This window comes from Demequina sp. NBRC 110055 (assembly GCF_002090135.1).
GTDB lineage: Bacteria > Actinomycetota > Actinomycetes > Actinomycetales > Demequinaceae > Demequina.
Window position 1 is genome coordinate 1 of sequence record NZ_BBRL01000009.1, and the last position, 208,461, is coordinate 208,461.

A 208,461-nucleotide genomic window follows, 5' to 3' on the forward strand; every position below is an offset into this window, starting at 1 on the left:
CGGACTCCCGGGCCCGCTCAGGAGTTATTTCCGCAGGTAAGGCCCACCATTGTCCTGCAGGCCGACGGGCGCGGCGAACACGATACGGCAGATCGCACGGATGGCGCCGACGAGCCCCTCACGCATGATCCCGCCTGGCCACTTCACGTCCTCCGCGCGGAAAAGGTGCGGTGCGTGGCCGCGGCCGGGCCCGCGGGGTTAGGCACCGCGGCGGGGTCGATGTAGATGCATCCGAACAGCGCGCCCTCGTCGGCCGGCGGCCAACCCCACGCCGCGCCGTACTTCTCCCACAGCATCGGCTGATTGCCCATGACGGCGGGAATGCCGATGTCCGTGTCGTCGGGGTGGATGGGGCGCAGGTGGACGGCGTCGGTCACCTGCACGTGCAGCGGGAGCGCGAAATCCTCGGGAAGCCCCATGGCGGTCACAGGGCGAATCTAGCGGGCGGCCGATGCCGCAGCTGGCTTCTCGCTCACCGCGGCTTCCCGTTCGGGGCGGCTTAGTGGCGCGCACGTGACGGGGGCTCGGACCTTGCGGCCCGAGCCCCCGTGGAGTGCGATGCGGCCTGAATTACGGCTGCTCGCAGAACCCGCCTGCGGCGAGCTCCCTCGCGAGCGCGTTCTTGCCCTGTCCCTTGTTGTCGAACGACTGGACCAGCTGGCCCACGTTGTCGAGTCCGACGGCGCCGGCGTTGACGGCCCTGTGAATCTGACCGAAGCAGGCGACGTCTGCAGGCGCGGCGCTCGCGGTCCCCGCGAACCCGACCATGGCGATGGCGGTGATGAATCCTGTGGCGATGATGCGCTTCATTGCGCTTCCTTTCCTTGGGCGGCCACCCCATGCGACCGCTTCACTCTCTTCTTCCGGCGCAGGCGACGCCTTCGATGCAGCAGGAACCAGATTTCGCTGTGAGCGAACACGGTGCATCCTGCTCACGCACCACACTGGGCTCATGACCATCGAGGTGCGCCCGGCGACCGTCTTCGAGGACGTCGCGGCGGTTGTCGGCCCCAAGAAGCCCACCTCCAACGTGTGTTTCTGCCTCAGCTACCGCATCGGCTCCAAGGAAAACAACGCGCTGCGGGGGCCCGCGCGGGCGGCGCGGGTCCGCGAACTCTGCGCCCAGGACCCGCCGCCCGGCGTCATCGCCTACCTGGACGACGAGCCCGTGGGGTGGGCCGCCGTCCATCCGCGTGCGCAGACCAGCTTTGCCCGCAACCGACTCATCCCCCACGTGGACAACCTCGACGTGTGGTCGCTGTGGTGCATCCGCGTGCGGCCGGGCCATAGAAAGCAGGGCATCTCGCACGCGCTCGTCGCGGGCGCCGTCGAGCACGCCCGCGCCTCCGGAGCGCCCGCCATCGAGGCCTACCCCGTCGACAACAAGGGCGAGCGCGTGGACCTCACCATGGCGTACGTGGGCACGCGCGTGCTGTTCGAGAAGGCGGGGTTCACTAAGGCCGCGGACACCGGGTCCGTGCTGAACGGATTCCCGCGGGTGCTGATGAGGCTCGACCTTCGGGATTAACGCACCGCTTGCGCTACCGTGCTCCTCAACCAAGGGGGTATGTCATGGAGGGACCGCTCATCGAATCGGCGTGGGCCGGAAGCGCGATCATGGTGGGGTTGGTGGTGCTGGGCATCGCTATCTGGGTCGCGGTTGCCATCGCGTTCTTCTCGATGGCCAACAACGTCGCCAAGATGCGCCGGGAACTCGAGGATGTCTACGCGATCTTGAGGGTGCAGACCGACATCATTCACGAGCAGACCCGCCGCGCTCCGGGGCAGCCAGGCAATCCCGACTCCGAGTAGCGCTCCCACGGCGACCGGTCGTCAGCCCACCTCGCCAAACGGATAGCGCACCTCGACGAACGGCCACCTCTCCCCCAGCCAGCGCGGTACGAAGGCCGCGACGGCATCGGCCAACCCCGCCGGCGCATCGGCCACCACCCACCACGAGACCTCGGCGACCGGGCCCACCGCAGCCGAAGAATCCGACGGCGGGTCGATATACACGCACCCGTAGATCGCGCCCTCATCGGTGGGCATGATCGCGTAGTTGAACGACTCGTGCGTGACCATCTCGCGCGCATGGCGGTCGAGGTCGGCGCGGTCGGCCTCGGGGGTCATGTCGGCGGGCGGCCAGCCCCAGGCCTCGCCGTACTTCTCCCACAACATGGGCTGGCTGCCCATCACGGCGACCATGTCGATGTCTGTGTCGTCGGGGCGGATGGGGCGTAGGTGCACGCCGTCCGTCAGTGGCACCAGGAGCGGGTGTTCGAAGTCGGCGGGAAGCCACGCGTCGGGCATGAGGCGAATCTAACGGGCGGCCGATGCACGGGCCGGCTGGCGCTTTCAGGCCGCCTGGGCCGCCTGAGACATCTCGAGAGAATCGAAGGTGGGCTCAGGAAGCCCCGACAGGTCAGCGTGAATGCGTTGCGCAGCGTCGGGCGCAACCTCAAACGGCGTCAACCAACTGAACTTCCGTCCGTTCGTCGCTACCGTCCACGCCATGTAGACCGGGATACCGGTGTCGCTGCGCCAGCCGAGCGTCTTGGGCATCGTCTCCACCGCCTTCACCCGCACCTTCGCGGCGCGATCGACGATGAGACCCTGCCCGCCACGCACCCGCCACCACGACCCCAGCAGGGCCGAGCCATCGCCGAACTCGCGAACGTAGACGACGCCCACGAAGCCGAACACTTGAAGCACCCGAAAGGAGACGACCGGCAAGAGTATTGCGAGGCCGGCGATCGCGACCGGCACGAAGACCGGCGCGAAGGCGTCGAACCAGAGATCAGCGTCGAAGCCGAGGACGAGCGTGACGTAGAGGCAGAGCGCCAACCCTCCGGCGATGAGCGGTAGGAACCACCACACCATGAGCCACGACGAGCCGTTTCGCCGTTCGACTCCGCGCACTCGCACCGCGGCGCCTCGCTTCACCGGATAGCCCTACAGGTCCATTGGCGCCGCCAAGGAGCCAACTGATCACCCGACATCATTCGTTCCCCCCAAGGAATCGGCGCCCCCGCCGGTCCCGTGCACGCTAGCGCGGCTCGCCTGACGCAGACACCCGGCCTGTGGACAGGTGCACTCGGCCGATGCCCCCGCCGCCTTCCGCACCCGCCTCACGTCCGCAGCGCTCAGCCCTTCTCAGCCTCCGGCAACCCGCGCCCCACCCAGGCCCCCACCACACCGAGCACCGCGAGCGCCACCAGAGCAACCGCATTTCCGAACACCGCCAGAGCCGCCGTCACCGCGCCCACCGCGAGCAGCAGCACGCCCATGAGCGTGTTCGCGACGGCCACGTACTCCGTGCGCTGGTCGCCCTCGGCAATGTCGACCACGTACGTCTTGCGCGCCAGTCGCGCGCCCAGGTGCACCAACGCGAGGACGAAGTACACCACCGCAGGCAGCCACGCGGCCTCCCCCACGCCCGGCACGGCCCTCAGCCCCAGGAAGACCACAATCGTGGCCGATGCCGCGAGCGAGGCGCCGATCATCAGCCGCCTCGACGACGCATCGGCCAGCCGCCCGAACACCCGCCCGCCGATGATCCCCGCGACCCCCTGGGCCAGGATGAACAGCCCCAGCGACGACAGCCCCTGGCCGTCGCCCTGCAGCGACAGCGCCACCACGAACGGTGGGCTGAGCGCAGACACCAGCAGCAGGCCACGCGCGACGACAAAGCGCCGGAAGACAGCGTCGTCCCGCCACAGGTCGACGGACTGCCGAACCCAGCCGGGCCGATCCTCGCCATGCCCAGCATCGTCAGCGGCAAATGCCGTGGCTGGCTCCGTCTCCTCCACCGGTTCGCGAATGGTCGCGTAGATCAGGGCGCCGAGCGCCCACAGCGCGGCCGCGCCGCCGAGCAGGGCCGCCAGCACGCCGACACCAAGGTCCCCACCCCAGAACCGCAGTCCCAGGCCGAGCGTCACCGCCACGACGGCCGATGCCACCGTCGTCACTCCCTGAATCTGACCCCGCTGCCCCTGCGGCACCGTGCGGCCCAGAACATCTTTGCTCGCGATCGAGGTCAGCGAGCGCGCGAGCGCGAACACCGCGAGCGCCACGAGGATGCCGACTCCGGCGACCCAGCCCTCGGCGGTGGCAGCCACGAGCGCCATGGCGGCCGTGGCGGCGGACTGTCCGGCCGCGCCGGCGACCCATACCCCCTTGCGCTGACGCCTGGCTTGCACCTTTGGCGCCCACGCGGCCTGCGGGAGCATGGACCCGGACTCGCGGATGGGCACCAGGAAGCCGACGAACACGCCCGGGGCGCCCAGCGCGTTCATCAGCCACGGCAGGACGGTCTTGGCGTTGACCACCTCATCGCCGGCGGACTGCAGCGCCTGCGCCGCCATCTGGCGCAGGCCGTTGGCGGCGATGTGCGGGCGCGCGTCGGGGCTCAGGTCCTCCGCGTCGGAGTCCTGGTGGCGGACCAGGAGGTCGTAGAGCTTCTGCGTGGCCATCCGTTCATCTTGGCAGGCGCTTGCGGGCGGCCGATGCCGTGGCCGGCCTGGCAGCCTCTACTCCCCCAGGAAAGGCCCGCCGTTGTCGCGGGGGCCGGACGTTGCAAACGCAGGTGCCAGGATCTGCCGTCGGCCCGGTCTGCTCGCATGACAGCAGACCTATCTACTCGGGCGAAGACTGCCTTCTTGATCGACTAAGTAGCCTTGGCCGATGCAACCGTCAATGGCAACATTGATTCGACGCTCGATGGCACTCGACGTCCGAGCCCAACCGAACAAACGGGCCACAGTCGTGACGATCTCGCTCCTCTGAGCGCCACCTGCATCAGTGACCAGCTGTTCGACCGCCAACGCAATTTCGCCAGAATGCACATGCTCTGCCTTGCGCACGGGACCTACAGCTTCCCTACGAACGGCTCGCACGCCCCGACCAGGGATATCGAGGAATTCGCTGTCATACGCCAACCCGCCGCGATTGATTGCGCTCTCGACGTTTGCACGGAGCCGCGCAGAGACGCGACCCACATTCCACCAGGCACGGAGTCGCTCAAGAGCGACCTCGATGTGGACGGGGCCCTCTACCTCGGCGAGGGTCGTGACGCCTGCGACAAGGTGTTGGAAGTTGGCGGGCTCGGCAGGATCCACCCATCCCGGCAGTGTCGTCCGCGGCGCTTGGATGTAGTCCGCGATCCACGTCGGCGCCTCATCAACTGTTGCAACCTCCTCCACGAGTTCTGGTCGTGATACGCGGAGGTGCTCGATATCGATTGGATCGTCAGACACCTCGACAGCGTGCTCGATCGCCGACCGCAGGCGGGCCTCTTCATCTACTCGATTCCGGTACCAGGCCGTGCCCCAGATTCGGTGCATCCTCCAACCCAGGCCGGTGAGAACTTCATCGCGTAGCCGATCGCGGTCACGCGCTGCCGGAGCAGAGTGGTACTGAAAGCCGTCGCACTCGACGGCGAGCACGTAGCGGCCGGGGCGGGCAGGGTCGCGAACGCCGATGTCGATGCGGTATCCCGCAGTTCCGACCTGCGCTTCCACCTTGTACCCCCAGGACGTAATCGCCTTGATCACCGACTCTTCAAATGGGGATTCCGGTCCTAAGTTTGTCGCGCCGTACTGAATAGCGAGGGTCGACTGGCCTTTCTCTGCATACTCGAGGTAGTCGCGCAGGTAGTTCACGCTCTCATTGGCGGAAGGCGGAATGTCACCGCCCCTGAGCGAGGCAACGACCTCGACGCGCTGGCGTGCGCGTGTGATGCCGACATTAAGCCTTCGCCAACCCTTGTCCTTGTTGAGGACGCCGAAGTTCGTGGTGATCTTGCCGGCCTCGTCTGGACCGTACCCAATGGAGAAAATAATCACGTCGCGCTCGTCGCCTTGAACCGACTCGAGCGAGCGGACAAAGAATCCGTTGAGACGATCCGAGGTGTCGAAGTACGCATCGAGGTCTCTGTGCGACTCGCGCGCTTCGTCTACTGCCGCCATAACGGCGTCGGCTTGCGCGACGGAGAACGTGACGACACCAAGGGTGAGGTCTGGCCGGTTTCTGTAATGCTCGATGACGCGCTCGGCAACTTTTCGCGCTTCGGTCGGGTTATCCGCTCCTCCACCACGGCGATACGTTCCGCTTGCGTGATAGAAATTCACGCCGACGTTCTCGCCCTCCGAGGCGGCAGACGGATACGTGACTAGTTTGCCGTCGTAGAACTTGTAGTTCGAGAAGGCAATGAGGTCTTCGTGCCGTGAACGGTAATGCCAACGAAGCCCCAGGTTGTTAAATGCTCCCGAAGCCTTTGCAAGCTCGAGAACTGACTGGAAGTCCTTCGCGTCCGAGTCGTCTTCGAGCTCGTCATCGTCAACGACACGGTCGAAGAATGACGTAGGGGGCAGTTGCTTGTCATCGCCAGCGAGGATGAGCGAACGGCCTCGGTAAATACAGTTGACCGCGTCACCGGGCGTGACCTGCGATGCTTCGTCGAAGATCACCACGTCGAACCGCAGATCAGATGGCAGGTATTGGGAGACTGCCAGCGGCGACATCATGAATACCGGCTTGACAGCCTGAACGGCGGTGCGCGCCCGGTCAATCAAGTCACGGACGGGGATGTGGCGCTTCTGCTTGGCGCCTTCGCGCCGGATAACTGCTGGCTCTCCGATCGCGGTATTCGCCGGACGTCGCGTGTTTGCGGCCCGCACGATCGCGGATGTCGCCCTGGAGATTAGGTCGCGGTCGAGCGTGCGGTAGGCATCGGCGAGCGCGTCGCGCTCGATGCCTAATGCCGGTCGGAGACGCTCATCGGCCAAGTACTCCGCATCGATCCAGGTGCGTACCAACGCACGCATCAGCGCACCTACGACAGAATCTGAGGGCAGGCGTTCTCCGATGCAGTAATCCACGCTGGATCTGAGGCCATAAGGCTCGAGTGCTGCAATCGCGTCGAGGTACGCGAACCACTCGTCCTGTCCGACAGTGTCGTCACGGAACGCTTCGAGAAGAGCCGCAGCATCGCGCGCGGTAGCCATTTCATGTTCGATCTCGCGAGCACGGTCGGCGGCGAACGCTGCGGAGATGGCCTTTCGGCACCCGCGCCACGCCTCCAGGCGCCCGTGGAGTTCAGGGTTAGGGAAACTCTTCCCGATGGCCTCTACTTGTGACACTTGGAGAGGTCCTCCGAATATCTCGCGGAGGCGCTGAGTGTGCTCAAGCAACTCGGCGAGGCGTGCGACGTCGGCCCCTGCCGAGGCACCCTCTGCAGGGAAGGCTTCGGCGAACTTTGCGCGCTCGTCCGCAAACCTCGTGGCTGCTTCGCGCGCTTGTGCGGCAACGCGGGTCACTTCATGCGCCTCAGCCACGGTGCAAGCGCGCCCGACTGCTCGATCAACGTCAATCACCCGTTGAATTACATCGTCCGTGTACGCCAGGTGCCCCTTGAGCCAATTCACCGACACTGCCGGAGGTTCAATCGATAACGCCGATGGTGGTGAAATCGACGTCGAGTCGACTAGCGAGGTCTGCCACTCCACGACCGCATCACGAATCTGATCGCACATGCCGTTGACGGCGGGCTCAGGATCGCGGTCACGGAAACCCGCCTTCACCCCCTCGGGCAGGCCTCGCGGGAAGAGGTCGTGGAGTTGCCTTGCCAAGCTCATCTCTCGTGCGATGGCAGCGAAGTCCGTCTCGCGCCCGCGCCACAACACACCGAGGAGGGCAGGCGCATCGTGGCCGATGCTCCCGAACGCTTGGTCCGCCTTCGACCATTCGACTGCTTGCGACAGATGAGCGATTCCCTCCTTGACGTTCGTGGCTTCTACGAGGAGGCCGGCGAGGACCCGCTTGTCCGTCCGGTAAGCGCCCGACAACTTTTTCAAGCCCGTATGGAGGTTCGCGAAACGATTCTCCAGTTCCGCCAGCGGCGCCTGCAACGCGGATGCGACAAAGACTTGCCGTGCGGCCGCCTCGACTTCGTCAAGCTTTCGTGCCTTGCGCTGCGCACGTTGGAGATATGCCTGCGCTTGTTCCAAGCCGTCCGCAGTTAGCCAAGCACTGGGAAACCGCTCCGAAGACCGTCGAAGCTCGTTTGTACGCACCAGCCGATCGATGTCGTGAAATGCCTCGATCTTGCCGAGCTCGAACGCCACCGCCAATTTGTCGGCCAACTCCAGCGCCGGCTCCAACGACTCGAGGTGCCGACGAGATTCATTCGCGAGGCTGGTCAGGTCATGTGCCGTCAGCGCCTCGACCGAGATGCCGTGGGCAATACTCGGGGAGACGCGCCAGAGCTCCCGTTTCACCGGCCCATCCGGCACTGCGTCCGCAGTGACACCGGCCAGACGCACAACCTCGTCTCCGCAGCGCAACGCTTCGTCGCGCGCTGCCGCAAGCGACTCGACAGCGTCACTCGCGATGGCTATGTCAGAGATAGTAAGGAAGCGCTCGATAGCGTCAACGGGGGCGTCTCGATGCTGGTGATCCAGAACCTCCACCACGGTCGCGACATCCTCGAGTTCCGTGACGCCTATGGCATTCACGAGCCCTTGGCTAAATTGCATGGCAGTCAGCAAGTGATCTAGAGCGCTGGCAGCGCGCGTCACTCGGAGCTCGAGCGACGTCCTGTCCGTGACGTCTCGCCACAGGAACGATGCTCCTTCTTGTACCGGTCGCCACGAGCGCGCCAATTGCGAGAGCTTAGCCGGGAGCGTCGTCACATCGTGATATGAAAGGGACGACGGCGCAATCTCCGGCGGCGGAGCCTGCGGCACGCCGTCGAGACGTGAGAACTCGCCAATCATGTCGTGCAACGAGCGACGCCACGGCTCCCGAGGCTCGTTCATCGCGCGGGCATAGTCGTCAAGTTGCTTGCGTCGCTCGAGCGCACTCACACCAGCGAGTTCGTCAGCACCGCCACCGGGCTGAATCACGGTGTCCAGTGCCTGTAACAATTGCGTCGCGACTTCACGACGGCTCGCTTTGTGCGAGTGGAGCTCGAGCAAGTAACTGCCTAGGCCTGCATCCGTGAGGCGATTGCGAACGACGTCGAGCGCAGCCATCTTTTCGGAGACAAAGAGGACTGTCTTCCCATCGTGCAACAACGCACCGATCATGTTGGCAATGGTCTGGGACTTGCCCGTCCCGGGCGGCCCATCCATGACAAAGCTCTTGCCTGAAACGGCAGCGTGAACAGCGACGCGTTGCGACGAATCGGCGTCAAGGACCAGCGGATTGGTCTCTGCCGGAGCGATGTCGTCGATGTCGCCCACTCCGGTGGCTTCGAACTGGAATTCGTCAGACTGCTTAAGAGGGTCGCTCGTTGCGACAGCCCGAAATAGGGGATGCTCGATAATGGCTTCCTCGTTATCAAGCAGGTCGCGAAACATCGCTTCCTTAGCGAACGAAAACGTAGAGATGTGAACTTCTGAACTGAGTTCCCAACCAGCGAAGGAGGGAGCGAAGGCTAGTGCGGCCTCGATTTGAGCCAGCACCTCCGATACACGGATCTCGATGCCGTCCTCGATGGTAGGCAACTCAATATTGAAGTCGCGCAGGCGCAGCGCCAACGCCGGATTCACGACTGCCTCGTCTTCTCCAGAAGTCACTCGAGGCGTGCCTTTCGGCCCCTCAGGCACCAGCGAGACTGGCACCAAGAGCAGCGGACTCTTCATCTGGGTGCCGTCTGCATCGTGCCATAGCAGCAGGCCGAACGCGACGTACAAGACTGATAGACCCTTGTCGAGGTACTCAGTGTTCGCGCGACGCATGAGGTTTCTCAAGACCGGCCCGACGTGCTTCTCCTCGCGCGCGGCGACAATCGTGTGTGCGGGGATTTCGTCCGAGTACTGCGACGAGATCTCGGCCTCCCCATCACCAGCGATCTCGGGATGACCGATGACGCGAACCGGCCTGCCGGTCTCGATCAGGTCAAGGATGGCGTCCCCGTCGGGATGCTCAAACCGCAGCGAAGACGTCCGAGGTGCATTGAACTTAATGAGTCGGCTCGCGCGCGTTAGCCCGACGAGACCGTCACGCCATGCTTTTAGCGCGATCTGGACATCATTGCCTTCGGCCATGCTGTTTCCCCCAGCTGACATGGGTCACGAAGCTGTGAACGCTCGATGCTCACGCAGTGTCACCCGGAAATCCTCTCCGGATACCTTAGCCGCGGTTGCGCGGAGCATAGGTCGGCTGCGGTATGCAGTGACCTTCTGCACACGGCCCCGATTCTCACGAGCCACTCCGCGCACCGGATCGCACCGTGGAGACGACACAGGGGCACGTGGCGGCGACGAAGTGTGGCTAATGCCTTGGCCACCCTGGCACCCCTACTCGCCCAGGAACGGCCCGCCGTTATCGCGGGGGCCGTCGGGCGCGCGGAACTCCAGGCGGCAGATGGCGCGAATGGCGCTGACGAGCCACTCGGCGATCATCTCGTCGTACTCCCCCTGCACGCCGCTGAACGCGACGACGAGGCCCTCGCGGACAATGCCGCCGGGCCACTTGATGTCGCCCGCGCGGTACAGGTGCGGCGAGTGGTCGCGCAGGCGCGAGGTGTCCATGCCGGTGCGCGCTGCGACGCGCGCCTTGGCGGTGGCCCACTCGACGAACCGCTCAGGGTCGTCGCCCAGGTAGGCGGTGAACAAGGGATCGGCCGATGCGTCGGCCGGGTCGAGCACCACCACCCCACCCTTGTAGCCGTTGAGCAGGCCGACCTCGTGGCCACGGGCGATCGCGGGGGTGATCACATCCCAGGCTTGTTTGCAGATGTCGGTGGTGATGCCGGTGAACATGTGGGGTTCCCTCCGTAGCCGGTACTGGTCCAGAGCACGATCGGCTATCGAGTGACCGGACACTCTGGCTCCACGTTAGTGGGCGCTTGGCACGACCGAGCGCAAGAACTCCCGAGTCTCCTCGTCAGTCGAGTACAGCACCGTCCCGACCATCCCTCGGGTGAGCAACACCTTGTAGATGTTACGCACGTTGCGATCAAACGCCTCATCGCTCACATTCTTGAGGCTCTTGAACGAGGGATCCTTGTTGAACTCGCGCCGACTGACGAACCGCCCGTCCCGGACGACAAGGTCAGGCCCCAGGATCACGCCGTTCCAGTCGTACTCGAAGCCCTGAGCCGTGTACACGCAGCCAACCTGACCAAATCCGCCGGGCTCCGTCGCCCATAGTGCAGACGGCGGGATGTCTCCGAGTTTCCGCTCGAGCTTCGAGTTCCATGGGCGGCGCCACGAGCCAACGACTACATCGTCGACCAACTGCCCATTGCGCGCTTCCGACCACGGCCAGCAGTAACCGGCTGTAATGCGCGCGCCGTAGCCTTGCGCCCGCGCTTGGTACATCCGAGTCTCGAGGTCCTCCACCGTGTCGACAACTTCGACTGCAAACGTGTCTTCGTCGTTCCACGGGATGGGGGCATCGCCCGCAAGGCCCAGCAGTCTCAGCACCCAGTCGATATATGCCGCACTGCCGCCGGCGCGATACTGCGCGTTGAGATCGACCTGCCGAACCTGGAGGCCCCTCAGAGCCGCATGTGCACGAATATCGGCGACGGTGCCAAGTTCGCCGGGCTTCACCACCTGGTGCTCGTCCAGAAGGAAGACAGGCACACGCGCCGCGTCCATGAGCTCGTCAACCTGCGGACGAGCGTCTTCCCTCAGCCGCTTGGGAGTGAATCGGTTGACAGACTTCTCGCGGATGCGGTGCGCTTCATCGAGCACCAGCACGTCGAGGCCGTTCCGCTCGGCCTCCATGAAGCTGTTGAAGTACTTGAACAATTCCTTCGTCGCTGGCGACCTGTGTCCCGCCACCTGGCGCATTGTCTGGGTGAAAGAACGCGAGCCCGTCGCGTGAAGCGCGGTGCGGCCCTGCCGTGCAAGTTCACCCAGAAGCGACAGGGCAATCACGCTCTTTCCCGATCCGGGGCCACCCGTGACGATCAAGACCTCTTTGGAGTCCCCGGAGCGTGCTGACTCCACGGCTCTCATGACGAGCTCGTATGCGACACGTTGCTCGTCCAACAGGACAAACTGCTCACGGTCTCGAATCTCCGCCGCGGCGACTTTCAGAAGCTGCTTGGAGGGCGCAATGGCCGACGACAGAAACTCGTCCGCTGCACGCGCGCCACTTATAGGAGCAAGTCTCGAACCGAGAAACTCAGCGAACTCCCCTCGACGCTGCCCAGTGAACATCCGGCCATCGCTGCTTGGTGCCACAGACCACAGGTCCGCGACGCCCTCGTCGCTCGCGTTGTGAAGATACGCGGCACCCACGAGCGCATCGGGCTTGCCTTCGAGCGCTCGAAGGAAATCACGGTAGTACCGCGAGTACTCGCCCACTTGCAGCGCAGGGTGGAGCACAGGGTTGTAGGCGACGCCCTCGACGTCGACCAGCGATTCGGAACCTTCGTGTCGGCGCGCCCGGGTCCACTGTTTGAGTTCCACCACCACATACGACGGATCCCCGCTCGTCGGATGCACTCCGGCGAGGACCACGTCTGCACGCCTACTCGTGAGTGGCAGTCGATGCTCAAGGAGGACGTCCACATCACCCAGACCTGCATCGTCGAGAACCGACGCCAACTGTGGGATGGAGTTTCGCCACGACTGACGCTCGCGAGCGCCAGGGATCCCGAGTCCGTGGAACAGGAACATGTCGGCAAGCGCATCCTCGACGACGGAGAAGTTGGACCGCGAGTAGGCGGCGAGTGACCGGGCGCTGTGACGCACGACCTCCATGGAGACCCCCAGGGCAGTACGAATACTGCGCGGGAGGCATATCCATGATGGAAGCCTGTCGGTGCGCTTACGTGGGGAACACTATCGCCCAGCGGTGACGCAATCTGGCGTGTCGTGGGAGAGTCGTCACGTGACCGAGACTGCTGATTCGCTCGCCGCACTGACGGCCGAGATCCGAGAGTTTGCGCGGGAGCGGGATTGGGAGCAGTTCCACGATCCCAAATCGTTGCTTCTGGCACTCGTGGGCGAGGTCGGCGAATTGGCCGAGCTCTTTCAGTGGGTGCCGGCCGCCGACGCTGTCACAGCGTTCGCCGATCCAGAACGAAAGCAGCGGGCAAAGGACGAGATCGCTGACGTGCTCACATACCTCCTACGTCTGGCCGACGTCTTGGATATCGACATCGCAGAGGCCACTGCCGCAAAGCTTGAGGATTCGCGCATCAGGTTCATGCCTGATGCGGTCCGCGGGATCGCCCCTCACATCGACTGAGTGCCGCACCTTCGAGCGCTGTTTCCCACGCAACGCCTGTATCTCAGTTCCCGCGACCGAAAATGCGAGGTGCGTTCGTGCCACGTAGCGCAAACCCAAATGTGGAACCGAGGGCGCCGAATCCACCCGGCCACGGTGTGGGTCCGCGCGGCACATGGCCGCCCCTCGCTCGCCCGGATCACTGGGCGTTGAAGCGCCTGCAAGGACACCGCCCGTCACGGCAGAATTCGCGTGGAAGTCATCTGCGTTCTCACGAATGCGATCTCATCGCACGCGCGAAAAGGACAATTGCCCTAAAAGGCGCGTTGCCTCTACGTTTACCCTGCTAAGCATTGACAGGACCTAGGTAAGTGTTTACGTTCGCTCATTAACACATTGGGGGGAACCGTGAACTCAGCATCGCAGATTGATTTTGAACACAATCCAGCGTGTGAACGCGCGCACAACCCGGGATGCAAATGTCGATGCCGCGGGGCGGGCCACCAAGTCGACTTGCTATATCGCGCACTGAGCTGCTCGTCAGCACAGGATCTTCAGGAATTTGAACGGGACCTCGAGCGTGCGCTCGGGGGATTGCATGCTCGATTTGACCAGGTTTCGGTTCCGGCGCGAAAGGGAAGAAGGATACCCCGAGCTTCAGAAATTTCTCGCGCGAACTACTCCCGAGGCTGGGGCGCAACTTGGTTCGAAACGCTCGTGGTCGACGACTTCCTCAAAGTTGCATTGCTCTCGACTGCTCAGGCGAGCCTGCAATCCACTGCCGGAGCGCGAACGCGGCAGAACAAACTGGCGGCCGACATAACCACGGGCGCAATGGGAATTATACCGACAACTACGGGAACCACAATTGCGGACGGCCACCTTTGGTGCTCGATAGTCGCAGAAGCAGCCGCCTCGCAAGTTGGCCGATCGGGCCTTGGCAGCCCGGCGCCGCGATACTCGTTATTGTGCCTGCCTCGGCACTCGAGGACGCTTGAGCCCGTGGCTTACAGTTCGACCCGAGCGACCGGGCTCCGGCACATTCGCCAGGCCATTGCGGCTTCATCACTGTCGCCGACCCACAAGAGCCAAGTGCTCGCCCTGACTGGCGCAGCAGTGTGCGCAGACATGTGGCGGCACCCTGCGGTCGTCCGTGAATGCGCGCTCTCGTTCGCGCGGCTCTCGCCTCCCTCACAGGCCCTTTCGCAGGCTTCGGTCGGCACTTCCGGCAACCTCGCTGCATTGGCCGATCGGTGGCGCGAGCAGGGACACTGGCACTAGATTCGCGTTCGCGGGTAGACGACACCTCGGCGCTGACGGAGAGTTGACCCGCAATCGGGAGCCGCTCTCGGCATTGACCCAGTTAGCCGTGTCTTGACGCCTCACGAATCAGCACGTGGCGCCTAGGGGCTAGTTGAGGCCCTGGAGACCTACGGGTGTTTCGGCTGAGCAGGTAGCAAAACCGTGGGTCAGGCCATTGTCGACAACCACACTGTGAGTAGACCCGGCCTACCTTTACACCGTCATTGACGACCATCCGTGCGCCGGCTATGCAGAGAGCCACGACGATGAAACTGCCGCCACCGCCATCGGCGTGCTACAACGCGCGGGGCATCAGCAAGTCTAAGACGGTCGAATTCGCTTCGACCAGCGTCATCAACCGTGTCACTCGCGAGATATCTGACGAGAACGAACTGTTGGCCGATCGTGTGGACTTCGAGGTGGACCGAGTTGCGGGCTCCAAGAACGTGAACTTCGTGTCGGCACGCAATGTCTCGGACATCGTTCGCACCGCCACTCTCGGTATCAAGGGCCGCATGACGAAGCCGCGTGAGCGCGTGTATAAGGATCAGCAGGTCTACGCGATCGCAGACTCGTACTTCGACACGCTTGTCGCAAGCCCCCCAGCTCGCCGCGCTTTTCTTGGTGACGCAGAGCCGCAGGATTTGCGCGGCACGAGCCTCCTGGCGTCCCCGACTGTGCTTCGGGTGCTTGCGCGAGTGTTCCACAACCTCGCAGTAGACATGGAGGGCGACATGCCGACCTTGCTTCCCCTCGGTCGTGGGACTGCAGAAGCCTTCTTCGAGAGCCTTGCGCCGCTTATGACGGCGCCCGTGTTGCCCGGTAGCCCGTGGATGTCCACTGGCGTGTTCCCCGACGAGGGGGCATGGCACCGTCATCCCGTTCTCAGGACCTCAGCGGCCTCACGGACACGCTCACCGCGTGGGCCCGTGGTAGCGAGGCGATGCCTTTCATCTAGGGCCAAAAGCACTCGGCCGTGTGCATCTTCGTGATGCGCACCGCCGAGCTGTCGCATGCCTCCTTTTGTGGGCGCGACCGCAGGTCCTTCTCTTTTTTGCCCGCAAATCTGCGCAGGCCACTCTGACGCGTCGCCTGGCATTGACTCGACTCCGCAACGGCATGACTCCTTGGGCCGCGAAGATTTCGGTCTAGAGCAGAGGGATGAACACTCCTACGTGGCCCACGGCAGCGATCAGGATCTCGATTCCATCCGCCCGCTCTTCACGGCCTTGAGCAGCGCCTCGTGGTCGGCCTCCGTCTGGTCGGCATACGCCCTCGCAAACGCCGCCATCGCCTCGTCCACATTGCTGCCCTTGCCCAAATACCCAGCGATCATCGACGCACCGCTCGTGCGCGCATGGCCCTTGGCCAGCAGCCGCCCAGCGATGCCCGCATAGTTGGCCAGCGCCTTCGCCGAGATGCGGTCGAGCGACACCGAGCCCTTCATGTTCCTGAACTGGCGCACGTAGAACTGGCGCCCATCCACCGTCGTCCAGCCCAGCAGCGGGTCGCTGACCGTCTGCAGCGCCTGCTGATACTCGACCACGCGCTGGCCCTGGTGACGGTGCCACGCGTCCTTGCCGTGCACGTGTTCCGCGATCACCGAGCGCCTGGCCTGCTTGAGCTGCAGGAAGATCACGTCCTTCTCGCTCGATCCCTCGAGCAGCGCGACGTAGGCCCGCAGTCCGACGGAGCCCACGCCCACGACCTTGTGCGCGACATCCACCAGCGTGTAGCCGCCCAGCATGCGCGCCCAGTGCGGGTCTAGGGTCCCCATGTACTCGTCGAGACCCTCCGCGAGCGCGTCGGCCTCAGCATCGGGCAAGCGCGTAATCAGCGGCGGCTCCTCGACGATGCGCCTGCCGTCGCCGTCCTTCTTGGTGAAGCGCGGCAGGGCCCGGTCCGAGGTGCGCTTGCGCGCCCGCTTCGCCGCCCGCGCCAACTCCTTCGACAGCGACGACTCCGTGCCATGCTTCTCGATGCCGCGCATGTCGATGCGCTCGAACGAGCGCGCGAACAGCGGCTCCTGGGCCAGGTGGCGGAGCTCGTCGCGGTACGCCCGCGCGCAAGTTAGCACCGCGTCGCGGCACTTGTCCTCCGAGGCGCCCGTCTCGCGTCCGGCGACCCACGTGCTCGCGACCAGGCGGCGCAGGTCCCACTCCCACGCGCCCGGGTGCGCCTCGTCGAAGTCGTTGAGGTCCAGGACCAGATCGCGCTCAGGAGAGGCGTAGAAGCCAACGTTTCCCAGGTGCGCGTCCCCACACACCACGGGAGTGATGCCGGTCGACGGCAGGCCAGCCACGTCATCGGCCATCACCACCGCCGAGCCCCGCAAAAACCCGTACGGCGAGGCGGCCATGCGCGCCACGCGCACCGGCACCAACCCGGGGACGCGGCCCTCGTGGCTGCGCTCGATCAGGGCGATGGGGTCGCGGCGCTCACTATCGACCTTCCAGTCGCCGAGCGTCCGGCGCGGCACGTCCTTACGCAGCGAGCGTCCAATCTCGTAGCGCTCGGCGCGAGGCCGCGGGCGCTTTCGCAGCGACTCGAACACGCGCGGCTCGCTGTCGGCGTTGGTGCCGCTCAGCGTCTGGTGAACCTGAGGCACGTCACTGGCCACGCGGCACATCCCCTCCGCCCTGCGCGGTCGGCGGGCAGGGCATCATCGTTGCACGTCGGCCCATCCACAGGCGGTAGACGCAGGCTTTCTCGCAGGCAGACACTGGCTCTATGACCCTCACCATCAAGAACGAGCGCACCGTTGCCCTCGTGCGCGAACTCGCCGACAGGACCGGCCAGTCCCAGACTCGCGCCATCGAGTCGGCGGTCCAGGCAAAGCTCGAGCGCCTCGCCGCCGAGGACCACGACCGGCGCGCCCGCGAGCGCTACGACCGAGCGATGGCAATCGTTGCCGAAATCGACGCGTCCCTTACGAACGAGGACCGCGCCGCCATCCGCCAAGCGCAGGACGACCTTTACGACGAGGACGGGCTCTACGCATGATCGTGGACAGTTCGGCCACCATCGCGATCATCGACGCAGAGCCGGACTTCAACCGGCTCGTCACCGCACTGAACCACTGATCGGGGAGGGCCGATGCCCCGCACTGAACGGCGCATCGACCCTCCTCCAAGCGCTACAGCCCGGCCTGGTCGACGCCGTACGTTGCCTGCTCGCTGGTGAAGCCCTCGTACGTCAGTTGGTCGATCAGCCCACTACGCGAAAAGGCCTGGTAATCAAGGTACGACTCGGCACTCAAAGCAGCCTGCTCGTTCCAGTCGACGGTAATCCCCGCCACGCCGTGCTCGGCCTGCTTCTTGGTGAAGCCCTCGTACTCCAGCTGATCGATCAGACCGGACTTCGAAAACGCGGTGTAGTCGAGATAGGACTCAGCCGATAGCACCGCCTGCTCGTTCCAGTCCGCACCCGCGTTGTCCGCTCCGTAGATCGCGTCGTCGTGCGAAAAGCCCTCGTACTCCAACTGGTCGACGAGACCGTCGCGAGAGAATGCGGTGTAGTCGAGGTAGCTCTCCGCCTGGCGCACCGCCTGCACCTGCGATGCGCTAGCGCTCGACGTGGCGGGCTCTTCGGTATCGCCCTCATCCTCCGACGTGCTCTCCTCGGCGGGCGCCGCCTCGACCTCGGCGGGCTCGTCGGTCGCCTCGGGCTCCTCCCCCGGGCACGTTTCGTCCAGTGTGACCGACGCGAGCACCACCACCGTTTCGATGGGAACCTCGTCACCCGCGGCCGGGTCCTGTGTGCACACCTGCCAGTTGGAGTCGAGGACCTGTGTGCGCTCGTCGCCGGAGGCATCCTCCTGATCGACGAAGTACGAGCCGAGGTCTTGAAGTTCGTCCTGAGCATCCTGGAGGTTGTCACCCACCAGGTCAGGCATCATAAATGTTGTCGGTGCCTCAGAAGCGGTCGGCGTCGGCGATGAGACGTCCGGGGTTTCCGTAGGCGACGGCGCAGCCTCCGTAGGCGTCGGTGACGCCGCCGCGACACCAGTGGAATCGTCATCGCCTCCCGCTGCCGCGCCGAGTGCTCCGATGCCAAAGAACACGGCGACGGCGCCGATCGGAATGAGGAAGCGCTTCTTCTTCCACCACTCACGTTCATCCGCGGGCGGGCTCACCGGTACCTCACCCTCTGCCTGCGGTCCAGCGTTCGCCGCCCCCACGACCTGCGGGTCCGAGTCAGTCGAGGCCGCGGTCGCGGCACCGACTCCCGGCGCGATGTGCTCGGTCCACTGGGCACCATCCCAATAACGCTGCGTGCCATCCTCTTGCGGGTACCACCCCGCAGGCGCGTTCGTACTCATGTGTTGCTCCCTCAGCCACGGGAACGGCTCGGCCCTCATGCCCGAACGTGACGCCCCAATGTCGAGAATGACCGTACCCCTGCCCCCTGACATCGCACTAGCGGAGTGGGCAAGGCCACACGGCCAAAGCGACGAACGGCACGAATCGCCCCGTGGTGCGTCCACTTTCCGTATGTCGGATAGTGATATCCATTTCATGAGAACTGCCGCGCCGTACGCACCCGGTCTCTGGTGAGCACCTCGTTCTAGATCACCTGCCCTACACTCGCCTCATCTCAACGACGAGAAAGAGGAACGATGGCCGCCGATCGCACCCTCATCATCGGCGCCGGGCCCGCCGGCCTCGCCGCCGCGCGCGCCCTCACCGAGCAGGGACTCCCCTACGACCACGTCGAGCGCCACAGCGACGTGGGCGGCCTGTGGGACATCGACTCCCCCGGCACGCCCATGTACGAGTCGGCGCATTTCATCAGCTCGCGCACCATGTCCGGCTTCCCCGGCTACCCCATGCCCGAGGACTACCCCGATTACCCGAACCACCGCCAAATCCTGGCCTACTTACGCTCGTTTGCGGCCGATGCCTCACTCACCGACCGCATCACCTTCCACACCGAGGTGGTCGCCATCGAGCGGGAGGGTGACGGCACTTTCTTGGTCACCACCCGCTCGGGTGACGGCGCAGAACGCTCCGAAGAGGTGACGAAATACGGCCAGTTGATTGCAGCATCGGGCGTCCAATGGGACCCCAACGTGATCGAGATCCCTGGGTATGCGGGCGAGATCCGCCACAGCGTCACCTATCGCGACCCTAGTGAGTTCGCGGGGCGGCGGGTGCTGGTCGTGGGCGCGGGCAACTCGGGCTGCGACATCGCGTGCGACGCTGCCCGCAGCGCCGATCACGCCGCGATCTCGATGCGCCGCGGTTACTGGTTCATCCCCAAGCACATCTTCGGCCAGCCCGTCGACGTGTTCGCCGAGTCCGGTCCCACCATGCCCATGTGGCTCGAGCAGGCCGTCTTCGGTCGCCTGTCGCGCGTCATCAACGGCGACCCCACCCGCCTGGGCCTCCAGAAGCCCGACCACAAGCTCTTCGAGACCCACCCGCTGCTGAACGACCAGCTGCTGCACCACCTGCAGCACGGGGACATCACGGCGCGGCCGGGGATCGCAAGCGCGGAGGGCACCGTCATCACGTTCACCGACGGCACCACCGAGGACGTGGATCTGGTGCTGCTCGCGACGGGCTACCGGCACACCATCCCGTATGCGCAGAGTCTCTTCGGCGACGAGCAGCACCCCGACATGTACCTCACGGCCTTCGCGCGCACGCCGGCGCTCTACGGGATCGGGTTCGTCGAGACCAACTCCGGCGCGTACGTGCTGATGGACATGCTCAGCCAGATGGTCGCGCAGCACATCGCGGACCGCACCCGCCGGCCGGACGCGTGGACTGCGTTCGAGCGGCACGTCGCGACGGACCGGCCTGACCTCTCGGGAGGGATCCACTTCGTGGACTCGCCGCGGCATCAGGGCTACGTGGACGCGCACGCGATCCAGAAGTACCTGCGTGCGGTCGCCCGGCGCATGGGCTGGACGCTCCGCGCCTAGCCACCAGCGGCGCGCTAGTGGACACCCACTGCGTCCTCATGCACCCGCGTGCGTCCCAGTGGACCCTCAGTGCGGAGACCCGGCGCTACTCGTCACACCCGCACGAGCCCGACGGCGTCTTCGCCTGCCAGCACGTCTCGCACACGCCGTAGTCGCGCGGTTCCTCGTGCTTGCGCACGGGGGTGCGCGATCCCGCGCGGCCGCCGCCACGACCCACGGTCGGGTGGCTCACGCCCCACACCTGCGTGCCGGAGTCGAGGGTCACGCCCCACACGCGCTCGGGTCGGCCCGACGCCTCGCCGGCCTCCGCCTCGGTCGCGAAGTACTCCGTGTAGCCCTTGCAGATCTGCAGGGCGTGCAGGCCGTCCGCCCGGATGCCCTTGATGTAACTCGACTTGACGTCGAACCCGAGGAGGTCGATCCGCGAAGCGATATCCCTCACCATCGGACGGTTCTCGTGAGCGATGTTGAACTGCTCCATCGCCTCATCGAGCGTGATCAAGGGGGTATCGGTCATAGGGCTAAGAGTCGCACGTTCCGCGTCAGCCCAACACCACCCGAACGTCCCAATCGGTCAGCTCAAGCGCGGATCCCGCGGCGAACTCCTCGCCCGTGACGGCATCGGTGGCCGCGAACGGCACCGTCACGGTCGCCTCACCCCAGCCCCAGTGGTGCAGGAACCAGGCGCGACGGCCGTCGGCCAGCGTCGACGAGGTCGCGCGTACACTCTCGGGCAACCCGTCCCAAACACCGGCCACCGGCGCGGGCGCCGCCCACCCCATCAGCGCCGCGGCCGTCGCCTGGTCCGGCACCGTGCCGGCGACCGTGATGCGCCCCTCTCCGACGGGCATGGTCGTGATGGCGGCATAGCCGGCGAGGTGCGGGTGGTCGTAGCGCGCGAGCACCTCGGCACCCTCGGGGCGCAGGTACTCGGCCCACTGGGTGGCGGCGCCCTCCGCGCCGGACAGCGGCCCGCCGTCGGCGACGAGCGCCACCGGCTCGGCCAGCGACTGGAACTCCTGATAGCTCACGCCCGCGAGCGTCGCGAGGCGTGCGGGCTTCACATCCGTACGGGCGCGAGCCTCCTCGTCTCCGTATGCCGAGCGGGGACCCAAGACAAGGTGACCACCCGCCTGGGCGTAGTCGGCGAAAAACTGGAGTGTGGCATCGGCCGCCGTGAAGTCAGCCGCCACGACGAGGACGGGACGCGCCGCCGCAAAGGCGGCCGCATCGCCAAACGGCGCCTGCTCCCCGACCATCTGGTCGGGGCGCACCAGGTTGACCTGGCGCCCAGCGTCGAAAGCAGCGCGGTAGAACGGCAGCGCGAGCTGGCGGTAGGCGTCGGGGTTGGCGCCCATGCGGTCCGCACCGCGCGGCTGGCCCAGGGTGTACGCCGATAGCGCCCATTTGGCGTCGGACGAGTACAGGAAGGCGACGTCGGCATCGGGCGTCGCGCCGGCGAAGAGGTCGCCGACGGCCTCGAAGTCCGCGCCGATCTGGGCGACCTCGGAGTGGATTCGGCCGGGCTCGCCATCGTGCGGGATGAGGCCGATCCAGTAGGTCTCGGCGCCATACGCCAGGGTGTGCCAGTGCCAGTACTCGATGGCCTGCGCACCGCGCGAGACGAGCGCCCACGCGACCTGACGCAGCTGCCCGTCGTAGGGCGGGATGTTGTACGCCGACTGGCCGATGCCGCCCGCGTTCGTCTCCGTCACCCAGAATCCGGCCTGCTTGGAGCTATATGCGAGGTCCGCGAGCTCGTACAGGCCCCAGGTGCCGTTGGCGACCCAATCGGTGCTGAGCTCGGCGTCGCTGGGGTAGGCGAGGCCGTCCTGGCTCGAGTAGTAGACGTTGCAGCTGGCGATGTCGAGGGCGCGCGAGAGGGAGGCGTCCTCGACCGCGGCCTGCTCGTAGGAGATGCAGGTGGTGACGAAGGGGGTGGTGCAGCCTTCTGCGGGCGGGTTGTCGCCGACGATCCCGCGGACCAGGTCCGCCTGCCAGGCGATGTAGCCGTCGACCAGGCTCGCCTGGAAGCGGCGCCACGCGAGGTGGTACTGCGGCTGAAAGTTTGTCTCGGGCCGCCAAACCTCGTCCCAGTTGGTGAGGCGGTGCGACCAGTAAACGAGCCCCCACTCCTCGTTGAGGGTCTCGATGTCGCCGTAGCGGTCCTGGAGCCATTCCTTGAACTGCGCGAAGATCGCGTCGTTGTAGAGGATGCGCAGGCCGGGCTCGTTGTCGACCTGGTAGCCGACGATGCTCGGGTGGCCGACGTAGCGGCCGACCACCTTGCGGATCACGCGCTCGGCGTGCTCGCGAAAGGCCGAGTGCGTGAAGTCCATCTCCTGGCGGGCACCCCACCCGATGGGGTCGCCGTGCTCGCTGATGCCGACGATCTCGGGGTGCTTCTGGGCGAGCCACATGGGGATCGCGTAGGTGGGCGTGCCGAGGATGACGGCGATGCCATTCTCGTGCGCGGCGTCGAGGACGGGCTCGAGCCAGTCGAGGTCGAACTCGCCGTCGCGCGGCTCCCACGTGGACCACACGGACTCACCCACGCGGATGAGCGTGAGGCCCGCGTCGCGCATCTGGCGCATATCGCGAGCGAGGGTGTCCTGATCAGGGGCTTCACCCAGGTGCGGGTACTCGTAGTAGTAGGCGGCGCCGAGGTGGAGACGAGACGACTGTGTCATGCACGGAATTCTGCCAGGTGGTCGGGAAGGGTGGTACCGGCAACGCCTGTGGAAAACGCATTGCCTCGCCGGCGCGGCGAGACCATGAGTGCATGAGCAGACCGTCAACCCAGAGTCGCCGCATGAGCCCAATCCGCGTCTTGTTGCGTGTCGCGCAACGGGCTACACTTCTCCCGTGATCAAGTCCTCTCGTCACAAGGGCTTGCGCGCGCTGTTCGAGACAGGCAGCCTCGCGGGAGTCAACCCGCGTCACGCCACTCGGCTTCAGTGGCAACTTGGCCTGCTCGACACCGCACAGGTCGTCAGCGACATGGACCTCCCAGGGTTTCGACTGCATCGTCTGAAAGGCAATCAGGCGGACCGCTGGGCCATCACCGTCACCGGCAATTGGAGAATGACGTCCGAGTTCCACGAAGGGGACGCGCACGTCCTTGACTATGAGGACTACCACTGATGAGCGGTCTGAAGAAGATGCACAACCCGCCCCATCCCGGCGACATCATCGCGGGCATCTACCTCGTCGAACTCAAACTCAGCGGACGTGAGCTCGCGCAGCGGCTGGGCGTGGCGCCGTCAACCCTTTCGCGGATTCTGAACGGTTCGAATCGCGTAAGCCCCGAGATGGCGCTGCGTCTCTCGAAGGTGCTCGGTCGCACGGCGGAAAGCTGGCTGGCGATGCAGGATGCCCACGACCTGTGGGTGGCGCGGCAGCGCCACAACTTTGACGACCTCGTGCCGATCGAATCCGTGCCCACCTGAGCCGTCCACAGCATCGGCCCTACTCGAGATCCCCCAGGTCCACTCCCAGATCGATCTCACCCGGCGCGCTCATCCCGCTCGGCAGCGACGGCCGCTCCGCGCGGCCCTGCACGTGCACGATCTCCTCGGCCAGCCGCTCCGGCACCGTCGCGAGGAAGTAGGCGTCCTCGGCGGTGAGGCCGCCCATGCCGCCCACCCAGGCGCGCATGGGCGTGTGGACCACCGAGCGCGTGATAGCCAGCCTGTCGCGAGCCCGCGTCAGCGCCACGTAGAGCACGCGGCGCTCCTCCTCGACCTCGGCCTCGTCGCCCAGTGAGCGCGGCGACGGATAGGTGCCCGCCGAGGCGCCGGCGACGAACGCCCAGTCGCGCTCGAGCCCCTTCGCCGAGTGCACCGTCGAGACGATCACGTGGTCGCTCTCGCCCTGCTCGGGGGTCAGCTCGGAGGCGAACACGGGCGACAGGATGTACTCCTCGATGAACTCCAGGATGCTCCTCCGCGTGGCCGCGAGCCGCTCCACGTGCGCCAGGTCCCGCGCGCGGGCATCCCAGTTCTCGTTGCGGTACTTGTGGGCGAGGATCGGCTGGAGCATGGCAGCCGCGCGGCCTACAGCGTCGCCCACGCGCTGCGCCGCCTCCTCGATCGCGTCGAGCCCGTCGCGCAGCCAGCTAGGCATACCTTTGAGGGCCGATGCGCGCGCCTCCTTCGCGGAGGCACCTCCGTCGCGCGCGGTGAGGAACGCATCGAAGGCCCGGGCGGCCGTCACGTCGCCCACGCGCGGGATGAGCGTGAGGAGCCGCAGCCACGCCACCTCGTCGTCCGGGTTCGCCACCACGCGCAGGGCAGACAGCACGTCCCTCACGTGCGCCGACTCCAGCAGCTTCACGCCGCCGAAGAACACGTAAGGGATGTCGTTCTCGACCAGCCGCGCCTCGATCGCGCGGCCCGAGTAATTCGACCGCACCAGGATGAGGTGCGTTGACCACGGCAGTTCGTCGGCGCGGGCGCGCATCATTTCCGCGACGATCCAGCCGGCCTCGTCCTGCGGGGTCTCAAAGCTGTGCAGCTCGGGCTTCAGCCCGCGCCCCCGCACTGCACGCAGGCGCTTCTGGTAGTCCAGCGGCGACTCGGCGAGCAGCCAGTTGGCGAGGTCGAGGATCTCCTGCGTGGAGCGGTAGTTGTCCTCGAGCCGCAACACCCGTGCGCCGGGTACGCGATCGCCAAAGCTGTGAATCGACTCGAAGTCTGCGCCGCGGAAGCCGTAGATCGACTGTGCGTCGTCGCCCACGCAGTAGAACCGGGTGTGCGGCACCAGCGGGTCGATGATCTGCCACTGCAGGGGGTTGGTGTCCTGCATCTCGTCGATGAGGACCTCGTCGTAGTGGCTACCCACCCAGGCGGCGACGGCGTCGTCCCTCAGCCTCGCCGCGAACACACGCAGGATGTCGTCATACGTGAGGTAGCGGCGCTCCTTCTTGCGCTCCTCGAAGGCCCGCACCGCAGCGCCGACGGCCTTGGCGTCGATCGCATCATCGGGAAACTTCATCCGAATCGCCTCGGCAAGCGTGCGCCGGGTGTTGAGCGCGAAGGACAGCACATCCAGGATCTGCGACGCCTTCAAACCTTCGACCCGCTTGCCGCGGCCCAGGACCCCGCGCATCACCTGCGTGGTGTCGTCCTGATCAAGCACGCTCCAGCCGTCGTAGCCGAACACGTCGGGGCTGGTGCGCACCTCCCGCATCGCCCACGCGTGGAAGGTCATCGCGGCGACCGACCCCGCCCGCTGCGACGAGTCCACCTGTACCCGCGAGCGAATCTCTGCCGCCGCGCGGCGAGTGAACGTGAGCGCGAGGATGCGCTCGGGCGGGGTGCCGTTCCTGATGAGGTGCCGGATGCGCGCCACGATCGTGGTGGTCTTGCCCGTGCCCGCGCCGGCGAGGATCAAGTTGTGGCTCGCACCGGTCTCGACGGCCGCCGCCTGGGCAGCATTGAGTCCGTCCGTGTCAGCCATGCGCACCACTGTAGGCGGCGCGTATGACACCGCCGGCCCCTCGCGGGGCACCGCTGTTGCGCTTGCACGGTCGAAGTATCGGAGGATCCTGGCTGTAGCGGCAGGCGTGCCGCACCAAGGAGACGGTCCCCATGAGCCTTGCACCCACACCTCAGTCCACCGCCGACGACTGGACCGAGCACGTCTTCTCCGCCGCGCTCGGCGCGATCGACATCCTCGCGATCCACCTGGGCGACCGCCTGGGCTGGTACCGCGCCCTCGCAGACGCCGGCCCCCTCACCGCTGAGCGACTCGCGGAGCGCACGGACACGCATCCGCGCTACGCGCGCGAGTGGCTCGAGCAGCAGGCGACCTCGGGCTTCCTCCAAGCTTCCGCCGGCGACCCCATGACGTTCTCACTCCCGCCCGGTGCCGCCGAGTCCCTCACCGACGAGCGCTCCCTCGCCTACATCTCGCCGCTCGCGCGGATGCTCGTGGGCGCCGCCACCCAGATGCCCGCCCTCCTCGACGCCTACCGCACGGGCCGCGGCGTCAGCTGGGACCAGATCGGCGACGACGCGCGCTGGTCCCAGGCCGACATGAACCGCCCCTGGTTCGAGCAGATGCTTGCCGAGGCCATCGCGGGCGTCGCCGACGTCCACGACGTGCTGTCGCGGCCCGGCGCCCGCATTGCCGACGTCGCCTGCGGAGCCGGCTGGTCCTCGATCGCCTTGGCCGACGCCTACCCGCAGGCGACCGTCGTGGGCATCGACATCGACACCCCGTCCATCGAGGCGGCGCGCGCCAATGCTGCGGAGGCCGGCGTCGGCGACCGCGTCTCGTTTCTCACCGGCGACGCCGCTGAACTCGACGGCGAGTTCGACGGGGTCTTTATCTTCGAGGCCCTCCACGACATGCCCCGGCCCGTCGAGGTCCTCCAAGCGATCAAGGCAGCCGTGAAGCCCGACGGCGTCTGTGTGGTGATGGACGAGGGCGTGGGCGACTCCGTCACCGTCGGCGACGACGTGGAACGGCTCATGTACGGCTTCAGCCTGTTCGTGTGCCTGCCCGACGGCATGTCGTCCCAGCCCTCCGTCGGCACGGGAACCGTCATGCGCCCGTCGACCCTTGCCCACTATGCGCGCGACGCCGGGTTCTCCGACACCTCGGTGCTTCCCATCGAAGACTTTTCGTTCTTCCGTTTCTACCGACTCCACCTGTGAGGCACCACTAGCATCGGAGCAGTCCCCCTCACCGAGGAGTTCACATGGCAACGCCGCCATCTTCATCCCGCGCGCGCACGCGTGCCTGGCCCGGCCGCGGCCAGGTGGTGGTCATTACGGGAGGTGGCGGGGGCATCGGCTCCGCGTTCGCTCGGCTGGTCGCGGCGCGCGGCGCCCGGGTGGTGCTCGTGGACCTGCGTCCCGAGGCGGCCGATGCCGTGGCGGCTTCCCTTCCCGGCTCCGGTCACGCTGTGCTCACCGGCGACCTCACCTCGCGTGGCAACGTCGAGGGGATCATGGAGGCGATCTCCGCCGAGTACGGGCGTATCGACGTGCTGGTGAACTGCATGGGCATGACGAGCGCCGAGCGGTTCGACGACCGTGATGTGGACTCGATCGACTACGAACTGCGCGTGAACCTCAACGCCCCACTGATGATGACACGGCTCGCGATCCCGCTGCTGCGGCAGTCCTCCGACGCGCGGGTGATCACGGTCGTGTCGCTCGGCGCGATCTTCCCGCTGGGCGAGACACCCATCTACACGGCATCGAAGTACGGTCTACGAGGCGCGATGCTGTCGATCGCGCTCGACCTAGCGCCCAAGGGCATCCGGGTGTCCTCGGTACTGCCGTCCGCGACGGATACGCGCATGCTGCGCCAAGAGGCGCTGGACGGCGGCAACGCCTTGCAGTTCCAGGACCCGCCGCAGTCGCCGGAGACAGTCGCGCGGTGCATGGCGGGGCTGCTGGACCGTCCGCGGCTCGAGGCCTATCCCAAGCGCGGCGAGTCGTGGCTGGTGCGCGCCGCCCTGCTCTCCCCCAACCTGCTGCCGCGGATCATGCCGCTGTTTCGCGGGCGCGGCGAGCGCGGGCAGGCTAAGTACCTCAAGGAGCTGCGCGAGCGCGGGCTGGTGACCACGGAGGGCGAGCTGGTCGAATAGCCAGCCACGGCATCGGCCGGCTGCCGCGCCCTCGTGGACACGCACTGTGCCCTCGTGCACGCGCGTGCTTCCTGGTGGTCACAGGTTGAGGAATGCGCGGGCCCGCCGCGCCGTTGCGCCTAGGTTCCCCCTTCACGAAAGGCAGTACCCATGCACGCCCTCATTCAGCACCAGTTCGGCGACCCGACCACGGTCCTCGCGACCGAGGAGGTCGAGACCCCCGAGCCCGGCCCCGGCCAGGCGCGCGTCCGCCTGCTGCTGTCCCCCATCCACAACCACGATCTGTGGACCGTCACGGGCAACTACGGCTTCAAGCCCGAGATGCCCGCGCGCGCCGGCACCGAGGCGGTGGGCGTCGTCGAGGCCGTCGGCTCCGATGTCGCGAACCTGCAGGTGGGCCAGCGCGTGGCGAGCGCCGGCACGTTTGGCGTGTGGGCGGAGCAGTTCGTGGCCGACGCCGCGACCCTGATCCCCGTGCCGGACTCGATCCCCGACGAGGTCGCCGCGCAGCTGGTGTCCATGCCGTTTTCCGCAATCTCGCTGCTCGACTCCCTGAACCTGTCCGAGGGCGACTGGATGATCATCAACGCCGCCAACGGTGCGGTGGGTCGCATGGTCGCACAGCTCGCACCCAAGCGCGGCATCAACGTTGTGGGCCTGGTGCGCCGCGCCGAGGGAGTGGCGGAGCTCAAGGAGCTGGGCGTGACGGGCATCGTCGCGACCGACTCCGAGGGCTGGCAGGAGCGCGCGGCCGAGATCACCGCCGGCGCCCCGCTGAAGGTGGGTGTGGAGCAGGTGGGTGGTCAGGCCGCCGGCGACATGCTCGACCTGCTGGCCGAAAACGGCGAGCTGGTGGTGTTCGGCGCGATGGCGTCGCCCGAGCTCTCACTGAGGTCGGGTCAGATCATCTTCAAGCAGGCGACGGTGCGCGGCTTCTGGGGCTCGAAGGTCTCGGCAACCATGGCGGCCGAGGACCGTGCGCGGCTGATGCAGGAGCTGTTCGCCCGCATCTCGGACGGCACCATCACGCTGCCGGTCGAGGCCACATTTGGGCTTGCGGAGATCGCCGATGCCGTGGCCGCCCACTTCACCCCCGGCCGCGTGGGCAAGATCCTGCTGAAGCCGTAAACCGCCCGCACTAGCCCAAGGCCCGCGCGGCCTGCCCCAGTTCGATGGTGGGGGCAGGAAGCGCGGGCCTTCGTGCGCTCGGAAAGACCTCGTGGGCTCCTAGCTCTCCGGGTCATACATGAACTCGACAAGGTCCTGCGGACAACCGCACCCTTCGGCGATGCGCGCGGCCCACTCCAGAGCCTCGTCACGCGTGGCGCACTCGAGGACAGTGATGCCACCGTTCAGCGCGCGCGTCTCCTCGTAGGGCTCGCACTCCGTGCGGTCCGCATTGACCTGCGTCGGAGCGACCGCCCGCTCCACGCCGCCGCCGAACACCCACACGCCGGCTTCCTTGGCCTGGCGCACTACGGCGCGAGATGAGGCGGCGATCGCGGCGAGCTCGTCGCCGGTGGCGGTCAGGGCGCGCGCGGGAAACATGATGGCGAACTTCGTCATGTGACGATCATGCGACGGCACGCGCGCCCGCGCACGCTGTCGCCGGGCGGGGCCTAACTCGCGCGGTCCTCGTCCGGCGCGCCATCCTCGACCCTCGGCAACGCCTGGGTGAAGTGGCTGGCACGCTCCTCGGCCTCGGCCGACCCGGAGAAGAGTCCGCCCTCCCCTGCGGTCTCTGCCTTGCGGCGCCGGCCGCCGGAGACCGCCGCCTCGGTGACCAGGACGCGCTGGGTGGGTGCGGCGTCGGGGAGCACGGACTGGATCCACAGCACCATCGCCTCGCGGATGTAGCAGCGCAGGTCGAACAGCGTGGGGGCATCGGCCGCGGTGGCGAGGATGCGCACGCGCACATAGCCGCCGGTGGCCTCGGTCACCTGAAGGACCGATGCGCGGCCGTCGTACAGCGGCGTCTCCTCGAGAATCTTGTCGAGGTGCTCGCGCATCTTCTGGGGCGAGACGCGCCAGTCGAGGTCGAGCTCGACGGAACCGAGCAGCTCCGAGCCGTGCCGTGTCCAGTTTTGGTACGGGGTGGTGGTGAAGTACGTACACGGCAGCACCAGGCGGCGGTCGTCCCACAGGTCGAGCACCACGTAGCTGAGCGTGATCTCGCCCACCTTGCCCCACTCGCCCTCGGCGACAATGACGTCGTCCACGCGCAGGGCGTCGCTGAAGACCAGTTGAATGCCGGCGAACATGTTGGCCAGCACGGACTGCGCGGCGAGGCCGGCGACGATGGAGGCGATGCCCGCGGAGGCCAGCACCGACGCTCCGATGGCCCGCACGGAATCGAACGTCAGCAGCGCCGCGCCCACGCCGACGACCACGATCAGCGCGATCGCCAGGCGCCTCATGATGAGGGTCTGGGTGTGAAGCTTGCGCGCCAGGCGGTTGTCGCGCATGTCGATGGGGTTGCGTGCGAGTGCCTGGTCGGTGCCGAACTGCACGAACGCGATGAGCAGCCACGCGAGAGCACCGATCGCCGCGATCGACAACACCCGCGAGACGGCGGGGAGCCAGTCCGACTCGGGGATCGCGGCGTGCGCTCCGGCCCAGCCGCCCAGCAGGACCATGAGCAGCCAGAACGGGTTGCGGGCCTTCGTCATGAGGTCCGCGGCCCACGCCTTGCGGCGGGCGACGAGCCTCACGGTGATCTCGACCGCGAGGGCGATCAGGATTGCGAATCCCACCGCAATGGCGGCGGTCACGCCGTGATTCAGCCAGTCCTCGAACATAGGTCTCCCCAGGAATCGCACCGTTGATTGCTGTAGCGAACGCCGCGCGGGTGGCGATGTGTTCCCGGTCTACGGAGTCAGGCCGCGCCCCGTCACCAGGCGGCCACCCAGCGGTGCGTCCAGTTCGAAGGTCACCACACACTCGTCTTGGCTGGCGTTCGTCGGCACGAAGGGAGGCGGACCGACAGCCACGATGACGATGTCGACGGCGGTGTCGGTCTCTGTGGCGCGCGTGCGCAGCACCGTGTCGCACGAGCCCGCCGGCGCGTAGATCACCGTGAGCTCATTGCCCGCGCTGGAGTAGCTGACAATCCAGGCGCGCTCGATCATGGAGTTCGACAGCCATGCGAGCAGCGCTACGACGACGGCAATCGCCAGCGCGATCCCGACGCCGATGCCCCACCGGCGACGCACCCCCGTGGTCTCCATGGGGCCAACCTAGCGGCAGGCGCCGCCGAGCGACGGGAGAACGCTACGGCTCGGTGACCACGGCATCGGCCGCCCGCGCGAGCGCGAGCTCGCCGGTCAGCGTGAGTGCCTCGTTGGCGACGCCGTATGGCACGTGCACCCCCGCGACGTGATCGACGGCGCCGGTGAGGTGGCCGTCCTGGTCGTCGAAGAAGAGGTGCGGGCGCATGACCTCGAGCACGCGGGCCTTCTCGATGCCGCCCAGGAAGAATGCGTCGTTGACCGTCACGCCCCAGCTGCGCAGCGACTGCACGGCGCGCTCGTGGGCCGGCGCGGCGCGGGCGGTGACCAGCGCGATCCTGAGGCGCGGCTCGTAGGCGGGGTCGGCAGCCTGGCGCTCCTGCTCGAGGCGCTGGATGCGGTTGAGGTCCTCCACGAGGGGCTTCAGCAGTCCGGGAGCGTGGGCGACGTCGCGCTTGGCGACCTCGTTGGCGACGAAGCTGTCGATGCCCTCGGCCTGGAAGATGCGCTCGGACTCGTCGGTCGCGAGCACAGCGTCGAAGTCGAAGGCAATACGTAGTGAGCGGTCTGACTCGTCGTACGCTGCGGTGGTGGGCCTCACGTGGCCCGCGGGGTAGCCCGCGCGCACCGCCGTGAGGACGTCGTCGCGGTTCTGCGTAAGGAACAGGCTCATGTCGAGGGCCGGGATGTAGTCCAGCGGCGCACCGCCCTGGGTGAAGAACGCGCGCGTCACCGTGAGACCGTGGTGCTCGACGGAGCGCATGACCCTCAGCCCCGTCGACGAGTCGTTGCGCGACAGGATGATGACCTCGACCACGGGGTCGCCGGGGCGCAGGTCGTTGAGCGACAGCAGGCGCTGGATGAACGGGAAGGCGGGGCCCGGGTCCAGCGGCGAGTCCACGTTGTCGTCCTGATAGCGCGCGTAGGCGGCCTCGCCGTGCGCCCGGAAGTACGCGTCCGATTCCGTGAGGTCGAACAGCGCCGAGGACGCCACGCCCACCACGAGCCGATCGGACAGGTCGTACGCGGGCATTTGACTCCTCGGGTGGTGCGGGATGACGACGTTACCCCACCCAGATGACGGCCGCGTGTCGGGCCTGGTCAGGCCTCGGTGGCGCGCGCGGCGGCGGCCGCCGCGGTCAGCAGACGCTGGTCCTCGGGGTCCGTCAGGACGGCCGCTGCGCGGGCCTCGGCCCGCTCGGACGCTTGCGTGAGGAGTTCTCGGGTCGGGGCATCCGCGCCGCGCATGAGGTGGCCGATGACCCGCTGGACCCTGAGGCCCACCTCGATGTGCGCGGCGCCGTCGCGCGCGATGGGGCGGAACGCATCCTCGAGGAGATCCGCGAGCGCGGGGGCGGGCACGTGGACGTGGGGATAGTTGGGCTCGTCGGTGTCCGGGTTCCGGCCGTTCGACAGCATCTCACTGACCACACGGTCGATGGCGTTGAGCACCTCGATCGCCGTACCGGGGTCGTTGACGGCCGGCGACAGCGCACGGCTCGCGATCTCCGCGAGGGCGATGAGCCCCAGCCGCGGGTCCTGCTCGAAGGTGCGGTGCGACTCGACGATGAACGCGCGGCACGCGGCCCCCTGGTCGGCGTCGTCCAGAGCGCGGCCACGCACCACATAGGCCAGCGGCTCTCCCCTGCCCACCTCGGCCCCAGGAACGGTGACGACGTGCACGGTCGCGTCGCGCTCGACAGCGAACTCCTCGAGATCCTTCATGGCCAGTCCCGTGACGACGCCGGCCCGGCGTGCCGCCACCGGATGCGCCGCACGCGGAATCTCGGCGGGCGCCAGCCCACCCAGGTGGGGGTTCGCTGCGTAGGTGCGTGCGGCATCGGCCGCCGCCTGTTCGACCCTGTCGATGATGTCCGGCACCCGGCCGAACGTGGTGAGGTGCGAGATCCATCGCAGCAACGTGATCGCGACGAGGGCGATCACGGCGAGCGTGCCGAGGAACAGGATGGAGCGCGCCTGATCCGTGAAGCGGTCCGTCGACAGCGCGACGATCCCGACGATGGCGAATACGAAGCTGCCCAGGAACGTCGACAGCGCGTTCTGCGACGTGGTGTCCGCGATCAGAAGCTGCGTGGCGCGCGGGGTGGTCTGCGACGCGACGGAACCGAACGCGGTGATCATCGCCGTCAGCGAGAACGTCGTGACCGCGAGCATGGACGTCGCGAGGATCTGGAGGATGTTCTGGACGGCGTCCTCGCCGAGCTTGAGGTCAGCGGGCAGCGACGGGCCGAGCGCGGCGGCGGCGAGCACCAGGATGAGGGCCCCGGCCGTGAACAGCGAGGCGCGGAACCAGATCTGACGCGTGAGGCGGCTGAGGAACGTGCGCCAATGCATGAGGTGCCTCCGGGGTGCTGCTGCTGTGTGTAGAGCCATTGTGCCTGGTGCGAGCGAGGCTCACGCGCGCCATGATGGAGCCATGACCGATCTCCTGGGCGCCGCGATCGACGCCACAGTCCACCCTGTGGCCGCCCCCACGAGCATCCATGAGGGCTGGGTCAGCGACCCCGAGATCGCCGATGCCTCCCTCGTCGAGGCCACCGGCCGCGGCTGGGACGCGTGGGTCGCGATCATCGACGCAGGCCCCGCGAGCGGTGCGGACCACACCGCGATCGCGGACTGGGTCAAGGCGGAGACCGACATCGTGAGTTGGTGGTGGGCGCAGGCCGTCACGATCGGGTACGAACGCATCACCGGACTGCGTCTCCCAGGGCAGATGAAGGACGGCACGTTCACGGTGTCGCGCACGCGCACCCTCTCCGTTGACGTCGCGAGCGCGCGTGAAACCTTCGAGGACGCGGGTCGGCTGGCGCAGTCGGACCCGGGGCTGACGCTCACGCGCGTCTCCAAGCCCGGCGTGAAGACGCCGCGCTTTTCAGCGGCCGATGCCACCGGCACCCCGCTCGGCTCCGTCACCTTCACGGCGGACCCGGCGAAGTCAGGGGCGAAGCTCACCGTGACGCACGAGAAGCTCCCCACCGCCCAGGCGGCCGACGCGTGGAAGGCGTACTGGGCGGAGTGGATCTCTCGCCTGTGACAGGGTGGGGCGCATGAAAATCCTGCTCATCGGCTCCGGTCATGTTGGCTCGGCGGCCCATGCCGCGCTCGCGCCCCACCACGACGTCATCGTCGCTAGCCGCAGCACCTCCCCGTCGGTGGACATCACCGATGCCGCCTCGATTGAGGCGCTCTTCGAGGCCGTCGGCACCGTGGACGCGGTCGTCACCACCGCCGGCAAGGTGCCGTTCAAGCCGCTCTTGGACCTGACGGCAGAGGACTATGCGGGCGGGATTGCGGGCAAGGTGCTGAGCCAGATCGACGTGGTGCGCATCGGCCTGCCGTACGTGACCGACGGCGGCTCCTTCACGATGACGAGCGGCGTGCTCGCGCGCGAGCCCATCCGCACCGGCGCGGCCGCGTCCATGGCGAACGGCGCGCTCGAGACTTGGGTGATGGCCGCGGCTCCCGAGATGCCCCGTGGTGTGCGGCTCAACGCCGTGAGCCCTTCGGTGCTCGAGTCATCGCCCCAGCACCACCGGGCGTTCGCGGGCTTCCCGCCCGTGAGCGACGAGGCCGTGGGCCACGCCTATCGCCGCGCGGTCGAGGGCACGCAGACCGGACGCACGCACGGCATCGACTGAGTCCTGGCGGTGTCGCCGCACCATCGGCGACACCGTCCCCGCGGTCAGGTCCAGCGCAGTGGAACGCGACGTTCGCGTCGCGGCGGCGTGGGGTCGAGGCGCTCCCCGTCGCGCCCGCGCCGCCCACGGCCACTCGCGGGAGCACGCAAGGCCAGGTGCCTACGCTCGCGCAGCCGGCTCCACCAGGACAAATCCCCCATACGCTCCCCCTCGAAGCAAAACACCCAATACATTCAATGCTGAATGTGGTTGCTGCACACGACAGTAGTGCGACACCGCGCCCACTGCAACAGACGCGCGGACGTACCCTGCAGTGGTGAGCACCAGCACCCCGGCGGCGACCACGCCCGAGCAGCGCACGGTCCTGTGGATCGCCATCCTTGCGAGCTTCGTCAGCTTCCTCGACGGCACCGTGGTGAACGTCGCCCTGCCCGCGATCGTGGACGACCTGGGTGGCGGCATCACCACCCAGCAGTGGACTGTCGACGCGTACCTCATCACCCTCGGCGCGCTCATGCTCGTCGCCGGCTCCATCTCCGACACGTACGGCCGGCTGCGGGTGATCCGCTGGGGCCTCATCGGGTTCGGCGTCACCTCGGTCGCGATCGCGCTGGCCCCCACCGCGCCGTTCCTCATTGTCGCGAGGCTCCTGCAGGGCGTGGCCGGTGCACTTCTCGTGCCGAGTTCTCTGGCGCTCATCATGGCCAACTTCCGCGGCCGCGCCCAGGGCAAGGCCATCGGCACGTGGACGGCGGCGACCAGCGGCGCCATGGTGGCCGGGCCCGTCATCGGCGGCCTGCTCATCGACCTCGCGAACTGGCGGTGGGTGTTCCTCATCAACGTGGTCCCGATTGCTCTGACGCTGTGGCTGCTGACCAGGCTCGAGCAGCGGGATGTCCAGTTGCCCGATGCCCATATCGACATGATCTCCGCGGCGCTCGGCGCGATCGGCCTGGGTGGCATGGTCTTCGCGCTGATCGAGGAGCCGAACCTCGGCTGGGGGCACCCGCAGATCTGGCTCACGGGCGCGGTGGGCGTGTCAGCCTTCGTCGCCTTCGTCTGGCGTCAGGCGGTCGTCGAGCGGCCGATGCTCCCGCTGAGTTTGTTTCGCGCCCGCAACTTCGCGTGGGGCAACCTCGCGACCTTCATGATCTACGGGGCACTGTCACTCAACGGCTTCGTCCTGACGGTCTACCTGCAGGAGAGCGCGGGGCTCAGCGCGACCGCAGCCGGGCTCGCGAGCCTCCCCATCACGGTGATCATGATCCTGCTGAGCTCCCAGGTGGGCTCGCTTGCCGGCCGCCTGGGACCGCGCCTGTTCATGACGGCCGGTCCCCTCATGATGGCCGCGGGCTCGTTGCTCATGCTCACCGTGAGCGACGATTTCTCCTATTGGACGCAGGTCCTGCCGGGCATTGTGCTGTTCGGACTGGGCCTCACCGTGACCGTATCGCCGCTGACGTCGGCGATTCTCGGAGCCATCGAGACCGAGCGCAGCGGCATCGCGAGCGCGACCAACAACGCCATCAGCCGCGTGGCCGGGCTGGTCACGATCGCCCTCGTCGGCGCCATCGTGGGCGGCGCGCTCGACCTCGATGGATTCCACCGCGCGATGTGGGCGACCGCCATCCTGATGGCTGTGGGCGGGATCGTCTCGTGGCTCGGCATCCGTAACCCGGTAGCGCCCGACGAGGACTGAACGACGGCATCGGCCATCTGGGCCTACCCTGGAGCCATGAGTCATGGACCGGTCTACGTCTACTCCCAGAAGTCGCTTGCAGTCGCGTACATCTTGTGGTTCCTCTTCGGGCTGTTCGGCATCCAGCACTTCTACCTGGGCAAGATTGGCCGCGGCATCCTGTATCTCCTCACAGGCGGAATCCTCACCATCGGATGGTGGGTCGACCTCTTCACGCTGCCGGCGCAGGTGCGCCAGGTCAACGCGCAGCGCGCGGTCGGCATCCGCTAACCGAAGGACCCCACACATGTGCTCCCCCATCGCCTGCTCCGACTGCGGCAAGACCACCTGGACCGGCTGCGGCCTGCACGTCGAGCAGGCGCTCGCTGGCGTCAGCGAGGGCAACCGCTGCACCTGTGAGCGCTGAGCCCTCGCGCTCCGTGCGCGTGCTCACCGACCACGAGATCCCCGAGCGGGCACCATTCCGCATCGCGCCGGGCGACCGCGTCACCGTGGGCGAGCAGGACACCGAGTGGCCAGCCTTCGTCATGGTCATGGGCCTCACCGGCGAGGGCTGGGTGCCGTCGCGCCATCTCAGCGACGAGCGCCCCATCGCCACGGTGATTTCCGCGTATGACACGCAGGAGCTTCCCGCGAGCGCGGGCGACGTCCTTGCGCTGCTCGCCGACGACCCCGAATCGGGATGGTCCTGGTGCCGAAACGCCGCGGGCCGCGGGGGGTGGGTCCCCCACCGCGCACTGGACGTCCACTAGGACGCACGCAGGTGCACGAGGGCGCAGTCAGCGTCCACCAGGGGGCGCGAGCACGCCCGCACGCCGCGCGCGAACTGCGTTTGCCGCAGTGGACGGTGACTGTGCCCTGACGCACGCGCGTGCGCCACAGTCGACACGGGTTGAGGTTAGAGCGGCTCCACTCCCCACGCGGCCTTCTCCTCGGTGGTGTACATCGCGGTCCACGCCTCGAACTCGCCACCGTGCGCGTCGGCGACCTGATGACCCCGGTCGATGGCCTCGCGCAGCAGCCCGGGCACCAAGGCTCCGCGGAACGTCGCCACGATGGTCCACTCCGGCACGTCGTGGCTCGGTTCGCACAGTTCGCGCCACACGCCGCTGGCCCGGAGCTCCTCGGACGCCGCCTCGGCGCTTGCCTGGCGCGTGAAGGTCAGGGAGACCTCAAGTTCGCGGGGCGCGTTGGGATCGGCCCCGCGGCCCAGAAAGATCTCAAGCTGCTCCTGGTCGTCGGCGAACAGGTCGTACGGCTCCACCCTCTTGGGGCGGCGCGAGAAGAGTCCCATGGCCACACGCTAGCCGGTCGGGGTCCCGGATCCTGCCGGGGAGTCGATCCCGTCGCGCACCCAGTCACCCCCGTCGCGCACCACATTGACCGCGAGCGGCAACTGATGCGACGCGCTTTCGAGAATGTGCATGAGGTAACCCGCGGTATTGACGAAGGCCGCGATGTCGCCGCGCGCCACTCCGTCGGGGAACCGCAGACGTCGGCGGGTCAGCAGCTCCTCCTCGACGCAATAGGCGCCCACCAGGAAGCCCTCGAATGCGGGGCTGGGAGCGCCGGCATCGGCAGGACGCACCCACCGCGGGTCGACCATGAAATCCACTGACGTCGAGCGCACCTGTGTGCGGTTCATGTGGAGGCCGACCAGGGGGATCCCGTCGCTGCTGGCCTTACGGAAGGCGACGGAGGCGAGCGTCATGCCACATCCGTCGAGCAAGGACCGTCCCGGCTCGCAGCGCAGTTCGAGGCCGCGTGCGGCGAGTTGCTCGGCCACGGTGGTGCCGTCGGGCGTGTGGGCGCGGAGGATGTCGCGCAGCCACTGGCCCCGCACGTGGCGCTGCCAGTACGGGTACACCGCGGCGGAGGGCCGCTCGGCACCGGGATCCGTCATCCCCAGCCGGTCGCCGCGCCACGTGAGCGTGTCGTCGCGGTCCACGTCGAGCCGCTCCCAAAAAGCCCGCCATTGGGCGCGATCCTCCAGGTAGGTCATGGGGACACCGCCGCCCATGTCGATGAAGGCGATGGGATGACCGGTCTCGCGCAGCCGGTCGGTCCACGCGAGGGCCTCGCGCAGGACCACGACGCGCTCGGCCGCGGAGTAGCCGTTGAGGTGGAAGTGGATGCCCTCGAGCCGCACCGCGGCGGGAGCGTCCTGCAGGGCTGCGTCCCACGAGGCGGGGGTGAGACCGAACCGCGTGGGCGCGATATGAGGGTCGGCCGATGCCATGCGCGGCGCCACCCGCGCCGTCACTGCGAGGTCGGTCGCCACGGCGACGATGTCCGCGAATTCGTCGCCGTTATCGAGGCTGATGAGGGCGCCCGCCGCGACCGCCTCGCGAAGGAGGGCGTCGGACTTCACCGCCGCCGTGACGATCAGCCGGCCCGCGTCCACGCCGAGCTCCAGGCACTGGCGTAGTTCGGCCAGCGAGGACACGTCGATGCCGAGACCGGCGGCATCGGCCGCCTTCACCACGGCAAACGCCTTGTTGGCCTTGCGGGCGACGTACACACCGAGGGTCACGCCCTCGTCGCGGGCGGCATCGGTCAACTCTGCGGCGTTGCGTGCCAGCGGCGCGAGGTTCAGCACGTTGACCGGCGACCCGTGCTCGCGGATGAGACCCGCGCACTGCTCGGGATCGGCGAGGAGGTCCTCCATCCACGGCTCGGTGCGGCCGGTGAGAGGCGAGACTCCCTCGCAGGCCACGGTGGGTGTCGGATCAGTCATGCGCAAACTCCTGTCGTGGGTCGAGGGTGGGGGCGGGCGCGCTGGCGTGGCGGCGCGCGAGCGACGCGGCCCAGCGCGCCGAGTCGCCATGGAGGCGGCGCTGGAGCGAGTCGTGGCCGATCACCGGATCTTCGGTGGGACGTCCCAGGGCGAACAGACCCGGCGTCACCATGCCGTCGCGGCCCTCGCAGGCAGCGTCGGGGCGCGTCAAGACCCCGCGCTCCCCGGGGCGCACGGTCACCGCGCCTGCCGCGAGGAGGGACGGCCACGGGTCGCGAGCGGCGTCCCCGGCTGTGGCGCCGACGGCGGCGGACTCGCGATCGACGCCCCACGGACGCGGCGCGTCGAGCACCCCGGGCCCGCGCGTGAAGGCGTCGATCACGTGAGCGTCCGCGTCATCAGGGGCCTCGCGCGCGACGTGCAACAGCCCGGCCTCTCGTAGCGCCACCAGGCGCCGGTGAGTCTCGAGCGGCGGCCCGAACGCCCACCGCTCCAATGCTGCCGCACGGCGCCGCCAGCGCGGCCAGGTGTGCGGATCGCGAGGCGCGCGTTCGAGCGAGCGCACCACGTCGGCGTAGCCCGCCGACCACGCGCGACCCCACCACCAGGCCGGGTCTGCGTCGGCGTCGCCGCGGGCGCGGGCGATGTCTGCGATCCCACGCTCGTCGGGCGCCTCGCGCCCGGTACCGCGCGGTCCAGCACCCCCCGCCGAGCGGTCGAGCCGTTCCCACAGGTCCTCGGGAGCAACGCGCACCCCGGCGGCTGCCGCGGCGGCCTCGGCCGCACCCGCCAGGACCTCCCACCAGTCATCGTCCGGCGTCGCCCCGGGCTCCCACGTCGCGGTCCGTGCGCGCACTGCCGCGACGACGTGCTGCGGCACCTCGACGGGTTTGGGGAGCATCGGCTCGCCCGAACGACTCACCAGCGTGACCGAGGCGGGCTCGCCTCCTGACGGCACGTATGCCAGGCCAGAGGGAGCATCGGCCGCCGACTCCCACCGCCCGCCGCGCGCGGCGGTGAGATCCATGACCACGTCGAACGCGGTGAGCGCGGCGCCGCGCACCACGACGCGCGACCCCGCCGTCGGCCCCGATGACGGCGACGCAAGAGCGCCGTGGTCGAGACTCGCCCCGCCGGCGTGGCCGGTGGTCAGCAGCACCTGCGCCGCGGTGACCGTGGACCCGCGATGGCCCGTGCACTCCCAGGAGGTGCCGACGCGGCGCAGCGACGTCACGCGCTGCGGGACGTGGCGGATCTGGAGGAGGCGCGAGTCCGCAAGTGCCCGGAAGGCCCAGGCGAGGTAGGTGCCCGTCTGTGCGCGCGGAGGGAAACGCTCGTCGCCCCCCGAGAACTGCGTGAAGGTCAGCGGCACGGACGGGCACGTGGCGTCGACGATGCCCGCGTCGACGTTCATCCGCAGGTGCTCGCCCTGGCGCGGATCCCAGACGGCGCCCGCTCCCGGCGTGTCGGGCTCGACCACGGCGACGATGAGGGGCCGCGCGGCGCCCACCCGCGCGAGTTCGCCCTCCAGATCCGCGAGCGCGTACAGCGCGCGCGGACCGCCGCCCACCACCAGCAGGTCACAGGCGCCGAGGCCCGCGGCGCTCACGGGTGTGCGGTGAATGGGTCGTTGCGGTCCAGGCTGGCGAGCGCCTGCGCACCGCCGTTGATCTCGGCGCGGACCCACACGTCGTTGTAGACCGTCGGAAGGTAAGCCGAGCCGCCGTCGTGCACCAGGAACGCGACGCAGGCGTCCTCCTCGAACGTGGGCAGGTCACGTGCGATCGCGGCAACGATCGCGCCCGTGGAGGCGCCCGCGAGGATCCCTTCGCGCCGAGCCAGGACGCGGCAGCCACGGATCATGTCGGATTCCCGAATGCGCCGCACGGCGTGGGGGTGGGCGTCCGCCGACAGGTCGGTCTCGAAGCCCGCGCCGAGGCCCGGAAGCTTGCGCTCCCCCACCGCGCCGCCGAAGAGTGCGGAGCCCTCAGCGTCGACGCCAACCAGCTTCGTGTGCCAGCCCTCGCGCTCGATCGCCTGCTGGCAGCCGAGCGCCGTGCCGGTCGTACTCATCGCCACGTACAGGTAGTCGGGCGCGGCGCCGAGCGACGCGACCATCTCCGGCATGGTGGTGCTGGCGTGGGCCGCGGGGTTCGCGGGATTGCCATATTGCCTGGTGGTGACCGCATCGCGGTGCTGCGCGAGGAGGGCCTCGACGCGTTCGACGCGGGCCCTCAGGCGGTTGCCGTCCGCGGGAGTGGGCACGCGCTCCAACCGCGCCCCGAACGCCGCCATGGTCTGGAGCGCGGCCTCGTTCGCCCGCTCATCGACTACCGCAACAAAGCGAAATCCGCGCTGCGTGCACTGACGCGCGAGCGCCATCCCCAGGTTTCCGGACGTCGACTCGACCACGGTTCCCCCCGGCTTGAGTGCGCCGCTGGCCTCCAGGTCGTCGAGGAGGAATTTGGCCGTGCGTTCCTTGGTGCTGCCGGACATTTGCAGCTGGTCGAGCTTCGCGTGGAGGCGGATGCGGGCGTCGGGAAACAACTTCTCGAGTGCCGTCACCCGTGTGGGCAGATAATCACCGTGGATGGGCACGCTCGGCATGGTGCGCGCGTCAGAAAAGTGCTGGATCGTCATTGAAGTGCCTCCCTTAGTGCGTCTGCCCCGGGTGGGGGGACGTCGGTGAGGGCCGCCGCAGGTCAGCGGCGACCGTCACTCGGAAAGCAACCCTCCAGGCGCCTGGTGCATTCCTTGCATGGCGAGGGGCCGATGCCGCGGCGGGGTTGATAGCGTCGTCTCACCCGACGACGTGGGGAGGTGCGGTGAGCAAGACCGCGATCGACACGGAACCGCAGGCCTTTGGCGTGCACTCCGAGGTAGGACAGCTGCAAACGGTGCTGGTGTGCTCGCCCGGGCTCGCCCACAATCGGCTCACGCCCTCCAACGCCGAGGCGTTGCTGTTCGACGATGTCATGTGGGTCGAGAACGCGCGCCGCGATCATGCGGATTTCGTCACGCTCATGCAGGGGCGCGACATTGAGGTCCTCGAGCTGACCGCACTCCTGACCGACACCCTGGACATCCCCGAGGCGCGCGCCTGGCTGCTCGACCGCAAGATCACCCCTAACGAGGTAGGCGTGTCGCTGGTCGACGATGTCCGCGCGTTCCTTGACTCCCTGCCCTCGTCCGACCTTGCACGCTACGTCCTGGGCGGGCTGTCGACCGCGGACCTCCCGCGCGACTTCGCTCCCCCTGCCGTCGAGCTGGTGCGCGAGGAGTCGGGCATGCGCGATTACCTCATGCCGCCGCTGCCCAACACGCTGTACACGCGCGACACCACGAGCTGGATCTACGGCGGCGTCACCCTCAACCCCCTGTATTGGGAGGCGCGCCACGCCGAGACGCTCGTGATGAAGTGCGTGTACTCGTTCCACCCCACCTTCGCGGGCCAGGTCACCACCTGGTGGGGCGACCCCGAGATCCCGCATGGCCTCGCGACGCTTGAGGGCGGCGACGTCATGCCCGTGGGACGCGGCGTGGTCGTCGTCGGCATGTCGGAGCGCTCGAGCCGCCAGGCGATCACCCAGCTTGCCACCGAGCTGTTCGCCGCCGGCGCCGCCACACGGGTCATCGTCGCGAAGATGCCCAAGCTGCGCGCCGCCATGCACCTCGACACCGTCTTCACCCTCGCCGACCGCGACGTCGCCACGGTCTTCCCCGCGATCGTCGACGACATCGAGACCTTCTCGATCTACGAGGCGCCCCTGCCGCTAGGCCTCGACGTGAGGCGCGAGTCCAAGCCCTTCGTCGAGGTCGTCGCGCAGGCGATCGGCCTCAAGGAATTGCGCGTCATCGAGACCGGCGGCGACCGCTACGCCGCCGAGCGCCAGCAGTGGGACGACGCCAACAACGTGCTGGCACTTGAGCCGGGTGTCGTGGTCGCGTATGACCGCAACACGCACACCAACGAGCGCCTGCGCCGGGCGGGCATCGAGGTCCTGGAAATTGTGGGCGCGGAACTGGGGCGAGGGCGCGGCGGCGCTCACTGCATGACACAACCCCTACGCAGGGAAGCATAGGCGCGCGGCCGGCTACGGCATCGGCCACTAGCCTTGCCCCATGAACCGGCTACAGAACGTGACGTACCTGGTACGCGACCAGGACGAGGCCGTGCGCTTCTTCGTCGACGCTCTCGGATTCGAGGTACGTCAGGACGAGACCTTCGCCGGCGGCTGGCGTCGCGTCGTGGTGGGTCCGGCGGCGGGCGGCACGGGATTCGTCTTGGCCGTCGCGGCGGCCGGCGCCCCTGTCGGGGGCCAGACGGGCGAGGACGTGGCGTTCTTCCTTGAGACCGACGACTTCGCAGCCGCCCACGCACAGATGCGCGCGCACGGCGTTCACTTCCGGGAAGAGCCGCGCCACGAGCCGTACGGCACCGTCGCCATCTTCGAGGACCTGTACGGCGCTCCGTGGGACCTCATCGAGCCGCCGCGAGGCTAGGCGTCAGCGTGTGCGGGGTGACTGAGGGCCGGTGCGCGGGTCCCACGCATCGGTGATCGCCAGCATGCGGGCGACGTCCGCGTGAAAGTCGCCCGTGACGAGCTGGTCGAGCGTCACCTCGTCGAACACGAGCCGGACGGCAGCGCGCGCCGCCACCCAGACTTCTTGCAGGTGGCGGAAATCGGCCGCATACGACACCTCGTCGGGGCGCAGGCCGTGGACGTCAGCGAGCGGGCCGTCGATGGCGCGCAGTACCTCCCCAAGCGTGATCTGCGAGGGGGGTCGGCGCAGGGCGTAGCCGCCGTCGGCGCCCCTGGTCGAAGACACGATCGCCGCACGCTTGAGGTCGGCGAGCACCGCCTCGAGGAACTTGCGCGGTAGCTCGTGGGCGTCCGCGAGCGCCTGCGCGGAGGCGCGGTCGGGGTAGCGCGCGGCCAGGGCCGTGACGGCCCTAGCCGCGTAATCACCCTTCGCGGACACGTGCATGGTGGTCATGCTAGTGCGCGACGCCCACCACCCCGCCGACATGCGCCGCGTCCGCAGGAGTGCGTGCCGCATCGGCTGGGAGCCTCAGCCACACGGGATCCCCCACGTCGACGCCGAGCTCGACCCACCGCGACCTCGGAAGGGTGACGACGGCCGGCTCGCGCGCCTCGCTGGTCTGTACCGTCAACCGCACCTCGAATCCCACCCGGTGCACGCCACGCACGGTACCGGCGATCGCGCCATTCACGGGCAAAGCGACCACGCCAATGTCGTGGGGTCGGACCACGAGCCCCGCGAGGGTCGTGGTGGGGCCCAGGAAGCGCATGACGAAGTCGTTCGCGGGGGCGTCGTAAAGCTCGTCCGGCGTGCCGATCTGCTCGACGCGACCCTCGTTGATCACCACGATCTGGTCGGCGACCTCAAGCGCCTCCTCTTGATCATGGGTGACAAACACCGTCGTCACGTGAACCTCGTCGTGCAGTCGCCGTAGCCACTGACGCAGCTCCTTGCGCACCTGGGCATCGAGCGCACCAAAGGGCTCGTCGAGCAACAGCACGGTGGGCTCGACGGCGAGGGCGCGGGCGAGCGCCATACGCTGACGCTGGCCGCCCGACAGTTGCGACGGCAGCCGGTGCGCGAACTGCTCGAGGTGCACTAGACGCAACAGTTCGTCGACCCGCTCCCGCACCTCCTCCTTGGGACGGTGGCGGATCTCCAGACCGAACGCCACGTTCTTCGCGACGCTCATATGCGTAAAGGCGGCGTAGTGCTGGAAGACGAAGCCCACGCCGCGCTTTTGTGCCGGCAGTCCCGTCGCGTCCTTCCCCTCGATCCGCACCCGGCCTTCGTCGGCGGATTCGAGCCCCGCGATGATGCGCAGCAGCGTCGACTTGCCGCCCCCGGAGGGCCCCAACAAGGCCGTGAGCTGACCCGTGGGCAGGGACAGGTTGACGTCGTCGAGGGCCACGAAGGAGCCGAAGCGCTTGCCGACTCCCTGAATATCGATGCTCATGAGGTGCCCTTTCTTTCGGCGCGCGAGCGCAGCACGCTCACCACGACGATGGCGATGATGGAGACGGTGGCCAGCAGCGCCGCGATGGCGAACGCCTGTTCTTGGTCGAAGTCGAAGTACATCTGCTCGACCATGAGCGTCGCGGTCTGGGTCTGGCCGATGAGGTTGCCGGAGACGATCTTGACGGCGCCGAACTCGCCGATCGAGCGGGCCAGGCACAGCACGACGCCGTACGTCAGGCCCCACCGGATCGCGGGGATCGTGATGCGCCAGAAGGTCTGCGGCGCGGACGCCCCGAGCGAGCGCGCGGCCTGTTCCTGGTCGGTGCCGACCTCGGTGAGGACGGGCACGATCTCCCGAATCACCAGCGGCATCGCCACAAAGGTCGTGGCGAGGATGATGCCGGGCGTCGAGAACAGCACCTGGATGCCGGCGGCCGCGAGGGGGACGCCAAAGACGCCGCGCGTGGTCTCGTACACCAGCACAATCGACAGGCCCACCACGACCGGCGAGACCGACAACGGCAGGTCGAGGATCGCGTTGAGGAGGCGCTTGCCTGGGAACTCGTAGCGGACGATGAGGAGCGAGACGGCGACGCCGAACACGACGTTGAGCGCTACTGACCAGGCCGCAGCGATCGCGGTGAGCCGCAGCGAGGCGAGCACGAGCGGGTCGGTGAAGGTCTCCACTACTGGCGCGAGGCCATCGGCAAAGGTGTTCCAGAACACGAGTGCGACCGGCCACGCGACCAGCAGGCCGACGTACGCGATAACCCCGGCTCGTAGGGCGATACGGCCGATGCCGTGGCGGCCTTGGCGGCGATGCCCGCCCTGGGGGCTGGGCCGGGCGGCCCGGGCGGGTGTGGGAGCGAGATCAACCACGGCGGGCCACCCTTCGCTGAAGGAGATCCAGAGCCACGAGCACCACGAGGGCGATCGCGAGCAGCACGGTCGCGACGACCGCGGCCTCGGAGAGTTGTCCGTTCTCGATGTAGGTGAGGATCCGTACGCTCGTCACCTCGGTGCGCAACGCGAGGTTGCCCGAGATCAGCACCAGCGCGCCGTACTCGGAGACCGCCCGCGCGAAGGACATCGCGGCACCAGCAGCGATCGCCGGCGCGAGCGCGGGCAGCAGGACACGCGCCCACGTCTGGACTCCCGAGGCGCCAAGGCTGCGCGCGGCCCGCTCCACGTCGGGATCGAGCTGCTCGAGCACCGGCTGGACGGCGCGCACCACGAAGGGCAGCGTCACGAACGCGAACGCGAGAAACACGGCCGCCCTGGTGTTGGCCACGTCGACGCCCACAGGGCTGCGCGGCCCGTAGAGCCCGAGCAGCACCAGTCCCGCGACGATGGTGGGCAGGGCGAACGGCACGTCGATGATGACCTCGATAGCCCTCTTCCCCACAAAGCGGTCGCGCACCAGCACCCACGCGATCGCGGTACCCACCACGACATTGAGCACCGTCACCAGCGCGGCCTGCCCGACCGTCAGCGTGATCGCGGCCAACGTCTGCGGGTTAGTCAGCACGGACCACGCACCGGCGACGCCTCCCGAGGCGGCGGCGGCCACGACGGCGCCGAGCGGGACGAGCACCAGCACCGACAGCCACAACACCGACAACCCGAGCGTCACGCCCGTGCCCCGAGTAAGGGTCGACCGGGCGGCCGCCCGCCGCCCCCTCAGGGGCGTACGGGCGGCACTGTCGGCCAGCGTCGTCACGACGACTTACCTGTCTCGACCTGGATCTGCGTGATGATGCCGGTGTCGGGGTCGAAGAACTCGGGGTTGGCCGCTTCCCAGCCGCCGAAGTCGTCGTCGATCGTCAGCAGCGCGGCCGGCGCAGGAAAGGGATCGGCGGGATCATTCGCACCCTCGACCTCGCCCACCTCGACGCCGTCGATCACAGGTCGGAAGCCGAGCTTCGCGAACTCCCCCTGCGCCTCAGGTGCGTAGAGGAAGTCGAGCCACGCCTCGGCTCGCGGATCGGCGTCCTTGAGCACCGCCCCGGGGTTGTCGATCCTGAGCGTCGTGTCTGGAAGCACGTAGTCGATTTCCTCACCTTCCTGCTTGGCGAGGATCGCCTCGTTCTCGTACGACAGCAGGACGTCACCCGTGCCCGACAGGAACGCGCTCGTGGCGTCGCGGCCGGAGCCGGGCAGCGCCACGACGTTGTCGAACAGTGCGCTCGTGTACTCCTTGGCGTCCTCTTCTGAGCCGCCGTCGGCGATCACCTGGCCCCAGCCAGCGAGGATGTTCCACCTGGCGGAGCCCGACGATCCGGGGTTGGGCGTGACGATCTCGACGCCGTCGGCGATGAGGTCGTCCCACGAGTCGACGCCGAGTGGGTTACCGGGCCTAACCGCGAACACCACGACGGACGACGACACGATGCCGCCATGCTCCCCCTCGTTCCAGTCCGCATCCACGAGCCCGGCGTCCACCAGCCGCGTCACATCGCCCTCGAGCGAGAAGTGCACATAGTCGGCGTCGAGGCCGGACTCGACGGCGCGGCTTTGGTCACCCGAGGCGCCATACGACTCGGTCCAGGTCACCCCCGCGCCCTCGTCGGTCTGGCTCCACAGCTCCTGGATCGCATTATTGGCGGCCTTGGGAACGGCGTAGCCCACGAGCGACAGGGTCGTGTCCTCCCCCGCCGCTGGCGCAGCGGCTGCCTCGCCGCTCGTCGCGGCCGCGGCATCGGTGGACGACGGAGACGACCCGGGGCTCGCGGGCGCGCAGGCGGTCACCACCATCGCCACGATTGCCGCTCCACCCACCTTGGCCCACGTCTTCGTCATGTCATCTCCTTCTTGTTTCTGACACCGGTGCGCGTCACCGGTGCGCGCCGCCGAGTCGTTTCGCCTGGTCCATCTTTTGGCGCATTCCTATCGGCTTGATAGAGATTAGGGACAACGGCAGGCCGTGTCAAGCGTGCCGGCCGACCGGGGCAGGCTCAGTCCGACGCCCCGCCGTGTCCGATAGCCTCACCACAGGGGCCACACACCACCGGGAGACCGCCACCGATGACCACTGGGCTACTCGATCGCGCTCGCATGCGGCTCTACGAGCCGCGGCCGCCACGCCGGCGCGCGCCGGGCATCCTTGAGCCGAGCTTTTCTGCCGTCGGGCTGGTGATCGCTCTGTGGTTTTTCTCGATCTCGCTCACGCCCTCCCTGCTGCCCCGCGAGGGGTGGGTTCAGGGCATCGAGTCGGGAGTGGCGGCGATGGTGGGATACGGCCTCGGCGCCAGCGCGTACGCGATCGCTCGGTTCCTCACGGTGCCCGCGGCGCACGGACGCGTGCGGGCCATCCTGCTGGTCTGCGCGCTCGGACTTATCGCGGTCCAAACCGGCTTCACCGTGTGGGCGTATGTGGGCTGGCAGAACGCCACCCGGCTCGACTTCGGCATGGAGCCCCTGTCGCCGCTCGTGTGGCCGGCGATCGTGCTCGTGGGCGCCGCGTCCGCCGCCATCCTCCTCATCATCGCCCGGACCGTCCGGACCCTGTTTCGCCAAGCCGACAACCTCGTGGATCGCTTCATGCCGCGTCGCCTTGCCGTCGCTACCGTGGGCGTCCTCCTCACCGGACTGCTGTGGTGGGTGGCCTCTGGCGCGTTCGTGAACGCCTTCTTCACCTTCTCCAACTGGACGTTTTCCGGACAGGACCTGCAAACCAACCCGGACGCCGCGCGCCCGCTGGACCCGACAAAGTCGGGCTCGCCAGCATCGGCCATCCTGTGGGAGGACCTGGGCCGCCAAGGCCGTTCTTTTGTCTCGGCCGGACCCACCGCGGCGGACATTGACGCCGCGGGACCCGGTGGCGCCCGCGAGCCCATCCGCGCCTACGTGGGCCTGCGTAGCGCCGAGACCCTCCAGGAGCGTGCCGACCTGCTGCTCGATGAACTCATCCGCACGGACGCGTTCGACCGCGAGGTCATGGTCGTCGCGACGACCACCGGCACGGGCTACCTCGACCCGCACGGCATGGACGCTTTAGAGTTCCTGGTCAATGGCGATACCGCGATCGCGGGCGCGCAATACTCGTACCTGCCCAGCTGGATCTCGCTGTTGGCGGACCAGGCCGAGGTCGAGGACACGAGTCGGGTGGTCTTCCGCACCATCCACGACTACTGGGCGACGCTGCCCGACAACACCCGCCCGCAGCTATACCTCTACGGCCTATCGCTCGGCACCACCGGAGTCGAGGCCATCCTGTCCAGCGTCGACATCCTCAACGAGCCCATCGACGGCGCCCTCATGACGGGCGCCCCCTTCCTCAACGAGATGCACTACGAGATCACCGAGGCACGCGACGACGACTCGACCGCCGCCCTCCCCGTCTTCAATAGCGGCCGCACCGTGCGCTTCGCGAATGAACGCGGCATCGCGCCCGGCAATGTGGCGGACTGGGGCACCACACGGTTGCTCTACCTGCAGCACGGCTCGGACCCCGTGGTGTGGTTCAACCAGCATCTGGCGTTCGAGGAGCCAGACTGGCTGCGCGACGGCGAGCGCGCCCCCGACGTGTCCGCGGAGATGGCCTGGTACCCCCTCGTCACGATGTGGCAGGTGCTGCTCGATATGCCGGCGGCGGGGTCCGTGCCCGAGGGCTTCGGCCATCTCTACACCGTCACCGCCAACCTTTGGGCGTGGGCGGCAGTCACGGATACGGACATGGCCGATGCGGATCTCACCGCGCTCGCCACTCACCTCGAGGAGAGGGCCGACGCCGCGGAGGCGGCACTCGAGGCTTCGCCCTCGTAGGGCGTGGGAAGGGTCACAATCCGGTCACGACCACGGCACGGCAACATACAACTCTGTATCCTTTTGCGAGGCGGGTGCTGCCGCGCGGTCCACGCCATCGAGACCGCGCGAGGCACCCGCTTCTGCCGGGTCGCGACGGCGAGCTGAGGGAGTCGTCGCGGCCCGGCTTTCTTGTGCCCGTACGGAATTACGCAATATCGCAACATCGTAATTGCTTTTTACGTGTCACCCCCGCTAGTCTCCGGATCAGGCTCGCTCCCCGAGCACGCCCGCGCGCCGATGCGCCGCCCCTTCACCTGATCGATGGAGTCCCCGTGAGACACCCGAGTACGCGCCTGTGCCCCGCCGCATGGCTTGCTGCACTCCTCTTGTCCCTGCTCACCGCGTCCGTGCTGGTCGCCGCACCCGCGCAGGCGGAAGAACGTCCCTCCGGATCGCTCACGTGGGGCGTCAAGTCCTCGTGGCGTTCGTACGTGACGATGTTCGGCGGCTCCATCGAGGGCTCCTCCGGGGCCACAGTGACCGCCGGCGTGGCGACCTTCCCACTGGGAACGGCCGACCTCGACGAGGACGGCGCCGGCACCGTGCAGTACTCGGGTGCCGTGTCGTACACCGTGCCGAGCCACGGCATCGACATCACGCTGACCGACCCGGCGGTGGTGATCGGCGCCGCCGGCGATGTCGTCGTCACGGTTGTGGCTGTCACGCAGGACGGCGACCAGGGCCGCGTGACTCTCGCATCCATCGACGAGTGGGCCACGTCCGAGGCCGGTGGCGCGGTGTCCGGGTCTGGACTCGCCACAACGGGGGCCGCCGGAGCGGCAACGGTCTTTGGCCGCTACGACGGCGAGGCATTCGACCCCATCACGCTGTCCTACCCCGCGCCGGTCGTGGTGGAGCCCGAGCCCGAGCCCGTCACGCCGACCGTGACCGTCTCGAAGACCACCGACCTCGATGGCGATGGCGAGACCGTCACCGTCACCGGCACCGGGTTCCTTCCGGCCACCGACGGTTCCACCTCCGGAACTCGTCCCCCGCTCGCCGGAAAGTTCACCGGCATCTACGTCACGTTCGGCAAGTACGCGGACGCATGGCAGCCCTCCACGGGCGCGGCATCCGCCGCCCGCGTCAACAACGACACCCGCTGGGCCGTCCCTGCGGAATCGATGGCCACCATCGGTGGTGTATCCGCCGGCGCCGTTGAGCTCCGCGCCGACGGCACCTTCACCGCCACCCTTGACGCCAGCGATTTCGCCCCCGAGGCCGACGGCACCTACGGCATCTACACGTATCCCGGCGGCGGAGCGAAGTACGCCCCCTTCGAGACTGCGACCCCGGTGACATTTGCCCAGCCCGAGCCGGAGCCCGTCGACCCACGCGTGACGGTCGCGCCCGAGGAAGACCTCGAGCCGGGCTCGACGGTGACGGTCTCCGCAACCCTGCCTGCCTTCGTCGACGGCACACCCACCTCGGTCTATGTGATGTGGTGCGCCGAAGGCGACGCGCCCGTCGGAACGGCGGAGGGGCGCCTCACCGGCGACGCCTGCGACGCGTCACAGCAGCAGTTTCTCTCCTCCGTGTCGCAGTACGGCGGAGCCGTGCCCGCCACCGGGACGGTGACGGGCGACGTGTGGGAGTTCACCACCACCCTTGCCGCGCCGGCTGCGTTTGGCGCGCACGTGTGCGCCGCTTCCGCGGATGCCACCGACGCCTGTGGCGTCTTCCTTCGCCTCGCGCACACCTTCCCCGGCAACTATTCACTCGACCAGTTTTACCCGGTGACGTTCGCGCACCCGGCGCTGGCCGAGCCGGTGGTGACGGTCACGCCGTCGACGAATCTCGACGGCGAGGGCGACATCGTGACGGTCACAGGAGCCGGCTTCCTGCCTGCTGCCGACGGCACCACCACCATGGCTCCGTATTACCCAGCTCCTCTGGCGGGCAGTTTCTCGGGCGCCTACGTCGCGTTCGGCAAGTTCGCCGACACGTGGAAGCCGTCGGAAGGCGCGGGCCGCGCGGCACGGAATACCGCCGACGTGTACTGGGGCATCTCTCGCGAGACCTATGACGCCCTGACCGACACCACCGGCTACCTGCCCATCGAGGCCGACGGCACGTTCAGCATCGAGCTCGAGGTCTCGGACTATGCGCCCGATGCCGCCGGCACCTACGGCGTCTACACCTACCCCGGCGGCGGCGTCGCCTATCCCCTCTTCGAGACCGCCACGGCGGTGACCTTCGCGGCCGACGAGCCGGTCGACCCCACCGATCCCGTCGACCCCGTCGACCCCACCGATCCCGTCGACCCCACCGACCCCGAGACCCCCGTCGAGCCCGCGAGTGGCGACCTGGTGTGGGGCATCGACAAGGAGTTCATCTCCTACGTCACCGGGCCCATCGCAGCCGGTCGCGTGTCGGTCAGCGGCGGCGCCCACAAGTCGGGCGAGCTCTTCACCTTCACGGCCGCAGGCGGGAACTCCGACCTCACGACGGGTACCGGCACGGCGAAGTTCACCGGCTCGGTGCACTTCACGGGACACCACGGCGCGCTCGACATCGCGCTGAAGGACCCGCAGATCACGCTCTCCAGCTCCACGCGGGCTCAGCTCACCGTCGTGGTCGACGGCAAGCGCATCGCGCTCGCCGACCTTAACGTGGGCGCGTCCCCCCGGACGGCCGGTAGCGGCTCGGTGACCCTCACCAAGGTGCCCGCAACCCTCACCGAGGCAGGATCCGTGGTGCTGACGTATGACGCTGGCACGGCCCTCGATCCCGTCAAGGTGACGCTCGGTGCGTCCAAGCCAGCCTCGGGCAGTGGCGACGGGTCCGGCAACGGCTCTGGCAATGGTTCGACCGGCGGCTCCGGTTCTGCGGGCGGCTCTCACGGAGGCTCGACGGGAGGATCGACTGGCAGTGATGGCGGCACCACCACGCCCGTGACGGTCACGGATGAGCCCGATACCTCCACCGCGGTCGTGGGACGCCTCACGTGGGGAATCAGCTCAGGCTTCCGCAACTACGTGACCGGCCCCATCGCACAGGGCCAGATCTCGGTGAGCGGCGCAAGCTCTAACGGCTCGACCTTTACGTTCCTGCAGACCGACGGCAACGCCGATGCCGAGGAGGGCACCGGTTCTGCGTCCTACGGCGGCTCGGTCACCTTCACCGGCCACCACGGTGCGCTGAGCTACACCTTTGCCAACCCGCAGGTGCGTCTCACCTCGCCCACCCGTGCCGTCCTGAGCGTGTCCGTCAACGGCTCGCGGATGGACTTCGCGAACCTGGGCCTCGCCTTCGGCACCCGTACTGAGCTCGACGGCGCCGTCCGCTACTCGGGCGTGCCCGCCTCCCTCACGGCCGCAGGGGCCGCCGTCCTGACGGGCCCCGGCGGTCAAAGCCTGGGCGTCGACCCCGTGACGGTGACGTTCGGTACGGACGCCGCCACGGCATCGGCTGGTGGTACGCGGGTGGTCCAGACGGCCGCTGTCGCCGAGGAGAGCGACGAGATCCCCGCGACCCCCCCGGCCACCGAGGGCATCGAACTCGACGAGGAGACCCTCGCAGCGCTGCTCGCGGGCGAGGTCGTCACCATCGCGGTGCCCGGATTCGAGGCGAACGAGCAGGGCATCCGCGTGGTCGTCTATTCGACGCCCACGCTCCTGGGCGAGGTGAACGCCGATGCCAACGGCGTTGCCACGTGGACCGGCTCCCTGCCCGCGTCGCTGACCGGCGAGCACACGCTCACCTTCCAGGGCTCGCAGGACGTCGGGATCGTGCTTGACATCCCTGCCTCGACCGCGGGCATGTGTGTGGCCGATGCGTCACTTGCCTGGGGTTTCAAGGAGTCCTTCCGCTCGTACATCGAGTCGACGATCGCGAACGGCGAATGGACGCTCGACGGCGTGACCGAGGAGGGCGGCATCTTCACGTTCGGTGACGGCGAGGCCGTCATCGACCCGGACGACACCACCGGCACCGTGTCGTGGACCGGCACCATCGATTTCACCGGCCACGACGGCGCGCTCGACACGACGATCGGAAACCCGGTCATCGAGCTCTCGGCTGATGGCACCTATCTGCTGCTCGACGTATCCGGCGACACGCAGGACGGGGCGGAAGTGTCGCGAACCGGCATCCGCTTCGCCGAGCTCGACCTCGGTGCAGCGGAGATGACGACCGAGGGCGAGGTTGTCACCGTTGCGGCACTTCCCGCCACGCTGACCCAGGCGGGAGCCGACGCGTTCGGCACCTACCCCGCCGGCGAGGCGCTCGACTCGCTGTCGGTGGCGCTGACGTCGGAGGACGGCTGCGTCCTGGCCATTGCCGGCGGCAGCACGGCGGCGGCAGAGGAGCCCGAGGAGGAGCCGTCGGCTGAGCCCTCCAGCGAGACCGCGGCCGTCGAGGCGGAGGCTCCCGTTGAGGAGTCCTCGAACGTCTGGATCTGGGCCGTCGTGGCCCTCGCGGTGCTCGGTGCCGCGGGCGCCGGCGTGGTGGCGGTGCGCCGCCGCGGCTAACACAGACTCACGAGGGGCGGCCGACGGGACATCGGTCGCCCCTCGTGCTGTACGCACTACCCGCGGTCGTGGAGCGTGACGAGATAGCCGTCGGGATCGGCGAAGACAAACGTGCGGCCGAAGGGCCCATCGAATGGTGGCGTCACGATGCGATGCCCGGCGGCCGCCAGAGCATCGTGAATGTGTTGCACCTCCGTCGCGTGCATCCACAGCGCGATGCCGACGCCAGGCCGCGCGGCGGGGAGCCCGTCCCCCTCGATCACGTCACGCAAGGCAAAGGCGATGGGCGTGGTGGCGAACACCACGGCGTGCGGGGGACCTGCGGGCGACCGCTCGAGGCCGAGGAACTCCTCGTAGAACGCTTGGGAGGCGACAAGATCGCTGACTTGCAGGGAGACGAAGTCGGGTCCGGTGACAGGCATAAGCCCTCCTCATTTAGGTGTCAGTTATGTGACATTCGGCAGCGTATGTCAGAATACTGACATGGCGCAAATCGACGACCAGATCGACCTCCCGACCTCGGTGGGATACCTCCTCAAAGAAGCCTCGAGCACCCTGCGGGCAACCATGGAACGTGCCCTGCGGCCGCTCGGGATGACGGTGACCCATTACTCGTGCCTGGAGCTCCTCGCACAGCGCCCCGGCCTGACCAATTCCGAGCTTGCGCGCGGAACCTTTGTGACCCGACAGTCGATGAACGTGCTCCTCCACGCGCTCGAACGCGATGGCTACGTCACACGCGCCGTCGATGCGGCATCGGGGCGCTCCATTCCCACGTCGCTCACCGCCTTCGGCGAAGCCGAGCGCGCGAAGGCCAGCGCTGCGGTCCGCGCTGTCGAATCGCGCATGACGAGCAGCCTCACGGAGGACGAGCGCACGCTCGCCTTCGACCTGCTGTCACGCATGACCGCAGCACTGAACTAGCGGAACTATCCCAGCCGCGCCCTGGCAGCCGAAACCGCGCCACCCATGAGGCTCCCGAGCCGCACATGTCCCCACGTGCGCCACGAGCGGGCTGGACCGCTAGCGGCGCGGAAGGACCAGCGGCGTGCCGTCGGGGCCGTCGAGCACATGCACCGGGAGGCCATAGACCCGTTCGATGAGCGCGGGCGTGAGCACGTCGGCGGGAGACCCGAGCGCGGCGATGCGGCCGCGCTCCATCACGGCGATGCGGTCGGCGTAGGCGGCCGCGAGCGAGAGGTCGTGGAGCACCACCGCGACCGCGACACCGTCGTGCGCGAGTGAGCGGGCCACGCGCAGCACGTCCTCCTGGTGCTTCAGGTCCAGGGCCGCGGTGGGCTCGTCGAGCAGCACCGCGCGGGTGCGCTGCGCGAGCACGCGCGCGAGGGACACTCGGGCACGCTCGCCCCCCGAGAGTGACGTAAAGGTCCGCTCGGTGAGGTGTGCGACGTCGCACGTGGCGAGGGCCTGGGCGATCGCCTCCTCGTCGCCGTCGGCCTCGGAGAGCCCCTGCCAGGGGGCCCGGCCCATCTCGACGACCTCCCACACGCGGAAGGGGAACGCCACCTGGTTGTCCTGCGCGAGCACCGCCCGACGCCGCGCGAGGTCGCCCGGGGTCCAGTCGCGCACGTCGCGATCGTCGAACGCGACGGTGCCCGACGAGGGCGAACGGTCGCCGGCGAGCACGCTCAGCAGCGTGGACTTCCCCGCCCCGTTGGGGCCCACCAGGGCCACGAGTTCACCGTGCGCGACGTCGATCGAGACGTCCTCGACCAAGGTCGCGGGGCCGATGCGCACGCCCACGCTCTCGGCGTGATAGGCCAGCGAGAGGGCGCCGGTCATGCCCACCCTCCTTGGCGCGCACGCGCGCGTCGCAAGAGGTAGAAGAAGAACGGTCCGCCGATGAGGGAGGTGAGGAGCCCGATGGGAAGCTCGGCGCCCGTGACGGCGGTGCGAGCGAACAAGTCGGCCCACACCAGCAGCACGGCGCCGCCCAAGAGCGACCCGGTCAGGAGCAGACGGTGCGCGGGTCCTAAGACCATGCGGATCGCGTGAGGAACCACGAGCCCCACGAACGAGATGATCCCAGCGAACGCGACGGCGGCCCCGGTGAGCACCGCGACCAGGACGATCGAGACGATCCTGAGGCGCTCCACGCGCAGACCCAGGTGGCCTGCGGTGCGCTCCCCCAGCGCCAGCAGGTCGTAGCGGCGAGCGAGCGCCAACGCGATGGTCGAGGCCGCCACGGCAAACACCGCGACCACCGCCACCTCGTTCCACCGCGAGCCATTGAGCGAACCCAACTGCCAGAACACGATCTGCTCACGCGCGGCGGAGTCGCCCACGAAGATCACGAGCGCCAGGCCGGCTCCCGCGAAGGCGTTGACGGCGATGCCAGTCAGCAGTAACGTCACCACCTCGGTGCGGCCACCTGCGCGCGCCATGACGTAGACCATCAGCGTGGCGCCCACTCCGCCGATGAACGCCATCGACGCCGTGCCCACCACCCCGGCGAGCACGCCCCCGGAGACGATGCCCAGCGCGGCACCCAGGGCCGCACCGGAGGACACACCTACCACGCCGGGTTCAGCGAGCGGATTGCCGAAGACCGCCTGCATCACGGCGCCGGCGACCGCGAGCGCCGCTCCCACGAGCAGGCTCATCGCGACGCGCGGGAACCGGATCTGCCACAGCGCCTCGTAGGTGATCTTGGACGAGGGTGCCCACGCGGTGTCGATGCCGATCCCGCGCAGCAGCGCGCCGATCACCTCGGTGACCGACACGGTGAGCTGACCCACCCCGGCGGATGCAATGACGCCCACCGCGAGCAGGACCGCGAGCGCGACGAACAGCGCGGCGGCACGCAGCCGCGGCCGCGACGCGGGGGCCAGTCCGGGCGCCCCGACGGGCGTTACCACTGCATCGGCCATCAGGACTCCGGCGCGTACACGGCGCGCGCGAGAGCGTCGAGGATCGCGGCCGATCGCGGCCCGAAGGCGAGCAACTGGCTGTCGGCCATGTCGACGATGCGGCGGTGCTGTCCGGCGGCCGTCAAGGCGATCGCGGGCTTGGCTTCGAGCAACCCGTCAACGCCACCCACCGAGTCGAGGCCGTGGCTCATCACCAAGATCACCTCGGGGTCGGCCGCCAGCATCGCCTCATCGGTCAGCGGCTTCATGCCGTCCAGGCCGATCTCGGCGGCGACATCTACGCCCGCAAGGCCCGCGACCAGGTCATCCGCACCCGACTCGTCGCCGAACATGTAGTAGATGCCCGAGGCGCCGCGCAGGTACAGCATCATGACCCGCAGCCCCTGCTCGGGTGCGAGGGCGGCGATCTCCGCGCGGGTCGCGGCGACGTCCCGCGCGATCTGCGCGGCGAGGTCCTCGCCGGCAGAGGCCACGCCGAGCGCCGCCGCGACCTGGCGCGCCAACTCACCGGCGCCGTCGAACGAAGCCTCGTTCTCGACATGGACCACCGGCACTCCCGCGTCAGCGATCTGCTCGACGGCATCGGTGGGACCGATGGACCCGTCGGTGATGACGACCGACGGCTCCAGTTCGAGCACCGCCTCAGGGTTGATGGTGTGCGACGACCCCGTCACAACCGGAATGTCCTCGGTCCCGGGAAACTCCGCAGCCACGTCACGACCCACGAGCGAGCCGCCCTGGCCCAGAGCCCACAGCGTCGCCGCAATCGAGCCGGACATGTCGAACGCCACCACGCGGGAGGTGTCGGCGACGTGCACCTCGACGTCGCCGCCACGCGTGTGCGAGGTCACGGCCACGGGCAACGTCGGAAGGGGTGCGGGATCGAGGACCTCGACGGCCGCATCGGCCATCGTGGCCGTCGAGGGCCCCTCGTAGGCATGTGGGTCGGCAAGCAGGTCGAGTTCGGCCAACGGTATGGCCGATGCCGTGGCGGGCTCAGCGGACGGCTCACCACTGGGGTCCACCACCGCCGATGGCGCAGTTGCCGCCGCCTGCGACGACGACTCGGCCTGGGGCGTCAGCGGCACGCACGCGCTCAGCGCCAGGGCAACGCTCACCGTCGCGGCGGCCTCCCAGGCGCCGCGACGCATCACAGTCAGGACGCCACGGGCGCGGGCTCGGCCTCGCCCAGCGCCTCGAAAATCGCGGCGTTGAAGTGGAACGCGCCCTTGGCCTCGGCCACGAGCGCTCGCTCCTGCTCGGGGGTGAAGCGCAAACCGTCGAGCTGCTCGCGATACGCACGCTTGTAGCGCACGGGCGAGTCGATCGCCTCGAAGCGGTAGAACGCGAGCTGGTCCGCGGTGGCGCCGTAGTGGCGGCCTACGAGCGCGGCGATGGCCTGGCCACCCGAAAGATCGCCCAGGTAGCGCGTGTAGTGGTGCGCGAGGTAGCGCGCCACGTCCTCCGGCGCAATCGCGAGAAGGTGGTCCACATAGGCCTGAGTGGCGGGATGCGCGGGGTGCGCGCTTTCCCAGTCGGCGGCGCCCAGGTGAGCGAGGTCGGAATCGATCGACGCAAAACGCGGCAGGGCCGGGTCGGCGAGGAACGCGGGGTCGCCCGGCTGGGGCGCGCGAGCCTCGAGCGCCCGATACACGTAGGCGTACTGCGCGAGATAACGGGTGTAGGCCGCGAGGTCAAGCTCGCCTCCCATCAGCCGCGTGATGAACGAGCGATTCTCGGTGTCCTTGTGCTCCACGGCGGTCGCGTCGCGCAATCGCGCGGCCAGGCCCGGGGCGTCCTCAGCGATGGTCATGCGAGGACCCTACCAATTACGCAAGGGATGTGTCACACAATTTCTCGACTGGAACGTGGCGCACAGGTCCCGTCACAGCATCGGCCATCTGTTCGACACATTTCCCCAAGTAGAATGTCCGGATGTTGCACCACGCGCCTTTGCTTACGACCATGGCGGTGGGCCTCGTGTTCGCCTTCGCGTTGGGATTCCTCGCGCAGAAGCTGCGCCTGTCCCCCATCGTCGGCTACCTCGCGGCCGGCTTGCTGATCGGCCCCTTCACTCCCGGCTTTGTGGGCGACACCGACGTCGCCTACGAACTGTCCGAGATCGGCGTCATCCTGCTGATGTTCGGCGTGGGACTGCACTTCTCCATCAAGGATCTCCTCGCGGTCAAGAAGGTCGCGCTTCCCGGCGCCATCTTGCAGATGACCGTCGCGACCGCGCTCGGCACCGGTGTGGGGCTGTGGCTGGATTGGTCGCTGGGCGCGTCGCTGCTGTTCGGCCTCGCCCTCTCGGTTGCCTCGACCGTGGTCATGCTGCGCGGGCTCGAGGACAAGCAGCTGCTCGACACCCGCGCGGGTCACATCGCGGTGGGCTGGCTCATCGTCGAGGACCTCGCCATGGTCATCGCGCTCGTGGTCATCCCGGTCCTCGCGGCCGGCGACGGCGGCCCCGGCGCCATCGCGGGCGAGCTCGCGTGGACCATCGTGAGGGTCGGCATCTTCGTCGCTCTCATGCTGGTGGTCGGCAAGCGCGTCATCCCCTGGGCGCTGGCCAAGGTCGCCGACACGGGCTCGCGCGAACTCTTCACGCTGTCGATTCTGGCAATCGCCATGGGAGTCGCGGTGGGCGCGGCCTACCTGTTCGAGGTGTCCTTCGCGCTCGGCGCGTTCTTCGCGGGCATGATCATGCGCGAGTCCGACCTCTCCCACCGCGCCGCCGAGGACTCCCTGCCGCTGCGCGACACGTTCTCCGTGCTGTTCTTCGTCTCCGTCGGGATGCTGGTCGACTGGCACGTCGTGATCGAGGCGCCGCTCGCGCTGCTGGTGACAACCCTGGTCATCGTGGTCGGCAAGTCCGCGGTTGCCTACGCGCTGGTGCGCGCGCTCAGGTATTCGCGGCGCATGTCGCTGGTGGTCGCGGCGGCCCTCGCGCAGATCGGTGAGTTCTCCTTCATCCTCGTCACGCTCGGCGGCGACCTGGAGATCCTGTCGCAGGATGCGCAGGACCTGGTGCTGGGCGCCGCGATCCTCTCGATCATTCTCAACCCCCTACTGTTCGCGTGGGCGAGCCGCTGGTACCGCGACGGCACCGACGAGGATCAGGCGTCCGATGCCGTGGTCACCTACGAGGGCTCCGAACACGTGATCCTGGTGGGCTTCGGGCGGGTCGGCACGCGCACCGCGATGGCCCTGTGGCAGGCCGATGTGCCCACCGTCGTGATCGACGACGACGAGAACAAGGTGACGGCGCTGCGCGAGGACGGCCGCGAGGCGATCCTGGGCTCCGCCGTGCGCTCCAAGGTGCTGCGCGCGGCCGGCCTCGACGTCGCCACGACCGTGGTCATCGCCATCCCCGACCCGCTGAATGCGGGCGCCATCACGGCCAAGATTAAGCGCCTGGCTCCCGCCGTGCGCGTGGTCGCCCGCGGCCAGAACGACACCGACGTGGCGTACCTGACGGAGATGGGCGCGGACCGCGTCATCGTGGGCGTGCACGAGGTCGCGGATCTGATGGCCACGGACGTGCTCACCGAGCCCGAGGAAGCCTCCTAGGGCGAGGCGTCACGCCCCGGCGTAGGGTGGCGAGCATGAGCGACGCGGCTACCCGGATCGATGCCTTGGCAAAGATGGTCGACCAGGCGCTGAGCGCGGCCTTCCGCAGCGTGCTGGCCGACCACTCGACCACCATGGACGAGTTCGTGATGCTCGGATTGCTGGTGAGGGCGGACGGACCCTTGCCGTGGGACGCGCTCGAGGCGCGGATGCCCGGTGCCCCGTCGGCGGCGTCCCTCACCCACACGTGGACCGGGCTCGCCAACGGCGGCTGGGCACACGAGGACGACGGCATCTGCCTCGTCACCGACGAGGGCCGCGCGGCCTACGACGACCTCCACGCCGAGATCGACGCGCTCCACGAGCGGGCCGTCGCGGGTGTTGGCGACGCGGACTACACCCGGGCCGTCGCAGTCCTCACACGGATGCTCGACAACCTGGACTGAGCGGCAGCCGGCCGCCGCATCGGCCGGAAAAACGACGATGCCCCCGGCGACGGCCGAGGGCATCGTGGTGATGGGGGCTAGTCGCGGTCGCCCGCGCGCTCCTTGATGATGAAGGTCAGCAGGATCCAGCCGGCCAGCGCCGAGGCGAGCCACACGATGAGCGCACCCAGCAACCAAGCGGTCACGCCGTCGATGGTGAGGCCGTCGCTGAACAGCGTGGTGAGGAACAGGGCGACGATGGTCGAGATCAGCGCCACACCACCCTGCAGCGCCTTGGCGTACTTGTGCGCCATCTTCAGGATGAAGGGCGACAGCACGGCCTGCGCGACCACGAAGATCACGACGGCGGTGATGAAGCCGCTGAGCTGAGTGTCGAAGCCGTCGACGACCGCGTCCGCGACCCAGAGACCGATGACCGCCGCAAGGAGGCTGGTCAGGACGTTCCACAGGAATCTCACCATGGGGCTGAAACTACTCCTACCAGCGCTCTTTCGCATCAGAAAGACCGCAACACGGTGGCTATTCGGTTTGCGAAGTGTTCGCTTTCAGCACCCTTGTGCCGTCACGCTCGTACTTAAAGATCGTGAACAGCGCGGCGACCGCGAGGATCATCCCTATCGGGCCGAGCACGCCACCGATTGACGGCCCCACGGCATCGGCGCTGTCGGTGGCATCGGACAGCAGCGAGCCCGCGTCCCAAAGCGCGTGAATCATCATGCCCAGCACGATCGTCCCCGTCACACGGCGCGAGACGTAGAAGATCGATCCGAACAGGAATGCCATGACGATTTGAAGCCCGGTCTGGGCGACACTCTGGCCAAAGAAGGCGTTGATCGCGTGCAGGAACCCGAACATCAGGCAGGTAAAGAACCATACGAAGATCTCGCCGCCGCGGCCACGTGCGCCCACCACGAGCACACCGCGGCACACCAACTCCTCGGCGAAGCCGACCAGTGCGACACCCGCGATGATGGCCACGATCTGGTTGGTCGCGATCGCCCCGAAGTCCGAGCCGAGCACCGTGGCTAGCCCACCCAGTCCGAAGAGCACTGGCGCTAACAGCATCCACCGAGGAGCGTTGCGCCGGCCTTCACTGATCGCCGGGCGCCACCAGCCCAGCGCGGTGGTGGCAATGATGAGGAACACAGAGCCGACCGCCACAGGAACGACGATGCCGTCGACGGCCTGCTCGGTGGAGTCCTGGACGCTTCCATAGTCGACGTCGTTGACCGTCCACATCACGAACATGATGGCGGCGTACCCGAGGAAGACGGCGAGGGCGATCCCGACCGTGGGCTTGACGCGAACGTCGCTTGGAGGCGGTGTGGTCATGGCGCTCCCTCGAGTCTCGCGAGCACTGTGCCCGCGTACCTCACGCTAACGCTCGTGCGGGCAGACCGCCGGGTATCACTCGACGCCGCGCATGACCCTGTTCCACGCGTGGGTCAGCGCGACGGTCTCGATGATCGCCCCCAGTTGCACCCGGGTGAAGTAGGGCGCGGCGGCCTCACGGGCGCTCGCCTCGAGGCTGCGCGGGGCGTCCGTGAGGACCTCGGCGAGGCGCAGCGCCGCCGCATCCCCCTCGCTCACAAGCCCGTCACGCATGGCGTGGACCGGGCGCGCGAGCGCGGAGATGACCTCGGGGCGTACGCCGAGGGCGGTGAGCGCCTCCGAGTGCAGGCGGATGGAGAACGCGCATCCGTTGAGGTGGCTGACGCGCAGGCGGAGCATGTCGCGCAGGCGCGGCTTCAGCTCCGTGCCTACCTGTGCGTCGAAGTCCTCGAGCGCCTTCATGAACTCGGGACGAATCCTCGCCTCACTCACCCCAGCGACGGTAGCAAGCGAATGTGTCCGGTATCTTTCGCCGCGCGGCGAGCCCATGCTCGCGGACGGCACCGATCAGCGTGAGACGGGGGCCCGCGAGCGCGAGCCCCCACTACCTCAGTCAACCCCACGGATTGGGGTGGGACGCGTCTGTTCTGGAAGAATGGCCAGCATGACTGCGCGTATCCCGGAGAAGGCCACCGTCGACGGACTCGAGGACCGCTGGAACGCGTCCTGGGAAACCGACGGAACCTACCGTTTCGACGAGTCGGCCGAGCGCGCGCAGGTGTACTCGATCGACACCCCGCCGCCCACCGTCTCCGGCTCCCTGCACGTGGGCCACGTGTTCTCCTACACGCACACCGACGTCGTCGCACGCTTCCAGCGCATGAGCGGGCGTGAGGTCTTCTACCCCATGGGCTGGGACGACAACGGACTGCCCACCGAGCGCCGCGTGCAGAACTACTTCGGCGTACGCTGCGACCCCACGCTTCCCTACGAGCCCGGGTTTGTGCCCCCGTTCGAGGGCGGCGAGGGCAAGTCTGTTAAAGCCGCCGACCAGCAGCCGATCTCGCGTCGCAACTTCATCGAACTGTGTGAGCGCCTCACCGAGGAGGACGAGCAGCAGTTCGAGCACCTGTGGCGCCGCCTGGGCCTGTCCGTCGACTGGTCGCGCACCTACCAGACCATCTCGCCGTCCTCGCAGGCCGTCGCCCAGCAGGCATTCCTGCGCTCGCTCAAGCGAGGCGAGGCGTACCAGGCGGAGGCCCCCACGCTGTGGGACGTGACCTTCCGCACCGCTGTCGCGCAGGCCGAGCTCGAGGACCGCGAGCGTCCCGGCGCCTATCACCGCCTGGCCTTCGAGCCCGCCGGTGACATGGAGGAGGCCACCGGTTCCTTCGAGTCCGTGTGGATCGAGACCACCCGTCCCGAACTGCTCGCCGCTTGTGTGGCGCTCGTGGCGCACCCCGACGATTCTCGATATCAAGGGCTGTTCGGCAAGCACGTGCGCACGCCCCTGTTCGGCGTCGAGGTGCCCGTGGTGCCCCACCGCCTCGCGCAGCCCGACAAGGGCTCCGGCATCGCGATGATCTGTACCTTCGGCGACGTCACCGACGTGATCTGGTGGCGCGAGCTGAACCTGCCGATGCGCTCGATCCTGGGCCGCGACGGCCGCGTGCTCCCCGAAGCGCCCGCGGGTCTCGAGTCCGAGGCCGCGCAGGCCGCCTACGCCGAGATCGCCGGCATGACCGTCTTCTCCGCCCAGAAGCGCATCGTGGAGATGCTGCGCGAGGCGGACCTCATGGACGGCGACCCCAAGCCCATCCAGCACCCCGTGAAGTTCTTCGAAAAGGGCGACAAGCCGCTCGAGATCGTCACGTCGCGCCAGTGGTACATCGCCAACGGCGGCCGCGACGCTCAGCTGCGCACCGCGCTGCTCGGCCGCGGCGAGGAGCTCTCGTTTGTCCCCTCGCACATGGGCAAGCGCTACGAGAACTGGGTCAATGGCCTCACCGGCGACTGGCTGATCTCGCGTCAGCGCTTCTTCGGCGTGCCGATCCCCGTGTGGTACCCGCTGGATGCCGAGGGCGAGATCGTCTGGGACTCCCCCATCCTCCCGTCCGAGGACTCGCTGCCCGTGGACCCGTCGGCCGATGTGGCGCCGGGGTTCACCGAGGACCAGCGTGACGTGCCCGGCGGCTTCACCGGCGAGAAGGACATCATGGACACGTGGGCGACGTCCTCGCTCACGCCCCAGATCGTGTGCGGCTGGCGCGATAACCCGGCGCTGTTCGCGAAGACGTTCCCCATGGACCTGCGCCCCCAGGGCCAGGACATCATCCGCACCTGGCTGTTCTCCACCGTGGTGCGCTCGCACCTCGAGCACGGCGCGCTGCCGTGGAAGCACGCCGCGATCTCCGGCTGGATCCTCGACCCCGACCGCAAGAAGATGTCGAAGTCGAAGGGCAACGTGGTCACGCCCCTGGGCCTGCTCGAGCAGCACGGCTCCGACGCGGTGCGCTACTGGGCGGCCTCCGCTCGCCTGGGCACGGACGCGGCCTTCGACGAGGGCCAGATGAAGATCGGCCGGCGCCTCGCCAACAAGGTGCTGAACGCCTCGAAGTTCGCGCTGGGTGCCACCGGCATCGCCACGGCCGCCAACTCCTCGCTTGAGGAAGGCATCGCCGCGACCGCCCACGTCACGGGCGGCGTCATCAGCGGTGGCGTGGCCGGCGGTGCGGCGGGCGACGCCCACCCCGCGGCGATGGACGCGGATGGCTCGCTCGTCACCGAGCCCCTCGACCGTGCGCTCCTGGCCGCCCTGGCGGACGTCGTGGACACCGCCACGACGGCGTTTGGCTCGTACGACCACACCCGCGCCCTCGAGCAGGCCGAGACCCTGTTCTGGACCTTCTGCGACGACTACGTGGAGCTCGTGAAGACTCGCGCCTACGACGGCGCCGCGCCCGGCGAGGACATCGACCCGCTCGCGCCGTGCTCGCCGGGCGCCGCGTCCGCGCGTGCGACGCTGGTCATCGCGCTCGACACGTTCCTGCGCCTGTTCGCGCCGTTCCTGCCGTTCGCAACGGAGGAGGTGTGGTCGTGGTTCCGTCCCGGCACTGTGCACCGCGCCGCATGGCCCTCTGCCGAGCCCCTGCGCCTGGCCGCCGGCGACGCCTCGCCCTCGCTCGTGGGCGCCGCCGGCGAGGCCCTCGCGACGCTGCGCAAGCTCAAGTCCGAGGCGAAGGTCTCGCAGCGCACCGAGTTGGTCTCGGTCGACCTGCTGGTGCCCGAGTCGAAGGTGGCCGCGGTCCACTCGGCCCGCGCCGACCTGATGGCGGCCGGACGCGTGCAGTCGCTGCAGATCGTCGACGCGGTCGCGGCGCTGGATGCGTCGGTCGACGGCGGCGACTCGGATGGTTCCTCGGAGGAGATCGCCGACCCGACCGTGATGCGCACCGAGAACGCGGTCCTGGCTCAGTAGCCGCGCCCCCAGCGCTCCCAGCGCCCCATGGGACACTCACCGTCGCGCTGAGCGAATCCGTGTGTCCTATGGGGCGCTCGCCGTTTCACGGCACCGTTGTCCCCAGTGCGCACGCCCACCCTGAGCTGTCCCCAAACCGACTCGACGCGTAGGCCGCAGGTACCGGCGGCGTCTACAAAAGTCGCATGCGACCACTACGTGCGCTTCCAGAATCCGCGGGAACACTCGGCGAGATGCTCTCGCGACGCCCGCATGCGTTCAGCTACCGCGAGTTGACGGCGCTGTCTACCGAGGGAGCTGTGCGGGCAGCGCTCGCGCGCGGTGAGATTGTTCGCTTGCTACCCGACTGCTACGTCGCTGCAGAACACTCCGACTCCTTCGCCGCCCGCGCGGATGCCGCGCTCACCTGGGCCGGGCCTCGCGCCTACCTCGGCGGCGCAAGCGCGCTTCACCTGTGGCACGCCATCGATCTCCCTCGCTCACACATCGATGTGTGCGTTCCCCATGCTGACCGGCCACGAGGACCAGCTTGGGTGAAGGTGCGTCGACTGAGTTATGAGGTCGAGACCCGGTCGGTAGGCCGGTTACGCGTCGCGATGCCTGCGTTCGCACTCGTGCAAGGCTACGGCGACATTCCGCGCACCGCACGCACCGAGGCGGTGTACCGCCTCATCCACGATGGAGTCTCCGTCGACGACCTTGACCTCGCACTCGGGTCCGTGCCCCGTGTCCGTGAACGACGAGAGCTCACTCGTCACATCGACGCGGCGCTTCAAGGCGCGGAGAGTTGGCTGGAGGAAGAGAGCCTCTTCACCGTGTTCAACACGCGCGAGTTCGGGCGTTTCATGCGTCAGCACGTGATCCGGTCCGCACACGGCCGGTATCGGCTCGACATGTATGACCCCGTGACCCGGACCGCCGTTGAACTCGATGGCGCCGCGTGGCACGGGGCGCCCGACCAACGCGCCCGTGACCTGCAGCGTGATGCCGATCTCGCGGCGATGGGCATTCAAACGGTCCGGCTCACCTATCGCGACATCGTGGAGCGGCCGCAGTGGTGCCGCCAGGTTGTCCGCGAGGTGCTCACGCGGCGGTCACAGCGCTGAGTGCCCCATAGCGCACACAGATCTTCCGGGAGCGACGGTGAGTGTCCCATGGGGCGCGGCCCGGCGCAGGTGGGTGCGGGCGGCGGAGGCCGCGGTGCCGCAGTCCTAGGCCGCGCCCTCCTGGCGCTCCTCGCGGAAGATGTAGGACGGCAGCACTCGGGACATCACGGTGTCGCGGGTCACGACCACGCGGCCGATGTCCTCGCGGCCCGGCACGTCGAACATGGTCTCCTGGAGGACCTCCTCCATGATGGCGCGCAGGCCACGCGCGCCGGTGCCCCGCTCGAGCGCCTGCTCGGCGATGGCCTCCACGGCCTCCCGGTCAAACTCGAGCTCCACGCCGTCGATCTCGAACATGCGCTGGTACTGCTTGACCAGCGCGTTCTTGGGCTCGGTGAGGATCGACACCATCGCGTCGACGTCGAGCGGAGCGACGGTCGCGGTCACCGGCATGCGGCCGATGAACTCGGGAATCAGGCCAAACTTGTGAAGGTCGGCGGGGGTGACCTGCGCGAAGAGGTCCGAGTTGTCGGCCTCCTTCAGCTGCGCGCCGAAGCCGATGCCCTTGCGTCCCACGCGCGACGAGATGATCTCCTCGAGTCCAGCAAACGCGCCGCCCAGGATGAACAGCACGTTGGTGGTGTCGATCTGGATGAACTCCTGGTGGGGGTGCTTGCGGCCACCCTGCGGCGGCACGGACGCCTGGGCGCCCTCGAGGATCTTCAGCAGCGCCTGCTGCACGCCCTCACCGGAGACGTCGCGCGTGATCGAGGGGTTCTCGGCCTTGCGCGCGACCTTGTCGATCTCGTCGATGTAGATGATGCCGTGCTGGGCCTTGTCGACGTCGTAGTCGGCGGCCTGCAGCAGCTTAAGCAGGATGTTCTCGACGTCCTCGCCCACGTAGCCCGCCTCGGTCAGGGCGGTGGCGTCGGCGATGGCGAACGGCACATTGAGCATGCGCGCGAGGGTCTGCGCGAGGTAGGTCTTGCCGGTTCCCGTGGGGCCGATGAACAGCACGTTGGACTTCGCGATGTCGACCTGGTCCTCGCCGGCCTTGCCGATGGTCTCGCCCGCACGCACGCGCTTGTAGTGGTTGTACACCGCGACCGACAGCGCACGCTTGGCGGCGTCCTGGCCGATGATGTACTGGCCCAAGAAGTCGAAGATCTCGCGGGGCTTGGGGAGGTCCGTCAGTTCGGCCTCCGCGGCCTCGGCGAACTCCTCCTCAATGATCTCGTTGCACAGCTCGATGCATTCATCGCAAATGTAGACCCCGGGTCCTGCGATGAGCTTGCGCACCTGCTTCTGGGTCTTGCCACAGAACGAGCACTTCAGCAGGTCACCGCTGTCTGCCGGACGAGTCATCGAGATCTCCCTCCACGAGCCCCCGGGCCAACTCCGGAAGCCGTACGCATTCAGGCTACCCACGCCCACTGACACGTGCCGGGCGACGCGCCGCCCTACGCCGTCGGCGGACAGCACCGTCAGGCGCCGGGCGGAGGGCCGATGCGACCCTCACCGGGTATTCGGTCTCGCCCGAGCAGGGGTTGGGTCCGCGTCGTCGGCGCTGGACCCGGAGCCGGGGCGAGGGCCCCGGCGCGCAGCAAGACGGCCGCCTCCCCGAAGGGAGACGGCCGCCCGATGACGCGTGGAAACTAGCCCTGAGCCTTCTCGATAGCGCGGTCCTCGGGAGCCACGGTGTCGACGCCCTTGCGGGACGCGAGCACCTGGTCCACCAGGCCGTACTCAAGGGACTCGTTGGCCGACAGGAAGCGGTCGCGCTCGATGTCCTCGCGCACCTTCTCCGCAGTCTGGCCGGTGTGCTTGGCGAGCGTGTACTCGAGCCACTCGCGCATGCGGATCATCTCTTCGGCGTAGATCTCGATGTCCGAGGCCTGCGCACGTGCACCCTGCTCGATGCGGGGCTGGTGGATCATCACGCGGGCGTTGGGCAGCGCGAGGCGCTTGCCGGGCGAACCCGCCGCGAGCAGCACCGCCGCCGCCGAGGCCGCCTGGCCCAGGCACACGGTGGACACCTGCGGCTTGATGTACTGCATGGTGTCGTAGATCGCCGTGAGCGCGGTCTGCGAGCCGCCGGGCGAGTTGATGTACAGCGTGATGTCGCGGTCGGGGTCCTGGGACTCGAGCACGAGTAGCTGCGCCATCACGTCATCCGCGGAGGCGTCGTCGATCTGCACGCCGAGGAAGATGATGCGGTCCTCGAACAGCTTCGCGTAGGGGTCCTGACGCTTGAAGCCGTAGGCCGTGCGCTCCTCAAACGAGGGCAGGATGTAGCGCGACGAGGGGCCGGCCGGGGCCGCTCCCCCGAAGCCTGCGGTGCGGGCTCCGGCCTGCATGGCCTGGTAGATCTCGCTCATGCCTTGCCTCCCTGCGACGCGTCGCCGGCCTCGGCCGCGTGCGTGATGACCTTGTCGACGAAGCCGTACTCGAGGGCTTCCTCGGCGGTGAACCAGCGGTCGCGGTCCGCGTCCTTATTGATCTGCTCGGGCGTCTTGCCGGTCTGTTCCGCGGTGAGGTTCGCGAGCGTCTTCTTCATGTGCATGATGAGCTCGGCGTTGATGCGGATGTCCGTCGTGGTGCCGTAGATGCCGCCCGAGGGCTGGTGCATCATCACGCGGGCGTGGGGCGTCGCGAAACGCTTGCCCTGCGCACCCGAGGACAGCAAGAACTGTCCCATCGACGCGGCCATGCCCATCGCCACGGTCGCGACGTCGGGCTTGATGTACTGCATGGTGTCGTAGATCGCCATGCCCGCGGTGATCGAGCCACCGGGCGAGTTGATGTACAGGTAAATGTCCTTATCGGGGTCCTCGGCGGCCAGCAGCATCATCTGCGCGCAGATGGCGTTGGCGTTGTCGTCGCGGACCTCGTCACCGAGCCAGATGATGCGCTCGCGCAGCAACCGGTTGAAGATCGAGTCGCTCAGCCCCATCCCGGGACCGTCGGCTCGTGCCGTGATGTCGTTCACGTTTCCTCCTGATCGAACGTCTTGCTCGACCCTAACGCCCGCCACCCACGCGACATTGCCGTTTCACCCCTGGTTTCGCTACGGGGTGAACACGTGTCGTCACCCTGAGAGAGGGGTCGGGGATTCCCCTTGGTGAGGTTCGCCCTTATGGCCGATGCCGTGGCCGGCCCCCGTCCCTAGGCTCGGTTTCAGACGCATCAGACATAAGGGGACGTCATGACCGACAACACGCAGCAACCACAGCCCGAACCGGAGCAGCAGCAGCCCCAGCAGCCGCCGCAGCAGCAGCACTACGCGGCGCCCCAATACGCCGCTCCGCAGTATGGCCAGCCGCAATACGCCCAGCCCGGCTACACGCCAGGGCCGCGTCCGGGCACCGAGAAGAACTGGATGAACATCACGTCGCTGGCCCTGTCGCTGGGCGGCCTCGTGACCGGCATCACCGTGATCCCCGGCATCATTTTCGGCCACCTGGGCCTGAGTGCCGCCAAGCGCGGCGAGGCGGACAACCGCTCGCTGGGCCTCGCGGGACTCATCACGGGGTACGTCATCCTCGCGCTGGGCCTCCTCGTCCTCATCGCCACTCTCGTGTTCTTCGGTGCCGCGGTCGGCGGAATCGTCCAGGAGTGCACGGGCGACAACCCCGCCGAGTGGTGCACCGACAGCTCCGCCACCAACGCGTGGACGGCGGTCACCGGCATCCCCGCCTGACCGCCCTCCCGGCCCTGGCATCGGCCGTTCCTCCGTTGCCAAGGCCACCACCGCATCGGCCGCCCGCCATCAGCGGCCGGAGCAACGCGAAGGCCCCGCCTCCCTCATGGGAGACGGGGCCTTCGTCGCGGGTGGGGCGCCTTACTCGGCGGCCTCCTCCTCGGTCTTCTCGTCCTCGACCGAGCCGATCACCGGGGACAGGTCCACGGCGTTGCCCGCGGTGTCCTTCACGGTGGTGCGGCGCAGCGCGAAGGCGGTGGCCTTCGAGCGCGCGACCTCGGCGACGATCGCGGGGATCTGGCCGGCCTGCTCGACCTGCTGGATGAACGTGTTGGGGTCCATGCCGTACTGGCGGGACTGGTTCAGCAGGTAGTCGAGGAGCTCGTTCTGCTGGACCTCGATGTCGAGGTCCTCGGCGAGCTGGTCGAGGAGGATCTGCGCGCGCAGGGCGTTGTGCGCCTCCTCGGTGACCTCGGCGCGGTGGGTGTCGTCCTCAAGGCGGTTCTCGTTCTCGAGGTGCGAGTGCACCTCGTTCTCGATGACCTTCTTGGGAAGCTCGAAGTCGGTCGCGTCCTTGAGGGCGTCGATGAGCTTCTCGCGGGCCTGGACGGCCTGGTTGTTGGTCTTGATCTTGGTGACCTGAGCCTTCAGGTCCTCCTTGAGCTCGTCGACCGTGTCGAACTCCGAGGCGAGCTGAGCGAAGTCGTCGTCCACCTCGGGAAGCTCGCGCTCCTTGACGGCGGTCACCTTGACGGTGATCTGCGCCTTCTCACCGGCGTGGTCGCCGGCGGCGAGCGGCGCCTCGAAGGTGGTCTCCTCGTCGGCGGACAGGCCGATGAGGGCGTCGTCCATGCCCTCGAGCATGTTGCCGTTGCCCACCTGGTACGAGGTGCCCTGAACGTTGTCGATCTCTTCGTCGCCCAGCTTGGCGGCCAGGTCGATCGTGGTGAAGTCGCCGTCCTTCACGGGGCGGTCAACGGTCTTGAGCGAGCCGAAACGCTCACGCAGGTTGTCCAGGCGCTCCTGAACGTCCTCATCGGTGACCTCGATGGGGTCGACCTCGAGGGTCAGCGACTCGGCGGCGGGCAGCTCGACCTCGGGGCGGATCTCCACCTCGGCGGTGAACTCGAGACCCTCGAAACCCTCCTCCGAGCCGGGGATCTTCACGACCTCAACCTCGGGCTGGCCGAAGGGGCGGATGCCCTGCTCCTCGACGGCCTCGGAGTACCAGCCGGGCAGGCCGTCGTTGACAGCGTGCTCGATGATGGCGCCCTTGCCCACGCGGGTTTCGAGGATGCGCGGCGGCACCTTGCCCTTGCGGAAACCGGGAATCTGGACCTCTTCGCCGATGTGGGCGTAAGCGTGGTCCATGGAGGGCTTGAGGTCCTCCTCGGTGAGGGTAACCGTCAGCTTGACGGTCGTGGCGTCGATCTTCTCGAGGGCGCTGGTCACTGATGTGCTCCTGAATTGAGGTTTTGGCCTGCGGCCGTCATGCGGGATTCCCGCACAGATAGGCAACCCCACGAGTGTAGTGCGGTATGGGGCGTGTGCCCAATCGGTTTCGCTGATGGCCGATGCGTGAGCCTGCGGGGCCTCGTCTCGCTCGCCGAGACCCCGCGCGCGACCGCCCTACTGCCGGAGCCGGGAGGTGACGAGTCCCGCGCCGATTCCCATGAGCGCGACCGCGAGGCTCGCCCACCCGACCGTGTCGGCACCCGGGCCCGTCTGCGCCAGTTGCTCAGCCCCTGACACGTCACCCGTGCCGGTCTGTGCCGGCTCGTCGACCCCTGACACGTCACCGGTGCCCGTCTGTGCCGGCTCGTCGACCCCTGACACGTCACCGGTGCCCGTCTGTGCCGGCTCGTCGACCCCGGACACGCCGCCGGGTCCCGCGGCCTGAACCTCGATGACGACGGCGGCGGTGCTCCCCGACTCCGCGTGTGTCGCCGTGACGGTGTGCGGCGAGGCGTGAGGGAAGGTCACGGTGAGCCCATCAACGACGTCCGACGCGACATCGGAGCTCAGCACCACGTCGCCCGGGTCAAGCGCTACGACGTTGCCGAAGGCGTCGGTAGCGCGGGGAGCGAAGGTGAGCGATGCACCTTGGTCAACGGTGGTCGCCTCGGCGTCCAGTTCGAGAGCGGCCACCGCCCCGGGCGCGACGGACACGGTGACATCGAGCGTGCTCGAGCCCACATCATTGGACGCCTCAAGGGTGAACGCCGCTTCGCCTGCCGTGGTCGGCGTGCCGGAGATCGCCCCCGTGGCCGGGTCGAGGACGAGCCCATCGGGGAGCATGCCCGCGCCAATCGAGACGTCCGCCGCCGGGTCGCCCGGCTCGAAGTCGGGCGTGTACGCGAAAGCCTGACCCGCAGTCGCCACGGCCGTGGCCGGCCCGCTGAGTGAGGGCGCGGCGATGACCGCAATGGTGACCGGCTGGGCCTCGGACACGCCGCCGGGCCCCGTCACGACGACATCGACAGTGGCGTCGACGGCGTCGGACGTCGGCGTGCCCGTGATGGTGCCGGTCGCGCTATCGAGCTCGAGGCCACGCGGAAGAGTGCCGCCCGCCAGCGAGAAGTCGGTCGCGGGACCGCGATCGGGATCGGGCGAGAGCGTCGCCTCATACGGCTGGCCGACCACCGCATCGGGAAGCTCGTCGAGCGCCAACCGCGGCGGCTCAAGAATGTCGAGGTCAAGCGTCGCACCGTAGTAACACAACGGGTCGGAGCCGGACGTGTCAGAAAGCGTGAGCAGCCAGGTACCGGCCGCCTGCTCGCCGTCGAAGGCCGCGAGCGGCTCGGCGGGTCGGAACGTGCCGCTGACCGGGATCCCGGAATCTGTCGAGCCGACAGCAGCGCTCGCCTCATCGTCGAGCGTCACCTGAACGCGCTCGCCCGGCACATCGACATCGCCGTAACTCGGCGCGCCGCGGTCATCGTCGATGAGCACCACCGACGTGCCCGCTGGCGACTCCAGCACGGCCTTGATTTCTTGGAAATAAGGCTCGCCATCGTCCGGAGGCAGGCAGGGGTCGTCGGTCTTCTGGAAGTCGAGCGTGATCGAAGCATGTGTCACCACCCCTGCCGTCGCGACTCCAAACGAGCGCGTCGTGGACCCGTCGTCGATCTCGAGGGGAGCGTTATCGGGGACGTCGTCGACGCCGAGCGAGGCGGCGCTCGCCGCAGGCGCGAGCGCGACCATTGCAGCGGTCGCGGCAGCGATGGCGGTCAAGGGACTCAGGGTGCGGCTCATGAAGGTCACGACCCTCGACTGTAGGAGCGTCGTGACCGCGAGGCGAGGACGCGCACGCAATGCTCAGGCCCACCTCAGAACTTCCTCAGGACTCGCCTCCGGCCCCCTGTCCCCGGGAGCGCGCAAGGGTGCGGGCGCGAGCCGCGCGCACGCGTGGGCCGTTGGTCGCGCGCGGCGCGCGGCCGTCGCCCCTACACTGCTGGTGAACGTTCACATCGTGGCGACCGCATGGGCGCGGGCGCACACCACCAGCAATGACGACAAGGGAGTTGAGCACCGGTGACGGAGCAGACCAATGACGCCGCCGCGGCCATCGCCGCAGGACACACCTCGCTCGGTATCGAGCTCGGATCGACCAACATCAAGGCCTGCCTCATCGGCCCCGATCACGAGGTGCTCGCCACCGGCTCGCACGCGTGGGAGAACCAGTTTGTCGACCGCCTGTGGACCTACTCCGAGGAGGCCGTCTGGGCGGGCCTGCAGGGCGCTGTCGCGGCGCTGATCGCGGACGTCCGCGAGCGCCTCGGCGTCGCGCTCGACTCGGTGGGGGCGCTGGGCTTCTCCGCGATGATGCACGGCTACCTCGCATTCAATGAGGCCGGCGAGCTACTGGTGCCGTTCCGCACCTGGCGCAACACCAACACCGGCGCCGCCGCCGCCCGCCTGACGGAGGAGCTCGGGTTCAACTTCCCGCTGCGCTGGTCCGCCTCGCACCTCTACCAGGCCATCCTTGACGATGAGCCGCACGTGAAGGACCTTTCCTTCGTCACGACCCTGGCCGGCTACGTGCACTGGAAGCTCACGGGCGAGAAGGTGCTCGGCGTCGGCGACGCCTCGGGCATGTTCCCCATCGACCCCGCGACGCACGACTACGACGCGGCCATGCTGGCCCGCTTCCAGGGCCTGGTGGACGCCCGCCACCCCGGGATCGACGTCGCGGGACTGTTGCCGCGCGTGCTGGTCGCCGGCCAGGAGGCGGGCCGCCTCACCGCCGAGGGCGCGGCGCTGCTCGACCCCACCGGTACGCTCCAGCCCGGCGCTCCCCTGGCCCCCGCCGAGGGTGACGCCGGCACCGGCATGGTCGCCACGAACGCCGTCGCGCCGCGCACGGGCAACATCTCCGCCGGCACGTCCATCTTCGCGATGGTGGTGCTCGAGAAGCCACTCGAGTCCGTCCACGAGGAGCTCGACATCGTCACCACGCCCGCCGGTGACCTGGTGGCGATGGTGCACTGCAACAACGGTGCCTCCGAACTCGGCACCTGGGCCGGGGTCTTCGGCGAGTTCGCCAAGGCGCTGGGCCACGACGGGGACTCGAACGCCGTCTTCGGCGCGCTGTTTGCCGCCGCGCTCGAGGGCGAGGCCGACGGTGGCGGCCTGCTGGCCTACAACTACCTTTCGGGCGAGCCCATCACTGGGCTCGAGGAGGGGCGCCCGCTCGTCGTCCGCACCCCCGGCAGCCGCCTGACGCTGGCCAACTTCGTCCGCACGCAGCTTTACGCGGCCTTCGGCACGCTGAGCCTGGGCATGAGGGTGCTCCACGGCGAGGGCGTGAAGCTCGACTCGATGTTCGCGCACGGCGGCATGTTCCGCACCGCCGGCGTGGCGCAGGGCCTGCTGGCTGCGGCGATCGACGCTCCGGTCACCGTGGGCGACACCGCCTCCGAGGGCGGTGCCTGGGGCATCGCGGTGCTCGCCGAGCACGTGCGTGCGGGCGCAGGCCAGAGCCTCGACGCCTACCTCGCCGCGAAGGTCTTCGCCGACGCCGACCTCACCGTCGCCGAACCGAACCCCGCCGACGTGGCGGGCTACGAGGCGTGGCTCGAGACCTACGAGGCCGGACTCGCCATCGAGCGCGCCGCCACCGGGGCGATCCACTAGCACTTAGAGTCCCCGGCGAGGCCGCCGCATCCCCCGGGGTGCGGCGGCCTCGTGGCGTCCGGCCATGACAGCTCGCCCACGCACGGCGTTCGCCATTTACATTCACAAGTTATATAGTCGGCTTATGGATAATCGCCGACAACTCATCGTCGACCTGGTCTCCCAGACGCAGCGCCTCACGCGACTGGCCGCGCAGGCGACAGGAAACGCGACCCCGGCATCGGCCTGGCGCCTTCTCGCCATCCTCGAGACGGAAGGTCCCCAGCGAGTGGGCGCCCTCGCCTCGGCCGTGCGCGTGAGCCAGCCAGCGCTCACCCAGCTCGCCACCCACCTCGTCGAGCAGGGCCTCGTCGCGAAGGGCTCCGATCCGACCGACGCCCGCGCGGCCGTCCTCACCCTCACCGACGAGGGTGTGACCGCGATCGCCGACTGGCGCGCCGAAATCGGCGGTGCCCTCAGCCCCTACTTCGCGTCCCTCACTGACGAGGACTGGTCGCACCTCGCGGCCACCGTGTCCCTGCTGTCCTCGCTCGATAAGGAACTCTCGTGAACTCGTCCCTGCTGCGCCAACCCAAGGCCGTGTGGGCCGTCGCCTTCGCGTCCGTCGTGGCCTTCATGGGCATCGGCCTGGTCGACCCCATCCTCCCGGCCATCTCCGACAGCCTCGAGGCGTCGCCCACCGAGGCGGAGATGCTCTTCACGTCGTATTTGGTCGTCACCGGCATCGCAATGTTCTTCACCAGCTGGGTGTCGGGGCGCATCGGTGCGCGCCGCACGCTGCTCTTGGGCCTCGCCCTCGTCGTGGTCTTCGCCGCACTCGCGGGGGCAGCCGGCAATGTCGACCAGATCATCGGCCTCAGGGCCGGGTGGGGGCTGGGCAATGCCCTCTTCATCTCGACGGCGCTGGCGACCATCATCGGCGCCGCCGCAGGCGGCGCCGAGAGCGCGATCATCCTGTACGAGGCCGCGCTGGGGCTCGGCATCGCCATCGGCCCGCTGCTCGGCGGACTGCTCGGGTCGGTCAGCTGGCGCGGGCCGTTCTTCGGCACCGCGGCCCTCATGGCCGTCGCGTTCATCACCATCGCGGTGCTGCTGCGCGCCGACCCCACGCCGCGCGTGCGGGTGCCGCTGAGCGCGCCCTTTAAGGCCCTCGCGCGCCCGCAGATCCTGCTGCTCGCCGTCACGGCGCTGCTGTACAACATCGGCTTCTTCACCCTGCTCGCCTACACCCCGTTCCCGCTGGGGTTCTCGGCGATGGGACTGGGGTGGACCTTCTTCGGGTGGGGCATCGCGCTCGCCGTGACGAGCGTGTGGGTGGCGCCCGCGCTCACCCGCCGCTTCCCGCGCACCGCGGTGCTACCGGCGGTGCTGACGCTGCTCGCGCTCGACCTCGCGGCCTGCGCGTTCGCGGTCACCTCCCCCGCCGCGCTCGTCGTCGGAGTCGTCGCGGGCGGCGCGCTGCTCGGGGTGCTCAACACCGTGTTCACCGAATCGGTCATGGAGGCGACCGACCTGCCGCGCTCGGTGGCCTCGTCGTCCTACTCGGGCGTGCGGTTCCTGGGAGGTGCCGCCGCCCCGCCACTCGCGACCGTCCTGGCCGAGCACTTCACCGCGTGGACGCCCTATGTGGTCGCCGCCATCTCGGTGGCGCTGGGCGCCACGCTCGTGTGGAGCGGCCGCGGGCTCCTCGCCCGCGCGTCCACTGCACACGAAGACGCGGCCGAGGAGGCCCAGGCCATCACAGCCGGCGAGGTCGCCTAAGTCCGGCCCACGACGCCGGGCCCGACCTGGACCTGGCCCGGCTCGCCGCGCTGAGAGGCGGCCGTTCCGTCACTCACGCCACCCGCGGTGGCATGCTGAAACGATGACCGACCCGCGCATCGTCCCCGCGAACACCGCACCGTGGCAAGACCTCAGGACCGTGTGGGACGACGAGCGCGACTCCCGTCAGTGCTCGTGCCAGTACTTCACCATGGACCGCGCCACATGGAAATCGACGACGCCCACGGAGCGCGCCGAGCGCATGCGCGAGCGGACGTGCCCCGGCACCCCCGGCTCCGCCACTACGGGCCTCATCGCCTATATCGACGATGCCCCCGCGGGCTGGGTGGCCGTGGAGCCGCGAACCGCCTACGTCCGCCTCCGGACGGCCCGAACCCCATGGCTGGGCCGCGCCGAGGACAAGGATGACCCGTCGGTGTGGGCCATCACCTGCTTCACCGTGAGGACGGACTTCCGGGGCCGCGGACTTACCGCCGCGCTCGCGACGGCCGCCGTCGAGTTCGCCCGCGAGCATGGCGCGGCAGCGGTCGAGGGCTACCCGTACGTCACCCAGCCCGGAGAAACGCTGACCTGGGGAGAGTTGTATGTCGGGCCGGTGTCGGCATTCGAGGCGGCAGGCATGACGGAGGTCAGTTCCCCGAGCACCAGGCGACGCGTCATGCGCCTGGAGTTCGCCTGAGCCGCGCGAGGAAGTGCTCCGCCTGGCGCTCCTGACGCCGGCGCAGATCGTCGCTGGGGCCTTCCATGAGGGCCTGGACCGAGGCACCGTCCACGAGTGTCACCCAGTCGTCGACGACGTCGGAATCGCGCAGGCCGTCGCGCAGCTCTCCGTCCTCGCGCGCCTCGGCCAGCACGCCATAGAGCAGGCGTCGCAGTTCCACGTGGGACTCCCGCCGCGCCTCAGCCAGGCGCGGATTCGTCACCGCGTGGGCACAGAAAGACACGTCGACATGTGCCTCGAGCAGGCGCTCCTCGTCCAGGGGTAGTGACTCGAACAGCGCGTGGCGCAGCGCCGCCACGCCTCGCTTGCCGCGCCCGGTGGCGAGGATCCTGTCGCGAGCGCGCCCAAAGCCCAGTTCGTGGGCCGAGATCAGCATCTCGTCCTTGTTTGCGAAGTAATGATTGAGCGCGCCGAGGGAAAGCCCCGCCTCGCGGGCAATCTCCCTGGTCGAGGCATGCTCGAGTCCCACCCGGCCGATGACGCGCCAGAGCGCCTCATGCACCACCGCGCGGCGTGCAGCGTGATCGACGATCCGTGGCATCTGCCCTCCCTGAGGCCAGGATGGTATCCGAACCGGCCGCAATGACGCGGGCGGTCAGGAACGAGAGTCCGCAGGAAACCCAGGTTTTACATGGCCGCAACCTATTTAGATCAGTTGATCCATAACCTGGCGAATACCCCCGGAACCTCATGAGAGGTACGCATGACCGTCCCCGTCTTGTCGCCGACCCGCGCCGCCGTGTCAGCAGGGTTCTTCGCCCAGGGCCTCCTCATGGCCGTCATCCTCACGAGCCTTCCCGGCATCGAGGGCCGCACCGGTATCGGGGAGACCGAGGTGTCCCTCGTCATCCTCACCACCGTGGTCTTCGCGGGCGCCGGCTCGGTGCTCGCGGGCTCGCTCGCCACCCGGTGGGGCTCGGGCGCCCTGCTCGCGCCCGCCTTCGCGATCCAGGCCGTTGCGGTGGCCCTCGCGATGCTCGACGTCCCGTACGCACTGCTCTTTCCCGTCTTCGCGCTGTTTGGACTGGGAGTGGGCCTCGCCGATGCGGGCAACAACATGCAGGCGCTCACGCTCCAGCGCGCCGCGGGCCGCTCGCTCATCTCCTCGCTCTACGCGGTGCAGACCGTCGCGGCGATCATGGGAGCGCTACTGGTCTCTGCGGTCGCGGGCCTCGACGCCCCGTTCGAGGCGGCATACGGCGTGGCCGCTTTCGCGGGCCTCGCAATCGCGGCCGCGGTCCGAGGGAGGCTCGCGGCCGACCCCGAGCGCGGCACCGCCACGGACGCGGCGCACCCGCCCCTGCCGTGGACCGGCATCCTCGTCTTCGGCGTGGTGGTCGCCGTCGCCTACATCGGCGACTCCGTCGTCGGCACCTGGAGCTCGGTGTTCCTCGACCAGGAGCTCGCCGCCGCGGCCGTCGTGGTACCGCTCGGATATGCCGCCTACCAGGCCTGCTCCCTCGTCAGCCGTATTGTCGGAGACAGGCTCGTGGGCCGCATGGGCCGCGCCCCCGTGCTCACCGGCGCGATCGTCACAGCGACCGCCTCGCTGTTCGTCGCTGCGGCGGCGCCCGCGCCGTGGATCGCGGTCGCAGCCTTTGGTGCGTCCGGGCTGGGGATCGGCCTCATGGCGCCCCTGTCCTTCTCCGCTGCGGGAGACCTCGCGCCCGACCACCAGGACGAGGTGGTCAGCCGCTTGAACCTCTTCAACTACCTGGGCGTCGTCATCGGCTCGGGCGCGACCGGCGTGGTCGCCGATGCCGTGGGCCTGCGCGCCGCCATCGTCATGCCCGCCGTCCTCGTGGCGGCCGCCTTGCTCACCGTCCGCTCGTACCGCCGCGACCGCGCGGCACCCACCGTCCCAGGAGGACACCATGCCTGACACCGTCACCACCGACGTCTGCGTCATCGGCGCCGGGCTCTCCGGCCTGACCGCAGCCCGCGAGCTCATCGCCGCCGGGCTCGACGTGACCCTGCTCGAGGCCACCAATCGGGTGGGCGGGCGCACCAGGAATCACACCGTCGCGGGGCTCAACGTCGACCTGGGCGGCACGTTCATCGGCCCCGGGCAGGACCACGTCGCGGCGCTCGCCGCCGAACTCGGCGTCACGTCCTTCGCCACCTATGACGCGGGCGCCCAGGCGATGGTGCTGGGCGCCCGCCGGCGCGAGTACGCCGGCTCGCTGTTCCCCATCGGCCCCGTGCGCCTTGCCCACCTGGGCGCGGTGATGGCGACTATCGACCGACTGTCCGCCACCGTTCCCAGCCACGCGCCGTGGACCGCGCCGCGCGCGCAGGAATGGGACGCACTCAGCCTCGAGGACTGGTTGCGCTCGCGCGGCGGCGGCGACCTCCTGGTGACGCTCTTCGCGTTCGTCACCCGCACGTCGTGGGGCTGCGAGCCACGCGAGATCTCCTTCCTCCACGTGCTGCACTACGCGCGCCAGGCCGGCGGACTCTGGCCGCTTCTGGGCACCACCGACGGCCTCCAAGAGCGCCACTTCCATGACGGCGCGGCCACGCTCAGCGAACGGATGGCCGATGCCATGGGCACCCGGGTAAGGCTGTCATCACCCGTGCACGCGGTCGCCTGGGGCGACGACGGCGTCACCGTCACCGCCGAGGGCGTGACCGTGCGGGCCTCCCGAGTGATCGTGGCGATCCCCCCGGCCTCGCGCGCACGCATGGCCTTCTCCCCCGCGCTGCCCGATCCGTGGGCGTCGCTGGGCGAATCGTGGCCGCAGGGAACACTGTCGAAGGCTTATGCGGTCTACGAGCGCCCGTTCTGGCGCGACGCGAGCGGGCGCGGGCTCAGGCGGCCCATGAGCGGGCAGGCGCAGTCGTCCTCGGGACCCGTGTGCGCGACTTTCGACGCGAGCCCCGAGGGCGACGGCCCCGGCGTGCTGTTGGGCTTCATCGGCGGCGACGACGCACGGACGTGGGACGCGCTCCCCGCGGCGGAGCGCCGCGCCCGCGCCATCGGATCCTTCGCCGAGATCTTCGGGCCGGACGCCCTTGAGCCGGTCGACTACGCCGAGCAGCGCTGGGCCCGCGAGGACTGGATCCTCGGCGGCCCGACGGCGGTGCCCGCACCCGGCGCGTGGACCACCGTGGGTGCGGCCGTCGCCACGCCGGTGGGCCCGCTGCACTGGGCCGGCACCGAGACGGCCCAGACCATGACCGGGTTCATGGACGGCGCGATTCGTGCCGGTGAACGCGCCGCCCGCGAGGTGCGCCGCGCCCTCGCGACGCACACCCTCCCCCACCCCGAGCCGGTGCCGGCGTAGGCCGGGACGGCCACCCCGCCACGGCATCGGCCGCACGAAAGGACTCCCCCATGGCACTGAGCCGCTCTCACACCGTCGTCACGACCGCCTCCCCCGAGGCGGTCTGGAAGCGCTGGACCACGCCCGCCGATTGGGTAAGCGACGACCCCGGCGTGGAGGCGTGCGACTTCGCGACCCCGCCCACCGTGGGCGCGCGCGGCACGCTCGTCTCCGGCGGCAAGCAGACCATCCACTTCCTCGAGCTCAAGGAGCGCGAGGAGATGCTCTTCGAGATCCTGCTGCCGCTGGGCTCGCTTCAGTTCCCGCACCACATGGCGCCGTCGTCCCAAGGGCTGCGGGTGCGCCATGGGGTACGCGCGACGGGGCCGCTGGGCTGGCTGTACTGGATGGTCGCCGGGCGCAAGGTCGCCGCGGGGCTACCGGAGGTGATGGGGCTCGTCGTGGGGAACGCGCTGGCGGAGTCGGTCGAGGCCTAATTCGCCTGCGCACCCTGCTCCCACGGGAGCTCCTCATCGTCACCGACCGGCGCCTGGGGAACGACGAGGACCGGACGGTGCTGACGGTGCGATAACTGCGCCGCGACCGAGCCCGAGAAGAACTCGTGGAGCGTGCCGCGGATGCCTGGGTCGCGAGTGCCCACGACGATCATCTGCGCGTCAATCTCATCCGCAATGAGAGACAGCTGCTGGGACGCGAGGCCCGCGTCTGCCCGCGTGCTGAACGCGACCCCGGCCTCGTCGAAGATCGCCTTGATGTGGCTTTCAAGGTCGGGATCGAAGCGCTCGACCAGGGTGTCGGTCAACTCGGCGCTCATCGACACGGAAACCACGGAGCCGTCGAGTTGGCGCTCGATCGCGAGGCGGGCCGAGTCGACGCTCGCGCACACCACGTGGGCGCCAAGGAGCTTCGCGAAGCGTGCGGCGGTGCTGATGACGGTGTCGGACTGGCCGGGCACCACCCCGACCAAAATATGCGGTGTGGCAGTCATCACGGCCTCCTTCGATGCCGCGCGAGACGCTCCCGCGCGTCACTTCCAGTGTCCTCCCACGAGCACCCGGACGCACGTCGGGGAGGGCGCCGCGCGGCACCCTCCCCTGACGAGGCCTTAGGCGGCGACGGCGGCGTGCGCTTCGTCGCGCTTGAGCGCCTTGCCGAGCGCGACGAACAGCAGGATGAGCGCCGCGGTCATCGTCATGTGCCCCAGGCCGGCAAAGCCCGCGATCATCGCCCCGGACTCGCGGCCCAGGACGGTGAGCATGCCGTGCCACGTCATCATCACCGCGGTCACGACCAGCGCGACGTTGTACAGCCAGAAGAACCACGTGAAGGCCCGGCTCGCGCTCAGCCCGAAGAGCTTCTCGAGGGCCAGCACGATCAGCAACGCGAGCGTGCCGAGCGCGAGGAAGTGCGTGTGCACTCCCGACAACATGGTCGTCTCGCCCACGGGAAAGTCGTTCAGCTTGGTGAACTCGCGGTAGAAGAGCCCGGAGGCGAGTCCGGCGATCGTGTAGGCGAACGCGGCAACGTAGAGGCGGCGCATGGGTGTCCTTTCGACAGGGCGTGGCTCGGGGGTGTCGCGGGCGGCGGGCGCCGTCGCACACCGACCATGTTATCAACACCTTGTCGATAAAATGACCGTTCGCGCGAGGCCTACGCCTCCCCGTCGCGCGTTCCGGCCCCCTCGGACTCGCCCTCAGCCCCGTCCTCGTCGTCGCGCCGCGAGGATGCCGGGGCAGGCGCCGGCAGCGCGAGCGTCGCGGCAAGGCCCAGGAGGATCACACCGGCGGCGACGCCCGTGGTGATACGCGAGGCGGTGATCATCGCCTCGGCGGCCGCGTCGCCCTCCGCCTCGGTCGCCGGATCCGCCTGCAGGGCGGGGATCGCCACTCCGGCCGAACCCCTTACCTGCTCGACGACAGGTGCGCGCACGTCGGAGGGCAGACCGGCATCGGTCAGCTGGGCGTCGGTGGCGCGCCCGAGCGACACCATGAGAAGCGTGCCCAGGATCGCCACGCCGAGCGCGGATCCCACCTGCCGGAAGGTGCTCTGCAGACCCGAGGCCTGGCCCGACTGTGCGACCGGCACGTCGACGAGGATCACGTTGGTCAGCTGCGCCGTCGCCATGCCCACGCCCGCGCCGTAGAGGAACAGCCACGCGGCGATGGCGGCGCCCGGGAGGTCGGACGACAGGGTCACGGCCAGACCGCCGACCGCGATCGCCTCCGCCGCGAGGCCCATGCGCACCACGGCGCGCGCACCCAGCCTGGCCGTCAGCTGGGGGGTCGCGCCGGAGACGAGGAAGGTACCCACGGCGAGGAAGAGGATCAGCCACCCGGTACCCAGTGCGGTGTAGCCCATAGCGTTTTGCAGCAGCAGCGGCAGCGTGAACAGCAGGCCGAATTCACCCAGCGCCACCACGAGCGCCGCGATCGAGCCGTACCGGAATGAGCGCAGTCGCAACAAGGTCAGGTCCACGAGGACGGCGCGGCCGGCGCGGCGACCGGCAAGCTGGTCGCGGACGAACCATGCCATCACGAGCAGGCCTCCGGCGAGCGCGAGCGGCACGGGCGAGATCGCGCCCGAGTCCTGGAGCCACCAGCCATACTGACCGCCCTCGATCAGGGCGAAGACGATCGCACCCATACCGAGCGCCGACAGGGCCGCGCCGCGCAGGTCGAGCCCGCCACGGGCGTCGGCCTCGCGCGTCTCCGGCACCGCCCACAAGGCGAGCGCGATGACCACCAGGCCCACGGGCACGTTGAGCCAGAAGGCCCACCGCCAGGTCACGTCGGTGGCGAGCCACCCGCCCACGAGCGGGCCGACCGCCGCCATGCCTCCAATGGTCGAGCCCCAGACCGCAAAGGCAATCGCGCGCTCGCGCCCCACGAACACGGCGTTCACCGTGGACAGGGTCGCGGGCATGATGAGCGCCGCGCCAATGCCCTGCACCAGGCGCGCCGCGATCAGCGCCTCGCCCGTGTCGACGGAGCCCGCGACCACACTCGCGGCCACGAAGATGGCCATGCCGATGAGCAGCATGCGGCGCCTGCCCCACAGGTCGCCCGCACGCCCGGACGTGAGCAGGAGCGCGGCAAACATGAGCGAGTAGACCGCATTCATCCACTCCGCCTGGGTGGCGGTCAGGCCGATGTCCTGGATCACCACCGGCAGCGCGACATTCACGATGGTCGCGTCCATGATGATGAGGGAGACGCCCAACGCGACGGCGGCGAGCGCCCACCAGCGGTGCGGGGTCGTCACGGGCGTGGACTGCGGGGCAGCGTCAGGGGCCATGCCGTCATCTTATCCACATCATGTCGATAAATGTCGATGAGTGGGGGGGTCGACGCCCCGCGCCCTGTCACGGAGTGGGAGATGGCGCGCCAGGTGCGCCTAGGTCTCGCGCAGGAGCGCCTGCGTCTGTGCTTCGACGCCCGCACCGTGAATCCCCTGCCAGTTCCTCCCGCCCCTCGCGAATGTCGCGCGGACAGCATCGGGGACTCGCGTCTCCTCGAAGGGGACCGCGTGCCACCGGCAGTCGCGCACATGCACCAGGTCCACGGCAACCGCGGCCGGGGTCGGGTCGTAACGCCACGGCCCCGTGAGCTCCCCCACCCAGAAGAGCCCGTCTCCGTCGCGAGTCCACACCCTGGCACCGCCGGGCGCGTCCGCGAAGCGCTGCACGCGTCGCGCGAGCCGCTCGTCATAGCGGTGGCGCACTAGGACGACGGCGTCTTCAACGGTGCCGGGCGCCGGCTCCACGACCCCTCCCACGCCACACAAGGCCTCAGCGAGTGCCCACTCAACGGCGGCGGCGGGGTCGATGTCGTCGCGACGCGATCGCATCGGGGCTCGAAACACGGGCTGCATCACGCGACCTCCTCGAGCCGTCATGCGACGGCCGGAAAGTCGGGGTGACAGGATTTGAACCTGCGACCCTCTGCTCCCAAATCAGGCTGCGTGCCCCGACCGGTGAGCTAGGAACGGCCATTTACGTTGGACTTCGTAGAAAGTGCCCAGTCCTTGCATGCCCCACAGTAGGCGATTCGGGGCACGTTTGGGGCACGGCTGGGGCACGCGCCCTCTACTGCGGGTTGAGGTAGGACCGTTCTTCGGGCGGCACGTAGTCCGGGTGGCCGGGCGTTCTTTCCGCTCCTTGGAAGGCGACTACAAGATCGTTGTACTCGGCGATGTCGGCGGAATGCAAGACGGGCACCTGGCCGAAGAGCCAGTCGTAAACGTGCTTAACCTCTTCGCGGTATTCCTTCACGATCTGTGCGATAGGGATCTTCTCTGCACTGGACTCCAGGAATCGGCGTGCACTCGCGGGCAGATCCTTGTATTCGAGCATCTGATCGCGGCTGAGGTGGATCGACGCGTCCAACGTCTCGGGCGACACAACGACACCGCGAAAACTGATCTCAGTTCGCCAAGGCGGAATCTTGTCATGTAGAGCGTGGTTCCGGAGCCTCTGGAGCAATGGCCCACGCCCCGCGTTCGAGATAGCCCGAACCTTCGCCAAGTACTCTGCGTGGACTTCGGATCCCTCGTAGCGGGTCATCAGTTTTCGAGTGTGGTCAACCAATGTTGTGACGCTCGAAAGGTAGTTGAACAGGTACCTCACGAAGTGGAGCCTAAAGGCGTCCTTCGTGGGGTTCGGATTCTTGACGTTGTTGACCCACTCCAGGGCGATCTCAACACTTGTCTCGAAGGCGTGGATAAGGTCAAGAAGATCCTGTTGATTCGCTTCGAGGATCTGAGCCACTAGGTCAAGACTCTTCCACTCCCGTTCGACCTTCACCCAGGGATGGTTGATCACATTCTCGTAGCGCAGTCTCCAGTCGTCGTCCCCACTCATAGTGCCCACCTTAGGCAGTGGCACCGTTGAGCCACTTATGCGCGCGGGGCGCGAGCGCTAGCATCGGGGCACGAAGAGCCTGAGGGGGTGCGGCGTGACACAGGATCGCGACATGGCTAGTTGGAACCTAGACGGTCTGACTCTGCCCGGCCCACGGCCTGACACGCCCGCGAACAACCCAAAGCCGCGCCGGAAACGGCGGGGACTCATTGCTTTGGCTGTAGTGGTCATCTTCATCGCGACCTTGGTCGCCTGGGGCCTCACTGCCGAGAAGTCAGCATGCGATGAGACCCGCTCGGCCTACTCGCGGTGGAAGGTCACGGACTCGGAAGCCGACTATGCGACCTATCGCGCGTGGATGGCGAAGTGCGCTGCGGACGGATACGAAGACTAGAACCAGAGCGTCCAGAATCTAGTGAAAATCTAGTCGCTGAGGGGTGACGATCATGAGTTGGTGGCAGACGATGCCTGATGGCCTCTGGGCCTTGTTCGGCGTGGGGGTCACAGTGACCGCCACGGGAATGATCGAGCGCTCGCGTCGTAAATCGGAGCGAGAGCAACGCGCCATCGAAGAGAAGGCTCTAGCAGACTCACGCGCTCGGGATCTCGCGAAGCGTCGGGCAGAGCTCCTTCGTGAGGCAACTATTGACTACCTGAAGCGGTTTTCTGACCTTCACTCATTCAGCGCCAAGCTGCAAGCATCCGCCCATACGGATGAGGGCGAAACGCCTGAAACGGTGGCACTCGCCCTCGAACTCTACGACGCATACAAAGCTCTGTCTGAGTCAGGAGCCGGGTTGCGAATGGCAGCCACTCCAGAGATAAATAAGGCCGTGACCAAGCATCTCGACGACATCGGGACGCGCACTGAAGCAATTCTCGGCAGGTCTCGCTCAGACGTAACCCCGAAGATTGTGCGCGACGGCATGGACGAACTCTCATTGAAGTGCTCGGCTCAGATTCAAGCGTTTGAGGAAGGTGCTGAACTGCCCAAGGTAGGCACTCCCGAGCCGGTATCACCCTCCCATGATGGCGATGCCGTGACTGGCAGGGAGTGACGGCCATGGAATGGGGCTCAGTTGGTGAGTGGGTCGGCGGTGTGGGGTCAGCGCTCGCGGCGGGCTCAGCGGTGTGGCTTGCAGCTACCCGGTCATCTCGTGACCAACGCGACCAAGCGATGCGCGTGATAGTCGTGGTACGTCGCGAACGAAAGCCTCAGTTGCTCGAACGCGATCTGGAGGACTGGCAACGCGACTTCATCCGCGCGACCAAAGAAAGCTACCCGGCTTACGTCGCAAACGTGACGAACGGGTCCGACGCGTCATTGACTGACGTGGAGCTTCCAGCCGCCCCGGGGTGGATCGACACCGTTACGCCAGAAGACGAAGTTGTGATGTACCGCCCCACGTCTCACCGGTGGGACAGCATTGGACCGAATACTCAGAAGAGTGAAGTCATCCTTGACTACCCGCTCGACTACGTCGAGTTCTCGGACCGCCATGGGACTCGCTGGCGACGCGGCAAGGGCGATCTGCTTTTAAAGGTCACCTCAAGACGTGAGCTCTTCGAACAAGGCGCAATGCCAAAGTCCACCGCATGGCTCTACCGAAGCTGGTTGAAGCTCCGGGGCCAACCACTCGACTAGTTCCCGGCGATGGCGAGGCCAACAGTGACAACTAGAGATAGTCCGGCGACGATGACCGCTACCACGGTCCAGGTCCGGGACTTCGAGCCTTCCAACGCGTCAAGGCGGGTGTCTACATGCGCGTTGCGCTGTTGCCACTCCCCTCGCCCAACCAGGCTCTGTTGCGTGACGCGGACCTCATCGCGGAGGTCGTGGAGGTCCTTCTTGATGTCTTCCAGGCGTGCGACCACGACCCCCAGCGTTACGGATTCTTGCGGTTCCATCACGTCACTGCGTTCTCGCGGTCGCGACCCAGTGGACGAACTGGGCGGTCTTGGATGAGGCGCACTTGGCGCGGAGAGTGAAGCCCGTGGCGTCGTAGGAGCCGAGTGACCACAGGATCGGATCCGAGCCGCTATACGACGTGCTGTTGAAGAACGTGATGGACGGCGTGGCAGCGAAGGGGATCGCGAATGTGACGGTCAGGACGTCAGCCCATGCAGACGTGGACGCGGGGATGGTTGTGGTGGAGGCCGCGCCCGCTTGCATCATTGCGCCCGTGGCGTAGGTGTGGCGCTTCCACGATGAGCCGTCGTGGCGGTAGGTGATCCCGTTGTCTAGGCGGGTAGCCATCATCCCGGCGACGGGCGTGGGGATGGCGTCGAGTTCCGACTGATTGGCGACGCGGATAAGGGACTGACGCATCAGGTAGGTGTTCACGTCTGAGGCGGTCAGTACCTCAGCCCCGAAGTCTTTGTAAGGCATCTCTAGTTTCTCGCTTCCTGCAAAGTGATGGTGATGAACCAGTCATCGGGTCTGATGTCGTGATCAATCCCGACGATGGTCGAAGTCTGCGTAAGGCCCCGATGGGTGACGGAAACCTTTGTATGGATATCGAGTTGAGGGGCAATGTCCGGGCACTCCATCGCGTCGAATGTGACCTTGGAGACAGTGGGCTCGGGACGGCTGTAGCGGGCCAGCAGACGCTCAGCGAGCCATGCGGCCTGGTCCTCGATGCCTTCGCCTAGTGAGTCGTAAGGCGTTCCGGTCTCGATCGCCGTCTCTAGTTCCTCTGCGCGCTCGCCCCAGGTAGCGGCAGCGGCGTGGTCGATGAACGCACCAAGCGTGGTGTCGTCTGCTTCGTACTTGCCGACAGCGCGAACAGAGAGGTTGCGGGTGTAGAGGCTGACCGTCGTCCCGCCTGGAACACCGTTCGTGGGTCGGAAGTCGAAGGACCGCGAAAGGAGGTTGCCTGTGGGTCCGTTGGTGACCGTGTACCAACGTCCCGGCCAAGCCACGAACCCGTAGTTCCCACCCTCGGGATGCCACCAATACACCGACGTGGGGTGGCTCACGCGAAGGTCTACGGAGACCTCCCACTTACTCGCGGTCATCGGATAGACGTTTGTGTCCCAGATCTGCCACGTCGTCCACGTGCTGAGCGGCAGCGTTGCGGGTGCAGCGGTGGCAGGTACGGGGATGTCCGTACCGTTGTCCTTGCGGCCGTGATTGGCGAACCGAATGGTGTTGGTGGCCTCGGCGGTGTCGTAACTGACATCGGCCTCGGTGTAACAGACGTGGAGCGGGTCACCCTCGTCATGAACGTCACTGAAGTGCGCCACGGGGTCGCCTCCACCTTCGGAGATGCGCACGGTGCCCTCACGGTCTAGATACCAACCCACGTCCGCCGAGTTCGCGGCAATGTCCAGGTGAGAAGCAAGGTCCGAGTCGTGGACGACAGGTGCGGCCCACAGCGCACGAGGACGTACATCGATGAGCGTTGAGTCAATCTGATATCTGCGACCAGCCGGGGCTTGAACCGTGAGCGTCACGGTGTCCTTCATCGGCCGGAAGATCACAGACCGGTTTACCCAAAACGTGCCATTAGAGGCTTGCCACTCCGTGAGCGGGGCGTCAATGCTCGCCGTAGCGTCAAGCGGACTGCCGGTCTCTACGGCCATCCCAACCCGCAGGTAATAGACGCGGCCCGCCTCAACCGGAATCACGCGAGAGCAAGCGGCACCCGACACGTTGTCGTTTAGAATCTCTGGGTAGCCCGGGTCGATGTACCAACTACCGGTCCACTCCCCTATCTGCTCAGCGCCGTCAAGGTTCTCCACGTTGTCCCAGTCGTCCTCTTCGATTTGGTCCGGGGCGACGTACGGCACGGGGCACGACTTCAGCAGACGGTCAAAGCGAGCCTGCCAACGCTCGGGGCCATCAGCACCATTGCGGGGCGTGGAAGCAATGCGCGCCACACCGTCGAACGCGGTCATGCTGATGTAAGAACGGTCGTCCTGCTTGTCATAGTTGACGCGAAACTTGTCGATGGAGCCGGTGAACAGGGGCGAGCCGAGCTCGACGGCGGACACGTTTCTGATCTCAAGAGAGACGGGCTGATCCCCGTCGCCCTCGTAAGGGAAATCTCCTCGGTTGAAGTAGAGGTTGGGCCTGTTCCAGCCTCCGGCCACCAGGCCAGTAACCGTGGTCCAGGTGTTGGCGGGGATCCGCTGATAGTCCTCCAGCGCGTAACCGTTCGACGCCCATCGGACATCCGTGGCGCGGCTGACGCGAACCTCCAAGGTGATGCGCTTGGGAATGTCAGTGTCGGGCACGTCCCATATCGCGGTCGCGCTGTACGTGAACGGATTCGCGGGCGCGATGAACGTTGCAATGGATGTCGGCACCTCGACTTCAGCCAAGAGGCGCACGGGCACGCCGGGGCGAAGGTCAGGATCGTCTACCGGATTCACGCCGTCCACAAACGAGGCATTCAAGCTCCCGACATCGATCTTCGTTCCGAGGCCCTGGCGGGATCCGCCGCGCGTGACCGTCATGCCTGTGGAGTCACACTCGATGCCCTGCCACTCGGTGCCGTATCGAGAGGTCAGCACCATTGACTCTGAGCCGTCAAGGGTCGAGCGGTCGAGCACAAACACGTCATCTAATGGCTGGAGCGCTTCTAGGCGTACGTGACTCATGCGGCCCGCCGCCCGTTGGCGCGCTCATACGCGTCGATGGTGCGCTTGACTTCGCGTCCGATCTGGACGGGATCGCCTACGCCCGTATGCACGTGGATCTCGTAGAAAGTCCCGCCCCGGGGCTCGCGGTTGATGAGCGATTCCAGCTTGCTCAGCGGGAGGATCGCCTCAGACTCGCGGCCCTCACCGATCATCGCCAGAGTGGCGCTCGTCGCGATTCCACCGTTCGCCAGCATCGGGATACGGGGCAGGGACCAGCCACGGCCACCGATACCCGGCACCCACGAAGGGATCGAGAAGGAGACCCGACCCACGGTGCGGTTCCAGTAGCCCGCAATCGCGTTGAACGCGCTGCGGAACGGCGAAGTCAGGCGGTAGTACAGGGAGCCCAGACCGGCCACGAGGCGACCGGGAAGCGACTTGAAGTAGGAGACGATTCCGTCCCAGTTGCGGGTCAGAAGGGACACGGGGTTGTAGGACCACACGCGGATGACGAAGTTCTTGACGTTGGTCAGCCATCGCTTCACGGTGTTGTAGCCGTTACTGAACGCCTTCGTGATCCGGTTCCAGTTGTTGACGATGAGGCCCAGCGGGGAGAAGCCCCAAACCGTCTTGATGAATGACAACACGTTGCCCATCCACCGCTTCACCGTGTTCCACCCGGACTGAAAGGCCTTCCCGATGGCGTCCCAGCCGCGCTTGATGGCAGGCCATGCGGTGTTGGTCCACCAGTCGGTCACCGACTTGATCGCCTTCTTGATGCCTTCCCACGCCTTGGCGATGATCTTGCGACCGGTCTCCGTCTGAGTGAAGAAATAGACCAGTCCGGCGACCAATGCGGCGATAGCGAGGATCACCAGGCCAATGGGGTTTGCAGACAGCACGGCGTTGAACACCGCTTGCACAGCGGCGGCGGTCGTCGTCACGGCCTTCCAGATCGCCATCACCTTGACGTATGCCTGGATACCCAGGACAACGGTGCCAATAACGATGGCGATAGCGGCCAGCCAATCGCGGTTGGCGATGATCCACTTACCGAAATCGACCAGCGCGGGGATGAGCGTCCCGGTCAGCCACTCGGCCATCTGCTGAAGAACGGGAAGGATGTTCTGCTGGAACTTGCTGTAGAGCTCCTGGAGCACCGGCAGCAGGTCGGAGCGGAACCAGTCGGTCAGTTCGGAGACCTTCTGGGAGACCCACGCGATGCCGTCGTCAGCCAACTTCTCGAAAAGCGGCAAGCCGTACTCGGCAACCCACGCGGTGACCTTCTCGGCAAGGGGCAGGAACTTGGAGCCGATGCGCGCGGAGATGTCGGTGAACCGTGCGGCGATGATCCTTTGGGAGTTGGCGAAACCGTCGCTCGTGTTGGCGAAGTCACCCTGAGTCTTTGCTGTCTGCTCCATGAGGGAGCCGTAGCGGGCTTGGACCTTCTGAGCCTCGGTCATCTCACTGGTGCCGTCAGAGATGCCGTTGGCGAGGGCGTAGGCCTCGACGGCGGCGGCGCTGAGGTCGATGCCGTACTTCTTGAGGGGCTCGGTCTCACCGGCTAGACCGGACTGGAACGTTGAGGCAGCCTCAGCCACGTCGATGTTCATCACCGATGCGAAGTCAGCGGATCGCTTCGTAATGTCGTCAATGACGCTCACCACGTCGCCACCGGGTCCGGCGATCTTGCTGGCGAAACTCGAGAACTGCACGGCAAGACCGTTGAACTCAGAGTTGGCGAGACCGACTGAGGTAGCGGCCTGCTCCCCCAACTTCTTGATGCCAGCGGCGGACTTGCCGAACGTCACATTCACGGCGTTGGTGGACTCGGCCAGGTCAGAGGCAGCGTCTACCGCCTTCTTGACGCCTACAGCGGCCACGGCACCGACAGCGGCACCGGCGATGGTCATGGCCTTGCCTAGGCGCTTGGCACCGTCAGCTAGGCGCTTGAATCCGGTCTCCTTGGAGAGCCCGCGCATGGCCGAAGAGAACTTGCGGGTGTCCGCAAGAACTGAGACCTGGATGGTCTGATTGGCCATGCTCGGGGGTGTTCCTTACTGGTTGCGGTGGGCGTCGTTGAATGCCTTGACGAGGGCGTCGTGCTCGGCCTTGGTCAGCGCCCAGTAGTCGTGGGGGCGGAAGCCGGGGAAGGCGACGATGAACGCCGCCATGTCGGTTAGGCGCTCTCGGTCTCGAAAGGGGTGGACTCGTCGTCCTCGCCCTCTTCGTCCTCGGTGCCAATGCCGAGAAGCTCGGTGGCCTCGGTCATGGATAGGGCGAGGGCGTCACCGAACTTGAATGTCGGATCCCCGTTGCGGCGCTTCGCGATCATCGCCATTGCGGCCAGCATCTTTCCCTTGGGGGTCTCATCCTCGCCAAGCGTCGAAATGGACGCGCCGGAGAGGTCTTCAATCGTGGCAATCTCGCCCAGAGTCAGTGAATTGATGTCGATCATGAGGTGCTTCCCTACTGGAGGTCGTTCTTGCGAAGTAGTTCCCCAAGCCCGTCGTTAAGGGCGTTGAGGATCTGAGGTCTGGTCTTGTTGAGCGCGTCGGAAAGGAATGGCTGCGCGGTGATGTTGCGAGCTGGCCAGCCGTAGTGCTGGACGCCCGCGTAAGGCGCGCGAGCTCCACCGGCGCGGACGACTGCTTTCGTCTTGCCTCGACCTGCTCGAAGCGTGCTGGCGAGCGTCCCGGTCTCGGTGGGAGGTGTGGCGGCGTGGACGACGATGAGCCCGAGGCTGTGCATCAGATCGCGCATGTCCTCGGCATCCGCCCCGGCCTTGCTCATCGCGCGGAGCGTGCGCCCCAGGCCCTCGACCCGGAGACGCACGTCTCCCGACGCGATGGTGAAGTCGTCAGCCGCCACGGTGATTACTCGCCTCGGTCGATGACGGGGATACCGTCGATCTCCCAGGTCGTTTCGAACGTGTACCCATTGCCGTCACGTACGGCCTCGCCACCAATTTCAGGCTTGTCACCGATGGTGAGAGTTCCGGTGAAGTGGGGCTGAGACGCGCTAGGTGAGGCGTTTCCGTGAGGCGCGTAGGTGAACGCGACACCCTCAGTTCCCGACTGGTCCCAGATGTAGGACCAGAGCGAATCAGCGTCGGTGGACTGAATAGCGGTGATGTTCAGGAAGTAAGTGCGGTCGTTGCCCTCCTCCACATCACAGAAGGTCAGAACATCGGAGTCCGTCTCTTCATTGGTGATGGTGGCGGAGGTGATATCGCACTTGTAGTCAACTGCGGGAGAGCCAACAGACAGCGTGAGAGCGGCTCCCCTAATACGGGTTGATCCAGCCATGATTTAGGCCTTTCGTTAGAGAGAGATAGAGCCGGTCACGGTGAGGTTCACGGCGTAGTAATTGGCGGTGTTGAAGGTCAGAGCGAAGGGCTCGGAGACCTCGGTGACGGTGAGGGTCTGACAGGCGAGCTCAATGAGCTGGTCCAGGTCGTCAGTCACCTTTTCGTTGGTCCCAACCCGGGCGAGGACCGAGACCAAGTAGCGGGTGTGGTAACCGCAGAACGTGGCCCCGTCAGCGGTGAGATAGGGGCTACCGGGCTGCACGATGGCGCACGGTGCGACGGGTGCCTCGGGAACCCATGCCCACCCCTTGAGGCCCGCCGTGGTGAGGGCGTCAGCAATGGCTTCGCGTTCGGCTTTGAGCGTCATGCGAATCCACCCCCGACATACCGGTTGAGGATGGGGTAGGCAGCAACCATGGGGTCTCGGGCCACCCGGATGGGATTCGCGTTCTGGTCCGCGAATTGGGCGATGCCGTTCTTCGTGGACTTTCTGTGAAATAGCTCGGCCCCGACCTCCAGAACGGCACGGTCGAGCACCTCAAGAGGTACGTCCGTGCTACCGACGTACACCGACACAAGCGCGGTGGCCTGGTCGTTGCACTCAGCGATAAACGTCGAGTCGGAATCCCCGGCGTTTACGTAGTTCTGGAGGTCGGCGGCGGTCATGGCTTAGGCCTCGGGGGCAACGACCTTGACGAGACCGGCACGCTTCTGAACGAAGCTTGCGAGGTAGCCGTAGAGCGAGAAGTCCTTGCTCAGGTTGACCACGTTCTCGTCTTGCAGGCGGAACGGAACTCCACCGGCCTCAAGGGACTTGATGGCCGTGCGGTCGTATGCGAGCACCGTGTCAGCGGCAGCGCCGGGAAGGACGCGGAAGGGCAGACCGGCAACGGATCCCGAAGCGGTCTGGACGGTGATCGAGCCCACCTTGTCGGCGGGGTTACCGGACACCTGAAGGATGCGGTCAGTGGCGGGGATGCCGTACAGCGAAAGGAACGTGGCCTTGTCTACAAAGACCCCGTCAAGCGAGCGTCCCTCGTCCTCGTAGTGCTCGGCAAGGTCGAGGACCATGGCGACAATGCCGTCCTGGTCTGTCAGGTCAGCCTCTACCTCAGCAAGCGCGTCGCCACCGGTAGCGGCAAGAGCACCGTTGAGGATGGAGCGGGCGTACGCCTCGGAAGCCTGACCGTACTTCTCGGCAAGGGCCTCCCAAGAGGTATCAAGAATGCCGACGTTGGCGCGCTCGATGGTCTGACGGCTCAGGGACGTCCATCCACCAAGAGTCTTGATGGGGGCGGTCTGAGTAGTGATCGAAACCTTGCCGAACAGAAGGTCATCACCCTCAGCGGACTGAACGCCGACCTGAGTGGAGTCAGACTCCAGCTCGGCGTACTCGACGTTCATGCCGGTAGAGGGAAGGGTGCCGGTAGCGAAAGTCTCCAGCACGGGACGACGCTTCTTGATGATCTCGGTCAGGTCACCAACCCAGGCGTCCTTGAGGACGGCATCGCCCGAGACGGCACCGGTGTATGCGCGAGTAGCGATGTCCTCGCCAGCAGCAACGCGCTTCACGAGGTCACCGACGGAAGCGAACACGTCGCCTGCGGGCTCCTCGGAACGGGTGGGCAGAGAAGCAACCTTGCGGTCGAGCTCCTCGATAGAGCTGCGGATCTCGGTGAGGTCCGCGTTGAAGTTGGGGTCAGTCACTTGACTGTCCTCTCTCTCATGGGGGGTGGGGTTGTCCGCCTCGCGGACCTGCGAAACGGGGGCGTTCTTCCCATACGCACCGAAGGGCACGAGGGAAACTTCACGGACGCGCACGTGGGTGCGAGTGATGGTGAGGTGACGGGTCTCGGGGTCGGTCTCTTCGCGGTGCTCAATGGGCTTGAAGCCGACGCTGAATTCGCGGATGACCTTGTCCTTGAGCAGGGCGTAAGCCTCATCACCGCGCGGAGTCTTGGAGATGCGAGCGGTGATCTCCCAGCCCCTCTCCGTGTCCTCGGCGCGCGTAATCAGGCCGATGGGCTCGTCGTGTCGCCATAGGAGGAGGGCGTCTTCTGAGTCCTGGACAGCGCCGCGCTCGAATCGCTCGGTGAACATGCCGCCGATGTCGGCGGGTGAGTCCCACGGAACGGCGATACCGGAGACCTCGCGGGCCTCCTCGTCAATGGCGCGGATCTCGACAGAGCGGATCTCTAGGTCATTCATTGGTGGGCACCTCGGGGGTAGAGGGAAGTGGGGGTAGGCCCTCGATGTCGCGCACCTCGTTGACCGTCATGAACCCGGCAGTGAGTGCCGTCTGATGCGCGAGGTAGCGGGTGGACGTGTCAGGGCGAAGGAGGGCGTCGAGGTTGAATCGCGCGGTCTGCTGACCTGGCAGCACCTCAGAGATCGCCGTCTCAATGGCCCTCAAATAGGTCATGAGGGTCCAGCGGACGAACGCAAGGTCCGCCTGCTGAGTGTTCGAATAGGTGAGGCTCGTACCCTCGACGGCGGCGAGGATCATGTGCGCGGGAATCCCGAACAACCGGGCAATCTCGGTCGTGGTGAACTGCCTGACCTGAAGGAACTGTGCGTCCTCGGGGCTGAGCATCACGGGGCTGTAGGAGAATCCGCTTCCGAGGACGGCGATCTCGTGGGCATCGCGCTGGTGCCAGACGTCCTTGAACTCCTTGGCCTGATCTGCGGTGATTGGCAGGTCCGAGCTCAAGACGCCGGAGGGGATGTCGCCGGAGCGGAACCACTCGGAGCCGTAGTTGCGGAGGTCGAGGGCTCCCCCGAGCTCGGCACGTGCGGCCTGGATAGGCCCGAGCCCGTACAGGACGCCAGCGCGCGGCATGAGGCGGAGGTGGCGGAACTCTGACGGCTGGAGGCGCTTGCCCTCGTAGCCCAATGTGCCGTCCTCCTGAGGAGAGCACTTCCAGGGGTCGAGGACCTCGATGTTGCGAGGGCCACGGTCATCGCGAGTGACGCGCCAGTAGGCGTTTCCGTTGAGCGCGAGGGAGGTAACCGTCTCGGCTAGGAACTCGCTAAGCGGCATCGCCATGTCAGGACGGCGCACCACTAGAGGCGTTTCGATCTGCTCACGACCGCGCCAGACATCAAGAGTGAGCTGAGATGCGGCGGTGCTCAGGATCGCGACGGCGCGGTAGACCGGGACCAGGGAGAGGGCGCTGTCCGTGGTGACATCGGACGCGGCTGAGCGCCGGAGCGGCATCACGCCTTGTGGAGTCTCTTCTGCCCGGGCCTGCGAGAAACCGAGCCATGAAAATATGTTCATCACATATATGTCGTGTTCAGCGCAGATTTATACGAAGAGCTGCGGACCTATTCCCAGATCTTGTTCCGCAAAGTAGATTGCCAGCGTCGTGGCGGTCACCGTGTCGATTTCTGCGGCCTTCGTTGCGCGCGTCAATCGGTAGTTCTCGCCAACATTCTTTGTAGAGACTCGCGGGAGCTGCGCGGCCATCAATGGATCCCCGGCATGGCGGAGCTTGCCCTGCATGGCGAGCGCGTAGGTTCGGCTGGCAGCACTGGTGAGATCCCCGAGGGTGCCGCGCCGGGCGTTCATGCCGCGCCCCTTGAGCTCTGTCATCAGCGTCCCAAGCGAGTAGCTGTCAGCGACCCACACGGCGTTCGCGTGACGGGCGGAGAGTTGAAGGCAGACTTCGCGTAGCTTCTCAAGGGTGGGCGATGCCACCGAGGCCACCACTTGAGTCTCTAGAGAGTCTCCGGACTTCCAGGCGGCGACGATGGATGCGTGAGACCACGTAGGCGTGCGGTCCAGTGCGAACGTGACACCCGTCTTAGGCGGGGTAATCTCACCCGCAAGCGGGAGCCATGTCGTCAGCGGTAGCCAGGTCGAATCCGTCGCCGTAAATCTGTTGAGTCGGTACCGAATGGCAGATCCGGGAGACTGTGCGCGTACGTCTTGGATCACGGTCGCTACGTCAATGCGACCGCATGCGATGGCGGGGTTAGCGGCCCGGAGGTACTCGGCAAGCCGGTCGTCATCGTCGGGGATCTCAGCAGCAGGAGCTTCCCAAATCCAGTGGCCAATCTTGTCTTCGCTGGCAAGCCGGTAGAGGTCTGTCAGTAGCTCGGAGTCGTCATCGCCGGCTGTGGTGATCCCGACTACGATGGCGTTCTTGCGCCCTCCCGTTCCGTTCTGAAGATCCGAGAACAAAGCGGGTCGTAGCAGGTGGACTTCATCCACTATGCCTACGGAGATCGGCAAACCCTGGAGAGCCGCCGACTTCGCGGCCTTGAGCTCCCAGCGGGCCCCAGACTTGTGCCGGATACCTCTCGTCTCGGTCAGCGCGGCGAACTGTCGGGCAAGTGCCGGATTGCGGTTAATGATCTGCTGCGCGCGGCGATAGACGATCCCCGCCTGCTCCGCTGACGAAGCAATGCCGATCACAAGAGCGCCCGGCTCGCGGAGCAATCCCCATAGGCCTAGCGCTGCGGCGATCTCTGATTTGCCGTTCTGCCTGCCGACAGACACGAGGGCCACTCTGTGGCGGAGGTTGCCCGTCGCCGGGTCGATCTCAAGGATCGCCCGGAGGAGGCCTACTTGCCAGGGGTCGAGGCAATAGCCGGAGGCAGCCCGCCAGGCGATGGCGAACGCCCGGGCATAGGGGTCAAACGCGCTTGGGAAGTCCGTAGAAAGTGGACGCGTCGCGCGGGTCGGGTCAGTGGCCTTCGGCATCGGCCAGGGCCTGGGCTAGCAGGTCATCCCCGGAGCCGTCCGCCTGAGGAGCCCGGGCTTGGAGGTTGCGGAACGTAAGCCCGAACTGGGCTACGACGGCAGTTCGGTCCTCGCCAGCGTCGAGAGCCGCCGCGAGCTTCTTGAGGGTGACCAGGGCGGGGAGATCGGCGTCCGTCAGCCACGGCGACGCGTCAATGAAGGCCCTTACCGCGCCCTTGTACGTAGAAACATTCTTCATGCCTCTATATCGCGTTTAGCGCGGATATTTGAGGCCCAGCGGTAAAGAAAAGCAGGTGGGGCGGGGTGCGGAGGGGTACTTTCTAAAAAGAATGGGGTGCAGCGGTGATGCTCAAGGCTGACAATTGAGGCAATAGCACTTGTGAATGAAGAACGAGGCTCGACCGCATGAGAGGCAGTGTCGGCGTGTGGCGGGGTGTCGATGGCGGCACGTATTGCATGTCGTGATCGGTACGCCCGTGGGAGTCGTGCTCACTCGAACCAGCCGGGGGCGCGATAGTCGAGGCGAATGGACTGGCGATCTGACTTGCGCCCATTGCAGGTGTTGCACAAGGTAGCGAGCTCATGGTCTTGAGCCTCGGCCTCGCCTCCATTGGCGACGGCGTGGATATGGTCAACGGTCAACACGTCGTCGGCCTCTGTTGCACCGCATGCCGTGCATTGGTAGCCATCCCTGGCCAGAACGCGCTTGCGCTGGCGTTGCCACCTGGCGGTCTTCAGATCCTTACGGTCATTGCTCATGCCGCTAGCCCGATGCGCTGGCGAATAGCGGCTATAGCGGCGCGGTCCTCGGGCTTGCGGAGGTCAATGTCCCCGTGGCGGAACCGGTAAGCGATAGCCGGGTCAATCGCGTCGAGGGCGTCGTCTACATGGTCAGGTAGCTCGGGGCCCTCGGTACGCACGTAGGGGACGGTCTCGACTGGAATTGACTTTGCTCTTCGTAGAAAGTCCAGAGCCCTCCACCGGCAGCGCTGTCGTGCGAAGTGCGCCCATGTGCCGGTGCCATCCCAGCACTTTGCGGCCTCCCAGAGGCCCCCGACAGCCGCGCTCTCCACGTCAGGGTCGGGGCTTACGGACCTAGCGACTTGTTGCGCCAGAGCGAGGTCATCGGGCGTGAGCTCCCTCACCCCTGGCAACCGCACTCGTGGAGACGATGATTCCTGAGGCTAGAGGGCCCTGCCGAGAGACCCGCCTCAACGAAGATCGTGAACAGGCGCGATGTGGGCCATGCCGGATCATCAAGGGCCTTGCGAATGCGGGCTTGCGTACCTGGGGCCTGAGTGGAGATCCACCGGGCGATGATGCAGGGCCTAGGGGCCCTCGCGGTCGGACCAGAGGCGAGCATGGAATCGAGACTCACAGCACACCCCCGAACGCGAAGAGGATGCCTACGGCGATGGCGGCGGCATGGAGTGCGATGACCTCTGAGCGGCCTATGGGGGTGTCTATGCGGAGCCGGTAGCCCCTGGCAAGTCGTTCCAACTTCTCGAATCTTCCTGTAGAGATCCCGGGGCCTCGACGGCCAGGAGATGGAGACCGGAGGCCCCGGGATCGTTCTTCATGAAGGAGAAGGGCAACACTTCTCCTTCACTATTACAATCGGCCACAATTTGGCAATTTAGGCCGATGTTGGAAGATTTCTTGGAGTTTTTTCAGTTATTTAGTTGCATTCCGTAGGAACTAGCTTGCGGGACTATTGGCCATCCCGCGCGGCGTCGTGCGTGAGGCGTAGGCTCACGCGGTCAGAGCCGTCGATCCGTGCTCGGTAGTCCATCCCGTGCGCCTCCTTCATGTGCGACTCGACTGCCTGGGCACGCGAGAGCCGCGCCGAGATCGCAGTCGAGGTCAATGGCGCAATGAGAAAAGAATCGAACTCATCGCAGGTCATTTGCTTTGTTGGGTTCATGTGTGAACTCCTTCCAATCAGGCGATTAGGGGATTTGAATCGGCATGACGGTCATGCCATGGCCAGCTCATCGAGGTCAGCGAGGAACGCCTCAACAGGCGGCGGCGCGCCGGGAGTGGCCTTCTGCGGCGTCGAGAAGGGCAAGGGGAGGGATTCAGCGACCCGAGGCTCGGCAGAGGCGGGAATTGCCGTCCACGCGCTTTCCTGCTCACGCTTGGCGTGGAGCTTGGCGACGAGGCGGCGATAGATGGCGATGGTCGCAGTCGAGACCCCGAGAATTGCGGCCTGCTCCCTCTTGGAGCGCCCGGCAACGGCGGCGCGGTCGAGATCCCACCACTGCATCTTTCGGAAGGCTTGGCCCGCCTTGCGCGCCGTGTGAGAGATGCGCCGAGCGTCCTGCGGAGACCAGAACTCAAGGGCGCTGGCGGCAGCCTCGTCGCAGAGCTCCTCCAGCCGCTCTGTCGTGCGATCCGCCTTCACCATGGGGTCGTCGTAGCGGCTCGTAAACGCACCGTTAGAGGCCCCTAGGGCGACGAAGTACAGAGTCAGGGCCAAGTCATCGGCGGCGGGCTTCCGTCCCGTCTCACGGGCCTCACGAGTGATCGTCCGGAGACCCTCGGAGGTGAGCCACGAGAGGACGTGGCGTCCATAGTCCACCCCGACGCGGCGCACATCACGCCCGTGCTCCTTGGACCAGACCCACTCGCGCTTGGGTTGCGGGAAAGGCTTTGGCCCGAGGGCCTTGAAGTTGAGGTAGTTCTTCGGGCGGGTCCGCTTAGCGGTCCCCGAGTTCATCGGCGTCATGTAGTTACCATCGTCCATATCAGTGCCGAAGTCCAATGGCAACTCGAAATTGCGAACTCACCTTGTCCGATTCACGCCTTTCGAACCTAGTCTGTACAAACTAGGCGTCATGCAATCGATCTACCAGGGGCGATGATCACGCATCGCCTCATGTTTCGAAAATGTTAAATTTTGAGTAGCTCTACTAGCTATTGCCGATCTGTGGCGGTACGACAAAGGCCCCTCCGGGAGCATGGATATGACGCCGACGCTCGACCGGAGGGGCCCGAGAAGGATGGAAGAGCCTTCTACACCTACTATCGTCCATGTGGACAGCGATGTCCAAAGGTTCGCGGAACTAATTCATACTCCCCCACTGGGGTAGTTCCTATACCCCCTAGGCCTTCTTCTCCGGGGCACGCTCGATTGAGTAGACCTGAGAGGCCCTCACCGAGTAGACGGGCCGCTTCTCAACGTCAACGAAGGTGATGAAGTCGTCTTTGACTGAAAAGTCCCTCGCGACGACTTCCTTGGTCGCATTCGTGCCGAATCGAACGATCCACTTGTACATACTTGCCTCCTCAGCTTTGGCGGGCCGAGTTGCCCGCACCATCACGCTATCTCTGGGGTGTGACATCGGCACCTAAGAACCCTTCGAGCCCCCACAGGGGTAGTTGTTATATACCCCCGTGGACGTAGAAGAACCCCCTCCCCGGGACCGTAGATCCAAGAAAGAGGGCTCCTCTATATCGACTGCATCACCGGATGAAGCCCGCCGACGCGAGCGCTGCGATCTCGCTGTCCCGCTGACCCGTCGCGGATTGGTACCTCATCGCCGCTTGGACCGACTTATGGCCACCACGAGCCATGATCTCTCTGAGCGATGCTCCGGTGTGCGCGATGTGGGTTAGGGACACATGGCGGATGTCGTGGAAGTGGAAGTTCTCCAGGCCCGCCGCTTCGCACCCCTTGACCCATCCGGCGCGGAGCTCTGCGTACTTCACTCGCCCGCCACGCGGCCCAGTGAACATGGGAGCGTCCATGTCCATCGCTCGGCCCCTGAGGTGTGCGTCCAAGGCATCGCGGCCCTGCTGAAGCAATGTCACCCGCTTGGTCTCGCCATTCTTTGGAGTCGTAAGCCCCGCCTGCTTAGAGACGGCCCTAGAGACCGTCAGAACGCCCGTTTCCGGGTCAAAGTCTCCACGATTAAGGCCGAGTAACTCACCGGCCCGTAGGTGCCCGGAAAACGCGACGATGAGCATTGTCGCCATCTGGTCCGTGCAGTATCCGTAGACCTTCTGAAAGTCCGGCACGCCCCAGACCGGGCGCGGTTCGCTTGGATCCTTGAGCGCGCCTCTGACCAGGCACGGGTTCGATGCGAGGTAGCCCCATCGGACGGCGGTGTTCATGTAGTTGTTGAGCAGGCTGTAGGCGTGGTGCTTGCTCACGGGCTTGTCCTTGCGACTCCCCCACCACTTTTCGACTTCGTACGGGGTGACGTCCTTGAGCTTCATCGTCCCGAATACGGGCAGCAGCTCCCTGTTGAGCAAAGAGCGATGCGCTGTGACGGTCGAGGCCTTGAGCGTGCGCTCCTTGTGCCCGAAAACGTCCCAGGCAAACTCACCGAAAGCGACATCCGCCTTGCGGTCATCAATCCAGCGAGACTGCTCGATCTCTGCCTCTTTGAGGATGAGCTCCTTCTGAGCCTCTTTGACGGTGGCATACGACCCGAGGGTGCGCCGCGTGCCGTCAGGGGCCTTATAGCGGGCCTGAAAGCGCCCTGAGGGCAGCTTACGAATGCCCTCGGGAAGCGTGGTCTTTGATGTGGACATGCTTGTCTCCTATGCGGTCTCCGCCGCACCCCGTGGGGCACGGATGGGGCACGCGTGCGTGCCCCACGGCTCCGCAAGGACTGATCCCTACTAAGCATGTCCTGGTAAATAGGCTATTTCCCAGAGTCGGGGTGACAGGATTTGAACCTGCGACCCTCTGCTCCCAAAGCAGATGCGCTACCAAGCTGCGCTACACCCCGTTGCCCGTGCGGGCCTGCCTACTCTAGTACGCGCGGCGCTACGCTCGCCTCATGCTGACGTTCGCGCTCATCCTCGCGGCCCTCGCCGCCGCGCTCCACGTCTACATCTTCTGGATGGAGGCGTTCGCGTGGGAGACGCCGCGAGTACGCGCCACGTTCCGCACCTCAGAGTCAGAGGCGGCCACCACCAAGGTCATGGCCTACAACCAGGGCTTCTACAACCTGTTTCTGGCCGTCGTGACGATCGTGGGCGTGGTCATGCTGGCCGCGGACGGAGCGTCGGCGGGCTGGCTCCTGGTCGTCGCGGGTGCAGGATCGATGCTCGCCGCGGCGATCGTGTTGGTCGCGAAGGACCGGTCGTATGCGCGGGCCGCGGCGACGCAGGGAACACTGCCACTGCTGGCGCTCGCCACCCTGGCGATCGCGCTCACGTAAGCCGAACGCGCCCACTCACCGCGCGGGTTACCGCGAAGCCCCAGGACTCGGCTACTCTAGGTGCGCCGGTTCGCCGGTAGTGCGGGTGTAGCTCAATGGTAGAGCCTCAGTCTTCCAAACTGATTACGCGGGTTCGATTCCCGTCACCCGCTCCATACATACCGCCTGGTAGACGCCCAGATTCACCCTCTGAGCGCACCGCCTGAGCGGGCCATATTCGGGCCATCGTGGAACAACGTGGAAGTAGGCCCCTGCGATGGCCCCGAACTCAACCCCCGACCCCACCCCTCGCGACACGCGCGAGGCCCTCGAAACCGACGCGACACGCCGAGAGCGCGACACAGCCGGACACGCGCTCTATCTCGCCCTGCACCCGACCCGCTCGCCCGCCTGGCCCACCTGGGACCGCCTGACCGAGAGTGAGCGCGAGGACCACCGCTGCGCCGCCTGGGCAGCCGTGACCGCCGTGAGGGCCGACGCATGAGCCCCCGACGCAAGCCCCAGGCCCGGCGCGACTTTGGTGCCATCGAGTCCCTGCCCTCGGGTAGGTGGCGGGCGCGCTATACCGGTCCCGATAAGCGCCAGCGCACCGCGCCGGTGACGTTCGCAACCAAGGGCGAGGCTGACCGATGGCTGACCACGGTGCGAGCCGACATGCTGCGCGGCCTATGGACCCCGCCCGAGGCCGCGAACATCACGCTAGGCGAGTACGTCGCCTCATGGCTGACCGGTCGAGCCCCGCAGCTGCGACCACGCACCCGTGACCTCTACGCCCGCACCGCCGAGCGTTGGCTACTCGCCCCCGTGGGCGAGGGCCGCTCAGTCGTCCACCTGTCCCCCGTGCCGCTGCGCGCCATCACCCCGCCCCTGGTGCGTGAATGGCATGCCGCCGTGCGCGAGGCCGCCCACGCCTCGGCAGCGGCCCGCAAGGCCCGCACCGACCGCACCCATCCCGCTCGAGCATGGGCACGCGAGCAAGGCATGAGCGTGGCCCCGACCGGACGCCTGTCCCCGACCGTGCTGGCCGCCTGGCAGGCCGCAGGCTCGCCTGAGACCGTCACCCTCGCCCCGGCCAGCGATGACGCCGGATCGACCGCCACCGCGCAGGCCTACCGGCTCTTGCATGCCGTCATGGCCCAAGCAGTCGGAGACGGGCTCTTGACCACCTCACCGGTGCGAATCCCCAAGGCCGGGCACGTCGATCACGCCGAACGCATGCCCCTGGCCCCTGGTGAGGTGAACGCGCTGGCCGATGCCGTGGCACCGCACTACCGCGCCGCGATCCTGCTAGCCGCCCTCGGGGGCCTGCGCCCCGGCGAGACGTTCGCCCTGACCCGCGCCGACCTCAACACCCACGACAGCACCGTGACCGTTCGCCGCACCCTGACCGAGATACCCGGCCAACCCGTCACGTTCGGACCACCCAAGACCGCAGCGGGGCGGCGCACCGTCGTCCTACCCCAAGTCGTCACCGATGCCCTGATCATTCACCTGACGACCTACACGCGCGCCGCACCCGACGCGCTCGTGTTCACCACCACCACCGGCGGCCCCGTGACCGCGCCCGCGCGCACCCGAGCCCTCCGCACCGCCCGCCAGCACCTCGGCAGGCCGGACCTGACCTGGCACCACCTACGCCACACCGGCGCAACCCTGGCCGCCCAAGCAGGCGGCACCACCGCCGAACTCATGCACCGCATCGGCCACACCTCGACCCGAGCCGCAGCCATCTACCAACACGCCACCCCCGCACGAGACCGCGAACTCGCCCAACGCCTCAACACCCTCGCCACGGGCTGAGTTCCAACTACTGAAGGTCCACGCGCGCCGCCCGTTCGAACTCGACCCGCAAGTCATAAAGGTCCCGGCTCGTGCTCACGCCTGACGAGAACTTGACCATGCCCACCCGCAGTTGACGAGCAGCCTCGCGCACCTTCGGGCCACCAACCAACTCGATGGCGTCCGTCGCTCCCATGACTGCGAGGATTGCGTCGCTGACCTCGCGAGGCCTCTCCACCTCGCCGCCACTTATATCTAGGCCCTCTTCGTGGCCCGCCCTGTAGACCGCCGATTCGAACACACTGAGTGTGGTCAGGACCGCCTGGTAAGCGTCACGCCGGTCGATGTACAGACGATCAGCCGCCCTAGCACTTGCGTCCTGACGCCCACGCACCAGAGAAACCAACGCCTGTAGCAAAACGCCCGCGAGTGCCGCGCCAGCAGCCACTAACGCGATTTGCAGGTCACCGCTCACCCTTCCGCGCCCGTCTCCTCTGCGTACTCGATAGCCGCTGCGAGGTCCCTGGCGAACGCGCGCGCCGACTCCAGACCATGAAGCTGCACCAACTCGCCACCGTGGCAGCCGTAGAACAGTTGGTCCACCTCGATGCCCTCGGGGCCGATGGTCTCGACTCGCGCAGTCCACCAGCGGCCAAAGTGCTTGTCATGCGTTGTTAGTGCCGCAACCGCGTTCGCGGCCTCTCGCTCGGCCATCGTGGCCCCCTCACCGGCGCACGGTGCGCCTGGCGCTCACCATAGCCGCCGCTCGCATTCTGGGCAGCATTTCCGCGTTTCGTGGAACAACGTGGAATAGCGGGGGCCGTTTTATGCGGTCTCACGCGGCCTCACGCTGAAACGACTGTTAGCATTACCCCAGGTAACTAGTGGATGGCCCCTGGTAACCAAGGTGACGAAATAGCCCCATATTGATGCCTTCCAAACTGATTACGCGGGTTCGATTCCCGTCACCCGCTCCGCGCGCGAAAGCCCGGGTCTCCTCCAGGGGACCCGGGCTTTCGACGTTCTCGGCCTGCAGAGGCACGCGGGGAGCCCTCTGGTGCCCGGTTTCGCGCGGAAGCGTGCACGAGACGACTCCTGGGGCGCGCGGCGACGATATCGGCGCCGGCAGCGCAGCCGAACTACACCGACGCGGCCGTCAGCGCCTCCACCTCGTCGTCAGCCAGCGTCAGGGACAGCGCCCCGACCAGCGGCTCGAGCTGCGAGACGTTGCGAGCCGACGCGATCGGCGCCACGACCGTCGGCTGCACCGCTAGCCACGCGAGCGCGACGGACGCGACGGGGACGCCGTGTCCCGACGCCACCTCGTCGAGCACCGCCAGGACCCGGCGCCCACGGTCATCGAGGTAGGCCGACGCGGCGCCCGCACGCGGGCTCTCCACCGAAGCACCGTCACGGTACTTGCCCGTCAGGAACCCCTTCGCGAGCGCCCAGTACGGCAGCGCACCGAGCCCGTGACGCTGAGCCGCGGCCCGAAGCTCGGACTCGTAGCCGCGCTCCACCAGGTTGTAGTGGGGCTGCAGCGCGACGGGACGGTGCAGGCCTTCGGCAGCCACCGCCTCCATCCACTCGTCGATGCGCGCGGCGGAGAAGTTCGAGATGCCGATCTCGCGCACCAGGCCGTCGTCCACCAGCTCGGAGAAGGCCGCGGCGGTCTCCGCGATCGGCTCGTCGTGGTCGAAGTGGGCGTAGTACAGGTCGATGTGGTCGGTTCCCAGCCGCTTGAGGGAAGCCTCCGCCGCGGTCCGAATCGTCGACGCCGACAGCCCGCGGAAGTCCTGGTGCTCGCTGACCTTGGTGGCGATGAGCACGTCGTCGCGGCGCCCGGTCGCGGCGAGCCACTGCCCGATCATCTCCTCGGATTCCCCGCCGCGGTGCCCGGGCGCCCACGCCGAGTAGACGTCGGCCGTATCGATGAGCCGCCCGCCGGCATCGGCGAAACCGCTGAGCACTGCAAACGAATCATCGCGGTCGGCGGTCCAACCGAACACGTTGCCGCCAAGCGCGAGCGGCGCGCCGGCGAGGTCGAGACTTCCGAGGGTGGGGGCGGTGTGAGTATTCACGGTCATGTCATCGACAACGGCCGATGCCACGGCCGGCATTCCGTGAACCGTCAACCACACCCGTGGTCGGGATCCGTCACATGAACAGTGCGAGAATCATCCCCGACAGCGCCAAGGCCACGGTGTCGTGCAAGGTGTCGAGCAACGTCACGCCCGGGTGGCGCGCCGCGAAGCCGTTATGCAACGCATGGGCGCCGCCCCTGAACACCACGCCGATGACCGCGCCAAACGTGAGCCCTGCGGCCCAGCCGTCGACGCCCAAACCCACCATGAGCATGGCCAGCACGATGATGCCCAGCACGTTGGCGAGGAACGTGCCGCCAAACGCCACGCCCATGTTGGCGTTCTCGACATCCGAGTCCTCGATCTTGCCCAGCCTCTTCCACACCGGAAACACGCCGGCGGGCGAGTAGTAGAACCACCCGAACGCGAACGTCACGACGAACGCCACGAGCACGCCCCACCACGGAATGCCGTCGAACGAGAACCACTCCATCACGAGCCCACTTTCTCTGCAGCGACGGCGATGTCGTCGAGGTCCTCGACGAGCGCCTTCCGCGTGGCCTTCATGGCAGCCTTGCCGAATAGCGCCATCATGACACGCTGCCCCATGCCGGGGTCCTCCGTCTCGGCACCAAACGTGACGACGAGCTCCGTACCCATCTCGGTCGGGGTGAGGCGGAACACCGTCGTATACAGCGCTCCCCCGGCCCGCGACTGAACGGTGTAGGAGCGCGGCTCGTCGATGTCGCTGACCCACATCGTCTCGGCCTCGTCCCGGCCGAACATGCGGCGCGTCTCCTTCCACCGCGTGCCCACCGAGAAACCGTCGCCCTCCAGGCGCTCCACGGCGACGATGTTGCGCATGACCTCGGGTGCGGAATCGAGGTCGGTGACGACGCTCCAGACCCCCTCCGGCGTGGCATTGATGTCCTTCGTGACCTCGACCCACTCGTCGCTCACGCGTACCTCCCTCGTGCGGCGACGCCGCTGTCGCCTGAGCCCACGATATCGCGCTGTCTTGCCGCAACCGCCGCATCGGCGCTAGCCTGGCCGCACACGCCCTCGGAGGAGACTCACCATGAGCAACGGCAGCCGCGTCGCCACGACGCAGGTCACTGCCGCCCCGATGTGCCCCCAGCCCTCGAGCATGTGCTGCCGCATGTGCTGCGAGGGCTGCTGTCTGTAGAGCGTTGGCTCTCGGCCCCTGGGCCCACCCGCACGCCGCCAGCGCTCGCCCTGAACCGGAATCGAGTCTCGACTCGCCGCGTTCCCCCTCCGTGCCGCCCACCAGGGCAAACGACTACTCCCAGCAAGCCACCATCACAAGGAAGAGAGACATGGCCAAGATCTACGAGGACGCCACGGCGCTCATCGGCAACACCCCGCTCGTGAAGATCAACTCGCTCACCGAGGGCGTCGACGCCACGGTGCTCGGCAAGCTTGAGTTCTACAACCCCGCCAATTCGGTCAAGGACCGCCTGGGTGTCGCCATCGTCGACGCCGCGGAGGCCTCGGGCGAGCTCAAGGCCGGCGGCACCATCGTCGAGGCCACCTCGGGCAACACCGGCATCGCTCTCGCGATGGTGGGTGCCGCGCGCGGCTACAACGTGGTCCTCGCGATGCCGGAGACCATGTCGAAGGAGCGCCGCGCGCTGCTGCGTGCGTTCGGCGCGGAGCTGGTCCTCACCCCCGGCCCCGAGGGCATGAAGGGCGCCGTCGAGGCCGCGAACAAGATCGCCGAGGAGCGCCCCGGCTCAGTCCTGGCCCGCCAGTTCGCCAACGAGGCCAACCCCGAGATCCACCGCAAGACCACCGCGGAGGAGATCTGGGCCGACACCGACGGCGAGGTCGACATCGTCGTCGCCGGCATCGGCACTGGCGGCACCATCACCGGTGTGGGCGAGGTCCTCAAGGCCAAGAAGCCCGAGGTGCAGATCATCGCGGTCGAGCCCAAGGAGTCGCCCATCCTCAACGGCGGCCAGCCCGGCCCGCACAAGATCCAGGGCATCGGCGCCAACTTCGTGCCCGAGGTCCTCAACACCGAGATCTACGACGAGGTCATCGACGTCGACTCGGAGACCGCTATCGCCACCGCCCGTGCGGCTGCCCGCAAGGAGGGCCTGCTCGTCGGCATCTCGTCCGGCGCCGCCCTCCACGCCGCCATCGAGGTCGCGAAGCGTCCCGAGAACGCCGGCAAGACCATCGTGACGATCATCCCGTCGTTCGGTGAGCGCTACCTCTCGTCGGTGCTGTACGCCGACCTCATGGACTAAGGAGTCCCCCGTCCCCATGACTGACCGCATCGGCCCCCTTCGACTCGCACTCGAGGACGTCAAGACGGCGCTGGTCCGCGACCCCGCGGCCCGTTCCGCCCTCGTCATCGCGCTGTCGTATCAGGGCGTCCACGCGGTGTGGCACCACCGCATCGCACACTGGCTGTGGACTCATGGCCTGAGGACGTACGGCCGGTTGTGGTCTCAGTACGCCAGGCGTCGCACCGGGATCGAGATTCACCCCGGTGCGACGCTGGGACGCCGCCTGTTCATCGATCACGGCATGGGCGTCGTCATCGGCGAGACGGCCGTGGTCGGCAACGACGTGTTGCTCTTCCACGGCGTCACGCTCGGCGGCACCACCATGAGCCCCGGCAAGCGTCACCCCACGGTCGGCGACCGCGTGGTCGTGGGCGCGGGCGCGAAGGTGCTTGGTCCGGTGCACATCGGCTGTGATGCCCGCATCGGCGCCAACGCGGTGGTGGTGAAGGACGTGCCGGACGGCGCCACCGCCGTGGGCATCCCCGCGAAGATTCGCGAGCACCCGAGCGAGCGTGAGGCGGGCACCGCCGCATCATCCATCGACGCCGGCGATTCGCACATTCACCCCGATCCGGACGCGGCTCCCGGCTACGTCGAGCAGCGCGAACCGGCGATGTATTACATCTGACGACACGCGGGCGTCGAGTTCGTCACGAACCAGGGTAAATGGGCTGGCACACGGCCACTGTGCCCGCTACTGTGGCGAATGGAGCCACCGCTCCAGCACGTATGGCGCGATCCCTCAGCCGCGCCAACGACGACGGGCCCCTCACCGATCAGGTGAGGGGCCCGTTGTCGTACGAGTGATGCGCTAGGACGCGAAGGCGCGCAGCATCCAGGCCGTCTCCTCGTGGAAGTCCAGCCGCGCGTTGTACAGGTCAGCGGTGGCGCCGTCGCCCGCCTCGTCGGCGGCCTCGGACAGCGGCCGGATCGCGGCCGCCACCGCCTCATGGTCGCGCTGGAGGTTCTTGACCATCGTCATCGCGTCATCCGTGGGCTCATGGTCCTTCAACGTGGTGAGCTCGAGCATCTCGCCCATCGACCCGGGAGCCTTCTCCCCGAGTGCTCGCATCCGCTCGGCGAGGTCGTCAGACGCTGCGAAGAGCGCCTGATACTGCTCCTCAAGCATGAGGTGCAGGGACCTGAAGTGGGGTCCGGTCACGTTCCAGTGGTAGCCGTGAGTCTTGAGATACAGCGTGAAGGTGTCTGCCAGCGTCTGTGCCAGACCCGCGTTGATCGCCTTGAGATCCTTTTCCTCAATACCGATCGCCGGCGTGTGCTCCGTAGCCATGGTGAGGTCTCCTCTCGTGAGCCGGTGCTATCACCGCACATAACCATGGAGCCACATCCACCATTCCCTCGCCCAGCGACGGGAATGGTCGATGCACGGGTACGGTTTTGTGGATATGAGCACCTTTGGCATCGAGCCCGTCGCGTTCGACGGATCCGAGACCTGTCCGGCCCCCGTCGCCTCTCACCTTCCCGACGACGACGCGCTCGTCGCGGCGCTGTCTCAGGCGCGCACGGTCGCGGTGGTGGGTGCCTCGCCCAACGACCACCGCACCTCGTATGCCATTGCGGTGTGGCTGATGGAGCACACGCCGTACGAGGTGTTCCTCGTCAACCCCGTCGCGGTGGGCGAGGAGATTCGCGGCCACGCGTTCTACGCGGACCTCGCGGACCTCCCCGTCAAGCCCGACATCGTCGACGTGTTCCGGCGCGCCGAGCACGTCGGACCGGTCGCCCAGGCCGCCGTCGAGGCCGAGGCTGACCTGCTGTGGCTCCAACTCGGGATCGTCAACGACGCGGCCGCCGCCGTCGCCGCAGAGGCGGGCCTCACCGTGGTGCAAAACCACTGCCTGAAGGTCGAGTACGAGCGCCTGCGCACCCCCATCGAGGAGGCCATGGCGGGCTGACACGCCGCCGGTCTCGCCGCGCTCGGGACGTGGTGCGAGAATCCCGGTATGACCCTCGCCGACGGCTACCGCCTCATCTCCACCGACGCTTCCCGCGCACGCGACGTGCTTCACGTGACCTCGTTCGCGTTCGCGTTCACGGTGCCCCAGAAGGACGCCGACTTCATCACCCGGGTTTACCCTTTCGGCGCCGGGCGAGCCGTCGAGGTGGCCGATGCCTCACGGGGCACCATCGGCACCCTCGCCGCGGCGCACACGTCGTTCCGCTTCCGCCTCGCCGTGCCGGGCGGGCACTCGCTCGCCACGTCGGGGCTGTCCTGGGTGTCGGTGCATCCCGGCCACCGTCGCCGCGGCCTACTGACGGCGATGATCGCGGATCACTTTGCGAACTCCCGCGCCCGCGGCGAGGCGATCAGCGCCCTGTACGCGTCTGAGACACAGATCTACCAGCGCTTCGGCTACGGGCTCGCCGCGCGCACCGCCATGATCGAACTCTCGCGCGGCGCGAAACTGCGCGACAGTGCCGGCGCGGATGAGCTCATCGTCGAGATCGACTCGGCCTCCTACGAGCGCCACGCCTCGGTGCTCCAGGAGGTGCAATCCGCGATGACCCGGCCCGGAAGCATCGTGGACTTCGAGGAGGTCACGGTCGCGGAGGCGTTCCTCGATATCGAGGCCGATCGCGACGGCGCAGACGAGCTGCGCATCGTGATCGTGCGCGACGGCGACAGCCCGCTCGCGTGGGCGCTGCTCAATCGCAAGGCGAACTGGGACCTCCACTCCCCCGACGGCAAGGTGCAGGTGCGCGCGTGGGGCTCGGCCGCGCCGCATGCCACGGCGCGCCTGATGCGCGTGCTCGTCGACTTCGACCTCATGTCCAAGACCGCCCTCTCCCGCATCGCACTCGACGACGAGACGCTTCACCTCCTGGTCGATCCCCGCGGCGCCCGCGCGTCAATCGAGGACAACCTGTGGGTGCGCATCCTGGATGTGGCCAGCGCACTCGAGGGCCGCGGCTACGCCGCCGACTGCGACGTCACGGTCGCGATCCAGGACACCCAGTTGCCCGACAACGCCGGGACCTGGCGCATCAGCGTCACGGGCGGCGAGGCGACGGTGACCCGTACCGACGACGACGCGGACCTCGCGATGAGCATTCAAGAACTCGGCGCGGCCTACCTGGGCGGCACCTCGATCGCCACTCTCACACGCGCTGGCCTGGTGAGGGAGCACCGCGACGGCGCGGCCAGCGAGCTCTCGCGTGCCATGCTGTCCGACCTCGCCCCCGCCTGCAATATCGGGTTCTGACGACGTCACCCCGCCACGGCATCGGCCGCATTCCCCGAAGAGAAGAACACCTCACGATTTCTTTACTGAACCAAAACCTGAAAAGGTAGAAGCATGAAGAAGGCAGAGGGTTACCAGTCCATCTCCGTCCCCGAGGACCGACTCGACGAGTTCTTCCAGGTCGTGCAGTGGGCCTTCGTGGGCGAATGGCTCATCGAGGACCGCCAGGACTACGTCGATGCGTTGCCCACCGAGCGCGCCCGCGCGCTGCAGGTGACGGACGACCGTCGCGGCGAGCTGGGCGAGATCGCGGCCGTGCACGCGAGCTTTGGCACCGAGATGGTCACGCCAGGTGGCCGGCGCGTCCCCACTGCGGGTCTGTCGTGGCTCGGCGTTCACCCCGCCCACCGCCGCCGCGGCCTCATGACCGCGATGATGCACGACCACTTCGCGCGGTGCATTGAGCGCGGCGAGGCCGTGAGCGCGCTATATGCGATGGAGGCCGAGATCTACTCGCGCTTCGGCTACGGCATGGCGTCGCAGACCGTCAAGGCGTCCATCCCGCGCGGCTCCAAGATGTGGCCCGTCGAGGGCGCCGACGACCTCACGGTGCGCCTCGAGCGCGCCGACTTCGACAAGCACGACGAGCTGGTGTCGGACCTTCAGGCGAAGCTGACCCGGCCCGCGACGATCATCAACCCGGTCGGCTCGGGCCGCAACGCCCGCTTCACCGACCCGGTGGGCAACCGTCACGGCTACGAGAAGTGGCGCATCTGCATCGTCGAGGACCGCGGCGAGCCGGTCGCGTACGCGTTCTTCCGCCGCAAGCCCGACTCAGAGCTGGGCATCCACGACGGCGTGTGCCAGGTGCGCGAGCATGGCTCGCTGAACGCCGCGGCCTCGCAGCGCCTGTGGGCCACGCTGACCGACTTCGACCTCGTCGGCACCACCAACACCGAGAACCTCGCGACCGATGACCCGCTGCTGTACCAGCTGAAGGACTCGCGCGGCATCCGTTCCAAGGTCATCGACAACCTGTGGGTGCGCCTGCTGGACGTCGAGACCGCGCTCGAGTCGCGCGAGTACTTCCACGACTGCTCGGTGACGTTCGCGCTCACCGACAAGCACGTGCCGGACAACGCGGGCGTGTGGCGCATCGTGGTCTCGGGCGCGGACGCGACCGTCACGAAGCTCTCAGATAACCCGCACGGTGAGGCGGACCTGTCGATGGATGCCCGCCACCTGTCGACGATCTACCTGGGCGGCACCTCCGTCGAGGCGCTCGCCGCCGCGGGCCAGATCCACGAGCACACGCCCGGCCAGGCGCGCGAGCTCGCGGTGGCCATGATGTCGCCCGTGGCGCCGCTCACCAACTGGGACTTCTAGGCGCCAACCCGCTCGCGTGCGTACTGGCGGGACATGAGGGTCGCAGACCCGCGTTTTTCGACCCTCATGTCCCGTGGGGACTCGAACCCGGGCGCTAGGACTAGCGCTGCGTCTCGTACGCCATCATCTCGTCGATGCGGCGCTGGTGACGGGCGTCCTCGCTGAAGGGCTCGTGGACGAAGGCGTCGGCGATCGCGGTGGCCTCGTCGAGCGAGTGCATGCGCGCGCCGATGGAGCCGATCTGGGCGTCGTTGTGCTGGCGCGCCAGGCGCGCGGTCTCCTCGGACCAGATCAGGGCGGCGCGGATGCCGGGCACGCGGTTCGCCGCGAGCTGCTCGCCGTTGCCGGAGCCACCGATGACGATGCCGAGGTCGGAACCCGAGGCCGCCACGGCCTCTCCCGCCGCGATGCAGAACGACGGGTAGTCGTCGAGGGCGTCGTACTCGTGGGCGCCGTGATCGACGACCTCGTAGCCCCCGTCGGCGAAGTGCTTCTTGAGGTGTTCCTTGAGCTCGTATCCGGCGTGGTCCGCGGCGATGTGGATGCGCATGCGCCCATCATGCCGTACGGGCCACGCCGAGAGCGAAACGGCGCCGCGCTCGCGTGCGCACGCCCCTAGGGTGAGTCCATGGCACTGCATTCCGGCATCGACACGTCCGAGTTCTCGCCCACCATCCGTCCCGGCGACGACTTCTTCCGCTACGTCTCCGGGCCCTGGGAGGACGCCCACGTCATCCCCGACGACCGCTCGGCCGACGGCAGCTTCTACACCCTGCGCGACGAGGCGGAAAAGCACACGCGCGAGATCATCGAGGCGGCCGACAAGGACTCCCTCATCGGCGCCCTGTACGCGTCCTTCATGGACGTCGGCCGCCTGAGCGCGCTGGGAACCCAGCCGCTGACCGCCGACCTCAACGAGCTTTCCGCCGCGCAGGACCACGACGCCCTGGCCGCCGCCATCGGCCGCCTGCAGCGCACCGGTGTCACGGGCCTCGTGGGCTACTACGTCTTCGCCGACAAGATCGACCCCGACCGCAACGTGGTCTACATGAGCCAGTCCGGCATCGGCCTACCCGACGAGGCCTACTACCGCGAGGACTCCTACGCCGAGGTGCGCGACAAGTACACGGCGCACATCGACCGCATGGCGGCGCTGACCGGTCGCGACTTCACCGGCGCCGACGTGCTCGCGCTCGAGACCGCGATCGCCAAGCACCACTGGGACGTGGTGAAGTCGCGCGAGGCCGAGCTCACGCACAACCCCACGACGCTCAGCGAGCTGACGGCCACGGCCCCGGCGTTCCCGTGGCGCGCGTGGACTGACGCGATCGAGATGCCCGCCGCCGCGCACGACCTGCTGGTCGTCGGCGAGCCCAGCTACATCGAGGCCATCGCCCAACTGTGGGAGGCCACCGACCTCGACACGTGGAAGCGCTACTTCGCATGGCGCATCGTCAATTCGCGCGCCGCCTACCTCACCGAGGAGATCTCGAAGGCGAACTTCGAGTTCTACGGCACGGTGTTGTCCGGCGCCCTCACCCAGCGCGAGCGCTGGAAGCGTGGCGTGGGCTTCGTCGAGGCCGTCGCCGGCGAGGTCGTGGGCCAGGAGTACGTCAAGGAGCACTTCCCGCCGTCGCACAAGCAGGACATGGACGCGCTGGTCGCGAACCTCATCGAGGCATACCGGGTGTCGATCCAGTCCCTCGAGTGGATGACCCCGGCGACCAAGGAGCGCGCGCTCGACAAGCTCGCGCAGTTCACGCCGAAGATCGGCTACCCCGACAAGTGGCGCGACTACTCGGGCCTCGCCGCCGACCCCACCGACCTGGTGGGCAATGTGCGCGCCTCCTCGGCCTTCGAGGAGGATTGGGAGTGGTCGAAGATCGGCCAGCCCGTGGACCGCACCGAGTGGCTGATGACCCCGCAGACGGTCAACGCGTACTACCTGCCGATGGCCAACGAGATCGTCTTCCCCGCCGCGATCCTGCAGCCGCCGTTCTTCCACCCCGAGGCGGACGACGCGATCAACTACGGCGGCATCGGCTCGGTCATCGGCCACGAGATCGGCCACGGCTTCGACGACCAGGGCTCCAAGTACAACGGCCGCGGCGCGCTCGAGGACTGGTGGACCGAGGAGGACCGCAGCGCGTTCATGGAGCGTGCCAACGCCCTCATCGAGCAGTACAACGGCTACTCGCCGCGCCAGCTCGAGGGCTCGCACCACGTCAACGGCGCGCTGACCGTGGGCGAGAACATCGGCGACCTCGCGGGAGTCGAGATCTCTCTCAAGGCCTACGAGATTGCGCTGGGCCACCCCATCGACGAGGCGCCCGAGGTCGACGGCCTCACCGCCAAGCAGCGCTTCTTCATCGGCTACGCGCTGACCGAGCGCATGGTGGTCCGTTCCGAGGCCCTCGTCACCCGCATCGCGATGGACCCGCACTCCCCCAGCGAGTTCCGCGTCAACGGCATCGTGCGCAACATGAATGCCTGGTACGACGCGTTCGGCGTGAGCGAGGACCACGAGCTCTACCTGGCCCCCGAGGAGCGGGTATCCATCTGGTAGCCCACGGGTTTACAGTGGTGTGAGGCCCCGTGGTGGGGCTGTCACCGTGAGACGGGAGGCCGCATATGGCTGAGAAGACGAACATCGACCTGATCGACGTGACCGCGGATGACGCGGCCGCCGAGAAGACCGGCGGCTGCTGCGGCGGAAGCTGCGGCTGCGGCAACTAGTCGACCCGCAACCTTTCGAGACCCGAAGGGCGGGGCCTGATCCAGTGGATCGGGTCCCGCCCTTCGGCGTTTCTTGACGGCGGCCGATGCGGTGGCGGGGTTTACATCCCGAGCGTCAGCAGGTCGGGGGCGCCGGGCTCCTCCGCGGCGGCCGCGTAGAGCTCCATCCCCCGGCGCACCGCCTCCCGCTCGTCGGGCGAGAGACGCTCGAGCGTCGCGGCGACGCTGTCGCGACGCCTGGCCATGGCATCGGCCACCAACGCCTCGCCCGCGGGCGCGAGGGCGATGACGACCTCGCGACGGTTGTCGGGCGCGGACTCCCGGGTGACGAAATCTCCGGCCACCAGCCGCTCGACGGTGCGCGTGAGCGTCGAGGGGTGGACGCCCAGCGTGACCGCGAGCGCCCCCATGCGCTGTGGTCCCGCGGCGGCGAGCACCACGAGAGCGCGGTACTGGGGCAACGTCACATGCTCGAGGGCTCCTTGGAGGGAGCGTGCCACGTGCCCGAGGAGGGCCCGCGAGGCGGTCATCGTCGCGTCGGCCGAGGAATCCATGCGCTCATCGTAGGCGTGAGTGAGTGCTAGGGTGCAACAGTTGCACGCCAGCAAGTATTGGAAGCCGAGTGACTCCTCCCCGCCCCCTCGTCCAATGGCGCCCCACCCTCCGGGTCGCGGGCTCCGATCGCGCCACCCTGCTCGGTCTCGCCGTCGTCGCGGGCGTCCTATCCGGGCTCGGCGCCGTGGCGTTCCGTTGGCTCGTCGAGCACGCCACGCTCGCCTTCTCCGGCCAGCCCGACTACGCCGCGACCACCGACCACCCGTCACATCCGTGGGTGCCCGGACTCGGAGGATGGTTCGTCATCCTGGCGCCCGTCATCGGCGGCCTGATCTACGGCCCGCTGGTGCACCGATTCGCCCGCGAGGCGCGCGGCCACGGCGTCCCTGAGGTGATGTACGCGATCCAGCGCAAGGGCGGGCGGATCGCCGGTAAGGTCGCCTTCGTCAAGGCGGTGGCCTCCGCGGTGACCATCGGCTCGGGCGGCTCGGTGGGCCGCGAGGGCCCCATCGTGCAGATCGGCTCTGCGCTCGCATCGACGCTCGGTCGCATGGTCCGTGTCCCCGGGGCACAGCTGCCCCTGCTCGTGGCGTGCGGCGCCGCCGGCGGTATCGCGGCGACGTTCAACGCGCCGCTGGCCGGAGTCTTCTTCGCGCTTGAGCTCCTGCTCGGATCGTTCGCGGTGGGCTCGTTCGCCGCGGTCGTCATCGCCTCCGTGACCGCGTCCGTCATCGCACGCGGCATCCTCGGGAACGAGGCATTCCTCGTCCTGCCCGAGTTTTCCGTGGGCCACGTCAGCGAATACGCCCTCTTCGCCGCCCTCGGGCTTGCCGCCGGCGCGCTCGGCGTGGGCTTCTCGAAGGTCCTGTACTGGTTCGAGGACGCGGCCGACCGCGTCTGGCGCGGGCCAGAATGGCTCCGGCCCGCCGCGGGCGGCCTGCTCCTGGGCGTATTGGTCTTCGTGCTGCCACAGATGTATGGCGTGGGCTACCCCGTGCTCGAGGGCGCCGTCATGGGCGACTATGTCGTCCCGTTCCTCCTCCTTCTCTTGGTCGCCAAGGTGGTCGCCACCTCCCTCACCATCGCCATCGGCGGCTCGGGAGGCGTGTTCGCGCCGTCGCTGTTCCTGGGCGCGATGCTCGGCGCCGCCGTCGGGCAGGCGGCCGATGCCGTGGTTCCCGGGCTCGACCTTTCCCCCGGTGCGTACGCGATCGTGGGCATGGCCGCCGTGTTCGCGGGATCCTCTCGCGCGCCGATCACCGCGGTGCTGATCCTCTTCGAGCTCACGGGCGAATACTCGGTCATTCTCCCGCTGATGCTCGCCGTGGTGATCGCGACCGCGACGTCCTCGCTGCTGAGCCGCGAGACCATCTACACGGCGAAACTGCGCCGGCGCGGCATCGACCTCACACGCCACGCCGCGCGCACCGCCAGGCTCGCCCATGTGCAGGTCCGCGAGTTGATGGCGGCGACCCCTCCCACGCTCGGGACTGGGACGCTGGCCACGGTCGCCGCACACCGCATCCTCGCGGCGGGCCGCTCGAGCCTTCCCGTGGTCTCGGACGACGGCCTGTACGTGGGCATTGTCACGGCCGACGCCGCCGCCCGGGCCCTCGCGGATGACGACGACGCCGAGAGCCTCGTCGTCGCGGACGTATCGCAGTGGCGCGACCACATCGGTCCCGAGGATGCCCTCGATGGCGTGCTCGACACCATGCTCGGGGGCGACACCGATGACGGCCTTCCCGTGCTCGACGAGGCCGGCCGCGTCGTCGGGTGGCTGGGCCACGACGTGGTCCTCAAGGCAGTGACACAGACCGCCTGAGCCCGCGTGCGGGCGCGGTTGCGAGCGCGGTTGCGAGCGCGGTTGCGAGCGCGGTTGCGAGCGCGGCGTCAGTCCCGGCGCTGCTCGGCAGCCAGGCGCGCGTAGAGGCCCCCCGCGGCGATGAGGGCGCTGTGGCTGCCCGACTCGACAATGCGGCCGCCGTCGACCACGTGAATCACATCCGCGTCGGCAATCGTCGATAGGCGGTGTGCGACCACAAGCGTGGTGCGCCCCTCGGCCGCGCGCTCGAGCGCCGCCTGGACCACGCGCTCTGACACGGTATCCAGCGCGCTCGTGGCCTCGTCGAGCAGCAGCACTGGCGGGTCCTTCAGCAGCACGCGCGCGATCGCGATGCGCTGCTTCTCTCCACCCGAGAGCCGGTAGCCGCGCTCCCCCACGATCGTGTCGTAGCCGTCCTCGAAGGTCATGATCTGGTCATGAATGTTCGCCGCGCGGCACGCCTGCTCGAGGTCTGCATCGGTGGCCTCTGGGCGTGCATACCGGAGGTTCTCGGCGATGGAGGCGTGGAAGAGGTAGGTCTCCTGGCTCACCACGCCAATGCGGTCCACGATTGACTCGTGCGTGAGCTCGCGCACATCTGCGCCCGCAAATTCGACCGCTCCTGACGATGCCTCATGGAGCCTGGCTGCGAGGTACACGATCGTGGTCTTACCCGCGCCCGAGGGACCGACGAACGCGACGGTCTGACCGGGCTGCGCCACGAAGCTCACGCCGTCGAGCGTCGCGGCGCGGTCCGCTCCGGCATCCGGATAGCGGAACATCACGTCGCGGAACTCGACTCGTCCCACGGGGCCGGGGGCGGACGCCACGTCGCGCGCATCGGGTGCATCGGGTGCATCGACGATGGCAGGAGTGAGGTCCAGGTATTCGAAGATGCGTGCGAACAGCGCCCTGGAGGTCTGGATCTCCAGGGCCACGCGCATGAGCGCCATGAGCGGGAACAGCAGCCGCCCCTGGATCGCCGTGAAAGCGACGATGGTGCCGGCGGTGATGGTGGGGTCGATGCCTTGGTCGTTGGACCTCGCGATCAGCAGGCCCGACACCAGGTAGATGACGGCCGGCACCGAGCTCATGATCACCGTGACGAGGCCGAAGAACCACTGCCCCGACATCGACAGGCGGACCTGGAGGTCGATCTGGTTGGCGTTCTCGGCGCCGTAGCGCTCGGATTCGAGGCGCTGGCGGTTGTACACCTTAGACAGCAGGATGCCGCTGACGGACAGCGTCTCCTGCGTGATGGCGGTCATCTCCGACAACGACTCCTGGGTGCGTGACGCGAGTCGCGCCCGCACCTGGCCCACACGCCGCTGGATGGCGACCAGCGCCGGCATCAGGACGACCGCGACGAGCGTCAGCCGCCAGTCGAGCAGGATCATGGCGACGAGCGACGCGAGCACCGTGACCGTGTTGCCGATGACGGACGACACGAAGGTGGTCAGCACGCCCGAGACGCCGCCCACGTCGTTCTGTAGACGCGACTGGATCACGCCGGTCTTCGTCCGCGTGAAGAACGCGAGGTCCATTGACTGGAGCTTGTCGAACAGCCGGGTGCGCAGGTCGCCGGTGACGTGGTTGCCGACGCTCGCCGTGACATAGGTCTGCCACACCCCCAGCGCGGCGGTCGCGATGAAGATCACGATGACGAGCGCAACGAGTTCCGCAAGCAGGTCGAGGCGCGGTCCCGTTCCGTCGGCCGGAAAAAGCGCGCTGTCGAAGATGCGCTCGATGATGAGCGGCGGGACGACGCCAGCGGAGGCCGTCACGATCACCAATGCCGCGGTAAGCGCGAGCGATGCGCGGTACGGCGTGAACAGAGCAAGGACGCGGCTCCACAGGTCGGGGATCTGGGGAGCCTCGGCGTTGGCGGCGCGCTGCGCGGCCTCGTCGCGGCCCGACACGCCCCGGCCCGGCCCGTGGCCACCGAGCGCGCTGCGGCGCGAACCAGGCGGGGCAGACATGCTCATGCCGGTAAGCCTATGGCGGGCCGATGCCACCCCTCACCGCCCGGATGCCCGCGCCTGGGACAATGCACCTATGTCTGCCGCCCCGCATGTTGTCTTCTTCGAGCCTCGCATCCCCAACAACACGGGCAACGCGATCCGCCTGTCCGCCTGTACAGGGGCACCGCTGCATCTCGTCGAACCGCTCGGCTTCGACCTGTCGGAGCCCAAGCTCAAGCGCGCCGGACTGGACTATCACGACCTCGCCTCCATGACCGTTCACGCGGACTTCGACGCGATGCTCGCGACCATGCCGGACTCGCGCGTCTTCGCGTTCACCGCGCACGCCGAGACCCTCTACTCCGACATCGAGTACCGGCCGGACGACGTGTTGGTGTTCGGACCCGAGCCCACGGGGCTTCCCGAGGAGGTCATGGCTCACGAGCGCGTGACTGACCGGGTGCGCATTCCGATGCTGCCGGGGCGCCGGTCACTCAATCTCGCCAACTGCGCGGCGCTCGTAACGTACGAGGCGTGGCGCCAAGGCGGCTTTGCCGCCTAAGCCGTCTCGCACGAAGGCCGGGCGTCGTACACAGGCCCACCACGGCATCGGCCGCATCCACCGTCCCTGGCAGGAAGGCGCCACCCTCGTCACCGATCCTTAACGTCTTAACTATGCGAGACGAGAGACCCCCTTCCCTCAGCGAGCACGCTCCCCTCGTAAACACCGTGCGGATTCTGGAGGCGCGGCAGCGGGATGTGGCGGCTAATGTCGCGCCCGATCCCCTCTTCTTCATGACGCTGCAGCAGGCGTTCCTCTTTCAGCATGTGGCGCGCGCGCCCAGTGGCGTGCCGATGGTGGTGCTAGCGAACCGCGCGCTCACCAGCGCCGCCGCCGTGACCCAGATGGTGCGGCGCATGGCGCTGCGCGGCTTCGTCAATGTCGAGCCCCACCCGCACGACGGCAGGTGCCGGTTGGTGACGCCCACCGCCAAGGGCTACCGCGAGTACGAGCACGTGTTCTCGACGGCCGTTCAGGAGGACCAGCGGTGGAGCGGATACGTGGCGACGCACCTGCGCCAAGGCCGCGTCATGTCCATCGAGGGATACGCGCGGGCGGGGCTCGAGCTGTGGAGGCTCGAACCAGAAGTCACCGGCCGGCGCTACGGCACCGGGTGACGATCGTCGTACTGGCGGAACGTCTCTCCCGTGCGGGCGCGACGGACACGGGTGAGGACGGCGATGAGGCCGATGATCGCGAGCCCTCCGAGGAGCGGCGGACACCACAGGCCCACGGCGGTGGCGAGGATGCCCGCATACATGTCTCCCACGCGCGGGCCCCCGGTGACGACAACCACGAAGATGCCTTGGAGGCGCCCGCGCATCTCGTCGGGCGAGGCCTGGATGATCATGGTCTGACGGAAGATGGCGCTCACCTCATCGGAGGCACCTAGTCCCGCCATGGCGACGGCCAGCAGGATCATCGCGGGCCAGAAGATTCCCTCCCAGCCCGGTGCGGCCGTGTGGTCCACGCCCTCCATCACCAGCACCACGACGCCGAACATCACCGCGAAGGCGCCGAAGGTGGTGATGGCGCGCGCGATTGCCACGCCATGGCGATGCACGTGCGCGACGGGTCCCGAGAAGAGTGACACCAGGATGGTTCCCACCGCCCCGGCGGCGGTCAACGCCCCCACCGTGAGCGAACCTCCACCCACCACCGTCGCACCGAGCGCGGGGAACAGCACATAGGGGCGACCGAAGGTCATCGCCACGACGTCAACGATGAAACTCATCCTGATGTTGGGGCTACGTCGCAGGAACCCTGCCCCCTCGCGGAGCATGCCCCACCCCGCCTCCACCTGACGCCCCAGGCGCGGCAGCGCAGGCAAGGTCCACACGCCCAGGAAGCCCGCCGTGAACAGGATCGCGTCGATCGCGAACGTCCATGCGAGACCGACCGACGAGGCCATCACGCCCGCAAGCGCCGGCCCGAGCGTTAGCGTCGCGCCAAACGCGATGCCGTTGAGCGCGGTGGCACGCGACACCAGGTGTGGCGCGAGGATGCGCCCCACGACCGAGCCGCGGGTCGCGCTCGAGATGGTGGACGCGACCGCGTTGAGGGTCGTCACCACATAGAACGGCCACACGGGTGCGTGGCCACCGTCGGCATGACGCGCGACGTCCCAGGCCGCGAGCGCAACAAGAGCGAGCGTCGAGGACCATGCCACGAGCGACGAGGCAATGAGTAGCCGGCGGCGGTCAAAGACGTCGGCGAGGACACCTCCCCACAACCCGGCCACGATCATGGGCAGCAGGGCGATGCCGCCCACGAGCCCCACGGCGAACGTGGACGAGGTGATCTCGTAGATCTGCAGGCCGACCGCGACGACCGTCATCTGAGCGCCGATACCCGCGACGGCGCCGCCAATCCACAGCCGCGCGAACGCGGGCGACTCCTTCAACGGCGCGAGATCGACCAGGCGCCGCCGACGCGCTGGCGGTGCGGCCGTGCCCGGCTCCTCGTGACTCACCGCGGCAGTCTACGGGCGAGCACGTGACAGCGCGGCCGCGAGGTTCTAGCCTCGAGTCACCGGGCGAGGGGGACCCGGCGTAGGCGGGCCGCGGCCGACCCGCCTGCGGAGTTGAGGGGAGGTCGGCGTGCACCATGTTTCTCATCACGCGCGGGCCCGTCACGGCGCGTGGGCCAGCGGCGTCGTCATGGCACTGATGCTGTCCGGCTGCCTCTCCGGGCCGGGCACCTTCGAGCCACCCGCCCTTCCCACCGCAGGCGCGTCCGAGACGGCGCTACCAAGGTCGGAACCCACCCCCGGCACGACGCAAGGCGGGGCGGGGGTGGCAGCCATCGCGGCATCGGCCTGCGGCCTCCTCGACGGCGCCACCCTCGCAAGCGCGACGGGGCACGCGATGGAGCCCGCCGCCACCGCGGACGACCCCGACGCGCACACCGATGCGCTGCCCACATGCAGGTGGGTGTCTGCCGACGCTCGCGACGACGCGACCCAGACTGCCGAGGTGACCGTCATGGTCGACCCCACGATCACCGACATCGGAGCGTTCGTCGAGCAGGCCACGGCCGATGCCGACGCCGACGGCCTACCCCATACCCATCTGGCCGTCGAGGGCGCGGACGTCGCCTTTGGCGGCGACGGCGATGGCTTCGCGGCGGTGGTGGTGGTCTTTGCAGGCGTGGTTCACCAGGTGATTTACTCCGCGCCGGACGACGACGATCGTCTGCAGGTCGCCGAGCGACTCGCCGAGGAGATGGCGCAGCGCTCGCACCGATAGGAGCGTCGGTCCCTCGGGCTCGTTCGCTCTTGGCCAAGCCGTCCAATGCGTGCCGTTTGCGCCACGCGTGACAGAATCGCCTCATGCCTGGTACTAACCTCACCCGCGCGGAGGCCGAAGCCCGCGCCGCCATCGTCTCCACCGAGGCGTATGCAGTCGAGCTCGACCTCACCACCTCCGAGGAGACCTTCCGCTCGACGTCAACCGTCCGCTTTGGCGCCACCGCCGGCGAGACGACCTTCATCGACCTGATCGCCCCGGCCGTCCACCGCATCGTGCTCAATGGCGAGGACCTCGACCCCGCCGAACACTTCGCGGACAGCCGCATCACGCTGCCGAACCTTGCCGAGCACAACGAACTCGTCGTCGAGGCCGAGTGCGCGTACATGAACACCGGCGAGGGCCTGCACCGCTTTGTGGACCCTGAGGATGGCGAGGTCTACCTCTACAGCCAGTTCGAGGTGGCCGACACGCGCCGCATGTACGCCGTGTTCGAGCAGCCCGACCTCAAGGCCACGTTTCAGTTCACGGTGACCGCACCCGAGCACTGGCACGTGCTGAGCAACAACCCCGGCACGTTCTCCCCCGTCGACGGCACCATCACGATCGCCGACGTCGAGCGCGGCAAGGTCCGCTGGGAGTTCACCGAGACGGTGAAGCTGCCGTGCTACGTCACCGCCCTCGTCGCAGGCCCGTACCACGAGGTCCAGGGGACGGTGCAGTCCCGCAAGGGCGAGCTGCGCGCGAACGTGTACTGCCGCGCCGCTCTCGCCCCGTACCTCGACGCGGACGTGATCCTCGACGACACCCAGCAGGGCTTCACGTTCTACGAGGACAAGTTTCAGTACGACTACCCGTTCGAGAAGTACGACCAGATCTTCGTGCCCGAGTTCAACGCGGGCGCCATGGAGAACGCGGGCTGTGTCACGTTCCTCGAGGACTACGTGTTCCGCTCCAAGCCGCCGCAGGCCCGTGTCGAGCGCCGCACCGTCACCGTGCTGCACGAGCTCGCCCACATGTGGTTCGGCGACCTCGTCACCATGAAGTGGTGGAACGACTTGTGGCTGAACGAGTCGTTCGCCGAGTACGCCTCGACGGTGGCGACCGTCGAGACCACGAAGTGGAAGAACAACTGGGTCACCTTCAACGCCCTCGAGAAGACCTGGGCGGCGCGTCAGGACCAGCTCCCGAGCACGCACCCGATCATGGCGGACATCAAGGACCTCGAGGACGTCGAGGTCAACTTTGACGGCATCACGTACGCCAAGGGCGCCTCGGTGCTGCGCCAGCTCGCCGCGTGGGTGGGCCAGGACGAGTTCTTCGCCGGCGTCGCCGAGTACTTCCGCAAGCACCACCACTCGAACACCACCCTGCGCGACCTGCTCGTCGAGCTCGAGGCCACCAGCGGCCGCGACCTGTCCGGCTGGTCGGAGGTGTGGCTCGAGAAGGCCGGCATCACGACGCTGCGTCCCGAGATCGAGCTGGACTCGAACGACGACATCGCGGCCTTCGCGGTGCTGCAGGAGGTGCCCGAGGAGTGGCCCACGCAGCGTCCGCACCGTCTCGGCATCGGCGGCTATGACGTCGTCGTCGACGACAAGGGTGTGACGCGCCTGGAGCAGTCCATGCACGTCGAGATCGACGTGCGCGGCGAGCGCACCGACGTCGCGGAGCTGGTCGGCAAGCACCGCCCCGCGCTGATCCTGGTGAACGACGGCGACCTCGCCTACGCCAAGGTGCGCCTGGACGACCAGTCCCTCGCGACCGCCGTCGAGCACGTGGGCGCCTTCACCGACCCGCTGGCCCGCTCGATGGTGCTGACCGCCGCGTGGGACATGACTCGCGACGGAGAGATGCCGGCACGCCAGTACATCGACCTGGTGCTGAAGAACATCGGCCGTGAGACCGAGTCGACGACGGTGATGGTGCTGCTGCGTCAGCTCACCACCACGCTCGCGCTCTACGTCCACCCCGCTCACGAGGAGGACGCCGCTCAGCACGTCGCCGAGCAGCTGTGGAAGCTCGCGATCGAGGCGATTGCAGGCTCCGACAACCAGCTGCAGTTTGTGCGCGCGTTCGCCGCGCACGCCCAGTCCGACCTGCACCTGGACAACCTCCAGGGCCTCATCGACGAGAAGCTCCACCTGGAGGGCCTCGAGATCGACAAGGACCTGCAGTGGGACCTGCTCATCGGCCTGGTCGCCGGCGGTCGTGCCGGCGAGGTGGCCATCGAGCTGCAGCTCGCGAAGGACGGCTCGGCCTCGGGCCAGCGTCGCGCCGCTCACGCGCGTGCGGCGATCCCCACCGCCGAGGGCAAGCGCGCCACCTGGAATGCACTCGTCAACGCCGAGAAGGACATGCCGAACGCGCTGCAGTATGAGGCGACCGCAGGCTTCACGCACGTGCACGACCTCGCACTGCTTGAGCCCTACGTCGACGAGTACTTCGCGTCCGTGCGTCGGATCTACGCGGACAAGACCAACGAGATCGCCACCAACCTCATCGAGGGCCTCTACCCCACCGAACTCGCGGGCCGCGTCGCGGACCTGCAGGACAAGGCGGACCAGTGGCTCGAGGCGAACGCGGACGCGCACGACGCGCTGAAGCGGCTCATCGTCGAGGGTCGCGACGGCGTGCGCCGGGCCCTGGCGAACCAGGAGCGCGACTACTAAATCGCTCGCACGAAGCGGCGGGGACGGCCTCCTGGCCGTCCCCGCCGCTTTTTGTGCGGCCGATGCCGTGGCGAGCTCGCATACGAGGGCCCGCCACGGCATCGGCCCGTCTCACGTCCCCGGCCGTGGCATGGGAGACTGGCCCGCATGGCCACCACCCTCACGAGGGACGAGGCAACGGCGCGAGCCGCCGTGTTGTCGTCCGCCGAATACCGCGTCCATTTCGACTTCACGGGAACGGGTGACACGTTCCGGTCGACGACGACGGTGATCTTCGACGCGGCGCGCGACTCGGCGACATTCCTCGACCTCGTCGGACGCGCCGTGAGCGTGTCGGTCAACGGCGAGGAGGCGGACGCGGCGGCCGCGCATGTGGACGACCGCCTCTACCTCGCGGGCCTTCACGGACCCACCGAGGTGGTCGTCGAGGCCGAGTGCGACTACCGCACCACCGGTCAGGGCATTCATCGTTTTGTGGACGCGGCGACGGGTGACTGGTACCTCTACAGCCAGTTCGCGACGGACGACGCCCGCGGCGCGTTCGCGGTGTTCGACCAGCCCGACATCAAGGGCACGTTCCAGTTCACCGTGACCGCGCCCGCGGCCTGGCAGGTCATCTCCAACTCCGTCCAGCCGCAGCCCGTCGACGCCGGCGACGGCGCGCTGACCTGGGAGTTTGCCCCCACCGTGCCGCTGCCGTGCTACGCCGCAGCCGTCGTGGCCGGCCCGTACGTGTACGAGGAGGCGGTGCTCCAGTCCGCGAAGGGCGAGATCCCGGCGCGCGTGTATGGGCGCCCCGAGGTCGCCGAGCACCTCGCCGCCGAGCGGCTGTTCGCGGACGTTCAGGCCGGCATCGCACTGTACGAGCGCATCTTCGCCACCGAATACCCGTACGACAGTTATGACCAGATCTACGTGCCGCAGTACAACTGGGGCGCCATGGAGAACGCCGGCTGCGTCACCATCTCCGAGGACCGCTACCTGTTCCGCACCGAGGTGTCGGACTCCGAGCTCGAGTCGCGCACCAATGTGGTGCTGCACGAGCTCGCGCACATGTGGTTCGGCAACCTCGTCACCATGCGCTGGTGGGACGACCTGTGGCTGAACGAGTCCTTCGCGGACTTCATCGCGCACCACGCGACGGAGCAGGTCACCGAGTACACGGACGCGTGGGTAGCCTTCGGCGCGGGCCGCAAGTCGGTGGGCTACGTCCAGGATCAACTGCCCACGACGCACCCGGTGCTCGGTGACGTGCCCACGGTGGAAGCGGTCACCGGCACCTTCGACATGATCACGTACGCGAAGGGCGCCTCGGCGCTGCGCCAGCTCGCCGCCACTCTCGACATGCCCGTGTTCTTCGCCGGCGTCGCGGCCTACGTCCACGCCCACCACCACGGCAATGCGACCCTCGCGGACCTGTTCGCGGAGCTCGAATCGGCCTCCGGGCGCGACCTGTCCGCGTGGTCGCGCGCGTGGCTCGAGACGCCCGGCGTCACGACGCTGTCGGCACAGGTGACGACGGACGATGCCGGCGCAGTGACGTCACTCATCGTCTCTGAGGAGGTGCCCGAGGGGGCGCTGCACCACCCGCACCGGCTCGCGATCGGCGGCTACACGCTGAGCGACGAGGGGCTCACGCGCCGCTGGAAGATCGCGGCGGACGTCGCAGGCGAGGCGACCACCATCTCCGAGGCGGTGGGCAAGGCCGCTCCCGACCTGGTGCTCGTCAACGACGGCGACCTCACCTACGCGAAGGTGCGCCTGGACGCCCGCTCGCTCGCGACCGTCGAGGCGCACATCGCCGAGCTCCACGACCCCATGGCGCAACACCTCGTCCTCGACTCGCTCTGGCACGCGTGCCGCGACGGCGTGCTACCCGCGGCCCGCTACGTGGGCGTCATCCTGGAGGCCGCGGGCACGCTCGCGAACTCCGAGGTGCTGGGCGCCCACCTCGCCCAGATCGCGACCGCGATCCGACGCTACGCTCCCCCGGCCTCCCGCGAGGACCTGGCCGCATCGACGGCGCAACGGCTCTGGCAGCTCCTGGGCGAGGCGGCGCCTGCCTCGGACACCCAGCTGCAGTTGCTGCGCGCCTTCGCGTCCCTCGTCACCACCGATCAGCAGGCGGACATCGCAGCCCAGCTGCTGGACGGCACGGTCGCTGTCGACGGCCGCGAGATCGACTCCGAGCTCACGTGGGACCTGGTGACCGCGCTCGCCCAGGCGGGGCGCATGGACGATGCCGGCATCGACGCGCGCCTCGAGGCCGACCCGTCCAACGCCGGTCAGCGCCGCGCCGCAGGGGCGCGCGCCGCGATCGCGGGCGCCGAGGCCAAGCGGCGTGCTTGGGACTCCATCGCGCACCCGGACGGCCCGGTGCCGCCCAACGCGATCGCGTTCGCCACCGCGCTGGGCCTGGGACGCTCGCACCGTCCGGAGGACCTCGAGCCGCTCCTCGACGAAATCCTCACGAGCCTGCGCCCCATGTACGAGTCGATGGCGTCCTTCATGGCCCTGCGCGTGGCGAACTACGTGTTCCCCACGGCACTGGCGGGACGCGTTCCGGACCTTGCCGCGAGGATCGAACGGTGGCTCGCGGACAACGCCGATGCTCCGTCCACCTTGCTCAAGGCGGTCACCGAGGGGCTCGACGAGATCCGCCGCGCCGAGCGGGCGCAGCAGGCGGGGTAAGCGAGGCCTTTTCCTGGGAGCCCGCGCGCCCTGGGAGGCATTCAGTGCCCGGTTTCGCGAAAAAACGGGCACTGAATGGCTCCTGCCGCGCAGCGGCGGGCGCGTGGGGGCGCGGTGCGGCGCGGTGCGGGCGGGCCGTGCGGGGCGCAGCGAGCCGACGGTCAGGCCTGGCGGGCCGTGCGGACCGCTTCGAGGAGGCGACGTACCCGCGGGTGCTCGAAGATCTCATCCACGAGCACCGGCACCCCGTTGGCGTCGGCCAGCGGCACCTGCCAGTTGGGGTACTCCGTGTGCGTGCCGGGGTGGTTCTGCGAGCGGCGCTCGCCCACGGCATCAGTCAACGCCACGGCGGTCAGGAGCGCGGGGGTGTGCATCGCGAGGCGGTGCACACCGGCGACGAGATCCTCCTCGTTCCAGTCCTCGATCATCCAGTCGCGTGCGCGCAGGTAGGCGACCATGCGCTCGCGCTCCGCGTCGGACTGTGCGGTGACGGTCTCGATGTCGTCCAGGATCAGACCCAGCTCCTGGCGCACCGGTATGTGCTCGCCGGCAAGGTACGCCGCGGTGGGAGGAAGGTCGTGAACCGTGACGGAGACGAGGGCATCGGCGCGGTAGTGCTCGGGAGGGGTCGGGGACCCGTCCCACTGCTTCTCGAACAATGCCACCACGGTGCCGAGCAGCCCTCGCTCGTTGAGGTAGTCGGACACCCACGGCTCGAGGGTGCCCAGGTCCTCGCCGATGACGATCGCGCCGGCACGGTCGGCCTCGAGCGCGAGGATGCCGATCAGCGCCTCGTGGTCGAAGTTCACGTAGACGCCGTCGGAGGGCTCGTGCCCGGCGGGTACCCACCATTGGCGGAAGAGCCCGAGGATGTGGTCGATGCGCAGGGCGCCGGCGTGACGCACCGCGGCGCGCACCACGTCACGGAACGGCAGGTACGCGGCGGCCTCGAGGGCGCGCGGTTGCCACGGCGGCTGGGACCACGACTGGCCGCGCTGGTTGTACATGTCCGCGGGCGCCCCCACGGCGATGCCGTCGGCCAGCACACGGCCGAGGGCCCAGGCATCGGCCCCCTCGGGGTGGACGCCCACAGCGAGGTCGGTCATCACGCCGATGCTCATGCCGGCTTCGCGCGCCACGCGCTGCGCCCGCGACAACTGCTCGTCGCAGACCCACTGCAACCACGCATGGTAGAGCACCCGGTCGGCGTGCTCCTCGCGCCACGCGTCGACGGCTGCTGGCTGGCGCTGGGCGAGTTCCTCCGGCCACGGCACGCCGCGGTGAGCCTCCGCGATCGACGACCAGGTCGCGAAGTCCTCAAGCGCGCTTCCCTCGCGCAGGCAGAACGCCTCGAACGCCGCCTGGCGTCCCGCCGAGCGTGGCGCCGCGAAGACCTTCTCGAGCGCCGCCGCCTTCATCCGCCATACGCTGTCGCGGTCGATGCGATCCGTACTCGCGTTGGAGCGGCGCGGCCGTTCGGCCTCCCACTCAAGGACGGCACGCTGTTGGGAGGGCAGGTAGGCGACCTCGGGGATGTCCTCGATGCGGATGTACAGCGGCGACAAGAACCGGCGCGACGTCGGCAGGTACGGGGACGGTTCGATGGGGGGCACGGGCTCGGTCGCGTGCAGCGGGTTGATCTGGATGAAGTCGGCGCCGGCGGCTGCCGAGAGTGCGCCGAGGTCGGCGAGGTCGCCGAAGTCGCCGATGCCCCACGAGCGCTCCGAACGCACCGAATACAACTGGGCCGCCAGGCCCCAGGGACGCCGCGCGCGCACCTCAGAGGGCAGCGGCACATGCTCGGGCACGATCACCACATAGCCGCGGGCGCGCACGCCCGTGGTGCGCGCCTCCACACGGTGCCAGCCCAGCGGAAGGTCAGCGGGGATCTCGAACGTGGCGCGACCGATGAGGCGTGGACCGACCTGGCGAGGCTCGACGAGCACGTCACGTTGGCCGAGGTCGCGGGCCGAACCATCCTCGAGCGTGAGGGTGACCGCGGCCGGCTCGCCGTGGGTGACGTGGACGGGAAGATCCCGGTGCTGGCCTACGCGCACCACCGTCACGGGCGGCACGAGCCTGGCCCACGGCAGGTCCTCGAGAGCGGCACGCGACGCCTCGCATGCGGCGTCATCGCCGGCGGCGACGCCCATCGCCGCGAGGGCCGCACGCACCGACGCCGTCGAGCTCGCACGCGGGTTGCCGTCCCAGCCGGTGTAGGTCAGGGACACGCCGCAGGCGCGTGCGAGGGCGGCAAGCGCCTCGCTGGGCGCCTCAGCATCGTTCAGGGGGTGCGTGTCCACGCACCTATCCTGCCAGGTTCGAGCCAGTTTTCCAGGGTGATGTTGGTCCCGTGAGCGCCGTCTGGCGGGGACGTGGTTACCCTGGGAGGCGTGTCTGTGATGAGCATCATTCTTGCATCCACCAATCCCGAGCCGTCCGTCAGCACCACTCCGGGTCCCGTCGAGTTGCCCAGCACCGACGAGATCTCGACCTGGTGGTCGGGGGTCGAGGACCGTGCGGGCGGCCTGCTCGCGGCCGCCATCATCGCGTTCGTCGTGTGGCTCATTGGCCACTACCTCATCAAGGCGTTCACCACGAGCATGGAGCGCGGCGCTCCCATGTCCGATCCCAAGACGCTCGCCGCCCTGAAGAAGGCGCGCATCCGCGTTCCCCAGGCGGACGAGACCGAGGCGCGGCTCGAGGCGGAGCGACGGCGCCAGCGCGCGCACACCGTCAAGAGGGTGCTGGACTCCGCGCTTGCGGTCCTCATCGTGGTGCTGCTTCTCATGACCGTGCTGAGCGTGCTCGGCGTGCCGGTGGGGCCGATGGTCGCATCCGCCGGAATCCTCGGTGTGGCGTTGGGCTTTGGCGCCCAGTCGCTCGTGAAGGACGTCCTCGCGGGCGTGTTCATGCTCATCGAGGACCAGTACGGCGTGGGCGACGTCGTGGACCTGGGCGAGGCCGCAGGTTCCGTCGAGGAGGTCGGGCTGCGCTGCACGCGGCTGCGTGCCCTGGACGGCACCGTCTGGTACATCCCCAACGGCGAGATCACGCGGGTGGGCAACATGACCCGCCTGTGGAGCCGCGTCATGATCGAGGTGCGTTTCGCCTACGACACGGACGTCGAGGCCGCCAAGGAGGCGATGATCGACGCAGTCGCCGCGGCATCGGCCGAGTCCGAGGCCGTCGCCGCCAACCTCCTGGGCGAGGCGGAGGTCGCGGGCATCGAGTCCCTCGAATACAACGCCGTCATGCTGCGCCTCATGTGCCAGGTGAACCCGGCCATGCAGTGGGACGTGCAGCGCGAGGTGCGCCGCGAGATGCGCCGTATTTTCGCCGAGCGCGGCATCCGCCTGGCCGTGCCGGGCGACGCCATGGTCGTCGACAGCCACGCGAAGGACACCTCGGAGCTCACGCCGCCCGACTCGCCGCGCAAGCGGGGCGCCGAGCAGCCCACCGATGAGGACGGCAAGCCCCTGCCTCCCGACTCGGGCGACCTCGACGGTGACGGGGAATCGGACTGACGTGACCACTCCCGGCATGAACGTGGGCTCAGGCCCCACCCAGGACGAGGGCCAGTCGTTCTTCGAGGCGATCGGCGGACACGAGACCTTCGCGCGCATCGTGCACCGCTTCTACCAAGGAGTCGCGAGCGACCCGATCCTGGGCCCCATGTATCCGTCGCACGACATGGAGGGCGCCGAGTGGCGCCTCACCGCCTTCTTGGAGCAGTACTGGGGCGGGCCCACCACCTATTCGGACCAGCGAGGCCACCCGCGACTGCGAATGCGCCATCACGGCTTCCACGTCAATCCCGAGGCACGCGACCACTGGGTCTCCCTCATGCGAGATGCCGTGGCCGAAGAAAACCTCTCCCCTCTTCACGCGGTGACGCTCATGGACTACCTCGAGCGCGCCGCTCACTCGATGATTAACACCTTCGAGCCCACGCCGGGCTCGGACGACAAGGAGAACTGATGGAGCACGTCGAGGACGTCTGGGCGGACCAGGCCGTCGCATCGGGAATGCAGGTTCTCGACCTCCGTCGGCTCGGCGACACCTCCTTCGAGGCGGACTCGCTGCCGATGCCCGGCGGCCGAGCGTACGGCGGCCAGGTGCTCGCGCAGGCTCTGCTCGCCGCAGGACACACCGTCGACGACGAGCGTCACATGCACTCCATGCATGGCTACTTCCTCAGGCCCGGCGACGCCTCACGTCCCATCACCTTCGAGGTCGAGGTGCTGCGCGACGGACGGTCATTCTCGGCCCGGCGCACGCACGCCTTCCAGGACGACAAGCCGATCCTGTCGATGATCGCGTCCTTTCAGCTGCCACAGCCGGGCCCCGACCACCAGGTCACGATGCCTGAGGTGCCGCGTCCCGACGACGTGGTCTCGGCCCTCGACCTGCTCGCCCCGCACGAGGGCCACGCGCGTGCCGACTACTGGCTGAAGCGCACCGCCTTCGACCTGCGCCACATCGAGGGCTCGTTGCTCTTCACGCCCGACGCGAGCCCCAAGCAATACCAGACCACCTGGGTGCGGCTGCGTCGGCCTATCGAGGCCAGTGACCTCGTCCACCGCGCGCTGCTCGCGTTCGGCTGCGACCAGGTCATGCTCGAGCCGCTACTGCGCCGCCATGGCGCGTCATGGATGACGCCCGGGCTGAACTTCGCGAGCCTCGACCACGCGATGTGGTGGCACCGCCCCGCACGCGCCGACGAGTGGCTGCTGTACATGCAGGACGCTCCCACCGCCCAGGGCGGACGCGGTCTCGGCGGCACCTGGATCTTCTCCGAAGACGGCCGGCTCGTCGCCTCCGCCGCGCAGGAGGGCATGTTCCGCCTGCCCGAGTGAGGTCGAGCCGCGCTCAATGCGCGGTCTCTCCTGGCGCGATCACCGCGCGGAACGTGCGCAGCAGGATCACCACATCCGTGATGAGCGACCAGTTCTCCACGTAGTACAGATCGAGCCGGACGGCATGGGCCCAGTCCATACTGCTGCGCCCGCTGACCTGCCACAGCCCGGTAATCCCGGGGCTCGCCAACAGCCTGCGACGCTGCGATCCCGAATAGAGCGCGACCTCCTTCGCGATCTGCGGGCGCGGGCCGACGAGGCTCATCGTGCCACTCAGCACGTTGAACAGTTGCGGCAACTCGTCGAGGGAATACTTGCGCAGGACCCGTCCCGCCGGGGTGATGCGCGGGTCATCCTTGATCTTGAACAGGGGCGTCTCGCAGGTCCCCTGAGCCTTGAGAAGGGCGGCGAGTTCCGTGTCCGCCCCCACGCGCATGGTGCGGAACTTCAGCATCTCAAAGGTGCGCCCACCCAAGCCGATGCGCTGCTGGCGGTACAGGACGGGCCCGGGCCCGGACGCCTTCACGACCAGGGCGACGGCGAGGAGCACCGGAGCCACGAGCACGATGATGCCGAGAGACACGGCGATGTCGAAACAGCGTTTCGTGAGCCTCGCCGAGCGTGTCAGGCGAGGCGTTTCGACGTGAATGAGAGGAAGACCGCAGGCGGGACGCGTACGGATGCGGGGCCCGGCGATGTCGGTGATGCTGGGCGCAAGCATGAGGTGCTGGTGGCCCGACTCGAGTGCCCAACTAATCTCCTTGACGCGTTCGGGCGCGAGCACGTCGGAGCCCGTCACCACTACCGTGTCCGCCCCCGTCGCCGCCAGCTCGCGGCGCACCTGAGCGGCGATTCCCGCGCCGTCGCCCACTGGTTCGCACAAGCCGACCACCCTGAATCCGGCTTGAGGATTGGCGTGGAACTCGTCGCGAATGTTCCGCACCGACGATCCCGAGCCGACTAACAGCACGCGCGTGCTCCACCGCCCGTAGCGGCGCTTGCGCTTGAGCCACGAGCGCCACCAGGCACGTTCGACCATCAGCGCCACGAACCCCAGCGGCATGGCAAGCACGAGCGCCCCTGTCAGCCCCGCCGTCGGCACAAACACGGCGATCACCGCGACCGTCGCCACCACAGTCAAGGTGGCGTCCCACAAGCGTCGGTACTCGGCCATGCCCGCGCCCGTGACCCGGTGGCTTCTCGTGTCGGCCAGGGTGATCGCCGTGAGCCACCCGGCCGCGAGCACGGCACCCGTGAGGAATGGGCGCCAGCTGGGAGCCCCCGTCAGGAGCGCCTCCCATCCCACCATGGCGGCCACCACCACCGTCGTCACGACGAGCGTGTCGGTCACGCGCAGGCGAGCGCGATAGCGGTCGCTCCACCCTGGCGCACTCACGCGCCGGGTCGAGGTCGCCGCGTCGCGAGAGGCACGCGTACCGATGAGACGCGTCAACGCCCCTGGTGAGACGGCCGTAGCCGTGCTTCTGGTTCCTTCAAGCGATTCCGTTGTCGCCACGTGAGTGACTCCCCCCGATGATGTGATCCGGTGGTGCGTGGTGTCCCCCGACATCACGCCCCGCCGGACGCTAGTGCTGGTGCACGGACCTCCCTGGCTCCATGCCTCGTCTCCGCGCCACAGCCCCCTGAGGCGTGGGAGACGTCGGTTCTACCGGCGGCCTGCGTCGCGCAGGAATGGCCTCGCGGTAGACGTCGGTATAGTCCCGCGCCATGCGGGACACGCTGAAGTAGTCGATGCCCTGGCGGGCGCGCCGACGCCACGTCTCGAGCAGCGCCGGGTCCCCCATGAGCGAGCGCATCGCGGCCGCCATCGCGACCGGGTCTGCCGGCGGCACGAGCATTCCCGCGGAGCCCCCGTCGAGGGCCTCCGGAATCCCACCCACCTCCGTCGCCACCACCGCGCACCCGGCCGCGCGCGCCTCGATGATGTTGAGGCCAAAAGGCTCGGCGCGCGCGCCGGTGACGAAGATCTGAGCCTGACTCAGCTGCCGCCATGGCGTGAGGGTCGGGCCGCAGAAATGAGCGCGGTCGGCGAGCCCGAGCGCGGTGGCGAGCGCCTCGAGATCCTCCCGGGCGGGCCCCCATCCGATGACGTTCACGTGCCATTGCGGGAAGTCCTGCGCCACGAGCGCGAATGCACGGATGACGTCGTCGATGCCCTTGCGTCCGTGCAGTCCCGACAGGGTCACCAGGCTCGGGCGCGCGATGTCACCGATCTCGTCGACAGCGATCTCTTCGCGTGCCGACCCCACTACCCCGTTGAGCACCGTGCGGACCCGGTGCGCCGGGAACCCCCGCTCGACCAAGAGGTCGCGCTCGGCTCGGCTCACGGCGACCGTGATCCGCGCGATGCGCATCAGCCGCGAGTGCGCATCGAACGAGTTGTGCATGGTCGTCACGAGCGTCGCGCGGGCGATAAGAGCCACCACCCACCCGATCACAGTCGACGACATCATGTGCGCGTGAACGATGTCGGGGCGCACCCGCCGCGCGACACCCGCGGTGGCAATGAACGCCCGCCACGCGCCGCGCAGCCCGGAGGCCTCGGGGATAGAGAACACGTCGACGCCGTGGCGCCGCAGCACCTCGTCGTACGAGCCCTCACCCGCGACGAACGACACCGCATAGCCATCGCTCGCCTGCGCACAGGCAAGGTCAACCGCGACGTGCACGCTGCCGTTGCCACGCCTGGCGTGTTTCAGGTGGTGCATCACGCGCAGGGGATGCTGCCCGTCAGGGCGCGCGGCAGAACCCATACCGGCGCCGCCCACCGGTGGCGTTGACGAATCTGCCACGTTGGCCCCCCCGAGCCTTCTCCCCCGCCCCCCATACACGCCGTGTGACAAACCTCACAGCGAGGGGCCTGGCGTTGACACTACTACGCGACGGGCTCGCGCGCAGGGGCTGGTTCATCCTGTGCCACGCCGCGCGAGCGCCGCGACCCCATCACGGGCATGGGCACCCCGTTCCGCTGCGCGACGACCGCGCGCGCCAGGATCCCGAGCCCGAGCCACAACACCCCGGAGGTATCGGACAGATCGGGACTCGAGACCACCTTGACCACGAGCGACGCCGTGAGCGCCCAGATCACCGGCGCACAGCTGGAGATCCGCGCCGCGGACAGCACCGTCGTCGCGACGGCGCCGACGAAAAGAAGCGTGCCTATGGTGCCGACGGCGCCGAGCAACGTGAAGATCAGCGACGAGGCCCTCACCGAGCCCAGTCCCATCCCCCAGCCCCAGGTTTCCAGGTACGCCTCGAACGCCAACGCATCGGCGTCGCTGCGGTCGTCGTACGAGTCCGACCCCAGCTTCTCGTCGACCTCGGAGGTGAAGGCATCGAGCAGGTCGGGCGTGAGAAAGATCGCCGCCGCGACAACCGCGAGCGCCACGCACACGGTGAGGACCGAGACCCTCAGGCGCAGCGTGACGAGGCGCACGACGAGCGCCACGAGCGCGCACCCACCCACCACGGCTCCCGCAACGAGAAACGTGGTCGATGTCGACACGAGCCCCAAGAAAATGGCGCCCGCCACCATCGCGAGACTTCCCACCCGGGCCGGTCCCCTCACCCGCACGGCGAACGACGTGAAATAGGCGACGGCGATCATGGACGTTGACGCGAGCGCCGACGGCTCCGAATGGATGCCCCGAAAGCGCGGCACGCCACCGGGCGCCTGCTCGATGTATCGAAACGCCGGCGAATTGGCGAAGACGCCCTCGGGGAACGGCACCCCCGCGTGGATCGACAGGTAGCGCCACAGGGACAAGAGCACGCCAGCGGCGAGAGGTATCGCGAGCAGACTGGTCGTCGTGGTCGTCGAGCGTGCGACAACGATCACGACGACGATGCTGAGCGCGAGATACAACAGTTGCGCCACGTTGGAGATCTCCCAACGCCCGGGCACCAGCAGCCACGCAGGATCCGTCACGGTGCGCGCGCCGGACGCCATGAACGGCGCGACGAGGACCACCAGCACCGCCCACGTGAGCATGATCAGCAACAACCCCACGCCGGGGATACGACCCAGCGGCGGCGAGCCCGGCCGTCCGCGCCGCAGCAGCCACTGTCCGGCGAGCAACACCGCGCCGCCTGCGGCCGTCGCATAGAACGTGGGCAAGGCCTCGCCGCCGACAACCAATGCCGCCCCTGCGGGCGTGACGGCACCCACCGCGAGAGCACGCTCGTAGCGGCCGGAGATAAGCCCATACACGACGGCAATTGCTGTCGTGACCATGAGGACCGACATAGCCGTACGGTAGCGTGCCCCTCAGGGCTGTGGTGGGTAACCGTCTGAGGGAGGTCCAGCCGCGATGGACCTGAGAGACCTATGGCGGGCGCTGAGTCGCCGATGGTGGGCGGTGCTGGGCTGCGTGGCGCTGGCGGGCGTCGCCGCGTACGGCTACCTCGCGGCGACGCCGGCCGTGTACCAGGCATCCTCCGAGATCGTGCTGATCGCGAACTCCCCCACCACCATCGGCGAGACCGCACAAGGGGTCTCCACCACCACGCAGCTCGCGGAGACCGCGGCGACCATCATCGACTCGCCTGCGCTCCTCGAGGCGGCCGCCACTGACGAGCTTTCCGCCCAGCAGCTCGCGGACATGATCTCCGTGGCGTCGCGGACGCTGACGTCGACGATCGACATCGTGGCGATGAGCGACTCCCCCGCTGCCGCGGCCCAAGCCGCCAATGCCGCGGCCCAAGCAGCCAGGGACGAGCTGCCCGCACTGCTCGGCGCCGATGGCGAAAGTGGCGACCTGCCGCTCGCCGTGACGGTGCTACGGGAGGCCTCGGAGCCGTCGGCGCCGTTTTCGCCCGACGCCAAGGGCGTCATGGTGATCGCCGTCGCACTCGGGCTGTGCGGAGGCATCGCGGCTGCGCTCGTGATCGACGTCCTCCGGCGCCGCCCCGCGTAGTCACGGGCCGCGGACGCGAATCTCCGCTCGCCCGGCACCTCGCCTGACTTTGAGGTAACGTCGGCGCCAGGAGATCACACACAACGGTGCGGCCGGGGGGCCGCGAACCGTGAGCCGGGGGGCATCATGATCATCCAGGGGGGACGTGTGCCATGCGTGGCGCACAACAGGCACGTCGTGCCGACGCGCGCTCACACGCTCGCTCACATGGCGAGGAGTGCGCCATGACAGGGGTACTGGTCCACGAGTGGATTGCGCAGTCCGGCGGCAGCGAGAACGTGCTCGAGGCCATGGGGAAGGTCTACCCCGACGCCCAGATTGTGTGCCTGTGGAACGACTCGCGCGGGCGATTTGAGGACGAGCGCGTCCGCGAGACCTGGCTCGCCCGTTCCCCCTTGCGCCGCAGTAAGGCCGCCGCGCTGCCCTTCATGCCCCTGACGTGGAGGACCCTTCGCGATCGTGACTACGAATGGGCGCTCGTGAGCTCCCACCTGTTCGCGCATCACGTCACGTTCCGCGACCCCGGAATCGATCGCCACGTGTACGTCCATACGCCCGCGCGCTACATCTGGAATCCCGAACTCGACGCGCGCGGAGCCACCGCCCCCGCGCGGGCGATCGCGGTGGCATTCAAGGGCGTGGACCGCAGGCGCGCGCGTGAGGGCGCACAGTTCGCTGCCAACAGCGAGTTTGTGCGTCGCCGGATCGCCCGGGCCTGGGGGGTCGACGCGCGCGTGATCCACCCGCCGGTCGAGGTCACCGCAATCCAGTCGCGCTCATGGGTCGAAGAGCTGACCGACGCCGAGCGGGAGCAGTACGACTCCCTGCCCGACGCGTTCGTGCTCGGCGCGTCGCGCTTCATCCCCTACAAGCGGCTCGACCTCGTCATTCGCGCCGGAGAGATCACGCACACACCCGTCGTACTCGCCGGGCGCGGCCCCGAACGGACTCACCTCGAACGCCGTGCGGCCGATGCCACGGTCCCGGTGACCTTCGTCCACAGCCCCAGCGACGCCTTCCTGCGCGCGCTGTATGCGAAGGCCTTGGTGTACGTGTTCCCCGCGATCGAGGACTTCGGGATTATGCCGGTCGAGGCGATGGCGGCGGGCTGCCCCGTCGTCGGTCAGTCCCTCGGCGGCACCGCCGAAAGCGTCGTGCCAGGAGCATCAGGGGCGCTCACCCGCTTCGACGATGACGACGACATCGCCCGCGCGATGAATCTCGCGCTCACCGCGAATCGCGAGGTGGTGGCCGCCCACGCCCGCGCGTACGCGCGGGAAAGGTTCAACGAGCAGATCCGTGAGTGGGTGGGGCGATGAGCGCGGTCGTGGTCAACGGAGCCTTCCGCTCACAACGCGTGACGGGCCAGCAGCGCTATGCCACGGAAATCGCCAACCGGCTACTGCGACGTGAGGGCGTCGTCGAGGCCCGCCCCCGCGGGAGATGGGAAGGCTCGGCGGAGCGCGAGTGGGCATGGACCCTCGCGCGATTGCCTCGCCTTGCCGCGGGATCCACGCTCGTATCGCTGACCTCGCGAGCGCCCCTGTCGCAGGCGCAGGCGCTGGCCGTCCACGACCTCTTCATCCTCACCCACCCCGAGTGGTACTCGCGTCGCTACATCGCGACGCATGTGCCTGTGCTGCGGGCGCAGTTGCGTCGCGCGGAGGTCATCATTGCCGTCAGCGAACCCGCCGCCGAGGAGATCCATGCCGCGGTGGGACGCGAGGCGATCGTGGCACCCAACGCCCCGAGCGACGTGTTCAGGTCGGTACCGACCGGCTCGATCGATCCCTATGGCCTCACGCCAGGCGACTACCTCCTCACGGTCGGCAGCCTCGACCCGCGCAAGAACCTCGACCGCCTGGCCCAGGCGTACGGCGCGCTGGGCGACGCCACGCGCCGGACCCACCCGCTCGTCGTGGTCGGCGCGAGCGCATCGATCTACCGCGAGTCGTCCACCACATGGCCCACCGGCATGAGAGCGCTCGGATACGTTCCCGACGAGGACCTCGCGGCTCTGTACCGCCACGCGCGCGCCGTGCTCTTCCCCTCCCTCGCGGAGGGATTTGGGCTGCCGCTGGTCGAGGCTGCCGCGGCGGGCGCACGCCATGTGGTCATCTCCGACCTGGCCGTGTTCCGGTGGATCTGCGGCGACAGCGCCACCTACGTGGACCCAGGCTCGGCCGGCTCCATCACCGAGGGCCTCACCGCGGCCGTCGCGGACGATGGCCCGGCGCCCGCGGTGGATCTGACGCGCTTCACCTGGGATGGCTCCGCGTCGCGCATCGCGGACGCGCTCGGGCTGGCGAAGGTCGCAGCATGACGCGGTCAGGCACGACGCCACCACTGAGCAGCGCCGTCATCCTCGCCTCGGCGGGGCGCCCCGCTTTGCTTGCCCAGGCGATGGCGCACGTCGAGCACCAAAGCATGGTGCCGCGCGAGCGCATCCTGTCGGTGCCCGAGGCGTCGAGCCTGCCGGCGAGCACCGCGGGCTGGACGGTCGTCACCGGGACCACGGGCCTCGCCGCCCAACGCAATGCCGGCCTCGACGCGCTCGCCAGTGACGCGGATGTCGTCGTCTTCTTCGACGACGACGCCGTGCCGCGCGCCGACTACCTCGCCCAGGCGCTGAGTGCCTTCGCCCGCTGGCCCGACCTTGTCGGCCTGACCGGGAGGGTGCTTCTCGACGGGGCCGCGCACTCGTCCGGAGAAGTGTCGGTCGCGACGGCCGATGCCACACTCGCCCGGTCGTGGGAGGAGGCACCCGTCGGGGTGAGACACCCCCGGCGCACGCTCTACGGCTGCAACTTCGCGTATCGCCTCGCGGCGGCGCCGACGCTGCGCTTCGACGCTCGGTTACCCCTGTATTCGTGGCTTGAGGACCACGACTTTGCCCGCCGTCTCATGCGCCACGGGGCGCTCGCTGCCGTCGACGACTGTGTGGTGGTCCACCGCGGCGCGGATTCAGGAGGCCGTACCAACCATGTGCGCCTGGGCTACTCCCAGCTGATGAACCCGGTGCACCTCGCACGTTCAGGCAGCTTCCCCGCCTGGCTCGCCGGCTGGGAGATCGCCCGGCCCACAGCGAAGAACCTCGCCTATGCAGTCGCCGGGGCCCAGTCGCCGTGGCGACGCGAACGCCTGCGAGGCAACCTCATGGGCCTTGCGGATGCGCTGCGCGGACGCGACACCCCCGAACGCATTGTCGAGCTATGAACGGCGCACCGCCCGCGTACCGCCGTGGGCGCCTTACCGTCATCCTCGTTGCGGTGGTGGCCGTGCTCCTCGCCGCGGCCACGGCGGTCTGGTGGCTGGGCCGCGCAGGCCCGCCCACCGATATCGCCGTGACGGCCTCGTCCACGCTGCCTGGCACGAGCGCCCAGGCGCTCGTCGAGCGCGCACGGGCGACGCCCGCACCGTCGGTCAGTGCCGCCACCGCCCCCGTGAGGGCCACGCGTACCGCGACGTGGGCGGCCGACGGCGAGACCAGCGGCGCATGGGTGAGGCTCGCCTGGGCAGACCCGACCGCCGTCAGCCGCATCCGCATCGACGGCGCCGGCGGCTCGTATACGTCCGCCGTCGTCGAGTTTGACGACGGTAGCGCGGTCCAAGTCACGCCCGATGGCGACGGAGACGTTCTGGTCGATATCGAGCGGCGGACCGCGCGCACCGCGACCCTGCGCTTCGCGAGCTTTGCAGCGACGGCCACGTCCGTGGGCCTGCACGCCTTCCTCATCGACGACGGCGGCGCGGAGGTGCGCCAGCCCAGTGGCGCCACGGTCACCAGTTCACGCGGCGCCGCCCCCCAAGTCGCGGATGGCGATATCGCGACGGGAGACACCGGAGCCGCGTGGGTCTCCACGGGGGCCGATGCATGGGTCGCCTACTCGTGGGACAGCCCGGTCGCGATCTCGAGCGTCCAGGTGGCCGCCCGAGACCAGGAGTCCACCGGAGCGACCCTCCACTTTGGCGACGGCAGCAGCGTGCCCGTCGCCGGCATCGGCCCCGCTCCTCCACCCGTCACCACGGTCGCCTTCACACCCCGCACCGTGACATCGATGCGGCTGGAGCTCGACTCGGCCACGACGATCGTCGAGGAGTTCGTGCCGTACGGATCGGAGGCGACGCCGCCGGTATGGCCCGTCAGCGGCGGCATCGACGTCACGGCGGTCGACGGCGCCGAGTGCTCGGCGCCACCGACTCCCGCCACTGCCTCGGCAAGCCCGCGGCTCAGCCTCGTGTGCCCCGCTGTGGGAGCACGGGTCGGCCCCGAGGCCACCATCGTGATCACCGGCCCCCCTGGACAAGTGGTCAGCGCCACAGCCTGGATCCCCGACGACTCGGGCGGAGAGACGACAGATGTAGCGGCGAGCGTCGTGGAGAGCACGGGCATCGCGACCCTCACCTTTCCCACCACGGACCTTCCCCATGGCCCCTTCGCGGTGCGCCTCGACACGCCGGGTGCCACGGCGCCGATGTACGTGCAACTGGTCAACGAGGCAGGCGAGGTCGTCACGGCCGAGTCGTCCGCGCCGCAGGGCGCGACCATGCAGTTTGTCGAGGAGTTCGACTCTCCCCTGTCGGTGACATGGGACGGTGCGGACGCGACGTATGCGGGCACCAAGCCCGCCGGCGACACGGGTTCGGAATTCGGTGAGGCCGTCTTCGTCGATCCCGCCCAAGGCAAGGAGTTACTCGCGACCGATGAGGGGTGGCTGCGCATCCGCGTCGCGCCTCTCGATGACGAGGATCCGTGGGGTTGGGATCGTCAGTTCGGCAGCGGGTTGCTGTCGTCGACATCGGTCGGAGGGGCCGGTTTTTCCGCGCAGTACGGGTATTTTGAGGCACGCATGCTGGCCCCCGCGGGCCGGGGCACATGGCCCGCCTTCTGGATGCTCGACACCGGCAGCGCCGTGAACCCCGAGGGCCCCGCGGGCGAGGTCGATGCCGTCGAGCTGTACGGCCACAATCCCGCTGGCTCGTGCCACTCGGCTCACAACTGGCCCGAGGGCTCTGGAGACGTCACTGGCACCCCCTGTCTCGAGGACAACGGGCACGGAGACTGGGCGCTGACTTGGCACACCTACGGCGTGCGCATCCGGCCCGGCGGGGCGGAGTACTTCATCGACGGCGACCATGTCGCGACGCAAGACGGGTTAATCCGCGACTCGCTGCCGTACTTCTTCATGATCAACCTCGCGCTTGGCGGCGGGTGGCCCGTCGCGCTCGACGGCACCGGCGGCGTCGCTGACCTCTATGTGGACTGGATTCGCGTGTCCACGTAAGTCACGCGGGCGCACCGGCGGGTACCGCGGGGGCCGCGCCCTGGCGAAACCGCGCGTCGATGAGACGGCGTGCGACGGGCATCGGCGCGAGCAACGTCGCCACCGACCACCCCGCCACGAGAACGCGAAGGCCAACCGATTCGGGACCCGGGGCAAACGGAGCCGCGAGCGCGTCACGCAGCATGCGCGCACGCGAATCCGTCGGGATGGGCCGTTCATCGGGTCTCAGGCGTTGGTGCGCGACCCTCAACTGAAGCAAGTGACGGCCGCGAAAGAGGGGACGGAGGCCGTCAGACGGGCGCCCCGCCACGTCGAGGGCGAACAGGTGGCGGCGATACGCCTGGTCAATTTGCTCACCGAAGCGTGCGTCGTCGATCAGGAGAAAGCTGCGGTTATCACCGTGCTGGCGGTAGCGCACCAACGGGGTCGGCAGGCTGACCACGTCGCCCAGAAAGGGGGCGGCGGCGAGGGTCGAGGCATCGGTATCCTCGCCGCACCGGTCCGTCAAGGGAAAAAGCTGCTCAAGGAACGATCGCGCATACGCGTTGCCCGAGCCCGGAGGGGTGGGGTACGCGGCCGTCCGTACCATCCACCGGCGCACCTGCTGCGGCGTGGGCGGCGGGTCGAGCACGGGGAACACGCCGCCCGACGGCCTGCCATGAGCATCGATCCTCGTCATCGGGAACTGCACTTTGCTCACGCCGTCGCGCCACGCCCGAGCAACCTCCTCAGCCACCGACGGCTCGAGCACGTCGTCCGAGTCGAGGAAGATCACCACGTCTCCCGTCGAGGCGGCGAACCCGGCGTTGCACGCCGCACGCGGGCCCGCGTTGTCCTGGAAAATCGACGTAATGCGCTCGCCGTAGGACGCGATGATGTCGCGTGAGCCGTCCGTGGAACCGTCGTCGACCACGACGACCTCGACATCGGGCCACCGGATCGCGAGGGCGCTGTCGATCGCGGCACCCACGAACGCCTCGTAGTTGTAGTTCGGCATGACCACGCTAAGTCGGCGCATCGGATCTCCCCCATCACGACATGCGCGCGCGGCGAGCCCCCCCGGCGTCGCCATCACGATGCTCACAGTTTAGCGACGCCGCGCACTCGTGCGCAGGGCGAAAGGGCACCTTGGCTCTACCGATGGCATGGGCAAGCATCCTCCCCTACTGTGAGAAGCATCGGCCGACGGGGGGAGGCGGAGATGACTGCTGTTTCCGACGCGTCTCCCGGCTACCGCCGCGCGACAGTCCTCATGACCTCCACGAGCATGCTCGTGCCACTCGGTGGGCTCGTCACCGCGCCGGTGCTCGCCCAGGGCCTTGGCGCCGCCGGTCGCGGCGAGCTCGCCGCGGCTCTCGCTCCGGCGACCCTCATGCTCGGCGTCGCCACGCTCGGCCTGCCCGAGGCCCTCACCTTCTTCATCGCCAAACGCCCCAGCATCACGCGCCGCGCACTCGGATGGGCGACGCTCGCCACCGTCGGGCTCGGCGCTGTGAGCGTCGCACTCGTGTGGACGCTGCTGCCGTTCCTTTCGGCCGGCGACCCGGACTTGGCGCGGCTGATCCTCGTGGCGACCATCTGGAACGTGCCGGCACTCGTGGTCGCCGTGCTGCGCGGGGCGGCCACGGGGCGGCAATGGTGGGGGCTCGTCGCGTGGGAACGCATCGCGCTCACCGTTGCGCGGGTGGGCGTGCTGTTCGCGCTCCTGCTCGCAGAGCGACTCACGGTCGAGACCGCCGTGCTCGCGAGCGTCATCATGCCGGTCCTTTCGGGCCTCGTCTATGTCGCCCTTCTGCGACGCCCGCCCGCGGGAGACGACCACGAGGTCGACGATCCCCGCATCGCCGCCCCGATGTTCCGCTACGGCACCGTGGTGTGGCTCGGCAGCATCGCGAGCATGGTGATCGGCCGGCTCGCCGGGCTGCTCATGCTTCCCATGGCGGGTGCCGAGGCACTCGGCCTGTACACGGTCGCGACCACCATCGCGGACGTGCCTTTGGTGGTGGCCCTCGCCGTCCAGGGAACCCTCTTCGGAGTCAGCAGTCGAGCATCCGATGCCAGTCGCGTGACGGCCACCTCGCGCATCTCCCTTCTCGTCGGCCTGACCGGCGTCACCGTGATGGGAGCGAGCCTTCCGTGGTGGCTCGGCCCGCTCTTCGGCGAGGAGTTCATGGCAGCAGCGTGGCCCACGGTGATCTTGCTGACCTCTGCCGTGGTGCTCGTTCCCGGACTGATGGCGTCCAGCGGGCTCGCGGCGTGGGGGCGGCCCGCACTGCGGTCAGCGGCCCTCGTCGCCTCTCTCGTCGTGCACCTCGCGACGTTCCTCCTCTTCGTCCCCGCATGGGGGGCCTGGGGCGCGGCGTGGTCGGGAATCGCGGGGACCACGGCGTTGACGGCAATCTCGGTCCTCGCTGGCGCACGGGTGCTCGGCGTGAGTTCCCGCGCCTTCCTTGTCCCCGGGCGCGCTGACATGATCCTGGCGAAGGACGAGGTCGCAGCGCTCCTTGAGCGCCTCACCGGCCGACGCTGACGCACGGCGAGATGCGCGCCGGCGAGAGGTCGGCGCTCACGCCGTGGCGGCGACGTCCTCCGTCCTCACCGCGAGCGCGCTCAGGCGCCCCCACAGGGTGCCGGCCTCGTCCTCGATGCGCCCAGCCACCTCCGCGCCCAGCCGTGCGCGCCAGGCATCGGCGACGGCGCGGCTATCGCGCTGGAGTGCATGCTGACGGTGCTGTGCGGGGTCAACCTGTGACGAGGTGCTGTCTGCGATCACCTTGCGTTCGATGCGAGGCGTCCACGTGAGGCCCAGGCGCCCAAACAGCGCACGGTACTGATCGACGGGCGCCTCGCACACGTTCTCGTGCGACATGTAGATCCAGTCCGGATGGAGGTCACGCAAGGCGAGTGCCGCGTGCGCGAAGAGCTTCCACTGAAGAATCAACGCCCCCAGGCGATCGTCGGGGTCGTGTCGATAGCGGGTGATCTCCGACTCAAGAGGCGGGGCGAACCGATCGACGATCCCGGGCTGCCGGAGCAGCGAATCGACCTCGCACGGCCACCCCAGTTTGAGGTAACTGCTGATCATTCCCGCGGGATGACGCACCATCATCACAACGCGTGCGCCGTACTGCGCCTCGAGCCACTCCGCCGCGAAGAACGCCAGAGGGTCCTTGACGAGGGTGCGGCGCGCTCCCACGTATCGTCCTGGAGCGCGCACCGCCTCATGAACCGCAAGATGGGACGGCAACTCGCTGCGGAACCCCGTGCCCAGGCGCGCCGCCCTGGCCGTGGCACGCACGCGCGACCCCAGTCGCCCCATGTCCACGAGCGTCGCCACGTCGGCAATCGCATCGGCCGGCGCCGTGGGGTCCACGTACTGGTAGCGCTCGGAGACGCGCAATGGGTGGGGAGCCTCATCGTTGAACGGCTCGTACAGATAGAAGACCTCCGACGCCGCCCCCACCGTCGACCCGACCCACGTGGTGCCCGAGCGCGGACAGCCCGTCACCACGATGGGCGGCGCCGCTCGCCGCGCGCTCATGCCCGCGCCCCAAAGCGGCGATCCGGCGCGGGTGCCGTGGACCGCGCAACGAGGGCGCGCACCGGCTCGACCAGCGCCGCGCAGACATCCTCATGCATCTGCGGGGACGGATAGTAGGGATTATCCGTGCGCACCTCAGCGAGGTCGGGACGGTCCCTGCCGTAGTCGACGGAGATGCGCTCGCCCGTGAATCGGCTCAGGAGCGGCTGCGGTGAGCCACGGTCCGTGACGCAACGCACGTACGCGTCTGCCCACGGGCGCACCGCGCGCACCATGCTGGGGGTCACCAGCTGCGGGTAGTCGCCGAACATCGCATTGACGTCGTCGTAGCGCTGCCACCACCATGCCGCCTTCGGCGTGCGGTGAAGCCAGGTCCTGCGCTTGGAGAACCACAGCACCACGGTGGGCGCGGTGATGGCGCTCATGAGTTCGCCATAACTGTCGACCCACGCGGTGCGCGTTTCGTCGAGCACCCTCACCACCTCACGCGGGCCCTTCACCACCCGCCATGCCTTGCGTAGTGAGCCGGGCAGCCGACGAAGATGACCGTCATGCTCGGCGAGCAGCCCCGCGTAGGCATGCGCAGCAGAAACCTGTTGGCCCGTCGTGCGGTCGGTCAGGAGTTCGAGGCCGCCGCTGGCGAAACGGCTGTTGTCCTCGCTCCGTGCAGACATCACCTGCACGACGACCGCCGCGGCACCGTTAATGAGCGGCAAGAGTTCCGGATGGCGAACGTAGAACCGTGGGCCCGCCCCGCCATAGCCGAGGTTCACGACCGGCATGCCGAGTTCGGCCTCGAGTAGTTGCGGGTACGGCTGGGTGACAAAGCACCCAAACGTCTGTGCCGCACCCAGACACACCACGTACCGGCCGCGTTCGAGCGCCCGCGGCCGCGGTCCCCGGAACCACAGTTGCGACCCGCCATGTTGATACATCTCGTAGTCGACGACGTCCCAGTCGCGGGCCTGATATCCCGACAAGTGATCGGCCATGTCAGTGCCTCCCCTCCGGCACGAGTACCTGCGGTTGTTGCGCGAGGAAGGCGCGATATGCCCGCTCACACGCCGCGTCGCCAAAGAGGTCCACGGCCGTGGTGGTGAGGTCGACGTCACGCAGGGTGTTCCACCGCCGCAGCATGTCCTCGACGGCATCGGCCAACCGCGAGTCGTTTTCGAACGCCATCACGCCGTCGGCCTGGCTTGCCACCCAGTCGATGAAGGGGCTGCGGCGGGCGAGCACCATGCGCACGCGCCCCACTCCCGCAAAGAACGCCCCGGACACGAGGTTGGCGCCTTCGCGATGCGGCAACAGCAACACATCCTGGTCGCCCAACGTGTCGAAGAACTCGGCGTCAGACAGGAACCGATCCTGAATCGCGACGTTGCCGGCCAGCCCGCGCCGCGCGACGATCTCGTGAAGCCTCGCGACGTACTCACCGTCGCCGCGCCCCGCGATGAGCAGAGGCGCGTCCGGTGGCCACACGTCGAGCACCTCGGCGAGGCGCTTGTATGGACGGATCGCGCCCATCGCCGCGAAGTGCGGTACGTCGCGGTCGTGGGGAGGGGGCGCTTCGACGGGCTCGCTGTACAGCGGGTGTGGCAGATAGTGAGCGCCATAGTGCTCGGCGAAGCTCGGGTCGTGGACCACCCTGGCATCGGCCACCCATCTCAGGAGGCGTACCGCAGCGCGTGAGAGCCAACGCAAGGAATCCTTGACGTCATGCACCTCGTGGTCGTGCACCACATGCACGACCCGTGCGCGTGCGGTGATCAGAATTGCGGTGTAGGCAAGGAACTCGGCCAGTCCCCTGATGCTCACTCCGCGAGACTTCACGCCCACCTTGAACACCCGGTTTTCGAGCCAATGCACCATGACGGTGTTCTCTCGCGCCCACAGCCCCCCGCATCGGCCCATGAGCACCGCTGTGAGACACAACGGACGCGGCTCGTAGCCACACCGAGCCACCATGTCGATCTGGCGCGAGATGTACGCGTTCTCCGTATTGGTGAACGGGTTCACAAAAACGATCGATTGCATGAGCGCCTACCTTTCGGTCCCCACCGAGGCGTCTGCGAGGCGCGGCCAACCCGCGCTCCCCCCTGCTTCACACCATAGCCACGTATCTGCCGGGAGGCGAGGGATGGCGGCGAATGCCCCCCACTCCACCCAGCGCGACGCGGACGACGCCCGTATGTTGAGCGCATGGGGGCACCACACGTGACGGATCCGAGGGCCGATGCCATGGCCCGCCCGCGCTGGGCTCGCCGAGCCTGGCACGACGTGCGCGAGCTTGCGCTCGCGCACGCGCGGCGAGTCGTCAAGGCGCGACAGGTGGTCCGGGTCCGAGGGAACGGCGCCCCGGAATCCGCTCGCATCGTCGCCACCTTGGTGGTCAAGGACGAGGCGCCGCGATTCCCCTTCCTACTGGAGTACTACCGGCGCGCGGGCGTGGAGCACTTCTTCGTCATCGATAATGGCTCATCCGACGGCCTTGAGGACATGCTCCGGACCTTTCCTGACGTGACGTACTTCCACGCGGACGGCGCATACGGCTCGTCGCGCTACGGCAACGACTGGATCAACCACGTCGCGAGCACCTACTGCGCCGGGCGGTGGGTGCTCTACATCGACGCCGATGAGTTCCTGGTCACCTCTCATACGCCGCTCGATCTGAACGCCCTCTGCGACGGGCTCGAGCGCTCCGGGCAACGCGCCCTGCACTCGGTCATGATCGACATGTATAGCGACCGGCCCGCCTCTCTCAATGTCGTGGCGGCCGGAACGGATCCCCTCGACGTGTGCCCTCTCTATGACAGCGACGGCTACCAGGGATTCTTTGACCCCCTCACGGGCACGACCTGGATCAAGGGCGGGGTCCGCGCGCGGCTGTTCTTCGACGATATCCATGCGGGCCCCGCCCTGAACAAGACCCCGCTGGTGCGGTGGCGCCGGTGGTACGCCTTCGTGCAGTCGGCGCATCGGCTCGCACCCTCGTCGCTCAACCGCCAACATCCACACGTGCAAGGGGCACTGCTGCACTTCAAGTTCACCTCGACCAGCGCTGCTCGGCTCGTCGACCACAGCAACCGCGCACAGCACACGGAGGAGTACCGGGCTTACGATGGGGTGGAAGCGACCGCTTTCGTGGGCACCCGCACGGCGAGGTTCGAGTCCGCAAAGGGACTCGTCGACAAGGGCCTCATCTCCAGCCTGGAGTAGGTGACACCACGCCGCGGGACAGCAGAAGACGCGCGTCGACCCTCTCTTTACCTAATCGTTACCAAAACGGCAAGATCGCATTCCTAGCAGGAACTTTACTGAGATTTTGCCTGCGTGTCGGGACGTTATTCCCGCCCTCGCACTTGAAGTTCGCCGCACGGCCTCGATAGCGTCAACGGGCCGTCTCGGGGTCCGCGTCAGTCACGACCGAGTCGCCAATGACCAGCCCAGGCCTCGTGGCAGCGCCGGATTTTCGGCAGCGCCCCGGGCGAGCGCGGCGGCCTCCCGATGAGGGTGCCCGCGGGCCCGTGACTGCCGTCCGACGGCTGCGAGCCCCCTCGCTTGATCGAGGCCGCAACCACGCCCCACTCTGACGCGGGGGGCAGCTGAGGAACTCAGTGAACGACATCGCTTTGAAGGCGGATGGCCTGTACAAGGTCTTCGGCCGCAGCGCGGATGATGCCGTCAAGAAGCTGCGCGCGGGTGCGTCCCGCGACGAGCTCGGCGGCGCCACCGCGGCGGTCATCGACGCCTCGTTCGAGGTCAAGAAGGGTGAGATCTTCGTCGTCATGGGCCTGTCCGGCTCCGGCAAGTCCACCCTCATCCGCATGCTCAATGGCCTCCACCCCCAGACCGCCGGCACCGTCGAGGTGGGAGGAGACTCCATCACCGGCGTCAGCCCCGCCAAGCTGCGCGATATTCGCCGCAAGCGCGTCTCCATGGTGTTCCAGCACTTTGCTCTGCTCCCCCACCGCACCGTGATCGACAACGTCGCGTACGGGCTCGAGATCCAGGGCATGGGCAAGAACGAGCGCCTGCAGCGCGCCGCGAAGGTCACAGAGATCGTTGGCCTGGGCGGTTGGGAGGAAAAGTATCCCTCCGAGCTCTCCGGCGGAATGCAGCAGCGCGTGGGCCTCGCACGTGCCCTGGCCGCCGACACAGACGTGTTGCTCATGGACGAGGCGTTCTCCGCACTCGACCCGCTCATCCGCCGCGAGATGCAGGACCAGCTCCTGGAGCTTCAGCAGGAGCTGGGCAAGACCATCATCTTCATCACGCACGACCTCAACGAGGCCATGTACATCGGCGACCGCATCGCCGTGATGCGTGACGGACGCATCGTCCAGATCGGCTCGCCCGAGGACATCCTCACGAACCCCGCGAATGACTATGTCGAGCAGTTCGTGCAGGACGTCGACCGTGCCCGCGTGCTCACCGCGGAGTCCGTCATGCGCAAGCCGCGCACGACGGTGCGCGAGGACTCGGGCCCCCATGCCGCACTGTCGGCGATGCGTGACAACGAGATCTCGGCGCTGTACGTCACCAAGCGCGACCGCACCATCGTCGGATGGGTGCGCGACCGCGACGTGATGAACCTGGTACGGAGGGGCGAGAAGTCACTCACCCCCGCGATCAAGACCGATCACGGCGCCGTGTCGAAGGACACTCCGCTCGTCGACCTGTTTATCCCGTCGCTTGAGGCCGCCCTCGCACTCGCCGTGACAGACGAGCGTGACCGCTTGGTGGGCGTCGTGCCCCGTGTCACGCTCCTGGCCGCATTGGGCGGTGAGCCTGACGCCGCGGGTTCCGCAGAGCCCGTCGTCGAGCCGCTACCTGCCGAGGTCGTCACCAAGGTGTTGGACTCGGCCGCGACGAAGGGAGGCAACTGATGGAACTCCGCATTCCCGTTGGCGACTGGATCGATTCTTTCTTCGAGTGGCTCGAGAACACCTTCGAGTGGCTCTTCGAGGCCTTGCGCCAACTCTTCATCTGGATGTTTGACGCCGTTGACTGGGTCTTCGCCACTCCCCCCGCGTGGGCCGTCATTGCCGTGGTCGCCATCCTCGCGCTGTTGGCGCGCGGCTGGAAGTTCGCCGTCGGCTCGATCATCGGGCTGCTGTTCATCGTCGGCGTGGACCAGTGGGACAACGCCGTCGACTCGCTCGCCCTGGTGATCGTCGCGGCGTTCCTTGCGGTAGCGCTGTCGATCCCGCTGGGCATCTGGGCCGCACGCAACGACACCGTGTCGAAGATCGTGAAGCCGCTGATGGACTTCCTACAGACGCTCCCGGCGTTCGTCTACCTCGTGCCCGCGCTCGCCCTGTTCCGTATCGGCGTGGCACCCGGCATCATCGCGACGCTGATCTTCGCCATGGCCCCGGGCGTTCGCCTCACCGAGTTGGGCATCCGTGGCGTGGACAAGGAAGTTGTCGAGGCAGGCGAGGCGTTCGGCGCCACTCCGCGTCGCATCCTGCGTCAGATCCAGATCCCGCTCGCCATGCCGTCCATCATGGCCGGTATCAACCAGATCATCATGCTGTCGCTGTCCATGGTCGTCATCGCCGGCCTGGTCGGCGCAGGCGGCCTCGGTGGAGACGTCGCTCAGGCGATCTCGGCCCTCAACGTCGCTCTCGGTTTCGAGGCCGGCCTGTCGGTGGTGGTGCTCGCGATCCTGTTGGACCGCTTCACCGCCTCGTTCGGCCAAGGCATGGGCCTCTACGCCGTGTGGTCAAAGAAGCGCCGCGCCAAGAAGACCGAGCAGGAGCAGGCGCGACTCGACGCGGGTCACGAGACCGTCGGAGGCCGTCGCGCCACCGGAGTCGGCGCCGCGTCCTAACTCGACCACGGCATCGGCCCTCGCCGCTGCCCCAACGCAAGACTTCGCGGCTGCCGCTGAGCGGCCGTGGGCATCCCGCCCCGCAAAGCGGGTGGGTGCTTCCCCGGCGTGAGGAGATCCCCATGCCGAGAAAGGAAAGACACATGTTCAAGCGCACTGGAACCGCCTTCGCGGTAGCCGCCACCGCCGGCCTCGTACTCGCCGGCTGCTCGTCCGCCGACGAGACCACCGAGGAGACCACCGACGCCGCGACCGGCGGCGCCGAGTCGACCGACGAGGCCACCGCGGGTGGCGAGCTCACCCTCGCCGTCTTCAACGGCTGGGACGAGTCGCTCGCCTCGTCGCTGCTGTGGCAGAACGTCCTCGAGGGCAAGGGTTACGACGTCTCGCTTGAGTACGCCGACCCGGCCGTCGTCTTCCAGGGTGTCGCCGACGGCGACTACGACGTGGTCACCGACGTGTGGCTGCCCCTGACGCACGCCGACTACATCGACGAGTTCGGTGGCGACATGGAGGAGCTGGGCGCCTGGTTCGACTCCGCCGCGCTCACCATCGCTGTGAACGCCGACGCTCCAGTTGACTCGCTCGAGGACCTCCCCGAGTACGTGGACGAAATGGGCGGCCGCATCGTGGGCATCGAGCCCGGCGCGGGCCTCACCGGCGCCACCGAGAAGGCCATCGAGGCCTACGGCCTGGGCGACTACGAGTTCCTGACCTCGTCGACCCCCGCCATGCTCTCGGAGCTCGACACCGCCACCTCGAACGGCGAGAACATCATCGTGACGCTGTGGGAGCCCCACTGGGCCTACGGCGCCTACGACATCAAGAACCTTGAGGACCCCCAGGGCATCATGGGTGAGGCCGAAGAGATCGTCACCTACGGTCGCACCGGCCTGACCGAGGAGTTCCCCGAGGTTGCCGAGTGGTTCGGCGGCTTCACCATGGACGCCGACCACCTGTACGACCTCGAGAACCAGCTCAACGGCGCCTCCGAGGGCGACTACGACTCGATCGTGTCGGAGTGGGTTGCCGCGAACCAGGAGTGGGTCGACTCGCTCACCGCGTAAGTCACCGCGTCTCCTGACGCACACCGCACAGCGCCGGCCGTGCCCTAGGTGGGGCGGCCGGCGCTGTCGTGTGTGCGCGGCCGTGTGCTGGCTGCCCCGCCTCGTGGCGGGACATGAGGGTCGGAGATGCACGATTCTCGACCCTCATGTCCCATCAGGACACGGAGCCAACCAACGCACTCGCTCAGCGTCGGCGAAACTGCACTGGCGCGTCACCATAGGGCGCCCAGGCTGCCCGCTGCGCCTCGCTGAAGCGGCGTGGCCGGCCCGTCGCCGCCTCCACGAGAACCAAGGTCGTCGCGGCCCTCGCGTAGACCGTCTGCGCCTCATCGTCGGCCAGAGGCGAGCGCACCTCATAGCAAATCTCGACGCTCGCTCCCCCGAGCCGGCCAATCCACAGCTGCACGTCCAGCGGCCGCCTCTGGAAGGGTGCCGGGGCGAGGTACTCGATCTGCTGGCTGGCGATCAACGTGTGAGTCTCGGCTCCGGGACCTCCCGACAGCACCGCCGTGGGCAAGCCGTCACCCACCTCGACGTCATCCACCGAGCCGCCCACCGCATCGTCCGCCCAAAAGACCTGGATGCGGGCCTCCTCGAGGAGCCGTAGCATCTCCGCATTGTTGACGTGCCCGTAAGCGTCGATGTCGGACCAGCGCAGGGAGATGGGGACGTGGATGCGGCTCATGCCCTCACGCTAGCGGTGCGGCGGACGTAGCCTGGAGCGATGGAGTTCACCGATCCTCAGGTCATCCTGTTCGTCTCGGACTGCGAGCGTGCCGCGAACTTTTACGCCGTATTCGGCTTCCGCGAGACATTCCGTGCGCCGGACGTGGCGCCGTTCAAGATCGAGATGACCCTTGGCGGCTTCGGACTTGGCGTCGCACTGCCGCAGCCGGCCGCCGAGAGCCACGGCCTCACTCCCGTCACCGAGGGCGACCGCGCGTGCCTGACCTTCTGGACCGATGATGTCGAGGCGGCCTTTGCCGCCGCGACCGCGGCGGGAGGCACGCCACGCTCCGCGCCGCACCCATTCCGCGATGGCCTGAGCGTGGCGTTCGTGAACGACCCCGACGGTCATCCCGTGCAGCTCGTACAGCGCACCCACTGAAACGCGAGCGCGGCGGCACCGCCGCCGGACGACCGCCAGGATCGCCGAGCACACGCACGGGAGCCCCCGCCGCGAACGGCGAGGGCTCCAGTGGCAGCGCCAGCGCTTAGTCGCGCGTGAGCTTGCGGTACGTCTGGCGGCTGGGGCGCGCGGCCTCGGCGCCCAGGCGCTCGATCTTGTTCTTCTCGTAGGACTCGAAGTTGCCCTCGAACCAGTACCAGTTGGCCGGGTTCTCCTCCGTGCCCTCGTAGGCCAGGATGTGAGTCGCGACGCGGTCGAGGAACCAGCGGTCGTGGCTGACCACCACGGCGCAGCCGGGGAACTCCAGCAGCGCGTTCTCGAGCGAACCGAGGGTCTCGACGTCGAGGTCGTTGGTGGGCTCGTCGAGTAGCAGGACGTTGCCGCCCTCCTTGAGCGTCAGCGCCAGGTTCAGGCGGTTGCGCTCACCACCGGACAGGACGCCCGCGGCCTTCTGCTGGTCCGGCCCCTTGAAGCCGAACGCGGAGATGTAGGCACGCGAGGGCATCTCGACCTTGCCGACGTTGATGTAGTCGAGGCCGTCCGAGACGACCTCCCACAGCGACTTGTTCGGGTCGATGCCGCCGCGTGACTGGTCGACGTAGGACACCTGGACGGTCTCGCCGACCTTGAGGTCGCCGCCGTCGAGGTCTTCGAGGCCCACAATGGTCTTGAACAACGTGGTCTTACCCACACCGTTTGGACCAATGACGCCCACGATGCCGTTGCGCGGCAGCGAGAACGACAGCCCGTCGATGAGGACGCGGTCGTCGAAGCCCTTCTTGAGATCCTTGGCCTCGATCACCACGTTGCCCAGGCGCGGGCCCGGCGGGATCTGGATCTCCTCGAAATCGAGCTTCCTGGTCTTCTCCGCCTCGGCAGCCATCTCCTCGTAGCGGGCAAGTCGAGCCTTCGACTTGGTCTGGCGTCCCTTGGCGTTGGAGCGCACCCACTCGAGCTCCTCCTTGAGGCGCTTGGAGAGCTTCGCGTCCTTCTTGCCCTGAACCTGGAGGCGTTCCTGCTTCTTCTCGAGGTAGGTCGAGTAGTTGCCCTCGTAGGGGTACAGGCGGCCGCGGTCGACCTCACAGATCCACTCCGCGACGTGGTCGAGGAAGTAGCGGTCGTGGGTGACGGCCATGACGGCGCCCGGGTACTTCGACAGGTGCTGCTCGAGCCACAGCACGGACTCGGCGTCGAGGTGGTTGGTGGGCTCGTCCAGCAGCAGCAGGTCGGGCTTTTCCAGCAGTAACTTGCACAGCGCCACGCGGCGACGCTCACCACCGGACAGGACCGACACGTCGGCGTCGGCGGGCGGGCAGCGCAACGCGTCCATGGCCTGCTCGAGCTGGGCGTCAAGGTCCCAGGCGTCGGCGTGGTCCAGCTCCTCCTGGAGCGTGCCCATCTCGGCCAGCAGCGAGTCGTAGTCCGCGTCGGGGTTGGCCATCTCCTCGGAGATCTGGTTAAAGCGGTCCAGCTTGCCCTTGATCTCGGCGACGCCCTCCTCGACGTTGCCGAGGACCGTCTTCTCCTCGTTCAGGGGCGGCTCCTGGAGGAGGATGCCGACCGTGTAGCCGGGGCTGAGGCGAGCCTCGCCGTTCGACGGCTCCTCGAGGCCCGCCATGATCTTCAGAATGGTCGACTTACCGGCACCGTTAGGACCGACGACGCCGATCTTCGCGCCCGGGTAGAACGCCATCGTGACGTCGTCGAGGATGACCTTGTCGCCGTGCGCCTTGCGCGCCTTCTGCATCGTGTAGATGAACTCTGCCACTGCTGCTCCGTGAACTCGTGGGGCGGCGCCGCGCGGGCGCCCGAATGAACCGCGTACCAGCCTACGCGGTCGGAGCGCCGACGGCTCCGCGCGGTCGGAGGGGACGACCGCGCGGAGCACGTCTGTCGCCGCGGCTACACGGACGCTGCGGCGGGCTCCTTGGCCACCTCGTCATCGAGTTCGTCGAGTCCCTCGGCCTCGCCAGGGTCGACATCCTCCGCCTTGGGCGGCGCGGGCGTCACCTCTCCACTCGCGTCGACCGTCGCGCGCTGGAACTTCGCCGTACCTCGGGTGAGGTCGTGGCCCACGGCCGTCGCGTCGACGCGCATGGCCCACCGCGTGGCCCCGTCCGGTCCCGACCACTCCTCGGTGCGCAGGCGTCCCGTCACGACGACTGGCTGGCCCTTCTCCACCGATGACACCACCAACGCCGCCGCGTCTCGGCGCACCCGCACGTCGAACCATTCGGTGCGGCCGTCCGCCCACTCGTTGGTCGAGGGGTTGAAGCGACGTGGGGTCTGCGCGACCCGAAACGTCGCCATGTCGGTCATGCTGCCGTCGCGACGCACCACCATCGCGGGGCTCGTCGCCGCCCACCCCGTCACCGTGATCTCCAGATCTCTCATCGTGTCCTCCCATGCGCCGCACCCTGCGGCGTCGTGTTCAGACTGGGGCGAGATCGACGACAGCGAGAGACCGTCGCCACATCTGTGGAGGGGACCGTCGATACGCGGCCCCTGGGGACGATGCCGAGAGGCCCGCCGGGGTCGGCCACCCCGACGAACGAGAGGGCGGGTGCGTGGCCCCTACTTCCCCATCTCCTCGTTGCGGGCGAGCGCCGCCGCGAGGGCATCGGCCACCGTCGCGTTCAGGTCCCGCTCACCGAAGACGCGCAGCGCCTCTGCCGTCGAGCCGCCCGGGCTCGTCACCTGGCGGCGCAGTTCGGCGGCGTCATGAGGAGAGCCGTCGAGGTAGGTCATCGAGCCCAGCATCGTCGCGGTGACGACGCGGGTGGCCTGCTCCGTGGGAATCCCCAGCGAGACCGCGGCGGCCTCGAGAGCCTCGACAAAGGCATACGCGTAGGCGGGACCGGAGCCCGCCACGGCGGCAAACGCATTCACCAAGGACTCGTCCACGATCTCGATCAGGCCCGTGGGAGCGAGCAGCGAGGCGGCCGCGGCGCAGTCCGCGGGCTCGCCCGCCAGGGCAGTGACACCGCGCCCGATCGCGGTGGGCGTGTTGGGCATGGCGCGCACTACCCGAACGCCCGCACCGCGTTCACCCTCGCCGAGCGCCTCACGCATCGGCTCCAGGCGCACCCCGGCCGCAACCGAGATCACCACGGCATCGGTTCCGAGGAGAGGCGCGATCTCCTCGCACAGTTCCACGATCTGGTACGGCTTCACGCCCAGGATCACCGCATCCGCTCCGTCGAGCGCCCACGCGGTCGCCCCCTCATCCACCGACAGCGCCCGATGCTCGACGTGAGACAGTCCCCCAGCCCACTCCGGCTCGCGCGTGCGCGTCGTGAGGCGGATGCTCTCGACGTCTCCAGCGCCTGCGAGCGACTGCGCGATGGCCCCGGCCATGTTGCCCGCGCCCAACACGGCGACGGTGCGAAGGGTCTCGGTCATGACTGCTCCTCGCCGGCCCCCGCCTCGAGCTCCGTGAGCTCGTCCAGGGCGCGGTAGGCCTGGTGGATGGTCTCGGTTGGTTCGACAACCTCGGGCGCGATCACGGCCCGCACCGCCGCGCGGCCGGCCTCGAGGGTCTTCTTGCGGGCGGCCGATGCGAGGGTCGCCTTGGCAAACAATGCTCGCCACCCTTGGGGCGGGTCGACGGAAGGCCAGGCGGCATCGGCCAGCGCCTCCTCGATGCGGGCGGCGAGGCTCGGCGCGTCGAGCACGCTCTCGGCGACGACGCGCCGCCATTGCGCGGGCAATCCGTCCGTCGCGGCGTCCACCCAGTCCAGGCGCTCGCGCTCGACGGTGGCGATCGACAAGCGCATGGGCGCCCGCTCCCCCGCGCTCGCGCCGCGCGCGACGGCGGCGGCGGACTCGGCCCTGGCGTCCACACCCGCGGCGCGCGCGAGGGCGATGACCAACTCCTCGGCATCGGGTAGCTGCGGGTCGGCGCCCTTGCTCAGCGCCCCCGCCAGGGCGCGACCGGCGGACACGAGGTCCGCGCGCACCGCCTCCGCGGCCACGGATCGCGCGGCGACGGCGCCGGCGAGCTCGGCGCGCAGGATGTCCATACCGTGACCGGTCTTGGCACTGACGGGCATCACCGGCACCTGGGTCATGCCGTCGACGGCTAGCAGGCGCTGAAGATCGCGGGCCACCGCCCACGCATCCTTGGTCGTGAGGCGGTCGACGTGGTTAAGGACGACGAGCGAGGGACTGCCGTGGCGAGACGCCGTCTCGAGGTACGCGGAGTGAAGCGCATGGTCGGCGTATTTCTGAGGGTCCACGACCCACAGTAGGAGGTCCGCCATCGGCACCACGCGGTCCACGACGGCACGGTTCTCGGGATTCACCGAGTCGTGGTCGGGCAGGTCCAGCAGCACCATGCCGCGTAGCTGGTCCTCGTCGGGGTCGTCCAGCTGGTCGATGCTGCGCGCCAGGCGTCGCTGCCGGTCCACGCCGAGCCAGTCGAGTAGGGCGTCTCCGCGTCCGCCCCACACCGCTGCGCTCACGGCGGAGGTGGTGGGCCGTGCGACGCCCGCGACGGCGAACTCGCGACCCAGGATCGCGTTGAACAGCGTGGACTTGCCAGAGCCGGTACCGCCCGCGAGCGCCACGACCGTGTGCTCGACGCCCAGGGCGAGCCGCTCATCGCAGCGCTCGATGGTCGCGGTGACCTCCGCGCGCACGGACTGAGGGATCGCATCGGATGCCCACTCCATGGAGGAACGCAGCCGCGCCACCCGTTGACGCAGCGCCTCGGCCTCGTCGGGCTGCCCGATGGCCTCGAACTGGATGCTCACAAGAGGCCCCGCAGCTCGGCGCGGCGCAGTCGCACGGTCGACGACGCCTCGGCCGTGAGGCTCGGCACATCGGTGGGCTTCATCATGTCGAGGGCCTCGCGATTGATGCAGTACCGCCTGGCCCCGGTGAGTTCGGCGCGCGCGTGGTGGATGGGGTCGGACAGGCTGGGCGCGACCAGCACACCCAGGACCGTGCGCGCCTCCTCGACTCCCAGCGCGGCGCAGGCCATCGCGACCGCGAGCCCCTCCTCGCCCACTATCTCGGCGCCGCGCGCGGCGCCCGGAAGCCTCATCACCTGCTCGCCGCACTTGGTCACCCAGGCCCGTGCGGCATCGGCCGCCCGTCGTTCCCTGATGACGCGCGCGTCGCGGGCATCGCGCCGCGAGGCGAGCCACACGCCCGGCGACTCGTCGCCGTCCGTCAGGGTCTCGACCATCGACGTCGCGGCATCGGCCGCGGCCAGCGCAAGGACCGCCTCGACGGAGTCGAGCAGGTCCTTGTGGATCTCGTACAGCACCGCGTCGCGGCGCTCGCGCGCGTGGCGGCGCTTGGCCCAGGCCGAGTGGCGGAGCTTGTGCAGCGGTCCGCCCTCGGACGAGGCCGACTCCCACCGCGCGGACAGCGAGCCGGTGGAGATCTCGAGGTACCACTCGGCGCCGCCCTTGGCCTCGGCGTGGGCAGCACAGCGGCGCACTTCGGAGCGGACTTCGCGCGCGGCGGCGGTCTGGTCGTCCATGCGCTCGGCGAGTGTCTCGAGCCACTCCTTGAGCGACTCGGTGGCGCCGTGCATGGTGCGCTCGACGATGGTGGCGGCCGAGGCTGCGGCGACGCCCTCGAGCCAGCGGCCCAGCCCCTCGACCACGTCGTGGGGCAGTTCGGCGCCTCCCACCTCGTCCTCGGGGATCACGAACAGCGGCAACGACTCGAGTTGCTCCGCGGCCAGGCGCTCGACGAGTTCGCGGCGCACCTGCGCGGCGACGTCGGCGGTGACCCGATTGAGCACCATCGCGATCGACGCACCCCGCTCGGCGCCGCGGCGCAGCGCATCCCACGGCACGGCGTCGCCGTAGCGCGCGGCGGTGGTGACGAAGATCCACAGGTCGGCGGCCTCGAGCAGCTTCTCGGCGACGTCGCGGTTTTCGCCGCGCACCGAGTCCAGGTCAGGCGAGTCCACGAGCGCGAGGCCCCGCGGCACGGCGTCGGTGGCGATAACCTCGGACCCGTCGGCGACGGAGGTCAGCACCTCGGCGTCGAGCGGGTGGTGGAAGACGTGCGGCACCCGCGTGGTGGGGCGCAGGACCCCTGCCGGGGTCAGCGGCTCCCCTAGCAGGGCATTCACGACCGTGGACTTGCCCGCCCCGGTCGAACCCGCGACCACCACGACGGCAGGCGAGGCCTCCTCGCGCACGCGCGGAATGAGGTGGTGGTCGAGCTGGTCGACCATGTGCGCGACAAGCTCGCGGGTGGCCTCCGCGTCACCCAACGGGATGGGTAACTCGACACCGCCGACCACGCGGCGCGTGTCGACGAGAGCGTCGAGCAGTGCGCCGGGGTACGACCACGTCTTGATGGGGCGGATCGACATGCCGCGCGCTACCTCCGTCCTCAGGCTTCGAACAGGCTACCGTGCCTGGTCCGCCGTCTATTATCGCCCGTTCCGGCCCACTCGGGTGGACGGCCAGGAACAGGGCCGATGCCGTGGCCGGCTCGCGCTTCCCACTACCCTGGTCCTGGTCGGCCTACTCGCCGCCACGCCCTCGTAGCTCAATGGATAGAGCAACGGCCTTCTAATCCGTAGGTTGCAGGTTCGAGTCCTGCCGGGGGCGCCGCTCACGCGCCGAGTCGCGCTCGATGAGGTGCGCGGGCAGGGGCGTGTCAACGGTGGGTTCGCCGTCCTCCTCGAGCGCCACCAAGACCTTCTGCACCATCATCTGGCCCAGCGCCGCGAAGTCCTGGCGCACCGTGGTCAGCGGCGGGTAGAGGTAGGCAGCCTCGGGGATGTCGTCGAAGCCTACGAGCGAGACGTCGCGAGGCACCTCGAGCCCTCGATGACGCAGGGCCGACATGAGGCCGATGGCCATTTGGTCGTTGGCGACGAAGATCGCGTCGCCTACCTCGACCGCGAGGCGCTCCCCCATCTCGTAGCCCGAGCGCGCCGACCAGTCGCCGCGCAAGGGGTCCACGGCCTCAAGCCTGCGCTCGGCGAGTTCGTCACGCCAACCGCGCTCGCGTTCGCTCGCGTCGGACGCCCGCTCGGGCCCCGCGAGGTGCAGCACGCGCGCGTGACCCAACTCGGCGAGGTGGCGCACGGCCGCGCGTGCGCCCCGGTACTGATCGATCTGTACCACCTGAGGCGAGCGGCGCGGCGTCGAGGCGGCGGCGACGAGCGGCACGTTGAGGTCGAGCGCCTGCACCGCCTCGAGCGCGGTGGCATCGGTGAGGATCAGCACCACGGCGTCCACCCGCTGACGCAGCAGCCCCTCGACGGTGGCGCGGATAGTCGCCGGCTCCGCATCGGCCGACCGCGCGGCATCAACGCTGTAGCGCGCGGCGCGAGCCGCGATATTGAAATGCATCGCGATGGACGTGGGCCCAAAATCCGCCACAGCGGGAGTCACCAGGCCCAGCGTGCGGGTGCGGCGCGTGACCAGCGCGCGCGCCGCAGGCGACGGGCTGTAGCGCAACTGCTTCATGGCCTGCTCCACGCGCTCCTTGGTCGCGGGTCGCACGTTGGGCATGCCGTTGATGACACGGGACACGGTCTGGTGCGACACGCCCGCGAGGCGCGCGACATCGAAAATGTTCGCAGCGCGTGCCGGCTTGTCCTGGTCCACCTCGGTCCCTTCCTACGCTTCCGGAAGGTCCGGCTGGGCGACGAGGGCCATGAGCGTGTCGGGGTTCAGGCTAGCGGCGTTGACGGTCTCTGCGACCTCCCCCTCGCGCAAGATCGCGACCCGGTCGCCCACGCGCAGGACCTCCTCGAGCTCGGCGGAGATGAACACCACCGACAGCCCGTTGTCGGCGAGCTCTCCCACCAGCCGTTGGATCTCGACCTTGGCTCCCACGTCGATGCCGCGGGTCGGCTCGTCGAGAACGATCACACGCGGACTGAGCGCGAGCAGGCGCGCGAGCATGACCTTCTGCTGATTGCCGCCCGAGAGGGTGCGCACAAGGCGGTCCGGGTCGGCGGGTTTGATGCCGAGGGCCTCAATCCACGACAACGCGAGCTCTCGCCTGCGCGCGCCGGAAATCGGGTGAAGCGCGCCCTGCTGCGCCTGGAGCGCGAGCGCGATGTTCTCCTCGACCGAGAGATCGCCGATGAGGCCCTCGGTACGCCGGTTCTCGGACGAGTACACGACCCCCAAGTTCACGGCATGTCGCGGCGAGTCGAGCCGTGCCGGCTTGCCCTCGATCCGGATGATGCCGCTGTGGGCCCGGTCGACGCCGGTAAGGACACGGGCCAACTCGGTGCGGCCCGACCCGAGGAGGCCCGCGACGCCCAGCACCTCGCCCTCGGCGATGTCCACGTCGGCATTGGTGATGCCGGGCGCTCGCGTGAGCCCCCGCGCGGACAGGATGGGGTCGGCGGGCATCTCGGGCTCGACGACATGCTCACGCGGGGCGATCTCCGCCACGTCGCGGCCCAGCATTTTCTTGACGAGGTCGATGCGCAGCAGCTCGGTCGTGAGGTACTCGCCGACGAGCGAGCCGTCCCGCAGCACGGTGATGCGGTCGCTCATCTCGTAGACCTGGTCGAGGAAGTGGCTCACGAACAAGATCGCAACGCCACGCTCCTTGAGGTCACGGATCACCCGGAACAGTTCGGCGACCTCGTCGAGGTCGAGGCTCGAGGTGGGTTCGTCGAGCACCAGCACCTTCACGTCGGTGGAGATGGCGCGGGCGATCGCGACGAGCTGCTGCACGGCCAGCGGATGACGCCCCAGCGGCGAGGCGGGGTCGAGGCTGAGGCCGAGCCCCTCCAGCACGGCGGCGGCGTCGCGGCGCATTGCGCGGTGGTCGATGACGCCGAAACGCCGTGGCTCACGCCCGAGGAAGATGTTCTCCGCTACCGAGAGGTTCTCCAGCAGGTCCACCTCTTGGTAGACGGTCGACACGCCCGCCTCCTGGGCGTCGCGCGGCCCTGAGAAGTGGCGCGCTGCACCGTCGATGACGACGGTCCCCTCGTCGAGACGGAGCGCCCCGGTGAGCGCCTTGATGAGGGTCGACTTTCCGGCGCCGTTCTCCCCCATGAGCGAGTGCACCTCGCCGGGGAACATCCGAAAGTCGACGCCGTCGAGCGCGGTGAAGGACCCGAAGCGCACGGTGGCGCCCGCGATCTCTACCAGCGCCGATGCCTCGTCCACCGGGCCATCTTGGCACGGCATCGGCCGTGTGTGAGATGACCCGGGCGGACGAGGCGCGTCGGACGCCGCGTGGCGGGCGGCGCCGCTTGTCATGTCTGCCGGTCGGACCGGGCGACGATGGCGCGCTGCACCACGATGAACAGCAGCAGCAGGGCGCCCACGATGATGTGGGTCCAGGCCTGCTCGGCGCCCATGAAAGAGATGATGGTCGTGATGGTCGCGAACACGAACACGCCGACCATCGAGCCCAGCACGTAGCCGCGCCCACCGGTCAGCAGCGTGCCGCCGATCACCACACAGGCGATGACGTCGAGCTCGGTGCCGATGCCGTAGCGGGGATAGCCGGCGCCCGAGTACGCCGTCAGCAGCAGACCCGCGAGCCCGCCACACAGGCCCGAGATGACGTAGACCAGCACCTTGGTGCGCGCGACCGACAGACCCATCAGCCGTGCCGACTGCTCGGAGCCGCCGATGGCATAGACCGTGCGGCCGAAGCGTGTCAGCGCCATCACGACGGCGCCGATGGCGACCACGATGAGCGCGATGATGCCGGTAGGCGTGATGTACCAGCTGCCCATCACGAAGCGCGTCTGTTGCAGCCACAGGATCGGCGGGTTCTCGACGCGGATCGACGACAGACTCACCACGTAGGCGAGTCCGCGCCCGAGGAACAGGCCGGCGAGCGAGGCGATGAACGGCTGCACGTTGAAGTACTGCACGAGCACTCCGATGAGCGTGCCGATCGCGGCACCGCCGGCGAGCATGACCGGTACCACGATCCACACCGGGATACCGCTGGCGAGCATCGACGCCCCAAGGATGCCTGTGAATGCCATCACGGAGCCCACCGACAGGTCGATACCGCCTGTGACAATCACGAAGGTCATACCCACCGCGAGGACCAGCAAGTAGGCGTGGTCGAGCAGGAGCGCCGACAGGTTGCCTGGTGTGAGGAAGTTGCCGAACTCGACCTGTGCGCCGGCGAGCAGCACGATCAGGATCGCGATCGCGGCGAGCGTGGGCAGCACCGATGCGCGGCGAGCCGCGAAGGTACGCATGCGGTCCATGGACGAGGCCTTCGGGGCCTCGGTGACGACGGCGGTCATGCCGCCACCTCCTCACGCTTCTTGGCGGCCGATGCCGCACCTGGCCCCGTAGGAGGCTCGCCTCCCGAGGGGGTACGGCGCATGCGGGCCGATGCCGCACGTCCCCACGCGTGCACGCGCGGCGACTGCACGAGCACCACGATGACGACGACGACCGCAAAGAACACGGGGCTCTGGGCCGGCGGGACGCCGAAGAACTGGATGGTCTTGTCGAGCGTGGTCACCGTGAGCACGCCGATGACGGTGCCGGCGATCGAGAACTTGCCGCCCATCAGGCTGGTGCCGCCGAGGACGACGGCGAGGATCGCGTAGAGCTCGATGAGGTAGCCCGCATTGTTGGAGTCCGCCGCCATCGTGTTGGAGGCGTTGATGATGCCAGCCACGCCAGCGAGCAGGCCCGACACCATGTAGGCAGACAGGATGATGCCGCGCGAGCGCACGCCGGCTAGTCGCGAGGCCTCGGGGTTGATGCCCACGGACTCGGTGAGCATCCCCAGCGCCGTGCGGCGCTCGACGAGCGCCACGATCGCGACGACGGCGACCCAGATGAAGAACGCGACGGGTAGCAGGATGAGGTAGCCGTTGGACAGGAATTTGTACGGCGCGCTCGTCACGGTGGTGATCGCGCCGCCGGTGATCAGCAGCGCCACGCCGCGCCCCGCGAGCATCAGCACCAAAGTGGCGATGATGGGCTGAATGCCCAGCACCGAGACGAGGAAGCCGTTCCAGGCGCCCAGCACGAGCGCCACCAGCACGGCCACCACGATGGCGACCGTCACGGTGCCGAGGCTGCCGGGATCGGGGGAATCGGCGATGATCGTGAGCGACACTGCGCCCGAGACCGCCATCACGGCGCCGACCGAGAGGTCGATGCCGCGGGTCGCGATCACGAGCGTCATCCCGAGCGCGACAAGCATGAGCGGTGCGCTCTCGCGCAGGATCGTCACGGGGTTGCCGTAAAGGTCACCGTCGCGCATGGTGACCTTCGCGAAGTTGGGGTTCGCGATGACGTTGACCACGACGAGCGTGACCAGGGCCGCGACGGGCCAGAACAGGCGATGCTTCAGGAGGGTCATCGCGTCGCGCTCCTTTCGGTGTGGCCGGCATTGGCGATGTAGTCGACGAGTCCGTCGAGGTCGACCTCGGTGGGGTCGAGCTCGCCGATCTTGCGCCGGTCGCGCAGGACCACGAGGCGCTGGGTGATGCGCAGCACCTCCTCGAGTTCGGAGGAGATGAAGACGACGGAGAGCCCCTCGGCGGCGAGCTGCGCCACCTTGCGCTGGATGTCGGCCTTCGCTCCCACGTCGATGCCGCGCGTGGGTTCGTCGAGGATCAGCAGGCGCGGCTGCATGGCCAGCCAGCGGGCCAGCAGCACCTTCTGCTGGTTGCCGCCCGACAGGGTGCCGATGGGCACCGTCGGGTCGGCGGGGCGCACCCCGAGCGCCTCCATGTATTCGGCGACGATCGCGTCCTGCTCGGTCTTGCTCAGGCGACGCATCCAGCCACGCTGAGCCTGGACGCCCAGGATCATGTTCTCGGCCACGGACAACTCCGCGACCACGCCCTCGGCGCGACGGTTCTCGGAGGAGAAGGCGATGCCGCGGTCGATGGCGTGGCGAGGCGCATGCATTTTGGCCCGCTCGCCGGCGACGGAAATCTGTCCGGCATCGGCCTTATCCGCGCCGTACAGGAGGCGCACCAGTTCGGTGCGGCCGGAACCCAAAAGGCCGGCGATGCCGACGACCTCTCCCTCGAAAACGTCGAGATCGGCGGGCTCGAGGACGCCCTTGCGGCCGACCCCCTCGGCGCTCAGAACCGGCGTGCCGGCGCGGTCGATGGTGCGCTCGGCGGCGCCCGACAGCGCGGAGAGCTCATCGAGTTCGCGCCCGATCATCGCGGTGACCAGGGCCTCGCGCGGCAGGTCCTCGACGAGGTACTCGCCGATGAGGGCGCCGTTACGCAGCACCGTGATGCGGTCCGAGATCTCGTAGACCTGCTCAAGGAAGTGGGAGACGAACAGGATGGCGACGCCGCGCTCGCGCAGGGAGCGGATGACCGCGAAAAGCTGATCGACCTCGCCACGGTCAAGGCTTGAGGTGGGCTCGTCGAGGATCAACACCTTGGCGTCGAGCACCATGGCACGGCTGATGGCGACCAGCTGCTGGATGGCGATCGAGTGGCTGGCGAGCGGCGAGCGGGTGTCGAGGTCGAGGCCCAGGCTGGCCAGGTGGCGGGCCGCGTCACGGTGGACGGCGTTCCAGTCGATACCCAGAAGCCCCCGCGGTTCGTGGCCGAGCATGACGTTCTCGCCCACCGACAGGTTCGCGCACAGGTTGACCTCTTGGTACACGGTCGAGATGCCGGCGGCCTGAGCATCGGCGGTCGAGCTGAAGTCGCGCTGTTCGTCCGCAACCTCGATCGTGCCGGCGTCGATCGCGTAGACGCCGGTGAGGGCCTTGATGAGGGTCGACTTTCCCGCGCCGTTCTCGCCCATCAGCGAGTGAACCTCGCCGGGGCGCAAGAAGAAGTCGACGCCGTCGAGGGCGAGGACGCCAGGAAAGGCAATGGTGATGCCGCGCATCGAGACGAGCGGCCGGACGTCGGTGTCCACGGTCATATCGGTGAGACCTCTGAGTCGAGCACGTGATGTGCGAGGGTGGCGCTGCCGCCGGGAGGACCGTTCCTCCCGGCGGCAGCGGTGACTGCTGTTCCTACTGTGGCCTAGATCGGCTTAGTAGGGTCGCGAGTCGATGACCTCGGCGGCGGCGGCCTGGTCGAAGGCCTGGTCCTCCACGTAGTAGGCCTTGTCGACTTCCTCGCCGGCCAGCACCTTCTTCACGAGATCCGCGGCCTGGTCACCCAGCAGCGGGTTGCACTCGACGATGTAGTTGATCTTGCCGTCGACGAGCGCCTGCATGCCGTCCTTGACCGCGTCGATGGTGATGATTTTGATGTCCTCACCGGGGACCGCACCGGCGGCCTCGATGGCTTCGATGGCACCCAGACCCATGTCGTCGTTGTGCGCGAACACCAGGTCGATACCGTCGACGCCGTAGTTGGCGATGTAGCCCTCCATGACGGACTTGCCACCGTCACGAGTGAAGTCACCGGTCTGCGAGTCGATGGTCTCGATCATCGTGCCCTCGATCGCGGACGAGAACCCCGCCGCGCGGTCGTTGGCGGGGGCCGAACCGGTGGTGCCTTCGAGCACCACCATCTTGGTCTCGGTGTCGCCGTACTGCTCCGCGGCCCACTCGCCGGCCTTCACACCCTCGGCCTCGAAGTCGAGACCGACCCAGCTGGAGTAGAGGTCCTCCGACGCGGACACGGTGCGGTCCTCGAGGATGACGGGGATCTCGGCCGAGGCGGCTTCCTGGAGCACGTCGTCCCAGCCGTCTTCCACGACCGGGGCGATGACGATCGCATCGACGCCCTGGTTGATGAAGTTGCGGACGGCGGAGATCTGCGCCGCGGGGTCGTTGTCCGCGGCGTTGAAGATCAGCTCAAAGCCGTTCTCCTCCGAGAATGCGGCCTGCATGGACTCGGTGTTAGCCGAGCGCCATCCCGACTCGGCGCCGGTCTGCGCGAAGCCGACGGTGATGACGTCCGACGCCGCCTCGTCGCCGCCGCCCGCCTCGGTCGTGGTCTCCTCGGTGGACTCCCCCGTGGAGTCGTCGGTGGTGGTGCCCGTCTCGGTGGTGCACCCGGCCATCGTCAGGGCCGCGACCCCGGCGAGGGCAAACGTGGACAGGAAACGCTTCTTCATGCCTAGAACCTCCTCGTTCTGTCCCGGCGTCAGCGCCGGAAGGCTGGTGATATCCCCGGCACCGTCAGCGGTGCCGCACTTGGATGATAGCGCTCACATTGTGAGCGTTCACAAGACCTTTCTCATCACGATTACGTAACGGTGGCGCGGGTGGCGGCAGGTAAATGTCCCCATTTGCGCCACTTCCGAGCCCGGAAATGTGAGGGTTCACCTTGCGGGCGCCCCGCCACAACGCGAGGACCTCCCAGGAGCCATCTGGGCCCCGGTTTCGGCGAAAAGCGAGCACCAGGTGGCTCTCAGGGCCCACCGGCGCCCCATCCGGTCAGCGCCCCATGAGGTCAGCGCCCCACCCCGGGAATCCCGCACACCCGGCGTAGCGTTGAGACCACGCCCCACACCGCATCGAGAAAGACCGTCATGCCCGCGTCTGCACTGTTCACCCCCTTCACCCTGCGCTCCACCACCTTCCGCAATCGGCTGTGGACCGCCCCCATGTGCCAGTACTCGGTGGAAAAGCGCGACGGCGTGCCCACGGACTGGCACCTCGCACACCTGGGCGGCATCGCCCGCGGCGGCGCGGGACTCGTCGTGGCCGAGGCCACCGCCGTGACCCCCGAGGGCCGCATCACGCCGTGGGACACCGGCATCTGGAACGACGAGCAGCGTGACGCGTGGGCCCGCATCGTCACCTTCATGCACGCGCAGGGGGCCAAGGCCGGCATCCAGCTCGCGCACGCGGGCCGCAAGGCGTCGACCCATCGCGCCTGGTCCGGACACGGCCCCGTGGGCCACGACGACGGCGGCTGGACGCCCCTTGCCCCCTCCACGCTCGCCTTCGACGGCCTCGCAGACCCCACGCCGATGAGCCAGGACCAGATTGCCGATGCCGTGGTCGCCTTCGGCCAGGCCGCGCGCCGCGCGCTCGACGCCGGCTTCGAGGTGCTCGAGGTGCACGCCGCGCACGGCTACCTGCTTCATGAGTTCCTCTCCCCCCTCAGCAACGACCGCACGGATGACTACGGCGGCTCGCTCGAGAACCGCGCCCGATTCCTGCTCGAGGTGGTGCGGGAGGTGCGCCGCGAGGCCGGCGAGGACGTCGCGATCTTCGTGCGCCTGTCCGCGACGGACTGGAAGGAGCCGATCGGCTGGACGCTCGAGGACACCGTCACGGTCTCGGCATGGGCTAAGGAGGCCGGAGCCGACCTCATCGACGTCTCGAGCGGCGGCAATATCGCCGACGCCCGCATCTCCGTGGGCCCCAACTATCAGGTGCCCTTTGCCGAGGCGGTCCGCGAGCGCGCCGACATTCCCGTGAGCGCCGTTGGCCTCATCGTCGAGCCAGAGCAGGCCGAGGAGATCGTCGCGAGCGGCAAGGCCGATGCCGTGATGGCGGGCCGCGAGTTCCTGCGTGACCCCCACTTCGCCCTGCGCGCCGCGCACGAGTTGGGCGCCGACGTGGACTACTGGCCGGCGCAGTACGCGCGCGGCACCTTCGCGGCGCGGCCGTAACGAGCGCACCTGGGACCGCTCTCAGGAACCCGGGCGCCGCCACGATCGTTGGCCTGGCAGAACGCCCGATCCGAAGGAGTATCCCCATGCGTGCCCGTGTCACCGCCTCTGCCGTCACCGCCCTCGTCGTGTCAGCCGGCACGCTGACGGGATGCTCGAGCGAGGGCATCGGCGGCGCGGTCGGCGAGATCGCCCGCGACTCGGCGCAGCAGGCCGTCGAGGATGCGACCGGCGGCGACGTGTCGCTGAACTTCGGCGAGGGCGCCACGCTCCCCAGCGACTGGCCCACAGCGGTACCGGTGCCCGAGGGTGAGCTGAGCGCGGCGGCCGTCACCGGCTCGGGTTGGACCGTGGCCACCACTGGCCCCTCACTCGAGATGACGGACTACGCCGCCGCTCTCGAGGAGGCCGGCTTCACCGAGTCCCGTGGCGGCTCGGTGGCCGATGCCGCCAGCGGTGCCCGCTACAGCGACGGCGACTACCGGGTCGACATCGCCTGGGCGGGCGAGCCCGGCGGCGACACCGGCCTGCTCACCGTGGTGGTGGCCGGTGCGAGCGTCGACCCCTCGGCCTCCCCCAGCGCCTGACACAAGTGAGGGGCCGATGCGATGGTGACCATCGCATCGGCCCCTCACTATGTCTTAAGCCGACTTGGGAGTGGCGCGGCGCAGAAACAGGAAGCCGACGACCGCGCTGACGACCGTCAGCGGCAGTGTCCACGCGACGAGCGCCGCGGGCGAGGTCGTGACGAAGAACTGGCCGACGTCTCCCCACGACTCGGTAGTCGTGATCACCCACGCGGCCCCGATGAGTACCGCCGCAAGGCCGATGAAGAATGCGTACAGGCCGTACGCCTTCCACCGCACCCAGACGGTCGCGACGGCGGCTCCGAGGAAGAAGAACAGCAGCATGAGGCCGAAGTACGCGAACCACAGGACCGCGAGCGGCTCGTCGTACATCCCGTACGGGGCGAAGAACGCTGCGTCCATGCCCCACCCGTCCGTGGCGGACTCGATCGCGGCCAGCACGGTGAGCCCCGTCGCGTACAGCAGCGACAGGAGAACGAAATACAGGGCGCTGCCCAGGTAGAAGTCGCGGCGCGTGACCGCGAAACCCAGCGCAAACGGGAAAGTCAGGTTCATGGTCTGCACCGCCACGACCATCATGAACACGATGATCCAGGAGATACCGCCGCTGTATTGGAAGGCGCCCGCCTCGAGGTTCTCCATGCCCCCGGCGGCCTGCACCACCATCAGCCAGATGGCGAGGTTGCCCGCGAACACGATGAACGTGATGAGCCACGGCAGGACCAGTGTGGGCATCGGGTTGGCGACGTGGAGTCGCACCACGTTCCAGATGCGGGTGGGCGCGGGAGCGACGTGGCGCTCGTGAGCGACGGCGGTCATGCCGACACCTCCTCGGTGAGAGTTCCACCCGTACGGCGGACGATGAGTTCTTGAAGGGAGACCGGGGTTGCTTCCAGTCCGGCCGATGCCGCGGCTCGCTTGTCCTCGGCGCTTAGGCCCGCGACGGTCACCGAGGCGATGCCGCCGATGGTGGAGCGGTCGAGCACCTCGCGGTGCGCGGAGAACGCGTCGACATCGGACGCCTTCCCGACGAGAGTGGTGGCCGAGCCGCGCAACTCCTCGGCGTCGGCGTTGATAAGAAGCCGGCCGTTGTCGATCACGAGGACGCGCTGAAGGAGCGCGGCCGCCTCGTCGATCAGGTGGGTCGACAGCACGATGGTGCGGGGGTGCTCCGCGTAGTCCTCGAGGAGCAGGTCGTAGAAGCGGCGGCGAGCGACGGCGTCGAGACCCGCGTAGGGCTCGTCGAGGAACGTCAGCTCGGCCCGCGAGGCGATGCCGACGATGGCGCCGATGGCGCTGCGCTGGCCGCGCGAGAGCTTCTTGATCTTGCGATCCATAGGGGCCCCGAAGGCCTCGACCAGGTGCTGTGCGAGGTCCTCGTCCCAGTGCGGGAAGAACCGCGGCGCGACACGGAGTACGTGCTTGCCCTGGAAGTCGTCGGGGTAGACCTGCGACTCCTTAATGAAGCAGGTGCGGCCCACGGCGCGGGCGTTCTCCACGGGGCGCTCGCCGAAGATCTTCACGTCGCCACGGGTGGCGAAGTCCTGTCCGGTGAGCAGCTGCATGAGGGTGGTCTTGCCGGCGCCATTGCGGCCCAGCAGGCCGTGGATGCCGCCCTGTTCGAGTGAGAACGAGACGTCGTCGACGGCGGTGACCTTGCCGAAGCGTTTGGTGAGGCCGGCGGCCTCGACGATGGCGGTCATCGGTTCATCTCCTTGGCGATCATGTCGGTGAGTTCTGAGGACGTCAGGCCGAGCCCGCGGGCCCGGTCGACGAGGGGACGCACGTGAGCGTCGGCGAATTCGGAGCGGCGCTGGTCGAGCAGTCGCGCCCTGGCACCCTCGGCCACGAACATCCCGATCCCGCGGCGCTTGTACAGCACGCCGGCGTCGACCAAGAGGTTCACCCCCTTGAGCGCGGTGGCCGGGTTGATGCGGTGGAAGGCGGCGAGCGCGTTGATGGACGGCACCTGGGTCTCCTCCCCCAGCGAGCCGTCGAGGATCTCCCCCTCGAGCTGCTGAGCGATCTGCAGGAAGATCGGCTGACCGTCGTCCACGCCGCCACCTCCGGGTTCATTGGTTAGTTACTTGTGTAACTAAGTAACCACGTCGGCGGAGCTTCGTCAACACTTTGCAGCCGATGCCGTGGCTAGCAGGCACGATGCTCGCCTCGGTACGTGCACGGCGTGGGAATGTCGGGACCTGGCCGTAAGGTGTGAGGCATGGCTGACACACCCCTCGTCTGGATCGACTGCGAGATGACCGGGCTCGATCCCGTGAACGATGCGCTGATCGAGGTCGCGTGCCTCGTCACCGACTCCGAGCTCAACATCCTGGGCGACGGCGTGCAGGTGGTCATCAAGCCGTCCGCCGAGGCCCTCGCGGGCATGAACGACTTCGTGCGCGACATGCACACCTCGTCGGGCCTGCTGCCCGAGCTTGAACACGGCACCACCATGGAGGACGCCCAGGCCCAGGTGCTTGCCTACATCGCGAAGCACGCGCCGGTCGCCGGCAAGTCGCCCCTCGCGGGCAACACCGTCGGCATGGACCGCATCTTCCTCGCGCGCGACATGCCCGACGTCACCGCCTACCTCCACTACCGCGTGGTCGACGTATCGTCCATCAAGGAACTGGTGCGCCGCTGGTACCCGCGCGTGTTCTTCAACGCCCCCGCCAAGACCGGTGGACACCGCGCCTTGGGCGACATCCGCGACTCCATTACCGAACTGCGCTACTACCGCCAGACGGTGCTCGCGGAGCTGCCGGGCCCCGACTCGGACACGGCCGCTGCTGCCGCAGCTCGTGTCACCGAACGCCAGACGGGAGAATCCGGCACGCAGACGGAGACGGCGACCGCCTAGAGGCCGCACCTGTGCACCACACGGGCGTCGCGAGCAGGGCCGCGGACACGGTATGATCGTCGTCGGTCCTGATTCAGGCGCCGAATGGTGGCTATAGCTCAGCTGGTAGAGCACCGCGTTGTGGTCGCGGGGGCCGCGGGTTCAAGTCCCGTTAGCCACCCCATCTCGCAAGGCCCCCGGGGGACACCCGGGGGCCTTCGCTTTTGACCCAAGGCCTTGCCTCGTTGCGCGCGCACGCGGGTACCCTGGAGCGTCGCGTGACCCGCCCCGTCAGGAGGATCAGAATGCTCGCAGCGCTCACCGGCGCCGGACTCTCGGCCGCCGCGGGCCTCAACGCCTTCATCCCGTTGCTCGTCGTCGGACTGTTCGCGCGCTTCACCGACTTCATCGTGCTGCCGGACCATTTGTTGTGGCTCGAGTCGTGGCCCATGATCATCGCCTCCGCGGTGTTCCTCGCGCTCGAACTCGTCGTCGACAAGATCCCCGGCGTCGATCATGTCAACGACCTCATCCAGACGGCCATCCGGCCGCTCGTGGGCGGCGTGATCTTCGCGGCCACCGCCGCCGCGACTGCCGTCGACTCGTCGACGTTCTGGCAGGACAATCCGCTGGTCGCGGGGCTGGTGGGTGCGGTGCTGACCCTCGCCGTTCACGTCGGCAAGGCCGCCTCTCGCCCGGCGGTCAACGCGACGACGGGCGGCACAGGAGCGCCGCTCGCATCCTTCGCTGAGGACGCCATCTCGCTCACGCTGTGTTTGGTCGCGATCTTTGTGCCGATCCTCGTCGTGGTGGTGTTCATCGTCATCGGCGTCGCGATCTACCGCATCGTCACGAGCGGTCGACGGCGCCGCCGCCACCGCGAGATGCGCCAGGCACAGGAACGGCTCGAACGTGAGGAGCAGGAGGCCGAGGGCGGCGTCGTCGCGTGGTGGCGCTCCAAGTGGCGCGAGCCTCGCCTCACGCCCCGGCGAGGCGAGGCGCAATCGCCGTCCCAGCCGTCGGCCGAGTCGCCCGAGGTGCCGGCACCGCGCGAGCCTTAGTCCGCGAGTCTTAGCAAGCGAGCCCTAGCCCGCCACCGTGCCGAAGTCCGCGAGGAAGTCGGCCACAAAGTCGTTTGCGGGAGCCTCGGTCACCTCGTCGGGCGTGCCGAGTTGCTCCAGCTCGCCACCCTTGGACAGCACGGCGAGGCGGTCGCCAAGGATCACGGCCTCACGCATGTCGTGTGTGACCATCATGACGGTGAGTCCCAGCTGACGCTGCAGCTCGAGGAACTCCTGCTGGAGGCGGCGTCGCCCCTGCGGGTCCACGGCGCCGAACGGCTCGTCCATGAGCATCACGGGCGGCTCGACCGCGAGCGCGCGGGCCACGCCCACACGCTGACGCTCACCCCCGGACAGCTCGTGCGGGTAGCGATTCCCGTACGTCGCGTGCGGCAGGCCCACCAGGTCGAGGAGCTCCTCGACCCGCGCGCGGGTGCGGTCCTTGTCCCACTTCAGGAGCCCCGGCACCGTGGCGACGTTTTGCGCGACGGTGCGGTGGGGGAACAGCCCCACGTGCTGAATGACGTAGCCGATGGACCGGCGCAGCTTCACCGGATCCTGACTCATCACGTCGGCGCCGTCGACAGTGATGATGCCGCCGCTGGGCTCCACCAGCCGGTTGACCATCCGCAGTGTGGTCGACTTCCCGCAGCCCGACGGGCCGACCAGGCACAGCACCTCCCCCGGCGTCACGGTCAGGCTCAGGTCCCCCACCGCGACGGTGCCGTCGGGGTACTCCTTGCGCACGTGATCGAAGGCGATGCCGGCGTGATCCATCCCGCCACGTTATCGCGAAGCGTCACCCAGCCACGGCATCGGCCCTCGTCAGCGCGCGTCACCGACCACGAAGGTCGACCCTGTACGGTCGTGGCATGGACGCCGTGCCCAACCCGTGGTTCTCGTGGGACTACGTCGAGCGCAACTGGAGCGAGGTCTCCGAGCAGCTGGTGATTCACACCACGCTGACGCTGCAGGCGATCCTCATCGCGTTCGTGATCGCCTTCCCCCTCGCCGTCGTCGCGCGGCGCATCCCGCGACTCGCCGGCCCCATCATGGGCGTCTCTGGCGTGCTCTACACCATTCCGTCGTTCGCGCTCTTTGGCCTCCTGGCGCCCTTCACGGGCATCGGCCGCACCACGGTGCTGATCGGACTCGTGGCCTACGCGCTGCTCGTGCTCGTGCGCAACATCGTGGTGGGGCTCCAGGGCGTGGACCGCGACGTGGTCGATGCGGCGCGCGGGCTGGGCTACACCCCGGCGCGCATGCTGTTCCAGGTGGAACTTCCCAACGCCCTGCCGTCCATCATCGCGGGGCTGAGGATCGCGACTGTCTCCACCGTCGCACTCGTCACGGTCGGTGTGGTGGTCGGCTATGGCGGGCTGGGCCAGCTCATGTTCCGCGGCCTGCAGTCCGACTACCGCGCACAGATCATGACGGCCACCCTGCTGTGCCTGGCGCTCGCGCTGGTCCTCGACCTGCTGCTCGCGCTTGCGGGGCGGATGGCTACCCCGTGGCTGCGCAGGAGGGCGTCATGAGCCTCATCACCGACGCGTGGGACTACCTCACCACGTGGGAGAACTGGACCGGCGCCAACGGCCTGACCACCGCCACGTTCGACGGCGGCTGGCGCTTCGCCCAGGACTCGATCATCGCGCTCACCCTCGAGCACCTGTGGATGTCGTTTGCCGCGGTCTCGCTCGCGATCCTCGTCGCGCTGCCGCTGGGGCTGTTCCTGGGCCACGTGCGCCGCGGCGGCGCCACCACGGTGGTCGTGTCCAACGTGACGCGGGCCATGCCCACGCTGGCGCTGCTCACGCTGTTCGCGGCCTCGGCCATCGGCTACGGCAACACGGCCGTCATCCTCGCCGCGGCGATCTTCGCCTTCCCGCCCATCCTCACCAACGCCTACACCGGCATGGCCGATGTCGACCCCGACATCCGTGAGGCGGCCGTGGGCCAGGGCCTCACCCCTCGCCAGGTGGCCCTACGCGTGGAACTGCCGCTCGCGATCCCGCTCATCGCCGCGGGCCTGCGCACCTCGACCGTGCAGACGGTGGCAACGGTGCCGCTCGCGGCGCTCGTGGCCGGCGGCGGCCTGGGCGTCATCGTGAACACCGGACTCGCGACCCAGCGCTACGGACAGGTGCTCGCTGGCGCCATCATCATCGCCGCGCTCGCGCTCACTATCGACTTCGTCATGAGCCGGCTGCAGCGCGCCGTCACCCCCGCACCCCTGCGCGAGGCGGCGGCGACCGCGGCGTAGAGCCACACACCCAACCGGTCGCGGTCAGCCCCACCCATCCACGGCCGCTGGCGCGACGAACATACGGCGCCAGCCACCGCATCGGCCCTCCGCCTCGCACCGAGCGCGCCGCCCGCTTATGGTGGAAAGGTCCTGGTGGGAACAGAATCGGCGGCGCCTGGGTTGGTGAGGTTGTCCGTCCCCAATACGAGGAGCATCGATGCACACCCGTCCGTACACCTTGCGTCCGTACACGCTGGCCGCCCTGGCCGTCGCCTCGCTGGCGCTGACCGCCTGTAGCTCGGGCGGAACCGACGAGGAAAGCCCCACGGCGGGCACCTCCGACGCCCCCGCCACGTCGGAGTCCGCGACCGCAGGCACCGGCGCCACCGCGCAGGAGTGCCTGCCCGTGCCCGGCGAGCAGCTCGTGGTCCTCGAGGACGACATGATGCTGCAGAACTCCGACAACATCATCCCCGCGCTGAACGCCGACGCCGCGAGCCAGGACGTCCTCGACGTGCTCGCCGCCGTCTCCGGCGCCCTCGATACCCCCACGCTCATCGAGCTGAACAAGTCCGTCGACATCGACCGCCAGACCTCCGAGGAGGTCGCCGAGGCGTGGGTCGAGCAGGCCGCCCTCGACATCGCCGAGTCCGGCGACGGCTCCCTCACCATCGGCGCCGCGAACTTCTCCGAGAACATCACGCTCGCGGAGATTTACGCCGACGCCCTCGACATGGCCGGCTACGACACTGAGGTGCGCGAGATCGGCAACCGCGAGACGTACCTCCCGGCGCTCGAGTCCGGCGAGATCGACATCGTGCCCGAGTACGCCGCCACGTTCACCGAGTTCCTCGAGGGCGACGTGGAGACCGCCGTCGCGTCCGGCGACATCACCGAGACGGTCGCGGCGCTCGAGCCGCTGGCCGAGGAGCGTGGCCTGGTGGTCGGCGAGCCCGCCGAGGCTCAGGACCAGAACGCCTTCGCCGTCACCCAGGGCTTTGTGGACCAGTACGGCGTGACCACCCTGTCGCAGCTGGCCGAGTCCTGCGGAGGCATCGTCCTGGGCGGTCCCCCGGAGTGCCCCGAGCGCCCGTTCTGCCAGCCCGGTCTGGAAGACACCTATGGCATCGAGGTCGCGGAGTTCCGCTCGCTCGACGCCGGCGGCCCGCTGACGAAGAACGCCATCACCACCGGCGAGATCGCGCTCGGCCTGGTGTTCTCCTCCGACGGAGCGCTCGCCACGAGCTGACGGCTCCCCGAGAGACCGTCCCACGAAGGCCCGACCGCCGCTGAGAGGTGGTCGGGTCTTCGCGTGTCTGGAGCGGCTCACGCGTGGTGCCGCGCCGGGCTAGTGGCGCGGCAGGCCGGTGACGGCCGATGCCGCGGCGAGGAACGACTCCACCACCCGGTCGGCGCCGTCAAGGTAGCCGCCCACGAGCGCGGCGTCGCGCAGCAGCACCAACTGTGCGGCGGCGCCCGCGGGGTCCTGGACGCCCGCAGCCTCAGCGGCCTGCTCGAGGCTCTGGCGGAACCACGCGCGGTGGGCGTCGATCAGTTCCCTCACCTCCGATGCCGGATCCGGGTACTCCGCAGCCGCGTTGATGAACGGGCATCCGCGCGTGTGACGCTGCGCGATGTCCTGGGCGATCGCGAGCACCGCGAGACCGAGCTGCTCCTCGGGTGGTGCCGCAGCGGCCTGCGCGGCGAGTGAGCGAATCCCGGCGTCCTCGCCTCTCAGGTACGCGAGCACGAGCCCCTCCTTGCCCGCGAAGTGGCGGTACAAGGTGGCACGGGGCACGCGCGCCTCGGTCACAATGCGGTCCACACCGACCGCGTGGATTCCCTCGTCATAGAACAGGGCCGATGCCGTCGCGAGCAGCCGCTCACGCGGGCTCTCGCTGGGGCTGGGCGGGGTCATGGTTGCCATGCTAGTGGAACGTTCGTTCTCTCCGAGGTATGCCGCGGCGTCGTCGTGCACGTCCGTCTAGCCAGGTAAAGACCCATTCTCGGAACCTACACCGAGAAAGTGCGGAGAGTGCGGAATGAACAAGGTGAGAACGAACGTTCTCCCTCATGTCCAGGTCAACCGATCCGGACATCAGGGGCCAGAAAGGCCCACCCCGGGACCGTCCGGCCCCCGACAGCAAAGGATCACCGCCATGACCACCATCACCACCCGCGAGGCCCGCCAGATCTCTGCCGCGAACGCCTCCGGCCGCCCCACTGCCCTCCTTGTCCACGGCCTGTGGCTCCTCGCCGAAAGCTGGGACGCCTGGCGCGAGCACCTCGAGGACGCCGGCTACGCCGTCGTCGTCGCCGAATGGCCCGCCGAGGTCGCAGATGTGGAGGCCGCCCGCCGCGACCCGTCCTTCTTCGCCGGCGTCGGCGTCGGCGAGGTCACCGACCACCTCGCCGAGGTCGCCGCCGCCCTGGCCGTGAAGCCGCTGCTCATCGGCCACTCCTTCGGCGGCCTGCTGGTCCAGCGCGTCGCCGACCGCGGCCTTGCGGCAGCCACCGTCGCGATCGACCCGGCCCCGTTCAAGGGCGTGCTGCCCCTGCCGCTGACGACCCTGAAGGCGTCGTTCCCTGTGCTGGGCAACCCGGCCAACCGCACGCGCACCGTCACCCTCACCTTCGACGAGTTCCGCTACGGCTTCGCCAACGCGACCACCGAGGACGAGGCTCGCGCCCTGTACGAGGCCCACCACATCGCCGCCCCCGGCCGCCCGCTGTTCCAGGCGGCGACGGCGAACTTCAACCCGAAGGCGGCCACACGGATCGACGTGAAGAACCCCGAGCGCGGCCCGCTGCTGGTGATCTCCGGCGAGAAGGACACCATCGTCCCCCGCGCCATCGCCCACGCCGCGTACCGCCTGCAGTCGCGCAACGCGGCGGTCACCGAGTTTGTCGAGATCGAGGGTCGCGGCCACTCCCTCACCATCGACTCAGGTTGGGTCGAGGTCGCCGATGCCGCCCTCGCCTTCGCCGCCCAGCACGTCCCGCAGCCCGTCGCCTAAGCGATACACGTCGGGCCCGGTCCTCACTGAGAGGGCCGGGCCCGACGCATCCCCGGCTACCGTGGGTAGCGTGCGCGACGGCGAACCTCTCATGGGCGGCAACATGGGCGACGTGCGGCGTATGGGCGACCTCGTCGAGCGGCCCGCGGGCGAGTGGACTCCCGCCGTCCACCGCCTGTTGCGCCACCTCTCGGCGCGGGGCATCGCGGACATTCCCCTTCCGGTGGCTACCGACGGCGAGCGGGAAACCGTGACCTTCGTTGACGGCGAGGTCCCTGCGTATCCGATGCCACGGTGGATCTGGACGGAGGAGGCCCTCGAGTCCTCGGCGACGCTGCTGCGCCGCCTTCACGACGCGACGGTGGGCGCGGACCAGGAGGGCCCGTGGCGCTCCCCCGTCCGCGAGCCCGCCGAGGTGATCTGCCACCAGGACTTCGCCCCGTACAACCTCGTGTTCCGCGACGGTGTGGCCGTGGGGGTCATCGACTGGGACTTTGCCGTGCCGGGCCCGCGCGTCTGGGATCTCGCGTACCTCGCGTATCGCATCGTTCCCCTGACAACCGAGGACATGGGCGACGGCCTCGACAGCGCCGCCCGCTCCCGCCGTCTTGCCGCCTTGCTCCACGCCTACGGCACTGACGTTGCTGCGGCGGAAGTCCTCGCGGTCGTCGTCGAGCGACTTGAGGCACTGGCGGAGTTCTCGGATCGGATGGCCGCTGAGTTAGAGCGGGCCGAGCTCGCCGACCATGCCGCGCTCTACCGGCGCGACGCGACCGTTCTTCGCATGAGCCTCGATGCCTCGTGAGGCGGGCCCGGGCACCGCGACGGTCAGAAATCCACCGATTGCAGGTATGAGAGTCCTGCCACCGTGGGGCCGAAGGGGTCGAATCCGCGATCGTCGATCGGATCGCGCTCGACCACATAGAACTCCACGTCGTCGCCGGCCGCGGCGAAGACCGCGGGGAAGTCGACCGTGCCCTCTCCCACCGTCGTGATCGACCCGTCTTCTGCCATGTCCTTCACATGGAGCAGTGGGATCCGGTCACGGTGCTCGGCGACGAGAACGCTGGGGTCGACTCCCGCGGCCGCAGCCCAATACAGGTCGAGCTCGAACACGACGTTGTCAGGCTCCGTGTACTCGACGAGGATGTCGAACGCCGTCTGGTCGCCGTCGACCTCGGCGAACTCCCAGTCATGAAGGTGGACGAGGAAGGTCAGCCCCTGGTCGCGCGCGGACTTTCCCAGCTGGTCGATGCGCTCGGCAAAGGCGACCCACTCATCGCGCGTGGCGAGGTCGCGGGGGGTCTCCCCCGCGCCGACGAACTCGGTCCCGAGCGTCAGGGCGGTGTCGATCTGGTCGGCCCACTGAACGTCGGACGTCGCCGCCGTGACGGACGTGTGCAGCGCGCTGACCTTGAGTCCGTGCGAGTCCAGCAGACCCCGATACTCCTGGTCGTCGAGGCCGTGGAAGCCCGCGTAGTCGACGACCTCGACGTAGCGGTATCCCGCGTCGGACAACGAGGCGAGGACCTCGTCCTGACGGGCACGAGTCTCCGCGTCCTCGCCGAAGCCGATGTAGTAGAAGAAGTTGAACAACTGGGCGCTGATCTGGTCATCGGCGATGACCGATGCCTCCCGCGCCTCGCCCTCGGGCCGCGCGAGCATCCAGGCAGCCGGGAGCGCACAAGCAATGACGATCGTGCTCGCCAGAAGTGTCTGGCGCCGAGTCATCCGATTCATGGCGTGCTGTCACTCCTCTCGGCGACTGCGGGCCCATGCCCACGCCACCGCCTCCGACACCCTAGGCCACGAGGACCCGGAGCCCAGGCGTGCCTCCCCCGTCACCCCGCCGCTACCTCGTCCCCTACATCCCAGCCCGTCGATTCGACGATCGACGGGCTGCACTGCCGATTTCTGCGCTCCAGCCCGTCGATGCCACGATCGATGTGCTGGAGCGCTAATCAGACCGGCCCAGAAACAGAAAAGGCCCGGATCCTTGCGGACCCGGGCCTTCACTCGTACACCCCCTGGGACTTGAACCCAGAACCCACTGATTAAGAGTCAGTTGCTCTGCCAATTGAGCTAGAGGTGCATGCACGCCGCTGCGCGGTGCGAGAAATAACTATAGCAAGAGTTCTCCCGGTTGCGAAATCCACTCCGCGACGTCAGGGGGCGCCGGTACCGTGGACTCATGAGCGACAACCGTCTGACTGCGGGCGACACTGCCCCCGAGTTCACCGCGACCACCGACCAGGGCACCTTCTCCCTGGCAGACCAGCGCGGCAAGCACGTCATCCTGTACTTCTACCCTGCGGCCATGACGCCCGGGTGCACCACCGAGGCGTGCGACTTCCGCGACTCCCTCGACGCGCTCCAGGCGAAGGGCTACGAGGTGGTCGGCATCTCGAAGGACACCCCCGAGAAGCTCGCCGAGTTCCGCGAGTCCGAGGGCCTCACCTTCACCCTCGTGTCCGACGGGGACAAGGCGATCCAGGAGGCGTACGGCGCGTGGGGCGAGAAGCTCAACTACGGCAAGACCGTCGTGGGCTCCATCCGTTCGACCGTCGTCGTCGACCCCGAGGGCAAGGTCGAACTCGCGCTGTACAACGTCAAGGCCACCGGTCACGTGGCGCGCGTGCGCCGCGAACTGGGCGTCGACGCCTAATTACGACGGACGGCCGATGCGGGGGTTGCCCAACAATCCCCGTATCCTGGGTGCCGCGCGCGAGTGGCGGAATTGGCAGACGCGCTGGATTTAGGTTCCAGTGTCCTCGGACGTGGGGGTTCAAGTCCCCCCTCGCGCACCACACAGCACGCGGCCCCGGCCGCCTACCCGATCAAGCGGGAGGCGTCCGGGGCCGTGTGTGTGAAGGCTGTGCTTAGGCCTGCTGCTCGGCGAGCTTCTGGCGAACCTCGTCCATGTCGAGGTCGGCGACGGCGTCGACGACCTGCTTGAGCTGCGGGGCGGGCAGCGCGCCGGCCTGCTGGAACACCAGGATGCCGTCGCGGAAGGCCATGAGGGTCGGGATCGCGGTCACGCCGAACTGGGCACCCAGCGCCTGCTCTGCCTCGGTGTCGACCTTGCCGTGCACCACGGCGGGGTTCTCGTCGGATGACGCCTCGTAGATGGGGGCGAAACGCTTACAAGGTCCGCACCAGTCGGCCCAGAAGTCGACCAGGACGATGCCCTCCTTCGTCACGGTCTCCTCGAAGGTCTCGGTGGTCAGATCAACGGTTGCCATGGGGCTTCCTTTCTTGTGTTGCTCCCCTGGATCGCCTGGGAGAACACATACACCCCTGGCGCTATTCCACTACCTTGCCATGTGTCGGCGCGCGCGTGGACCAGACCCCGCCGGAGCGGGTACAAAGGACGGCATGACGGATATGGCGGAGCTGCCCCCCGAACCCTCCGGATGGCTCAGCGATCGTGAACTTCAGCACGTGCGCGGCGAGTTGCCGATGGTCTACGTGAACGTGGTCCCGGTGCGGGTCGACGCGAGCGGTGAGGTCACCGAGGTGGGCCTGCTGCTGCGGGCCGACGACGACGCGATCTCGCGCGCCCTCATCGCGGGCCGGGTGCTGTACCACGAGCGCATCCGCGACGCGCTGATCCGCAACATCGAGAAGGACCTGGGCGGTGTCGCGCTCCCGCGGCTTCCCGCGAACCCCACGCCGTTCGCGGTGGCGGAGTACTTCCCTACGAAGGGCATCACGCCGTTCCACGACACCCGCCAGCATGCCGTCGCGATGGCGTACATCGTGCCGGTGGACGGCGACTGCGAGCCCAGCCAGAATGCGCTCGACATCGTGTGGCTCACCCCCGAGGAGGCCGCGAGCGAGGACGTCGCCTCCGACATGCTCGGCGGCCAGCACACGCTGCTGCGTCAGGCGCTCGCACACTGCGGCCTGCTGCAGTAATTCAGCCGATCAGCCGCGCGGCCTCAGCCCACCACTCGAGCCTGCTCGCGCGGCCGTCGTAGGAGGCGCGTCCCTGATTGCGCCCGGACGGGCTCGGCAGCACGACCACCCTCGCGCCCGCAAAGGTCCAATTTTGCACGCCAAGCCCCGGCGGCCGTTCACCCAGGTATCGCGCGGCGGCCTTGCCCGCCTCCTTGGAGGTAAAGGCGATCCAGGCGGGCCGATGCACCGTCACCTTCGCCTCCAGCCCTTCGGCGTCGTACGGCAGGCCCTTGTCATGGGACTGAGCCATGGTCTTGACGAGGTCCGTGAGGCCGATGCCGTACTCGGCCACCCGATCATCGTCACCCGGGGTGAGCGGCTCGGGGACGAATCCGGCCTCGTACAGCAGGCTCCAGAAGCGGTTGCCCGGGCCCGCGTAGTAGTGCCCTCGCGACGCCGAGACCAGGCCGGGAGCGGTGCCGCAGAAGACCACCCTCAGCCCCGGAACCAGGCGATCGGGCAGGACCGGGCCGGCCACGGCCATTGTTAGTGAGCGAGCAGCGCCGCCACGTGAGGCGCGAGCGCACGGAAGGCGGCGCCTCGGTGGGACACCGCGTTCTTGGTCGCGGCGTCGAGCTCCGCGTTGGACAGCGTCTGCCCCTCGCCCACAAAAATCGGGTCGTAGCCGAAGCCTTGCTCGCCGCGCGGCTCGCGCAGCAAGGTGCCGGGCTGGCGGCCCTCGCACACGATCTCCTCACCGGCGGGCGTCACGAGAACGGCCGCACACACGAAGGCGGCGCCCCGGTGCTCGTCGGGGATGTCGGCCATCTGCGCGAGCAAGAGGTCAAGGTTGGCCTGGTCCGCGCCGTGCTGGCCCGACCACAGCGCCGAGAAGATACCCGGCGCGCCGCCCATGATGTCCACGGCGATGCCCGAGTCGTCCGCGATCGCGGGCAGTCCGCTCGAGGCGGCCAGGGCGCGCGCCTTGATGAGGGCATTCTCGACAAAGCTGGTGCCGTCCTCGACGGGGCTCGGCGCGCCCAGCTCACCCGCGGAGGCGACGTCCTCGCGCGTGAGGGAGGGCACCGAGGGAGCCAGGATCGCCCAGATCTCCCCCACCTTGTGGGCGTTGTGGGTCGCGATCGCGAGGCGCGCGGTCATCGGACCGGACCCTCCAGGGAGTCGAGCGCGGCAACCTGCAGGCGGGCCAGCTCGGCGTTGCCGGCCGTCGCGAGCGCGAGCAGCTCGTCGAGCTCCGCCTTCGAGAACGGCTTGCCCTCGGCGGTGCCCTGCACTTCGACGAAGCCGCCGTCGCCGGTCATGACCACGTTCATGTCGGTCTCGGCGCGCACGTCCTCGACGTAGGGCAGGTCGAGCATGGGGGTGCCGTCGATGATGCCCACCGAGATGGCCGAGACCGAGCCGGTCAGGGGCGCGGCGCCGGGGGCGATGAGGCCCTGGGCCCGGCCGTATGCGACGGCGTCCGCGAGCGCCACATAGGCGCCGGTGATGGCCGCGGTGCGCGTGCCACCGTCGGCGTCGAGCACGTCGCAGTCGAGGACGATGGTGTTCTCGCCCAGCGCCTTCACGTCGACGATCGCGCGCAGCGACCGACCGATGAGGCGCGAGATCTCCATGGTGCGCCCGCCGATCTTGCCGCGCACCGACTCGCGGTCGTTGCGAGTGTTAGTGGCGCGCGGGAGCATCGCGTACTCGGCGGTCACCCAGCCCTCGCCGGACCCCTTCTTCCACCGCGGCACGCCCGCGGTGAACGAAGCGGAGCACAGCACGCGGGTGCCGCCGAATGTCACGAGGCACGACCCCTCGGCGTTCTTCTGGAAGCCGCGATCAAACGAGACGGGGCGAAGCTGGTCGGGCGTGCGCCCATCGGCGCGGGTGTTGTCGCTCATGCGACGAGCCTAACGGCGCAGCGGGTTGCAGCCGCGCGTCGGCCCGCAGCGCTACAGCTCGACGCGCAGGCCGGGGTGAGCCAGGTCAATGGGACCGTCATAGGCGCTCGCGGCCTCGGCGTGCACGCTCGGGCAGTCCGTCCACGGCGGGATGTGCGTGAGGATGAGGCGGCCCGCGCGGGCGCGCTCGGCGACCTGCCCCGCCGCGAGGCCCGTGAGGTGGAGCCCCTCGGGCGCATCGTCGGTCTCGAGGAACGACGCCTCGCACAGCAGCACGTCGGCATCGGCCGCGGCGACCTCGAGCCCGTCACACTCGTCCGTGTCACCCGAGTACGTGAGGATGGCCGATGCGGTGGCGGGGTCCTCGCTCGGCCCCTCGATACGGAAGGCGTACGCGGGCACGGGGTGACGGACCGACTCGACCGTCACGAGCATCGGCCCGATCCGGGTATGGCCCGACGCCTGCCAGACCACGCACGGCAACGCGGCGGAGTGCTCGTCGGTGCCCTTGAGCTGCGCGATGCGGCCCGCGGTGCCAAACGGGCCGTAGACCGTCACGGGCTCGGCGGGGCCGTCGGGGTGATAGCTGAGGTACGTGTCGAGGTGCGCGAGGTCCGCGCAGTGGTCGGGGTGCAGGTGGCTGATGAGCACGGCGTCCAGGTCCCGCGGGTCGCAGAAACGCTGCAGCACGCCCAGCGCACCCGAGCCGGCGTCGAGCAGGACGCGCCACGTGCGGCCGTCGGCGTCGTCGGCCTCAAGGAGGTAGCTGCTCGACGGTGACGCGGGGCCGGGCACGGAGCCCGACGAGCCGATGACGGTCAGCCTCATGCCCCCACCTTGCCGATCGTCTCGACGCTTGTCACGACGGGGCCGAGGAAGCGCTGCGCGAGGGCCTCGAAGCGCGCGGTCTCGCCCGTCGCGGAGAAGCGGTGCTCGGGGATGGCGCCCGTGTCGCGGCCCAGGCCGTGGCGCGTCAGCGAGCGGAAGACGTCGATCGCGGTCTCGGTGGCGGAGTCCACAAGCGTCACGTCGGGGCCCATGACGTAGCCGATGGCGCCCTGCAGCATCGGATAGTGGGTGCAGCCCAGAATGAGGGTGTCGACGTCGGCGGCCTGCAGCGGCGCGAGGTACTCGCGGGCCACCTCGATCACCTCGGGACCGGACGTGATCCCGGCCTCGACCAGTTCAACGAAGCGCGGGCAGGCCTGTGAGAACACCTCGACGCCGGGCGCGGCCGCGAGCGCGTCATCGTACGCGCCGCTCGTGACGGTCGCGGTGGTGCCGATCACGCCGACGCGCCCCGACTTGGTCAGCGTCGCGGCACGGCGCACGGCGGGCACGATCACCTCGACCACGGGCACGCCACGCTCGGTCGCGAAGCGCTCTCGCGCATCACGCAGCACCGCCGCCGACGCGGTGTTGCACGCGATCACCAGCATCTTGACGCCCTCGGCGACCAGCGAATCCATGATGTCGAGCGCGTGGCGGCGCACATCCGAGATCGGCAGCGGACCGTAGGGGCCGTAGGCGGTGTCGCCCACGTAGTGGATGGACTCGTGCGGAAGCATGTCCATGATGGCGCGAGCGACCGTGAGGCCTCCCACGCCGGAATCGAACACCCCGATGGGCGCGTCAGACATCCTGCTCCTCTTCTGGTGCGATGAGGCACTGCAGCAGTGACTCCTGGAGCCACGTCAGCGCCTGGTACAGCATCCCGAGCCACACGCGCTCGGGGTCCACGCCCAGGTCATCATGGGCGTCGGTGTCCATGGCATGGGTCGCGAGTTCGATCTCGGCATGGAGCCGCTCGGCATCCTCGTCGGTATCCAAACCGAGGCGTGCCGCGAGGACGAGGCGCACGTCCGTGAGGGCCGCTGCAGTGGCCATCGCGTCCGCGAGGCTCACCTCCCAGGCCTCGCCCGGCTGGTTCAGTTGCTCCCCTATGGCGCGCAGACGCCCGGCCTTGGTGGCGCGCAGGTCAGGTTCGGTGAGGCGGCGGAACTCGGCGGCGACCTCGTCGTCCTCGCGCGAGGCGCTCGGTAGCAGTCGCCTGAGGGCCGGGTCGGAGGGCTCCGTGGGGGTGTCGTCGAGCCCCGCGATGGAACGGAAGAGGGCGTCGGCCTCGCCTCGCATGCCGGTCGGCTCGCCGAGCCCTTCCGCGCCCGTGTCACCGAAGGCATCGGCGCCCAGCAGTTCCGCGACGTCGGCGACGATGCGGGAGATGACGGTGCTTTCCTCGTCGTCGAGGTAGGCGACGGCGGCGCCGTCGGTGACGGTGAAGCCCCTCATGCGCCGCTCCGCTGCAGTGTGGCCCACAGCCCATATCCGTGCATGGCCTGGACGTCCACCTCCATGCGCTCGCGACCGCCGGTGCTGACGACGGCGCGTCCGCGTTCGTGGACCTCACGCATGCGCGCCTCGGCCTCCTCGCGGGTGAACTGAAAGTAGGTCTGGAACACGTGGGTGACGTAACTCATGAGGTTGACGGGGTCGTTCCACACGATGGTGACCCAGGCGTCGTCGAGGCGGGTCGCGACGGCGCCCTCGCGTTCGATCTGCTCCTCGGTGCTCACGGCTCTTAGCCTAAGCGCGGGTGGCGCCGAGGGGCGGGAGGCAGGTCAGTCGTCGCCGTCCTCGGGACCGAAGCGGCCATCAATGATCTCCTTGCACGCGGGGCACACGGGGAAACGCTTGGGGTCACGACCTGGCACCCACACCTTGCCGCACAGGGCGATCACGGGCTCGCCGGACATGGCGGACTCCATGATCTTCTCCTTGCGCACGTAGTGCGCGAAGCGCTCGGCATCGCCGGGCTCGATAAGCTCCTGCTGCTCGACGCGCTCGATGGTGGCGGTGCCGCCCTGCGGCTGCTGGGTTTCCGGTGCACTCGGCTCGCTCATGCGGCCCAGTCTACGACCCTCGTTCGCCGCACCATCTGCGATCAGCTGACGCGTGCGAGGAGGCTTCCCGCGCGCTGGTCGTACAGCGTCCCTGCCAGCCTGAGACCGCCGAGGAGGAACGCCGCTCCGAACACCAGGCCGGTCCCGAGGGACACCCAGCCCCAGCCGGCGTGCACCGTGAGCGCCAGCACGAGCGGCACCGTCACCAACGGCAGCACCAGCATGGTCGCGGCCGAGGACAGCAGCTGGGCACCCAGGGATGCGCCCAGCGACCCCACCTCGGCCCCGAAGGGGTTCTCCCCGGGCGCGGGCGCGCGGTACGGCAGCAGCACCGAGGTCACGGAGGCGACGCCCAGGGTGGCGCCGAGGGTGCCGAGGGTGGCGCCGACGAGGCCGGGCGCCGCATACCAGCGTCCCGTCCACGCGAGGATGCCCGCGGCGGCGAGCAGGGTCGCGGGCACCGCCCAGACGAGGACCGCCTGCGCCCGTCCCGCCATCACCGCCCGGCCACGAGAGCCCGAGACGATGTCGAGCCACAGCGCCGTGTGGTCGTACGCGACGTCGTTGTGGCGTCCCCAGCCGATGGAGGCCGCAAGCATGACGGGCGCCACGAAGGCCCACCGGGTATCGAGGCCCAGCACCGGCATGGCGATCGCGAAGAAGATGACGGGCAGGGTGATGACACCGGCAGCGGCAACGAGATAGCGGGCGTCCGTCCCCCATGACACGAGCATGCGGGCACGCACGGCGCGCGTGGGCTCGTCGGCTCGCCACAGCCCGGCCAAGCGCGACCAGCGCGAGGCACCGGACGTGCCGTCCGAGGGGAGGTCACTCGCGGAGGCGAGGATCGCGTCGGCCCTGCGCCTGCGACCGCCGCCACGGTGCACGGGGTTGACCAGCGCATGCGCGATCGAGTCCCGCCATGCCAGCGCGAGAACCGCGACGGTGCCGGCCATGAGAGCGAGCCGCCAACCCGCGGACCACCACCGCCCGTACGTCGCGGACTCGGCAGCCGCCATGCCTGCGCCGACAGGGGTCCGCCCCAGCCATTCCATGAGCGTCTGCGCCTCGTACTGCAGCGCCGAATCGATGCCGTCCCTCAGCGCAATCCACACGACCGAGCCCAGCACGGCGAGCGCGAGGCCCACCGCGAGCAGCAGCACGCCGCGGGTGCGCCTGTCGTTGACGGCCCGCGCCGACCACGCGACGGCGACGCGCGCACCCAGCACCATCACCGCGACTGTCAGCGCCGCGCCCACGAGAGCGACCGCGAGCGCAGCCGCGCTCTCCTCGCGCCAACTGAGCATCAGCACCACGAAGGCGCCCGTGAAGAACAGCGCGGGCGCCGTGAGAAATGCCGCGAGGGTGAGGCCGGGCGCGATCTGCTTGGCGGAGACGCCGAAGGTCGTGAAGCGGCCGGGATCGAGCGTGTCCTCGAGTCCGGTCACGAGCAGCGGCACAGTGATCCAGCCCGCGATGCAGATCGCCGCCACCACGAGAAGGATGTCCGCGCGCACCTCGGCGGACTCGTCGAGCAGCTGCACACTCGCCCACACCACCGCCGGCACCAGCGACAGCGACCACACCGCGCCGCCGATGAGCAGCAGCGCCCGCCACCACTCGCGCACCAACTGGTGGCGCACGGTCGTGTACTTGAGCCTTAGGACTGTCGCAACCACGCCAGGTCCCGCTGGTCCGCGATGTCGCCCACGAGGCCCACGAATCGCGCCTCGAGGTCCTGACCCGCGCGCACCTCGTCGAGCGTGCCGGCCGCGAGCACGTGCCCGTGCCCGACGACGGCGACGTGATCGCACAGGCGCTCGACCAGCGCCATGACGTGGCTGGACATCACGACGGTGCCGCCACTGGCGACGAACTCCTGCAGGATGCGTCGGATGGCGCCAGCCGAGACGGGGTCGACGGCCTCGAACGGCTCGTCCAGGACGAGCACTCGCGGGGCATGCACCAGCGCGCACGCGAGCCCGATCTTCTTGGTCATGCCCGCGCTGTAGTCCGTCACTAGCGTCGAGCCCGCGGCATCGAGGTCGAGCGCCGCCAGCAGGTCGTCGCGACGTTCCCGTACCGTCTCCTTCGGCAAGCCACGCATGAGGCCTGCATAGGAGATGAGCTCGCCGCCGGTGAGGCGATCAAAGCTGTGCAGGCCGTCGGGCAGCACGCCCACCATGGCCTTTGCCCGCGAGGGTTCGCGCCACATGTCGACGCCGTGAATGAGTGCCTGGCCGGAGTCGGGCCTCAGCAGCCCCGTCGCCATCGACAGCGTGGTGGTCTTGCCAGCGCCGTTCGGGCCCACCACCCCGTAAAACGAGTGCGTCGGAATGTCCAGGTCGATGCGGTCCACCGCGAGCGTCGCGCCAAAGCGCTTCGTCAGCGCGCGCAGGGCCATTGCCTGTGTGCGCCCCTCCCCCAGCTGCGTCATGGCGCCAGCCTAAACCCGGGCATCGGCCGTGTTTGCAGGGCCGATGCGATACGCAAGCCGCGTACGCGCCTCACCTTACGAGCCGGCGGCGATGAGGTAGACCGTGTACGCCAACCACAGGGCCAGGAACACGCCGCCCTCCACGCGATTGATACGACCGTCGCGCTTCCAGTGATAGCCCAGGGCGACGAGCATCACCGTCATCAGCATGAGGAAGGGCAGATCGCGGTGGAGCAGGTCGTCGCTGACCATGGCCGGCTGAATGAGGCCCGCGATACCCACGACGCCCAGCGTGTTGAAGAGATTGGAGCCGATGACGTTACCCAGCGCCAGGTCGTTCTCGCCCTTGCGCGCGGCGGCGATCGAGGAGGCGAGTTCGGGCGCCGACGTGCCGATCGCGACGACCGTGAGGCCGATGACGAGGTCGGACCAGCCGAGCGCCTCGGCGATCTCGACGGCGCCCCAGACCAGCAGCCGGGAGCTGAGGACCAGGATGACGAGGCCGACGATCAGCCAGATCCACGCGGCCTTGCGTGACAGCGGGTGGTCGTGCGCGTGGTGGTCGACGTCGACCTCGAGCTGGTCTCCCTGCTGACCGCGCGCCTGCATGATCTGCCAGGTCAGCAGGACGATGAGCAAGAGCACCATGACTGCCGCATCGCCGCTGGACAGTTCTCCGTCGCTCATCAGAAGCCACGCGACGATGGTGACGACGATGAGCAGCGGAAGCTCGTTGCGCAGCACACCGCGCTTGACCACGATGGGCAGCATGATCGCCGTGACGGCGAGGATCAGGCCGATGTTCGCGATGTTGGAGCCGAAGGCATTACCGAGCGCGATCTCGGGCGAGCCGTCCGCAGCGGCAAAGGCCGAGACGACCATTTCCGGCGCCGAGGTGCCAAATCCGATGACGACCATGCCGATCAGCAGTGGCGCCATGCCGAGGTAGCGGGCGACGGTCGAGGCGCCCAGCACGAAGCGGTCGGCGCTCCACGCCAGGACCACGAGACCGACGAGGGTGGCGACGATGGGGACGAGCATGGCCAGAGCCTAACCGTGAGATCTCCCCCGCAAGGGTGGTGACATCTAACCTACGGTCGCGTAGGGTTGCCCGAAACGTCCGACGGACGTGTGGCATCGGCCCCTCCGACGCCACCCGAGCCGCCGCCCGCTAACAAAGGACCGCTCATCTCTTCCTCCCCCGCACCCCGGTCCCACGTCAATCCCTTCACCCTGTCCTTCACGGAGGTCGCGCGCACCGTGCGCGACACGGGTCTGCTCCGCCGCTCGTACCACTTTTATGGGTGGTTTGGCGGGGCGCTCGTGCTCGCGTTCGCTGGCGTGGTGACCGGATTCGTCCTGCTGGGCGACTCGTGGTTCCAGCTCCTGATCGCCGCCGCGTTGGGCGTGGTGTTCACGCAGGTCGCGTTCCTCGGCCACGAGGCCTCGCACCGCACGGTCTTCTCGTCCGGCCCCGCCAACGACCGCCTGGGTCGCGTGCTGTCCGCGCTCGTCGTCGGCATCAGCCACCAGTGGTGGATGACGAAGCACTCACGCCACCACGGCAACCCCAACAAGCGCGGCTCCGACCCCGACATCGAGCCGGACACCATCACGTTCGTCGAGGAGGATGCGGCGAAGACGCGCGGCGTCGTGCGCTGGATCAACCAGCGCCAGGGCTGGCTGTTCTTCCCGCTGCTCACCCTCGAGGGCCTGAATCTGCATTACCGCTCCGTGGCCTCGCTGGTCACCCAGGGGACGCGCAAGCAGCGTTGGACCGAGCTGCCGATGATCGCCCTGCACTTCGGGCTCTATCTGGTGCCGGTGTTCCTGTTCCTGCCGCTGGGTCTCGCGTTCGCCTTCATCGGGGTGCAGATGGCCGTCTTCGGCGTCTACATGGGGGCGTCCTTCGCCCCCAACCACAAGGGCATGATGATCGTGCCCGCCGACATGAAGATGGACTTCTTCTCCAAGCAGGTGCTCACCAGCCGCAACATCCGCGGCGGCTGGGCCATGTCGATCCTCATGGGTGGACTCAACTATCAGATTGAGCACCACCTGTTCCCCAACATGGCCCGCCCGCACCTCGCGAAGGCTCGCGAAATTGTGCGCGAATACTGCGAGGCGCATGACGTTCCCTACACCGAGACGTCGCTGATCGAGTCCTACGGGATCGTCATCGAGTACCTCAACCGCGTAGGCCTCGCGGCCCGCGACCCGTTCGACTGCCCCGAACGCATGGCGATGGGGCGCTGACACCACCCGCTCGCTCTCGCCCCCTCGCGTCGCCCCGTGGCGCAGGTGTGGACATTTGCGGCTCGAAACAATCGTTCGTGCCGCATATCAGGCCACCAGGAGCACCCGCTACCCACGCAACAGGGCCCGGCGGCCCCGCCCCCATCGAGGGGCAGGACCGCCGGGCCCTGAGTGCGTCTGAGCCTTAGAGGCTCTGCGCGAGGCGGTAGTACGCGGCGTTCGCGCGCATCTCGGCGGCGAAGCCGGTCAGCGTGGTGTCCTCGTCGATGACGAGCAGCTCCACCTCGCTCATGGTGGCGAAGTCGCGGAACACCTCGACGCCGATCTGGTTCGACATCACCGTGTGGTGTGCGGCACCGGCCTGGATCCAGGCAGTGGTCGACGTCGTGAAGTCCGGGGCGGGCTTCCACACGGCGTGGCCGACAGGCAGCTTGGGCATGGGCGCGGGCAGGTCAACATTCTCGACCACGTTGGCGACCAGGCGGAAGCGCTCGCGCATGTCCGACATGGCGACGACGACGGCGGGGCCGGCGTCGGCCGTGAAGACCAGGCGGACCGGGTCCTCCTTGCCGCCGATGCCCAGTTCGGCGATCGTGAGGCGCGCCTTCTTCGAGGACAGCGCGGGGTTCACCTCGAGCATGTGGGCGCCGAGAATCAGCTCGTTGCCGGGCTCCAGGTGGTACGTGTAGTCCTCCATGAGGCTCGCGCCTCCGGGGAGGCCCGCACCCATGACGGCGGCCGCGCGCACCAGGACGGCGGTCTTCCAGTCACCCTCGGCGCCGAAGCCGTAGCCGTCGGCCATGAGGCGCTGCACGGCGAGACCGGGCAGCTGGCGCAGTTCGCCAAGGTCCTCGAACGAGTCGGTGAAGGCCGTGAAGCCGCCCTCCTCAAGGAACGACCGCAGGCCTAGCTCGACCGCGGCGCCGTAGCGCAGCGACTCGGCGCGCTCGGCGCCGGGCAGAAGCTCCGCGTCGACGTCGTACTCCTCGACGTACTCGGCAACCAGGGCGTCGATGTCGGCATCGGTCTGGGCGTGGACGCGCTCGGCGAGCTCGTTGACCGACCAGGTGTTGATCTGGACGCCCATCTTGATCTCGGCCTCGGTCTTGTCGCCCTCGGTGACGGCGACGAAGCGCATGTTGTCGCCAAAGCGCGCGACGCGCATGTTCTGCGTGGCGTGGCGGCCGGCGGCGGCGCGCACCCAGGTGCCCACGCGCTCCTGCGTGGCGGCGTGCGAGGCGTGGCCCGAGACGGTGGTGCGCGGGATGGCCATGCGGGTCTCGATGTAGCCGAACTCGCGGTCGCCGTGCGCGGCCTGGTTGAGGTTCATGAAGTCGAAGTCGATCTCGCCCCAGGGCAGGTCGACGTTCGCCTGCGTGTGCAGGTGCAGCAGCGGCTTGCTCAGCACGTTGAGGCCCGTGATCCACATCTTGGCGGGGCTGAAGGTGTGCATCCAGGCGATGACGCCGATGACCTTGTCGTTCGCGTTGGCCTCGAGCATCGCGGCGCGGATGCCGTCGCGCGACTTCACGACGGGCTTCCACACGATGCGCGCGGGCACCGCGTCGGCGCCGTCGAGCAGCGCGGCGACCTGCTGCGACTGTTCGGCGACCTGCTTGAGGGTCTCCTCGCCGTACAGGTCCTGGGACCCGGTGAGGAACCAGACCTCGTAGTCGGCGAGGTTCGGGACGATGGAACGGGTGCTCACTTGCTGTCTCCTTCTCCGGCACCGGTGCCGGGCTGTCCGTAGACGTTCTGGTAGCGATCGAACAGGGCGTCGATCTTGTCCTGCGGGATGTCGATCAGGGGGCCGCCCTGGAGGGCGATGTGGGTGGTGCGGGCGACGTCTTCGCACATGACGGCCGCCTTGACGGCGTCCTTGGCGTCCTTGCCGATGGTGAAGACGCCGTGGTTCTGCATGAGGACCGCGCGCGAGCGGTGGCCGTCGAGCGTCGCCACGATGCCGCGGCCGATGCTGTCGTCACCAATGATCGCGAACGGACCGACGGGGATGGGGCCGCCGAATTCGTCGGCCATGCCGGTGATGTGGCACGGGATCTCCTGGCCGCGCGCGGCCCAGGCGGTCGCGTAGGTGGAGTGAGTGTGGACCACTCCCCCGACGTGCTCCATGTTGCGGTAGACGTAGGCGTGCGCGGCGGTGTCTGAGGAGGGCGAGCGGTCCGAGCCGGGCGTGCCGGGAACGACCTCGCCGTCGAGGGTGCACAGGATCATGTTGTCCGCGGCGAGCTCGTCGTAGCTCACGCCCGAGGGCTTGATGACGAACAAGTCCTCGCCGGGCACGCGACCCGAGACGTTGCCGCCGGTCCACACGACCAGCTCGTAGCGCGTGAGTTCGCCGTGCAGCCGCGCGACGTCCTCTCGAATCTTGTCGATGGTCTCCTGGACCGCGGTGCTGAACTGGCTCACATCTGCCTCTCTAAGCGGGTGATTCAACCGGGTGCTACGGCGCTCATCCGCGCGAGCGAGGCATGGGGCCAGGCGTCGTCGTCGGGGCCGTGGCGGCAGCATTGCCGCCAGCGTCGAGCGTCATAGGTGAACGTTAACAGTTGGCCGATGCGCGGGGCCAGTCGGAAGGTCCCGTGTCGGTTGGCGAGGCGGTGGGCGCTCTGGGTCGTCCCCACACGCCTCCCCCCGCCTCCTGACGGGACATGAGAGTCAAAAACGGGCAGAAATCGACTCTGATGTCCCGCTAGGACGCGTGCGGCGGGCGTTCGGCACCTTTAACCCGGAAACAGGGCCTCGATCTCGGTGACCTGCTCCCGGGTGGGCCGCCAGAGTGCCGAGGCGGCGTTCTGGCGGACCTGCTCGGGGCGCGTGGCGCCGGCAATGACCGACGCCACCACCGGGCGCGACAGGAACCATCCGAGCGTCGCCTCAAGCATCGTCACGCCCCAGTCGTCACACAGCGCCTGGTAGGCCTCCATCGCGTCCCAGTCGGCGTTGTCGGCGATGTGCGGGCGCTGGCGTGCGATGCGCGAGTCGGCTGGCCGGTCGGTACGCGTGAACTTTCCCGTGAACAAGCCATTGGCGAGCGGGAAGAACGGCAGAAAACCTGCACCGATGCGGTCGGCCTCGGACAGCCGACCATCCCGTTCCACCTCGCGCGCAACGAGCGACAGCTCATCCTGACTAGAGGCCAGGGCGGGCAGGCTACGGGCGCCAGCCGCGGCATCGGCCGCCCGTAGTTGCTCAGCAGTGAACTGGGAAACGCCATAGGCGCGAATCTTGCCCTCCTCCACGAGCTCCGCGAGGGCGCCGAGGGTGTCCTCGATCGGGACCGAGGGGTCGGGCTGGTGCTGTTGAAAGAGGTCGACGCGGTCGGTCTGCAGGCGCTCCAGCGACGCCTCGCAGGCCGCGCGCAGGTACGCGGGAGATCCCTTCGCACCGAGCTCATCGAGCGGTGTCTCGACCTCGGTGAAGCCGAACTTGGTGGCGAGGATCACCTCGTCGCGCCGGCCGGCGAACGCGTTGCCCATCAGCGTCTCGGACAGGCCCCACTGCCCGCCGTACAGGTCCGCGGTGTCGAAGAAGGTGACGCCCGCGTCGATGGCGGCGTGGATGACCGCGTTGGTGCCGTCCTGCGACTCCGACGCCGTGCCCGAGCGTCCAAAGTTGTTGCACCCGAGTCCCACGGCGGAGACGGTGAAGGGGGCGTGGCCGAGACGTCGCTGTTCCATGCCTGCCACGCTACTGCGCCTCCGGCCCGGCGCGTGTCGGTGGCCTGTGCTGGAATGGGCGTAGCCGTCCTGGGGAGGGACTCATGGCCATGCTTCCGCGCACCGCGGTGGTCGTCGTGCACGGCATCGGCGAGCAGGAACCGCTCGACACGTTGCTGTCGTTCGTGGGCCGCGGCGCCGATCCCGCCGCCGCCCGTACCGATGCGCCCGCTCCCCTGCGCGCGACCTCCGTGCCGTCCGCGGGCATGATCGACGAGGGCGACGGCGTGGTCGATGCCGCCGCGGGCGACCGTCGCTTTGTGTTGCCGGATCGGCTTGCCGGAACATCGTTCGGACGCATCGTGTCTGTCGACATGCGCCACCGCATCCGCGATCTCCCCGATGTCGATGGCGCCGAGCCGCGCAGCTGGTCGCGCACCACCCACTTCTACGAGTACTACTGGGCCTATCGATTCCGGGACACCGCCTGGAGGCACCTGCCGTCGTTCGTGATGCGCCTGGTCTCGGCCGACCGCGGTGGGTTGCTCGACGGCTTCATGAAGGGCTACGGGCCCGCACCCGTGCATGCGGTCTCGGCACGCACGGACCGGCTCGCGCGCGCCGCGGCCATCATCCTCGCCCTCGTCACCGGTGTGCTGACGGCGTGGGTCGCCGTCACGGCGACGACCGACGGGCACGCGGGTTGGCTCGCGGCCGGCATCGCGGCGGCGGTCGTCGTTGCGCTCGGCGCCGTCGCCGTCGCACAGCTCGCGGGGGTGCTCACGACCATACGGACGATGCTCTTGGTGGGCCTCACCTCAGCCGTCGGCTATGTGGTGGGGGCCGTCTTTGCCGGGCAGCCGATGGTTGCGGTCGCCCTCGGCGCGGCCGCGGGCGTGGTGGCGGTGGTCGCCATCGCGGGCATAGTGGCCTGGCGGCTCCCACTGCCGGTCGCGGCGGCGCTCGCGCTCGCGACAGTGGCGCTCGCCGTGGCGGCGACAAACCTGGGCGATCCGGATGCGGGCGCGATGTGGGGCGCGCTCGCGGGCGCTCAGAGTTTTCTCGGTGCTGCCATCCCCATCGTCACCGTGCTCGTGGGCGGCTTCGCACTGACAGGTCTGGGCGACGCCGCACGCTACCTGTCGAGCAAGCCCGACAACATCAGCGAGCGCGAGAAGATCCGCGGCGGGCTCGTGGACCTCCTCACGGCCATCGCCGCCGACCGCGACGAGGTGAGCCAACGCTTCACCTATGACCGCATCGTCCTGGTGGGCCACAGCCTGGGCACGGTGATCGCGGCCGATGCGCTTCACGCGTACTGGAACACCGTCGCACCGCAGATGGAGATTCCGCTGTCGCGCGTGAACCTCGACGAGGGCGACCAGGACCCCGCGGTCACGCCTTTCGAGCGGGCGGTCAGGCGGGTGGAGCGCAACGCGGTGGCGGGCGATGAGGCCGGCGCGGATGACGCGGCGATCCACCGCGCCCGGGCCGGCCTCAGCGAGGCGCTGCGCGCGCCGGCGCGCGTCGACGGGCCCGTGAGTGGCGAGGAAACGTCGGAGCCGGCCACGGCATCGGCCATCTCCACCACCGCTGCGAGGTGGATCGTGACCGATCTCGTCACGCTCGCATGCCCCCTCACTCATGCCGAGATCCTCGTGACCGCGGGCAAGGACGCGCTGGCGGAGGCGACGAAGGACCGTTTCCTCGCGACGAGCCCGCCGCAGGTGCAGCAGACCGCCGCGGCCCGCGCGAGCCATCCGCTGCGATACCGGGTGTGGACCGGACTTGCCGGCGCAGACACGTCCCGCCTGCATCAATCCGCCCTGTTTGCCGCGACCTCCTGGACGAACATGTTCTTCACGCACGATCTGGTGGGCGGCGAGTTGGCGTCGCGGTTCGGCGCGGGCGTCGAGGACCATCCGGTGGGTGAGCGACCTGCAACGTTGGGGCAGTTCCTCCGCGCCTACCCCCACAGTTCGTATTGGGGCACGGCTAGCAAGGCGACGGCCGCGGGCCGGGACGAGGTGCTTGCGCGGGTCAAGTCGCTGTGTTTCCCGCGCGACCCGGTGCTCGTGGTGTTCGCCGAGTTGGCCGACCGTGACACGCTCCTGGCGTTCATGGAGGACCTCGCAGGGCTGCACCTCAGCGACCTGGCTCCCGAGCAGGAGGCCGTCGAGCTGCGGGTCCTGGCCCCGATGGCCGACAAGGTCACCCCGGGTACTCCCCGACAGGACTGGCTGTGGCTCGGCCGCCCAGCGCGCATTGCCGCGGCGGATCTGGACGCGGTCGTCGCCTTGGCTCACACCCACGGCTTGCAGCTGCGCCGTAGCGCCCGCGCTGTCGCCGACGAGTCCGACGTGGAGGACGCGAGCGAATAGGACACGCGTCCCGACTCACCGCAGGCAGACCAAAGGCCACCGGCGTTCACCGCCTCAAAGAGGACGGGAGCCGGCGGCCTCTCGGTCACCTACCAGGGATGATAAACGTGGAGATGCGGGGAATCGAACCCCGGTCCGCGTGTACGACGACAGGTCTTCTCCGGGCGCAGTCTGAATACTCAGTGTCTCGGACCCGCACGACCTTCAGACAAGCTGTGCGATGGCCCCAGCCAACTAAGAGTCCCCCACTCCCCGTTGGCGAAGGAGTGGAGCCAGTTCCCTAGATGACGCCAGGGACCAGGTCGGGATCTAGCCTGGACTGACGGACTTCGGGGCTCGCTTAGGCAGCGAGGGCGAAGTCGGTGCGCTTGGAATCGGCACCTATTGGTTTGCCACGAGCGTTAACGAGATAACGTGACGTCCTCGGCCCGCTTCCCCTGAGGAAAGCACACACGTCGAAACCGATCATCCCCTGTGCAGTTGTGCGTACCAGTCTACGCGACGCACCGACATGCTCCAAGGGGGGTGTCAGGACTCGCGTTCGCCGCCCAGTCCCAAGAGCACGACCCAGACCCACTGGGCCGCCTCGGCCGCCGGCGGTCGCTCTTCACGGGAAAGCCAGGCTCCGATGACGCCGATGATCGAACCGGCCACGCCCGCCGCCACCACGTCGGTCGGCACGTCGACCGCATGCGTCTCGTGCCCCTCGGCGGCCGCCATGATCGCGACGTGGAGCTGCTCTCGCAGCCGAGCCAGCACCACCCCGTAACCGGGCTCCGAAAAGACGCGCGCATAGAGGTCGGCGTGGGTCTCGAGGTGCTGCAGGAACTCGACGAGCACGGCGGGAGCCAGCGGAGCCGCGGGATCGATGCCCTCGATCTTGGCGCCCGCCTCCTGCGCAACGAGGTCCAGGGCATCGGCCAGCAGCGTCTCCTTATCGGAATAGTGCTGGTAGAACGTCGACCGATTGACCTCGGCCCGCTCGGCGATGTCGGAGACGCTGACGTGGTCGATGCCGCGCTCGCGTGCCAGGGCGAAGAGCGCCTCTTGCAGGCGCCGCTTGGTCCTCACGATCCGCGCATCCATGCCCCCATTGTGCAGGGCCGATGCCGTGGTCGCCAACCATTAACCGACAAGTGTCGCTTAACGTCGGTCGGCGGGGTTAGGATTGCGAACAGGCATCGTCGCCTCTTTCCCTCCCCCGAGATCCCCGAAAGGCTCTGACGTGGCCCATCTTCTCTTTAGGCTCGGACGCGGCTCTGCGCGCCGGCCCTTCATCGCGATCGTGGCCTGGGTGGTCGCGCTCGCAGCAGCCGCAGGCGCATTCCTCGCCTTCGGCGGCACACTGACCGACTCCTTCTCGATCCCCGGCACCCCCACGCAGCAGGTCACCGACCAGCTGGAGGAGGAACTGCCCAGCACGGGCGGCACCACCGCCCGCGTGGTGTTCCAGACGGAGGATGGCTCGGAGATCTCCACCGATCAGCAGCAGCAGATCGCCGATGCCCTGGCGGGCGTCGAGGAGATCGACGCCGTCTCCGGCACCATCGACCCGTTCGCCACCCAGGCCGAGACCGAGGAACAGCTCGCGCAGCTTGAGGGCGGGGCGGCGCAGATCGACGAGGCCGAGGCGGAGCTGGAGGCCGGCCAGGAGCAGCTCGACGCGGCGCGCGCCGAGGCCGAGGCCGGCCAGGAGCAGCTCGAGGAGGGCCAGGCCCAGCTCGACGCCGCGATCCAGCAGGCGAAGGACGCGGGCCAGTACGAGGCCGCGCAGGCACAGTTTGACGCCCAGCAGGCCGAGCTCGACGCCCAGCGCGCCCAGCTCGAGGAGGGCCTTGCCCAGCTCGACGAGCAGCAGACGCAGATCGATGCCGGCCGCGAGGAACTGACCGCCCAGCGCGAGCAGCTCGAACTCGGTCAGCAGCTCGCCGACAACGCCTCGTCGTTGTCCACCGTTTCCGAGGACGGCTCTACCGCGCTCGCAGCGGTGACCTTCACCGAGGGCGCGCTCACCCTGTCCCAGGAGGACAAGGACGCCGTGATGGAGTCCATCGAGTCCGCACCGCTCGACGGCCTCGAGGTGTTCTTCAGCGCGGACATCGCGACCGAGGTGTCCGGCATCCTCGGCGCCGGCGAGATCGTCGGCGTGCTGCTTGCCCTGGTGGTGCTGTTCGTCATGATGCGCGTGGTGTGGCCCGCCCTGACCCCGATCATCACGTCCGTGGTGGGCGTGGGCGTGGGTGTTGCGGCCTCGCTCGCGCTCTCGGGCTCGGTCGACATGTCCTCGGTCACGCCCGTGCTGGGCGTCATGCTCGCCCTGGCGGTCGGCATCGACTACGCCCTATTCATCATCAACCGCCACCGCCTCAACCTGAAGCGCGGTATGGACGTCAACGAAAGCATCGGCCTCGCGAACGGCACCGCCGGTAACGCGGTCGTCTTCGCGGGCACCACGGTGCTCATCGCGTTGCTCGCCCTCAACGTGACGGGCATCCCGTTCATCGGCGTGATGGGCAACGTCGCGGCCTTCTGCGTCGCCATCGCGGTGCTGGTCGCCATCACCCTGGTCCCGGCGGTGCTGGGTCTGGTGGGCGTGAAGGCGATCTCCAAGCGCTCGCGCGCGAAGATCGGCCAGGCGCACGAGCCAGAGGCCCCCTACACGCCCATGAAGACCGGTCGCGCCGTGCTCGCCGTGATCGGCGGGGTGGTGCTGCTGGGCATCGTTGCGATCCCCTCGGCATCCATGCGCCTGGGCCTTCCCGGCGGCGACCAGGAGCCCCCCGGCTCGACCGCCTACGAGGCTTACACGGCCATCGACGAGAGCTTCGGCGAGGGACTCAACGCCACCCTGCTCGTCACAGCCGACCTCCCCGAGCCCGTGTCCGACGAGGACCTCCTCGCGACTCAGGTGGCGATCGAGAACCAGTTCATGGAGGTCGACAACGTCACGGCGGTCGCACCCGCCGGCGTGTCCGAGGACAACTCGTTCCTCGCGTTCCAGGTAGTTCCCGCGGAGGGTCCCAACGCGGAGTCCACCGAGCAGCTCGTGCACGATATGCGCGCACTGTCGCCCCTCGAGGACGGCACCGAGCTGGGCGTCGCCGGCACCGCGTCGGGCAACATCGACATCTCCGAGAAGCTCTCCGACGCCCTGCCGGTGTACCTCGCGGTGGTCGTGGGCCTGTCGCTCATCATCCTCATCGTGGTGTTCCGCTCGATCCTGGTGCCGCTGATCGCGACGCTCGGGTTCGTGCTGAGCCTGTTCGCCGCGTTCGGCGCCGTCACCGCCGTGTACCAGTGGGGATGGCTGTCCGGACTGTTCGGCGTGACTGCGCCGGGTCCGATCCTGTCGTTCCTGCCGATCATGCTGACCGGCATCCTGTTCGGCCTGGCGATGGACTACCAGCTGTTCATCACCTCGGGCATGCGCGAGGCGTTCGTGCACGGGTCGTCCGCTCGCGAGTCCGTCACGGCGGGTCTCCGTCACGGGCGCGCGGTCGTGACCGCGGCGGCGATCATCATGGCCTCCGTCTTCGGTGGCTTCGTGTTCTCGCACATCGCGATGATCCGACCCATGGGCTTCGGCCTTGCGATCGGCGTGCTGTTCGACGCCTTCGTCATCCGCATGATGGTGGTGCCCTCGCTCATGCACCTCATCGGCGAAAGCGCCTGGTGGATGCCCAAGTGGCTCGACAAGATCCTCCCCAATGTGGACGTCGAGGGCGCCGCCCTCGAGCGCGAGCACCCCGCCCCCGAGGAGGCGACTGCGGCTCAGTCGGCTTCGTAGGTCATCCTCACCGACGGCCCCGGTCTCCACGGAGACCGGGGCCGTCGTCGTTCGTGTGGCCGATGCCACGGCGGGCTTTCGCTCGATACCGTCGGTGATCATGGAAGCCGCCCTCGACGCCGCCCTCGCCCTGCTCCCCCGTCGCCACGAGCGAGTCTGGGTGGCCGTCGCGGACGGCGAGCGGTCTGCGTGGAGGGCGGTGGGGGTCGACGAGGGGGCCGATGCCGAGATCGGCTCGGTCTCGAAGGGCCTCACCGGCATGCTGTACGCCTCCGCGCTCGCGTCGCGGGACGTACGCGCGGACACGCGCCTGGGCGACCTGCTGGATCTGGCGCCGTCACCTGTGGCCGAGGTGACGCTTGGGGCGCTCGCGACGCACCACTCGGGGCTGCCGCGGCTAGGACCCATCGTCGAGGGCCCGTCGCTGCTCAAGCGCCAGTGGGCCCTGTGGCGCCGCGGCGACAATCCGTACGGCGAGGACATCGACGGGCTTCTCGATCAGGCGCGTGCCGCGTCCGTCGGCAAGGCGAAGTTCCGCTACTCAAACCTGGGATTCTCGCTGCTGGGTCATGCCGTGGCCGCGGCTCTCGACGTGGGCTATCCGGAGGCGCTGCGGGCGCGGGTGCTGGCGCCGCTGGGTCTTCGGGATGCGTATGTGGCGCGGTCCGAGGAGGACCTGCGACCGGGTGCGATACGGGGCGTGTCACGGGGTGGGCGGGCGCACTCCCCCTGGGTAGGCGCAGGAATCGCACCGGCGGGCGGGGTCCGGATGACAGCGCCTGACCTGGGCGCGCTGGTGAGCGCGCTCGCGCGCGTGGGGACGGCCGATGCCGGGCTCGTCCCCGGCGGTCTGCCCGTCGACCCGCTCGCGGTGCCGCCTGGTGTGGGCCCGTGGGCGGGAGCGCTCGTGCCCACGGCATCCGTCGGCAAGCGCGGGCCCGCCGCATCGCGCATCGGGGCGGCATGGATGACGTCCGACGTACGAGGCCGTCGGGTCACCTGGCACAACGGCCGTACGGGAGGGTTCGCGTCGTTCGTTGGCGTGGACCGTGCCGCAGGCGTAGCGGTGGGGATCGTGTCAGCCCGCGCGGCTGGCGTCGACCACCACGGGTTCGTCGCGCTCGAGGGACTCCGCGATTCCTGAGGTGGCCACGGCATCGGCGGATGTGCGCTCAACCGAGACATCGGAGACGTCGGCCGCCAAGGCGGCCACGGCATCGGCCCTCCGAGGGCCAGCGATGAAGGTGTAAGCCATCGCCAGGACGACCATGCCTCCTACGAGGTTGCCCAGTCCCACCCACAGCATGTTGGTGCCGAGATCGGCCCACGTCACCTCGACGGTGCTGCCACCCAGGACACCAGCGCCGAAGATGGTCATGTTGGCGACGACGTGCTCGAATCCCGAGGCAATAAATCCGAAGACGCCCCAGAAAATCACGATGGCCTTCGCCGCTTCGCTCTTGACGCGTCCGGCGGCCCAGATCGCGACGCAGACCAGAATGTTGCACATGATGGCGCGGAAGAAGAGCTCGCTCGCGGAGTGGCTCATCTTGGCCGTCAGGATGCCGTCGAGCATGCCGCCGGTGGCCGCGTCGTTGAAAATACCGCTCTGAATGAGCACCCAGGCAAGCACCAACGAGCCGATGAAGTTGCCGATCAGAATGAAGGCCAGCGTGCCCGCGCCTTGCAGCCACGAAATGGTGCGGCGCATCGCTCCCATCGGCAGCACCATCATGGCGCTCGTGGCGAGCTCGGAGCCTGCGAAGACGACAAAGGTGAGGGCGATCGCGAAGACGGCGCCCGAGACCAGGCGCGTCGCGGGATCGCCAGCGATGAAGAAGGGGCCCGCGGCCGAGAACATGACGTAAACGCCGCCCCCGACCCACAGCCCGGCAAGCATGGCGGAGACCAGGAAGCGCAGGGGCCTGTGGGTGGCAGCGACCTTGACAGCGGCCGCCTCGGCCTGGGCGTCGACGGCATCGGGGATCGAGAGCATGTCTACGACGGTAAGCGTCCGCGAGCATCCTGAGCAGGGCCTTTAGTCCGGTGCGAGCTCATCCCCCGGGTGCGACTGCGG

The 208,461-nt window shown here is 68.3% G+C and carries 196 protein-coding genes, 6 tRNA genes, 1 other RNA gene and 1 pseudogene; 85 read left to right on the forward strand and 119 right to left on the reverse strand.

Features of this window, described 5'->3' with window-relative positions:
• Positions 1-143: 143 nt before the first annotated feature.
• Both B7K24_RS10205 and B7K24_RS10210 read right to left on the reverse strand, forming a co-directional pair.
• Positions 144-428 carry a hypothetical protein gene (locus B7K24_RS10205; protein ID WP_084130240.1) on the reverse strand — a complete coding sequence of 95 codons (285 nt, stop codon included), beginning with the start codon at positions 426-428 and terminating at the stop codon, positions 144-146.
• Positions 429-570: 142 nt separating this feature from the next.
• Positions 571-810 carry a hypothetical protein gene (locus B7K24_RS10210; RefSeq protein ID WP_084130241.1) on the reverse strand — a complete coding sequence of 80 codons (240 nt, stop codon included), beginning with the start codon at positions 808-810 and terminating at the stop codon, positions 571-573.
• A gap of 142 nt (positions 811-952) precedes the next feature.
• Here B7K24_RS10210 and B7K24_RS10215 point away from each other — a divergent pair, with 142 nt between their 5' ends.
• A complete protein-coding gene (locus B7K24_RS10215; protein WP_084130242.1) occupies positions 953-1,528 on the forward strand; it encodes a GNAT family N-acetyltransferase in 576 nt (191 codons plus the stop codon).
• A gap of 44 nt (positions 1,529-1,572) precedes the next feature.
• Positions 1,573-1,812, forward strand: a complete 240-nt coding sequence (locus B7K24_RS10220) for a hypothetical protein (RefSeq protein WP_084130243.1) — start codon at positions 1,573-1,575, stop codon at positions 1,810-1,812.
• A gap of 21 nt (positions 1,813-1,833) precedes the next feature.
• On the opposite strand, the gene B7K24_RS10225 is transcribed toward B7K24_RS10220, so the two are convergent.
• From B7K24_RS10225 to B7K24_RS10250, 6 genes are all read right to left on the reverse strand, one after another.
• Entirely contained in the window at positions 1,834-2,310 is a 477-nt protein-coding gene (locus B7K24_RS10225) for a GNAT family N-acetyltransferase (RefSeq protein WP_084130244.1), read from the reverse strand.
• A 45-nt stretch (positions 2,311-2,355) separates the two neighbouring features.
• Positions 2,356-2,943: a hypothetical protein gene (locus tag B7K24_RS10230; RefSeq protein ID WP_084130245.1), complete on the reverse strand. Its 588-nt coding sequence runs from the start codon at positions 2,941-2,943 to the stop codon at positions 2,356-2,358.
• 200 nt (positions 2,944-3,143) lie between these two features.
• Positions 3,144-4,472 carry an MFS transporter gene (locus B7K24_RS10235; protein ID WP_084130246.1) on the reverse strand — a complete coding sequence of 443 codons (1,329 nt, stop codon included), beginning with the start codon at positions 4,470-4,472 and terminating at the stop codon, positions 3,144-3,146.
• 159 nt (positions 4,473-4,631) lie between these two features.
• A complete protein-coding gene (locus B7K24_RS10240; RefSeq protein WP_159449218.1) occupies positions 4,632-10,049 on the reverse strand; it encodes a DUF4011 domain-containing protein in 5,418 nt (1,805 codons plus the stop codon).
• Between the two features lie 252 nt (positions 10,050-10,301).
• On the reverse strand, positions 10,302-10,766 hold the full coding sequence (locus B7K24_RS10245) for a heme-binding protein (protein WP_084130248.1): 465 nt from the start codon (positions 10,764-10,766) through the stop codon (positions 10,302-10,304).
• Positions 10,767-10,841: 75 nt separating this feature from the next.
• Positions 10,842-12,479 (reverse strand): DUF2075 domain-containing protein, encoded by a 1,638-nt coding sequence (locus B7K24_RS10250; protein ID WP_234986669.1) that lies wholly within the window; start codon positions 12,477-12,479, stop codon positions 10,842-10,844.
• Between the two features lie 30 nt (positions 12,480-12,509).
• Here B7K24_RS10250 and B7K24_RS13670 point away from each other — a divergent pair, with 30 nt between their 5' ends.
• From B7K24_RS13670 to B7K24_RS13675, 3 genes and pseudogenes are all read left to right on the forward strand, one after another.
• Entirely contained in the window at positions 12,510-12,695 is a 186-nt protein-coding gene (locus B7K24_RS13670; protein WP_234986670.1) for a hypothetical protein, read from the forward strand.
• Between the two features lie 157 nt (positions 12,696-12,852).
• Positions 12,853-13,212: a nucleotide pyrophosphohydrolase gene (locus tag B7K24_RS10255; protein ID WP_234986671.1), complete on the forward strand. Its 360-nt coding sequence runs from the start codon at positions 12,853-12,855 to the stop codon at positions 13,210-13,212.
• A gap of 1,492 nt (positions 13,213-14,704) precedes the next feature.
• Positions 14,705-14,800, forward strand: a pseudogene (locus tag B7K24_RS13675) (IS481 family transposase); the annotation flags it as partial.
• Positions 14,801-15,685: 885 nt separating this feature from the next.
• Here B7K24_RS13675 and B7K24_RS10260 read toward each other — a convergent pair.
• The gene (locus B7K24_RS10260) at positions 15,686-17,113 is read right to left on the reverse strand and encodes a DUF2252 domain-containing protein (protein ID WP_234986672.1); all 1,428 of its coding nucleotides are present in this window, start codon (positions 17,111-17,113) and stop codon (positions 15,686-15,688) included.
• A gap of 110 nt (positions 17,114-17,223) precedes the next feature.
• Between B7K24_RS10260 and B7K24_RS10265 the strand changes: the two genes are divergently transcribed.
• Positions 17,224-17,496, forward strand: a complete 273-nt coding sequence (locus B7K24_RS10265; protein WP_084130252.1) for a type II toxin-antitoxin system VapB family antitoxin — start codon at positions 17,224-17,226, stop codon at positions 17,494-17,496.
• Positions 17,497-17,629: 133 nt separating this feature from the next.
• Here the strand turns inward: B7K24_RS10265 and B7K24_RS10270 are convergent, their stop codons facing one another.
• Positions 17,630-18,814 (reverse strand): Ltp family lipoprotein, encoded by a 1,185-nt coding sequence (locus tag B7K24_RS10270; RefSeq protein WP_159449219.1) that lies wholly within the window; start codon positions 18,812-18,814, stop codon positions 17,630-17,632.
• 297 nt (positions 18,815-19,111) lie between these two features.
• On the opposite strand from B7K24_RS10270, the gene B7K24_RS10275 reads away from it, so the two are divergent.
• The gene (locus B7K24_RS10275) at positions 19,112-20,422 is read left to right on the forward strand and encodes an NAD(P)/FAD-dependent oxidoreductase (RefSeq protein WP_200808332.1); all 1,311 of its coding nucleotides are present in this window, start codon (positions 19,112-19,114) and stop codon (positions 20,420-20,422) included.
• Positions 20,423-20,507: 85 nt separating this feature from the next.
• On the opposite strand, the gene B7K24_RS10280 is transcribed toward B7K24_RS10275, so the two are convergent.
• A complete protein-coding gene (locus B7K24_RS10280; RefSeq protein WP_084130254.1) occupies positions 20,508-20,939 on the reverse strand; it encodes a hypothetical protein in 432 nt (143 codons plus the stop codon).
• Positions 20,940-20,964: 25 nt separating this feature from the next.
• Positions 20,965-23,112, reverse strand: a complete 2,148-nt coding sequence (locus B7K24_RS10285; RefSeq protein WP_084130255.1) for a beta-galactosidase — start codon at positions 23,110-23,112, stop codon at positions 20,965-20,967.
• A gap of 175 nt (positions 23,113-23,287) precedes the next feature.
• Here B7K24_RS10285 and B7K24_RS10290 point away from each other — a divergent pair, with 175 nt between their 5' ends.
• Entirely contained in the window at positions 23,288-23,566 is a 279-nt protein-coding gene (locus tag B7K24_RS10290) for a type II toxin-antitoxin system RelE/ParE family toxin (RefSeq protein WP_084130256.1), read from the forward strand.
• Positions 23,566-23,871: a HigA family addiction module antitoxin gene (locus B7K24_RS10295; protein WP_084130257.1), complete on the forward strand. Its 306-nt coding sequence runs from the start codon at positions 23,566-23,568 to the stop codon at positions 23,869-23,871. Before B7K24_RS10290 ends, B7K24_RS10295 begins: the two co-directional genes overlap by 1 nt.
• Positions 23,872-23,890: 19 nt before the next feature.
• Here the strand turns inward: B7K24_RS10295 and B7K24_RS10300 are convergent, their stop codons facing one another.
• Positions 23,891-25,882: an ATP-dependent helicase gene (locus B7K24_RS10300; RefSeq protein WP_144268248.1), complete on the reverse strand. Its 1,992-nt coding sequence runs from the start codon at positions 25,880-25,882 to the stop codon at positions 23,891-23,893.
• A 131-nt stretch (positions 25,883-26,013) separates the two neighbouring features.
• Between B7K24_RS10300 and B7K24_RS10305 the strand changes: the two genes are divergently transcribed.
• From B7K24_RS10305 to B7K24_RS10315, 3 genes are all read left to right on the forward strand, one after another.
• Positions 26,014-27,084 (forward strand): class I SAM-dependent methyltransferase, encoded by a 1,071-nt coding sequence (locus tag B7K24_RS10305; RefSeq protein WP_084130259.1) that lies wholly within the window; start codon positions 26,014-26,016, stop codon positions 27,082-27,084.
• A gap of 44 nt (positions 27,085-27,128) precedes the next feature.
• On the forward strand, positions 27,129-28,025 hold the full coding sequence (locus tag B7K24_RS10310) for an SDR family oxidoreductase (protein WP_084130260.1): 897 nt from the start codon (positions 27,129-27,131) through the stop codon (positions 28,023-28,025).
• A gap of 150 nt (positions 28,026-28,175) precedes the next feature.
• A complete protein-coding gene (locus B7K24_RS10315; RefSeq protein ID WP_084130261.1) occupies positions 28,176-29,153 on the forward strand; it encodes a zinc-binding dehydrogenase in 978 nt (325 codons plus the stop codon).
• 99 nt (positions 29,154-29,252) lie between these two features.
• Here the strand turns inward: B7K24_RS10315 and B7K24_RS10320 are convergent, their stop codons facing one another.
• The 5 genes from B7K24_RS10320 to B7K24_RS10340 all read right to left on the reverse strand — a co-directional run bounded on the left by B7K24_RS10320 (position 29,253) and on the right by B7K24_RS10340 (position 33,607).
• Positions 29,253-29,591 (reverse strand): YciI family protein, encoded by a 339-nt coding sequence (locus B7K24_RS10320; RefSeq protein WP_084130262.1) that lies wholly within the window; start codon positions 29,589-29,591, stop codon positions 29,253-29,255.
• Positions 29,592-29,644: 53 nt separating this feature from the next.
• Entirely contained in the window at positions 29,645-30,823 is a 1,179-nt protein-coding gene (locus tag B7K24_RS10325; protein WP_084130263.1) for a mechanosensitive ion channel family protein, read from the reverse strand.
• Positions 30,824-30,892: 69 nt separating this feature from the next.
• Positions 30,893-31,252: a hypothetical protein gene (locus B7K24_RS10330; RefSeq protein WP_084130264.1), complete on the reverse strand. Its 360-nt coding sequence runs from the start codon at positions 31,250-31,252 to the stop codon at positions 30,893-30,895.
• A gap of 43 nt (positions 31,253-31,295) precedes the next feature.
• Complete coding sequence (locus B7K24_RS10335) at positions 31,296-32,285, reverse strand: 5'-nucleotidase (protein ID WP_084130265.1); 990 nt, start codon at positions 32,283-32,285, stop codon at positions 31,296-31,298.
• A gap of 68 nt (positions 32,286-32,353) precedes the next feature.
• Complete coding sequence (locus B7K24_RS10340) at positions 32,354-33,607, reverse strand: DUF2254 domain-containing protein (RefSeq protein WP_159449220.1); 1,254 nt, start codon at positions 33,605-33,607, stop codon at positions 32,354-32,356.
• Positions 33,608-33,689: 82 nt separating this feature from the next.
• Here B7K24_RS10340 and B7K24_RS10345 point away from each other — a divergent pair, with 82 nt between their 5' ends.
• The 5 genes from B7K24_RS10345 to B7K24_RS10365 all read left to right on the forward strand — a co-directional run bounded on the left by B7K24_RS10345 (position 33,690) and on the right by B7K24_RS10365 (position 37,362).
• Entirely contained in the window at positions 33,690-34,307 is a 618-nt protein-coding gene (locus tag B7K24_RS10345; protein WP_084130266.1) for a hypothetical protein, read from the forward strand.
• A gap of 13 nt (positions 34,308-34,320) precedes the next feature.
• Positions 34,321-34,911, forward strand: a complete 591-nt coding sequence (locus tag B7K24_RS10350; RefSeq protein ID WP_084130267.1) for a short chain dehydrogenase — start codon at positions 34,321-34,323, stop codon at positions 34,909-34,911.
• A 316-nt stretch (positions 34,912-35,227) separates the two neighbouring features.
• Entirely contained in the window at positions 35,228-36,610 is a 1,383-nt protein-coding gene (locus B7K24_RS10355; protein ID WP_084130412.1) for an MFS transporter, read from the forward strand.
• A 36-nt stretch (positions 36,611-36,646) separates the two neighbouring features.
• The gene (locus tag B7K24_RS10360; protein WP_084130268.1) at positions 36,647-36,880 is read left to right on the forward strand and encodes a TM2 domain-containing protein; all 234 of its coding nucleotides are present in this window, start codon (positions 36,647-36,649) and stop codon (positions 36,878-36,880) included.
• 125 nt (positions 36,881-37,005) lie between these two features.
• A complete protein-coding gene (locus tag B7K24_RS10365; protein WP_234986673.1) occupies positions 37,006-37,362 on the forward strand; it encodes an SH3 domain-containing protein in 357 nt (118 codons plus the stop codon).
• A gap of 146 nt (positions 37,363-37,508) precedes the next feature.
• Here B7K24_RS10365 and B7K24_RS10370 read toward each other — a convergent pair whose 3' ends face one another.
• From B7K24_RS10370 to B7K24_RS10385, 4 genes are read right to left on the reverse strand one after another with little or no spacing between them, the layout of a single operon-like run.
• Positions 37,509-37,904, reverse strand: a complete 396-nt coding sequence (locus B7K24_RS10370) for a ribonuclease E inhibitor RraB (protein WP_084130269.1) — start codon at positions 37,902-37,904, stop codon at positions 37,509-37,511.
• 9 nt (positions 37,905-37,913) lie between these two features.
• Positions 37,914-39,347 (reverse strand): hypothetical protein, encoded by a 1,434-nt coding sequence (locus B7K24_RS10375; RefSeq protein ID WP_084130270.1) that lies wholly within the window; start codon positions 39,345-39,347, stop codon positions 37,914-37,916.
• On the reverse strand, positions 39,340-40,956 hold the full coding sequence (locus B7K24_RS10380; RefSeq protein ID WP_144268250.1) for an FAD/NAD(P)-binding protein: 1,617 nt from the start codon (positions 40,954-40,956) through the stop codon (positions 39,340-39,342). The genes B7K24_RS10375 and B7K24_RS10380 overlap by 8 nt, the downstream gene beginning before the upstream one ends.
• A complete protein-coding gene (locus B7K24_RS10385; RefSeq protein WP_084130272.1) occupies positions 40,953-41,987 on the reverse strand; it encodes a pyridoxal-phosphate dependent enzyme in 1,035 nt (344 codons plus the stop codon). Before B7K24_RS10385 ends, B7K24_RS10380 begins: the two co-directional genes overlap by 4 nt.
• A gap of 185 nt (positions 41,988-42,172) precedes the next feature.
• On the opposite strand from B7K24_RS10385, the gene B7K24_RS10390 reads away from it, so the two are divergent.
• Positions 42,173-43,429, forward strand: coding sequence for an arginine deiminase (locus B7K24_RS10390; RefSeq protein WP_200808333.1), 1,257 nt, complete (start codon positions 42,173-42,175; stop codon positions 43,427-43,429).
• A 40-nt stretch (positions 43,430-43,469) separates the two neighbouring features.
• A complete protein-coding gene (locus B7K24_RS10395; RefSeq protein WP_084130273.1) occupies positions 43,470-43,850 on the forward strand; it encodes a VOC family protein in 381 nt (126 codons plus the stop codon).
• Positions 43,851-43,853: 3 nt separating this feature from the next.
• Here B7K24_RS10395 and B7K24_RS10400 read toward each other — a convergent pair whose 3' ends face one another.
• From B7K24_RS10400 to B7K24_RS10420, 5 genes are read right to left on the reverse strand one after another with little or no spacing between them, the layout of a single operon-like run.
• Positions 43,854-44,336: an Rrf2 family transcriptional regulator gene (locus B7K24_RS10400; RefSeq protein WP_084130415.1), complete on the reverse strand. Its 483-nt coding sequence runs from the start codon at positions 44,334-44,336 to the stop codon at positions 43,854-43,856.
• Positions 44,337-44,346: 10 nt separating this feature from the next.
• A complete protein-coding gene (locus B7K24_RS10405; RefSeq protein ID WP_084130274.1) occupies positions 44,347-45,348 on the reverse strand; it encodes a sulfate/molybdate ABC transporter ATP-binding protein in 1,002 nt (333 codons plus the stop codon).
• Positions 45,345-46,229, reverse strand: coding sequence for a sulfate ABC transporter permease (locus B7K24_RS10410; protein ID WP_234986674.1), 885 nt, complete (start codon positions 46,227-46,229; stop codon positions 45,345-45,347). The genes B7K24_RS10405 and B7K24_RS10410 overlap by 4 nt, the downstream gene beginning before the upstream one ends.
• Positions 46,222-47,070, reverse strand: a complete 849-nt coding sequence (gene cysT, locus B7K24_RS10415; RefSeq protein WP_234986675.1) for a sulfate ABC transporter permease subunit CysT — start codon at positions 47,068-47,070, stop codon at positions 46,222-46,224. The genes B7K24_RS10410 and cysT overlap by 8 nt, the downstream gene beginning before the upstream one ends.
• A complete protein-coding gene (locus tag B7K24_RS10420) occupies positions 47,067-48,149 on the reverse strand; it encodes a sulfate ABC transporter substrate-binding protein (RefSeq protein WP_084130275.1) in 1,083 nt (360 codons plus the stop codon). Before B7K24_RS10420 ends, cysT begins: the two co-directional genes overlap by 4 nt.
• Before the next feature lie 255 nt (positions 48,150-48,404).
• On the opposite strand from B7K24_RS10420, the gene B7K24_RS10425 reads away from it, so the two are divergent.
• Both B7K24_RS10425 and B7K24_RS10430 read left to right on the forward strand, forming a co-directional pair.
• Entirely contained in the window at positions 48,405-50,114 is a 1,710-nt protein-coding gene (locus B7K24_RS10425; protein WP_234986676.1) for an alpha/beta-hydrolase family protein, read from the forward strand.
• A 314-nt stretch (positions 50,115-50,428) separates the two neighbouring features.
• The gene (locus B7K24_RS10430) at positions 50,429-54,628 is read left to right on the forward strand and encodes an HtaA domain-containing protein (RefSeq protein ID WP_159449221.1); all 4,200 of its coding nucleotides are present in this window, start codon (positions 50,429-50,431) and stop codon (positions 54,626-54,628) included.
• 56 nt (positions 54,629-54,684) lie between these two features.
• On the opposite strand, the gene B7K24_RS10435 is transcribed toward B7K24_RS10430, so the two are convergent.
• Positions 54,685-55,050, reverse strand: coding sequence for a VOC family protein (locus B7K24_RS10435; protein WP_084130278.1), 366 nt, complete (start codon positions 55,048-55,050; stop codon positions 54,685-54,687).
• A 61-nt stretch (positions 55,051-55,111) separates the two neighbouring features.
• Here B7K24_RS10435 and B7K24_RS10440 point away from each other — a divergent pair, with 61 nt between their 5' ends.
• The gene (locus tag B7K24_RS10440; protein WP_084130279.1) at positions 55,112-55,552 is read left to right on the forward strand and encodes a MarR family winged helix-turn-helix transcriptional regulator; all 441 of its coding nucleotides are present in this window, start codon (positions 55,112-55,114) and stop codon (positions 55,550-55,552) included.
• A 99-nt stretch (positions 55,553-55,651) separates the two neighbouring features.
• On the opposite strand, the gene B7K24_RS10445 is transcribed toward B7K24_RS10440, so the two are convergent.
• The 4 genes from B7K24_RS10445 to B7K24_RS10460 are packed head-to-tail and all read right to left on the reverse strand — an operon-like array spanning position 55,652 to position 59,332.
• The gene (locus B7K24_RS10445; protein ID WP_084130280.1) at positions 55,652-56,431 is read right to left on the reverse strand and encodes a heme ABC transporter ATP-binding protein; all 780 of its coding nucleotides are present in this window, start codon (positions 56,429-56,431) and stop codon (positions 55,652-55,654) included.
• The gene (locus B7K24_RS10450) at positions 56,428-57,519 is read right to left on the reverse strand and encodes an iron ABC transporter permease (protein ID WP_084130281.1); all 1,092 of its coding nucleotides are present in this window, start codon (positions 57,517-57,519) and stop codon (positions 56,428-56,430) included. The genes B7K24_RS10445 and B7K24_RS10450 overlap by 4 nt, the downstream gene beginning before the upstream one ends.
• Positions 57,519-58,670, reverse strand: a complete 1,152-nt coding sequence (locus B7K24_RS10455; RefSeq protein WP_234986677.1) for a hemin ABC transporter substrate-binding protein — start codon at positions 58,668-58,670, stop codon at positions 57,519-57,521. Before B7K24_RS10455 ends, B7K24_RS10450 begins: the two co-directional genes overlap by 1 nt.
• 5 nt (positions 58,671-58,675) lie before the next feature.
• Entirely contained in the window at positions 58,676-59,332 is a 657-nt protein-coding gene (locus B7K24_RS10460; RefSeq protein WP_084130282.1) for a heme oxygenase (biliverdin-producing), read from the reverse strand.
• A gap of 122 nt (positions 59,333-59,454) precedes the next feature.
• Between B7K24_RS10460 and ybaL the strand changes: the two genes are divergently transcribed.
• Together ybaL and B7K24_RS10470 are read left to right on the forward strand one after the other, a co-directional pair.
• Entirely contained in the window at positions 59,455-61,089 is a 1,635-nt protein-coding gene (gene ybaL / locus B7K24_RS10465) for a YbaL family putative K(+) efflux transporter (RefSeq protein ID WP_084130283.1), read from the forward strand.
• A 35-nt stretch (positions 61,090-61,124) separates the two neighbouring features.
• Positions 61,125-61,535 carry a hypothetical protein gene (locus B7K24_RS10470; protein WP_084130284.1) on the forward strand — a complete coding sequence of 137 codons (411 nt, stop codon included), beginning with the start codon at positions 61,125-61,127 and terminating at the stop codon, positions 61,533-61,535.
• A 77-nt stretch (positions 61,536-61,612) separates the two neighbouring features.
• Here B7K24_RS10470 and B7K24_RS10475 read toward each other — a convergent pair whose 3' ends face one another.
• From B7K24_RS10475 to B7K24_RS10485, 3 genes are all read right to left on the reverse strand, one after another.
• Positions 61,613-61,996, reverse strand: coding sequence for a phage holin family protein (locus B7K24_RS10475; protein WP_084130285.1), 384 nt, complete (start codon positions 61,994-61,996; stop codon positions 61,613-61,615).
• A gap of 58 nt (positions 61,997-62,054) precedes the next feature.
• Positions 62,055-62,867: a CPBP family intramembrane glutamic endopeptidase gene (locus B7K24_RS10480; RefSeq protein WP_084130286.1), complete on the reverse strand. Its 813-nt coding sequence runs from the start codon at positions 62,865-62,867 to the stop codon at positions 62,055-62,057.
• 75 nt (positions 62,868-62,942) lie between these two features.
• Positions 62,943-63,359: a carboxymuconolactone decarboxylase family protein gene (locus B7K24_RS10485; RefSeq protein ID WP_159449222.1), complete on the reverse strand. Its 417-nt coding sequence runs from the start codon at positions 63,357-63,359 to the stop codon at positions 62,943-62,945.
• Between the two features lie 163 nt (positions 63,360-63,522).
• On the opposite strand from B7K24_RS10485, the gene valS reads away from it, so the two are divergent.
• Together valS and B7K24_RS13475 are read left to right on the forward strand one after the other, a co-directional pair.
• Positions 63,523-66,345, forward strand: a complete 2,823-nt coding sequence (gene valS / locus B7K24_RS10490) for a valine--tRNA ligase (RefSeq protein WP_084130288.1) — start codon at positions 63,523-63,525, stop codon at positions 66,343-66,345.
• A gap of 596 nt (positions 66,346-66,941) precedes the next feature.
• Positions 66,942-67,451 (forward strand): endonuclease domain-containing protein, encoded by a 510-nt coding sequence (locus tag B7K24_RS13475; RefSeq protein ID WP_159449223.1) that lies wholly within the window; start codon positions 66,942-66,944, stop codon positions 67,449-67,451.
• A 105-nt stretch (positions 67,452-67,556) separates the two neighbouring features.
• On the opposite strand, the gene clpX is transcribed toward B7K24_RS13475, so the two are convergent.
• The 3 genes from clpX to B7K24_RS10510 form a co-directional block, all read right to left on the reverse strand.
• Entirely contained in the window at positions 67,557-68,816 is a 1,260-nt protein-coding gene (clpX, locus tag B7K24_RS10500) for an ATP-dependent Clp protease ATP-binding subunit ClpX (RefSeq protein WP_084130290.1), read from the reverse strand.
• 290 nt (positions 68,817-69,106) lie between these two features.
• Positions 69,107-69,829, reverse strand: coding sequence for an ATP-dependent Clp protease proteolytic subunit (locus B7K24_RS10505; protein ID WP_084130291.1), 723 nt, complete (start codon positions 69,827-69,829; stop codon positions 69,107-69,109).
• On the reverse strand, positions 69,826-70,404 hold the full coding sequence (locus B7K24_RS10510; RefSeq protein ID WP_144268269.1) for an ATP-dependent Clp protease proteolytic subunit: 579 nt from the start codon (positions 70,402-70,404) through the stop codon (positions 69,826-69,828). The genes B7K24_RS10505 and B7K24_RS10510 overlap by 4 nt, the downstream gene beginning before the upstream one ends.
• Before the next feature lie 252 nt (positions 70,405-70,656).
• On the opposite strand from B7K24_RS10510, the gene B7K24_RS10515 reads away from it, so the two are divergent.
• On the forward strand, positions 70,657-71,151 hold the full coding sequence (locus B7K24_RS10515; RefSeq protein WP_084130293.1) for a DUF4190 domain-containing protein: 495 nt from the start codon (positions 70,657-70,659) through the stop codon (positions 71,149-71,151).
• Positions 71,152-71,292: 141 nt separating this feature from the next.
• Here the strand turns inward: B7K24_RS10515 and tig are convergent, their stop codons facing one another.
• Together tig and B7K24_RS10525 are read right to left on the reverse strand one after the other, a co-directional pair.
• The gene (tig, locus tag B7K24_RS10520) at positions 71,293-72,603 is read right to left on the reverse strand and encodes a trigger factor (RefSeq protein ID WP_084130294.1); all 1,311 of its coding nucleotides are present in this window, start codon (positions 72,601-72,603) and stop codon (positions 71,293-71,295) included.
• A 177-nt stretch (positions 72,604-72,780) separates the two neighbouring features.
• On the reverse strand, positions 72,781-74,406 hold the full coding sequence (locus B7K24_RS10525; RefSeq protein WP_234986684.1) for an Ig domain-containing protein: 1,626 nt from the start codon (positions 74,404-74,406) through the stop codon (positions 72,781-72,783).
• A 279-nt stretch (positions 74,407-74,685) separates the two neighbouring features.
• Between B7K24_RS10525 and B7K24_RS10530 the strand changes: the two genes are divergently transcribed.
• From B7K24_RS10530 to B7K24_RS10545, 4 genes are all read left to right on the forward strand, one after another.
• A complete protein-coding gene (locus tag B7K24_RS10530; RefSeq protein ID WP_084130296.1) occupies positions 74,686-76,287 on the forward strand; it encodes a xylulokinase in 1,602 nt (533 codons plus the stop codon).
• Positions 76,288-76,411: 124 nt separating this feature from the next.
• Positions 76,412-76,837 carry a MarR family winged helix-turn-helix transcriptional regulator gene (locus B7K24_RS10535; RefSeq protein ID WP_159449224.1) on the forward strand — a complete coding sequence of 142 codons (426 nt, stop codon included), beginning with the start codon at positions 76,412-76,414 and terminating at the stop codon, positions 76,835-76,837.
• Positions 76,834-78,048 (forward strand): MFS transporter, encoded by a 1,215-nt coding sequence (locus B7K24_RS10540; protein WP_234986679.1) that lies wholly within the window; start codon positions 76,834-76,836, stop codon positions 78,046-78,048. The genes B7K24_RS10535 and B7K24_RS10540 overlap by 4 nt, the downstream gene beginning before the upstream one ends.
• Positions 78,049-78,151: 103 nt before the next feature.
• Complete coding sequence (locus B7K24_RS10545) at positions 78,152-78,748, forward strand: GNAT family N-acetyltransferase (RefSeq protein WP_084130298.1); 597 nt, start codon at positions 78,152-78,154, stop codon at positions 78,746-78,748.
• On the opposite strand, the gene B7K24_RS10550 is transcribed toward B7K24_RS10545, so the two are convergent.
• Entirely contained in the window at positions 78,726-79,331 is a 606-nt protein-coding gene (locus tag B7K24_RS10550) for a TetR/AcrR family transcriptional regulator (protein ID WP_084130299.1), read from the reverse strand. The genes B7K24_RS10545 and B7K24_RS10550 overlap by 23 nt on opposite strands.
• A 162-nt stretch (positions 79,332-79,493) precedes the next feature.
• Between B7K24_RS10550 and B7K24_RS10555 the strand changes: the two genes are divergently transcribed.
• Genes B7K24_RS10555 through B7K24_RS10565 form a run of 3 tightly spaced genes read left to right on the forward strand, consistent with a single transcriptional unit; the run spans position 79,494 to position 82,553 of the window.
• Complete coding sequence (locus B7K24_RS10555) at positions 79,494-80,672, forward strand: MFS transporter (protein WP_084130300.1); 1,179 nt, start codon at positions 79,494-79,496, stop codon at positions 80,670-80,672.
• Positions 80,665-82,077, forward strand: coding sequence for an FAD-dependent oxidoreductase (locus tag B7K24_RS10560; RefSeq protein ID WP_084130301.1), 1,413 nt, complete (start codon positions 80,665-80,667; stop codon positions 82,075-82,077). Before B7K24_RS10555 ends, B7K24_RS10560 begins: the two co-directional genes overlap by 8 nt.
• Before the next feature lie 50 nt (positions 82,078-82,127).
• Complete coding sequence (locus B7K24_RS10565; protein ID WP_084130302.1) at positions 82,128-82,553, forward strand: hypothetical protein; 426 nt, start codon at positions 82,128-82,130, stop codon at positions 82,551-82,553.
• Here the strand turns inward: B7K24_RS10565 and B7K24_RS10570 are convergent.
• From B7K24_RS10570 to B7K24_RS10590, 5 genes are all read right to left on the reverse strand, one after another.
• Positions 82,550-83,065 (reverse strand): universal stress protein, encoded by a 516-nt coding sequence (locus B7K24_RS10570; RefSeq protein WP_084130303.1) that lies wholly within the window; start codon positions 83,063-83,065, stop codon positions 82,550-82,552. The two genes, B7K24_RS10565 and B7K24_RS10570, sit on opposite strands and share 4 nt — an antisense overlap.
• Before the next feature lie 117 nt (positions 83,066-83,182).
• Complete coding sequence (locus tag B7K24_RS10575; protein WP_084130304.1) at positions 83,183-83,617, reverse strand: DUF2871 domain-containing protein; 435 nt, start codon at positions 83,615-83,617, stop codon at positions 83,183-83,185.
• A gap of 110 nt (positions 83,618-83,727) precedes the next feature.
• Positions 83,728-85,371 (reverse strand): MFS transporter, encoded by a 1,644-nt coding sequence (locus B7K24_RS10580; protein ID WP_084130305.1) that lies wholly within the window; start codon positions 85,369-85,371, stop codon positions 83,728-83,730.
• 99 nt (positions 85,372-85,470) lie between these two features.
• Positions 85,471-85,947 carry a GAF domain-containing protein gene (locus B7K24_RS10585; RefSeq protein ID WP_084130420.1) on the reverse strand — a complete coding sequence of 159 codons (477 nt, stop codon included), beginning with the start codon at positions 85,945-85,947 and terminating at the stop codon, positions 85,471-85,473.
• A 214-nt stretch (positions 85,948-86,161) separates the two neighbouring features.
• Positions 86,162-86,935: a hypothetical protein gene (locus B7K24_RS10590; RefSeq protein WP_084130306.1), complete on the reverse strand. Its 774-nt coding sequence runs from the start codon at positions 86,933-86,935 to the stop codon at positions 86,162-86,164.
• Positions 86,936-87,149: 214 nt separating this feature from the next.
• Between B7K24_RS10590 and B7K24_RS13320 the strand changes: the two genes are divergently transcribed.
• Genes B7K24_RS13320 through B7K24_RS10595 form a run of 3 tightly spaced genes read left to right on the forward strand, consistent with a single transcriptional unit; the run spans position 87,150 to position 88,580 of the window.
• Positions 87,150-87,329, forward strand: a complete 180-nt coding sequence (locus B7K24_RS13320; RefSeq protein ID WP_144268252.1) for a hypothetical protein — start codon at positions 87,150-87,152, stop codon at positions 87,327-87,329.
• A 52-nt stretch (positions 87,330-87,381) separates the two neighbouring features.
• Positions 87,382-87,993, forward strand: coding sequence for a hypothetical protein (locus B7K24_RS13325; protein ID WP_144268253.1), 612 nt, complete (start codon positions 87,382-87,384; stop codon positions 87,991-87,993).
• A 5-nt stretch (positions 87,994-87,998) separates the two neighbouring features.
• The gene (locus tag B7K24_RS10595; protein ID WP_144268254.1) at positions 87,999-88,580 is read left to right on the forward strand and encodes a hypothetical protein; all 582 of its coding nucleotides are present in this window, start codon (positions 87,999-88,001) and stop codon (positions 88,578-88,580) included.
• Here the strand turns inward: B7K24_RS10595 and B7K24_RS10600 are convergent.
• The 18 genes from B7K24_RS10600 to B7K24_RS10690 all read right to left on the reverse strand — a co-directional run bounded on the left by B7K24_RS10600 (position 88,577) and on the right by B7K24_RS10690 (position 104,279).
• Entirely contained in the window at positions 88,577-88,810 is a 234-nt protein-coding gene (locus tag B7K24_RS10600) for a hypothetical protein (RefSeq protein ID WP_144268255.1), read from the reverse strand. The two genes, B7K24_RS10595 and B7K24_RS10600, sit on opposite strands and share 4 nt — an antisense overlap.
• Positions 88,811-88,847: 37 nt before the next feature.
• Positions 88,848-89,324, reverse strand: a complete 477-nt coding sequence (locus tag B7K24_RS10605; protein ID WP_084130309.1) for a hypothetical protein — start codon at positions 89,322-89,324, stop codon at positions 88,848-88,850.
• A 2-nt stretch (positions 89,325-89,326) separates the two neighbouring features.
• The gene (locus B7K24_RS10610) at positions 89,327-91,498 is read right to left on the reverse strand and encodes a hypothetical protein (RefSeq protein WP_144268256.1); all 2,172 of its coding nucleotides are present in this window, start codon (positions 91,496-91,498) and stop codon (positions 89,327-89,329) included.
• Between the two features lie 38 nt (positions 91,499-91,536).
• On the reverse strand, positions 91,537-93,564 hold the full coding sequence (locus B7K24_RS10615) for a hypothetical protein (RefSeq protein ID WP_084130311.1): 2,028 nt from the start codon (positions 93,562-93,564) through the stop codon (positions 91,537-91,539).
• A gap of 137 nt (positions 93,565-93,701) precedes the next feature.
• Complete coding sequence (locus tag B7K24_RS10620; RefSeq protein WP_084130312.1) at positions 93,702-93,980, reverse strand: hypothetical protein; 279 nt, start codon at positions 93,978-93,980, stop codon at positions 93,702-93,704.
• A gap of 11 nt (positions 93,981-93,991) precedes the next feature.
• Entirely contained in the window at positions 93,992-94,393 is a 402-nt protein-coding gene (locus B7K24_RS10625; protein WP_084130313.1) for a hypothetical protein, read from the reverse strand.
• A gap of 5 nt (positions 94,394-94,398) precedes the next feature.
• On the reverse strand, positions 94,399-94,830 hold the full coding sequence (locus B7K24_RS10630) for a hypothetical protein (protein ID WP_144268257.1): 432 nt from the start codon (positions 94,828-94,830) through the stop codon (positions 94,399-94,401).
• Between the two features lie 15 nt (positions 94,831-94,845).
• Positions 94,846-95,199, reverse strand: a complete 354-nt coding sequence (locus B7K24_RS10635; protein WP_084130315.1) for a hypothetical protein — start codon at positions 95,197-95,199, stop codon at positions 94,846-94,848.
• On the reverse strand, positions 95,196-95,498 hold the full coding sequence (locus B7K24_RS10640; RefSeq protein WP_084130316.1) for a hypothetical protein: 303 nt from the start codon (positions 95,496-95,498) through the stop codon (positions 95,196-95,198). The genes B7K24_RS10635 and B7K24_RS10640 overlap by 4 nt, the downstream gene beginning before the upstream one ends.
• A 3-nt stretch (positions 95,499-95,501) precedes the next feature.
• The gene (locus tag B7K24_RS10645; protein ID WP_084130317.1) at positions 95,502-97,040 is read right to left on the reverse strand and encodes an HK97 family phage prohead protease; all 1,539 of its coding nucleotides are present in this window, start codon (positions 97,038-97,040) and stop codon (positions 95,502-95,504) included.
• Positions 97,033-98,049, reverse strand: a complete 1,017-nt coding sequence (locus B7K24_RS10650; protein ID WP_159449225.1) for a phage portal protein — start codon at positions 98,047-98,049, stop codon at positions 97,033-97,035. The genes B7K24_RS10645 and B7K24_RS10650 overlap by 8 nt, the downstream gene beginning before the upstream one ends.
• A 90-nt stretch (positions 98,050-98,139) precedes the next feature.
• Positions 98,140-99,540, reverse strand: coding sequence for a terminase large subunit domain-containing protein (locus B7K24_RS10655; RefSeq protein WP_084130318.1), 1,401 nt, complete (start codon positions 99,538-99,540; stop codon positions 98,140-98,142).
• A complete protein-coding gene (locus tag B7K24_RS10660; RefSeq protein WP_084130319.1) occupies positions 99,524-99,778 on the reverse strand; it encodes a hypothetical protein in 255 nt (84 codons plus the stop codon). The genes B7K24_RS10655 and B7K24_RS10660 overlap by 17 nt, the downstream gene beginning before the upstream one ends.
• Positions 99,779-100,029: 251 nt before the next feature.
• The gene (locus B7K24_RS10665; RefSeq protein ID WP_084130320.1) at positions 100,030-100,299 is read right to left on the reverse strand and encodes an HNH endonuclease; all 270 of its coding nucleotides are present in this window, start codon (positions 100,297-100,299) and stop codon (positions 100,030-100,032) included.
• Positions 100,300-101,515: 1,216 nt separating this feature from the next.
• Positions 101,516-102,268: a hypothetical protein gene (locus B7K24_RS10680; RefSeq protein WP_144268258.1), complete on the reverse strand. Its 753-nt coding sequence runs from the start codon at positions 102,266-102,268 to the stop codon at positions 101,516-101,518.
• 376 nt (positions 102,269-102,644) lie between these two features.
• Positions 102,645-102,818 (reverse strand): hypothetical protein, encoded by a 174-nt coding sequence (locus tag B7K24_RS13480; RefSeq protein ID WP_159449226.1) that lies wholly within the window; start codon positions 102,816-102,818, stop codon positions 102,645-102,647.
• 187 nt (positions 102,819-103,005) lie between these two features.
• Positions 103,006-104,079, reverse strand: a complete 1,074-nt coding sequence (locus tag B7K24_RS10685) for a tyrosine-type recombinase/integrase (RefSeq protein WP_084130324.1) — start codon at positions 104,077-104,079, stop codon at positions 103,006-103,008.
• Positions 104,080-104,205: 126 nt separating this feature from the next.
• A tRNA-Pro gene (locus B7K24_RS10690) sits at positions 104,206-104,279 on the reverse strand.
• 51 nt (positions 104,280-104,330) lie between these two features.
• Here B7K24_RS10690 and B7K24_RS10695 point away from each other — a divergent pair.
• The 4 genes from B7K24_RS10695 (at position 104,331) to B7K24_RS10710 (ending at position 106,514) form a co-directional block, all read left to right on the forward strand.
• Positions 104,331-104,714: a DUF1304 domain-containing protein gene (locus B7K24_RS10695; RefSeq protein WP_084130325.1), complete on the forward strand. Its 384-nt coding sequence runs from the start codon at positions 104,331-104,333 to the stop codon at positions 104,712-104,714.
• 81 nt (positions 104,715-104,795) lie between these two features.
• Positions 104,796-104,869 (forward strand) — tRNA-Gly (locus tag B7K24_RS10700).
• 101 nt (positions 104,870-104,970) lie between these two features.
• Positions 104,971-105,198, forward strand: coding sequence for a hypothetical protein (locus B7K24_RS10705; RefSeq protein WP_084130326.1), 228 nt, complete (start codon positions 104,971-104,973; stop codon positions 105,196-105,198).
• Positions 105,195-106,514: a site-specific integrase gene (locus tag B7K24_RS10710; RefSeq protein ID WP_084130327.1), complete on the forward strand. Its 1,320-nt coding sequence runs from the start codon at positions 105,195-105,197 to the stop codon at positions 106,512-106,514. Before B7K24_RS10705 ends, B7K24_RS10710 begins: the two co-directional genes overlap by 4 nt.
• A gap of 7 nt (positions 106,515-106,521) precedes the next feature.
• Here the strand turns inward: B7K24_RS10710 and B7K24_RS10715 are convergent, their stop codons facing one another.
• From B7K24_RS10715 to B7K24_RS10735, 5 genes are all read right to left on the reverse strand, one after another.
• Positions 106,522-106,968: a hypothetical protein gene (locus tag B7K24_RS10715; RefSeq protein ID WP_084130328.1), complete on the reverse strand. Its 447-nt coding sequence runs from the start codon at positions 106,966-106,968 to the stop codon at positions 106,522-106,524.
• Positions 106,965-107,207: a hypothetical protein gene (locus tag B7K24_RS10720; protein WP_084130329.1), complete on the reverse strand. Its 243-nt coding sequence runs from the start codon at positions 107,205-107,207 to the stop codon at positions 106,965-106,967. The genes B7K24_RS10715 and B7K24_RS10720 overlap by 4 nt, the downstream gene beginning before the upstream one ends.
• A gap of 425 nt (positions 107,208-107,632) precedes the next feature.
• The gene (locus tag B7K24_RS10725; RefSeq protein ID WP_084130422.1) at positions 107,633-108,580 is read right to left on the reverse strand and encodes an aldo/keto reductase; all 948 of its coding nucleotides are present in this window, start codon (positions 108,578-108,580) and stop codon (positions 107,633-107,635) included.
• A gap of 70 nt (positions 108,581-108,650) precedes the next feature.
• The gene (locus B7K24_RS10730) at positions 108,651-109,070 is read right to left on the reverse strand and encodes a DUF1761 domain-containing protein (protein WP_084130330.1); all 420 of its coding nucleotides are present in this window, start codon (positions 109,068-109,070) and stop codon (positions 108,651-108,653) included.
• Positions 109,070-109,537 carry an SRPBCC family protein gene (locus B7K24_RS10735; RefSeq protein ID WP_084130331.1) on the reverse strand — a complete coding sequence of 156 codons (468 nt, stop codon included), beginning with the start codon at positions 109,535-109,537 and terminating at the stop codon, positions 109,070-109,072. Before B7K24_RS10735 ends, B7K24_RS10730 begins: the two co-directional genes overlap by 1 nt.
• A 377-nt stretch (positions 109,538-109,914) precedes the next feature.
• On the opposite strand from B7K24_RS10735, the gene cysK reads away from it, so the two are divergent.
• Positions 109,915-110,850: a cysteine synthase A gene (cysK, locus tag B7K24_RS10740; RefSeq protein ID WP_084130332.1), complete on the forward strand. Its 936-nt coding sequence runs from the start codon at positions 109,915-109,917 to the stop codon at positions 110,848-110,850.
• Positions 110,851-110,866: 16 nt separating this feature from the next.
• Positions 110,867-111,520 carry a serine O-acetyltransferase gene (cysE, locus tag B7K24_RS10745; protein ID WP_084130333.1) on the forward strand — a complete coding sequence of 218 codons (654 nt, stop codon included), beginning with the start codon at positions 110,867-110,869 and terminating at the stop codon, positions 111,518-111,520.
• 183 nt (positions 111,521-111,703) lie between these two features.
• On the opposite strand, the gene B7K24_RS10750 is transcribed toward cysE, so the two are convergent.
• Complete coding sequence (locus B7K24_RS10750; protein ID WP_084130334.1) at positions 111,704-112,183, reverse strand: Dps family protein; 480 nt, start codon at positions 112,181-112,183, stop codon at positions 111,704-111,706.
• 115 nt (positions 112,184-112,298) lie between these two features.
• Here B7K24_RS10750 and B7K24_RS10755 point away from each other — a divergent pair, with 115 nt between their 5' ends.
• The 3 genes from B7K24_RS10755 (at position 112,299) to eis (ending at position 115,481) form a co-directional block, all read left to right on the forward strand.
• Positions 112,299-112,808, forward strand: a complete 510-nt coding sequence (locus B7K24_RS10755; protein ID WP_084130335.1) for a CoA-binding protein — start codon at positions 112,299-112,301, stop codon at positions 112,806-112,808.
• Positions 112,809-112,856: 48 nt separating this feature from the next.
• Positions 112,857-114,116 (forward strand): GNAT family N-acetyltransferase, encoded by a 1,260-nt coding sequence (locus tag B7K24_RS10760; protein ID WP_084130336.1) that lies wholly within the window; start codon positions 112,857-112,859, stop codon positions 114,114-114,116.
• Between the two features lie 93 nt (positions 114,117-114,209).
• A complete protein-coding gene (gene eis / locus B7K24_RS10765) occupies positions 114,210-115,481 on the forward strand; it encodes an enhanced intracellular survival protein Eis (protein WP_084130337.1) in 1,272 nt (423 codons plus the stop codon).
• A gap of 100 nt (positions 115,482-115,581) precedes the next feature.
• Here the strand turns inward: eis and B7K24_RS10770 are convergent, their stop codons facing one another.
• Positions 115,582-116,031, reverse strand: a complete 450-nt coding sequence (locus B7K24_RS10770; protein WP_084130338.1) for a ribose-5-phosphate isomerase — start codon at positions 116,029-116,031, stop codon at positions 115,582-115,584.
• 78 nt (positions 116,032-116,109) lie between these two features.
• Here B7K24_RS10770 and B7K24_RS10775 point away from each other — a divergent pair, with 78 nt between their 5' ends.
• Positions 116,110-118,047, forward strand: coding sequence for a M13 family metallopeptidase (locus B7K24_RS10775; protein WP_084130339.1), 1,938 nt, complete (start codon positions 116,110-116,112; stop codon positions 118,045-118,047).
• Between the two features lie 271 nt (positions 118,048-118,318).
• On the opposite strand, the gene B7K24_RS10780 is transcribed toward B7K24_RS10775, so the two are convergent.
• A complete protein-coding gene (locus tag B7K24_RS10780) occupies positions 118,319-118,771 on the reverse strand; it encodes a MarR family winged helix-turn-helix transcriptional regulator (protein WP_084130340.1) in 453 nt (150 codons plus the stop codon).
• A gap of 68 nt (positions 118,772-118,839) precedes the next feature.
• Here B7K24_RS10780 and B7K24_RS10785 point away from each other — a divergent pair, with 68 nt between their 5' ends.
• Positions 118,840-120,597, forward strand: coding sequence for a chloride channel protein (locus B7K24_RS10785; protein WP_200808334.1), 1,758 nt, complete (start codon positions 118,840-118,842; stop codon positions 120,595-120,597).
• Positions 120,598-120,665: 68 nt separating this feature from the next.
• Here the strand turns inward: B7K24_RS10785 and B7K24_RS10790 are convergent, their stop codons facing one another.
• A complete protein-coding gene (locus tag B7K24_RS10790) occupies positions 120,666-122,582 on the reverse strand; it encodes an ABC transporter ATP-binding protein (protein ID WP_373994167.1) in 1,917 nt (638 codons plus the stop codon).
• A 70-nt stretch (positions 122,583-122,652) separates the two neighbouring features.
• On the opposite strand from B7K24_RS10790, the gene B7K24_RS10795 reads away from it, so the two are divergent.
• Positions 122,653-123,120, forward strand: coding sequence for a tRNA (cytidine(34)-2'-O)-methyltransferase (locus B7K24_RS10795; protein ID WP_084130342.1), 468 nt, complete (start codon positions 122,653-122,655; stop codon positions 123,118-123,120).
• A gap of 233 nt (positions 123,121-123,353) precedes the next feature.
• Positions 123,354-123,737 (forward strand): MarR family winged helix-turn-helix transcriptional regulator, encoded by a 384-nt coding sequence (locus B7K24_RS10800; protein ID WP_159449228.1) that lies wholly within the window; start codon positions 123,354-123,356, stop codon positions 123,735-123,737.
• Here B7K24_RS10800 and B7K24_RS10805 read toward each other — a convergent pair.
• Positions 123,722-125,092: an MFS transporter gene (locus B7K24_RS10805; RefSeq protein WP_200808335.1), complete on the reverse strand. Its 1,371-nt coding sequence runs from the start codon at positions 125,090-125,092 to the stop codon at positions 123,722-123,724. The two genes, B7K24_RS10800 and B7K24_RS10805, sit on opposite strands and share 16 nt — an antisense overlap.
• 187 nt (positions 125,093-125,279) lie before the next feature.
• Here B7K24_RS10805 and B7K24_RS10810 point away from each other — a divergent pair, with 187 nt between their 5' ends.
• The 3 genes from B7K24_RS10810 to pepN (B7K24_RS10820) all read left to right on the forward strand — a co-directional run bounded on the left by B7K24_RS10810 (position 125,280) and on the right by pepN (B7K24_RS10820) (position 131,230).
• On the forward strand, positions 125,280-125,867 hold the full coding sequence (locus tag B7K24_RS10810; RefSeq protein WP_159449229.1) for a hypothetical protein: 588 nt from the start codon (positions 125,280-125,282) through the stop codon (positions 125,865-125,867).
• An 83-nt stretch (positions 125,868-125,950) separates the two neighbouring features.
• On the forward strand, positions 125,951-128,539 hold the full coding sequence (pepN, locus tag B7K24_RS10815; RefSeq protein WP_084130346.1) for an aminopeptidase N: 2,589 nt from the start codon (positions 125,951-125,953) through the stop codon (positions 128,537-128,539).
• Between the two features lie 147 nt (positions 128,540-128,686).
• A complete protein-coding gene (gene pepN / locus B7K24_RS10820; RefSeq protein WP_084130347.1) occupies positions 128,687-131,230 on the forward strand; it encodes an aminopeptidase N in 2,544 nt (847 codons plus the stop codon).
• 161 nt (positions 131,231-131,391) lie between these two features.
• Here the strand turns inward: pepN (B7K24_RS10820) and malQ are convergent, their stop codons facing one another.
• On the reverse strand, positions 131,392-133,533 hold the full coding sequence (gene malQ / locus B7K24_RS10825) for a 4-alpha-glucanotransferase (protein WP_234986680.1): 2,142 nt from the start codon (positions 133,531-133,533) through the stop codon (positions 131,392-131,394).
• Between the two features lie 99 nt (positions 133,534-133,632).
• Between malQ and B7K24_RS10830 the strand changes: the two genes are divergently transcribed.
• The 3 genes from B7K24_RS10830 to B7K24_RS10840 are packed head-to-tail and all read left to right on the forward strand — an operon-like array spanning position 133,633 to position 136,089.
• Positions 133,633-134,757, forward strand: a complete 1,125-nt coding sequence (locus tag B7K24_RS10830) for a mechanosensitive ion channel family protein (RefSeq protein WP_084130348.1) — start codon at positions 133,633-133,635, stop codon at positions 134,755-134,757.
• A 16-nt stretch (positions 134,758-134,773) separates the two neighbouring features.
• Positions 134,774-135,211 carry a globin gene (locus B7K24_RS10835; protein WP_084130425.1) on the forward strand — a complete coding sequence of 146 codons (438 nt, stop codon included), beginning with the start codon at positions 134,774-134,776 and terminating at the stop codon, positions 135,209-135,211.
• Positions 135,211-136,089 (forward strand): acyl-CoA thioesterase II, encoded by an 879-nt coding sequence (locus B7K24_RS10840; RefSeq protein ID WP_144268261.1) that lies wholly within the window; start codon positions 135,211-135,213, stop codon positions 136,087-136,089. The genes B7K24_RS10835 and B7K24_RS10840 overlap by 1 nt, the downstream gene beginning before the upstream one ends.
• A gap of 13 nt (positions 136,090-136,102) precedes the next feature.
• Here B7K24_RS10840 and B7K24_RS10845 read toward each other — a convergent pair whose 3' ends face one another.
• From B7K24_RS10845 to B7K24_RS10855, 3 genes are all read right to left on the reverse strand, one after another.
• Positions 136,103-137,440 (reverse strand): sugar transferase, encoded by a 1,338-nt coding sequence (locus B7K24_RS10845; protein ID WP_159449230.1) that lies wholly within the window; start codon positions 137,438-137,440, stop codon positions 136,103-136,105.
• A 235-nt stretch (positions 137,441-137,675) separates the two neighbouring features.
• Positions 137,676-138,818 carry a glycosyltransferase gene (locus B7K24_RS10850; protein ID WP_159449231.1) on the reverse strand — a complete coding sequence of 381 codons (1,143 nt, stop codon included), beginning with the start codon at positions 138,816-138,818 and terminating at the stop codon, positions 137,676-137,678.
• 167 nt (positions 138,819-138,985) lie between these two features.
• Entirely contained in the window at positions 138,986-140,356 is a 1,371-nt protein-coding gene (locus tag B7K24_RS10855) for a hypothetical protein (protein ID WP_084130352.1), read from the reverse strand.
• Positions 140,357-140,420: 64 nt separating this feature from the next.
• Here B7K24_RS10855 and B7K24_RS10860 point away from each other — a divergent pair, with 64 nt between their 5' ends.
• The 5 genes from B7K24_RS10860 to B7K24_RS10880 all read left to right on the forward strand — a co-directional run bounded on the left by B7K24_RS10860 (position 140,421) and on the right by B7K24_RS10880 (position 146,311).
• Positions 140,421-141,026 carry a YveK family protein gene (locus B7K24_RS10860; protein ID WP_084130353.1) on the forward strand — a complete coding sequence of 202 codons (606 nt, stop codon included), beginning with the start codon at positions 140,421-140,423 and terminating at the stop codon, positions 141,024-141,026.
• A gap of 224 nt (positions 141,027-141,250) precedes the next feature.
• Positions 141,251-142,345: a glycosyltransferase gene (locus tag B7K24_RS10865; RefSeq protein ID WP_084130354.1), complete on the forward strand. Its 1,095-nt coding sequence runs from the start codon at positions 141,251-141,253 to the stop codon at positions 142,343-142,345.
• Positions 142,342-143,349 (forward strand): glycosyltransferase family 1 protein, encoded by a 1,008-nt coding sequence (locus B7K24_RS10870; RefSeq protein ID WP_084130426.1) that lies wholly within the window; start codon positions 142,342-142,344, stop codon positions 143,347-143,349. Before B7K24_RS10865 ends, B7K24_RS10870 begins: the two co-directional genes overlap by 4 nt.
• Positions 143,346-144,242 carry a glycosyltransferase family 2 protein gene (locus tag B7K24_RS10875; protein WP_084130355.1) on the forward strand — a complete coding sequence of 299 codons (897 nt, stop codon included), beginning with the start codon at positions 143,346-143,348 and terminating at the stop codon, positions 144,240-144,242. Before B7K24_RS10870 ends, B7K24_RS10875 begins: the two co-directional genes overlap by 4 nt.
• Positions 144,239-146,311 (forward strand): family 16 glycosylhydrolase, encoded by a 2,073-nt coding sequence (locus tag B7K24_RS10880; protein WP_084130356.1) that lies wholly within the window; start codon positions 144,239-144,241, stop codon positions 146,309-146,311. The genes B7K24_RS10875 and B7K24_RS10880 overlap by 4 nt, the downstream gene beginning before the upstream one ends.
• A 1-nt stretch (position 146,312) precedes the next feature.
• On the opposite strand, the gene B7K24_RS10885 is transcribed toward B7K24_RS10880, so the two are convergent.
• On the reverse strand, positions 146,313-147,329 hold the full coding sequence (locus B7K24_RS10885) for a glycosyltransferase (RefSeq protein ID WP_084130357.1): 1,017 nt from the start codon (positions 147,327-147,329) through the stop codon (positions 146,313-146,315).
• 183 nt (positions 147,330-147,512) lie between these two features.
• Between B7K24_RS10885 and B7K24_RS10890 the strand changes: the two genes are divergently transcribed.
• The gene (locus tag B7K24_RS10890) at positions 147,513-148,841 is read left to right on the forward strand and encodes an oligosaccharide flippase family protein (protein WP_084130358.1); all 1,329 of its coding nucleotides are present in this window, start codon (positions 147,513-147,515) and stop codon (positions 148,839-148,841) included.
• Between the two features lie 36 nt (positions 148,842-148,877).
• Here B7K24_RS10890 and B7K24_RS10895 read toward each other — a convergent pair whose 3' ends face one another.
• From B7K24_RS10895 to B7K24_RS10905, 3 genes are read right to left on the reverse strand one after another with little or no spacing between them, the layout of a single operon-like run.
• Positions 148,878-149,852: a sulfotransferase gene (locus B7K24_RS10895; RefSeq protein ID WP_084130359.1), complete on the reverse strand. Its 975-nt coding sequence runs from the start codon at positions 149,850-149,852 to the stop codon at positions 148,878-148,880.
• On the reverse strand, positions 149,849-150,844 hold the full coding sequence (locus B7K24_RS10900; RefSeq protein ID WP_084130360.1) for a DUF6473 family protein: 996 nt from the start codon (positions 150,842-150,844) through the stop codon (positions 149,849-149,851). The genes B7K24_RS10895 and B7K24_RS10900 overlap by 4 nt, the downstream gene beginning before the upstream one ends.
• A 1-nt stretch (position 150,845) precedes the next feature.
• On the reverse strand, positions 150,846-151,889 hold the full coding sequence (locus B7K24_RS10905; protein WP_084130361.1) for a hypothetical protein: 1,044 nt from the start codon (positions 151,887-151,889) through the stop codon (positions 150,846-150,848).
• Positions 151,890-152,054: 165 nt separating this feature from the next.
• Between B7K24_RS10905 and B7K24_RS10910 the strand changes: the two genes are divergently transcribed.
• From B7K24_RS10910 to B7K24_RS10925, 4 genes are all read left to right on the forward strand, one after another.
• Positions 152,055-153,071: a glycosyltransferase family 2 protein gene (locus B7K24_RS10910; protein WP_084130362.1), complete on the forward strand. Its 1,017-nt coding sequence runs from the start codon at positions 152,055-152,057 to the stop codon at positions 153,069-153,071.
• 398 nt (positions 153,072-153,469) lie between these two features.
• Positions 153,470-154,741 (forward strand): glycine betaine/L-proline ABC transporter ATP-binding protein, encoded by a 1,272-nt coding sequence (locus B7K24_RS10915; protein WP_084130363.1) that lies wholly within the window; start codon positions 153,470-153,472, stop codon positions 154,739-154,741.
• Entirely contained in the window at positions 154,741-155,688 is a 948-nt protein-coding gene (locus B7K24_RS10920; RefSeq protein ID WP_144268263.1) for a proline/glycine betaine ABC transporter permease, read from the forward strand. Before B7K24_RS10915 ends, B7K24_RS10920 begins: the two co-directional genes overlap by 1 nt.
• A 143-nt stretch (positions 155,689-155,831) precedes the next feature.
• Entirely contained in the window at positions 155,832-156,755 is a 924-nt protein-coding gene (locus B7K24_RS10925) for a glycine betaine ABC transporter substrate-binding protein (RefSeq protein ID WP_084130365.1), read from the forward strand.
• A gap of 184 nt (positions 156,756-156,939) precedes the next feature.
• Here B7K24_RS10925 and B7K24_RS10930 read toward each other — a convergent pair whose 3' ends face one another.
• Complete coding sequence (locus tag B7K24_RS10930) at positions 156,940-157,440, reverse strand: thioesterase family protein (RefSeq protein ID WP_084130366.1); 501 nt, start codon at positions 157,438-157,440, stop codon at positions 156,940-156,942.
• A gap of 39 nt (positions 157,441-157,479) precedes the next feature.
• Here B7K24_RS10930 and B7K24_RS10935 point away from each other — a divergent pair, with 39 nt between their 5' ends.
• On the forward strand, positions 157,480-157,863 hold the full coding sequence (locus B7K24_RS10935) for a VOC family protein (protein ID WP_084130367.1): 384 nt from the start codon (positions 157,480-157,482) through the stop codon (positions 157,861-157,863).
• A 106-nt stretch (positions 157,864-157,969) separates the two neighbouring features.
• On the opposite strand, the gene ettA is transcribed toward B7K24_RS10935, so the two are convergent.
• The 5 genes from ettA to B7K24_RS10960 all read right to left on the reverse strand — a co-directional run bounded on the left by ettA (position 157,970) and on the right by B7K24_RS10960 (position 164,224).
• Complete coding sequence (ettA, locus tag B7K24_RS10940; protein WP_084130368.1) at positions 157,970-159,652, reverse strand: energy-dependent translational throttle protein EttA; 1,683 nt, start codon at positions 159,650-159,652, stop codon at positions 157,970-157,972.
• A 134-nt stretch (positions 159,653-159,786) separates the two neighbouring features.
• On the reverse strand, positions 159,787-160,278 hold the full coding sequence (locus B7K24_RS10945; RefSeq protein ID WP_084130369.1) for a single-stranded DNA-binding protein: 492 nt from the start codon (positions 160,276-160,278) through the stop codon (positions 159,787-159,789).
• A 180-nt stretch (positions 160,279-160,458) separates the two neighbouring features.
• Entirely contained in the window at positions 160,459-161,286 is an 828-nt protein-coding gene (gene proC, locus B7K24_RS10950) for a pyrroline-5-carboxylate reductase (protein WP_084130370.1), read from the reverse strand.
• Positions 161,283-162,638, reverse strand: coding sequence for a GTP-binding protein (locus B7K24_RS10955; RefSeq protein ID WP_084130371.1), 1,356 nt, complete (start codon positions 162,636-162,638; stop codon positions 161,283-161,285). The genes proC and B7K24_RS10955 overlap by 4 nt, the downstream gene beginning before the upstream one ends.
• Complete coding sequence (locus B7K24_RS10960; protein WP_084130372.1) at positions 162,635-164,224, reverse strand: dynamin family protein; 1,590 nt, start codon at positions 164,222-164,224, stop codon at positions 162,635-162,637. Before B7K24_RS10960 ends, B7K24_RS10955 begins: the two co-directional genes overlap by 4 nt.
• A 168-nt stretch (positions 164,225-164,392) precedes the next feature.
• On the opposite strand from B7K24_RS10960, the gene B7K24_RS10965 reads away from it, so the two are divergent.
• A tRNA-Arg gene (locus tag B7K24_RS10965) sits at positions 164,393-164,465 on the forward strand.
• On the opposite strand, the gene B7K24_RS10970 is transcribed toward B7K24_RS10965, so the two are convergent.
• From B7K24_RS10970 to B7K24_RS10995, 6 genes are all read right to left on the reverse strand, one after another.
• A complete protein-coding gene (locus B7K24_RS10970) occupies positions 164,427-165,473 on the reverse strand; it encodes a LacI family DNA-binding transcriptional regulator (protein WP_084130427.1) in 1,047 nt (348 codons plus the stop codon). The two genes, B7K24_RS10965 and B7K24_RS10970, sit on opposite strands and share 39 nt — an antisense overlap.
• Before the next feature lie 12 nt (positions 165,474-165,485).
• Complete coding sequence (locus B7K24_RS10975; protein ID WP_084130373.1) at positions 165,486-167,024, reverse strand: sugar ABC transporter ATP-binding protein; 1,539 nt, start codon at positions 167,022-167,024, stop codon at positions 165,486-165,488.
• Positions 167,025-167,092: 68 nt separating this feature from the next.
• Complete coding sequence (locus B7K24_RS10980; RefSeq protein WP_084130374.1) at positions 167,093-168,109, reverse strand: hypothetical protein; 1,017 nt, start codon at positions 168,107-168,109, stop codon at positions 167,093-167,095.
• Entirely contained in the window at positions 168,106-169,185 is a 1,080-nt protein-coding gene (locus B7K24_RS10985; protein ID WP_084130375.1) for an ABC transporter permease, read from the reverse strand. Before B7K24_RS10985 ends, B7K24_RS10980 begins: the two co-directional genes overlap by 4 nt.
• Positions 169,182-170,726 carry a sugar ABC transporter ATP-binding protein gene (locus tag B7K24_RS10990; protein WP_084130376.1) on the reverse strand — a complete coding sequence of 515 codons (1,545 nt, stop codon included), beginning with the start codon at positions 170,724-170,726 and terminating at the stop codon, positions 169,182-169,184. The genes B7K24_RS10985 and B7K24_RS10990 overlap by 4 nt, the downstream gene beginning before the upstream one ends.
• A 114-nt stretch (positions 170,727-170,840) precedes the next feature.
• Entirely contained in the window at positions 170,841-171,875 is a 1,035-nt protein-coding gene (locus B7K24_RS10995) for an ABC transporter substrate-binding protein (protein WP_200808336.1), read from the reverse strand.
• A gap of 417 nt (positions 171,876-172,292) precedes the next feature.
• On the opposite strand from B7K24_RS10995, the gene B7K24_RS11000 reads away from it, so the two are divergent.
• Together B7K24_RS11000 and B7K24_RS11005 are read left to right on the forward strand one after the other, a co-directional pair.
• Positions 172,293-173,384: an NADH:flavin oxidoreductase/NADH oxidase gene (locus B7K24_RS11000; protein WP_084130377.1), complete on the forward strand. Its 1,092-nt coding sequence runs from the start codon at positions 172,293-172,295 to the stop codon at positions 173,382-173,384.
• Positions 173,385-173,470: 86 nt separating this feature from the next.
• Positions 173,471-173,971 carry a hypothetical protein gene (locus tag B7K24_RS11005; protein WP_084130378.1) on the forward strand — a complete coding sequence of 167 codons (501 nt, stop codon included), beginning with the start codon at positions 173,471-173,473 and terminating at the stop codon, positions 173,969-173,971.
• 54 nt (positions 173,972-174,025) lie between these two features.
• On the opposite strand, the gene B7K24_RS11010 is transcribed toward B7K24_RS11005, so the two are convergent.
• From B7K24_RS11010 to B7K24_RS11020, 3 genes are read right to left on the reverse strand one after another with little or no spacing between them, the layout of a single operon-like run.
• Entirely contained in the window at positions 174,026-174,790 is a 765-nt protein-coding gene (locus B7K24_RS11010; RefSeq protein WP_084130379.1) for a hypothetical protein, read from the reverse strand.
• Positions 174,787-175,674 carry an ABC transporter ATP-binding protein gene (locus tag B7K24_RS11015; protein ID WP_084130380.1) on the reverse strand — a complete coding sequence of 296 codons (888 nt, stop codon included), beginning with the start codon at positions 175,672-175,674 and terminating at the stop codon, positions 174,787-174,789. Before B7K24_RS11015 ends, B7K24_RS11010 begins: the two co-directional genes overlap by 4 nt.
• A complete protein-coding gene (locus tag B7K24_RS11020; RefSeq protein WP_084130381.1) occupies positions 175,671-176,027 on the reverse strand; it encodes a GntR family transcriptional regulator in 357 nt (118 codons plus the stop codon). Before B7K24_RS11020 ends, B7K24_RS11015 begins: the two co-directional genes overlap by 4 nt.
• A gap of 165 nt (positions 176,028-176,192) precedes the next feature.
• On the opposite strand from B7K24_RS11020, the gene orn reads away from it, so the two are divergent.
• The 3 genes from orn to B7K24_RS11035 all read left to right on the forward strand — a co-directional run bounded on the left by orn (position 176,193) and on the right by B7K24_RS11035 (position 177,874).
• Positions 176,193-176,834: an oligoribonuclease gene (orn, locus tag B7K24_RS11025; RefSeq protein WP_084130382.1), complete on the forward strand. Its 642-nt coding sequence runs from the start codon at positions 176,193-176,195 to the stop codon at positions 176,832-176,834.
• An 87-nt stretch (positions 176,835-176,921) separates the two neighbouring features.
• A tRNA-His gene (locus B7K24_RS11030) sits at positions 176,922-176,997 on the forward strand.
• A 121-nt stretch (positions 176,998-177,118) separates the two neighbouring features.
• The gene (locus B7K24_RS11035; protein WP_084130383.1) at positions 177,119-177,874 is read left to right on the forward strand and encodes a DUF4126 domain-containing protein; all 756 of its coding nucleotides are present in this window, start codon (positions 177,119-177,121) and stop codon (positions 177,872-177,874) included.
• A 24-nt stretch (positions 177,875-177,898) separates the two neighbouring features.
• On the opposite strand, the gene B7K24_RS11040 is transcribed toward B7K24_RS11035, so the two are convergent.
• On the reverse strand, positions 177,899-178,651 hold the full coding sequence (locus B7K24_RS11040) for an ABC transporter ATP-binding protein (RefSeq protein ID WP_084130384.1): 753 nt from the start codon (positions 178,649-178,651) through the stop codon (positions 177,899-177,901).
• A 95-nt stretch (positions 178,652-178,746) separates the two neighbouring features.
• On the opposite strand from B7K24_RS11040, the gene B7K24_RS11045 reads away from it, so the two are divergent.
• The 3 genes from B7K24_RS11045 (at position 178,747) to B7K24_RS11055 (ending at position 181,368) form a co-directional block, all read left to right on the forward strand.
• Positions 178,747-179,409, forward strand: coding sequence for an ABC transporter permease (locus tag B7K24_RS11045; protein WP_084130385.1), 663 nt, complete (start codon positions 178,747-178,749; stop codon positions 179,407-179,409).
• On the forward strand, positions 179,406-180,137 hold the full coding sequence (locus tag B7K24_RS11050; RefSeq protein WP_084130429.1) for an ABC transporter permease: 732 nt from the start codon (positions 179,406-179,408) through the stop codon (positions 180,135-180,137). Before B7K24_RS11045 ends, B7K24_RS11050 begins: the two co-directional genes overlap by 4 nt.
• Positions 180,138-180,336: 199 nt before the next feature.
• Positions 180,337-181,368: a glycine betaine ABC transporter substrate-binding protein gene (locus B7K24_RS11055; protein WP_084130386.1), complete on the forward strand. Its 1,032-nt coding sequence runs from the start codon at positions 180,337-180,339 to the stop codon at positions 181,366-181,368.
• 99 nt (positions 181,369-181,467) lie between these two features.
• Here B7K24_RS11055 and B7K24_RS11060 read toward each other — a convergent pair whose 3' ends face one another.
• On the reverse strand, positions 181,468-182,037 hold the full coding sequence (locus tag B7K24_RS11060) for a TetR/AcrR family transcriptional regulator (RefSeq protein WP_084130430.1): 570 nt from the start codon (positions 182,035-182,037) through the stop codon (positions 181,468-181,470).
• 241 nt (positions 182,038-182,278) lie between these two features.
• On the opposite strand from B7K24_RS11060, the gene B7K24_RS11065 reads away from it, so the two are divergent.
• Positions 182,279-183,136: an alpha/beta hydrolase gene (locus tag B7K24_RS11065; RefSeq protein WP_084130387.1), complete on the forward strand. Its 858-nt coding sequence runs from the start codon at positions 182,279-182,281 to the stop codon at positions 183,134-183,136.
• A gap of 70 nt (positions 183,137-183,206) precedes the next feature.
• Complete coding sequence (locus B7K24_RS11070) at positions 183,207-183,941, forward strand: phosphotransferase enzyme family protein (RefSeq protein ID WP_234986681.1); 735 nt, start codon at positions 183,207-183,209, stop codon at positions 183,939-183,941.
• A gap of 23 nt (positions 183,942-183,964) precedes the next feature.
• Here B7K24_RS11070 and B7K24_RS11075 read toward each other — a convergent pair whose 3' ends face one another.
• The gene (locus tag B7K24_RS11075; RefSeq protein WP_084130388.1) at positions 183,965-184,876 is read right to left on the reverse strand and encodes a sugar phosphate isomerase/epimerase; all 912 of its coding nucleotides are present in this window, start codon (positions 184,874-184,876) and stop codon (positions 183,965-183,967) included.
• A gap of 279 nt (positions 184,877-185,155) precedes the next feature.
• Positions 185,156-185,228: transfer RNA gene (locus tag B7K24_RS11080), tRNA-Lys, on the reverse strand.
• Between the two features lie 99 nt (positions 185,229-185,327).
• Here B7K24_RS11080 and bcp point away from each other — a divergent pair.
• A complete protein-coding gene (gene bcp, locus B7K24_RS11085; RefSeq protein ID WP_084130389.1) occupies positions 185,328-185,801 on the forward strand; it encodes a thioredoxin-dependent thiol peroxidase in 474 nt (157 codons plus the stop codon).
• Positions 185,802-185,858: 57 nt separating this feature from the next.
• Positions 185,859-185,943: transfer RNA gene (locus B7K24_RS11090), tRNA-Leu, on the forward strand.
• A 72-nt stretch (positions 185,944-186,015) separates the two neighbouring features.
• Here the strand turns inward: B7K24_RS11090 and trxA are convergent.
• On the reverse strand, positions 186,016-186,378 hold the full coding sequence (gene trxA / locus B7K24_RS11095; RefSeq protein ID WP_084130390.1) for a thioredoxin: 363 nt from the start codon (positions 186,376-186,378) through the stop codon (positions 186,016-186,018).
• A 133-nt stretch (positions 186,379-186,511) separates the two neighbouring features.
• Here trxA and B7K24_RS11100 point away from each other — a divergent pair, with 133 nt between their 5' ends.
• A complete protein-coding gene (locus B7K24_RS11100; protein ID WP_084130391.1) occupies positions 186,512-187,054 on the forward strand; it encodes a DUF4916 domain-containing protein in 543 nt (180 codons plus the stop codon).
• Position 187,055: 1 nt separating this feature from the next.
• Here B7K24_RS11100 and B7K24_RS11105 read toward each other — a convergent pair whose 3' ends face one another.
• The 11 genes from B7K24_RS11105 to B7K24_RS11155 all read right to left on the reverse strand — a co-directional run bounded on the left by B7K24_RS11105 (position 187,056) and on the right by B7K24_RS11155 (position 195,324).
• Positions 187,056-187,574 carry a mismatch-specific DNA-glycosylase gene (locus B7K24_RS11105; protein ID WP_159449232.1) on the reverse strand — a complete coding sequence of 173 codons (519 nt, stop codon included), beginning with the start codon at positions 187,572-187,574 and terminating at the stop codon, positions 187,056-187,058.
• Between the two features lie 8 nt (positions 187,575-187,582).
• Entirely contained in the window at positions 187,583-188,197 is a 615-nt protein-coding gene (gene rdgB, locus B7K24_RS11110; protein ID WP_084130393.1) for an RdgB/HAM1 family non-canonical purine NTP pyrophosphatase, read from the reverse strand.
• Positions 188,194-188,946: a ribonuclease PH gene (gene rph / locus B7K24_RS11115; RefSeq protein ID WP_084130394.1), complete on the reverse strand. Its 753-nt coding sequence runs from the start codon at positions 188,944-188,946 to the stop codon at positions 188,194-188,196. Before rph ends, rdgB begins: the two co-directional genes overlap by 4 nt.
• A 51-nt stretch (positions 188,947-188,997) precedes the next feature.
• On the reverse strand, positions 188,998-189,774 hold the full coding sequence (locus B7K24_RS11120; RefSeq protein WP_084130395.1) for an MBL fold metallo-hydrolase: 777 nt from the start codon (positions 189,772-189,774) through the stop codon (positions 188,998-189,000).
• On the reverse strand, positions 189,771-190,586 hold the full coding sequence (murI, locus tag B7K24_RS11125; protein WP_084130396.1) for a glutamate racemase: 816 nt from the start codon (positions 190,584-190,586) through the stop codon (positions 189,771-189,773). Before murI ends, B7K24_RS11120 begins: the two co-directional genes overlap by 4 nt.
• Positions 190,579-191,235: a DUF2017 family protein gene (locus tag B7K24_RS11130; protein ID WP_084130432.1), complete on the reverse strand. Its 657-nt coding sequence runs from the start codon at positions 191,233-191,235 to the stop codon at positions 190,579-190,581. The genes murI and B7K24_RS11130 overlap by 8 nt, the downstream gene beginning before the upstream one ends.
• Positions 191,232-191,519, reverse strand: a complete 288-nt coding sequence (gene clpS / locus B7K24_RS11135; RefSeq protein ID WP_084130397.1) for an ATP-dependent Clp protease adapter ClpS — start codon at positions 191,517-191,519, stop codon at positions 191,232-191,234. Before clpS ends, B7K24_RS11130 begins: the two co-directional genes overlap by 4 nt.
• 45 nt (positions 191,520-191,564) lie before the next feature.
• Positions 191,565-191,846: a DUF3039 domain-containing protein gene (locus tag B7K24_RS11140; RefSeq protein WP_084130398.1), complete on the reverse strand. Its 282-nt coding sequence runs from the start codon at positions 191,844-191,846 to the stop codon at positions 191,565-191,567.
• A gap of 41 nt (positions 191,847-191,887) precedes the next feature.
• The gene (locus B7K24_RS11145) at positions 191,888-193,525 is read right to left on the reverse strand and encodes a hypothetical protein (RefSeq protein WP_144268266.1); all 1,638 of its coding nucleotides are present in this window, start codon (positions 193,523-193,525) and stop codon (positions 191,888-191,890) included.
• Complete coding sequence (locus B7K24_RS11150; protein ID WP_084130400.1) at positions 193,507-194,283, reverse strand: ABC transporter ATP-binding protein; 777 nt, start codon at positions 194,281-194,283, stop codon at positions 193,507-193,509. The genes B7K24_RS11145 and B7K24_RS11150 overlap by 19 nt, the downstream gene beginning before the upstream one ends.
• A gap of 75 nt (positions 194,284-194,358) precedes the next feature.
• Positions 194,359-195,324: a calcium/sodium antiporter gene (locus B7K24_RS11155; protein WP_084130401.1), complete on the reverse strand. Its 966-nt coding sequence runs from the start codon at positions 195,322-195,324 to the stop codon at positions 194,359-194,361.
• Positions 195,325-195,471: 147 nt separating this feature from the next.
• Here B7K24_RS11155 and B7K24_RS11160 point away from each other — a divergent pair, with 147 nt between their 5' ends.
• Positions 195,472-196,539, forward strand: a complete 1,068-nt coding sequence (locus tag B7K24_RS11160) for an acyl-CoA desaturase (RefSeq protein ID WP_234986687.1) — start codon at positions 195,472-195,474, stop codon at positions 196,537-196,539.
• A 184-nt stretch (positions 196,540-196,723) separates the two neighbouring features.
• On the opposite strand, the gene araA is transcribed toward B7K24_RS11160, so the two are convergent.
• From araA to B7K24_RS11175, 3 genes are all read right to left on the reverse strand, one after another.
• A complete protein-coding gene (araA, locus tag B7K24_RS11165; protein ID WP_084130403.1) occupies positions 196,724-198,247 on the reverse strand; it encodes an L-arabinose isomerase in 1,524 nt (507 codons plus the stop codon).
• Complete coding sequence (locus B7K24_RS11170; RefSeq protein WP_234986682.1) at positions 198,244-198,966, reverse strand: L-ribulose-5-phosphate 4-epimerase; 723 nt, start codon at positions 198,964-198,966, stop codon at positions 198,244-198,246. The genes araA and B7K24_RS11170 overlap by 4 nt, the downstream gene beginning before the upstream one ends.
• 314 nt (positions 198,967-199,280) lie before the next feature.
• On the reverse strand, positions 199,281-200,237 hold the full coding sequence (locus B7K24_RS11175) for an aldo/keto reductase (RefSeq protein ID WP_200808337.1): 957 nt from the start codon (positions 200,235-200,237) through the stop codon (positions 199,281-199,283).
• A gap of 83 nt (positions 200,238-200,320) precedes the next feature.
• Between B7K24_RS11175 and B7K24_RS11180 the strand changes: the two genes are divergently transcribed.
• On the forward strand, positions 200,321-202,597 hold the full coding sequence (locus B7K24_RS11180) for a hypothetical protein (protein ID WP_084130406.1): 2,277 nt from the start codon (positions 200,321-200,323) through the stop codon (positions 202,595-202,597).
• Positions 202,598-202,702: 105 nt separating this feature from the next.
• Here the strand turns inward: B7K24_RS11180 and ssrA are convergent.
• Together ssrA and B7K24_RS11190 are read right to left on the reverse strand one after the other, a co-directional pair.
• Positions 202,703-203,070, reverse strand: a transfer-messenger RNA (tmRNA) gene (gene ssrA / locus B7K24_RS11185).
• 55 nt (positions 203,071-203,125) lie between these two features.
• On the reverse strand, positions 203,126-203,683 hold the full coding sequence (locus tag B7K24_RS11190; RefSeq protein ID WP_084130407.1) for a TetR/AcrR family transcriptional regulator: 558 nt from the start codon (positions 203,681-203,683) through the stop codon (positions 203,126-203,128).
• Positions 203,684-203,822: 139 nt separating this feature from the next.
• Here B7K24_RS11190 and B7K24_RS11195 point away from each other — a divergent pair, with 139 nt between their 5' ends.
• Both B7K24_RS11195 and B7K24_RS11200 read left to right on the forward strand, forming a co-directional pair.
• Positions 203,823-206,384, forward strand: a complete 2,562-nt coding sequence (locus B7K24_RS11195; RefSeq protein ID WP_084130408.1) for an MMPL family transporter — start codon at positions 203,823-203,825, stop codon at positions 206,382-206,384.
• A 100-nt stretch (positions 206,385-206,484) separates the two neighbouring features.
• A complete protein-coding gene (locus B7K24_RS11200; RefSeq protein ID WP_084130433.1) occupies positions 206,485-207,528 on the forward strand; it encodes a serine hydrolase in 1,044 nt (347 codons plus the stop codon).
• Here the strand turns inward: B7K24_RS11200 and B7K24_RS11205 are convergent.
• Positions 207,463-208,380 (reverse strand): formate/nitrite transporter family protein, encoded by a 918-nt coding sequence (locus tag B7K24_RS11205; protein WP_084130409.1) that lies wholly within the window; start codon positions 208,378-208,380, stop codon positions 207,463-207,465. The two genes, B7K24_RS11200 and B7K24_RS11205, sit on opposite strands and share 66 nt — an antisense overlap.
• Positions 208,381-208,461 lie beyond the last annotated feature (81 nt).

Coding starts and splice junctions, on each gene's coding strand:
- B7K24_RS11140 (WP_084130398.1), bottom strand. CDS start 191,846: ATGAGCGAGCCGAGTGCACCGGAAACCCAGCAGCCGCAGGGCGGCACC.
- B7K24_RS11010 (WP_084130379.1), bottom strand. CDS start 174,790: ATGACCGCCGTCGCTCACGAGCGCCACGTCGCTCCCGCGCCCACCCGC.
- B7K24_RS10645 (WP_084130317.1), bottom strand. CDS start 97,040: ATGAATGACCTAGAGATCCGCTCTGTCGAGATCCGCGCCATTGACGAG.
- B7K24_RS10960 (WP_084130372.1), bottom strand. CDS start 164,224: ATGTCGATCCGCCCCATCAAGACGTGGTCGTACCCCGGCGCACTGCTC.
- B7K24_RS13475 (WP_159449223.1), top strand. CDS start 66,942: ATGCCTGCGTTCGCACTCGTGCAAGGCTACGGCGACATTCCGCGCACC.
- B7K24_RS10270 (WP_159449219.1), bottom strand. CDS start 18,814: ATGAGTACGAACGCGCCTGCGGGGTGGTACCCGCAAGAGGATGGCACG.
- B7K24_RS10285 (WP_084130255.1), bottom strand. CDS start 23,112: ATGACACAGTCGTCTCGTCTCCACCTCGGCGCCGCCTACTACTACGAG.
- orn (WP_084130382.1), top strand. CDS start 176,193: ATGGCTGACACACCCCTCGTCTGGATCGACTGCGAGATGACCGGGCTC.
- B7K24_RS10235 (WP_084130246.1), bottom strand. CDS start 4,472: ATGGCCACGCAGAAGCTCTACGACCTCCTGGTCCGCCACCAGGACTCC.
- B7K24_RS10310 (WP_084130260.1), top strand. CDS start 27,129: ATGGCAACGCCGCCATCTTCATCCCGCGCGCGCACGCGTGCCTGGCCC.
- murI (WP_084130396.1), bottom strand. CDS start 190,586: ATGTCTGACGCGCCCATCGGGGTGTTCGATTCCGGCGTGGGAGGCCTC.
- B7K24_RS10875 (WP_084130355.1), top strand. CDS start 143,346: ATGACGCGGTCAGGCACGACGCCACCACTGAGCAGCGCCGTCATCCTC.
- B7K24_RS10650 (WP_159449225.1), bottom strand. CDS start 98,049: ATGCCGCTCCGGCGCTCAGCCGCGTCCGATGTCACCACGGACAGCGCC.
- B7K24_RS10810 (WP_159449229.1), top strand. CDS start 125,280: ATGGCACTGATGCTGTCCGGCTGCCTCTCCGGGCCGGGCACCTTCGAG.
- B7K24_RS10800 (WP_159449228.1), top strand. CDS start 123,354: ATGACGCTGCAGCAGGCGTTCCTCTTTCAGCATGTGGCGCGCGCGCCC.
- B7K24_RS10770 (WP_084130338.1), bottom strand. CDS start 116,031: ATGCGCATCCACATCGCCGCGGACCACGCCGGATACGAGCTCAAGGAA.
- B7K24_RS11190 (WP_084130407.1), bottom strand. CDS start 203,683: ATGGATGCGCGGATCGTGAGGACCAAGCGGCGCCTGCAAGAGGCGCTC.
- B7K24_RS10335 (WP_084130265.1), bottom strand. CDS start 32,285: ATGCCCGCGTACGACCTGTCCGATCGGCTCGTGGTGGGCGTGGCGTCC.
- B7K24_RS10850 (WP_159449231.1), bottom strand. CDS start 138,818: ATGCACCACCTGAAACACGCCAGGCGTGGCAACGGCAGCGTGCACGTC.
- B7K24_RS10560 (WP_084130301.1), top strand. CDS start 80,665: ATGCCTGACACCGTCACCACCGACGTCTGCGTCATCGGCGCCGGGCTC.
- B7K24_RS10665 (WP_084130320.1), bottom strand. CDS start 100,299: ATGAGCAATGACCGTAAGGATCTGAAGACCGCCAGGTGGCAACGCCAG.
- B7K24_RS10705 (WP_084130326.1), top strand. CDS start 104,971: ATGGCCCCGAACTCAACCCCCGACCCCACCCCTCGCGACACGCGCGAG.
- B7K24_RS10220 (WP_084130243.1), top strand. CDS start 1,573: ATGGAGGGACCGCTCATCGAATCGGCGTGGGCCGGAAGCGCGATCATG.
- B7K24_RS11005 (WP_084130378.1), top strand. CDS start 173,471: ATGCGTGCCCGTGTCACCGCCTCTGCCGTCACCGCCCTCGTCGTGTCA.
- B7K24_RS10535 (WP_159449224.1), top strand. CDS start 76,412: ATGGATAATCGCCGACAACTCATCGTCGACCTGGTCTCCCAGACGCAG.
- B7K24_RS11200 (WP_084130433.1), top strand. CDS start 206,485: ATGGAAGCCGCCCTCGACGCCGCCCTCGCCCTGCTCCCCCGTCGCCAC.
- B7K24_RS10995 (WP_200808336.1), bottom strand. CDS start 171,875: ATGAAGAAGCGTTTCCTGTCCACGTTTGCCCTCGCCGGGGTCGCGGCC.
- B7K24_RS10900 (WP_084130360.1), bottom strand. CDS start 150,844: ATGGCCGATCACTTGTCGGGATATCAGGCCCGCGACTGGGACGTCGTC.
- B7K24_RS11060 (WP_084130430.1), bottom strand. CDS start 182,037: ATGACCCCGCCCAGCCCCAGCGAGAGCCCGCGTGAGCGGCTGCTCGCG.
- B7K24_RS10760 (WP_084130336.1), top strand. CDS start 112,857: ATGACCCTCGCCGACGGCTACCGCCTCATCTCCACCGACGCTTCCCGC.
- B7K24_RS10515 (WP_084130293.1), top strand. CDS start 70,657: ATGACCGACAACACGCAGCAACCACAGCCCGAACCGGAGCAGCAGCAG.
- valS (WP_084130288.1), top strand. CDS start 63,523: ATGGCCAGCATGACTGCGCGTATCCCGGAGAAGGCCACCGTCGACGGA.
- B7K24_RS11175 (WP_200808337.1), bottom strand. CDS start 200,237: ATGGAACAGCGACGTCTCGGCCACGCCCCCTTCACCGTCTCCGCCGTG.
- B7K24_RS10435 (WP_084130278.1), bottom strand. CDS start 55,050: ATGCCTGTCACCGGACCCGACTTCGTCTCCCTGCAAGTCAGCGATCTT.
- B7K24_RS10880 (WP_084130356.1), top strand. CDS start 144,239: ATGAACGGCGCACCGCCCGCGTACCGCCGTGGGCGCCTTACCGTCATC.
- eis (WP_084130337.1), top strand. CDS start 114,210: ATGAAGAAGGCAGAGGGTTACCAGTCCATCTCCGTCCCCGAGGACCGA.
- pepN (WP_084130347.1), top strand. CDS start 128,687: ATGGCCACCACCCTCACGAGGGACGAGGCAACGGCGCGAGCCGCCGTG.
- B7K24_RS10865 (WP_084130354.1), top strand. CDS start 141,251: ATGACAGGGGTACTGGTCCACGAGTGGATTGCGCAGTCCGGCGGCAGC.
- B7K24_RS10585 (WP_084130420.1), bottom strand. CDS start 85,947: ATGCAGCCCGTGTTTCGAGCCCCGATGCGATCGCGTCGCGACGACATC.
- B7K24_RS10300 (WP_144268248.1), bottom strand. CDS start 25,882: ATGGCTGACACGGACGGACTCAATGCTGCCCAGGCGGCGGCCGTCGAG.
- B7K24_RS10330 (WP_084130264.1), bottom strand. CDS start 31,252: ATGGAGACCACGGGGGTGCGTCGCCGGTGGGGCATCGGCGTCGGGATC.
- bcp (WP_084130389.1), top strand. CDS start 185,328: ATGAGCGACAACCGTCTGACTGCGGGCGACACTGCCCCCGAGTTCACC.
- B7K24_RS10395 (WP_084130273.1), top strand. CDS start 43,470: ATGAACCGGCTACAGAACGTGACGTACCTGGTACGCGACCAGGACGAG.
- B7K24_RS10615 (WP_084130311.1), bottom strand. CDS start 93,564: ATGGCCAATCAGACCATCCAGGTCTCAGTTCTTGCGGACACCCGCAAG.
- B7K24_RS10910 (WP_084130362.1), top strand. CDS start 152,055: ATGGGGGCACCACACGTGACGGATCCGAGGGCCGATGCCATGGCCCGC.
- B7K24_RS10385 (WP_084130272.1), bottom strand. CDS start 41,987: ATGACGATCCAGCACTTTTCTGACGCGCGCACCATGCCGAGCGTGCCC.
- B7K24_RS10780 (WP_084130340.1), bottom strand. CDS start 118,771: ATGGATTCCTCGGCCGACGCGACGATGACCGCCTCGCGGGCCCTCCTC.
- B7K24_RS13480 (WP_159449226.1), bottom strand. CDS start 102,818: ATGTACAAGTGGATCGTTCGATTCGGCACGAATGCGACCAAGGAAGTC.
- B7K24_RS10720 (WP_084130329.1), bottom strand. CDS start 107,207: ATGGCCGAGCGAGAGGCCGCGAACGCGGTTGCGGCACTAACAACGCAT.
- B7K24_RS11180 (WP_084130406.1), top strand. CDS start 200,321: ATGGCCATGCTTCCGCGCACCGCGGTGGTCGTCGTGCACGGCATCGGC.
- B7K24_RS11045 (WP_084130385.1), top strand. CDS start 178,747: ATGGACGCCGTGCCCAACCCGTGGTTCTCGTGGGACTACGTCGAGCGC.
- B7K24_RS10730 (WP_084130330.1), bottom strand. CDS start 109,070: ATGGAGTGGTTCTCGTTCGACGGCATTCCGTGGTGGGGCGTGCTCGTG.
- B7K24_RS11155 (WP_084130401.1), bottom strand. CDS start 195,324: ATGCTCGTCCCCATCGTCGCCACCCTCGTCGGTCTCGTGGTCCTGGCG.
- B7K24_RS10885 (WP_084130357.1), bottom strand. CDS start 147,329: ATGCGCCGACTTAGCGTGGTCATGCCGAACTACAACTACGAGGCGTTC.
- B7K24_RS10725 (WP_084130422.1), bottom strand. CDS start 108,580: ATGACCGTGAATACTCACACCGCCCCCACCCTCGGAAGTCTCGACCTC.
- B7K24_RS10420 (WP_084130275.1), bottom strand. CDS start 48,149: ATGACGAAGACGTGGGCCAAGGTGGGTGGAGCGGCAATCGTGGCGATG.
- B7K24_RS10790 (WP_373994167.1), bottom strand. CDS start 122,582: ATGAGCATGTCTGCCCCGCCTGGTTCGCGCCGCAGCGCGCTCGGTGGC.
- B7K24_RS10635 (WP_084130315.1), bottom strand. CDS start 95,199: ATGACGCTCAAAGCCGAACGCGAAGCCATTGCTGACGCCCTCACCACG.
- B7K24_RS10340 (WP_159449220.1), bottom strand. CDS start 33,607: ATGCATTGGCGCACGTTCCTCAGCCGCCTCACGCGTCAGATCTGGTTC.
- proC (WP_084130370.1), bottom strand. CDS start 161,286: ATGACCGAGACCCTTCGCACCGTCGCCGTGTTGGGCGCGGGCAACATG.
- B7K24_RS10480 (WP_084130286.1), bottom strand. CDS start 62,867: ATGACCACACCGCCTCCAAGCGACGTTCGCGTCAAGCCCACGGTCGGG.
- B7K24_RS10570 (WP_084130303.1), bottom strand. CDS start 83,065: ATGACTGCCACACCGCATATTTTGGTCGGGGTGGTGCCCGGCCAGTCC.
- B7K24_RS10370 (WP_084130269.1), bottom strand. CDS start 37,904: ATGGGACTCTTCTCGCGCCGCCCCAAGAGGGTGGAGCCGTACGACCTG.
- B7K24_RS10630 (WP_144268257.1), bottom strand. CDS start 94,830: ATGGCTGGATCAACCCGTATTAGGGGAGCCGCTCTCACGCTGTCTGTT.
- rdgB (WP_084130393.1), bottom strand. CDS start 188,197: ATGACCGCGCGCCTCGCGATCGCGACCCACAACGCCCACAAGGTGGGG.
- B7K24_RS10795 (WP_084130342.1), top strand. CDS start 122,653: ATGTCTGCCGCCCCGCATGTTGTCTTCTTCGAGCCTCGCATCCCCAAC.
- B7K24_RS10590 (WP_084130306.1), bottom strand. CDS start 86,935: ATGAGTGGGGACGACGACTGGAGACTGCGCTACGAGAATGTGATCAAC.
- B7K24_RS10660 (WP_084130319.1), bottom strand. CDS start 99,778: ATGAAGAATGTTTCTACGTACAAGGGCGCGGTAAGGGCCTTCATTGAC.
- rph (WP_084130394.1), bottom strand. CDS start 188,946: ATGAGCGACAACACCCGCGCCGATGGGCGCACGCCCGACCAGCTTCGC.
- B7K24_RS10980 (WP_084130374.1), bottom strand. CDS start 168,109: ATGACCGCCGTCGTCACCGAGGCCCCGAAGGCCTCGTCCATGGACCGC.
- B7K24_RS10505 (WP_084130291.1), bottom strand. CDS start 69,829: ATGAGCGAGATCTACCAGGCCATGCAGGCCGGAGCCCGCACCGCAGGC.
- B7K24_RS10280 (WP_084130254.1), bottom strand. CDS start 20,939: ATGACCGATACCCCCTTGATCACGCTCGATGAGGCGATGGAGCAGTTC.
- B7K24_RS10455 (WP_234986677.1), bottom strand. CDS start 58,670: ATGCGTCGCGGCGCCTGGGAGGCCGCCGCGACGGTGAGCGTTGCCCTG.
- B7K24_RS10835 (WP_084130425.1), top strand. CDS start 134,774: ATGAACGTGGGCTCAGGCCCCACCCAGGACGAGGGCCAGTCGTTCTTC.
- B7K24_RS10375 (WP_084130270.1), bottom strand. CDS start 39,347: ATGACTGATCCGACACCCACCGTGGCCTGCGAGGGAGTCTCGCCTCTC.
- B7K24_RS10295 (WP_084130257.1), top strand. CDS start 23,566: ATGAGCGGTCTGAAGAAGATGCACAACCCGCCCCATCCCGGCGACATC.
- B7K24_RS10870 (WP_084130426.1), top strand. CDS start 142,342: ATGAGCGCGGTCGTGGTCAACGGAGCCTTCCGCTCACAACGCGTGACG.
- B7K24_RS10605 (WP_084130309.1), bottom strand. CDS start 89,324: ATGCCTTACAAAGACTTCGGGGCTGAGGTACTGACCGCCTCAGACGTG.
- B7K24_RS11150 (WP_084130400.1), bottom strand. CDS start 194,283: ATGACGCAGCTGGGGGAGGGGCGCACACAGGCAATGGCCCTGCGCGCG.
- B7K24_RS10325 (WP_084130263.1), bottom strand. CDS start 30,823: ATGTTCGAGGACTGGCTGAATCACGGCGTGACCGCCGCCATTGCGGTG.
- clpX (WP_084130290.1), bottom strand. CDS start 68,816: ATGACTCGTCCGGCAGACAGCGGTGACCTGCTGAAGTGCTCGTTCTGT.
- B7K24_RS10450 (WP_084130281.1), bottom strand. CDS start 57,519: ATGGCCGATGCAGTGGTAACGCCCGTCGGGGCGCCCGGACTGGCCCCC.
- B7K24_RS10620 (WP_084130312.1), bottom strand. CDS start 93,980: ATGATCGACATCAATTCACTGACTCTGGGCGAGATTGCCACGATTGAA.
- B7K24_RS10550 (WP_084130299.1), bottom strand. CDS start 79,331: ATGCCACGGATCGTCGATCACGCTGCACGCCGCGCGGTGGTGCATGAG.
- B7K24_RS11130 (WP_084130432.1), bottom strand. CDS start 191,235: ATGAGGGGCTTCACCGTCACCGACGGCGCCGCCGTCGCCTACCTCGAC.
- B7K24_RS10350 (WP_084130267.1), top strand. CDS start 34,321: ATGAAAATCCTGCTCATCGGCTCCGGTCATGTTGGCTCGGCGGCCCAT.
- pepN (WP_084130346.1), top strand. CDS start 125,951: ATGCCTGGTACTAACCTCACCCGCGCGGAGGCCGAAGCCCGCGCCGCC.
- B7K24_RS10840 (WP_144268261.1), top strand. CDS start 135,211: ATGGAGCACGTCGAGGACGTCTGGGCGGACCAGGCCGTCGCATCGGGA.
- B7K24_RS10935 (WP_084130367.1), top strand. CDS start 157,480: ATGGAGTTCACCGATCCTCAGGTCATCCTGTTCGTCTCGGACTGCGAG.
- B7K24_RS10750 (WP_084130334.1), bottom strand. CDS start 112,183: ATGGCTACGGAGCACACGCCGGCGATCGGTATTGAGGAAAAGGATCTC.
- B7K24_RS10320 (WP_084130262.1), bottom strand. CDS start 29,591: ATGACGAAGTTCGCCATCATGTTTCCCGCGCGCGCCCTGACCGCCACC.
- B7K24_RS10890 (WP_084130358.1), top strand. CDS start 147,513: ATGACTGCTGTTTCCGACGCGTCTCCCGGCTACCGCCGCGCGACAGTC.
- B7K24_RS10275 (WP_200808332.1), top strand. CDS start 19,112: ATGGCCGCCGATCGCACCCTCATCATCGGCGCCGGGCCCGCCGGCCTC.
- B7K24_RS10245 (WP_084130248.1), bottom strand. CDS start 10,766: ATGTTCACCGGCATCACCACCGACATCTGCAAACAAGCCTGGGATGTG.
- B7K24_RS11040 (WP_084130384.1), bottom strand. CDS start 178,651: ATGGATCACGCCGGCATCGCCTTCGATCACGTGCGCAAGGAGTACCCC.
- B7K24_RS10595 (WP_144268254.1), top strand. CDS start 87,999: ATGGAATGGGGCTCAGTTGGTGAGTGGGTCGGCGGTGTGGGGTCAGCG.
- B7K24_RS10575 (WP_084130304.1), bottom strand. CDS start 83,617: ATGCGCCGCCTCTACGTTGCCGCGTTCGCCTACACGATCGCCGGACTC.
- B7K24_RS11055 (WP_084130386.1), top strand. CDS start 180,337: ATGCACACCCGTCCGTACACCTTGCGTCCGTACACGCTGGCCGCCCTG.
- cysK (WP_084130332.1), top strand. CDS start 109,915: ATGGCCAAGATCTACGAGGACGCCACGGCGCTCATCGGCAACACCCCG.
- B7K24_RS10830 (WP_084130348.1), top strand. CDS start 133,633: ATGAGCATCATTCTTGCATCCACCAATCCCGAGCCGTCCGTCAGCACC.
- B7K24_RS10755 (WP_084130335.1), top strand. CDS start 112,299: ATGAGCACCTTTGGCATCGAGCCCGTCGCGTTCGACGGATCCGAGACC.
- B7K24_RS10400 (WP_084130415.1), bottom strand. CDS start 44,336: ATGCACGTGTCCGCGAAGGGTGATTACGCGGCTAGGGCCGTCACGGCC.
- B7K24_RS10655 (WP_084130318.1), bottom strand. CDS start 99,540: ATGCCGAAGGCCACTGACCCGACCCGCGCGACGCGTCCACTTTCTACG.
- B7K24_RS11000 (WP_084130377.1), top strand. CDS start 172,293: ATGCCCGCGTCTGCACTGTTCACCCCCTTCACCCTGCGCTCCACCACC.
- B7K24_RS10930 (WP_084130366.1), bottom strand. CDS start 157,440: ATGAGCCGCATCCACGTCCCCATCTCCCTGCGCTGGTCCGACATCGAC.
- B7K24_RS10565 (WP_084130302.1), top strand. CDS start 82,128: ATGGCACTGAGCCGCTCTCACACCGTCGTCACGACCGCCTCCCCCGAG.
- B7K24_RS10265 (WP_084130252.1), top strand. CDS start 17,224: ATGACCCTCACCATCAAGAACGAGCGCACCGTTGCCCTCGTGCGCGAA.
- B7K24_RS10710 (WP_084130327.1), top strand. CDS start 105,195: ATGAGCCCCCGACGCAAGCCCCAGGCCCGGCGCGACTTTGGTGCCATC.
- B7K24_RS10525 (WP_234986684.1), bottom strand. CDS start 74,406: ATGAGCCGCACCCTGAGTCCCTTGACCGCCATCGCTGCCGCGACCGCT.
- B7K24_RS11120 (WP_084130395.1), bottom strand. CDS start 189,774: ATGAGGCTGACCGTCATCGGCTCGTCGGGCTCCGTGCCCGGCCCCGCG.
- B7K24_RS11050 (WP_084130429.1), top strand. CDS start 179,406: ATGAGCCTCATCACCGACGCGTGGGACTACCTCACCACGTGGGAGAAC.
- B7K24_RS11205 (WP_084130409.1), bottom strand. CDS start 208,380: ATGCTCTCGATCCCCGATGCCGTCGACGCCCAGGCCGAGGCGGCCGCT.
- B7K24_RS10345 (WP_084130266.1), top strand. CDS start 33,690: ATGACCGATCTCCTGGGCGCCGCGATCGACGCCACAGTCCACCCTGTG.
- B7K24_RS10555 (WP_084130300.1), top strand. CDS start 79,494: ATGACCGTCCCCGTCTTGTCGCCGACCCGCGCCGCCGTGTCAGCAGGG.
- B7K24_RS10360 (WP_084130268.1), top strand. CDS start 36,647: ATGAGTCATGGACCGGTCTACGTCTACTCCCAGAAGTCGCTTGCAGTC.
- B7K24_RS10925 (WP_084130365.1), top strand. CDS start 155,832: ATGTTCAAGCGCACTGGAACCGCCTTCGCGGTAGCCGCCACCGCCGGC.
- ybaL (WP_084130283.1), top strand. CDS start 59,455: ATGTTGCACCACGCGCCTTTGCTTACGACCATGGCGGTGGGCCTCGTG.
- B7K24_RS10405 (WP_084130274.1), bottom strand. CDS start 45,348: ATGAGCATCGATATTCAGGGAGTCGGCAAGCGCTTCGGCTCCTTCGTG.
- B7K24_RS10990 (WP_084130376.1), bottom strand. CDS start 170,726: ATGACCGTGGACACCGACGTCCGGCCGCTCGTCTCGATGCGCGGCATC.
- B7K24_RS11075 (WP_084130388.1), bottom strand. CDS start 184,876: ATGAATCGGATGACTCGGCGCCAGACACTTCTGGCGAGCACGATCGTC.
- B7K24_RS11100 (WP_084130391.1), top strand. CDS start 186,512: ATGACGGATATGGCGGAGCTGCCCCCCGAACCCTCCGGATGGCTCAGC.
- B7K24_RS10640 (WP_084130316.1), bottom strand. CDS start 95,498: ATGACCGCCGCCGACCTCCAGAACTACGTAAACGCCGGGGATTCCGAC.
- B7K24_RS10470 (WP_084130284.1), top strand. CDS start 61,125: ATGAGCGACGCGGCTACCCGGATCGATGCCTTGGCAAAGATGGTCGAC.
- B7K24_RS10985 (WP_084130375.1), bottom strand. CDS start 169,185: ATGACCCTCCTGAAGCATCGCCTGTTCTGGCCCGTCGCGGCCCTGGTC.
- B7K24_RS10225 (WP_084130244.1), bottom strand. CDS start 2,310: ATGCCCGACGCGTGGCTTCCCGCCGACTTCGAACACCCGCTCCTGGTG.
- B7K24_RS10215 (WP_084130242.1), top strand. CDS start 953: ATGACCATCGAGGTGCGCCCGGCGACCGTCTTCGAGGACGTCGCGGCG.
- B7K24_RS10240 (WP_159449218.1), bottom strand. CDS start 10,049: ATGGCCGAAGGCAATGATGTCCAGATCGCGCTAAAAGCATGGCGTGAC.
- B7K24_RS11065 (WP_084130387.1), top strand. CDS start 182,279: ATGACCACCATCACCACCCGCGAGGCCCGCCAGATCTCTGCCGCGAAC.
- B7K24_RS10945 (WP_084130369.1), bottom strand. CDS start 160,278: ATGAGAGATCTGGAGATCACGGTGACGGGGTGGGCGGCGACGAGCCCC.
- B7K24_RS13670 (WP_234986670.1), top strand. CDS start 12,510: ATGCTCAAGGAGGACGTCCACATCACCCAGACCTGCATCGTCGAGAAC.
- B7K24_RS10920 (WP_144268263.1), top strand. CDS start 154,741: ATGGAACTCCGCATTCCCGTTGGCGACTGGATCGATTCTTTCTTCGAG.
- B7K24_RS10580 (WP_084130305.1), bottom strand. CDS start 85,371: ATGGCCCCTGACGCTGCCCCGCAGTCCACGCCCGTGACGACCCCGCAC.
- B7K24_RS10305 (WP_084130259.1), top strand. CDS start 26,014: ATGAGCCTTGCACCCACACCTCAGTCCACCGCCGACGACTGGACCGAG.
- B7K24_RS10685 (WP_084130324.1), bottom strand. CDS start 104,079: ATGTCCACATCAAAGACCACGCTTCCCGAGGGCATTCGTAAGCTGCCC.
- B7K24_RS10425 (WP_234986676.1), top strand. CDS start 48,405: ATGCGGCTCTACGAGCCGCGGCCGCCACGCCGGCGCGCGCCGGGCATC.
- B7K24_RS10695 (WP_084130325.1), top strand. CDS start 104,331: ATGCTGACGTTCGCGCTCATCCTCGCGGCCCTCGCCGCCGCGCTCCAC.
- B7K24_RS10445 (WP_084130280.1), bottom strand. CDS start 56,431: ATGACCGGCGCCCTCTCGCTGGCCTATCACGCCGAGAGCGTGGGCGTG.
- B7K24_RS11015 (WP_084130380.1), bottom strand. CDS start 175,674: ATGACCGCCATCGTCGAGGCCGCCGGCCTCACCAAACGCTTCGGCAAG.
- B7K24_RS10475 (WP_084130285.1), bottom strand. CDS start 61,996: ATGGTGAGATTCCTGTGGAACGTCCTGACCAGCCTCCTTGCGGCGGTC.
- trxA (WP_084130390.1), bottom strand. CDS start 186,378: ATGGCAACCGTTGATCTGACCACCGAGACCTTCGAGGAGACCGTGACG.
- cysE (WP_084130333.1), top strand. CDS start 110,867: ATGACTGACCGCATCGGCCCCCTTCGACTCGCACTCGAGGACGTCAAG.
- B7K24_RS10680 (WP_144268258.1), bottom strand. CDS start 102,268: ATGACGCCGATGAACTCGGGGACCGCTAAGCGGACCCGCCCGAAGAAC.
- B7K24_RS10855 (WP_084130352.1), bottom strand. CDS start 140,356: ATGTCGGTCCTCATGGTCACGACAGCAATTGCCGTCGTGTATGGGCTT.
- B7K24_RS10975 (WP_084130373.1), bottom strand. CDS start 167,024: ATGCCGTGCCAAGATGGCCCGGTGGACGAGGCATCGGCGCTGGTAGAG.
- B7K24_RS10860 (WP_084130353.1), top strand. CDS start 140,421: ATGGACCTGAGAGACCTATGGCGGGCGCTGAGTCGCCGATGGTGGGCG.
- B7K24_RS10775 (WP_084130339.1), top strand. CDS start 116,110: ATGGCACTGCATTCCGGCATCGACACGTCCGAGTTCTCGCCCACCATC.
- B7K24_RS11035 (WP_084130383.1), top strand. CDS start 177,119: ATGCTCGCAGCGCTCACCGGCGCCGGACTCTCGGCCGCCGCGGGCCTC.
- B7K24_RS10905 (WP_084130361.1), bottom strand. CDS start 151,889: ATGCAATCGATCGTTTTTGTGAACCCGTTCACCAATACGGAGAACGCG.
- B7K24_RS10545 (WP_084130298.1), top strand. CDS start 78,152: ATGACCGACCCGCGCATCGTCCCCGCGAACACCGCACCGTGGCAAGAC.
- B7K24_RS10510 (WP_144268269.1), bottom strand. CDS start 70,404: ATGGGGCTGAGCGACTCGATCTTCAACCGGTTGCTGCGCGAGCGCATC.
- B7K24_RS10315 (WP_084130261.1), top strand. CDS start 28,176: ATGCACGCCCTCATTCAGCACCAGTTCGGCGACCCGACCACGGTCCTC.
- B7K24_RS10460 (WP_084130282.1), bottom strand. CDS start 59,332: ATGACCATCGCTGAGGACGCCCCGGGCCTGGCCGCGCGATTGCGCGAC.
- B7K24_RS13325 (WP_144268253.1), top strand. CDS start 87,382: ATGAGTTGGTGGCAGACGATGCCTGATGGCCTCTGGGCCTTGTTCGGC.
- B7K24_RS10440 (WP_084130279.1), top strand. CDS start 55,112: ATGGCGCAAATCGACGACCAGATCGACCTCCCGACCTCGGTGGGATAC.
- B7K24_RS10895 (WP_084130359.1), bottom strand. CDS start 149,852: ATGAGCGCGCGGCGAGCGGCGCCGCCCATCGTGGTGACGGGCTGTCCG.
- B7K24_RS10210 (WP_084130241.1), bottom strand. CDS start 810: ATGAAGCGCATCATCGCCACAGGATTCATCACCGCCATCGCCATGGTC.